Below are 225,390 nucleotides of genomic sequence, written 5' to 3' on the forward strand. Positions count from 1 at the left end.
TCCAGTTCACCCCCGACCTGCTGCCCGGCGACGTCACGGGCGTGAGCGTCTTCAATCAGGCCGACCGCGAGTTCGAGTTCAAGCAGGGGGCGATCTTCGCCCACATCGTCATCGCCGACGAGATCAACCGCTCCTCCCCCAAAACGCAGTCCGCGCTGCTCGAGGCGATGGAGGAACGCCAGGTGACCGTCGACGGGCGCACCCACGCGCTGCCCGCCCCGTTCCTCGTGGTCGCGACGCAGAACCCCCTCGAGATGGAGGGCACCTACGCCCTACCGGAGGCGCAGCGCGACCGCTTCATGATGCGCATCTCGATGGGCTATCCCGACGCCGCGTCCGAAGCCCGGATGCTGCGTCAGCGCGACACCGTCAACCCGCTGTCGTCGCTCGCCCCGGTCATCACGGCGAACGAGGTGCAGGACCTCATCGCCTGGGCGCGCAGCCTGCATGTCTCGCCCTCGGTCGAGGAGTACGCGGTCGCGATCGCCCGCGCCACCCGCGACCACCGCGATCTGCGCCTGGGGGCGAGCCCCCGCGCCACCCTGCAGCTCGTCCGCGCCGCGAAGGTGTGGGCAGCGCTCGACGGCCGCCCCTTCGTCATCCCGGACGACATCGTCGCGCTGCTGCAGCCGGTCTTCGCCCACCGCCTCATCCCGGCGCGGACGACCGGCGCCTCCCGCGGCCGCAGCGGCGCGGAAGTGGTCGAGGCGGCGTTGGCCGACATCGCCGCGACGGTCCCGGTGCCGCTCCCGGTCCGCTGAGCCCCGCCATGACCGGTTCTTCCCGTCCGGCTCACCGCCGGCGCCCGCTGGGCCCCGCCCTCCGGCGGGCCTGGCCGCTGACGGCCCGCGGCGCCGGTGCGGTGCTGATCGCCGTCGCCGCCATCGTCTGCGCCCACGCCTTCGGCGTCGCGGAGCTCGTGTACGTCGGCGTGCTGCTGATCGCGACCGTCGCGCTGGGCTGGGTGTCGCTGTGGTTCGTCCACCGATACGGCGACGTGTCGCGTTCGTTCTCCCCCGACGTGGCCGCCGTCGGGAGCGAGAGCGTCGTGACGGTTCACGCGACGGCCCGCGGCGGGTTCTCCGGCGCGATCGCCCGATGGACCGACGCGCTGCCGGACGGCGTGGAGGGAGACGCGTCCGGCATCCTCACCGGTGCGGCCGCTCTCGACCGCATCCGCCTGACCTACCGCATCCGGGGCACACGGCGCGGCATCCGCGACGTCGGTCCTTTCGCCGTCGTCGTGACCGATCCCTTCGGGTTCACCCGCCGGAGCGTCCGCATGGGCGGGGCTGAGCCGATCACCGTCGCACCGGCGACCGTGATGCTCCCCCCGCTGACGGAGTACCCCGGCGAGGCGGGTGGCAGTCTCCACACCGCGACCCACCAGCTGGGCGAGGGCGCCGACAACCTCATCCCCCGGGCCTATGCGCCGGGCGACTCGATGCGGCGGATCAATTGGCGCGCGAGCGCGCACCACGACGAGCTGATGGTGCGTCAGGAGGAGCAGGAGTCCACTCCCGAGGCCACCGTCGTGCTCGACCGGGCGGCGTCCCGCTGGGCTCCGGCGGCGTCGCGACCCGGCGAGGACCCGGCGTTCGAGACCGCCGTGACGGCGGCGATCTCGGCGGTCGCTCGTCTCGCGCGCGAGGGCTACGACGTCACGGTCATCGACGCGGAAGGACACCCGGTCGGTGCGCCCGTTCCGGCCGGCGATGCCGTCGCCGTCGAGCAGCTGGCCCTCGACCTCGCCACGATCGTCGCCGGCTCCGGCGATCGATTGGCCGTGCTTCCCCGCCTGTTCGCGGGCACCGTCGCAGGGCCGGTGGTCGTCATCTCCGCTCGCGTGACGGCGGCCGACGCCGATGCGCTGGCGCCGCTCGTCGCGCACAGCGCGCTTCCCGTGCTGCTGGCGGCCGAATCCTCGGACGGGGCGCTCGCACGAGCGGCCGCGGCCGGATGGCGGGCCGGCGTGCTGACTCCCGACGGCGACCTCACCGAGAGCTGGCGCGCCGCGACCGAACGGGGGACCGCTCGTGCCGCGTACTGAGCCGTCGCGCCGGTGGCGGCATCGTCCGACGATGCCCTCGCGCGCCGAACTGAGCCGCACCGGCGACACACCGCTGGCGGCCGTCCTCCTCCTGTCGATCGTCGCCGCGATCCTCCCGCTGCTGCGCGTCGTGGCCGCCGGCACGTGGCTCGTCGTCGCGGTCGCCGTGGCGGCAGCCGTGCTGCTCGTCGGCGTCGGACTGCGACGGCTGAATCTGCCCGCCGTCGTGGTCACCCTCGCCGAGCTGGTGACGGCGGGCGCCCTCGTCACCGCCGTCTACTTCGGCGACACCGCGCTTCTCCTCGTCATCCCGACCCCCGGGACCTTCGCCGAGGTGCCGTCCCTCATCACCGGCGCGAGCGGGCAGATCATCAACGGGGTCGCGCCCCTCACCGCGGACCGGCCGCTCGCGGTCCTCGCCGTGACGGCGGTCGCCGCCCTCACGGTCCTGCTCGACCACACCGTCATCACGGCCCGGATGCCGCTGCTGGCGGCCATCGCCCTCGTCGCGGTGTGGCTGATCCCGGCACTGTCGGTGCCCGCCCCCGTCGACCTGATCGCGTTCGTCGTGTTCGCGGCCGCGGTGCTCCTGCTCATCCGGACCGAGACCCGCTCGCGCGAACGTGCGCTGGCCCGATCGGTCGCAGCGGTCAGCGCCACCGAGGCGCGACAGCGCGGCGAGGCGGAACCACGTCGGCGCCGGTCACGCTCGGGTGCCGTGCTCGCGGCCGGTCTTGCGGTGACCGCGATCGTGGCGACCGTCATCGTGGTGCCCGAGCTCCCCCGCCCCGCTCCGCGCATCGGAATCGGAACAGGCCCCGCCACCACCATCAACGCCAGTCTCGAGCTCGGCGACGATCTGCGGCGCCCCACCGACGTCGAGGTGCTCACAACCCGCACCAACGCGCCCAGCATGCCCTACCTGCGTGCCGCGACGCTTTCGAGCTTCGACGGACGCGTCTGGGAACCCGACCGCGACGAGACCACTCCCCTCACTCCCGAGGCGCTCGGTCCGGTCGTCGCCGACCCCGACGTGCGGGTGACCGAATATCAGACGACCGTCAGCATCACGCAGCTCTCGTCGGCATGGCTGCCGGTGCCCGGCCCGGCCGTGCGCGTGGACGATCTTTCCGGCGGCTGGGAGGCGATGCCGTCCAACCGCACGGTGGTCGCCGCGGACACCGACACGCAGGGGCAGGAGTACGTCACGACCACCCATGTCGTGCGTCCGACCCTCGAGCAGATCCAGGCGGCCGGGACGACCACCGACGGCCTCCCCGATGCCGTCACCCAGCTGCCCGCCGACATGCCCGCCTCGATCGAGCGGACGGCGCGCGAGGTCACCGCGGGGGCGGAGAACGATTACGACCGGCTCGCCGCCCTGCAGCGCTGGTTCCGCAGCGCGGAGTTCACCTACTCGCTCGACGCGCCGGTCTCCGACGGGTTCGACGGATCGGGCGTCGACGCGATCGCGGACTTCCTCGAGGTGCGCAGCGGCTACTGCGTGCACTTCGCCTCCGCGTTCGCCGTCATGGCGCGAACCCTCGACATGCCCTCCCGCATCGTCGTCGGATACCTGCCCGGAACGCTGACCGGCCGCGTCGTGGACGGCGAGAGCGTCGCGACGGTGCTGAGCTCGCAGCTGCACGCGTGGCCCGAGGTGTACTTCGCCGGCATCGGCTGGGTGCCGTTCGAGCCGACGAACAGCCTCGGCACCCCCGCCAGCTACGCGCGCTCGGCGCAGCCGCTGCCCGACGACGGCGGGCAGGACGTGACCCCCGCGCCCGCGCCGCAGCAGACGGCGACGGTCGCGCCCGACGGCGGGCCCACTCCGACGCCGACCACCTCGACGGGGCCGAGCGCGGGCTCCGAAGGCTCGCCTCTCGCGCTCGTGCTGCCCTACGGCGGAGTCGTCCTCGGCTTCGCGGCGCTCGTGCTGCTTCCCGCCCTCCTCGGAGCGGCGCGGCGGCGGTGGCAGACGACGGCGGCCGAACGCGGCGATGTGCTGGCGGCGTGGCGGATCGTCCGCGAGAGCGCCCGCGACGTCGGCCTGCGCGTCGACGATGCCGAGAGCCCCCGCGCCCTCGGCATCCGCCTGGCGGCCATGCCGACGGTTCCCGACGAGCGCGTCGACGCGCTCGTCGCCGCGGTCGAACGCACGAGCTACGACGTTCCCGACAGCGAGCGCGACGCGGCGGGCGGCCGCGCCGCGGCATCCGACGCCCTGGCCGTCCGCCGAGGGCTGCTCGCGTCCGTCTCGACGCCGCGGCGCATCAGCGCCGTCCTGCTCCCCCGCTTCCTCGTCCGCGCCTGACTCCGCGGGCCCCGCGCATGCCGATGGGGCGCACATCCCGACCTCGAGCGCAGAAGAAACTGCGCCGGATGCCGAGAAGCGCGCCCCATCGCGGATGGGCGCGGGCGTCAGGCCCGGGCGGGGGTCTCCAGCTCGTCGGCGCTGTCGTCGGCGAACGGGTCGCCCGAGCGCTCGGCGTCGTACAGCTCGCGATCGAGGATGCCCTCGCGCTTGGCCACGATCGTCGGCACGAGCGCCTGCCCCGCGACGTTGACGGCCGTGCGGCCCATGTCGAGGATCGGGTCGATCGCCAGCAGAAGGCCGACGCCCTCGAGCGGCAGGCCCAGGGTGGACAGGGTCAGCGTCAGCATGACGGTCGCACCCGTCGTGCCCGCCGTCGCGGCCGATCCCACCACCGAGACGACGACGATCAGCAGGTACTGCACCGCGTTCAGCTCGAGGCCGAAGAACTGCGCGACGAAGATCGCGGCGATCGCCGGGTAGATGGCAGCGCAACCGTCCATCTTGGTCGTCGCCCCGAACGGCACGGCGAACGATGCGTACTCGCGAGGAACGCCGAGGTTGCGCTCGGTGACGCGCTGCGTGAGCGGCAGGGTGCCGATCGAGGAGCGCGAGACGAACGCGAGCTGCACCGCGGGCCAGACACCCGAGAAGTACTGCCGCACCGACAGGCCGTGGGTCTTCAGCAGCACGGGGTAGACGACGAAGAGCACGAGAGCGAGGCCGATGTAGATGGCGACGGCGAACCAGAGCAGCGTCGTGAGCTTCTCCCAGCCGTACGTGACGACGGCCGACCCGATGAGGCCGAGGGTGCCGATCGGGGCGATGCGGATGATCCACCACAGCACCCGCTGGACGACCTTCAGGGCCGACTCGGTGAACGACACGAAGGCTTCGGCGCGCTTGCCGAGCTTGAGGGCGGCGATGCCGATCGCGACCGAGATGACGATGATCTGGAGCACGTTGTAGCCGACGCTCGAGCTCGCGGCGCCCGTCTCGGGGTCGATCGAGGTCGACACCGACAGACCGAGGAAGTTCTGCGGGATGAGTCCCGTGAGGAAGCTCCACCAGGAGCCGACGCTCGAGGGGACGTCGGGGGTGAGCTGGCCGGCGTCGACGCGCGCGCCCGGCTGGATCGTGACGCCGAGCACGATGCCGATGGTCACGGCGATCAGCGCGGTGATCCCGAACCACAGCAGGGTCTGACCCGCCAGGCGCGCGGCGTTGGTGACGTTGCGCAGCTGCGTGATCGAGGCGACGATCGCGAGGAAGATCAGCGGCACGACCGCCGTGCGCAGCAGTGTGACGTAGCCGCTGCCGATCGTCGACAGCGTCGCGGCGAGCCCGTTCGGGTTGCCCTCGGCATCGGGCCCGAGCTGACGTGCCAGCAGGCCGAGGAGAACGCCCGCGACGAGGGCGATCGTGATCTGGAAGCCGAACGAGCGGTAGAAGGGCTTCTTCCGCTTCGCCGGGGCGGCGGCGTTCTTCGAGGTGGCAGAACTCATGGTGGTGCTCCTGAGAGGGATGACGTCGCGATGGCGACCCACCGACGCTAAACCCGAATCGGGGTCGTCGGGGCCATATGACCCTCCATGACACCCGCCGGCTCCGTCGCGTCGTCGCTTTCGGGACACGGTCGCTCTGATGTCTGCCGGAGTCCGCATCGGGGCGGTCGTGGCCCTTGCCGCCACCGGAGAATGAGCGCGTGACCCGCGATCTCGACCGCCTCCTCGCCCCGCCGACGCCCACCGCCGCGCTCGCCCTCGAGGCGGTGAGCCGGTGGTCCTCGCCCGCGCTCGTGGACCACGGCGTCCGGTCGTGGGCCTGGGCGCGGCTGCGAGCCGAAGCGCTCGGGCTCGATCACGACCCCGAGCTGCTGTTCGTCGCGGCGATGCTCCACGACCTCGGCGTGACCCCCGCGTTCGACGCTCACGAGATGGCGTTCGAGTCGGCCGGCGGCGCCGCGGGATGGCTCTTCGCGGCCGGTGCGGGGTGGCCCGCGGAGCGCCGCGAACGCGTGCGCGAGGTCATCGAGCGGCACATGTGGCTGAGCGTCGACCCGGCACTCGATCCGGAGGGTCATCTGCTGGAGGTCGCGACGAGCCTCGACGTCTCGGGAGTCGCGCCGGAGCTGTGGGATGCCGAGACCCTGCGAGCCGTCACCCGGCGGCATCCGCGTCGGGACTTCACCGCGCAGTTCGCGCAGTGCATCCACGCACAGGCGCGCCGCAAGCCCGGCACTCCCTCGGCCCGCCTCGACGCGTCGCAGCGCATCGCCGAGGGCGGGCGGGTGTGGGACGGCATCCTGGCATGACGAAGGGCGCCACCCTCGCGGAGTGGCGCCCTTCGTTTCGGCGGAAGTGACAGGATTTGAACCTGCGAGGCGAGTTACCCCGCCTACATGGATTCCAGCCATGCTCCTTAGGCCGCTCGGACACACTTCCGTCGACGAGTTTATCAGTCCCGGGCGCGCACTCCCGCCGCGTCGGTCTCGGGCCGCGGAGCTAGGCTCGTGACGTGACTGATTCCTCTCTCGTCCTGGTCGCCAACGCGGGTGACAGCAGCATCAGCGTGTTCCGTCTCGACGGCGACGCCCTCGAACGGCTCTTCGTCGCCGACGGCCTCACCGGAACCGGCACCTTCGCGATCGACCGCGAACGCGACCTGGTCTACGCGGGCGTCAAGGGGGCGACCTCGGACGAGCCCGCGGCGATCGTGACACTCGGGCTCGATCGCGCCACGGGCGAGCTCACCCCCCGCTCGCGCTTCGCGCTTCCGGACGGGTCGGTCAGCTACATCGCGCTCACCCGCGGGGGCACGGCGCTGCTCGCTGCGTCGTACGGCGGCGACTACGGCTTCGTCGCCCCGATCACCGACGGCGTGATCGGCGACCCGACCGGCCGTGTCGAGTTCGCCAAGCTCCACTCGGTGCTGCCCTCCTCCGACGGCCGCTTCGCCTATTTCGTCTCGCTCGGCGACGACCTCGTCGGCCAGTTCGCGCTCGGCTCCGACCTGACGCTGACTCCGGTCGGCTCGGGCACCGCCGCAGCGCCCGCCGGCAGCGGCCCCCGCCATCTCGTGCTCAACAGCGCCGAGGACGCCGTCTACGTCATGACCGAGTACTCCGGCGAGGTGCTGCACTACGCGCGCGACGCGGCGACGGGCGGCCTGGAGCTGCGCTCCCGGGCCAACGCGGTCGACCCCGCAGCCGGGCTCGTACGCGGTGAGATCGGCGGCGACCCCGTCGCCAACCACGCCGTCTGGGGCGCCGACATCCACTTCGGCGCGGACGAGCGGTACCTCTGGATCTCGGAGCGCTCGACGAGCACGCTCGGCGCCGCACCCGTCGCCGAGGACGGCACCGTGCAGGACGTCTCGTCGTTCATCCCCACCGAGCCGCAGCCGCGCGGATTCGTCCTCTCCCCCGCGGGAGACCGTCTGATCGCGGCGGGCGAGAAGTCGCGCACGGTCTCGCTCTACGCCGTCGACGGCGCCGAGCTGACGCTGCTCGAGCAGGCCGAGACGGGCGCGGGCGCGAACTGGGTCCGCTTCGCCTGACCCGCGGCGCCCCGGGTACCGTGGGTGAGGTGGCCCTCTCCTCTCGCACTGCTCCCCGTACCCCGCGCCCGAGCATCGAGCTCGAGGTCGTCGGAACCGAACGCCTCTCAGCGCACCTGGTGCGCGTGACCCTCGGGGGCGAGGGCTTCGCGGCGTTCCAGAACCGGCCCGAGACCGACAAGTACGTGAAGCTGAAGTTCACGACGCCCGCGCCCGAGTCCGCGCCGGTCACGCGGACGTACACGGTCCGACGGGTGGATGCCGTCGCGGGCACCCTCTCGATCGACTTCGTGGTCCACGGCGACGAGGGCCTCGCCGGGCCGTGGGCGGCGCGCGCGCAGGTCGGCGACCGGATCGAGCTGATGGGACCGGGCGGCGGCTACGCACCGGATGCCGCCGCCGATTTCCATCTCTTCGCCGGAGACCTCTCGGCCGTTCCGGCGATCGCCGCCGCACTGGAGGCGCTGCCGTCGGATGCGGTCGGACACGCGTTCGTCGAGGTGGAGTCCGACGACGCGATCCTGGCCCTCGAGGCGCCCGCCGGGGTAGAGGTTGAGTGGATCGTCGACCCCACCCACGATCCCGCGGCTCTCGCCGCCGTCGTGCGGCAGTACGACTGGCCGGCGGGCGACGTGCAGGTCTTCGCCCACGGTGAGCGCGAGTCGATGAAGGCGCTGCGGCGCGTGCTCTTCGACGAGCGCGGACTCGAGCGCGGCCGGGTCTCGCTGTCGGGCTACTGGGCCCGGGGGCGCAACGAGGACCGGTTCCAGGCGGAGAAGCGCGAGCCCATCGGCCAGATCCTCTGAGCCCGCCGTATCAAACGACCCGGTGCATCCTTCATTCTGCGCTGTCGGAGAAGATGTCCTCGATCGCGCATCCGAACACCCGAGCGAGCCGGAACGCCAAGGGGAGGGACGGATCGAAGCGCCCGCGTTCAATGGAGATGATGGTCTGGCGCGACACCCCGAGCTCATCGGCGAGACGCTGCTGCGACCACCCCCGGTCGCGTCGGCGCTCGGATACTGAATTCTCCATGCTCAGCCGCGTCGCTGCTCGGCCAGGTAGCGCACCGCCACCGAGCCCATCGCGATCATCAGTACCGCTGACAGAGCGATGAGGGTCGGGACCTCGACGCGCGTGAACGCGAGAGTCGCCGTACCGAGACCCACGATGAGGAGGGTGTCAGTGAGAGCGCCGCTCGTGGCCCGCTCGAACCACCGCGACTCGACCGACTGCTCGGGCTGCTCGGCGGCTCCCCGCAGAGTGGACCGGTCGACGACCGCCACCCAGGCGAAGCCGATGCACGGGCCGAGCGTGAGAGCGACGATCACGGCCGCTCCGACCACGGGCTGCGGACCGCCGCCGCCCGTCGCGACGACGACCGCCGCGAGTGCGGACGACACGAGCGCACCCGCAGGGATCGCGATCCACAGCGCGGAGAGCCGGCGATCGCCGAATCTCATGCGTCCCCAGCGGGGGCGCTTGTCGACGGCGGACGGCGTGCTCCGGTTCTCGTTCATCGTTCCCTCAGTGTCAAGTGGACTTTACTGTAAACGATACTTTACACACGTTCGAACCCCGCGGGAATGCCGGCGCCGGTTCCAACGGTTCACCTCCCCATGACCACTGTGGGAATCATCGGAGCAGGACACATCGGAAGCGCTCTCGCCGAAGGGCTGGTCGCACGCGGCTACGACGTCGTGATCGCCAATTCGCGCGAGCCTGAAACGCTCAGCGACCTCGTCGCGCGGCTCGGCGAGCGCGCACGGGCGGCGACCGCGCAGGAAGCGGCCGAGGCGGCGCATTGGGCCGTCGTGACGGTGCCGCTGAAGGCACTCGAAGACGTCCCCGCCGAACCCCTCGCCGGCAAGATCGTGCTCGACACGAACAACTACTACTGGGAGCGCGACGGCCGCATCGCCGAGCTCGAGGAGAAGCGCACCACGACATCCGAGATGGCACAGTGCCATTTCGCCGAGTCGAAGGTCGTGAAGGCGTTCAACCACATCCCCGCCGCCGACATCAACACCGACGGCTCCCCCGCCGGCACCCCCGACCGTCGAGCGCTCGCGACCGCGAGCGACCACCCGGATGCCGTCGCGCACGTCACCGCGCTCTACGACGAGTTCGGCTTCGACACCGTCGACATCGGTTCGCTCGCCGAGAGCTGGCGCGTCGAGCGCGACCAGCCCGCCTACGTCGTGCGGCAGAACGCCGACGAGCTGCGCGCCAACCTCGCTCGCGCCCAGCGCTGATCGAAGCGTCGCAACGCCCACGCGGACCCGTTCGAGCAGATCACCATCCCATCGAACCGGGGACGCCCTTGAACGGGCCCGCGAGGTTGGACGTCACCCAGCCGCCGTAGAAGCCGCCGGGCTGCGGTACGACGACCTCGCCGTCGACCGTGCACCGGTCCATTCCGCCCGCATAGACGGCGACGCGTCCGACGAGCTCCTCATACCCCGGCGACGGGTTCGGGTAGCCCCACGCGGCACGCTCGCGCACGGCCGTGCCACGGACGACGTCGAAGTACTCGGCTGCGCCCTTGAACTCGCAGAAGGAGCTGCCGGCCGCCGGTACCAATGAGCCGGGCACGAACGCCGCGGCCGGCAGGTAGTACACGGGCGGATGGCTCGTCTCGAGCACTCGCACGACGTCGTCCGTCTCGACGATCGTGACGGCGGCGAAGTCGATCGTCACGCGCGCGTGGACGCGTTCGAGGCGGGGCGGACGGGGATAGTCCCAGACGGACTCCTGTCCGGGACCGACGGGATCGGGGGTGGGGCGGCGCATGCCCGACAGGTTACGCGCGGGGAGCGACATCCCGGCTGCGAGGACGCCCACCGCGGCGCGACCGCAGCGAACGGATGCCGCGGGCGATGAGGCGCCATCCGAGCAGCAGCACGAGCAGCGTCAGCGTCGCGACGATCACGAACGGCAGCGCCGTCCCCTGACCCGACACGGCGCGAAGCAGCATCCCGCCGACGACCGTGACGATCCACACGACGAGACCCGTCGGCACGATCCCGGTCGGCGATCGCCATGCCCGCACGGCGATCCACGCCACCAGCAGGCCGGCGAGGAACGGCCACGAGGTCTGCCAGAGGCCCGCGAGCACATCGGAGTCATGGCTCGCCCGGCCGGTCGCCGCGAACGCCACCACGAGGACGGCATCGAGCAGGAAGGCGAGGACGGACGCACGGATCATGTCCCCATCCTCTCCCGCCACAGCGGTGTCGGCCGCCCTCGATAGCGTTGCAGGCGTGCGACTGCTCCTCCTCTCCCTGCATCCCGGCGCGCTGAGCTCGTTCCTCGACGGCGGTGACCGTCCGGGCCCGATCGTGTACATCGACGACGCGCAGGCGGCGTTCCGCGACGCGCCCTTCGTCGCCGCCGAACGCGAGGCGGTGAGCTCGTGCGGCCGCGACGTGATCGATGCGACGCTGCGAGACACCGCCCCCGAGGACGCGGACCGTCTGCTCTCGCGCGCGGGGGCGGTGTACGTCGCCGGCGGAAGCACCTTCGCTCTGCTCGAAGCCCTGCGGCTCTCCGGCAACGACGACGTCCTCGTCGACCACGTCCGGCGCGGGCTCCCGTACATCGGACTCAGCGCCGGATCGATCGTGGCGGGACCGGATGTGACACCCGCATCGCTCATGGACGATCCTGCCGACGGTCCCGCGCTCGAGAACCACGAAGGGCTCGAGCTGATCGACGTCACCCCGATCCCCCACGCCGACGGAGCACTGCCGCCCTACCCGCCGGAACTGATCCGCCGCACCATCGACACATACGGGTCGGACTTCGCGCTCCTCCCGCTGCGCGATGATCAGGCCCTGCTGGTCGAGGACGGCAGCGCCACGGTGATCGCCTCACGCTGAACCCGCGCGTCCCATGCTTCGCCCAGCATCCGCTCCTTCCTAGACTCGGAAGGCGTCCGCCGCGCCTGCTCCGGACGAGAGAACAGATCCGAGGCCCATGTCTTCTCCCGATGCGACGGCGGCGACGGCCGCATTCCGCGCCGCCCGCGACTTCCTGCTCGACAACGCGCACTCCCCCGAGGCGGCCCACGCCGGGTTCACCTGGCCCGACGTCGGCGACCACTTCAACTGGGCCGTCGACTGGTTCGACGCGATCGCCTCGGGCAACGACCGCATCGCCCTGCACGTCGTCGACGAGGACGGCAGCGAGAGGCGGGTGACGTACGACGAGATGCGTCGTCGCTCGAACCGCGTCGCCAATTGGCTCACAGGCCGGGGCGTCGGGCACGGGGATGCCGTCATGCTCATGCTCGGCAACCGTGTCGAGCTGTGGGAGGCGATGCTGGCGATCCTCAAGATCGGCGCCGTCATCCTGCCGACCTCCGTCGTGCTGGGCGCCGACGACCTCCTCGAGCGCGTCGAGCGCGCCGACATCCGCGCCGTCCTGGCCGACCCGGTCGACGCCGCGAAGTTCGACGGGATCGAGGGCGGGTTCGAGCGCATCGTCGTGGGCGGCGAGCGTCCGGGATGGCACTCGTTCGCGGATGCGGCCGACGCCGACGACGCGGCACCCGGTGTCGTCGTGGCCTCCGACGATCCGGCCATCGTCTACTTCACCTCCGGCACCACGTCGCGACCCAAGATGGTGGTGCACACGCACGTGAGCTATCCGGTGGGTCACCTGTCGACGACGTACTGGATCGGCGTGCGCCCCGGCGACGTCCATATGACGATCAGCGCCCCCGGGTGGGGCAAGCACGCATGGAGCCTGTTCTTCGCGCCGTGGATCGCCGAGGCGACGATCTTCGTCTACAACTACTCCCGCTTCGACGCCGCACGCCTCGTCGAGCAGCTCGACCGCAACGCAGTCAACACCTTCTGCGCTCCACCGACGGTCTGGCGCATGCTGATCCAGGCCGACCTCGAGAAGCGGCCCCGCGCACTGCGCGAGCTGCTTTCGGCCGGCGAGCCCCTCAACCCCGAGGTGATCGACACCATCCAGCGCTGGTGGGGGCTGCAGATCCGCGACGGGTACGGGCAGACCGAGCTGACGGCAGTCATCGGCAACACGCCGGGCGTCGCCGTCAAGCCCGGCGCAATGGGCCGCCCGCTCCCGGGCAACGACATCGTGCTGATCGACCCGCTCACCGGACGCATCGGAGATGAGGGCGAGATCTGCCTGCCGACCGCGCCGACCCGTCCGCTCAACCTCATGCCCGGCTACCTCGGCGAGCCCGAGCGCACCGCCCGGGTCGACCACGACGGCTACTACCACACGAGCGATGTCGCCGTCCGGGACGCCGACGGACAGCTCACGTTCGTCGGGCGCACCGACGACGTGTTCAAGGCCAGCGACTTCAAGGTCTCGCCCTTCGAGGTGGAGTCGATCCTGCTGACGCACCCCGCGGTGGCCGAGGCGGGCGTCGTCGGGGCGCCCGACGCCGTACGGCTCAACATCGTCAAGGCGTACGTGTCGCTCGCGGCGTCCTGGGAGGCGTCGGCCGAGACCGCGCGGGCGATCCTCGCGCACGCCCGCGAGCACATGCCGCCGTACATGCGGGTGCGCCGTGTCGAGTTCTTCGAGCTGCCCAAGACGATCTCGGGCAAGATCCGCCGGGTCGAGCTGCGCGAGCGCGAAGTGGCCGCCGCGGATGCCGGCGAGCGCGTGACGACCGAGTGGCGCGAGTCGGACTTCCCCGACCTCAAGGGCTGAGGCGCCGTCCGCCTGCCGCTCAGGCGAGCCATTCGCAACCCCTGGCACGCGCACAGGCGGCGGGAGAAGACTGAGGGTGTCCGGACAGCCTCAGCAGAAGGAGCCCCTCGTGCCGCAGAACGTCGCCGAACAGATCGTCGCCCAGCTGATGGATGCGGGGGTGAAGCGGATCTACGGCATCGTCGGCGACTCGCTCAACCCGATCGTCGACGCGGTGCGACGAACCGGGGGCGCAGCGTCCGGCGGGATCGACTGGATCCACGTCCGCCACGAGGAGGCCGCCGCGTTCGCCGCGGCCGCTGACGCCGAGCTCACCGGCGAACTCGCGGTGTGCGCAGGCAGCTGCGGCCCCGGCAACCTGCACTTGATCAACGGGCTTTTCGACGCGCAGCGATCCGGCGTCCCGGTGCTCGCGATCGCCAGCCACATCCCGAGCCTGCAGATCGGATCGGGCTACTTCCAGGAGACGCATCCCGAGCGCCTCTTCACCGAGTGCAGCGACTACTGCGAGATGATCCTCACGCCCGAGCAGTCGCCGCGCGTCGTGAACTCCGCGATCCGTCACGCCACCGCGGGCTCGTCCGTCTCGGTGATCGTGCTGCCCGGTGACCTCGCCGAGCTGCACTCCACCGGCGAGTTCCCACCGTTCGTCGCTGCTCGTCCCGGTCGCATCGCGCCCGACGAGCGGAGCGTCGCCGAGCTCGCCGCCGCCATCGATAAGGCCGAGAAGATCGCGATCTTCGCGGGCGAGGGCGTCCGCGACGCTCGCGAAGAGGTCATCGCGTTCGCCGAGCACCTGCAGGCACCCATGGGGCACTCGCTGCGCGGCAAGCAGTGGATCCAGTACGACAACCGCTTCGACGTCGGCATGTCGGGCCTGCTCGGCTACGGCGCCATCGACCACGCGATGCACGAGGTCGATCTCCTCCTGATGGTGGGCACCGACTTCCCGTACGACCAGTTCCTCCCCGACGGGGCGAAGACGGTCATCGCGCAGATCGACGTCGATGCCCAGCGGCTCGGACGTCGGGCGGGCGTGACGCATCCCGTTCACGGCGATGTCGGCCTCACCCTCGCGGCGCTGCGCGCCCGGACCGCCGCGAAGACCGACGACGCGTTCCTCCAGCACACGCTGAAGCGGTACCGGAAGGCCATGAAAGACTCCGTCGCGGCGTACACCGACTCGGACGCGCAGCCGATCCATCCCGAGCGCGCCATGTCGGTCATCGACCGGGTCGCGGCATCCGACGCCGTCTTCACCGCGGACACCGGCATGGGCAACGTCTGGCAGGCCCGCTATGTCACCCCCGGCCCCGAGCGCCGTCTGCTGGCGTCGTGGCGGCACGGGTCGATGGCCAACGCGCTCCCCCATGCCTTCGGCGCGCAGATGGCGTATCCCGATCGGCAGGTCATCGCGATCGCGGGCGACGGCGGACTCTCGATGCTCCTCGGTGAGCTCATCACCGTCGCCGCCTACGACCTGCCGCTGAACGTGTTCGTGTTCAACAACTCCACGCTCGGGATGGTCAAGGCCGAGATGCTCGTCGCCGGCTTCCCCGACTTCGGCGTCGACGTGCCGATGGTCGATTTCGCCGCCGTCGGGCGAGCGCTCGGGTTCCACGCGCAGCGGGTGACCGATCCGGCCGACCTCGAGGCGGCCGCCACCGCCGCGCTCGCGCACCGGGGTCCGTCCATCGTCGACATCGTCACCGACCCCGATGCCCTCTCGATGCCGGCATCGATCACGGCGGAGCAGGTCGCGGGCTTCGGGATGTCGATGGCGAAGATGGTGCTCGGGGCGAAAGACTCCGGCGGCATCAGCGCGGTGCTCGACACCGCGAAGTCGAACATCAAGCACATCCGGAGCCTCTGACCCCCACCGGCCCGCGCCCGCCCGTGTCCGCGAGATACGTTCGCCGGACGCACGGGGCTGGTGTGGTCTGGGCACCCGCTCCAGACGACACCAGCCCCGCCGGTCCGACGGGTGTATCGCCTCAGACGAGGTCGGCAGGCAGCGGGAAGCGCAGGACGGCGGCGACGGGTGCGCCCTCGGGCAGGTCGGTGCTGCGGACGGCCCGCACGCGGCCGCCCGAGCGCAGGACGCGCGCCGCGATCTCGTCGAGGATCGCGTAGGTGGTCGGCCCGGCGTCGGGCGCGCGGGTGATGTGGCCGGACTCGTCGATGACGCCCTCCTGGTCGAATGCCAGATCGAACAGAAGCTCGTCGACGGCGGCGGTGCTGGCGGCGACGGCGGCCTCGCGGACCGACGACGTCGCGAGCCGCTGGGCCCGAAGCGACCCGAATCGCTCACGCCACTGCGCGAGCTCATCCTGCTCGTGGGCGTCGAGGATGCCCCGCGCGGCCTGCTCGAGATCCGCGCTCGACAGCGAGTCCGGGTGCGCGTCGATACCGCGCTCCAGAAGAAGGCGATGGGTGTTGACCGCGCGGTAGGCCGGCTCGAGGTCTTGGGAGGCGGCGAGGATGAGCGGGACGTCGGCGGGAACGACGCGCACGACGGCGTCCTGGATGATCCGGCTGAACTTCTCGCGCTCGATGCGGTCGCCCGTCGTCCCCTGCGGCCGCGGCATGTCGCGCTGACCGTCGGTCGTGGTGTGCTCGAGCGCGGCCCAGAGGTCGTCGGGCAGCTCGAGCCGCCGCTCGGTGAGCCCGAGGTCGGGACCCAGTTCGCTGAGACGGCCGCCCTCGCGCGACACCTGGATGACGAAGGCCCGGCGCGGGAACGACACGGCGCGCAGCAGCTGCCCCGCGTCGAAACGGTCGCCGACCGACGCCCGCGGTTCGAGGCGGCTCGGCAGCCGGAACGCCTCGACACGGCCGGGCGATGCGAGCACGACGGTCGAACGCGACTGGCTCTGCCAGAACTCCTCGTCGTCGAGCAGCGCGCGCAGCGACGCGAGCACAGCGTCGCGATCGGCGTCGTCGACCTCGACGGCGGCGAGTTGTCGCGCCGCCTCGTCGATGCCCTCGCGCAACTGGAGCTGCGCGTGGCGCCGGTCTGCGGGAATCGGTGACGACGGGGCGACGATCGTCACGCTCGCGGGATGGCGAGCGTCGATGAGGTCGAGCAGGGATGCGGTCTCAGGAAGATCGGATGCCAACATCGCCTCAGGTTAGGCAGGCGACCGCGCCGGGCGTCGAGGGGTTGCATGCAGCCGCGGATGCCGTTAGGCCACGGCCCCGCCGCATCCGATCACGCGAGGAACTCCCACGGGTCGAAAGACTCGATCGGGATGACGCGGACGCGCGGCAGCGGCGCATCGAATGCATGGACGTCGTACTCGAGGTCGAAGAACTCGACGCCCGGGATGGCCGTGAGCTCGCTGCTGCGGAACTCCGAGAACGCCAGCACTCCCACGCGGCGACCGGGCCCGGTGAGCGCCGCGACCTCGCCGACGAAGTCGCGGTCGTGGCTGACGAGCACGACATCGTCCTCGCGTTCCTTCAGCGCGGCGAGGGTGCGCTGGATGGCGATGTCGACGACCTTCTCGTCGGCGTCGCCCGACAGCGGCACCGGCTTGTAGTCGAGGGCGAGCAGCGCCTGGACGAACGACATCGGCAGGTGGTTGCTGGCGTTGAGGAAGAACAGTCCGCGCGCGGGCTGCTGCCACTGGTCGTCGACGAACTGCAGCAGGCGGTCCCAGCGGGGTCGCTCGTCCGGGAGCGGACGACGCCCGAGGATCGACTGACCGAGCGTCGCGTCGATGTTCTCGCCGTCGACGAGCAACCACGTCACGCGTTCGGTCATGAGGTCCCCTGTCTGCGAATGTCTCCCGTGAACGCTATCAAGCCGGTTCAATCCCCCGCCGCCAGGGGGACCCGCATCAGGCGGTCGTCGCCGGCCGCCGCGTTCCCCCGGCCGTCGGTGTTGTTCGTGAGCAGCCAGAGCTCGTCGCCCGCGACGACGGCATCGCGGACGCGGCCGAGCTCACCCTGCCAGAGCGCGACCGGCTCGCCGATGAGAGCGCCCGCCTCGACGTCGATCTGCCACACGCGTTCGCCGCGCAGGCCCGCGACGAAGAGGGTGTTCCCGCGCGCTGCGACGCCGCTCGGGCTCGCCTCCTCGGGCGTCCAGGTGATCAGGGGCGCGACGAAACGCTCGTCGTCCGACGCCCCCTCGACCAACGGCCAGCCGTAATTGCCGCCGGCTTCGATGCGGTTGATCTCGTCGAAGCGATCCTGTCCGAATTCGCTCGCCCACAGCGTGCCGTCCTGGGTCCACGCGAGACCCTGCACGTTGCGGTGGCCGAGGGAGTACACCGCCGATCCGAAGGGGTTGCCCGGGGCGGGCTCCCCCTCCGGCGTCAGCCGCAGGATCTTCCCCGCCAGCGAACCGGGATCCTGTGCCGCCTCGGGTCGTCCCGCGTCTCCCGTGGCGACGTAGAGCATGCCGTCGGGCCCGAAGGCGATGCGTCCGCCGTTGTGGACACGGTCACGCGGGATGCCGTCGATCACGACCTCCGCGCCGCCGAGCCGGCGATTCCCGGCATCACCGTCGAGGCGCGCGCGCACGATGCGATTGTCATCGGCCGTCGTCACGTAGGCGTACAGCAGCGTGCGGTCCTCGTCCTCGTGCACCGCGATGCCGAGGAGGCCGCCCTCGCCGACCGCGGCCGTGAGGTCGATCTCGCCCACGACGCGCGCGAGCCCGTCCGCGTCGACCTCGAGGACCGCGCCGTCGTCGCGCTGGCTCAGCAGCTGGGTCCCGTCGTCGAGGACGACGACCGACCACGGCACCTCCAGCTGGGTGACGACGTCGCGGGGTTCGCTGGCGGCGCGCCACCAGGCGACGGCATCCGCCGCCTCTTCCGTCGGCGCGTCGCTCGGGGTCGGCGCGGTCGCGCCGTCGCTCGGGCGCGGTTCGGCCGGGCCGGTGCAGGCGGACAGCAGCAGCGTCGAGGCGAGCAGCGCCCCGGTCAGGCCCTTCGACCCCCGAGGACGCGGATGGATGCCGTGGCCCGTCGAGCGCTTCATCGTTCCAGGCTACGACCCGGCGAGGATCGCGGCGGCGTCCTGCGCCCACCCGAGCGCCGCTTCGGGGTGGGCGAGCGTCGTAGCGTCGTCGGCGCGCGCGAGCACCGTGATGACGACCGGTGCGCCGCTCTCCCGCTCGAGGTACCACGAGCCGGCGAGCACGCCCACCGAGCTCCCGCCCTTGAACGCGACGTACGTCCACTCGTCCCCGAACTCGAGACCGGGATTCGCGGACAGGATGTCGCGCACGGGCGCCCCCGCCGGCGTCTGCGCCCGGTCCTGCAGCGCGGCATGTGCGGCCGCGAGGTCATCGGGCGCCGCGAACCAGTCGATCCCGTCGGGCCAGCCCGGCTGCGCGGTGGAGGCGGCCGCGAGGTCGGGGACGCCCGCGGGCAGCCGCTCCAGCACCGAGCGACGGGCATCGGGGTCGCCGGCAGCGCCGGTCCACAGCTCCCGCAGACCGGCGTCGCCGAAGAGCAGCCAGAAGAACTCGCGCGTCGTGGCGAATGGGAGGTTCGCCTCGGGGTCGGAATGCCCCATCGAGACCATCGCCGCTTCGACCGCGTCGCGGCCGACGGCGCGGACGAGCATGTCGGTGGCGGTGTTGTCGCTGATGGCGATCATCTTGTCGGCGGCCTCGCGCACGGTCACCTTCGTGCCGTCGGGCCGGTCCTGCAGCTCGCCGCTGGGCAGACTGCGCACCGCGGCGTCGACGACCAGCTCGTCGTCCCAGGCGAGCCGTTCGGCCCCGATGGCGTCGACGACGGCCCCGAGCACCCACAGCTTGAAGATGGAGCCGACGGGTCCGATCGCCTGGTCGCCGCCCTCGTAGAGCACCTCGCCCCCGACCTCGCGGACCTGCACGCCGGCGGTGAAGGCGGCGGCGTCGATCTGCTGCGTGAGCTCGTCCCAGGAGGCCGCGGGCGTGCGCTCAGGCTGCGGCGGGCTGAACAGGAGCATCTGGATGCGAGCGTCGGGCGTGACCGAGATCGACATGTCGTAGCTCACCTGCGCGGACTCGATGGTCACGCGGGCCTCGGTCTCCACGCCGTCGTACCCCACCGCCGTCCACGGGGCTGCGGCCTGCATCTGCGCGAAAACCTCCTGCAGCTGCGCGGGCGGGAGCTGCTCCAGAGCGGCATCGTCGAAGTGCGTCTGGATGTCATCGGCATCGGTGGCCTCGTCGCCGTTGATCTCGTCCATCACCCAGCGGACCTGGTCGCCGACCGGCGTGGCGGGAATCTCGACGGGCACGGCGGACGAGGCGGGCGTCCCCTCCGGCGCGGGTTCGGCCGAGCAGGCGGCCAGCGCTGCGGCGGTCGCCGCGGCGACGGCGACGGCGACCGGGCCGCGTCGGCGGGAGCGGGTGGACGGACGAGGAACACGCGTATCGATAGGGAGACTCACCTATCCAGCTTCTCGACGCACGCGTGTCTCCGCCTCCCCCTACGGGTGGAGATCGTGGCCGCCCGGATCGGCTCGGCCCTCCGGGTAGCGTGAAAGAGTGGACCCGATCGTCGCGACCTTCCTGATCCTCGCCGCCGCGATCATCGCCTTCCTGTCGGCGCGGGTGCCGCTCGAGGTCGTGGCCGTGGGTGTCGCGCTCGCGCTCTGGGCGACGGGGGTGCTCACCCTCCCCCAGGCGTTCGCCGGTTTCGGCGATCCGACGGTGCTGTTCATCGCGAGTCTGTTCATCGTCGCGACGGCGCTCGAGACGAGCGGCGTCACCCGCATGGTCGGTGCCGTGATCCTCGCCCGCGCCGGTACGCGGCGTGGCCGCATCCTGATCTGGGTCGGCGGGATCGTCGCGATCCTCACCGCGCTGATCAGCATCAACGGCGCCGTCGCCGCACTCATCCCCGTCGCCGCGGTGATCGCCCGACGGTCGGGCCTGTCGCCGTCCCAGCTGATGCTGCCGATGGCCTTCATCGCGTCATCGGCATCGCTGCTCACCCTGACCGGAACACCCGTCAACGTCGTGGTGTCCGAGCTCGCCGCCACCGAAGCGGGCCGCCCGTTCGGCTTCTTCGAGTTCGCGCTCGTCGGGCTGCCGCTCGTCGCGGCCACGATCGCGATCGTCGTGGTGCTCGGCCCGCGGCTGCTGCCGCATCACGGTCCCGACCCCGCGCCCGACCGTCACACGGAGCGCGAGGCCGAGACTCTCTCGCTGGTCCCCGAGGCCGTGCGCACGGGGGCGGTCCGCACGCAACGGCGCAGTCGCCTGCACCGCGGCTCGCGGCGCACGCTCGCCGTCACCGCCGTGATGGTCGCGCTGCTGGCCACGGGCGCGATCCCGCCCGCGGTCGCCGGCCTCCTCGCCGCCGGCTCCCTCATCGTGCTGCGGGTCGTGAAGCTGCCCGACCTCTATCACGGCGTCTCGTGGACGACCCTCGTCCTCATCGCCGGCATGATCCCCCTGTCCGTGGCGTTCCTCGAGACCGGAGCCGCCGACGTCGTGGCCGACGCTCTGCTGGCCGTCGTCGGCCAGGCCGACCCGCACCTGGCGCTCATCGTGGTCTGCGTCGTGGTGGTCGTGCTCGGACAGTTCATCTCGAACGTCGCCACCGTGCTGATCGTCGCGCCGGTCGCGACCTCGATCGCGCTCACCCACGATGTCAGTCCGCTCCCCTTCCTCATGGCGCTGACGGTCGCGGGGGCGTCGTCGTTCCTCACCCCGGTCGCCACCCCCGTCAACCTCATGGTGATGGCCCCGGGCGGGTACCGGTTCGGCGACTACTGGCGGCTCGGGCTGCCGCTCACCGTCCTGTTCCTCCTCGCGGCGGTGTTCTACGTCCCGCTCATCTGGCGGTTCTGAGCGCGCAGCGGCCGCGGTCACGACGGCGGAAGGGCCAGCTCCCTGCCGGTGTCCCAGTCCTCGGTCCAGCCGAGCTCGGTGAACAGGCCGTCCAGGAGCATCGCGGTGAAGCCCCAGACGAGGAACTCACCGGCATCCTGACGTACGACGAAGCCCGGCCCCCGCCATTCGGCGCCGTCGCGGCGCAGCACCGTGACACCGCGGTTCGCCGGCGCGAGCAGATCGGCGACCGGGGCGCGGAACACGGCCGCGGATTCCGCCACGTCGACCACGCGCACCGGCGACGGGCGTCGCCACCAGGCCAAGACGGGCGTCACGAGGTGCCGGGAGTACTCCAGCGGGACTGGCGGAAGAGCACCGAGCACCTCGACCCCGTCGGTGTCGAGTCCGGTCTCCTCGCGCGCCTCCCGCAGTGCCGCCGCGACCGTGTCGGCGTCACCGGGGTCGACTCGGCCGCCCGGCAACGCCACCTGCCCCGGGTGCGACCGGAGCGTCGCCGCGCGGGCGAGCAGCAGGACGTCCAGATCACGCGAGAGGGCGGCCTCGGGCGCATGATCGCTCGGACGGTCGTCGAGGACGCCGAAGAGCACGAGCACGGCGGCGGCGCGTGTGCCGGGCCCGGCCGCGGCTTGCTCCAGCCGCCCCGCACCGAACCCGGGCCGTCCGGCACGCGCGGCGAGCGCGGCGAGCTGTTCGCGCGCGCCCGTTCCCGGCGTCTCGAGGGGCATTGCTCCAGGCTACCCAGCCGTCAGTCGCGACGGCCGAACACGCCGCCGAACAGGACGTGCAGGAGCGGCAGCGCCGACAGCCCCATGAGCACCGTGCCCGCCGTCTCGTCGTCGGGACGCATCAGCACTCCCGCCACGAGCAGTCCGGCGAAGAGGATTCCCGAGACGGCTCGTCGTCCGAGCCGTTCCAGGCGCGACATCCGCCGTTCGAGCCGCGCGCTGTCGAAGCCGAGGTTGCCGTCCTCGAGGTGCGTGATGAGGCCGTCGAGCCGCTGCGGCAGGCGCATCGTGACGTCGGCGAAGGTCATCGCGCGCCGCGCCGCGTCGCGCATGAGGTCGCCGCGTTCCTCGCGGAGCAGTCGAACCGCGTAGGGCTCTACCGCGTCCCAGAGGTTGAACGCGGGATCGATCGAGGTGCACACGCCCGATGTGAGCGAGGCCGCCCGGATGACGAGCAGGAAGTTCTCGGGCAGCTGGAACGGCAGCGCACGGGCGAGCTCGCCGAACTCCCCCGCGAAGTCGCGGAACTCCCGCGGATCGACCTGTTTCAGCTCCGCGAACCCCATGCCGCCGAAGCGCGCGAACAGCTGGGTCATCGCGCGTTCGAGCTCGCGGACGTCGGCGGAGGGCAGCAGCGCGCCGACCTGCGAGATCCCGGCGACGAGTCCGCGGCCGTCGCGGGCCGCCGCAGCGACGAGGACCGTGCGCAGCGCGTCCCGCGTCGAGGGTGATATCTCGCCCATCATCCCGAAGTCGATGAAGGTCAGCACCCAGGCCGGCTCACCCTCGCGGCGCTGATCGGACGGCACGGGCGTGACGAAGACGTTGCCCGGGTGAGGGTCGGCGTGGAAGAAGCCGAACCCGAAGAACTGGTCGAACATCACGGAGGCGAACTCGCTCGCCACCTCGTGAGGGTCGATGCCCGCGGCCCGAAGACCGTCGACGTCGGTGACCTTGATCGCGGTGACGTCGGCGAGGGTCAGGACCCGGGCGGCCGAGCGCTCCCAGGCGATCTCGGGGACGGCGACACGGGGGTTGCCGGCGAACTTCTCCCGGAAGCGTTCCGCGTTGGCCGCCTCGTGCCGATAGTCGATCTCCTCGAGGCTCGTGACGGCGAACTCCTCGACGAGGGCCGGCATGTCCGCTCGGCGCGAGACGATGCGGATGCGGCGCAGCCAGCGCGCGATGCGACGGAGCGCGGCGAGGTCGACGTCGACGATGGTCTGGATGCCGGGTCGCTGGACCTTCACGACGACGTCGCTGAATCCGGCGTCGGCGGCCTGCTCGGCTGTGAGCCGGGCGCGGTGAGCCTGACCGAGGGATGCCGCGGCGACCGGCTGCTCGTCGAACGACGCGTAGGCGTCGCGCAGCGGCATCCCCAGCTCCGCCTCCGCGGCTGCGCGGATCTGATCGAAGGGAACCGGCGGCACCTCGTCCTGCAGGCCGGCCAGCTCGGTCGTGATCTCCGGTGGCAGGACGTCGAGCCGGGACGACATGAACTGCCCGACCTTGATCATCAGCCCGCCGAGCTCGACCGCGAGCGCGTGGAAGCGGCGCGCGAGTCGGCGGAGGCGCGCCGTCCGCCCCCGTTCCGAGAATCGCTCGAGACCGAAGCGCGGCAGCACGATCTCGAACCACCACGTCTGCACGAGCGCACGAGCGGCGAACCGCAGGATGCGGCGGTAGCGCGCACGCGCGCGGGCGTCACCCGGCACCGCGCGAGTGCCGGGTGACGCGACGCGATGCGGGTCGGCCGAGGCCACCCGCGTCAGGCCTGCGCGAGCAGGGCGTACAGCTTGCGGCGCGCGTCGTCGAGGATCTCGACGGCCTGCTGGACCTGCTCGGGCGAACCGCTGCGGCCGACCTGGGCGGCGGCCTGGGCGAGCTCGACACCGGCCTTCGGCAGCGCCGTCACGCGGCTGTGGTCGCGGCTCGTGGACTCCCACGGAGCCGACTTCTCGCCCGCCTCGCCCGCCGCCTCGCGGCCGGCCTCGGTGAGTGAGTAGGTCTTGCGTCCGTTGGACTCCTGGGCGCTGACGAGGCCCTCATCGGCGAGCAGCTGGAGGGTGGGGTACACCGATCCCGCGCTGGGCTTCCAGGCGCCCCCGCTGCGCTCTTCGATCTCGTGGATGATCTGGTAGCCGTGCATGGGCTGCTCGGCGAGGAGGGCGAGCACGGCGGCACGGACGTCGCCGCGTCCGACCCGGGTGTTCACCTTCTGCTCGAAGGTCGACTTCAACTGGTCGAATGCCTCGAACACGTTGTTCCCGAGGTCGGAGACGTTGAACCCGCCACGACCTCCGAAGATGTTGTCACGGCCGCCGAAACCGCCGGTGGGGAATGTTCCGCTCATGCTGACCTCCCGGTCGTCGATATATTAGCGATACCTGACGATATATCGTTATCGCCCCCGACGACAGGGCTCGCACGGAACACTCAGCCTTCACGCGCGGCGGCCGACGATGTCGTCCGCGTTCGAGGCGATCCACTCCATGAGCGGCATCATGCGCTCCATCAGCTCGACACCGCGTTCGGTCAGCGCGTACTCCACGCGAGGCGGCACCTCGGGGTAAGCGGTGCGGCTCACGATGCCGTCGGCCTCGAGCGTGCGCAGTGTGGACGCGAGCATCTTCTCGCTGATGCCCGCCACGGAGCGACGGAGTTCACCCCATCTGGCGGTGCCGTCGGTCAGCGCCAGCAGCACGAGCACGCCCCATTTGCTCATGACATGGTCGAGCACGACACGCGTCGGGCAGTTCTCAGTGAAGACCTGATCGGACGTCGCCCGGATCTGCGCAAAACTGACTGACATGTAGGTAGCTTACCGAAAAGTGGGTACCCCTCTTTCGGAATGCATAGATGGCGCGCGACGGTTGTCCTCGGCAACACCCGACCGAAAGGATCACCGATGACCATCCTCATCACCGGAGCGAGCGGACAGCTCGGCCACCTCGTCGTCGACGCGCTGCTCGCCCGCGGCGTCTCCCCCGACACCGTCGTCGCCGGGGCTCGAGACCTCGCCAAGGTCGCCGACCTCGCCGGCCGCGGCGTCGCCACTGCCCGCGTGGACTACGACGACCCGGCCTCGCTGCGCGACGCGCTCGCGGGCGTCGACAGCGTGCTGCTGATCTCGGCGTCGGAGCCGGGCAAGCGGCTCGCGGGCCACAAGAACGTCATCGACGCGGCAGCGGCGGCGGGCGTGTCGAAGCTCGTCTACACCAGCGCCCCGAAGGCGACGACCTTCGAGTGGGCCCTCGGCGCCGAGCACAAGGCGACCGAGGAGGCGATCGCGGCGAGCGGCGTTCCGGCTGTCGTGGTGCGCAACAACTGGTACATCGAGAACTACGTGCCCGACGTCCAGCGCGCCGCCGAGAGCGGCGTCATCGCGGCATCCGTCGGCGACGGCCTGATCGCGCCGGCCTCGCGCGCCGACTTCGCCGAGGGCGCCGCCGTCGTGCTTCTCGAGGACGGTCACGTCGGCAAGGTGTACGAGTTCGCGGGCGACACCCGCATCGGATACGACGCGATCGCCGCCGCGGCATCCGAGGTGCTCGGTCGCGACGTGACATACGTCCGCGTCTCCACGGACGACCATGTCGCCGCCCTCGAGAGCGCCGGTCTCGACGCCGGCACCGCCCAGTTCGTCGCGGGGATCGACACCGGCATCCGCGAGGGCGTCCTCGACGTGGACGACCGCACCCTCTCGCACCTCATCGGACGACCGACGACGTCGTTCGCCGACGGGCTTCGCGCCGCACTCGCCTGAGCCGCGGCGACCGGGCTCGACGGTCAGCACGATGCTGCGACCCGTCGAGCCCGGTCATCCGGTCTCGTCGCCGACCCACGACACCCGCCCCTCGTACCGGTTGCGCACGTCGAAGAGGTGACCGACCCGTTTGTAGTAGTGCAGCAGGATGGCACGATCCAGCACGCGCAGTTCAAGGCTCCGGGCGAGGTCGGCTTCGACCGCCGTCGCCTCGGCGAGGTCGCGCAGCCAGACGATCACGTAGAGGTTCGAGGCTCCGCCCGCGAGAGCGGCGCACATGCGTGTCATCGGCATGACGGCGATCTCGGACGCCGTGGCCTCGAGGCGCCCCGCGGGCACGACCAGCCACAGGGCGAGCGCGTGAGGCCACATCGTCTGCTCGAGCGAGACGTCGATGCGCTGTTTGATCCATCCCCGCTCGAGCACACGTCGCACGACACGGCGGGCATGCGCCTCCGACACCCCGAGCTCGCGAGCGATGTCGGCGGGCGCGACCCGGCCGTCAGATTCGAGAGCCCGGAGCACCGGGCGCCACTGCGCTGCCAGGGAGTGCGCGTCATCGTCCAGGCCCGCGGCGCCGGGGGCATCGCCCACACCCGCGGTCTCGGGTGAGCCGACGGCCCGCCAGCGCGAGCCCTCCGAGAACATGCGCGTGACGATCGTCGATCTGACGCCGGTCACGGCCTCGTGCGTGGCCACGCGCGACTGGATGAGCCGTCGGAACTGTTCCATGTCGTCCGCCACGATCGTGACGACGAGATCGCGCTCCCCCGTCATGCCCGTCAGTGACAGGAACTTCGGCTCGGTGCGCAGCTGCGCCGCGACCTCGTCGACGGTGCCGGGGCGACAGCGGATCTCGACGAGCCCGGTGACGAGTCCCGGAGCAGTGACCGCATAGGCCGACGACCACGCGGCGCCCGCCGCGGCGAGCGCCTCCCATCGCCGTCGGGCCGTGGGGGCGCTCACGCCGATGGCGCGGGCGATGCGCGCCCACGAAGCGCGAGGCGTCTGCTGGAGAGCCGTGATGAGCGCGAGGTCCGAATCCGACAGATCGTGCGGGTGAATGGGAGTCGCGGAGCGCATGATCGATCTTTTCATGGCGCTTCATGTCCTAATCGATCACCGTAATCTGATCGAGACACGGAATCGGCACCATCGCTGCATCGCGTATCCCTCCGCGCGACGACGATCGGAAAGAGTGCCCATGGCCGCTGACAGCACCACCGCTCTCACGCTCGCCCACGCCCCCGGGGTGGGCGGACGCATCCTCCGCACCATCGAACGAGTGGGCAACCGGCTGCCTCACCCGTTCTATCTGTTCCTCATCATCGCCGGGCTGGTGGCGGTGGCCTCCGGCAGCGCCAGCGCCCTGGGCGCCCGCACCCTCGATCCGCAGACGGGCGAGACGATTCCCGTGCGCAGCATCCTGTCGCCCGAGGGCGCCGTGTACGCGCTCACCTCGGCGATCGAGAACTTCGTCTCGTTCCCACCGCTCGGGCTGATCATCACGGTCATGCTCGGCATCGGGCTCGCCGAGCGTCTCGGCCTCCTCAAGAGCGCGATGCGCGGCGCCGTGCTGGCTGCGCCGCGATGGGCCGTGACGTTCGTCGTCGTGCTCGTGAGCCTCATGGGCAACCTCGCGTCCGACTCTGCGATGGTCATCCTGCCGCCCCTCGCGGCCGCCGCCTTCCTGGCGGCCGGGCGCCACCCCCTCGCCGGATTCGCGGCGTCGTACGCGGCGGTCGTCGCCGGGTTCAGCGCCAACGTCGTGCCGGCCGGGACGGATGTGCTGCTGTCGGGCATCACGACATCGGCGGCGCAGATCGTCGACCCCGAGGCATCCGTGTCTCCCCTGGCCAACTACTTCTTCATGGCCACCTCGACTCTCATCCTCGCCGTCGTCATCACCGTCATGTGCCAGCGGTACGTCGAGCCGCGTCTCACCCCCTACCAGGGCGGTCTCGCGGACGACGACGCCGCCCGGCCGCTCGACGACCGGGAGCGACGCGGCCTGCGGGTGGCCGCCCTCGCCGTCGTGGCGTACCTCGCGATCGTCGCGACGGCCGTGATGCTGCCCGGGTCGCCGCTGCAGGGAGAGGGCGGACAGATCCTGCGCTCTCCGTTCATGACGGCGCTGCCGATCTTCATCCTGTTCCTGTTCCTGATCGCGGGCATCGCGTACGGGATCGCCGCGAAGACCCTCACGCGAGCCGCCGACGTACCCGAGCACATGACGGCGGCGGTGCGCGACCTCGTGCCCTTCATCGTCGTGATCTTCACCGCGGCGCAGGCCATCGCCTGGTTCAACTGGTCGCAGCTCGGGCTGCTGCTGGCTACCTCCGGGGCCGAGGCGATGGAGTCCTCCGGGCTCGGCGGCATCGGCGGCCTTCTGTTGTTCAGCCTGTTCTGCACGATCCCGGCGCTGCTGCTCGCGAGCGGATCGGCGCTCTGGACACTACTGGCCCCGATCTTCGTGCCGATGTTCATGCTGACCGGGATCGACCCCGCATACGTGCAGGCGGCGTTCCGCATCACCGATTCCGCGACCAATCCCCTCGTCCCGATGAACCCGATGCTGCCGGTCGTGCTCGGCCTGCTCCAGCGGTGGGAGCCCAAGGCGGGCCTGGGCACGCTGTTCGGGCTCGTGATCCCGTTCACGGTGGTGATCTGGGGTGTCTGGCTGCTGCAGTTCCTCGTGTGGGGGCTGCTCGGCCTCCCCGTCGGCCCCGGACACGGACTCGAACTGTCCTGAATTCCGCGCACCCCTCGCGTCCCACAGAAGGAGACCCCATGACCACCCTCACCCCGCGCCCCGCGACCGCCTCGGCGACGGCGGCGATGCCGGCCACCGTCGAGGCTCTGCGCCCCTCGCTCGCCAGCCACATCGACACCCTCGTCGACATCGCGGCGGACTTGCACGCCCACCCGGAGATCCGCTTCACCGAGCGCCACGCGGCCGCACGCCTGACCGCGGAGCTCGATCGGGCGGGCTTCGCCGTCGAGCGCGGCTTCGCGGGTCTCGACACGGCGTTCGTCGGTCGCTGGTCGCCCGACGGGGCGGACGCGGACGCGCCCACCGTCGCGATCTTCTGCGAGTTCGACGCCCTCGAGGAGATCGGCCACGCCTGCGGGCACAACCTCATCGCGGCATGTGGCATCGGAGCGGCGCTGCTGGTCAAGGACGCCCTGACGGCGGAGCCCGCGAACGCGAATCTCGTCGTCATCGGCAGCCCCGGCGAGGAAGGCGCCGCGGGCAAGGTTCCGATGATCGAGGCGGGCGTGCTGGACGGTGTCGACATCGCGATCATGGTGCACCCCGCCGGCACCGATGCGGTTCGCGGGTCATCGCTCTCGCGGGTCGCCCTCGACGTCGACTTCCACGGCCGGGCGGCCCACGCGGCCGCCGCGCCCGAACGGGGCCGCAACGCGCTCGACGGTGCGACGCTGTCGCTGACGGCGATCGGGATGCTGCGCCAGCAGCTGACCGACGACGTGCGGGTGCACGCCATCATCACGAACGGCGGCGAGGCGCCCAACATCATCCCCGAGCACGCGGCGCTGCGGATCTTCGTGCGGGCCGGCGATCGCGAGCACCTGCTGAGCGATGTCGTTCCCCGCGTCCGCGCGTGCTTCGAGGGGGCGGCGCTCGCGACCGGCACCACCGTCGAGATCGCCGAGAACACCCCGCCCTACTTCTCGCTCCGCGCGAACCCCACCCTCGTCGACCTGGCCGAGGCCGCGTACGGCGTGCTGGGCCGCGAGCTCGAGCCCGACCCGACGCTCGGCGGATCCACCGACATGGGCAACGTCTCGCACGTCGTGCCGGCGATCCATCCGATGATCCGGCTCGTCGCCGACGCCGTGCCCCATACGCGCGAGTTCGCCGCCTCGGCGGGCGATCCCGAGCTCGCCCGCACGACGATCGCCGACGGCGCGCTCATGCTCGCCGCCACGGCTCTCGCGGCCGTGCGCGACCCCGCGATCATCGCCGACGCTCAGGAGACGTTCGCGTCGTGATCGCGGGGCGCGCTCGCCAGGTCAGTTCAGGGGGCGCGTCGAGGGCGGGATGACACCGTTGGCGTAGAGCTGCTGGGCCACGTCCTGCAGCGCCGTGAGAGCGACCCGCTGGGTCGTCGGACCGTACGAGATGCGGGCGACGCCGAGATCCTCGTACTCCTTCGCGGTGAGCGCGCCGGGCAGGCCGATGACGCTGAGCTTGCGCTGCCCGAGCCCCTCGACGAGGCGCCGGGTGATGTCGGCGTCGAGGATCCCCGGGACGAACACCACGTCGGCACCGGCGTCGAGATACGCGCGACCGCGCTCGATCGCGTCGGCGATCGACTCCTCGGTCGACCGGTCGCCCGCGCGGACGAAGGCGTCGGTGCGGGCGTTGAGGGCGAACGGGACGCCCTCGGCCTCCCCCGCCCGGACGATGGCCTCGACCGCGCGGACCGAGTCCGCGAGCGGCTGCAGGCGGTCTTCGACGTTGGCGCCCACGATGCCCACTCCGATGGCCCGGCGCGTGGTCTCACCGGGGTCGCCGAAGCCGGCATCGAGGTCGGCCGACACGGGCACGTCGCCCGCCACCGAGACGATGCGGCCCACCATGTCGAGCACGATCTCGAGCGGGATGTCGGTGCCGTCCTCGTACCCGAACGACGCGGCGATCGAGTGGCCGGCCGTGGCGATCGCGCGCGTCTCGGGCAGAGCCAGGATGGCCTCGGCCGACACGACGTCCCACACGTTCACCACCCGGAGGATCTCGGGCGCGGCATGGAGTGCGGACAGGGTCTGGGCTCGCTCAGCGGGAGTGCTCATGCCGATCACGCTAACGGCGCGCGGCAGGCACGGGGCACGTGTTGCGCGATTCGACGACACGTGTCATCGGGCGGCGCCTCAACCCTGGCGTCCTTTGAACCGCGGGTTGAGCTTGTTGATGACGTACACGCGGCCACGGCGACGCACGACCTGCGCGCCGGGCTGATTCTTCAGGGACTTGATGGATGCGCGAACCTTCACGACGACCTCCTATTGAGAACTCTTATCAACAACAAGGTACGGTGGAGGACCGATCGCCACAACCCGAGCGGAGAGAACCACCGTGACCACTCATCTCGCCGTCACCGGCGTCTGCAGCGCCGAACGCCGTCGTTACGCCCGCCTGTGCGTCATCGCCGGGCGCCACCGCGCCCTCCGCGTCGTCGACCTCGCCAGCGACGCCGACCCGGCCCACGTCCATGCCACCGTTCACGGCATGCCCTCCCTCTGCGTGCTCGATGCCCGCCACGCGGTCGACGACCTGCGCGACGAGGCACCGCTGCGTCGGGCCGTCCCGCACGGAGACGGGCGAGCCGACGTCGGAGCACGCGCGCGGCTGGCGGCGCAGCTGATCGAGGCGGCGAGCGCCGTCGTGATCGTCAACTGGGAGCGGATGCCGACGGCCGACCTGTCGATCCTCATGGCGCTCGCGTCGCACCTGGCGCCGACCGCGCGCATCCGACTCAGCCGCGGCGTCGCCGACGACCTCTCCGCACTGGGCTTCGGCACCACCCTTCCTCTGCGCGACGCGGGCGACCGCGCCGGATGGACGCGTGCCCTCAACGGCGAGCACGATCCGTTCCTGACCGATCGGCGCGTCGCGACGATGCGCTACGAGCAGTTGCGCCCGTTCCACCCCGGCCGGCTCGTGCTGGCTCTCGATCTGCTCGACTCCGGCTCGTGCGGACTCGTCGTGCGGTCGGTCGGGGTCTGCCGTCTCGCAAGCCGGCCGGACGTTCCCGCGCGGTGGGAGCAGGCCGGGTCGGCGATGTGGATCGATCCGATCGAGGCGGGCCACGGACTCGACGACGTGGGCCAGGACATCGCGCTGACGGGCATCGACCTCAACACCGCCGCCGTGCGGCACGTCCTGGATGCCGCCGTGCTCGACGACGCCGAGTTCTCGGCCGGCCCGGCGGCCTGGCGACGGCTGCCCGACCCCCTGCCCGAATGGAACGTGGCGGTCGGGTCCGAGGACCCGACCGCCGACTGAACCCCGGGGTGCGGTTCAGACCCGTCCGCGGCGGTGCGCGCGCCGGCGGATCACGGTGAGGAACACCCCACCGGTCAGGAGCACCAGGGCGATCCCGGTCGCCGTGACGGCGGTCGCACCGTCGCCTCCCGTCGCCGCGAGGTCGCGCCGCGCGCCGGCCCCGGCCGCTGCGCCCGCCGCCTCGGGGTCGGCCGCGCCGGTGCCGCCGGACGGAACACCGCCCGTGCCACCGCCGATGCCGCCGCCCGCTCCGCCTCCGGCGCCGGGGTCCGAGCCCCCGCCCGAGCCGTCGCCGGGGTTCTCGGGCTCGACGGCGGCGGTCACGGTAAACAGTGACACGCGCGAGTCGTCGACGGCGCCGAAGGGGTCGCTCGTGCGGACGTACCATCCGCGCTCCCCCTCCTCCGCGAGGGGCCAGGCGGCCGAGAGGATCGAGCCGCTCGCGACATCCGAGAAGGTCGCGATCTCGGTGCCCCCGAGGACCTCTGCGGAGAAGGCGTCGGTGCCGAGGGTGCGCGTGCCCGGTTCGATGCGCAGCTGATCGTACGTGAGTGCGAACTCCTGCTGCGAGTAGTCGCCTGCTCCCGCCGGGCCGAGAAGGCTCGGCTCGTCGGAGTTGTAGACGTCGAGTGACGGCGAGTAGGTCCGCACGAGCATCTGCCGGCCCTCGTTGTCGAAGTGCAGGAGGCGGAGGAACCCGAGACCGCCCTCCGGGAGGCCCTGGTAGTCGAACAGCATCGAGTAGACGGAGCGATCGTCGACCCCGTCGCCGTCGTCGTCGAACGCGTCCTCGCGCAGGAATGCGTCGTGGTAGTGCCCCGAGAAGACCATGCGGACGTTCGGGTTCGTCGCGACGACCTCGTCCATGACCCGCTGCGGGATCGCGCCGAGCCCTCCGGTGGTGAGGATGAACTCGTGCTGCGCGATGATCGCGACGCGGTCGGGATACTGCGCGAGCACCTCGTTCATCCAGGCGATCGACGCATCCCCCGGAAGCCAGCCGGTGTACAGCATCAGGAAGTCGATGCCGCCCGCCGAGATGAGGTCGTAGTGACCGCGGTTGTCTTCGAAGCTGCCGCCGTACCAGGGGTTGCCGGCATAGCGGTCCTCACCGAAGTAGGCACTGTAGTTCGTGTAGTCCTCCAGGTGGTGGCCCACGTCGTGATTGCCGGCCAGCACGCCGTAGGGCAGGCCCGCCTCGTCGAGACGGCGGTACTCGGGATCGGCCCGCTCCCACTGCTCCATCACGTCGTAGTCGTCGATGATGTCGCCCGTGTGGAAGAGGTACTGCAGGTTCAGCTCGTCGCGCCGATCGAGGAGGTACGAGTGGATCGCCTGCTGGTGGCGGTACGGCTCGCCGGGGAGGGTGTTCTCGTTGTAGTACTGCGTGTCCGACTCCCACGCCAGGGTGAAGTCGAACTCGCTGCGCGGGACGTCGGCGGCGTTGTGGGGGGCGACCGGAGTCGTCCGGTCGGAGAGGTCCGCGCCTGCGAAGCCCTCCGAGTGCTGCACGAGCATCCGCACCACTCGGCCCGCGCCGTCCGCGCCCGCGAAGGCGTAGTCGTCGACCGCCACGACGGCATCGAGCGAGAACGACTCGTCATCGGCCGCGCTCACGTGGCGGTCGACCTCGTCCCACCCCGACCCGTCGGCTCGCTGGACGTAGAGGATGACCGTCGCCCCCGCGTCGGCATGACCCGACCAGGTCGAGCGGACGTCGGAGCCGGCGTCGGCATCGGCGACCGCCACGTCGAACGACTGGTACGGGAACGCCCGGTCGCTCGAGATCTCCTCCGAGACGCCGTCGACGGCCGCGAGAGTGCGCAGGTCGTCGGCCGTCAGCTGCTCGGCCTCCGCGCGGTCGACGGCTCGAGCGTCCTGCACGGTGCCGGCCTGCGCGCTGACGTCACCGTCGGACAGGTCGAGCCGGCGCCCCTCGAGGAAGCTCACGTCGAGCACGTCGCCCGTCGGGTCCTCGACCTTCGCCTGCAGGGTCACGTCGCCCGCCGGCACCTCGGCCCCTTCCGCCGGCGCGAGGGCACCGGCACTCGGCTGCTCGTCGTACGTCGTGAAGGTCGCCGTCCAGGTGTCGGTGTTGCCGACGTGGTCGGTCGCGGTGATCTCGACGCGGTGCTCCCCCGCGGCCAGGTCGACGGACGAGGTCTCGTGGGGCAGGGCGATCTCCGTGCCGTCGAGCCGGGCGACGGTGCTCGCGACGCCCGATCCCGCGTCGGCGATCTCGGCATCGATGAGGATCGGCCCCTGATAGGCGGTGCCGTCGACGATCTGCGAGGTGACGACGGGAGCGGTGTTGTCGACCGTCACCGTCCGCGAGACGGTCGTCTCGCCGTCGGACGCCGCCACCACGGCGGCACCGTCGGCGCGGGCGGTGGTGTCCCACGACGCCGAGAGACCGGCGAACGCGTCGTCGGGCAGCGCGAAGCGCGCCTCGTAGTAGTCGAGCTTGCCGGTGGCCGCTCCCGCGTCGGTGACGCTGTCGCCCATCCGCAGGACTGCGGCGGGGTCGTCGTAGCCGAGAGGCGTGAGCGTCCGACCGTCGGGCAGAACCAGACGCAGGCCGCGGATCTCGAAGTCGTCGTTGTTCTCGGCGAGGTCGATCTCGGGCGCCTTCTTCGTGCCCGCCCACACGCTCACGACGAGCTCGTCACCGCGGACGACGTACTCGACCGGCACCGGGGTCACGATGGTCTCCCACCCCTGCGTGCCGATCTCGAAGATGTTGAGGACGTCATCGCCGATGCGCACGCCGTTCTTGAAGTAGTAGTTGACATTCGTCGTGTCGAAGACGAAGCGCGGCTCGTCCTCAAGGGTGGGGGTGGTCTCCACGGCCGCGCCGTCGATCGTCAACTCGATCGGGCTCGGGTACGCATCGCCCGCGGCGACGATCTCGGTCGTTCCCGAGACGAACCGCCCGTCCTCGAGGTTGAGTCGGACCGGGTTCGTGTCGACCCCGGCCACCGGAACGCGACGAGTCTGCGTCGACGTGGAGTTCGTGCCGTCGCTCGCGGTGATCGTGTACTCGTACCAGCTCTTGCCGATGAGGTCGGCTGCGTTGACCACGAACGTCACCGTTCCATCGCCCGCGTCGAGGAGGTTGATGCGCGCCGGGGCGGGATCGACGTCGTTGGCAAGCTGCAGGGTCACTGTCCGCGCCAGCACGTCGTCGGTCACGGTCGCCGTGATGGCGAAGTCCGTGTCCGGCTGGATCTCGGCGGCAGTGCCGTCGACGATCGTCGGCGCCTGCGTGTCGGGCGCAACGATCATGAGACCGCCGGGAACCTGGTCTGGCTGCACGGCACCCGGCGACGCCGGGGCGAGGTCGACGATGCGCTGCGTCGCGACATCCGCTCCGACGGTGTAACGGATCCCCTGGTCGGCGACGGTGTCATCGGCGCCGTCGAGGTTGTACAGCGCGGTGCTGACGTGACGGCCGCTGTTGGTCTCGATCGCGATCCCGCGAGCCGAGCCGTTGGCCATGCCCGCCGAGGAGATCTCGACGAGGTTCTCTCCCGCGACGAGCCGCGAGCCGAAGTGGTCGTTGAAGTCCGCGGCCGTCAGGGCGTCGTTGGCGCCGTTCTTGATCCAGAGCACGAGCGTGTCACCGCCGGGGATCACGACGTCGCCGGGCACGGCCGGCCACACGCTCGACGAGCCCTCGACGGGGTACAGGTAATCGATCGTGTAGTCGGAGAAGTCGATCGGATCGCTCGAGGCGTTGTACACCTCGATGAACTCGAAGGCGTCCGAGCCGGCGACGTTGGCCGAGTCGGGCAGCAGCTCGGTGATCTGCAGTGGTGCGGTGACGACGCTCGGGTCGGGCTGGGGGTCGAACCCGGGCTGTTCCCCGGGCTGCTCTCCCGCGGGCGGGGTGACGGCTTCGGGTGCCACGAGGCCCGGCGACGCCGCAGCCGGCTCGGCGAGGATGTCCATGCCGCCGTCGACACGCTCGGTCGGCAGGCGGAAGTGCGCCGACTGTCCGGCGGCCGCCGCGGTGCGCCCGTAGGTCGACCAGCCGACGATTCCGTCGTTCTGGAGGATGCGGATGCCGCGGGGCGCGCTGTTGGCCATCCCGGCCTGCCCCGTCACGCGCACCACGGTGGTGTCGGCGCCGGCGCCCCAGTGCGCCCGGAAGTCGTCGATCGAGCGCGCGAAGGAGTCGACGCTCCCCGCGGTGTAGCTCAACCAGAACACCACGGTCCCCCCGGCGGGGATGACGACCGGGGCGGTCACCGCGAGCGGGACGTCACGGGAGCGGTCGGCGCCGTCGGTGTACGTGTACGCGAACGAGACGCCCGCAGCCGCCAGGTCGACGTCGACGGGACCACGGTTGTGAACCTCGAAGAACTCGTAGTCGTCGACGCCGACGTTGTCGGGCGCGATCTCGGTCACGACGAGCGAGCCGGACGGGGCCGCGTTCGCCGTGGGCACGCTCCCCGGGGGATGGACAGCTGCGAGCGCGGGTGCGGCGAGCGCGAGCGAGAGGGCTCCCGCGGCGAGCGTCGCCGTCGTCGCGATGGTCAGGAAACGGGCGCGTGGGCGCTCAGCGGGCATGACAAGCCACCTTCGGTGCAAGAGGGATGCCGCCGACGGTAGGGACCGCGCGCGATCACCGAGTGAACGATCACGCCCCGAGAGGTGTCCGCGCGGTGACGTGCCGCGTCATCTGGGTGTGCTAGTCGCGCGTGGCGTTCACCCCGTGTTCACGGATCGATGGTGCGCTGGACGGGTGTCGAATCTCGCCGCCGTGTTCGCGGTGTTCCTGCGCCTCGGACTGACGTCCTTCGGTGGCCCGGTCGCACACCTCGGCTACTTCCGCGACGAGTTCGTGACCCGTCGACGCTGGATCGGCGATCGGACCTACGGCGAGCTCGTGGCGCTGTGCCAGTTCCTGCCGGGCCCCGCGTCGAGCCAGGTGGGGTTCGCGATCGGCCTGCGCCGCGCGGGACTCGCGGGAGCGGCGGCGGCGTTCGCCGCGTTCACCCTGCCCTCCGCTGCCCTCATGGTCTGGGCGGCGAGTGGGATCGGCGCCATGACGGGCCCCATCGCGACCGGAGTCATCGACGGGCTCAAGGTGGTCGCGGTCGCCGTCGTCGCGCACGCCGTCTGGGGCATGGCGCGCAGCCTCGCGCCCGACCGCCCACGCGGAACGATCGCGATCGCGGCGGCCGTCGGGGTCGCGCTGGTGGGCGGCCCGCTCGCCCCGTTCGGCGTGATCGCCCTCGGAGCGATCGCGGGGGCCCTCTGGCTCGCCGAGGGCGCCATCGCGTCGTCCGACGCCGCCGCCGCGGACGACGGCCTTCCCAGCGCGGGCACCCGCGTCGGGATCGCCGCGCTCGCGACCCTGGTCGCTCTCCTCGTCGCGAGCCCGATCGCGGCCCGGATGACGGGCGACGGCTCGATCGCGCTGTTCGATGCCTTCCTGCGCTCCGGGGCGCTCGTCTTCGGTGGCGGCCACGTGGTCCTCCCCCTGCTCGAGAGCGCCGTCGTCGGGCCGGGCTGGGTCGATGCCGAGACGTTCCTCGCCGGCTATGGCGCCGCGCAGGCCCTGCCCGGCCCGCTCTTCGCCTTCGCCGCTTATCTCGGGGCGCTCGCGAGCGTCGGCCCGGGCGGCGTGGCCGGGGCGGCGATCGCGCTCGTCGGGATCTTCCTCCCCGGTTTCCTGCTGCTTCTCGGTGCCCTGCCGGTGTGGGCCGTCCTGCGACGACGCGCGCGGGCGCGCGGTCTCGTGCGGGGGGCCAGCGCCGCCGTCGTCGGCATCCTGGCCGCGGCGCTCTACGACCCGGTCTTCACGACGTCGGTCACCCGCGCCGACCACTTCGCGCTCGCCCTGGTCTGCTTCGGGCTTCTGACCCTCTGGCGCTGCCCCGCTTGGGTGGTCGTGGTGCTCGGCGCCGCCGCCGGTGCGGCCGCCGGTGCGCTGATCAGCGGCTGACGAGCGACGGCGCGGAGCGGGCTCCGCGCGGCATCCCTGCACCATCGCCCGTGCGCTCGCGGCGTTCGATGGCGAGGTTGACGACTCCGAGCGCGAGCACGAGGACCGCCGCGATCGTGGGCAGCAGCATCGCGAGCCGCACCTCGCCGGCCTCGGCGATCGCCCCCGTCACGGCCGACGCGAGCGCCTGGGCCAGCGTGAGTGCCGATCCGAGGAGTGTCATCGTCGTCGCCGAGCGGCCGACGGGGCTGCGGTGCCCGGCGATGCTGAACAGCGTCACGAGGGTCGGCCCGACCCCGAGCCCCATCAGCAGCAGCATGACGATGACCGCCCCGAGCGAGTCCGAGGCGGCGTAACCACCGGCCGAGACCGCGAGGACGGCTGCGAAGACGAGCCAGCGGTGGCGCAGCGCGAAGCGGGACGGCAGCAGCACGACGGCGAGCGCGAGAGCGGCCGAGCCGATCCCCATCAGCCCGTACAGGAGCCCTGCCTCGACGTCGTCGCCCGCGGTCTGCGCGAACGCGGTGAGGGATGTCAGCGTCGCGCCGAAGAAGAGCCCCACGCCGAAGGTGCCCGCGACCAGGACGAGGATGCGCGGACGCAGCACCTGCGAGATGGGCGCCCGCTCCTCGCTCTCGCCGGGGTCGAGCGCCGTCGCCGCGATCCGCCCGCTCGGGTGGAGGGCGAAGGCGGTGACGAAGACGAGGCTGAGGGCTGCGGCGATCGCGATCGGGGCCCAGGGCGCGATGACGGCCGCGAGGATGCCGACCAGGAACGGACCGATGACGAAGGCCGTCTCGTCAGCCGCCGACTCGTACGACATCACGCGCGAGAGCGTGCGCGGACGGTGCTCGGCACCGAGACGCGCCCGGATGATGCCCATGAGCCGGCTGCGCGACATGGCTGCGGCCTGCGGTGCGGTCAGACCGATCGCCGCGGCGGCGGTCAGGATGAGCGGATCGGGCGATCCGGCCGTGACGACGACCGGGAAGACGCCCAGGAGGATGCCGTTGAGGATGCCCAGGGGAACGAGCACCTTCCGCTGGCCGAAGCGGTCGACCGCGTCTCCGATGACGGGGCCGGCGATGACGACGCCGATGCCGACGGCTGCCGAGGTGAGCCCGCCGAGCCCCACGGATCCGGTCGCCGAGACGACGAGGGTGAGGACGCCCACGACCATCATCGCGAAGGGGAGCCGGGCGATGAACGCGATCGGGAAGAACACCCAACCCGTGTGGTGGATCAGGGAACGATCATTCGACGTCATGCATGCCTCCGAGCAGTCAGCTCGTTCTCACGTGCCGCCTTGCTCCGTCAGCAGGTAGTTGCATCGCTTCGTCCGGGCCGGCGCCGCGGACTGCTCGATTCTACCGGCGGAACAGCTCCTCGGCCACGAGCGAGAGATCGTGCAGGTCGGAGACGCCCGCGAGCTCGCGCGCCGAGTGCATCGAGAGGATCGGGATGCCGACGTCGACGGTGCGGATGCCGAGGCGCGTGGCGGTGATCGGGCCGATGGTCGAGCCGCAGGGGACGCTGTTGTTCGAGACGAACTCCTGGCTGGCGACGCCCGCTGCCTCGCACCACCCGTTCCACGCCGCCGCCCCGACGCCGTCGGTCGCGTAGCGCTGGTTGGCGTTGATCTTCAGGATCGGCCCCGATCCCAGCACCGGCAGTACGACGGGGTCGTGCTTGTGGACGTAGTTCGGGTGCACCGAGTGCCCGACGTCGCTCGAGACGCACCAGGATGCCGCCAGGGCGCGCATCCCCTCCTCGCGATCGGCCCCGAGACCGAGCTGGATGCGCTCGATGACGTCGGCGAGGAAGGGTCCGGCCGCACCGGAGCGGGTCGCCGACCCGACCTCCTCGTGGTCGAAGACGGCGAGCATCGCGATGTGCCCGGCGTCGAAGCCTGCGGCGGCTCGCTCCAGCGCGACGACGCCAGCATGGACGGAGGCGAGGTCATCCAGCCGCCCGGCCGCGAAGAAGACGTCGCCCGCACCGAAGACCGAGCCCTGGGCGGCATCGGCCGTCACGACGTCGTAGCCGCGAATGCGGGCGGCATCCACTCCCGCCTCGCGGGCGAGCTCGCCGAGCAGATCGGCGGAGTCTGCGGACCCGAGCCCCCACACGGGCTGCGTCTGCGTCTGCTTGTCGAGCGCGAGATGATCGTTCGCCTCGCGGTCGAGGTGGATGGCGAGCTGGGGCAGGCGGAGGAGCGGGCCCGTCGCGGTGAGCACCGCAGTGCCGTCGTCGAGCACGAGACGGCCGGCCAGCCGCAGCTCGCGGTCGAGCCACGAGTTGAGCAGCGGTCCGCCGTAGACCTCGACCCCGGCTTGCAGCCAGCCGAGCCGGCCGGTGGTGGGGCGGGGCTTGAGCTTGAAGGCGGGCGAGTCGCTGTGCGCGCCGAACACCCGGACGGGCGTCACCGCCGTCGCCGCTGCCGGCACGATCCACGCGAGCACGGCGCCGTCGCGCACCACCAGGTAGCGCCCGCCCGGCTGCTCCGGCCAGCGCTCGTCCTCGGACAGCTCGGTGAAGCCCGCGGCGACGAGGCGACGGGCAACCTCCGCGGCGGCGTGGAAGCTCGACGGCGACGCTGCGACGAAGTCGGCGAGGTCGTCGACGTGGGAGCGGGCGGCGGCGGTGACGGCGGACACGGTGACTCCTGGATCGTTGAGGGGCTCTCTCGATCGTAGGCGCACCCGCCGCCGCGGCCCGGGCTCAGCCGTTGGCATCGGTGCGCATCGGCGGGCACTCCGATCCCGGCGTGGTCGCCAACTCGAAATGCCAGGGCTCGTTGCCGTAGGTCTGACAGATGCCGAACTCCGAGCCGTAGGAGATCAGCCAGTACTGCGCGTCGACGGGTCCGATGTCGATGGCGTCGCCGCTGACGTGACGTGACTGCTCGGGCGTGGCGACGTAGGCACGGGCGGTCTCCTCCCCCACCGAAGCGATGCGGTCGTCGAGGAGCCATTGCTGATACGCCGCGCTGCGCCAGCCACTCGTGACCCCGAGGCGGATGCCGTCGTCGGCGGCACGTGCCTCGGCGGCGCGCATCGCCGCGAGCAGCTCGGGGTTCAGTCGTGAGATGGCCGGCAGGTCGTCGTCCCACAGACTCACCTGCACCCCGTCCTCGATGAAGCCGTCGTCGACCGACGGCGTGAAGACCGTGCCCGGGAAGACCGGCGGCATCGGCGGCAGCTGAAGACCCGATGAACCGGCGAGCGCACCGATGACGGACGCGCCGAGGGCGACCGCACCCGCGACGGCAACCGCGCCGAGAGCGAGACGGCGACGGCGAACACGACGGGACGTCCGCGCTCGCGGGCGCGGTGGCACGAAAGTCACCCGCCGTCCGGGCTCGGTCGTCGGCAGCGTGAGCGGGCGGGTCGGAACCGGGGCGGAGGAAGTGCTCATGATCCCAGTGGATGAGAGCGGATGTTGCACCGGTGTCGCTGATTCCGCATACGCCCGCGATACATGCGCACGCCTATCCTGAGGCCATGCGTGTGCTGATCGTCGAGGACGAGCTCTTCCTCGCCGAGGCGATCCGCGACGGCCTCCGCCTCGAGGCCATCTCGGCCGACCTCGCCGCCGACGGCGATACCGCGCTCGAGCAGCTGACGATCACCGCGTACGACGTGGTCGTGCTCGACCGCGACATCCCCGGCCCGAACGGCGACGAGATCGCGCGCCACCTTTCCCAGCAGACCGGGGCGCCCCGCATCCTCATGCTGACCGCGGCCGATCGGCTGGATGACAAAGCGTCGGGCTTCGAGTCCGGTGCCGACGACTACCTGACCAAGCCGTTCGCGATGCGCGAGCTCGTGCTGCGACTGCGCGCGCTGGCACGTCGCTCGACCAGCTCCGCTCCCCCGATCCGCGAGTTCGGCGGCGTGAGGCTCGATCCCTTCCGCCGCGAGGTCTACCGCGACGGACGGTACATCGCGCTGACACGCAAGCAGTTCGCCGTGCTCGAGGTGCTCCTCAGCGCCGGCGGTGGTGTCATCAGCGCCGAGGCGCTGCTCGAACGCGCCTGGGACGAGAACGCCGACCCGTTCACGAACGCGGTCCGCATCACGATCTCCACGCTGCGCAAACGGCTCGGCGAGCCCTGGGTCATCGAGACCGTGCCGGGTGTCGGATACCGGATGTCGGACCCCGCGCCGTGATCGCCCGCCGCCGAGGACTCTCCCTCCGGGTTTCGCTCACCCTCAGCTACGCCGGGTTCCTCGTCGTCGCCGGCGCGGTGCTCTTCGGCGTCGGCTTGCTGGCCCTGCGGTTCGTGCCGAGCGGCGACCTGTTCAGTCAGTCGACGGGCGGGTGGGCGCCCGGTCGCGGCGACCTCACCGACGTCTTCGTCAAGTACGCGTGGTGGGCTCTGGCCGTCCTCATCGTCGTGGGACTCGTCGGCGGCTGGTTCCTCGCGGGATGGATGCTCGCTCCGCTCGGACGGATCACCGGGGTGGTCGGCCGGGCCGATGCCGGAACGCTTCACCGCCGAATCGCGCTGCGCGGACGCCGGAACGAGCTGACCGACCTCGCCGACGCATTCGACGACATGCTCGATCGGATCGAACGCGCTGTCGCAGAGGAGTCGCGGTTCGCCGCGAACGCATCGCACGAGCTGCGCACGCCGCACGCCGTCATCCGCACGATCGTGGAGGTCGCGCGAGCCGATCCGGAGGGGCGCGACGTCGACCTCGTCCTGAGCAGGATCGCCGAGACGAACGAGCGGGCGATCGCGACGACGGAGGCACTGCTCGATCTCGCACGTGCCGGCCGCACCGGCCTGAGCTTCGAGCAGGTCGACCTCGCCGCCCTCACGGAACGGGTCGCCGCCGACGTGCGCGACCCCGACGCTTCGGCGACGCACCGACCGTCACCGAGCATCCGGGTGGAGCCGGGGCCGGCGGTCGCCCACGGCAACGCCGCCCTGCTCGGGCAGCTCGTGTCGAACCTCGTCACCAACGCCATGCTCCACAACGTCCCCGACGGCGGCGAGATCGCGGTGCGGACGCGCACGGCACCGGACGGGTGGGCGCTGCTCGAGATCGCGAACACCGGGCCCGAGCTCGATCCGGCTCGCGTCGCGACGCTGACGGAGCCGTTCGTCCGGGCGGGCGATCGCACCCGCCCGGCATCCGACCGCGGCGTCGGCCTCGGGCTGACCATCGTCGCGACCATCGTCCGCAGCCACCGCGGCGATCTGCGCATCATGCCGCGCGAAGGCGGCGGCCTGCTCGTCCGTGTGGCGCTGCCGAGCGCGTGAGCGTCCTCAGGCGGTCTCGGCCCGGCTCTGGCACTCGATGCACGCGGGAGCGTAGGGAACTGCTTCCAGACGTGCGGGAGCGATCGCGCGACCGCATCCGACGCACTGACCGTACGAGCCCGCACGAACGCGGTCCAGCGCCTCGCTGATCAGCGTGATCGCGGCGCGGTGCGATGCGGCGGCCTGATACGCCACCGGATCGACCGAGGGAACGGCACGCGGCTCGATATCCGCGAGCAGCTCACGGCGTTCCGCGAGGAGCGCTTCCAGACGCGTCCGGACGTCGCTCGACGTCGCTTCGGCTGTCTTCTCCATTTTTCTTCCGTTCTGCTTTTTGCGGTGCACGAAAAGCCCCGATCTCGAGCCCGCAAAGGCGAGATGACGGGGCGGTGACCACCCACCATAGCCAGTCCCCGCAGAAAAGCAAGTCGCCGGATTCCGCAGCTGAGGAGCGATTTGACTTCCTTTTCTTTCGGGCTATGGTCGGGAGTCACACGCCAGCCACAAGGGGAAGCGAGTTCTCATGTCGACCAAAACACCACGCACACGCGGCGACAAAAAGGCGCCGCAATTATCGTTGAAGGAAAAACGAGCCGCCAAGCGCGAGAAGCAGGAGGGCGGCGCGTTCCTGAAGCCGCGGAAGGGCTCGGCCCGCTGACACCGCGTGTGCGCGTGCGGGATATCCCGTGGCACATCTCGAATCGATTCGATACACTGACCGACGGCGGCGCTCCGGCGCCGCCGTTGTCGTGCCCGCATCTTCTCGAAGGCCACCGCGATGTCCCGCACCCTCACCACCGGCAGCCCCTGGCGCGTCATCCTCGCGTTCTCGGTGCCCCTTCTGATCGGCAACGTGGTGCAGCAGATGTACCACATCGTCGACGCGGTCGTGGTGGGTCGCTGGCTCGGTGTCGATGCACTCGCCGCGGTCGGCGCAACCGGATCGATGCTCTTCCTCCTCATCGGCTTCGCGTGGGGACTCACCTCGGGATTCGCGATCCCCACGGCGCAGGCCTTCGGCGCCGGTGACCACGCCGCAGTCCGCCGCTCGGTCGCGGCGGGCGCCACGCTGACCGCCGTCACGAGCGTCGCGCTCACCGTCGTGGCACCGTTCCTCTCGCGCCCGCTCCTGCGGCTGCTGCAGACGCCTCCCGAACTGCTCGACGACGCGACGACGTTCGCGATCGTCAGCTTCCTGGGCGCCGGGGCGACGATGTTCTTCAACTACCTCGCCGCCATCATCCGCGCCATCGGCGATTCCCGCACCCCGCTGATCTTCCTGACGGTCGCGTGCGTCTTCAACGTCGTGCTCGTCGTGCTGATGGTCGGGCCACTCGGATGGGGCGTCGGTGGCGCTGCCCTCGCGACGGTGGTGTCGCAGGCGCTCTCGGTGGTGCTGTGCCTCGACTACATCCGCCGGCGCATCCCCGTCCTGCGCATGCGGCGCGCCGACTGGCGCATCACGCGAGCCGATCTCGCGCTGCACCTGCGACTCGGCCTGCCGATGGGGTTCCAGGCCTCGATCATCGCGATCGGCACGCTCGCGGTGCAGGTGCGCCTGAACGAGCTCGGCGCCGACGCCGTCGCCGCCTACACGACCGCATCCCGCGTCGACGGGCTCGCGATCGCTCTGCTGCAGTCGCTGGGACTCGCCGTCTCGATGTTCGTCGCCCAGAACTACGGCGGCGGACGTCCCGACCGCATCCGCCAGGGCGTCGCGCAGGCGACGTGGATGGCCGTCATCGGTGCCGTCGGACTCGGTGCGGTGCTCATCACGCTCGGGGCGCCGCTCGTCCGGCTGTTCGTCGGCGACGGAGCGGACGACGTGGTGTCGCTCGCCGCCCTCATGCTGGTCATCAACGGCGCGACCTATACGGCGCTGGGCGTCCTGTTCGTGCTCCGCGGGGCGCTGCAGGGCCTCGGTCACACTCTCGTGCCGACCATCACCGGAATCGTCGAGCTGTTCATGCGCGCCGGAGCGGCTGTCGTGCTCGGCGCGCTCATCGGTTTCGCGGGTGTCGCGTGGAGCAATCCCCTCGCCTGGCTCGGGGCGACCGTGATCCTGATCCCGGCCTACCTGCGTGCGCGTCGCGAACTCGCGACCATGCCGGTCGCTCGCGCGGATCACATCAGCGCTGCGACGACTCCCGTGCCGGTCGTCGGCCCCGCGAGCGGATCGATGGTCGTCGACGCGGTGGTCACGCAGCCGGTCCCCGTCGTCCCGGCCCGGCGACGCCGCCGCACCGTCGCCGCAGCGCTGCGCCGCAGCCGCCGCTGACCCGCGGGCACCTGCGGATCAGCTCGCGGATGAACCGGGGCGTGATGCCCGGCGCGGGGCCCGCTTGACGGGCGCAGATGCCACCTCGGGAGCAGCCGCGGTCTCGGCGGGTGCTGCTGCCGCGGGCTCTGCTGCGGCGGGCTCTTCGGCGCGTGACTCAGCGGCGGGCTCCGCAGAAGCATCCGTCGCCGGAGCCTTCCGGCTGCGGGGTGCGCGCTTCGGCCGGACGGTGGCCTCGGTCTCGGTCTCGGTCTCGTCCGACGGCGTCTGCGGGGCGGCGGCGCGGCTCCGCGACGTGCGCTTCGGCCGAGCCGGCGCGTCGGACGACGCCTCCGGCTCAGCGGGAACGGACTCGGCGCCGGCATCGACGTCAGCCGCGGGGGCGGACGCCGCGTCGGTGCCCGAAGCCGGCGCAGCCGTCTCCGTCTCCGTCTCCGTCTCCGTCGAGGCGTCGGCGTCCGTCGCGCGCTTCGCAGCGGTGCGGGCCCCCGTCTTGCGAGGAGTCCGGGTCTTCGCCTCACCGCTCGCCGCGGTCGTCGCCGCTTCGGACTTCGCGCTCGTCTTCGCCGCTGTCCTCCCGCTGGTCTTCTTCGCGGACCGTCCCGCGGCAGGCGCCTCATCCGGTAGCGGAGCGGCGTCGGCCCCCGTTGCCGGCTCGTCTGGGCTCGCGGCATCCGGGGTCTCGGCCGCGTCGGACACCGGCGCGGGCTCGGTCGCTGCCGCGCCGGCCGTCTCCGTGCGCTCCGACGGTGCTGCGGGTGCCGCAGCGTTGTCACGCGCCGCCGACGAGACGGCGTCGAGAGCCGCATCCAGGGCTGCACCCAGCGTGAGCTGCTCGATCATCGGACGGCGGTTGCGTGACGAGGGACCGTCCGCCGGTTCGGCCGCGGGCGTCGCCTGCGAGGCCTCGTCGCGGGAGTCGCCGGTGTCGTCGCGCGCCGGCGGCTCGCCCTCGGGCGCGGCGCCCTTCGCGCGCGACGGCTTGCGGCGCGAGCGTCCGCCGGCCGTTCCGGCCTCCGCCTCGCCGCGCGCCTCGCCGCGGCCCTTCGCCGGCGCATCCGCAGCGGTGTCGTCGGAGCCCTTCACGCCCGCCGAGGTCTTCGGGCGCAGCGACATCCCGCCCGGCTTCGACTCGATCGTGAACAGCCCCACCGCTCGCACGAGATCCGACAGCTTCGCGTAGCCCCAGTTACGAGGGTCGAAGTCGGGCTGCTGCTTGCGCATGAGCTGCCCCACCGTCCCGAGGTCGGACCAGCCGTCGTCGGCAGAGGCCGTCTCGGCGGCGCTGCGGAGCAGGGCCACGAGGCGCGCATCGCCGCGCAGCGCGGCGGACGTCCAGCGCTCAGCCGTCGTCGAGCGCGCAGCATCCTTCTCGTCGACGACGCCGAGCACCTCGAGGTAGGTGAACTGATCGCACGCGTTGCGGAAGGCCTCGGGCGTCTTCCGCTCACCGAAGCCGTAGACGGTGACGCCCTCCTCGCGGATACGCGAGGCCAGACGCGTGAAGTCGCTGTCGCTCGAGACGATGCAGAACCCCTGGAACCGGCGCGTGTACAGCAGGTCCATCGCGTCGATGATCAGCGCACTGTCGGTCGCGTTCTTGCCGGTCGTGTTGTCGAACTGCTGCATCGGCTGGATGACGTGCTCGCTCGCGGCATCCTTCCACCCGCGCAACTGCGACTTGGTCCAGTCGCCGTAGACGCGCTTGACCGAGGCGGTGCCATAAGTGGCGATCTCGGCGAGCACACCGCCGATCCGCGACGGCGAGACGTTGTCGGCATCGACGAGGACGGCGAGGAGGTCGCTCTGCTGAGGCATACCCCCAGCATGTCATTGACGAGGCGCCGCAGCACTGTCAAGCCGCTGCCGGGGCTCCCCCGCCCGCCGTAGCGTGAGGTCCGATGACATGCGAATCCCGGCCCCCGCTGCACCGTCCGACCGTCTCGGTCGTGATCCCGGTGAAGGACGACGCCGTGATGCTGCGGCGGTGTCTGCGCGCCCTCGCCGAGCAGTCCGAGCCGCCCGACGAGATCGTCGTCGTCGACAACGGCTCGCGCGATGATTCCGCCGACGTCGCCCGTGCCGCCGGTGCCCGCGTCGTCGAATGCGCCGCGGCCGGCATCCCCGCCGCGGCGGCGACGGGCTATGACCACGCGATCGGCGATCTCGTGCTGCGACTGGACGCCGACTCGCTGCCGTCCCCGACCTGGATCGCCGACCTCTGCCGCGACTTCGCCCGCCGCCCCGATGTCGCCGTGCTCACGGGCGGCGCGCGTTTCATCGACGGACCGCGGGTGCTGCGCCGTCCCCTCGCCGCGACCTACCTCGGGCTCTACGCGTTGCTGGGGTTCGCCGCGCTCGGCCACCTGCCGCTGTTCGGCTCGAACCTCGCCTTCCGGCGCGCCGCGTGGCGGAGCGTCAGCACGGAGGTGCACCGCGGCGACGCCGACGTGCACGACGACTTCGACCTGGCGTTCCACCTGGGCGGACGGCACCGTATCGCGTACTCGCGACGGGCCGACATGGGGATCTCGATGCGGCCCTTCGACGACGGTCGAGCCTTCCGCACGCGGGTCGCCCGCGGCTTCCACACCGTCGTCGCGCACTGGCCCGACGAGCTGCCGCACCGCCGCGTCGCCCGGCGGCTGCGGCGCACGAGACGCCGCCGCATCGCCCGCGCCGCGGAGGCTCGACGATGACGGGCGCAGCGGGCGCGAGCACCGTCGCCCGCCTGTTCGGCCCGGGCGAGATGCATCCGCACGACCTCCACGTCGCGACCTGGAACATCCGCCGACGCATCGACGGTCCGACGTGGCCCCCGAACGACCGCTGGACGGTGCGCGGTCGGCGATTGGCCACCGTGCTGCACGCCGACCCGCCCGCGATCCTCGGCACGCAGGAGGCGATGCCCGACCAGGCCGACCTCGTGCGCGCCTCGCTCGGCACGTCGTACCGCTTCGTCGGTCACGGCCGGGGCGTCGACGGCCGCGGCGAGGGATGCCCGATCTTCTTCGACGCCGACCGGCTGGAGCTCACCGGCCACACCCAGCTCGCACTGTCCGAGACGCCCACCGTCGCCGGATCGGCGTCGTGGGGCAATCCGGTGCCACGGGTCGTCGTCCGGGCGGCGTTTCGCGATCGGGTCACCGGCAGCGGGCTGACCGTCTTCAACACGCACCTCGACGTCTTCTCAGCGCGGTCGCGTCTGCGCTCGGCCTGGCTGCTGCACGACCTCGCCGCGGAGACGCCGGGGCCGGTCGTCGTCATGGGCGATCTCAACGCCGGGCCGGGGTCCGCACCGGTGTCGGCGCTGCTCAGCGGCGACCTGGTCGACGCGTGGCACGCCGCCGAGATCCGCACGACTCCGCTCTGGGACACCTATGGCGGCTACCATCCGCCGCGCGTCCGCAAGGGGCCGATCGACTGGATCGCCGTCGACCGGGCGTCGCGCGTCACACGGGCGGCCGTCGACGCCCGGACGATCGACGGCGCGGCGCCCTCCGACCACCTCGGGGTGCATGTCCTCCTCGGGCTGCGAGAGGATGCGTCATGAGCCGCCCCGTCATGATCGAGAACTTCCTCCGCCCGCCTCGGACGACCAGTGCGGTCATCGCGGACGCGGTCCGGCTGTGCGGCCTGCTCAGCGTCGTGGTCGCCGCGCTGTGGTTCGAGCTCACCGACGCCGGCATCCTCGCATTCGCGCTCCCCGCACTCGTCGCACCGCGCTTCGTCGGCGTCCGGCCCGGGTTCGACATCGTGTGCGGCGTCACGGTTCTCGTCGCCGCGTGGAGCAACGTCGTCGATCTGTACCGCAGCCTGCCGTCCTGGGACATCCCGGTGCACCTCGTGTGCACGGGCGTCCTCGCGGCGCTCGCCTACATCGCGGCAGCCCGGGTCGGGATCGTGCCGCTTCCCGGAGCCGCGGGATTCCGGGCGCGTACCGGCCTCGTCGTCACGACGGCGTTCGGCCTCGCTTTCGCCGCGCTGTGGGAGATCGTGGAATGGATCGGGAAGGTCTTCGTCGACTCGATCCTCGTGACCTACGACGACACGATCGGCGACATGGCGGTGGGCGGGCTCGGCGCGCTGATCGCCGGCATCCTCGTGGCCCGCGTGCGGCTGACGGCCGAGCGCGCGCCCGCGGCGGGCAGCGACGCCGGCCAGGATGCCGCAGGCGTCACACCCTCCCGGTGAGGATGAGGTTCCAGTACACCCACGGCAGCACGCGCCGGTCGAAGAGCCACGACAGCGCACTCTCGCGGTACATGCGCCGGAAGAAGGGGATGGTCGGCATGAGCTCGCCGGACGGACCGAACTCGGCCCACACGACACTCGACCGCGACACCGTCATCGGGCACACGCCGTAGCCGTCGTACCGCGCGCGGGGCTCGGCACCCGACAGGGCTGCGGTGAGGTTCTTCGCGAGCACCATGGTCTGCTTGCGCAGCGCTCCCCCGCTCTTCGAGTTCGTCGTCGCGGCGGCGTCACCGATGGCCCACACGTTGCCGAAGCGGGTGTGGCGCAGGGTCTCGGGGTCGACGTCGACGAACCCGTCCGCATCGCCGTCGGCTGCCAGCCCGGACTCGCGGATCCAGTCGGGCGCCGACTGGGGCGGCACGACGTTGACGAGATCGAATCGGAGGCGTTCGATGCCGGACGGCGAGGCGATCACGACCTCGGATGCCGCGGCATCCACCTCGATCAACGCGCTCTGCGTCCGCAGCTCGATGCCGTAGCGGTCGATCGCCCGCTGGATCTCACGGTCGAAGGCCGGGATGCCGAACACGGTGTTCTCCGGCACGACGAGAACGACCCGGATGTCATCCAGCACGCCGGTGCGCCGCCAGTAGTCGCACGCCTGGTACATCGGCTTCTGCGAGGCGCCGGCGCACGAGGCCGGGCCCGCGGGCTGAGTGAAGACGACGGTGCCCCGCCGGAGGTCGCGCAGGCGCAACGAGGTGCGGGCCGCGAGGTCGCGCTCGTAGTGGGTGGTCACGTCGCCCGTGCCGATCGATTCGGCCAGGCCCGGAACGCTCGCCCAGTCCTTCTGCATCCCGGGGCTCAGGACGAGATGGTCGTAGCCGACCTCGCCGCCCGAGGCCAGGCGCAGCGTCGACCGGTGCGGATCGACCGAGGTCACGGCATCCTGGATCCACCGGACACCGTCGGGGATGACGCTGCGCTGCGGCCGGACCGTCTCGCTGATTCGCGCGGTGCCACCGGCGACGTGCGAGAACAGCGGCTGGTACTCGTGGGTGTCCTTCGGCTCGATCAGCGCGATGTCGTCGACCCCCTGCCGTCGCAGTCGGGCTGCGGCCGAGACACCGCCGTTGCCACCGCCGACCACGACGACCCGATGATGCGCGGGGTGCCGTCGTGTCGCTCGAGGATCGGATGCTGCGTCTGCCGTCGCCATGCGACCACGGTAGGTGTCGCGCGCGGAACGACCAGGGTGCTTGCGTCGCGCGACGGCGGGGTCTAGGCGCGGTGCGGATGCCGCCGTGAACGCACCCTCGACGCGAGCACGCACGCTGCATGGTGCGTTCTCGGTTCGGAGGTGCGTTCTCGGCGGTGGCGTGGGGGCGGGGGCTACAGCGTCTCGGTGATGTAGATCAGGACGAAGAGCGCGAGAGACCCCACGGCGAGGATGCCCATCGCGAAGGCGAGACGCCGGTTGCGCACGGGCGCGTCGTCCGACGAGCGCGCGGCGACGACCATCATCGCCCAGCCGACGACCGCGTAGACGATGCCGATGGCGGGCAGCGCCGTCTGCAGCTGGAAAGCCAGCACGTAGAGCACGATCGCGACCGCCGCGAGGACTCCACCGGGCACGAGCCAGCGCGACGCCGCCCCCTGCCGGAAGCTCGCCTGATTGGTCAGATCGGTGGGATCGGGCCGCGGGTGGCGGTCCGGCATCTGCTCGGGTCCGTGGGGCTCGTTGCGCTTGTCGACCATGTCATCCTCCCGTTCGTCGCCCTCACGGTACGTGCCCCCGCGCGCCCCGCCCGACCCCCTTGCGCATCTCCCGCCGAGCACGCACCATCCCGGCGAAAGTGCACGGTGCGCGGTGCGTGCTCGGCGCGCCGGTGCGTGCTCGGCGCGGACGGGTCAGCGGGCGAGGGCGACCATCTCGGCGCTGCGGTCCCAGAGCTCGCGGGCGAGATCGGGGTCCGTCGCGTTGCGGTGCGACCGGGTCGGGCGGTCGTTCTCGTAGTAGGCGCCGGGCACCCAGTCGCGGTTCGGGATGCCGTCGGCGAGGAAGACCAGACGCGCGCCGCCCTCGTCGGTCGTGGTGAGCAGCCTCCGCACGAGCGGGTTGTGGTAGACCCACCGGAGCGGGCCGGGCACGTTCGCGGCGAACTGCGTCGCCACCACGCCGGGGTGGAAGGCGGCCGCCGAGATGCCCTGGTCGCCGAAGCGGGTCTGCAGCTCACGGGTGAACAGGATGTCGGCGAGCTTGGCATTGCCGTAGGCGATGCGCCCCGAGTAGTGCTTCGCCGCGTTCAGATCGCTCACGTCGAACCGCGAGAACAGGCGCGCGGCCACGCTCGCCGTCTGGATGACGGATGCCTCGCTCTCGATGAGTCGCTCCAGCAACAGGTTCGTCAGCAGGAACCCGGCGAGGTGATTGACCTGGAACGTCTGCTCGTAGCCGTCGACGGTGAGGGCACGCGGGCCGAAGATACCGCCGGCGTTGTTGGCGAGGACGTCGATCCGTGGATACGCCTCGAGCAGCTCGTCGGCCAGACGCCGCACCTGGGCGAGCTCGGCGTAGTCGGCCAGGTGGTAGGGCGCGTCGAGCTCGCTCGCGAGAGCCCGGGTCTTCTCAGGCGAGCGCCCGACGAGCACGACGCGGTGCCCTTCCCGCGCGAGGCGCCGCGCCGCGGCCGCCCCGATCCCGTCGCTGGCTCCCGTGATGATGATCGTGCGCATGCCCGCAGTCTCGCAGGCCGCGGGCAGTCGGCGGGAGTGCTGGCGCATCCGACCCCGGTGTGTCAACGACTTCTCCCCCGGCGCCGCCGGGCGACAGGATCGCCGCATTCGAAGCACAACGGAAGGAACCGGGATGGCTCAGGAACTGTCGAAGGGCGACCGCGTGAGCTGGGACACCTCTCAGGGACGAACGCAGGGAAAGATCGTCGAGAAGAAGGAGAAGGACTTCCAGTTCGCGGGTCAGAAGTTCACGGCATCCGCCGACGAGCCGGCCTTCATCGTCGAGGCGGAGAAGAGCGGCGACCGGGCGGCGCACAAGCGATCGGCGCTGCGCAAGCTCAGCAGCTGAGCGGCAGCCGCTCGGTACCGCCCGCAGCCGCTCGGCACCGCGACGAGAGGCCCCTCCGCCGAACGGAGGGGCCTCTCGTCGTATCGCGCCGGGGTCAGTTCTCGATGTCGCCGCGCCAGGCACCGGTCTCGGTGCCGCGCGACTCGATGAACTCCTTGAAGCGCGTGAGGTCCTTCTTCACGGCGTGGTCGTCGATGCCGATGGCGGCACCGACCGACTCGACGAAGCCCTCGGGCTTCCAGTCCAGCTGAACCGTGACGCGGGTCTCGTTGTCGCTGAGCTTGTGGAACGTCACGACACCGGCGTGCTCGTCCTTGCCGCCGACGCTGTTCCAGGCCACACGCTCGTCGGGGTGCTGCTCGGTGATCTTGGCGGTGAACTCGCGCTCGGCCCCGCCGATCTTCACCTTCCAGTGGGTCGTGCCGTCGTCGAGCTGGGTGACCGACTCGACGAAGCTCAGGAAGTGCGGGAACGACTCGAACTGCGTCCACTGGTTGTAGGCGACGGAGACGGGAACGTCGACGTCGATGGTCTCGATGATGCGAGCCATGGGCGGCTCCTTTCGTTTCGATTGCGGGGCTGTCACCATGCTTCGCCGTCACCGGCGCCGTCGCGACCGACTTGCGACCTCGGCGGTCGGCTGGTAGGCCCCGAGGCCGGGGTCAGTCGAGCCCGCGCACCGGCACGCCGAGCCACTCGCCGAGGTCGCGGATCTCCGCCTCGACCATCTCGCGCTCCTCGCTCTCCCAGGGCACGAGCTCGTGCAGCGCCGTGACGACGAGGTTCTCCTTCGGTTTGTCGAGGGCGGCGTCGAGAAGACCGATGAACCGGTCGCCGCATAGGATCGGATGCGCGAAATAGCCGTACACGCGCTGCGCCTTCGGCACGAACTGCTCGAGCTTGTAGGTGAAGTCGAACGCCTCGACCAGTCGCGGCCGGTCGAACAGCATCCCGTCGTACGGATTGAGGATCGCCACCCTCCCGCCGGGATCGTCGTCGATGGCCTCGAGCGCCCGCGGGTCGACCCGCCACTTCCACGAGCTGCCCTCGACGACGGCCGGCTCGCCCGCGGTCCCCACCCCCGACCACGACGATCTCTGCCGCGCGAGCCCCGCGCCCTGCAGACGGCGCTCGTCGAGCATCGCCCCGGCCTCGTCGTAGGTCAGGTCGTCGGGCTCGGGGCCGCGCGCCCGCTCCGCGACATCCCAGCGGCGCAGCCGACCGGCACGCCCGACGACCGCGACCTCGCCGAGCCGCTCGAGCAGATCGAGCATGCGCGGCACCTGGTTGTCGCTGTACCAGCCGCTGTCGTTACCAGCGGGCACGGCGGCGGTGTCGGGGATGTCGGACGCCAGCAGAGGCCCGTCGGCGCGCAGTCGCGCCAGGACGTCGGCTCGGAAGGCGCTGTTCGCCTCGAGCCAGGCCGCCGTGCTCTCACGCACGGACCGCTCGCGCATCCGCACCCGCATCGCCGGGAGCATGCTCGCCGGGTGGAACGAGCCGGCGTACTCGAAGAGCTGCCGGTCGTCCTCGACGGCTTTGGTCAGCTGCCCGGGCTCGTAGCCCCAGCCGATCCTCGTCCACGGGATCGCCTGCTCGCTGGGCGCGATGACGGCCGTCGGATCGATCTTGATCGCCCCGATCTGCTCGGCCACCTCGACGACGTCGCCGGGCCGGTCGGCCTCGAGCAGCTGCGCCCGCACGATGATGCGACGGGCCTGCTCACGCGTGAGCCGGTGCGGTTCCATGCGACGACGCTACCGCCGACCCCCGACCCCTGACCCCCGACGCTCAGAAGCGGGCGACCCACTCGGGAACGGTGGCCGTCGCCGGGCCGAGCACGACGTCGTCGAACAGGCGAAGGTCCTCGTAGGCCTCGAGGTTCAGCAGAGCGGTGCGGGCCCCGGCTTCCGCCGCCACCGCGACGAGGGATGCCGCGGGCGTGACCGCCCCCGACGTCCCGATCACCCAGAACTGCTCGCACAGCGCCACCGCGTCGAAGATGTCGTCGAGCCCATATACCGCCTCACCGAACCAGACCACGTCGGGGCGGAGTGCTCGGGCTCCGCACACCGGGCAGGGCGGCCCGTCAGCGAGGTCGCCCTGCCACGGCATCCGCTCTCCGCACGCCTCGCAGAGCGCCGACGCGAGCTCGCCGTGGATGTGGCTGACGCGCACCGACCCGGCACGCTCGTGCAGATCGTCGATGTTCTGCGTGACGATGAACACATCGCCCGGGCGCCGTGCTTCGAGGTCGGCGAGGGCGAGATGGGCCGCATTGGGCTCCGCGGCGGCCGCCGCGCGACGACGCTCGTCGTAGAACGCGTGGACGAGAGCCGGGTCGGCCGCATAGCCCTCGGGAGTCGCGACATCCTCGATGCGATGGTCCTCCCAGAGCCCGTCGGCGGCACGGAACGTACGGATGCCCGACTCGGCGGAGATGCCGGCGCCGGTGAGGACGACGGTTCGCGGCACCGTCAGCGCCGCGCCGTCAGGTCGGGGGCGAGGGCCTCGCGTTCGTCGAAGACGAAGCACTCGCCGTTCCAGTGCGCGCCGCCCTCGTGCTCGAAGTAGCCGAGGATCCCGCCCTCGAGCTGATAGGCGTCGACGCCTTCCTCGCGCAGGACGATCGCGGCCTTCTCGCAGCGGATGCCGCCCGTGCAGAAGCTGACGACCGTCTTGTCCGCGAGCTGATCGCGGTGCGCCGCTGCGGCATCCGGGAACTGCGTGAAGCGCTCGATGCGCCAGTCGACGGCTCCCGCGAACGTGCCGTAGTCGACCTCGAAGGCGTTCCGGGTGTCGAGAAGGACGATCTCGCGCCCGGCGTCGTCGTGGCCCTGGTCGAGCCAGCGACGCAGGTCGCTCGGCGAGACGCTCGGAGCCCGCTCGGCGGCGGGCCGGATGGCGGGGCGGTCCATGCGGATGATCTCGCGCTTGACCTTCACGAGCATCCGGCCGAACGGCTGCTCGTCGGACCAGCTCTCCTTCGCCGTCAGCGCCGCGAAGCGCTCGTCGGCGCGCAGGTCGTCGAGGAAGCCCCGAACATCGGTCTGGGCACCGGCGAGGAAGAGGTTGATGCCCTCCTCGGCCAGCAGGATCGTGCCCTTGAGCCCCGCGCCCTCGGCGCGCTCGCGCAGCACCCCGCGCAGCCCGACGGGGTCGGCGATGTGCGTGAAGAGGTACGCCGAGACGTTGAGAACGGATGCCACGCCTCCAGCCTACGAAACCCGCGGCCGCACGCGGATCGGGCGCAGCTCCCGGCATCCGCCGCAGAACCATCTGCGCGGGATGCCGAGAACTGCGCCCGAAGCCGAAGGCCGAAGGGGCCGGGGTCAGTTCACCTCGGAGGGGTGGGCGCTCACGCGGCCCGAGCCGTCGCCCGGGTCGAGCGCCGAGATCGCGTCGACCTGAGCCGTGGTGAGCTCGAAATCGAACAGCGACGCGTTCTCGACCATGCGCTCGCGGCTGACCGTCTTGGGGAAGACGATGAAGCCACGCTGCAGGTGCCAGCGCAGCACGACCTGCGCGGGGCTCTTCCCGTGCGCGGCGGCCGCCTCGGCGACGGGCTCTGCGCCGAACAGGTCGTACTTGCCCTGGCCGAGCGGACCCCACGACTCGATGCGCACACCCTTGTCGGTCGCCCAGTCGACGACCTCCTTCTGCTGGTAGGCCGGGTGCAGCTCGATCTGGTTCACGGCGGGGAGCACACCGGTCTCGGCGTGGATCTTCTCGAGGTGCTCGACGAGGTGGTTCGAGACGCCGATCGAGCGGGTGTGGCCCGCGTCGCGCAGCTCGATGAGCTTCTGCCACGCGTTGACGTAGTTGCCGTTGGCGGGGGCCGGCCAGTGCACGAGGTACAGGTCGACGAAATCGAGCCCGAGCTTCTCGAGGCTCTCCGACAGCGCCTTCCGGGGCTCGTCGCCGCCCTGGCGGTCGTTCCAGAGCTTCGTGGTGATGAACAGCTCGTCACGCGGGATGCCGCTCGCGGCGATGGCGCGGCCCACGCCCTCCTCGTTGCCGTAGATCGCGGCGGTGTCGATGTGGCGGTAGCCCGCCTCGAAGGCCTCCGAGACGAGACGCTCGGTCTCGGCGGGGTCGACCTTGAAGACGCCGTAGCCGAGCTGGGGGATCTCGAAGCCGGAGTTGAGGGACACGTTCGGAACGCGGATCTGATCTGCCATGCCTCCACCCTACGAGCGGGTCCCGACCGCGTCGCCGGGATTGACGCGGAGCGCCCGGACGGGCAAGGGGGTCTCAGCCGGCGAGCGCGTGCAGAGCGTCGCCGGTGAGGCGCTGCGTCGTCCACTCCGCCATGGGCTCGGCGCCGATGGAGCGGTAGAACGCGATCGACGGCGCGTTCCAGTCGAGGACGGTCCACTCCAGCCGCGAGTAGCCGCGCTCGACGCAGACCTCGGCGAGCGACGCGATCAGCGCCTTGCCGTAGCCGGTGCCGCGCTGCGACTCGTCGACGTAGAGGTCCTCGAGCCAGATGCCGTGGCGCCCCGTCCAGGTCGAGTAGGTGAGGAACCAGATCGCGATGCCCACGATCGCGCCGTCGCGCTCGACCACGTGGCAGAAGGCGCGGGGCTCCGTTCCGAACAGCGTCGCGCGCAGCATCTCGGCGGTGTTCTCGACGGCATCCGGCTCTCGTTCGTAGACGGCGAGGGCGTGGATGCAGGCCAGGATGCCGGTCTCGTCACCGGGGCGGGCGGCGCGCAGCACAGCGCCGCCGGGAAGGTCGCGCGGGGTCATCCCGTCAGCGTATCGAGCGGGCGATGCCCCGCGGCGCCCCGCGCTAACTCCTCAATCTCGGGCGCGGCCCACACCGGACGGCCCGGATACCCGCGACGACCGCCGAGACCACCTCCCACCATGAGGAGTTAGTGTGCCGGGTCGGGCGTCATCCGACCAGCGGACCGCCGTGCCGCCAGTACCCGAGGAACGAGATGCGCTCCTTCGGGATGCCGACGTCGGTGGTGAGGAACCGGCGGATGCCGGTGACGACGCCCGACTCGCCGGCGAGCCACACCGCGAAGCCCGGGTCGGCGGCCGCCGCGGCGCCGTGCTCCGCGGCCCACGACCGCACAGCCGTGGTGAGGGCCTCGTCGCCGGCGCGGTGCTCGACACGCGTCACGAGCGCGCGACCGGCGAGCGCGTCGGTGACGAGGTCGTCGGCGGGGTCGGCCGCGCCGACGATGACGTGCGGCCGCGCCTCCGCCGGCAGCGAGGCGACGATGTTCCGCAGGGCCGGGAAGGCCGTCTCGTCGCCGACCAGGAGGAACCGGGTGGCGTCGCCGGGCGTCCAGTGGATGCCGTACCCCGTCCACCCCATCCGCACGTCGGGGCCCGTGATGACGAGGGGGTCGCCGGGCCGGGCGGCCAGGGCCCAGGCCGACGCCGGCCCCACGGGCTCGTGCAGGAAGAAGTCGACGTCGATCTCGCGTTCGGTGACGCGGATGGCCGAGGGGGTGTAGGTGCGCAGCACGTTGCGGTCATCCTCAGCCAGAGCCTTCCACCGCGCGTACCAGTCGGAGGGGTGCGGGGTCGGCTCGTCGAGCAGGCCGAAATCGGCCAGGCCGGGTGCCGGACGACCCGGCAGGGGAAGGACGATCTTGATGCGCTGGTCGAGCCCCCACGGCGCGAAGTTCGCCAGCGACTCGCCGCGAAGGGTGATGCGGATGAACCCGGGGCTGAGCCGGACCACGGCGGCGACCTCGACGACGAAGGCGCTGTAGGCCCAGGGACGCTCGGCGATCACAGCGTCTCCTCCCCTGCGCCGGCGCCGCCCCGACGCGCGCGGAGCGGCACGACGAGGGGCCCGCCGGTGACCGGATCGTCGACGACGATGTTCGCGAGCCCGAAGACCTCCTGCACCCGCTCGCTCGTGATCACCTCGGCCGGCGGTCCCTCCGCGAGGATGCGTCCGTCGCGCATCGCGACGATGCGGCTCGCGTACCGGGCGGCATGGTTCAGGTCGTGGAGCACCGCGACGATCGTCCGGCCGCGCTCGTTCAGCTCGGCGAAGAGCTCCATCAGCTCGACCTGGTGGGCCACGTCGAGGAACGTCGTCGGCTCGTCGAGCAGCAGCAGGTCGGTCTGCTGTGCGAGGACCATCGCGACCCAGACACGCTGGCGCTGGCCGCCCGAGAGCGCCTCGACGGGGCGCGTGGCGAGCTGCGTCGTGCCGGTCGCCGCCAGCGCCTCGTCGACGGCCGCGTCATCCGCGGTGGACCACTGCCGGAAGAGCGTCTGGTGCGGGTAGCGACCGCGTCCGACGAGCTCGCGCACGGTGATGCCCTCGGGGGCGATCGCCGACTGCGGCAGCAGACCCAGGCGCCGGGCGACCTCCTTCGCGGGCAGCTCGGCGATCGCGCGGCCGTCGAGCACGATGTTCCCCGCGCGCGGTGCGAGAAGGCGCGACAGGCCGCGCAGGAGAGTGGACTTGCCGCAGGCGTTGGGACCGATGATGACGGTGAACGACCCGGGCTCGATCCGCACCGACAGATCGCGGACGATCTCGGCGCCGTCGTAGGCGAGCGTCACGGACTCTGCGGCGAGCGATGTCGCCGGGGGGAACGGGTCAGGCACGGCGGCGGACCTCCAGCACGATCATGAGGACGAGGTAGGCGCCGCCGAGCGAGACGGTGACGACGCCGACGGGGAGCGGGGCGGGCAGCAGGTGCTGCGCGATGAGGTCGGAGGCGATCAGCAGCACGGCTCCGATGAGAGCGGAGAGGCCGAGCGACAGGTGCGGAGTCCGCGCGATGAGGCGCCCCACCTGCGGTGCTGCCAGCGCGACGAAGGCGATCGGACCGCCGACGGTCGTCGCCGCCGCGACCAGCACGACCCCGACCAGCAGTGCGAGTGTGCGGACCAGGTGCGGTCGGGCGCCCGTCGCGGCTGCGAGGTCGTCACCGAGCTCGAGCTGGCGCAGCCGCGGCACGAGCGCGAACGACGCGACGACGAACGGAGCCGCGCACGCGAGCGCGCCGGCCACCGCCGGAGCCGTGACACCGTTGAGACTGCCGGCACCCCAGGCGGAGGCGAACATCGCCGTCTCGAGCTCGATCTGCAGCAGCATCCAGGTGTTGAGCGACGCGAGCATCGCCGAGACGCCGATGCCGACGACGATGAGGCGGAACCCCTGCAGCCCGCCGCGCCAGGCGAGCGCCCAGATCGCCACGGCGGTGGCGAGGGCGCCGATCAGCGAGCCGCCCACGAGCACCGGCCAGCTCGACGACACGAGGACGAGCGCGGCGAGCATGCCCGTGAAGGCGCCGCTCGAGAGCCCCAGGATGTCGGGACTCGCCAGCGGATTGCGCGTGACGGTCTGGAACAGCGCCCCGGCGATCCCGAGGGTCGCCCCCACCCCGAGCGCCGCGACTGCGCGGGGCAGCCGCCACTCGCGGACGACGGTCTGCACGAGCGCATCGTCGCTCGCACCCACCAGCGCCGCGACGACGTCGCCCGGCGCGACCGGGAACGTACCGGCGCCGAGGGCGACGACCAGCAGGACGCCCGCTCCCGCGAGAGCAGCGATCCCGACGACGACGCTGCGCAGGCGCAGCAGCACGTGCAGCCCGCCGATCCGCAGGCTCAGCATCCGTGGCGCGCCGCTCACAGGGCGCTCGCCCGGCGTCGGCGCGCGAGCGCGATGAGGATGGGAGCCCCGACGAACGCCGTGACGATCCCGACGGGCAGTTCCGCGGGCGCGATGAGCACGCGCCCCACGACATCCGCCGCGAGCACGACGACGGGCGCGAGCAGCGCGCTGACGGCGAGGATCACCCGGTGATCGGCGCCGAAGAGCCAGCGGGCGATGTGCGGCACCATGAGCCCGACGAACGAGATCGGCCCGGCCAGTGCTGTCGCCGCGCCCGCGAGGAGGGTCACGGCGACGATGACGCCGATCCGGATGCCGGCGAGGTTCGCCCCCTGCGCCCGAGCGACGTCGTCGCCGAGCGCGACGGCGTTGAGTCCGGCGCCGAGAACGAGGGCCAGCACGAGCCCGACGGCGATGAAGGGCGCGACCGGCACGATCGTGTCCCAGCCGCGACCCAGCAGCGACCCGGCGTTCCAGCTGCGCATGGCGTCGAACGCGTCGGGGTCGCTGAGCACGATGCCCGTCGTGATGCCCGACAGCACCGCGCCGAGGGCGACACCCGCGAGCGTGAGCCGGATCGGGCCCGCGGCCCCGCGTCCGCCCGAGCCGATCAGGTAGACGGCGACGGTGACGGCGAGCGCACCGACGAACGCGAACCACACCGTGCCCGACGCCGCGCGCACGCCGAGCACCGCCATCCCGAGAGCGACGGCGAGCGCGGCACCGGCGTTGACGCCGAGGATGCCGGGGTCGGCGAGCGGGTTGCGCGTGAAGGCCTGCATCAGCGCGCCGGCGACGCCGAGCGCCGCGCCCGCGAGGAGTCCCACGACCGTCCGCGGGATCCGGAGCTCGGCCACGACGAACGTCGCCTCGGGAGAGCCCTCGCCCCGCAGCACCGCCGCGACCGTGTCGAGCGAGAGCGGATTCGCGCCGACGGCGAGGGATGCCGCGACGACGAGCATCAGGGCCAGGGCGATCGCGGCGCCCGCCGCGGCGCGTCCGGCTCTCGAGCTCACCGCCCGTCGAGGAAGCGCTCGATGTCGGTCAGCACGCTCTGAGCGCCGCGGGGACCGACGCCGGCCACCCAGGTGCTCGTGTCGACCAGCGTCACCGACGGGAAGGCATCCGCGTTCTGGGTGATCGCCGCCGGGATCGCGGACGCGTCGGTCACGTCCGAGGCCGTGACGAAGACGGCGTCCGCACGCGCGTCGAGGACGTTCTCGGGAGAGATGTCGGCCTGTAGCCCGTCGGCCCAGTCATGCTCGGGCGTCGTGTAGCCGACGCACTCGAGCAGGCTGCCCGCGAACGACACGGGGCCGTACAGGCTGAGCGTCGTCTCGTCGCGCGGACGGATGACCTGCGCCGTCTTGCCGGCGAGGTCGTGTGCCGCCCCGATCTCGGCGCAGCGGTCGTCGACGGCGGCGATCTGCGCGGCGACCTCGTCCTCGCGTCCGAGAGCCTCGCCGATCAGCTCGGCGTTGTCGCGCCACGGGTCGGCCTGCGTCGCGATGAAGACCGTCGGAGCGATCGCCGAGAGCTGGTCGTAGAGCTTCGAATGGCGCGCCTCGGTTCCGAGGATGAGGTCGGGCTTGAGCGCGGCGATCGCCTCGAGGTCGGGCTCGGGCACCGTGCCGACCGGTTCGACGCCATCGACCTCGAGGTACGCCGGGATTCCCGCGACGTTGCTCGCGACCGCGGCCCCCACCGGCGTGATGCCGACGGAGACCGCGGTGTCGAGCTCGAGGGGCTCGAGGGTCACGACGCGCTGGGGCTGCTCGGGAACCTCGGTGACGCCGCGGGCATGCTCGACGGAGCGCGGGGCCGCGCTGGCCTCCGGCGCGGCGTCAGCAGCGGAGGGCTGCGCAGCGCATCCGGCGACGACGAGGGCCGCGGCGGCCGAGATGGCGACGGCGCTCAGGGCGCGCCGGACAGGACGAGACAGCATGTGGGGCCTTCCCTCGGGTCGATCTCGCGGCGAGCGCGATGAGGCAAGGCAACCCTAACAAAAACCGTCAGTCGGCTGTGAGCGCCGCTTCGATCGGGGTGTCACCACCCGTGAACTCGATCATCCGCCCGACGGTCGCGGGCTCGGACAGGACGGCGGCGATGACCGCCGCGACATCGCCACGCGGAACGGACTCCTTGCCTGAACCGCCGACCGTGATGCTGCCGGTCGGCTCGTCGAGCGTCAGCGCGCTCGGCGCGACGATGGTCCAGTCCAGTCCGCTCTCGCGCAGGTGGGCGTCGGCCTCCGCCTTCGCCTCGGCGTAGGCGTAGAACGAGTCGTCCTCGGGCACGCCGTGATCAGGTCCCGCACCGAAGTACGACACCATGACGTAGCGGCGGACGCCGGCGGCCGCGGCGGCATCGATCGAGCGGATGGCCGCATCGCGGTCGACCGCCCAGGTGCGGGCGGCATCCCCTCCCCCGGCTCCCGCGGCCCAGACGACCGCGTCGTTGCCGCTGAGCAGGTTCGTCAGCTGGTCGACGTCGAACGACTCGACGTCGGCGACGAGCGGCGTGGCTCCGGTCGCCGCGACATCCGCCTCGTGGTCGCGGTTGCGGATGACGGCGGTGACGGTGTCACCGCGCTCGGCGAGGATCGGCTCCAGGCGCAGCGCGACCTTGCCGTGGCCTCCGATGATCAGGATGCGAGACATGGGTGTTCCTTTCGTCGGGGGGGTGTGGATCGGATGCGGCTGCGCCGGCTCTTCGCCCGGCGCGTCAGCCACGGAAGTCGTCGGGGTCGATGTCGTCGAGGAACTCGCGGAACTCCGCGACGCGCTGCTCGGCCGCCTCGGGAGTCTCGGCCCCCTCCGGCGCTTCGCTCACGGTGTCGGGGATGCCCGCCTCGGCGAGCACGTCGTCGGCGACGAAGATCGGCGCCCCGGCACGCGAGGCGAGCGCGATCGCGTCGGAGGGGCGGGCATCGACCACCCGCGATCCGGTGAGAGCCGTGACCGTCACCTCGGCGTAGAACGTGCCGTCGTCGATGCGGGTGATCTCCACCCGGTCGACGGTGGCGTCGGTCGCGTCGAGCAGGCGGATCATGAGGTCGTGCGCGAGGGGACGCGGCGGCGAGACCCCTTCGACCGCGACGAGGATCGACGTCGCCTCCTGCGAACCGATCCAGACCGGCAGCACCCGATCCGACAGGGCATCGACGGGCTTGAGCAGGATGACGTGCTGCTGAGCGGGATCGAGCGCGACCCCGAGAACGCGGACCTGGACCATGACACCTCCCGGGGTCGGTTTCGCCCAGCCTATGCAGGAGGGAATGCGAACGGGGCCGCGGGCGTTGCGGGTTGACATGCAGCGTTTCGGCACTCTCTCGTTCGGTCACTACGGTCCGCTCGGCGGCGGTCGCGAGCTCACCGCCGGCGATTCGCTGCGCCAGGCGATCGACCTCGCCCAGGGTATGGACGACCTCGGCGCCGTGGGCGCTTACTTCCGCGTGCACCACTTCGCGCGCCAGCAGGCCTCTCCGATGCCGCTGCTCGCCGCGATCGCCGCGACCACGAAGAACATCGAGATCGGCACCGGCGTCATCGACATGCGATACGAGAACCCGCTGTACCTCGCCGAGGAGGCGGCGGCGGTCGACCTGATCTCCGACGGACGGCTCGCGCTCGGCGTCAGCCGCGGGTCACCCGAGACCGTCGTCCGCGGGTACGAGGCGTTCGGATACACCGGGTCGCAGGATCCCCGCGGCGCCGACATCGCTCGCGAGCACTTCGACACCTTCCTCCGCGCCATCGAGGGCGAGGGGCTCGCCGAGCGCGACCCGAACAGTCCGTTCGGAGGCGGGAACGGCAAGCAGCGGATCGAGCCGCACTCCCCCGGCCTCCGCTCGCGCATCTGGTGGGGCGCCGGAACGACCGAGACCGCGGAGTGGGCCGGCCGCATGGGAGTGAACCTGATGTCGTCGACGCTCCTCACCGAGGCGGACGGCACGCCGTTCGACATCCTCCAGGCCCGACAGCTCGACGCGTTCCGCGCCGCGTGGCGCGAAGCCGGGCATCCCGGTGAGCCCCGCACGTCGGTCAGCCGATCGGTCTTCCCGATCACGACCGCCGAGGACGAGCTGTACTTCGGCGGCAGCAACGACCAGGACGGCATCGGCTACATCGACGGTATGCGCTCGACCTTCGGCAAGACCTACGCCGCGGCGCCCGACGTGCTCCTCGAGCAGCTGCTGCAGGATGCCGCCGTCATGAGCGCCGACACCCTCATGCTGACGATTCCCTCGCAGCTGGGCGTCGAGTTCAACCTGCGCATCGTCGAGTCGTTCGCGAAGTACGTCGCCCCCGCGCTCGGCTGGACGTCGTCCCCCGCCGCCGTCTGACCGCCTAGGCTCGGCGGCGGGACGAAGCTCGACGTCCGTCCCGCTGCACGGCTCGCGATCGCTTCGGGCGCGGTCGTGCTCGCGGGACTCGACGTCGCGTCCGGCCTGCTCGCGGTGCGAGATGACGAGGGGTATCTCTTCGACACCGCGTCATGGGGCTTTCGTCTTTTCGTGGCGCTGTGTGTCGTCGTCGCGCTGACCGCGGCGTTCCTGTCATCCCGGCGACGGAGCCTGCAGGTCGCGGGAGTTCTCGCGGTGGGAACGGTGGCGTTCGCCCCCTGACCCGGACGAGGTCACGCCCCGGCGCTGGTCGTAGCTCGCGTCGAGAACGCACCATCGCGCCGAGAACGCACCGTCGCGGGTGCGTTCTCGCGGCGACGGTGCGTGCTCGTCGATCGGCCGGGCGCCACACCCGGACAATGGACGGATGACGCAACGCCGCCGCACGCTCATCGAACGCGACGGCGTCTCGCTCGCGGTGACCGAGGCCGGAGGGACCGGCCCTGCGGTCCTGCTGCTGCACGGGCTGGCAGGCAGCTCGCGCGAGCTCATGCCCACGGCGGATGCGCTCACCGACGGGCACCGGGTGCTCCTGCTCGACCAGCGCGGTCACGGCTGCAGCACGCGGCGACCCGACGACCGCTCCCGCGACGCCTTCGTTGCGGATGTCGTCGCCGTGATCGAGCGGTTCGCGCCGGAAGAACGAGTGGCACTGGTCGGGCAGTCGATGGGCGCGCACACCGCGTTGCTCACCGCGAGCCGGCATCCCGACCTGGTCAGTCGGCTGGTGATGCTGGAGGGGCATCCGGCCGGGAGCACCGATCCACAGGATGCCGCCGACCTCGGCGCCTTCTTCACCTCGTGGCCGATCCCGTTCGCCGATGCCGCCGCCGCGCGGGGCTTCCTCGGCGACTCGCCGCTCACCGAGGCCTGGGTCGCGGACCTCGAGCAGACGCCCTCGGGGTGGCGACCTCGCTTCGACGCCGACGTCATGCAGGCCGTGATCGCCGCGGTGCACGAGCCACGGTGGGCGGAGTGGAAGGACCTCGCGGTGCCGACGACGGCGGTGTTCGCCCGCCGCGGCATGTTCTCCCCCGAGCAGCGGGCCGAGCTCGCTCGCCGGCGCCCGGGCACCCGCATCCTGCCGCTCCCCGATGGCACCCACGACGCGCACCTCGACGCGTTCCCCTCCTGGATCGCCGCGCTGCGTGAGGCGCCCGCCTGACGGAGCCCGCCCGAGCACGCACCATCCCCGCGAAAGCACACCGTTGCGGGTGCGTTCTCGCGGCGAGGGTGCGTGCTCGGGGCGTGCCGAACGGCCGGCCAGGGTACAACCACGGCGGGTGTGGGCGAAAGAGCGAGCGGGATTCCGCGGGCTCGGCCATAACGTGTCGTCCGCCCCGGGTGCCCGACCGGCGCCTGTTCCTGCACAGAAAGAAGAAGCACCATGCTCTGGACGATCCTCGGCCTCATCCTCGTCGGACTGATCGCCGGCTTCATCGCACGCGCCGTCATCCCCGGCAAGCAGAACATCGGCATCCTGATGACCATCGTGCTCGGCATCGTCGGCTCGTTCGTCGGCGGATTCCTCGGATTCCTCATCTTCAACCACAGCCCCGAGGGCGGCTTCCTGCAGCCCTCCGGCATCATCGGCTCGATCATCGGCGCCATCATCGTGCTCGGCATCTACGTCGCCGTCACGCGCCGCGGCTCGACCCGCACGCGCTGACACAGCTGCGCACAGGCACCGCGCGAACTCCTCAGATCCGGGCCCCGCTGCCGCTGGCAGGACCCGAGACACCGCTATCGGGCCGGATTCTGAGGAGTTGGCGCGTCGTCGTTCACGAGCCGGAATACCAACACAGCCCGGTACCTTGAACCGATCATGAGCACGATCGGAAACAGCGACCTCTCCGTCTTCCCCCTCGCCCTCGGCGGCAACGTCTTCGGCTGGACCGCCGACCGCGACACATCGTTCGCGATCCTCGATGCCTTCGTCGAGGGAGGCGGCAACTTCGTCGACACCGCGGACGTGTACAGCGCGTGGGCACCCGGGCACAGCGGCGGCGAGAGCGAGACGATCATCGGCGAATGGCTCGCAGCGCGCAGCCGCCCCGAGGTCGTCGTGGCGACGAAGGTGAGCCAGCATCCCGACTTCCGCGGACTCTCCGCGTCGAACATCCGCGCCGCCGCCGAGGCTTCCCTGAAGCGCCTGGGCGTCGACGCGATCGACCTCTATTACGCCCACTTCGACGACGAGGAGACCCCGCTCGAAGAGACCGTCGGCGCGTTCGGCCAGCTCGTCGCCGACGGCCTCGTCCGCCACATCGCCGTGTCGAACTACACCGCCGAGCGCATCGAGGAGTGGCTGCGCATCGCCGATGAGACCGGCGTCGCCCGCCCCGTGGCCATCCAGCCGCACTACAACCTCGTGCACCGCAACGAGGTCGAAGAGACGATCGTGCCGATCGCCGAGCGCGAGAACCTCAGCCTCATCCCCTACTTCGCTCTCGCGAAGGGCTTCCTGACCGGCAAGTACCGGTCGACGGATGCCTCGGCCCACAACACCCCGCGCGCCGAGGGCGCCGCCGTGTACGCGACGCCGCAGGGTCTGCAGATCATCGACACCCTGGAGCGCATCGGCGCCGCACACGACGTGTCGATCGCCTCGGCCGCTCTCGCGTGGCTGCGCTCGCAGCCGACCGTCGCCGCGCCGATCGCGAGCGCCTCGCGCCTCGAGCAGGTGCAGGGCCTGCTCGACGGCGGGCGCGTCGAGCTCACGGCCGACGAGATCGCCGAGCTCACCCGCGTGTCGACCTGGACCCCGGAGGCCTGATCCGCGGCACCCCCAGCTCGGAGAATCACGCGAACCTCGGAGCCCTGCGCGAGCGGGCTCCGAGGTTCGCCGTTTCCTCCGAGGTTTGCGGTTTCCGCACCTAGGACGCGCGAGCAAACCCACAAATTTCACGGTGTGGTAAGACCACAGGCGGTTTTCCGTGTTTAATGAGTCCCATGAGCACCGCGACCGTCGGATACAGCGCCATCTCGAGCTACTCCCGCGTGGAGATCCTGCACCTCATCCAGGAGCAGCCCCGCCGGACGATCCTCGAGCTGCAAGAGGCCACCGACCTGCACCCGAACACCATCCGCGAGCACCTCGCACGCCTGATCTCCGACGGTTTCATCGTCGCCGAGAAGGAACACCGCACCACCCGCGGTCGTCCGCGCGTGCTCTACAGCGCCGCCGACGGAGACGCGACCCGCAGCGCCATCCAGCGCCGCAAGGTGCGGGATGCCGCGCAGCGCGGCGACCTCATGCGCCGCGTCCTCACCGTCGATGTCCCCGACGTGCTCGAGACCCGCGCCCTGCATCAGCTCGATGCCCTCGTCGAGGAGCTCGAGGACGAAGGCTTCGACCCGATCATCGACGACACCGCGCTGACGGTCGATCTGACCCCCTGCGCCCACGCGACCGCGCAGGCCGATCACCGGGAAGTGCTCTGCAGCGTGCACCTGAGCCTGCTGCAGGGCGTGCTCACCGAGGCGGGCGGACCGCTCGCCGTCGACGGCATGCGCTCCTCGTGCGACCCGTCGGTCTGCATCATCCAGCTGCTGCACGCCGCGACCACCCACGACTGACGCGGACGGAATCGACGCCCGGGCCGAGTCCGACCTCACCCCCGGGCGTCCGCGATCAGAATCGCCGCCGTCGAGCGCGCGAGCGCGGTGTCGTGACCGCGCTCGCGCAGCCGCATCGCCAGGTCGCCGCTGACGACGAGGAGCAGCCGCTCCGCGAGCTCGGTCGCGGCGGCCCCGGCGATCGGACGCGCGAGCTCCGTCAGCCGCGCCCGCATGCCCTCGGTGTCGGCGCGAACAGCGGATGCCACCTCCGGCGGCGGATCGGCGTATTCGGCGGCCGCCCCGAGGAAGGCGCACCAGCGCGACCCCCGCGGCTCGTCGCGGAAGAGCGTCAACGCATCGAACACCGCCAGCAGCCGCTCCTCGTCGTCGGTGCTGCGCGCGACGGCGGCGTCCCACGCCTCGATCCATGTCCGCTGCCGCCGTTCGAGCGCGGCCGCGAGTAGCGCCTCTTTGCTCGCGTATCCGCGATAGAGGGTCGCCGCCGACACTCCGGCACGCGCGATCACGGCGTCGATCGGCGTCGCGGCGATGCCCTGCGTGAAGAAGAGGTCCTCGGCGGCGTCGAGGATGCGTTCCTCCGTGCGCGGCCGCATTCCCATGCCAGCACTCTATGCTCGGTAAAGTGAAACGGTCGTTTTTGTTTCGGCGGTGGGGTCTCGTCGCCTCCGGTGTCGCGCTGATCGCGGCGACCTACGGCCTCGTGCGCCTCGCCTTCGGACTCCATCTGCCCGACATGAGCGCCGACCTCGGCATCGACACCGCCGCCGCCGGCCTCGTCTCGGCGGCGGCGTCGATCGTCTACGCCGTCGCCGCGCTCGTCGGCTTCCTGGCCGCCGAGCGTCACCCGCGCGTCCTCGTCGTCGCGGCGATCCTCACGGCGGGCGGCGGCGCCGTCGGGATCGCGGCGGCCACGGATGCGGTGACCTTCGCCCCCGCCGCAGCGATCTCCTCCGCGGGCGCGGGGCTCGCCTCGCCCGCCCTCGTGCGCCTGGTCGCGCGCACGTTCGCCGGCCACGAGTCGAGCACTCCGCAGGCCATCGTCAACGCGGGGACCGGCCCGGGCCTCGTCGTCGCCGGCTTCATCGCCCTGGCCCTCTCCCCCGACTGGCGCGCCTGCTGGCTGATCGCGGCGCTCGCGACCGTCACGGCGGGGGTCGCCGTCCTCGTCACCGACCACCCGCGGGGCAGCGCTGCGGGAGACGAAGGCGCGAGCCGGCCTCCCCTTCTCCCGCCGGGCGGGTGGTGGACAGCGCATCGCTCGGCGATCGCGGCATCCGTCCTGCTCGGAATCGGCGCGTCGGCCATCTGGAACTACGGCCGCACCGTCGTGGTCGACGCGGGCGGATCGCAGACCCAGTCGGTGCTGGCGTGGATCCTGCTCGGATGCGGCGGCGCCGCCGTCATCGTGACATCGCGGCCCGTGTCCGGCCTGCACCCCCGCGTGCTCTGGCTGATCGGCGCGGGTCTCATCGCCGGGTCGACGCTCGCGGTCGGCGCCGCCCCGGCGAATCCGGCGCTCGTCCTCGTCGCGTGCGCCGGGTTCGGGTGGGCGTACGTCACCGCCTCGGGCGCGCTCATCGGGTGGACGACGCGGATCGATGCCGGACACGCGGCCGCCGGCACAGCTCTCCTGTTCGTGACCTTCATGGTCGGACAGGCGGTCGGCGCGGCAGCGATCGGTGCACTGCTCCCCCACGGCGGCCCGGCGCTCGTGTTCGCCGCAGCCGCCGCGACGTGCCTCGCCGGGGGCGCGATCCTGATCGCACCAGCCCGCCGCGAGGCGACCGCACCCCGCACCTGAGCCGAAGCTCCGACCTAGCCGCCGATCGCGTTCATCCCGCGCGCGGGCTGGAGGAAGCCCGGGTCGTCGATCGCGTGGCCGGCCTTCTTGCCGGCGATGCAGTTGCGCAGCACCCGATCGATCCTCTCGGCTCGCGCCTCGGGCGGCGTCTCGGAGCGCAGGACCGGCAGCAGGTCGTACTCGTCGATCGAGAAGAGGCAGTTGCGCAGCTGGCCGTCGGCGGTCAGCCGCATCCGGTCGCACGCGCCGCAGAACGGGGCGGTCACCGATGCGATGACGCCGACCGTGTGCGGGCCGCCGTCGAGCCGCCACCGCTCGGCGGGCGCGCCACCACGGCCGGGGACGGGCTCGAGGCTCCAGCGCGCCGACAACGCCTCGAGGATCTCCTCGCGCGTGACCATGCTCGACCGGTCCCAGGTGTGGCCGGCATCCAACGGCATCTGCTCGATGAATCGCATCTGCGCATCGTGCGCCACGGCGAAGGCCACGAGGTCGGCGAGCTCGTCGTCGTTGACACCGCGCATCGCGACGGCGTTGATCTTCAGCGGCCGGAGCCCGGATGCCTGAGCGGCGCGCACTCCGTCGAGCACCTCGTCGAGGCGGTCGCGACGGGTGAGGTTCCGGAACCGCTCTCGGTCGAGGGTGTCGAGCGAGATGTTCAGGCGAGAGAGCCCGGCGGCGACGAGGTCGGGCAGCACCTCGGGCAGCCGGATGCCGTTCGTGGTCATGGCGATCTCGATCGGGCCGTCGGGCGACTCGATCGCCGCGAGCCGACGCACGATCTCGACGATGTCGGTGCGCAGCAGCGGTTCACCACCGGTGAGGCGGAACGTCGTGATGCCCGCGGCTGCGGCGACGGTCGCGACCTCGACGATCTCATCGAGGGTGAGGATGCTCTGCCTCGCGAGCCATTCGTTGCCCTGCTCGGGCATGCAGTACGTGCAGCGGAGAGAGCAGCGGTCGGTCAGCGAGATGCGCAGGTCGCGGTGGACCCGGGCGAATCTGTCGACGAGCGGCTCCCCCATGGGTCGAGCGTAAGCGGCTTCCGAGCACCCGAGGGTCGGTCGCGCCGGATCGGAACCGCCACTTGTGGTCTGACAGCACCTTGCTTAGTGGTCTGACCACGCGTAGCATTATTCCCGGCCGCCCCTGAGACCGGGGAAAACCACACTCGATACCTTCAGCCTGTCGAAACCCTCGCCTCCCGAAAGGCACGCCCCGATGGACTTCCTCGATCCGCTCCTGCTGGCACGCTGGCAGTTCGGTCTGACGACGCTGTACCACTACCTCTTCGTGCCGCTGACCCTCGGGATGGCTCTCGTGGTGGCGATCTTCCAGACGGTGTGGCACCGCACCGGCAACGTGAAGTGGCTGCACCTGACCCGCCTGTTCGGCAAGATCTTCCTGATCAACTTCGCCATGGGCGTCGTGACCGGCATCGTCCAGGAGTTCCAGTTCGGCATGAACTGGTCGGCCTACTCGCGCTTCGTCGGCGACATCTTCGGCGCACCGCTGGCCTTCGAGGGCCTCCTCGCCTTCTTCTTCGAGGCGACCTTCATCGGCCTGTGGATCTTCGGCTGGGACAAGCTGCCCAAGGCGCTCCACCTGTTCTCGATCTGGATGGTCGTGCTCGGGTCGACCCTGTCGGCGTACTTCATCCTCGCCGCCAACGCGTTCATGCAGAACCCGGTCGGGTACCAGATCGCCGGCGACGGCGGTCGGGCGGAACTGATCGACTTCGGCGCGGTCCTGACCAACCCGATCGTGCTCGCCGCATTCCCGCACACGATCTTCGCCGCCTGGATGTTCGCCGCTGCCGTGGTCATCGCGGTCGCCGCCTGGCACCTCTCGCGCGCGCAGCACGTCGAGACGATGCGTCCCGCGCTCCGCTTCGGCATGTGGGGCATGATCGTCTCGTTCGTCGGCGTCGCCCTCTCGGGAGACCAGCTGAGCCTCGTCATGGTCGCGACCCAGCCCATGAAGATGGCCGCGGCCGAGGCGATGTTCAACAGTGCGTGCGGTGCGGACGCATCGTTCTCGATCTTCTCCATCGGAACCCCCGACGGCACCGAGGAGGTCTGGTCGCTGCGCGTGCCCTATCTGCTGTCGTTCCTGTCGACCCACAGCTTCGACGGGTGCGTCGAGGGCCTGAACGACCTGCAGGCGCAGTACACCGAGACCTTCGGGGCGGGCGTCGACTACCGCCCCATCGTGTGGGTCACCTACTGGTCGTTCCGCTGGATGATCGGCCTCGGCGGCATCGCGACCCTCATCTCGGTCGCCGGCCTCTGGGTCACGCGCAAGAAGGCTCAGCGCCCCGTCGCCCGATGGATGTGGAAGGTCGCCATCTGGTCGGCTCCCCTCCCCCTCCTCGGCAGCCTCGTCGGCTGGGTGTTCACCGAGATGGGCCGTCAGCCCTGGATCGTCTTCAGCCTCATGCTGACCGAGGACGGGGTCTCACCCAACGTGCCCGGCTGGACGGTGCTCATCTCGCTCATCGCCTTCACTGCGGTGTACGCATCGCTCGCGGTCGTCGAGTTCGGACTCATCCGCAAGGCCGCGCAGAAGGGTCCCGACCCGCTGCCCGAGCCGGGCTCGCCCGAAGCCGAGGACGCCTCGGCGTCCCACACCCAGACCACCGTCTACTGAGGAGCACGACATGGATCTCGCATACGTCTGGTTCTTCATCGTCGGAGTGCTCTTCGTCGGCTACTTCGTCCTCGACGGGTTCGACTTCGGCGTCGGGATGTCGCTGCCCTTCCTCGGCAAGGACAACGTCTCGCGGCGCCAGATCATCAACACCATCGGCCCGGTCTGGGACCTCAACGAGACCTGGGTCATCGTGGCGGGCGCGTGCCTGTTCGCGGCGTTCCCGGAGTGGTACGCGACCCTCTTCAGCGGGTTCTACCTGCCGCTGCTGCTGATCCTCATCGCCCTGATCCTGCGCGGGGTCTCGTTCGAGTACCGCCACCAGCGTGACGACGCCACCTGGCGCAAGCGCTTCGATCTCATGATCGTGGTGGGCTCGGCTCTCCCCGCCTTCCTCTGGGGCGTCGCGGTGGCCAACATCGTGCAGGGCGTGCCGATCGATGCCGACAAGGAGTTCACCGGCACCCTTCTCACGCTCCTCAACCCCTACGGTCTGCTCGGCGGTGTCGTGACGCTGCTGCTGTTCTTCACGCACGGGGTCTACTTCGTCGCCCTCAAGACCGACGGCCCGGTCCGCGAGCAGGCTCGCCGGCTCGCGACGAAGTCGGGACTGCTGACCCTGGTCGCCGCTGCCGTCTTCCTCGCGTGGACCGTGCTCTCGGCGATGCAGGCGCAGGCGCCGCTGCTGCCCCTGGTGTTCGTGACCGCCGCCGCGGCGGCGCTCACGCTCATCGGGGCGCTCCTGGCCAATGCGGTCGGCCGCGAGGGGTGGGCCTTCGCGGGAGGCGCCGGCACCGTGATGTTCGCCGTGCTGACCCTCTGGCTCTCGCTGTTCCCGAACGTCATGCCGTCGTCGACCGACCCCGCGTGGAACCTGACGATCGAGAACGCGTCGTCGACCGACTACACGCTCACGATCATGACCTGGGCGGCCGTGATCTTCCTGCCCCTGGTGCTGCTCTACCAGGGCTGGACGTACTGGGTCTTCCGCAAGCGCATCACGCGGGCCCGTATCGAAGAGGCCGAGCTCGTCGCCCATTGACCGGCACGGGATGCCTCGGATCCGCGCGACCGCGCCGGGCCCGAGGCATCCCGGTCCCGGGGTAAGGCAGGATCGAAGGGTGAGCATGGACGAGCCCGAGGCGCCCGCACGCTCGAGCGGGCGGCCCGTGGATCCGCGGCTGCTGCGCTACGCGCGGGCCTCGCGCGTCTTCTTGGTTGCGATCGGGGCGATCGGCCTCGCCCAGACCGCCGTGATCGTCGGCTTCGCGTGGCTGACCACGCAGGCCATCGTCGGGGCCATCGGCGGGATGCCGGTCGCCGACCTCATGCGCATCCTCGGTGCCCTCGCGGCCGTCGTCGCCGCGCGCGCCGGGCTCCTCTGGCTGCGCGAGGCCGTCTCTGCTCGCGCCGCTGCCCGGGTGCGCAGCGAGTTGCGCGGCGGACTCACCTCTGCCGTCGGTCGCCTCGGCCCCGGATGGCTCGCGAGCCGGAACTCCGCTCAGCTCGCCGTGACCGCCGGCCGCGGCCTCGACGCGCTCGACGCGTACTTCGGCCGCTACCTGCCGCAGCTCGTCCTGACGGTCATCGCGACGCCCGTGCTCATCGCCGTCATCTGGTGGAGCGACTGGATCTCCGGGCTCACGGTCCTGCTCACGATGCCGCTGATCCCGCTTTTCATGGTGCTGATCGGCCTGGCGACCCGCGCCGTCCAGCGGGCGCAGTGGCAGACGCTCCGCCAGCTCGCAGCCCGCTTCGCCGACACCGTCCGCGGCCTATCGACGCTCACGGTGTTCGGGCGGCAGCACCGGGCCGCGACGTCGATCGAGCGCGTGACGGAGAATTACCGCATCGAGACGATGCGCGTGCTGCGGGTGTCGTTCCTGTCGGGCTTCGCGTTGGAGTTCCTCGCCTCGATCTCCGTCGCGATCGTGGCGGTGTCGATCGGCTTCCGGCTCATCGATGGCTCCCTCGCCCTCTCGGTCGGACTCTTCGTGCTGCTGCTGGCCCCCGAGGCGTACCTTCCGCTGCGTCAGGTCGGCGTCCAGTTCCACGCCGCCGCCGAAGGGGTCGCGGCCACCGACGACGTCTTCGAGGTCCTCGACGCGGCGCGGGCGCTGCCGCGGCAGGAGGCCGCGAGCTCAGCGCGGACGGATGCGGCGACGAGCGTCGCAACGGAACGCGGCGTCCTCCACGCCGATGAGCTCCGGGTGCGGCGCGGCGACTCGCTGCTCGCGCCGGTGTCGTTCACGGCGAGGCCCGGCACCATCACGCTCCTGTCGGGGCCGAGCGGCGCGGGAAAGTCCAGCGTCTTCGCCGCGCTGCGCGGCGTGGCCTCGTTCGAGGGCGAGCTGACCCTGGACGGCGGACAGGTTCCGCCGCCGGCGTCGTGGCTCGCCTGGGCCGGACAGGACCCGGGCCTCATCGCCGGCAGCGTCGCCGAGAACGTCACGCTCGGCGCTCCCTCGGACCGTACCGCGGGGGCCGCGGGCGAGCGGGCCGTCGCTCGTGCACTCGCCGCGGCCGGCGCCGCCGGCCTCGACCCGGCGCTCGAGCTCGGCGTGCGCGGCGCGGGCCTCTCCGGCGGTCAGGCGCAGCGCGTCGCGGTCGCGCGTGCCCTCTTCCGGCACGCGGTCGTCGGGGCACCGGTGATCGCCCTCGACGAGCCGAGCGCGGCTCTCGACGCCGAGACCGAGGCCGCCCTGTGGCAGAGTCTGCGCCGCGTCGCGGACGACGGCGCGACCGTCCTGCTCGTCTCGCACCGGGAGACGGCCCGTTCGATCGCCGACGTGCTCGTGGACGTGCGACCCCGATCCGAGGTGACGGCATGACGACGACCGCCGACGTGCTCCGCGGCGCGATGCCGGCGCCGCGACGGTTCTGGCGCGCCCTCGCGACCGGCTTCGCGACGGAGGCCTCGGCCGTCGCGCTCCTCGCGTGCAGCGCGTGGCTCATCGTCCGCGCGAGCGAACAGCCCGCGGTGATGTACGTGATGGCCGCCGTCGTCGGGGTGCGGGCGTTCGCGATCTCGCGCGCCGTCTTCCGCTACCTCGAGCGCCTCACGTCGCACGACGCGGCGCTGCGTCAGCTCGCCACGACGCGCACCGACCTCGTCCGACGCCTGATCCCGCTCGCGCCCGACGGGCTCGGCCGCATCCGCCGGGGATCCGCTCTCTCCGCCCTCGTCGACGACGTCGACGACCTGCAGAACCTGCCCCTGCGGGTCGTCGAGCCGCTGGTGGCATCGGCCACAGTGGCCCTCGCCGCCGTGGTCTTCGTCGCGACCGTCTCGTGGCCGGCCGGGCTCACCCTGCTCGGCTGCCTCGTGGTCGCCGCGGCGGCGGCCACCGGCTGGGGCTGGGTGGCGGGCGCCCGCGCGGAGCGCACGATCGCCCCGCTCCGCGCGCGCCTCGCCGACGCCGTCGCCGACCACCTCGGGAGCCTCGACGTGCTGCTGGCCTACGGGGCCGAAGAGCAGAGCCGGCGCCGTATCGAGGCCGCGGACGCCGACCTGCGCCGTGCGGTCGTCCGCCGAACCGGGGCGCAAGCCGGAAGCGCGGCCATCGTCTCGCTGGCCGCCGGCGCCGCGTCGATCCTCGCGGTCGCCGTGACCGCACCGGATGTCGCGACCCTCGGCGGTCCGTGGCTGGCCGTCGCCGTCCTCGTGCCGATGGCCGTGTTCGAGGTCTTCCAGACGGTTCCGCTCGCGGCGGCATCCTGGCGTCAGGTGCACGCGTCGGCGGAGCGCATCGCCGAGACCGTGCCGAGCGGCATCCCCGCCGGTCTCGTCGACAGCAGCGTCGTCCCCACGGGCGTCGCGCCCGCGCTCGGCGACGGCCTGCACCTCCGCGACGTGTCGGTCACGTGGCCCGGCGCCGAGCGTCCCGCCCTCACGGGTATCGACCTGGATGTCCGTCCGGGTGAGCGCCTGCTCGTCGTCGGCTCGAGCGGTGCGGGCAAGTCCACGCTCGCGCATGCCCTCGTCCGCTTCCTCGACGTCGACGGGAGCTACCGCGTCGGGCGCACCGACGTGCAGGACCTCTCCCCCGACGACGTGCGCCTGACGGTGGGACTGTGCGAACAGCAGCCGATGCTCTTCGACGAGGACATCCGCCAGAACCTCCTGTTCGCCCGCGACACCGCGACCGACGCCGAGCTGGAGGCCGTGCTCGAGCGCGTCGGCCTGGGCGGATGGCTGCGCGAGCGCGGCGGTCTCGACGCTCGCGTCGGCGAGCACGGCGCCCTCGTCTCGGGCGGTCAGGCGCAGCGCATCGCGCTCGCTCGTGCGCTGCTCCACGGCTTCCCCGTGCTCGTGCTCGACGAGCCGACGGCCGGGGTCGACCCCGCGGCATCCGACGCGCTGATGCGCGATCTGCTCTCGGCCGTCGACGAGGAACGTGCCGTCGTGCTCATCTCGCACGTGCGGGTGCCGAGCTCGCTCGTCGACCGCACGGTCCGCATCTCCGACGGGCGCCTGCTCGCCGGCTGACGCGCGGGCCACCCCCGCGCGGTCTGACCGGACGTCAGCGCGCGAGATCGATGCCGAAGGCCTGGGCGCCGGGCGAGGAGGGCAGGCGCTCGAAGCCCAGGCGGTCGTAGAAGGCGAGTGCCCCGGCGTTGGCCGCCGACGCGACCAGGTGCAGGCGGGTGACGCCCGACGCCCGCAGCTGCTCCGACACCCGGTCGATCAGCCGGCGCCCCCACCCCTGTCCCTGCGCCGCGGGCAGCAGGTCGATGTGCAGGTGCGCGGGATACGCCTCGGCGAGCGGCTCGGCTCCGGGGCGTCGGCCGTAGGCGTACCGCAGCGTCCCCGCCTGGCGCGAGGTGTCATCGGGCGAGGGCTCGGGCCACCGGTCGGCGAACCGCGGCCACCACTCGGCGCGGAACCACTCCTCGAAGACATCGGTATCGGGTGTCGCGACGACGTAGCCGATCGCGCGGTCGTCGTCATCGGCCACGACGAAAGCGAAATCCGGATGCCGCTCGGCGTAGGGCAGCACGAAGACCGCTCCCCAGATGTCGTCGTCGTCGAAGATCCCCGCGGCATCGGAGCCGTGGTCGGCGGTTCGCAGACAGATCTCGCTCAGCGCGGCGTCATCGCCGGGCCGGACGGCACGCATGTGGGGCATGCCCCCATCGTGCCACTCAGCCCCACGTGATCGCGGCGGCCGTCAGCGAGAGCTGCACGGGGGCGCCCGCACGGATGTCCGCGGCCAGATCCACCGGGATGTCGACCGCCAGCGGCGGATCGGCGACGAGCACCCGTACCCCGCCGACCGTGGGCTCGAGCCGCACGACGGGAGCCAGCCACACGACGCGGTCGTCCTCCGATGGCGCAGCCCCCGACGGCGCAGCGCCCGACCGCACGAGCCCGTCGCCGGCCGTGGCCCCATCGAGCCGGACGTCGCTCGGGCGGAACAGAGCGGCAGCGGGACCACCGTCCGCTCCGGGTCGGGGCACCGAGAGGGTGCCGGCCTGCCAGACCGCGTCATCGCCCTGGCCGACCACGTTGCCGACGACGCGGTTCATTCCCGCGATGGCCGCGCCGAACGCCGTCGCCGGGCTCCGCAGCACGTCGCGGACGGAGCCGCTCTGGGTCACGCGTCCTGCTTCGAGCACAACAAGCCGATCGGCCACCGCGGCGGCATCGAGGGCATCGTGGCTGACGATCACGGCCGTCGTCCCGGCGGCGCGCAGCTGCTCGCCGAGCATCGTCCGCAGCGAGGCGGCGGTCGCCGGGTCGAGCGCCGTGAACGGCTCGTCGAGCAGGATGACGCGGGGCCGCGCCGCGAGCGCGCGGGCGAGGGCGACCCGTTGCTGCTGACCGCCCGACAGCTCTCGGGGGTACCGGGCGTCGACGCCGGCGAGACCGACCCGTTCGAGCCAGTCCTCGGCGATGTCGCGCGCCCGGCGCGCCGGCTCTCCGCGAGATCGCAGGCCGAAAGCCACGTTCTCGCGCGCCGAGAGGTGCGGGAAGAGGCCGGGGTCCTGACGCAGCATCACGATGCCACGCTGCTGCGGCGCCACCCGGCGGCGGGGGCCGGCGACCTCGTCGTCGTCGACGCGGATCGATCCCGCATCGAGCGGGACGAGGCCGGCGATCGCCTCGAGCACCGTCGTCTTGCCCGCGCCGCTCGGCCCCATGACCGCGACGACCTCGCCCGGTTCGGCGACGAGGTCGGCGGCCACGGCGATGCCGGGGCGCTGCACTCGGACGCGAGCGGTGAGCCGCGCGCTCATCGGGCGCCGCCCGGCCGCCAGGCGCGCACGAGCAGCAGCGCGGCGATCGCGGTGATCAGCAGCAGAAGCGACAGCGCGACAGCCGTGCCCTGCGACACCCCCGCGCCGTTGAACGCCGTGTAGATCGCCAGCGGCATCGTCTGCGTGACGCCGGGCGCGTTGCCGGCGAACAGCGCCGTCGCACCGAACTCGCCGAGGGCGCGCGCGAAGCACAGCACGGTTCCCGCGATGAGCCCGGGGGCGGCAAGGGGCAGGGTGACCCGGAACAGGATGCGCCACCGTCCCGCGCCGAGCGCGGCGGCGGTCTGCTCGTAACCGACTCCCGTGGCCCGCAGGGCGCCTTCGAGCGCGAGGACGAGGAAGGGCAGGGCGACGAAGGTCTGCGCGATGACGACGGCCGCAGTCGTGAACGGGATGCGGATGCCGGCCTCGCCGAGCACCGCGCCCAGCCAGCCGCTACGGCCGAACAGGAACAGCAGGGCGACGCCGCCGACCATCGGCGGCAGCACGAGCGGAACCGTCACGACGGCGCGCAGCACCGCCGCACCGCGGGCGCCCGCCCGGGCCATCGTGAGGGCGAGCGGCACGCCGAGGACGAGGCAGACGGCGGTCGCGGCGAGAGCGGTCTGCAGCGACAGCGCGAGCGCCGCGCCGGCCTCGGGCGAGGTGACGTCGGCCCAGACCGTCGCGGGGTCGACGCGCCCCACCAGCGCGATGAGCGGGACCACGAGCAGCGCGAGCCCGAGGACGGCGGGCAGGACGAGGACGCGCGGCAGGTGCCCCGGCGCGCTGCGGCGCTTCGCGCGGGGGTGCCCGGTCGCGTCGGCGCTCACGGGGCACCGAAGCCGAGACGGCGGAGCACCGCCTGGCCGTCCGCCGACAGCACATAGGCGACGAACGCCTCCGCAGCCTCGGGCGACCGCGCGTCGGCGAGCGCCGCGATCGGATACCGGTTGACCACGTCGTCGGCGCCGGGGGTGTCGACGGTCTCGACGTCGTCGGTCAGGGCGGCGTCGGTGACATACACGAGCCCGGCATCGGCCTCACCGCTCGCGACCTTCGTCAGCACCGCCGTGACGTTCTGCTCGTAGCTGTCGACGCTCGCGATGACACCGGCGTCGCTGAGAAGCGTCTCCGATGCCGCACCGCACGGCACCGCCGGTGCGCACAGCACGACGGTGCGCTCCTCGTCCGCGAGGTCTGCCAGGCCGGCGATCGAACCGGGGTTCCCGGCGGGCACGAGGAGGGTGAGCCGGTTCGTCGCGAAGACGTCCGGGGTGGCGGCGAGCCCGGCGTCGACGACCTTCCGCATGTTCGTCTCGTCGGCCGAGGCGAACACGTCGGCGGGCGCGCCCTCGATCAGCTGCGTCGCGAGCGTCGACGACCCGTCGTAGCTGATCGGCGAGATCGTCACGGCCGGATGCCGCCGCTCGAACTCGGCCGCCAGCTCGTCGAAACCCGTCTTCAGCGACGCCGCGGCGAACACGGTGACCTCGCCTGAGATGTCGGGGCCCGCGGAGCCGGACTCGGACTCCGCGACGCCGGTCTCGGCATCCGTCCCTCCGCCGGGGCCGGCGCCCACGGCGCATCCGGCCAGGAGGAATATGGCGGCGGCGAGGGCGGCGATGCTCGTTCGTCGGGTGCGCACGGCTCAGTCCTTCGGGGTCTCGACGACGACGGTGGTGGCCTTGACGACGGCGACGGCGAGAGACCCGGGCTCGAGCTCCAGCTCGCGCGCCGCCTCGGCCGACATCAGCGACACGATCCGGTGCGGTCCGGACTGCACGTCGACCTGCGCCATCACGCCGTCGATCTGCACGCGAGTGACGAGGCCGACGAATCGGTTGCGGGCGCTCGAGAGCCGATCCGAGGGGTCGGCGGCGGCGGAAGCCAGCTCGACCGCGTGGGCCGCGAGCGCGTCGCCCGGTACCCGTGCAGGGCTGTCATCGGTGACCGGGAGGATGCCGTGGTCGATCCAGCGACGCACGGTGTCGTCGCTGACGCCGAGCAGGCGCGCCGCCTCCGAGATGCGATATGCCGTCATGGGCTGAACCTACCCGCATCTGCGGATCACAGGGGCCGAATCGGCCGTATCCGCGGATGCTGACGTCTCCGCGTCTCCCGTGCGCCCGGGGTGCCCCCGCGCGCGTCTAGCCTGATCCCATGACCGTCCCGCCTCTCGTCGCTCCCACCGGGCCCCTGTCGGATCGCGAGCGCGAGCGAACCGCGAGGCATGCCGTCCTCGCGGGTCTCGGCGACGCGGGGCAGCGGCGGCTCGCGGCTGCCCGCGTGGCCGTCGTCGGCGCGGGAGGCCTCGGCTCGCCGGTGATCCTCGCCCTTGCGGCCGCCGGAGTCGGGACGATCACCGTCATCGACGACGACGAGGTCGAGTACGCCAATCTCCAGCGGCAGGTCATCCACCGGGTCGACGACGTCGGTTCGCCGAAGGTCGCCTCCGCCGTACGCGCCGCCGCGGCGCTCTCCCCCGAGACCCGGATCGAGACGCGCCGCGAGCGGCTGGATGCCGACAACGCGTCGCGTCTGCTGGCGGGCAGCGACCTCGTGATCGACGGGACCGACACCTTCGAGACCCGCACCGTCGTGGCTGCGGCCTGCGCGGCACTCGGACTGCCGCTCGTCTGGGGCGTCATCCAGGAGTTCCACGCGCAGGTCACCGTCTTCTGGACCGCGCCGCCCGACGGCGTACCGGCGATCGGCCTCGACGATCTCTATCCCGCCGGCAGCGCCGACGACCTGCCGACGTGCGCCGAGGTCGGCGTGCTCGGCTCGCTCTGCATGACGGTGGGCGGAATGCTCGCGACCGAGGCGATCAAGCTCATCACCGGTGTCGGCGAACCGCTCCTGGGCCGGCTCCTCGTCGTCGACGCCCTCACCGGCACCCAGCACGAGGTGCCCCTGCGCGCGGCCTCGAGTGCGGCGCTCACCGCCCCGGTTCCTCCGCCCCCTCCCGGGCCGAGGCGGACGGCGGCACCCGAGATCGACCTCGAGCAGCTTCGCGCGCAGCAGTCCGCCGGCGCGGTGGTGCTCGACGTGCGAGAACCCCACGAGACGGCGACCGGCGTGCTTCCCGGATCGGTGCTGCTGCCGCTCGGAGAACTCCTCGCGGCCCCCGACCGCGTCGATGCCGACCGGGTCGTGGTCGTGTGCGCGCACGGCATCCGTGCCCGTCGCGCCGCCGACGTCCTCCGGGGCCGCGGTGTCGCGGCATCCGTGCTCGCGGGCGGGCTCGCGCGGTGGCAGTCGTGAGCGGCGGGCTGCGGACCGTCGAGGAGCAGCTCGCGGACGTCCTCGCCGCCGTCCGCCCGCTGCCGACACGCACGGCCGGGCTCGCCGACGCCGCCGGCTGCGTCCTTCGCGAGGCCGCGGTCGCGCGCGGAGGCATCCCCGACTTCGACAACTCGGCGATGGACGGCTTCGCGGTGCGCTTCGACGACGTCGCGGATGCGTCGGCCGAGCACCCCGTCGATCTGGCGGTCATCGCCGACCTGCCGGCCGGCTCCGCCGACGATCCGCCCCTGAGCCCCGGGCAGGCCGCGCGCATCATGACGGGCGCCCCGGTGCCGACCGACGCCGACACCATCGTGCCGTTCGAAGACACCGCGGGCGGCCTCGACGATTCGCTGACGACCGCGCGCGTGCTCGCGGCCCCCGCCCGGCGGGGCGTGTTCGTCCGGCGCGCGCACGACGACATCCGCCCCGGCGACACGGTGCTGGGCGCGGGAGTTCTGCTCGGTCCCCGGCAGCTCGCCGCCCTCGCTGCCGCCGACATCGCGCGCGTCGCGGTCTCGGAAGCTCCCCGCGTCGTCGTCATCTCGACCGGCAGCGAGCTCGTCGAGCCCGGCCTCCCCCGCTTCCGCGGACAGATCCCCGAGTCCAACGGCCTGCTGCTCGAGGCGCTCGTCCGTCAGGCGGGCGGCGACGTCGTCCGCCGTGTGCACGTCGACGACGGCGGCACCGCGTTCCGTCGCGAGATCGCCGAGGCCACGACCGGTGGATCCCGCGCGGACGTCGTCATCACCTCGGGCGGGGTGAGTGCGGGTGCGTACGAGGTCGTCAAGACCGAGCTCGGCGACGCGCTCCGCTTCTCGCGGGTGGCGATGCAGCCGGGCAAGCCTCAGGCCTTCGGAGTCCTGCCGTCGGGAACCCTCGTCTTCGGCCTGCCGGGAAACCCGGTGAGCGCGGCGGTGTCGTTCGAGGTGTTCGTGCGCCCCGCCCTGCTCGCCCTCCAGGGCCGCTCAGACCTCCACCGGCCCGCGCTGCGTCTTCCCGCTGCCGAGTCCTGGCGCACACCACCGGGGCGCCGGCAATACCTTCCCGCGGTCATCGACCGCAGCGACCCCGCACGGTGGTGCGTGCGCCCGGCGACACCGGGGGGCTCGGGCTCGCACCTCGCGGGCGCCCTCGCCCTCGCCGAGGCGTACGCGGTCGTCCCGGCCGAGACCGCCGTCGTCGAGGCCGGCGACCTCATCGAGGTCGTGCTGCTGGAAGAATGAGGGCATGAGCTTCACTCACCTCGACGACGCCGGTCACGCTCGCATGGTCGACGTCACCGCGAAGCAGCCGACCGTCCGCGCGGCGACGGCGCGCGGGTTCGTCCGCTGCTCGCCCGAGGTCGTCGCAGCCCTCCGCGACGGCACGGTGCCGAAGGGCGACGTCCTCGCGGTCGCGCGCATCGCCGGCATCCAGGCTGCCAAGCGCACCCCCGAGCTGCTCCCGCTCGCCCACGTGATCGGCGTGCACGGGGTCGTCGTCGACCTCGACATCACCGATGCGGGCATCGACATCGAGGCGACCGCGCGCACCGCCGACCGCACCGGCGTCGAGATGGAGGCGCTCACCTCGGTCGCGGTCGCCGCCCTCGCCGTGGTCGACATGGTGAAGGGCATCGACAAGGCGACCTCGATCGAGAACGTCCGCATCACCGCGAAGTCGGGTGGCCGGAGCGGCGACTGGCGGCGTCCCGCCGAGGGCGCCTGATGGCTCGCGTGCGCTACTTCGCCGCGGCTGCCGAGCGCGCGGAGACGGCCGAGGAGGTCCGTTCCGAGGCCAGCCTCGGCGCTCTGCGCGACGCACTGTCGCGGGAGCATCCCGGGCTGGCGGCGATCCTGCCGAAATGCGCCGTCCTGGTCGACGGCGCACGCGTCGCCGACACGACCGAGATCGGACCCGACGTCACCGTCGACATCCTGCCGCCCTTCGCGGGCGGCTGAGACGGCCCGGGTTCGACGCGATCAGCCGCCGATCCCCTTCCACGCGGTCGTGCCGTCGGCCTCGATCTGCTGCTTCCAGATCGGCAGCTCGCGCTTGATCGCCTCGATCAGCTCACGGCACACATCGAACGCGTCGCCCCGGTGCGCCGTGCCCACCGCGATGACGACGGCCGCGTCCCCCACCGCGAGGTCACCGATGCGGTGGCTGACCGCGACGATCCCGTCACGGTCGCCGAGCGCCGCCTCGGCGATGGCTCGCAGCGTCGTCTCGGCGTCGGGGTGAGCCTCGTAGTGGAGCCCCGCCACCGCGCCGGCGGCATCCGGGTCGTGATCGCGCACGGTCCCGACGAAGCTCGTCACGGCCCCGACGGCGGAGGAATCGACGGCCGCCAGATGCCGGGACACGTCGAGAGGCTCCGCGGTGATGCGGGCGATGCGGATCTCGCCCATCAGTGATCGTGCCCGTCGAGCTGGGCGACGACGTGCCCGGCGATCCCCGTCACCACATCGATGCCGGATGCGACGGCGCGCGGCGACCCCGGCAGGTTCACGATGAGCGTTCGTCCGACCACCCCTGCCCGCCCCCGCGAGAGGACAGCCGTGGGCGTCTCGGAGACGCCGCGGCGTCGCAGCTCTTCGGCCACGCCGGGCAGCTCGCGCTCGATGACCTCGCCGGTACCCTCGGGAGTCTCGTCGCGCGGTGCCACGCCGGTGCCGCCCGTCGTGACGATCAGGCGCGCTCCGCCTGCGATCGCGGCGCGCAGCGCCTCGGCGACGGACGCGGCCCCGTCGGCGACGACCACCGCATCGCCACACTCCCACCCCGCGGCGCGCAAGGCCTCGACGGCGACCGGGCCGGCCGCATCCGGACGCTCGCCGCGCGCTGAGCGGTCGGAGACGGTGATGACGACGGCGGAGCGGCTCATGCCCCCACCCTAGAAGCGTCTTCATCCGCCGGGGCGGTGTCGTCGTCGGCGTGGGTGTTCTCGACGGCGATCCGCCCCTCCTCGACCTTCCCCTCGGCCATCTCGGTGATGCGCGTGGCCATCGCCGTGAAGATGAGCCCGTGGAACGGCAGCACACCGAGCCAGTACAGCCGCCCGGCCAGTCCGCGCGGGAAGAAGATCGCGCGCTGCTCATACCGGGCACCGCCATCCCGCGGGGCGACCTTCAGCTCGAGCCAGGCCTCGCCCGGCACCCGCATCTCGGCACGCAGACGCAGCAGGCGTCCCTCCTCGACGGCCTCGACGCGCCAGAAGTCGATCGCATCCCCCACCCGCACCTTTCCCCGGCTGCGGCGGCCGCGTGCGAGGCCGATGCCGCCGACCAGGCGGTCCATCCAGCCGCGGATCTCCCACAGCGCACGCGCCGAGTACCAGCCGTTCGTCCCGCCGATGCCCGCGATCACCTCCCACAGTCGCTCGGGCGACGCGGTCGTTTCGGCGGAGCGCTCGTCGGTGAACACGGTCCGCCCCGCCCACTCGGGGTCGCTCGGCAGCGGATCGCTCGGCGCGCCGAGCACGTCGGCGTCCTGCCAGCTCGTCTCGACCTCGTCGGCGTCCACCCGGCCGAGCGCGAGCCGCACGCTCGTCCGATACGACGTCAGGCCGCCCTCGGGCTGCGGGATGATGTCGTCGATGTCGTGGTCGTCCATGACGCACTCGTTCTGGAGCGACGCGATGAGCGGGCGGGCGATGGCGCGCGGCACCGGCGTCACGAGGTTGACCCAGTGCGAGGCGAGCCCGGGTGTCAGCACAGGCAGAGCCGCGATCGCCCGCTGCCGCAGGCCCGCCTCCAGCGCGTACCCGTTCATCATCTGCCCGTAGCGCAGAACGTCGGGACCGCCGATGTCGACGGCACGGTTCAGCTCGGGATCGACGCGAGCCGCCCCGAGCAGATAGTGCAGGACGTCACGCACGGCGATCGGCTGGATACGGTTTCGCACCCACTTCGGCGCCGGCATGTACGGCAGCACGTCGGTGAGGTGACGGACCATCTCGAACGATGCCGACCCCGACCCGATGACGACGCCCGCCTGCAGCACGAGCGTCGGCACGCCGGACTCCAGCAGGATCTCGCCGACCTCGACGCGCGAGCGCAGGTGCGGCGACAACTCGGCGTCGGAGGGGTGCAGGCCACCGAGATAGACGATGCGCTTCACGGATGCCGCCGCCGCGGCGTCGGCGACCGTGCGGGCGGCCCGTTCGTCGGCCTCCTCGAAGCCGGCCCCCGCCCCCATCGAGTGGATGAGGTAGTAGACGACATCCACGTCATCGACGGCCTCGGCGACGGCATCCGCGTCGTCGGCCGAGCCGCCCACGATCTCGACGGCGTCTCCCCATGGGAAGCTCGCGACGCGCTCGGGAGTACGGGCCAGCACGCGCACGCGGTACCCCGCCGCGACGAGACGCGGCACCAGCCGTCCGCCGATGTACCCGGTGGCGCCGAGGACGAGGGCTCGCGGGGCGGACCCGTCCGGTCGGGGCTGCGCCTGCAGCTCGGGCTCGTGTCCGGTGGGTGCGGTCAGCTCGGTCATGATCAGACGGTAGGCGCGGACCGCTCCCGACCGACACGACTTGACATGCGGCGGATCGCCGGTCGCCGGTCGGGCACGGGGACAGCTTCGCCTCACGCGCGCGCGATAGGCGGCGATACGCCGGTTCGCAACGCCTCCGTCGGAAGTTGCGCCGGCCCCGGCACCGGGGTCTACGCTCCCGTGAGCGAAGGACAGTCGTCTGGCGACCCGAGCCCGGCGACGCTGCCGGAGGAGAACCGAATATGTCACGCACGCGCACGAAGCGGCCTGCCCGCCGACGTCTCGAGGTCGACGACGTCATCGTCGTCGAACGCAAGAAGGTCCGTACCGCGATCTCCGGCACCGTCGTCGGCAACTTCATGGAGTGGTTCGACTTCGGCATCTACGGCTACCTCGCCGTGACGCTCACCGTCGTGTTCGCCGAGGACATCCCCGACCCGTGGGGCCTGCTGGTGACCCTCCTCGGCTTCGCCGTGTCGTTCCTCGTGCGTCCCCTCGGCGGGATCGTGCTCGGCCCGCTGGGCGATCGGATCGGGCGACAGAAGGTCCTGTTCCTGACGATGGCGATGATGGCGACCGCGACCGCGCTCATCGGCCTGCTGCCGACCTCGGCGCAGATCGGCATCTGGGCTGTCGTCCCCCTGTACGTGCTGAAGATGGTGCAAGGCTTCTCGACGGGCGGCGAGTACGCCGGGGCCTCGACGTACGTGACCGAGTTCTCACCCGACCGCTCGCGCGGCTTCTGGGCGTCCTGGCTCGACGTCGGCTCGTACGTCGGCTTCGCCGCAGGTGCCACGGTCGTGGCCCTCACCACGCTCATCACTCAGGGCCTCTGGGGCCCGGACGCGATGGTCGACGGCGGCTGGCGCATCCCGTTCCTCGTCGCCATCCCGCTCGGCATCGTCGCCATCTGGTTCCGGCTGCGCATCCCCGAGACCCCGGCGTTCGAGCAGGAGTCGGAGTCGGGCGCGACGCTGGGCAAGGACGACCCGATGGCCCGTCACGGCATCGGCGGCATCCTGCGCCACCACTGGCGGACGATCCTCGTCGCCGTGGCGATCGTCGCCGCGACCAACACCGCCGGATACGCCCTGACCAGCTACATGCCGACCTACCTCGAGAAGGAGGTCGGACTCTCGAACCTCTCGGCCGCGGTGGCGACGGTGCCCGTGCTGGTCGTCATGTCGGCGACCCTCCCGTTCGTCGGGCGCCTCAGCGACCGCTTCGGCCGGCGCCGCATCTACGCTCTCGCGATCGGCGCCTCCCTCGTCCTGACGGTTCCCGCGTTCGCGATCATGCAGATCGGCGAGCTGTGGGCCGTGTTCATCGCTCTGGCCGTCATCGCCGTGCCGGTGGCGCTGTTCGTCGCGATCTCGGCGAGCGCGCTGCCGGCACTCTTCCCCACCGCGACCCGCTTCGGCGCCATGGGCATCGCGTACAACCTGGCGGTGTCGCTCTTCGGTGGCACGACGCCGTTGTTCAGCCAGGCGCTCATCGAGTGGACGGGCAACACATACATGCCCGCGTTCTACATCATGTTCTTCTCGGCGCTCGCGGCCGTCGCGCTCTTCGCGATGCGCGAGACGGCGCAGCGGCCGCTGCTCGGGTCGGTGCCGACGGTCGAGACGATCGCCGAGGCCGAGGCTCTCGTCGCCGGGCAGGACGACGATCCGCGCATCGACACCTCGACGATGCCGCTCGACATCATCCGTCCCTGAGGCGCCGCCGGCCCGGGCGCGTCCTCAGCGCCGCCCGGTGCCGAAGATGCCCCGGATGACGCCGGTCAGCACCTCCTGGGCCGCACGCGAGCCGAGGATCTGCTCCGCCGGCGTCTTCCGGCGTGACCGCGTGTTCGAGGTCATGCTGCGCAGCATCCGGTCGTACTCGCGACGCTCTTTCGCCTCGTCGGCCGCGGCCTGCTTGCGGATGGCGGCGAGCTGCTTCGCGTAAGCGGCGTCGGCCTTCGCCCGCAGCTTCGCGGCGTCCTGCTCGGCCTTGCGGCGCGCGGCCTCGGCCTCGGCCGCGTCGAGCGCCGCCTGCGCCGCGTTCATGCGGGCGGTGAGGATCTCCCGCGCCGACTCGCGATCGATCGCCTCGGCGTAGCGCGGCCGGATAGCGGATGCCGACACCCGGGCCTCGACCTCCGCCGCCGTCGCCGGCGACATCGACGCCTGCGGGGCACGGAGCCGCGTCCATGCGACGGGCGTGGGCGCGCCCTTCTCGTTCATCACCGTGACGATCGCCTCGCCGGTGCCGAGCTCCTGGAGCACCCGCTCGAGGTCGTAGCCCGAGCGAGGGTAGGTGCGCACGCTCGCCCGCAGGGCGGTGACGTCGTCGGGCGTGAACGCCCGCAGCGCGTGCTGCACGCGTGAGCCCAGCTGCGCCAGAACGTCGGACGGGACGTCCTTGGGCGTCTGCGTGACGAAGAAGACGCCGACGCCCTTCGACCGGATGAGGCGGACGGTCTGGACGACGGCGGCGAGGAAGTCCTTCGACGCGTCGCGGAACAGCAGATGCGCCTCGTCGAAGAAGAACACGAGCCCGGGCTTGTCGGCATCGCCGACCTCGGGAAGCAGCTCGAACAGTTCGGCCAGCAGGTACATGAGGAACGTCGAGTAGAGCACCGGCCGGTCGGCCACGCCGGGCACCTCGAGCAGGGTGACGACGCCGTCCCCCGTGTCGGTGGTGCGCAGGAGGTCTCGGACGTCGAACTCCGGTTCGCCGAAGAAGACATCGGCTCCGGCGTCGGCGAAGGTGATGAGCTCGCGGAGGATGACGCCGGCCGTGGCCTTCGAGAGTCCGCCGAGCTCCGCGAGCTCGGCCTTGCCCTCATCGCTCGTGAGGTAGGTCAGCACCGCCCGCAGGTCGGCGAGGTCGACGAGAGCCAGGCCGTTGGCGTCGGCGTAGTGGAAGACGAGACCGAGGCTCGATTCCTGCGTCGCGTTGAGCCCCAGCACGCGGCTCAGCAGCAGCGGGCCGAAGCCCGAGACGGTGGCGCGCACGGGCGTTCCCGCTCCGCGGTCGCCGAGCGCGAGGAACTCCGTCGCGAACGAGCGCGGCGTCCACTCCTGCCGGATGGCGCTCGTCCGGGAGAGCAGCTTCTCGCTCGCCTCCCCCGGCTCGGCCAGTCCCGACAGATCTCCCTTGATGTCGGCGGCGAACACCGGCACACCGTTCGCCGCGAGCTGCTCCGCGAGAACCTGCAGGGTGCGCGTCTTGCCCGTGCCGGTGGCGCCGGCCACGAGACCGTGACGGTTCGTCATCGCGAGCGGGATCCGGACCGGCGCATCGCGCAGCGGCTCGCCGTTGAGGAGAGCTCCGAGCTCGAGGGCGGGCCCGTCGAACGCGTAGCCCTGTCGGATCGCGTCGACCTCGGATCCCTCGAGGGGACCCGCCGCGCCGGAGGGCTCGGCTTCCGGGACCGGTGGCGGGGTGTCGGATTCCGGGGCGGGAGCCGGCGACTCAGGTTCCGCGGCGGGAGCCGAGGCCGCAGCACGCGCGGCATCCGCTTCGGCCGCGGCCAGCGCGGCCCGCGCCCGCGCGGCGACGAGGGCCGCCTCGGCGGCATCCGCTTCGGCGCGCAGTCGGGCGAGATCGGCCGCGGCGACCGCGGCATCGGAGGCAACGGCCGGATCGTCGGGCGAGACGCTCATGGCGGTGAGCCTAGCCCCGCCGATCCCGTACCGCGCGCCGTTCGCGTTCGAGCTGCTCGCTGAACATCGCCGCCACCACGAGGGCGACGCCGGCGCCCAGCAGCATCCCACCGACCGTGTCCGAGAGCCAGTGCGCGTGCACGACCGTGCGGCTGAGCGCCATCAGCAGGGTCCACACGACCCCGATGAGCGCGACCCAGATGCGCGGGAAGAGGATGACGGCGACGACCGCGATCGTGGCCGCATTGGCCGTATGCCCGGACGGGTATGAACCGGCGTCCGTCGTGACGAGGATGTCTTCGGGTCTCGACCGGTCCACGAGATTCTTGATCAGCTGCACCACGAGGGCGCTCAGCGCCGACGCCACCAGGAAGTAGCCCGCCGCCCAGGGCCGACGCAGCACGATCAGCGCCACGGCGACCGCGATCGGGATCGCGAACACCCCGACCCACGTCCCGCCGATCCGGTTCATCACGAGCCCGAAAACGAGTCCGACCGCACCCGGATCTGCGGGCAGCGTCTCGTTCCACCACCGATCGACGGCGAAGGGCTGACCGAGCTGCGTGAACAGCCACCACCCCAGCAGCCCGCCCGCCACCATCAGGGCGATTCCGATGGCGGCGCGGCGCGGCCAGAGTCGGCGGGGGTCGGTCGGCGGAGCGTCGTTCATCGGTCCATTGTGTCGACGGTGGTCGATTCGGCACCGCCCCTTGCGCTGAGCGCGGCGATCAGGGAGAGAGCTGCGGCACGCTGCGCGGACGCACGACGAGCCACAGCGAGAGGACCGCCACCACGGCGCACCCCGCCATCACCGAGGCCATCGTCGTCGCGGTGATGCCCGAGCCGCCCGAGATCCACGCGGCGAGGGGCGAGATGAAGCCGGCGACGCCGAAGTTGACGGCGCCGATGAGGGATGCCGCGGTGCCGGCCGCACGGCCGTGACGGTCGAGCGCGAGCACCTGCACGCACGGGAAGGTGAAGCCGCACGCCGTGATGAAGAAGAACAGCGGCACGACGGTGCCCCACAGGCCCAGCCCCAGCTGGTCGGTGACGATGATGGTGGCCCCGGCGATGACGAGCACGGCCGTCGAAACCGCCATGACCCACTGCGGGCCGAAGCGGGCGGCGAGCCGCGACGCCGTCTGCACGCCCAGCACGACTCCGAGCGAGTTGACGGCGAACAGGACGCCGTACTGCTGCGGGTCGAAGCCGTAGGTCTGCTGGAAGAGGAACGACGACGACGACAGGTACGAGAACAGTCCGCTGAAGGTCATGCCGCCGATGATCAGCACGCCGATGAAGATGCGGTCGCTCAGGACGCTGCGGTAGCGCTGCCAGACCGTGGCGGAACCGCTGTCACGGCGGCGCGCCTTGGGCAGCGTCTCGGGCACGAGGAAGAGCGAGGCGATCAGCATCACCGCGCCGTACGCGGCGAGCACCACGAAGATGCCGCGCCAGGGCATGACCGTCAGCAGGCCCGAGCCGACGAGCGGGGCGGCGACCGGGGCGACACCGGAGACGAGCGCCAGGCGGCTCAGCATCACGACGAGCCGGCGTCCGCCGAAGAGGTCGCGCACGATCGCCATCGCGACGACACCGCCCGCGGCGGCCCCGATCCCCATGAACACGCGAGCGGCGCTCAGCAGCTCGAGGGTCGGGGCGATGGCGGCGGCCGTGCTCGAGAGCACGTGGAGCGCCGTCACGCACAGCAGGGGCACGCGGCGTCCCAGCTTGTCGCTGAGCGGGCCGACGATGAGCTGACCCAGCGCGAAGCCGACCATGGTTCCGGTGAGCGTCAGCTGGATCGCCGCCGCCGTCGTCTGGAAGTCGGCTTCCAGGGCGGGGAAGGCGGGAAGGTAGAGATCGATCGTGAAGGGCCCGAGCGCCGTCAGGGCCCCGAGCAGGATGATGTAGATGACGCGGCGCGAGGTCGGGATCGCGTCACCCGGATGCAGCATGATGGGCGCGGTAGCCGGGTTCGAGCCCAGCGTGCGGATCGCCCCGGTGGCGGAGGAGGAATGATGGGGAGGAGTTTCGGGCACGTCTTCTTCGTTTCGTGGCAGCAGCGTTTTCGAGCGACCTTCTATCGTAACCCGCCGCCGCTCCGCGTCGTTCGCGCCTCTCAGCCGATTCACCATTCACGCGCATAGGCTGACCCCGCGCCGCGCGCGTTCCGACACCCTCCCCTTGCCCCCGAACCGAGGTCACAGCAATGACTCCGTCCGCCGACAAGCGAACGAGCGGCAATCCTGCCGCCCAGGCCCAGATCAACCTCACCGTCAAGCAGCAGCGCGAGCAGCAGAAGCAGGCCAAGCTCGCCGAGTACCAGAAGCAGCTGGCGAAGCGACGTCGCAGCAAGCTGACCTGGTGGGTCGTCGGCTCGACCGCCGCGGTCGCCGTGGTGGGCCTCATCGCCGCGTCGGTGGTCCTCGCGCCTCGGCCCGTCACGTACGAGGCCGGCAACAGCACCGGTCGCGAGATCCCCGGCGTCGAGACGTTCCAGAACATCACGACGCACGTCGAGGGAACCGTCGAGTACCCGCAGAACCCGCCGACCGGTGGCGAGCACAACCCGTACTGGCTCAACTGCGGCGTCTACACCGAGCCGCAGGCGAATGAGAACGCCGTCCACTCGATGGAGCACGGCGCCGTCTGGATCACGTACGACCCGGCCCAGGTGTCGGACGCCGACATCGAGACCCTCAAGGGCTACATGCCGAGCACGTACGCGCTGCTGACGCCGTACCCCGACATGGACACCCCCATCGCCGTGAGCGCCTGGAACGCGCAGCTGAAGGTCGACTCGGCCGATGACGAGCGCATCCGCGACTTCTTCACCGAGTACTGGCGCAGCCAGAACGTCCCCGAGCCGAACGCGATCTGCTCGGGCGCGATCGACGGGCCCGGCAAGGCGTGACCGACGACCTCGCGGTGGAGACCGAGCCGGAGGGCTCGGTCCCTCCGTCCACCGGCCTGCGCTGGTGGGCGGTGCTCCTCATCGTCCTCGCGGTGGCAGGGACGGCGTTCGCCGTCGGGCGCTTCTCCGCCTTCGGCACCTCCCCGTCGGTTCCCGGCAACTCCTCCCCCGAGGCCGGCTTCGCCCGCGACATGCAGGTGCACCACACGCAGGCGATCGAGATGGCGATGACGATCTATCGCAAGACCGAGGACGAGGGCATCCGCACGCTCGCCTTCGACATCGCGACCGCGCAGGCCGGCCAGCGCGGCGAGTTCTACGACTGGCTCGTCCAGTGGGGCCTGCCGCAGGCATCCGCCGCTCCCCTCATGCAGTGGATGGTCGGGCACCCCGCTCACAACCACGGGGCTCAGGCGCAGCAGCCGAGCGACGACGAGCTCCGCGCCGAGATGGGCATGGCCACGCCCGCGCAGCTGGCCCAGCTGGATGCCGAGACCGGGGTCGCCGCCGACTGCACGTTCCTCGGCCTCATGATCCGGCACCACCAGGGCGCGATCCCGATGGCGCAGGCGCTCGTCGACCTCGGCAGCGACCCGCGGGCCGTTCAGGTCGCCGGCGGCGTCATCGAGACGCAGAGCGCCGAGATCGACCTGATGCGCTCGATCCAGCAGAGACTGGGGTGCGGAGGCTGACAGCCCCCGCACCCCAGCGGCATCCGATCCTCCTGATCAGCCCTTCGTCGCACCTGCCAGCAGGCCGCGCACGAAGAAGCGCTGCAGCGCGAAGAACACGATCAGCGGCACGATGATCGAGATGAAGGTTCCCGCCGACTGCAGGAACCAGCGGTTGCCCCACGTGCCCGACAGCGAGTTGAGCGCCTGCGTGATGGGCAGCGCTCCCGGCGACGCGAAGATCGTCGCGACGAGCAGGTCGTTCCACACCCACAGGAACTGGAAGATCGCGAACGACGCGATCGCCGGGGCTGCCAGCGGGACGATGATGCGGAAGAAGACCTGCCCGTGGCCGGCGCCGTCGACCCGCGCCGCCTCGATGATCTCGCCCGGGATCTCGGCGATGAAGTTGTGCAGCATGAATGTCGCCAGCGGCAGGGCGAAGATCGCGTGGGCGATCCAGACGCGGGCGAAGCTGTACTGCACCTCGTTGAGGCCGAACCCGGGGAAGATCGGCACGTCGTTGATGGTCAGCCCCTCCGAGAAGAGGCTGAGCAGCGGAACGAGCGCCATCTGCAGCGGCACGATCTGCAGCGCGAAGACGAACACGAACAGCGCGCTGCGGCCCTTGAAGTCGATCCACGCGAACGCGTAGGCCGCGAGGGCTGCCATCACGATCGGGAACACCGTCGCGGGGATGGTGATCGCGAGGGAGTTGATGAACGCCGACGCGAGCGTCGTCGACGTCCCTCCCGCGGTCAGCGCCTCGGCGTAGTTGTCGAGGGTGAACTCGGGATTGGCGAAGACGGTCCACCACCCTGTCGACTGGGTGTCGGCACCGGGTCGGAACGACGTCACGAACAGGCCGAACGTCGGGATCGTCCAGAAGACGGCGATGATGACGGCCGCGATCGTCGCGCCCTTCGACGTCAGCTTCTTGTGGGCGATCGCCTCGTTGCGGCGGGTGTCGCGCGCTACCTGGCGCTTGGTACGGGTGTCGACGGGCGCGGCCGGGGCTGCAACGGTCATCAGCGGATCTCCCTCTGCTTGGCCATCGATCGGGCGTTGTAGATGATCAGCGGCAGGACGAACAGGAACAGCACGACGGCGAGCGCGGACGAGTGCCCGTAGCTCTGGAATCGCTGCTGCTGGTTGACCATCTCGAAGCCGAGCACGGTCGTCTCATCGCGGCCGCCGGTCATGACCGCCACGATGTCGTACACCTTCAGCGACGCGATCGTGATCGTCGTGAGCACCACGATCAGCGACGAGCGGATGCCGGGCACCGTGACGTTGCGGAACCGCTGCCAGGCGTTGGTGCCATCGAGCTGCGCCGCCTCGAGCTGCTCGGTCGGCACCGCCTTGATCGCGGCCGAGAGGATGACCATGGCGAATCCGGTCTGGGTCCAGATGAAGACCACCAGGAGCATGAGGGTGTTGATGACCGGCTTGATGGCGAGCCACTGGATCGGGTCGCCGCCGAACGCCGTGACGATCGCGTTGAGCAGACCGACCTGCTCCCCCTGCCGGGCGTCGTACATGAACTTCCAGATGATGCCGGCGCCGACGAACGAGATCGCGACCGGCATGAAGACCAGGACCTTGAGCACCTTCTCGCCGCGGGCGCGGTCGATGAAGACCGCGTAGGCGAGTCCGATGGCGACCGAGATCGTGGGAGCGAGGAGCGCCCACAGGATCGTGTTGACGACCGAGGCGGTGCCCGTGGGGTTCGTGAACACCCAGAAGTAGTTCTCGAGGCCCACGAACTGATCGCCCGACTTGTCGTAGAACGACTTGAAGATCGTGGCGATGGCCGGGTAGATGAGTCCGAGAGCCAGCATGATGCTGGCCGGGGCCATGAAGAGGACGAGCTGGAACAGGTAGCCCGCGCCCTGACGCGACCGGAAGTCGGCGAAGAAGAGCAGCGCACCGACGAGCAGCGCGATCGCGACGACGTAGAGGACGGCGTTGGCGTAGGGCCGCAGCAGCAGGAAGGCGAGCACCGGGATGACCAGGCACGCGACCAGCCGCATGACGAAGTAGCCGCGACCCGGCCGGGGCGCGTACTCGATGAGCACCAGGATGATGCCCACGACGAGCCCGAAGACGGCCAGGATGACGGGGATCTGGATGAGCGGGTTCATCGCGCCCAGCCAGAGGAAGAAGCTGTTGAGTGAGAACCCGATCGTGATGCGCGCTGATTCCTCGCTCGATCCGGTGAAGATCAGCAGCAGCAGGATGGCGACGATCAGGGCGAACCCGACGGCGACGACGATCCGCGTGATCGACCGCCCCTTGGGATCGGTGGCATGGGTGGTGGTGGGAGGTTCGGTGTCGACGGGTCTGTCGACGGTCGTCTGCGACATGTGGATCCCCTTCTGAGTACAGCGGCGTACCCGGGCGGTACGGACGGGAGGAGCGGGGCCGGGCTTGTGCAGCCCGACCCCGCTCGGCTCAACCGATCGTCAGGCGACGATCAGTTCTCGTAACCGGCCTGGATGTCGGACAGGACCGTCTCGGTGTCCTTGCCGTCGATCCAGTCGACCATGCCCTTCCAGAACGAGCCCGAGCCCACCGTGGACGGCATCAGGTCTGATGCGTCGAAGCGGAAGACCGTGGTCTCGTCCTGCAGCGTCGTCATCGCCTCCTGGAGGAACTCGCTCGAGGCGAGGGAGGGGTCGGCCTTCTTGTTCGCCGAGATCACGCCGCCGAGCTTGACGCGAGCGTCGGCGAACTCGGGCGATGCCATGAACTCGAGAACCTTCTGCGTCGACTCGTCGTCCGAGAACGCCGCGACGAACTCGCCGCCGCCCTCGACCTGGAGCTCGCCTTCGGTGTACCCCGGGGTCAGGAACGCGTAGACGTCGCCGTCGGGAGCGACCTCGGGGGTCGCGCCGTCGGCGGTCTGCACGTCGAGGAAGTTCGCCGACAGGAACGAGGCCTGGTGCGTGAGGGCGCAGTCGCCGCTCGCGACGGCCGCGGCGACGTCGCCGAACGCGGTCGAGTTGATGCTCTTCACGTCGCCGTAGCCCGCGTTGACGTACTGCGGGTTGAGCAGGATCTCGCCCACCGCGTCGAACGCCGACTTGATCTGCGGGTCGGTGAACTTCACGTCACCGGCGACCCACTGGTCGTAGACCTCGGGACCGGACTGGCGCAGGACGAGGTCCTCGACCCAGTCGGTTCCCGGCCAGCCGGAGGCCGCGTCGGAGGCGAAGCCGGCGCACCAGGCAGGCCCACCGGTCGTCTGGACGATCTTGTCGGTGAGGGCGATCATCTCGTCCCACGTCTTGGGCACTTCGACGCCCCACTCGGCGAACTGCTTGGGCGAGTACCAGACGTAGCCCTTCAGGTTCGCGAGCATGGGAGCCGCGTAGAAGGTGTCGTCGAACGTTCCGTACTTCTTCCAGTCCGGCGACCAGTTCTCGTCGACCGCGCTCTCGACGGCCTCGGACGCCGGCAGCACCTTGCCGGTCTCGACGAGCGTCTTCAGCAGACCGGGCTGCGGGACGATCGCGATGTCGGGGGCGTCGCCACCGGTCACCTTGGTGACGATGTTGCCCTCGAACGACTTGTCGCCGGTGTACTCGACCTTGATACCGGTGTCCTCGGTGAACTGCGCGAACGACTCGTTGAGCGCGTCAGCCTCACCACCGGTGATTCCGCCCGAGATGCGGACGGTCGTCTTCGCGTCGCCGCCGCCGCCTTCGGTGCCTCCTTCGGCGCACCCAGCCAGCACCAGTGCTGCCGCACCCATGAGGGCGACGGGGGCAAGAAGACGGTATCGCTGTGACAATGCCATGTACTTCTCCTCTATCGGGATCATCGTTCACCCAGAGGAGCCTTGTCCGCATCCATTGGGGAACCGATTCCAGGACAACCTACTGTCCCGCCGAGTCCGGCACAACCAGCGGAATATCACGGAATGACAACCATCATCTGTGGTAATGAACCGGATCATGGGAGCGCTCACACACGACCGGCCTGGAACCGGTTCCCGGTCGCGGGCGAAACCGCTACGCTCTGGTGGGAGTCCCCCGGCAGGTCTCCCCGAACGGACGAGGAGGTCCCATGAGCACCATCGCCGACGTCGCCAACCGAGCGGGGGTGTCCAAGGCGACCGCGAGCCGAGCCCTCTCCGGCCGCGGATACGTGTCGGAGGAGACCCGGCAACGGGTCGCCGCCGCGGCGCAGGAGCTGTCGTACGTCGCCCACTCCTCGGCCATGAGCCTCGCGACCGGTCGCACCCAGACGGTCGGCGTCGTCATGCCGCATGTCAGCCGATGGTTCTTCGGGGAGGTCCTCGAGGGCATTCAGGCGGCTCTCCTCGAGCACGGCCTCGACCTCACCCTGTACGACGCCCGACCGGGAACGGAGACCCGGCGACGGGTGTTCGAGGACTTCCTGGCCCGTCGACGCTTCGACGGCGTCATCGCGGTGGGCCTCGAACCGGCCGAGAGCGAGCTCGACGCACTGCTGGCACTGGGCAAGCCCGTCGTCAGCGTCATCGGCACCGAGGGCGACACGAGCCTCGTCACGCTCGACGACGCGCACGCGACCGCTCTCGCGACGGCGCACCTCGTCGAGCTCGGGCACCGCCGCATCGCGTTCCTCGGTGGCACGGATGCGACGCGCTGGCCGCACGTCGAGTCCGAGCGCTACGCCGGCTACGAGTCGGAGATGCGCCGCGCCGGCCTCGCGACGGAGATCTCCCGCGCGCCGGCGGAGCTCTCGATGCCCGCGGGGTACGCCGCCGCCGTCGACCTCCTGAGCGACCCGGCATCCCGGCCCACCGGCATCGTGGCGGCCTGCGACGACGTCGCGATCGGCGCGATCATCGCGGCCCGCCGCCTCGGCATCCTCGTCCCCTCCGCTCTGAGCGTCGTCGGCATCGACGACCACGTCAACGCCGAGATGTTCGCTCTGACGACGTTGCGACAGGTGCCCCACGAGCAGGGCCGGGCCGCCGTCGAGCTGCTCCTGCGCCACATCGAGGACCCCGACGCCGACACCGTGACGATGCGGATCAAGCCGCGCATGGTGGTGCGGGGAACGACGGCGGGAGCACCCGGACACAGCTCCGTCGCCGTCCGCGACTCGACCCTCTCCCGCCGCGACTGAGTCCGGCGCAGACGACGACGGCCCCGGATGCAGCATCCGGGGCCGTCGTGCTGCTCTCGAGTGAGAGCGGGGAATTACTTGAGGGTGACCGTCGCGCCGGCCTCTTCGAGAGCGGCCTTCGCCTTCTCGGCGGTCTCCTTGTTCGCGCCCTCGAGGACGGCCTTGGGAGCACCGTCGACGACAGCCTTGGCCTCGCCCAGGCCCAGCGAGGTGAGCTCGCGGACCGTCTTGATGACCTGGATCTTCTTGTCGCCGGCAGCCTCGAGGATGACGTCGAACGAGTCCTTCTCCTCCTCGGCCTCAGCGGCACCAGCGCCACCAGCGGCGCCGGCGACGGCGACGGGGGCAGCAGCGGTGACGTCGAACTTCTCCTCGAACGCCTTCACGAAGTCGCTGAGCTCGACGAGGGTCAGGCCGGCGAACTGCTCGAGCAGTTCCTCGGTGGAAAGCTTCGCCATGATGTATCTCCTAGATAGATGGGGTTGGTGTAAGAGCTCGCCTGTCGCTCACGCGGCGTCGGCGGTCTCCAGCTTTTCGCGAAGCGCGTCGATGGTGGCGGCAGCCTTGCCCATCGTCGCCTTCATCATGCCCGCGGCCTTGGCCAGCAGAACCTCGCGGCTCTCGAGCGAGGCGTACTTGTTGACCTCGTCGGCGGTGAGGGCGTTGCCCTCGAAGATGCCGCCCTTGATGACGAGGAGCGGGTTGGCCTTGGCGAAGTCACGCAGAGCCTTGGCGGTGGCGACGAAGTCGCCGTGCACGAACGCCACGGCCGAGGGACCCTTCAGGTCCTCGTCGAGCGACGTGATCCCCGCGTTGTTCGCGGCGATCTTGGTCAGCGTGTTCTTCACCACGGCGTAGTTCGCGTCCTGACGGATGCTGTTGCGCAGCTGCTTGAGCTGGGCCACCGTCAGACCGCGGTACTCGGTCAGCAGAACGGCAGTCGAGTCCTCGAATGACTTCGTGAGCTCGGCGACCGATGCGTCCTTCTGCACCATGGTCACTCCTTGATGTGTGCCTGACGCCCCGCGGTGGCGGAGCGCCGGCCTCGACCAGCCCCGGACATGACAAAAGCTCCGGCGCAGAGGCACGGAGCTCGGTTCCCGAAGGAGAAGTTCAGTGTCACCTGCGCGGGCCCCTGCAGTGCAGAGCTTCGATCACGAGTGCGCTCACGCGCACACCGATGACCAGCGGTCTTTGGCTTACCCCCCACCATACCCCCCACACCCCCCATCCCCCAAATCCCCCCCGCCTCGCCGAGTGCACGGCATCCCGCCCAACGCACGGCACCGCTACGCAGGATTCCCGTGCACTCGGCGCGAGCTCGTTCACTCGGCGCCGGCCGCGGGTTCTGCACATGTGGGGGTGGGGGTGGGGGTGTCCACACATGGGTGGGGGAATGGGGTGGGGGTGCGGGTGGGGGGGTGAGCATGGGCGGGATGCGCAGACGACGAGGACCGGATGAGGTGCGGGCATTGCTCCACCGCCGACGCGACCTGCTCGAAGCCGGTGAGAGCGAACGCTCGATCGACCGTTCCGTCCGCGACGGCGTCCGGGTGCACGTGCGACGCGGCTGGTACGTCGACCGCGCCGCGTTCGATGAGCTCTACGCCGAGGACGCGCATCTGCTCCATGTGATGGCGGTCGCGCACGAGGTCCGGGGCCACGCGGTCGTCTCGCACGAGTCCGCCGGGGTGCTGCACGGCCTCGACCTCTATCGCGTCCGGCCGACCCGCGTCCACCTCACGACGGCGCCGGGCGCCCGGGTCTCCAGCAGTCCCGATGCATTCCGCCACTGCACGCCTCTCGATGCGCATGACGTCGTCGAGGTGAACGGCATCCGCTGCACCTCCCTCGCGCGGACCGTCTTCGACGTCGCGCGCACGATGACTCCCGAAGCGGCTCTCGTCATGGCCGACCGCGCGGAACGGATCTGGTGCGAGCGCACGGGCAGGACGCCCGAGGACTGGCGGACGGCCATGGCCGCACGGATCGCCGAGGCCGGGGCGGCGCGAGGGATCCGGCGGGCCCGGTGGGTGGCGGGCTTCGCCGACGGCCGGGCGGAGTCGACCCTGGAGAGCGTGAGCCGATTCCGGCTGCACCAGCTCGGCTTCCGCTCGGTTCGGCTGCAGGTGCCGATCGCCGGCCCGCGCGGCGCGGGCTGGTACCGCGTCGACTTCGGCCTCGACGACGCCGATGCCTGGGGCGAATGCGACGGCGTCGGCAAGTACCTCGACCCGGAGCTCCGCTCCGCCCGCTCGGCAGAGAGGACGGTCCTCGACGAGAAGCGCCGCGAAGACTGGATCCGGGGTACGACCGGGCGCCGCCTCGTGCGCTGGGAAGCCCGCCACGTGACCTCCCCCTCAACCCTCGCCGCCCACCTCAGGGCATGCAACATCCGCCCTCCCCGCTGAGCGCACGACTTGCCGCCGAATGAACGAGACTTCCACGCACCGATGCCGTGCAATCGAGGGGATGCCGTGCACTCGGCGCCTACGTGGGGGGGGGTGGGGGCACGCCGAGGGGCAAGGGAGGGAAGGGGGGTGGGCGGGGTTAGGGTCGAAGGCGTGTCTCCCGAACTCGCTGCTCGCATCGTCGCGGATTCGCGCGACCGCGTGGCGTGGATCCGCGCGCGCTCGCGGGGCATCACGGCGACGGATGTCGCGACCCTGACGAGCCCCAAGGCGATCGCGCGCGCAGCCGACGCCAAGCTCATGGGCTCGGGCTTCTCCGGCAACGCCTACACCGACCACGGACGACGCCGCGAGCCGGAGATCGCCGCCTGGGTCGCCGCGACGCACGGCATCCAGCCCTCGTCCGCACTGTTCCACGCCGTGGTCGAGAAGCGTCACCTCGCCACTCCCGACGGCGTGATGGTGGATGCCGACGGCCGCGTGACCCTCGCCGAGATCAAGACCACGAACAAGAGCTGGCGGTCGATCCCCCGCACCTATCTGCGACAGGTGTGGTGGCAGCAGCACGTCCTCGGCGCCGAGCGCACGCTCGTGGTGTGGGAGCAGCACGACGGCTTCGTGCCGATCGACGACGAGCCGCGCTGCGCGTGGGTCGACCGGGACGAGCGTGAGATCCGCCTGCTCGTGAACCTCGCGACGGAGCTCATCGACGAGCTGTACCGCCGCACGATGCAGCGGCGCGCGGCCGAGGCGCCCCGCATCCCCGCGACACAGCCTCGCGAACCCTACCGAGCCCTCGCCCTCAGCGACTGACCGCCCGCCTGGCGCACACCGCACCCCGCGCGGTCAGCGCAGCGGCGTGACGACTTTCGCTTCGGCATCCCACAGGCGCAGCCCCGTCAGCTCACCCTCGATGGTCGACGCACCGACGATGCCGAGTGCGCGGCCGACCTGTTCGGCCGTCATCCGGCGAGCGAGCGTCATGTGCGGCGTCCACCGATCCTTCGCCGTGACGGCATACCGAGCCGGCGGGGGTCCGACGAGGTCGACGATGTCGGCGTGCAACCGCAGCAGCGCGGCGGTCATGACGACGGGCCGGGCCAAGACGAAGCGCTCCCCCGCGGCGAAGACGACCGCTCCCCCGAGCCGGACCTCCACCGGCAACACGCTGCCGACCCGCGCGAGCTCCCGCATGGCGGCTTCGGGGAGGTCGTCGCGCACGGCGAGCGTCACGTGGGGCCGGTTCGACTCGGACGGATGCCGCCCGGCGCTGGGTAGATCGGCGTCGATGAGCCGCTGCCAGTCCGCCCGCACGGCGGCATCCACGACGTCGTCCGGAAGCGACTCGATACTGAACATGCCGCCATCCTCCCGCTGCGCCCGCCCTGCCGGGAATAGTTGACGTAACTCAACGATTGAACATATAGTTGACCGATCTCAACGGTTGACTTTCGTCAACCACTTAAGCCGCTCCGCGGCTATCGAAGTACCCGTCCACCGACGATCCGCGCCAACGCAGCCGCGTCCGTCCGAATCCCAGGAGGACTCATGTCCGCTTCCCCATCCGCTCGGCCCGAGGGGCAGAACATGTCGCGCCGCGGCGTGCTCGAAGCCCTCTCGGGTCTCCTGCTCGGCATGTTCGTGTCGATGCTCGCCTCGACCGTCGTCTCGACGTCGCTCCCGGTCATCATCCACGACCTCGAGGGCACCCAGGCCGCCTTCACGTGGGTTGTCACGGCCACCCTGCTGACGACCGCGATCTCGACCCCGATCTGGGGCAAGCTCGCCGACCTCACCAACCGCAAGGTGCTGTACCAGCTCGCGATCGTCATCTTCGTGCTGGCCACCGCCGCGGCCGGCTTCTCGCAGTCCCCCGAGATGCTGATCGCCTTCCGCGCGGTGCAGGGCATCGGCGCCGGCGGCCTCGCCGCCCTCAGCCAGGTGCTGATGGCCGACATCATCAGCCCGCGCGAGCGCGGCCGCTACATGGGCCTCTTCGGCGCCGTCATGGCCGTCGCCACGATCGGCGGACCGCTGCTCGGCGGCGTCATCACCGATGCCTGGGGCTGGCGCTGGAACTTCTTCGTCGCGCTTCCCGTCGCCGTGGCGGCTCTGCTGATCGTGCAGCGCACGCTCCACATCCCGGTGCACCCGCGCAAGGAGACGCGCATCGACTACCTCGGCATCGTCCTGCTGTCGACGTCGGTCTCCCTCCTGCTGATCTGGGTGACCCTCGCGGGCGACTCGTTCGAGTGGATGAGCATCGAGACCCTGCTGATGGTCGGCGGCGCCGTGATCGGCGCGGTCCTCTTCGTCATCACCGAGCTCAAGGTGCGCGAGCCCCTCGTCCCCCTCACGCTCTTCCGCAACCTGACCTTCACCCTCTCGGTGATCGCATCGATCGCGACGGGCATCGCGATGTTCGGCGCCTCGGTGTTCCTCAGCCAGTACATGCAGCTCGCCCGCGGAGCCACCCCCACCGAGGCCGGCCTCATGACCATCCCGATGATCGGCGGCCTGCTCGTCGCGTCGATCGGCGTGGGCGCGCTGATCACGCGGACCGGACGCTGGAAGCCGTTCCTCATCGTCGGCGCGCTGCTGCTGATCGGCGGGGCGAGCCTGCTGTCCACGATCCACTACGACACCGACTTCACCCTCGTCTCGATCTACATGGCGATGCTCGGTGCGGGCATCGGCATGACGATGCAGAACCTCGTGCTCGTCGTGCAGAACACCTCTCGCCCCACCGAGATCGGTGTCGCGAGCTCGGGTGTGACGTTCTTCCGGAGCCTCGGCGGCACGATCGGCGTCTCCGTCATGGGAGCCGCGCTCGCCTCGCAGGTCACGACGCTGGTCAGCGATCGGAAGGACGACATCCAGGCCGCACTGGCGTCACTCGGCGACCAGGCCCCGACCTGGGCTGCGCAGCTGCAGTCGGGAACGCTCCCCCAGGTCTCGGCGATGCCCGAGGCGCTGCGGATCGTCTTCGAGGACATCTACGCCACCGGCATCTCGCACTCGTTCCTCATCGCCGTGCCGTTCGCGGTCCTGAGCCTCATCGCGATCGTGTTCCTGCCGAACAAACCGCTGACCACGATGACCACGACCGAGCGCCTGCAGGCGGGCGAGGCTGACTTCGCCACGGTGTCGGTTCCCGAGGGCATGAGCGCGCTCACAGCGACCGGAGCCGTGCGCACGGATGCCGCCGACGGCGACGCCCCGATGGACGCCGAGACGCGCCGCTCGGCTCGCTAAGGTGATCGGGATGCCCGAACGAGAGTCCGCTGAGCCCCGGGGGTGCTCCACCCCCGGGGCCCCCGGCCCGTGGGCCGCGGTCTTCGACGACGAGCGCACGGCGGCCGTCCGTGCCCTCGAGCTCGAGTTCAGCGAGCTGTTCACGCACGTCCGACGCCTCTTCGCCGAGAACGCCGACCGACTCAGCCCCGGAATGCTCCCCGGCGCCTACAAGGTCTTCACCACGATCGCCCGCCGCGGCCAGATCACCCTCTCCGCTCTTGCCGAGACCCTGCACTCCGACAAGGGCCAGATCAGTCGCACGGTGCGCGAGCTCGAAGAGCTGCAGCTCGTGCAGCGCACTCCCGACCCCGCCGACGGCCGCTCCAGCCTGCTGTCGGCCACCCCCGACGGCATCCGCCGGCTCGACGCCGTCCGGGCGCCGCGGGAGAACTCGCTGCTGACCGCACTCGAGTCGTGGCACGTCGACGACATCCGGGAGCTCACGCGGCTGCTCCACGCCCTCTCGGCATCCGAAGCACCCGACTGACGCGCCTCGGCTCCGCGGGCCGGCGCCCCGACGAGCTTCTCCCCTCGGTGACCGCTCCGTAACACGGTCGAGACAATGTCACGATTGACTGAAGTCGACCGAGCATCATCGCCGCCGACGCCGGCGGTGTGAGGAAGGAGCGACGGATGAGATTCCGGCCGCTGCGCACAGCAACCGCCTCCCAGCCGACGACGTCGGCCGAGACGCCGCCCGAGACGATGCGAGCGGTCGTGTTCGACGAACCCGGTGCACCCGAGGCCCTCCGCGTCGCCGAGGTGCCGGTTCCCTCGCCCGCGCTCAGCGAAGTGCTCGTGCGGGTCGTGGCCGCAGGCGTGAATCCCATCGACGCCAAGACGCGGTCGGGGCGCGGCGTGGCGGGACTCGTCGACCGCTGGCCGAGCACGCTCGGCTTCGATTTCAGCGGCGTCGTGGTCGCGAGCCCGTTCGAGACCCACGAGTTGCAGCCGGGCACCGAGGTCTTCGGCATGGTGCCGTTCCCGCGGTCGGGGGGCAGCTACGCCGAGTACGTCGTCGTGCCGTCGCTGTCCGTCGCCCGGAAGCCCGCGAGCCTGTCGCACGTCGAGGCCGCGGGGGTTCCCCTCGCCGCGCTCACCGCGTGGGGGCTGGTCGTCGAGACCGCCCACGCGCACGAGGGGCAACGGATGCTGATCCACGCCGGATCGGGAGGCGTCGGCCACTTCGCCGTGCAGCTCGCCGCCTACTTCGGCGCCCGGGTGACCGCGACCGGATCGGAGCGGAACCTCCCCTGGCTGCGCGAGCTCGGCGCCTCGGTCGCGATCGACTACGCCACGACGCGCTTCGAAGACGTGGTCGGCGAGATGGACGTCGTCATCGACCTCGTGGGCAACGTGCACGACGACACCGGCTCCCGCTCGCTCGGGGTCCTGCGTCCGGGGGGTCTGTATGTGATGGTTCCGACCGGCGGGTGGCCGGGGTACGCCGATGCTGCCGCTGCCGCGGGGGTCCGGGCGACGGGGTACAAGGTGATCCCCGACGGCAGCGTGCTGGCGACCCTCGGCCGCCTGCTCGACTCCGGCGCCATCCAGGTCTTCGTCGACAGCGTGCACGACCTCGCCGATGTCGCCGCCGCCCACGTCGAGGTCGAGCGGGGTCACTCCCGCGGCAAGGTCGTCCTCACGGTCGCGGAGACCTGAGCCCCGCCCGGCGGCGGGACTTCGCCGAGCACGCACCCTCTCGCCCACTACGCACCGTCATAGCGACACTCTCGCGACGAGCGTGCACTCTCGGCGAAGCGAGCTCGGGCTCACGCGACGGGTTCGAGCACGCGCCGCGCCTCGGCGACGACCTCGTCCGCGACGGCGTCGAGTAGGGGTGAGGCGAGGTTCCACTGCTGCCAGTACAGCGGCACGACGATGTCCTCTCCCCCGAGCCGCACCAGCTCGCCCCGTTGCACATGCGCGCGGGACTGCAGCGTCGGCAGCAGTGCCCACCCGAGGCCGAGCAGCACGGCGGTCGCGAAGTCTTGCGAGGCCGGCACGCGGTGCCGCGGCGGCGCGGCGGCATCCACGCCCGCCCCGCGGAGCCACCGGGTCTGCAGCTCGTCGCGGCGGTCGAAATCCACGACGGGCGCTGCCACGAGGCCGGCGCGATCGGGACGTGCTTCGGCGGCTTCCCCGAACCATCGCTTCGCGAAGGCTCGCGTTGCGACCGCCTCGTAGCGAAGTGCGCCGAGCGCGGAGACGCGGCATCCCGCCACCGGAACCCGCCGAGAGGTCACCGCGCCCATGACCGTTCCGCTCTCGAGCAGGCCGGCGGTGAAGTCCTGGTCGTCGCGGTGCAGGTCGAACACGACATCCCGTGCGGACGCGACCCGCGCGAGCGGCGGCAGGAACCACGTCGCGAGAGAGTCGGCGTTGACCGCGAGCGGAACGCTCGTGACCTCGTCGTCGGTCCCCTCGAAGGCATCGCGCTCGAGCAAAGCGAGCTGGCGGGCGTAGCGCACGAAGCGGTGGGCCGCCTCGGTCGCGCGCGCCGGCTTCGACCTCACGAGCAGCACCTGTCCGGCGATGCGCTCGAGCGCGCGGATCCGCTGGCTCACGGCGGATGGTGTGATGTGCAGCCGGCGCGCGGCGGCATCCAGGCTCCCCTCGTCGAGGATCACCGCGAGCGTCTCGACCAGCTCGACAGGCACACGCATCTTCAGCTGTGCTTCACGACGTGAAGTTCCATGAACTGGACTGTACCGTGCGTCGACCCTAGCGTCGACTCGTGCTCTCCGCTTCTCTCTCGGGCCTCGGCCTCGGCCTGTCGCTCATCGTCGCCATCGGCGCGCAGAACCTGTTCGTCCTGCGGCAGGGCATCCGGCGCGAACACGTCGTGCTGGTCGCGACGATCTGCGCCCTCTCCGACGCCGTGCTCATCGTCGCCGGCGTGACCGGCCTCGGCCTTCTGGTGGAGGGCCTGCCGTGGCTCGTACCCGTCGTCCGATGGGCCGGTGCTGCGTTCCTTCTCGCCTACGGCCTCCTGGCTGCCCGCCGCGCCTGGCGTCCGAGCGGACAAGCCCTCGACGCTCACGCTGCGACCGAACGGCCGGCGCCGGCACGCCGCACCACCGTCGTGCTCACGTGCCTCGCGCTGACCTGGCTGAACCCGCACGTCTACCTCGACACCGTCTTCCTCCTCGGGAGCATCGCCGCCACCCACGGCGACGACCGGGTCTGGTTCGCCGCCGGGGCGGTGACCGCGAGCGCCCTCTGGTTCTTCGCCCTCGCCTTCGGGGCGCGGCTCCTCGGCCGGGTGCTCGCGACCCCGCGGGCGTGGCGGGTGCTCGACGGTTTCGTCGCCGTCGTCATGATCCTCCTCGCCGTGAGCCTCGTCTGGCCGTGAGGCAGGATGAGGGGATGCGAAGCGTTCACGTGATCGTCGAAGGCCGCGTCCAGGGCGTCGGATATCGGTACAGCCTGCTGCTGGAAGCCGACCGGCGCGGAGTGGCGGGCTGGGTGCGCAATCGGGCCGACGGTTCCGTCGAGGCGGTCCTCGAGGGCACGGATGACGCTGTCGACGCGGTCCTCGCCTGGATGGCGGAGGGCCCTCCCGGGGCGCGGGTCGACGCCGCGCGGGTCACCGACGCGGAGCGCGTCGGCTCGAGGGGCTTCGAGGTGCGCGACACCCACTGATCGCAGCCGCGGCACCGCGTCGGCGCCGCGACCGGCCTCACGACGCCGGCAGCCCGGCGGCGAGCTCGCGCAGCACGTCCGCCGCGTCATCGCGTCGGGCGAGGCCCGCCGCCTGGCCCGCCCACAGCGACGACAGCTCCGGATCTCCGCCGGCGGCTGCGCGGAAGACCCCCGTGAGCCAGTTCTGCGCGGGGAAGGGGGCGATCACGCCACTCGCCTCGATGTGGCGGACGGCGCGATTCGGGATGCCGCGCGCGAGGCGCCCGCTCATCGCGCGCGTGAGCACCGTGGAGGTGTCACGGGCCGCGGCGATCGCGGCGCGGTGGCCCTCGGATGCGGCCGACTGCCGCGTCCGCAGGAACGCCGTACCGACTTGCACCCCGGCGGCCCCGAGGGCGAATGCCGCGGCGACGCCCCGCCGATCGGCGACGCCGCCTGCGGCGATCACCGGCACGGAGACGGCATCCACGACCTGGGGGACGAGAGCGAAGGTCCCCACGAGGGAGTCCTCCGGCGCCGCGAGGAACGACACGCGGTGGCCCGCGGCCTCAGCGCCGCTCGCGACGATGACGTCGACCCCGCCGGCCTCGAGGGCGCGCGCCTCCGCGACCGTCGTGGCGGTGCCCATCACGCGCATGCCGAGCCGATGCGCATCGGCGACGATGTCCGGTGCCGGCACCCCGAAGACCACGCTGAGCACCGCCGGCCGCGCCTCCCACACCGCCGCGAGCTGTTCCTCGAGGGGCGGCAGGAAGCGTTCGGGCAGTTCGGGCACGGCAGCTCCCGCCGCGTCGTAGAGCGGGCGCAGCGCGTCGCGCGAGGGCGCGGCATCCACGCCGTCCGGGGTGACCTCATCGCCGAGCGGAAGCCAGAGATTGAGAGCGAAGGGGCGAGCCGTGCGCTCTCGTATCGACGCGACGGTCTCGCGGATCCGCGTGCCGTCGTAACCGTAGAGGCCGAACGATCCGAGCCCGCCGCCCTCGCTCACCTCGCCGGTCAGCACCGCTGACGAGAGGCCACCGAACGGGCCGAGCACGATGGGCAGGTCGATTCCGAGCAGATCGGTGAGGGAACGCCGCATGAGCCGACGCTAGCGCGTTCCGCGCGGGCCGGGAACGACGAACGGGGCCTCACCCGAAGGTGAGACCCCGTTCATGCGAAGCGCGATCAGACGAGCGCGTTGACGTCCAGCGGGATGCCGGGGCCGAACGTGGTCGACACGGCACCCTTCTGGATGTAGCGGCCCTTGGCGCTCGAGGGCTTCAGGCGGACGATCTCCTCGACCGCCGCGTTGAAGTTCTCTTCGAGCTGCTCGGCCGAGAACGACGCCTTGCCGACGACGAAGTGCACGTTGGCGTGCTTGTCGACACGGAACTCGATCTTTCCGCCCTTGATCTCCTCGACGGCCTTGGCCGGGTTGGGGGTCACGGTGCCGGTCTTGGGGTTGGGCATGAGGCCGCGGGGACCGAGGACCTTACCCAGACGTCCGACCTGGCCCATGAGCTCGGGCGTCGAGACGGCCGAGTCGAAAGCGGTCCAGCCGCCGGCGACCTTCTCGATGAGCTCGGCGCCGCCGACCTCGTCTGCGCCAGCGGCGATGGCGGCCTCGGCGGCCGGGCCCGTCGCGAAGACGATGACGCGAGCGGTCTTACCCGTGCCGTGGGGCAGGATGACCGTGCCGCGGACCATCTGGTCCGCCTTGCGCGGGTCGACAGCGAGCTTCAGCGCGACCTCGACGGTCGAGTCGAACTTCTTCGAACCGGTGTCCTTCGCGAGAGCGACGGCCTCGGAGGAGCTGTAGAACTTGTCGCGGTCGATCTTCGCCGCGGCTGCTTCGTAAACCTTGGACTTAGCCATTGTGTTCTCCCCCTCAGCTCTCGACCGTGATGCCCATGGAACGGGCGGTGCCGGCGATGATCAGCGAGGCGGCCTCGATGTCATTGGCGTTCAGGTCGGGCATCTTGGCCTCGGCGATCTCGCGGACCTGGTCCTTCGTGAGCTTCGCGACCTTGGTCGTGTGAGGCGTGGCCGAGCCCTTGGCGACTCCGGCGGCCTTCTTGATGAGCTCCGCGGCGGGCGGGGTCTTCAGGATGAACGTGAAGCTGCGGTCCTCGTAGACGGTGATCTCCACGGGGATGACGTTGCCGCGCTGCGACTCGGTCGCGGCGTTGTACGCCTTGCAGAACTCCATGATGTTGACGCCATGCTGACCGAGCGCGGGGCCGATCGGCGGCGCCGGGTTGGCTGCTCCGGCGTTGATCTGAAGCTTGATCAGGCCGGTCACCTTCTTCTTCGGTGCCATTCGTTTTCCTTTCGTCGAGCGGATGCCGGCGGCATCCCTCTCCCGCACGCCCGGCATCTCCGAGCGGCGGTCGTGTCGCGCAGGCGCGCAGGCGCCCGCAAACTCCCCAAGCTTACCGCATCCTCGGCTCCGAGGGTGCCGGTGAGTGCGGCGCGCAGACGACGGAGCTCCCCGGCCGCCGTGCGGCGGAGGGGCGCTCGTCGACGCGGTATCGCGTTACTGCTTGGTGACCTGGTCGAACGAGAGCTCGACGGGCGTCTCGCGCTCGAAGAGCGACACGAGCACCGTGAGCTTGCCGCTCTCGGGCTTGATCTCGCTGATCGAGCCGGGAAGGCCGGCGAACGAGCCCTCCTTGATCGTGATGGTCTCGCCGATCTCGAAGTCGACCTCGGTGACGACGCTGCGGGTCGGCGCGGCGACGCCCTTGGCTGCGCCGGCCTTGGCGGGCGCCGCTTCCTTGACCTCGACAAGCGACTTCAGCATGTTGAACGCCTCGTCGAAGCGCAGCGGCGTCGGGTTGTGGGCGTTGCCCACGAAGCCCGTGACGCCGGGGGTGTGGCGGACGACCGACCAGGTGTCTTCGGTGAGCTCCATGCGGACGAGCACGTAGCCGGGGATCCGGACGCGCGTGACCATCTTGCGCTGACCGTTCTTGATCTCGACGACGTCCTCCATCGGGACCTCGACCTGGTAGATGTCCTCCTCGACCTCGAGCGTCGACTTGCGCTGCTCGATGTTGGCCTTCACCTTGCGCTCGAAACCGGCGTAGGAGTGGATGACGTACCACTTGCCCGGCAGCATGCGCAGCTCGGTACGGAACGCCTCGTACGGGTCATCGTCGTCGCCGACGGAGATCTCGATGCCGGCGGCGGCCTCGAACTCGGAGAGGTAGTCGACGGCCTCCTCGGACACCTCGACGTCGGGCTCGGGGCCGTCGTAGGGCTCGACCTCGTCGGCGGCCTCAGCGGCCTGCTCGGCGATCTCCTCCTCGAGCGAGTCGGTCAGCACCTCCGCAGCGGCTTCGGCCTCGGCGGTCTCGTCGATCTCGAGCGCGTCGTTGACGACGGCGTCGGCCTCGGGGTCGTCGATCTCCACACCGTCGAGGTCGGTGTCGTCCTGCTCGGCCTCATCGTCCACGACGTGGACGGCGGCGTGCTCGGCGGCGTCGGAGGCGCGCTCCTGACCGGCCAGCACGTTGCCCTCCTGGGCTTCGTCGTCCTCGCTGGACTGCTCGGCGGCCGTGGCCCAATCGACGTCGTCGGGGATGCGTTCTGACACTGCGTTCTCTTCCATCGGTTGTCGGGATGCCTGCGCGGCAGGCATTCGCGGGTCGTGCGGGCTGGGCCCGTCGATCAGCCCGGGACGCCGAAGACGACGGTCGTGATCCAGACGAACAGGACGTCGAGGCCGTAGACGAGCGCCATCATGACGACGACGAATCCGAGGACCACTGCCGTGAACTTCACGAGCTCCTGGCGGGTCGGGGTGACGACCTTGCGGAGTTCGGCGAACACCTGGCGGATGAAGATGATGATCCGCGCGAAGATGTTCGGCCTCTTCTCGCGGGGCGCGCCACCTGCGGCGACGACTTCGCCACCCTCTTGGACCATCGAACCCACCTGATACCTTCCGTGTGCCGGCTGACGCCGACGCGCAGGGCGGACAGGAATCGAACCTGCAACCTGCGGTTTTGGAGACCGCTGCTCTGCCAATTGAGCTACCGCCCTAGAGATCCTTCGGATCCCGGGGTCTACGCCCGCATTCCTCCACGGCCGTCGAGTCTTCGACGCTTGGGCATGGCGAAAGAATGCAGATTTCGACTGCTCCTCTCAGTGTACGTCATGACTGCCAGGGTCGCGAACGTCGGCGCGATTTCAGCGCGGACTCCTCCCCTGGCGCGACGTGGGACGAGTAGCCCACAGACGTACGTACGTTCGATGGGGATGTCTGAGGCTGGTGCCAGGATGGGAACATGACAGCGAACGGCGGTAGTGGGCTCGGGGGTGACGGTGCCGCGGATGCGTCGCCGCACGCCGAGGCGTTCTCCGTGTTCGCGGAGGCGCTCGACCTGGTCCACGCCGGGGATGTCGCGCGGGTTCGGGCGTTGGCGGAGCTGGGCCGGTCGGCGATGCGTGAGGCGCGACGTGACGGCGTGCGGGGGATGGCGTCGGACATGGAGCTGCGGTCGGTCGCGGCCGAAGCAGCCGGGATGGCGCGGCTGACGGATCGTCGCCTGCAGGGTGAGATCGACCATGCGATGACGGTCATCGACGACTACCCCGCGGTGTTCGAGGCGTGGGTTCAGCGGCGGATCGAGCGCGGCCACGTCGATGTGGTCGTGCGAGTCGGTGCGGGGGTGCCGGACGAGGTGCGGGAGTCGTTCGCGGAGGCCGCGGTCGGGGTGTGCGAGCGGGATGTGCCGTCGCGGGTGCGGGGGACGCTGGAGGCTCTCGCGGCGAAGTTGCACCCGCAGGCGTTCACCGAGCGGCACAAGACTGCGGCGGCGGAGCGGTGCGTGCGGGTGTTCCACGGGACGGACGGGATGTCGAACCTCGTCGCCAACCTTCCGACCGTCATCGCCGCGGGGATGCTCGACCGGCTCACGCAGATGGGGCAGTCGGTGAAGGATGCCCGGGTCACGACTGGTCCGGAGGGCGGGTCGGATGCCGCGGGGTCGGGCGAGCCCGCTGATACGCGGACGATGGATCAGCTGCGGGCCGACATCCTCGGAGACCTCGTCCTCGGCGGGGCACCTGTGGTCGATCCGACCTACGGAACCGACCGGGCCGGCGGGCTCGGCGCCATCCGGGCACGCGTGCAAGTCGCCGTCACCGCGGAAACCCTGATCGGGCGCGACGAGAACCCCGCCGAAGCAGTCGGCGCCGGCCTCGTCGACGCCGACACGGTCCGCCAGCTCGCCGGGCAGGTCAGCGAGTGGGACCGGTTGTTCATCGACCCGGTCACTCGCACCCCGGTCGAGATCGACACGTACCGGCCGACCGCGTCGATGAAGAAACTCCTGATGGCCCGGGATCAGCATTGCCGGTTCCCCGGATGCCGCCGTGCCGCGATCCGGTGCGAACTGGATCACACCATCGACCACGCCCTCGGCGGGCACACCCACATCTTCAACCTCGCCCACCTCTGCCAACGGCACCACTCCATGAAGCAATTCACCAAGTGGGAAGTCCGGCAGCTCGGCAATGGAGTCCTGGAATGGACCTCACCCCTCGGCCGGATCTACCGCGAAGACGTCCCCATACCCGCCGTGTGCTTCACGATCGACACCGCGGACCCGCTGCGCTCCCGCGCCGGAACGGGCGAACCGCCCGGCGAGCCGCCACCCTTCTGAACCCGGTCAGGTCGCCATTCCGACCCCGTCAAGCTGCCCGTCACCCGACGGCGATCTGACGCGCCGATTCTGGACGCGAATCAAAAATGCCCCCTTACCGGGAACTGTTACGCTCTGCTGTCGCACCGAGGACGCCATCGGTGGTGCTTACCCGAAACGAAATCAGGCGGATGAATACCGGACGATCACAGCAGTTCCAGGTCGACCTTCGCGGCATCGTCGACCTCCTGAGTCGGCACATCTATTCGGGTCCTCGCGTGTTCCTGCGAGAGCTGATGCAGAACGCCTGCGACGCGATCACCGCTCGCGCCGAGTTCGACGCGAACGCAGCATCGGCCGGAGTGCCGCGCGAATCGAGCGGCATCCGCATCACTCCCCTCAGCGACCGCAGCGACGAGTTCATCGTGCGCGATGACGGCATCGGGCTCACCGCCTCAGAGGTCACGGACCTCCTCGCAACCGTCGGCCGCAGCTCGAAGCGCGACATCTTCGACCTCCCCAGGAGCGACTTCCTGGGGCAGTTCGGCATCGGACTGCTGTCGTGCTTCATGGTGGCCGAGACGATCGTCATCCGATCACGGAGCGCGCGCGGGGGCGACGCCGTCGAATGGCAGGGCAACGCCGACGGCACATTCACGGTGCGGACGATTCCCGATGACCTCCCGGTCGGCACGAGCGTGCACCTGCGGCCGCGCCCTGGCCAGCGCGACCTCCTCAGCACGCCCGCGACGGTGGAGCTGGCCGAGACGTTCGGCGAGTTCCTCCCCATCCCGGTGCGCGTCGACCTTCCCGGCGGCGGCGAGCAGCTGACGACCCGCACGCCTCCCTTCCGTGCCGCCACGACCGGCATCGACGAGGCGGCCCGCTGGGCCTACGGGCGCGATCTGCTCGGCCAGGACCCGTTCGACGCGATCCCGCTGCACGTCCCGGGAACCGACACCGTCGGAACCGCGTACGTCCTCCCCTACGCTCCCCCGCCCGGGGCCCGCCAGGCCACCCGCGTCTACCTCGGCCGGATGCTGCTGAGCGAGAACGCCGACGACATCCTGCCCGACTGGGCCTTCTTCGTCCGCGCCGTGATCGACTCCACGGCCCTCAGCCCGACCGCGAGCCGCGAGGCGCTGGTCGAGGACGACGCCCTCGAGCACACCCGCCAGGAACTCGGCGCCGCGATCCGGCGCTGGGTGCTCGACCTCGGCCTGACCGAACCGCACCGACTCGCGCAGTTCGTCGCGGTTCACGAAGTCGCTCTCAAGTCGCTCGTGCGTCATGACGACGAGCTCGCCGCCTTCATCGTGCGATGGCTGAGCGTCGAGACCACGCACGGCCGGATGCGCGTCGGCGACCTGGTCGGCCGCTTCCCGCACCTTCGATACGTCGAGACGGTCGACGAGTACCGCCAGATCGCCGGCATCGCCGACCCCCGGCAGCCGCTTGTCAACGGCGGGTATCTGTTCGACGCCGAATTGGTGCGCCTGCTCCCGCTCGTGTTCGACGGCGTCACGGTCGAGCACGTCGACCTCGCCGAGGAGCTCGAACGGCTCGATCCGCCCCCGCTCGACGATCGCGCCCGCGTCCTCGCACTCGAGGAGCGCGCGAGCTCCGCCCTGTCGGCTGTCGGATGCACCGTCGCGGTGCGTTCGCTCGACGCTGCCGAGATTCCCGCGGTCTACCTCGCGGGCGCCGAAGCGCTGCGCGCGATCGACCGCGGCCGAGCACGATCGGTCGGCAGCCCCCTGTGGGGAAGCGTCATGGACCGCATCGACGCGACTGCCCAGAAGCTGCGCCCGGCGTCGGCTGAGAGCGCGTCCGGGGGCGTCCGCCTCTGCCTGAACTGGCAGAACTCGGTCGTGCGTTCGCTCTTGGACATCCCCGACGACCTCGCCTTCGCGCGCACGGTTCACCTCCTCTACGTCCAGGCGCTCCTCGCCGCCCAGCGCCCCCTCAGCGGTGACGACCGCGCGCTCATGATGGGCGCGCTCCATGCGCTCGTCGAACTCTCCGCGCGCCCTGCGTCCTGACCGCATCCCGCGCCTCGCCCCACGAAAGGACAGCATGAGCAGCGACCGTATCCTCGAACTGTTCGAGCAGATCGACCGCACCCCCGTCGGCATCGAAGAACGAGCCCTCATCAACGAGGCCATCGCCCTCGCCGTCGATGCGGGGGACGAGCCCCTGGAGTACCGGGCGCGGATGCGACTGACCTCGTCCGCCTGCATGAGCGGCGACACCGAGGCGATGCTGACCTCCTTCGCATGGTGCCTCGGCAAGCACGACGACGACCCCGAGCGCTTCCCCGCCGACCTCGGTGACGAGACCGCCGACCTCATGTGGCAGTTCAAGTGGATGGCCGACAGCCTGGCCGCGTCTCCCGCGTTCGACCGGGAACAGATCGCCGCCGTGCTCGACGACATGGAGAACCACTACCGCGCCGCCGGGCTCGGTCAGAGCGGCGTCCTCATGGCCCGCTTCGAGAACGCGTGGATGGCCGGCCGCCTCGACGAGGCCGAGCAGCTGCGCACCAAGCTCGAGACGACACCCCGCGACAGCCACAGCCACTGCGAAGCGTGCGTCCGCAGCGTCGTCGCCGGATACCTCATCGACACCGACCGCGAAGACGAGGCGATCCGCCTCGTCGAAGAGCTCGTCGAGGGCGACTTCTCATGCGGTGAAGAGCCGGAGCACGCGCTCGCCCGGTCGCTCGTCCCGTACCTGCACGCGGGCGAATACGACAAGGCACGCCTCGCTCACCTGCGCAGCTACCGCCTGGCGAAGGACAACGCGGACAACCTCGCCATCGTCGCCGACAACATCGTCTTCTGCGCCATCACCGGCAACGAGGCACGGGCGCTCTCGCTCGTCGAACGCCACCTCGACTGGCTCGCGCACGACGCGCTCGGCGTCGACGGGCATCTCTCCGCCCTCACCGCCTTCGCGATCGCGCTGGAAGCGGTCAGCGCCGCGGGTCACGCCGACACCATCGTGCGCGGCGCCGACTCCGAGCGGCTTCGTGCCTTCTTCGGCGACCACGACGGCCCGTGGCGTGCCGCCGAGCTGGCCGCGGTGATGCGTTCGGAGGCCGAGCGGATCGCCGGCGAGTTCGACCGCCGCGACGGCACCGACGGCCACCGCCGCCGCCTCGACCGGGCCTGGGCCGTCGGGCAGGAGCGCTATTCGCTTCCCCTCAGCGCCGAACCCCTGCTCCCCCGCGTCGCCCCCGTGGCCGCGCGCTCGGCCGAGGAGCTCGTCCAGCGAGCGATCGACCTCGCCGACTACGGAGCCTCGGAAGCGCTGGCCGCGGCGGATGCAGCGCTCCCCGGCGCGACCCTCGAGCAGCGCGCCAAGCTCCACTCGGCGCGCATCGCCGCTCTTGTCGCGCGCGACGACCTCGAGGGCGCCCAGGCGGCTCTGCAGGACCGTCTCGACGCCCTCCGCGCCGCCGGCCGCGACGCGGAGGCCCAGGTCGAAGAGCGCGCCGGGCTCGCGCTCTTCGGACGCAGCACCCCCGACGACCTCGAGACGCTTCGCGCGGTCCTCGCCGACGGCGAGAGCCTGCCGCCGCGCCTGCACGCGATCGTGGAGGTCGTACTCGGCATGGCCGTCGCCGAGAGCGACCCGGAGACGGCCCGCGAGCTCTTCGACGACGCGCGCGACCGCGAGGCCGCGCTCGGCGACGACGACCTGCGCCGCATCGTCGCGCTCGCGCGTGCGTCGTTCCAGGGCGCCATCGGCGCGTTCGACGAGTGCGACGCGACGATCGCCGCCGCGCTCGAGAACCCCGCACTCGGCGCCGGCGCACGAGCCCGGCTGCTCGGGCTGCGCGCTCGCATGCGCGGTGGCCAGGAGCGGTTCCTCGACGGCGTGACCGACGCCGACGAGCTCTGCCGCATCCTCGTCGAGCTCGACGCGCGCAGCGTCCTCGCCGGGGCATACGTGCTCGCGGCCGCCCTGAACGAAGACGCCGGCGCTCCCGGCGAGGCGGTCGCGCGCTACCGGTTCGCCGAGCGCGCCGCGACCGAGAACGGCGACTCCGTGACCGCGGTGCAGTACCGCCTCGCGCGGGCACTGCTCGCATCCGGCTCTGCCGACGAGGCCGCCGAGCTGCTGGTGAACGTCTACTCCGACGAGACCGACCGCGACGAGCCTGCGGCCTCTCGCGCCCAGACGCTCATGCTGCTGGCCCGCGCCTTCGAGGACGCCGGCGAACCCGGCCGTGCCGTCGGCGCCTGGGATTTCGCCGCCGAGCTGTTCGACGAGGGAGAGGCCCCGGTGGGTCGCGCCAACGCCCTCCTGTCGCACGGACGCCTGCTGCACCGGTTCGGAGAGTTCGACGACGCCCTCGCCTCGCTCGAGACGGCGGTCGCGATCGCGCGCACCGACCCCGACCAGGGCGGCCTGCTGGCCGAAGCGCGCCACTCGGAGGGCCAGGTCCGGGCCGCCCGCGGCGAACCCGAGGCGCTGACGGCCCTCGATGAGGCGCGCCAGATCGCGTCCGGTCTCGGCGCCCCCTGGCTCGTGGCCGACATCACCGACTCGCGAGCCCGCGCGCTGGCGATGCTCGGGCAGGCGGACGAGGCGGTCGCCACCGCCCTCCAGGCCGCCGACGCGTTCGCCGAGGTGGGCGACACGGCGTCCGCAGGCGCATCCGAACTCTTCGCCGCACGTGTCCTCACGCAGAACGAGCGGGCCGCCGATGCCGTCCCGCTCTACCGCTCGGTCATGGAGCGCGCCGCAGAGATCCCACCGCTGCTCCAGGTCGCCGCGGGCGAGCTGGGTGACGTCTACGAGACCCTCGGCCGCCCCGCCGAAGCCGCCGAGGTGCGTGCTCTCCTCGACGCCTGAGCCCGATCACCTACGACCCCGATCACCCACGACGAAGGGCGCGCCGATCCACTCGGCGCGCCCTTCGTGTTGCTCCGTGGGCTCTCGCGACGGGTCAGGCGCCCGTGCGGATGAGCTTCTTGTTCACGAACTCGTCGGCGGCGAGGAGCCCGAGCTCGCGAGACGTGCCGCTGCGCTTGACGCCGCCGAACGGCAGCCCGGCCTCGTCAGCGAGCACGAGGTTGATGTAGACCATTCCCGCGTCGATCGCATCGGCCACACGCTCAGCCTGCTCGGCATCCGTCGTGAACACGTACGACCCGAGCCCGAACGGGGTGTCGTTGGCGAGTTCGATCGCCTCGGCCTCGTCCGCGACCCGGTAGACCACGCCGACGGGACCGAAGAACTCCTCGCGGTAGGCATCCATCTCCGGTGTCACGCCGGTCAGGACCGTTCCCGGGTAGAAGGCGCCGTCGCGGCGTCCGCCGGTCACGAGGGTCGCCCCCTGCGCCACGGCTCGGTCGACCTGCTCCGCCAGCCGCTCCGCCGCCGTGAGCGACGACAGCGGTCCGAGAACCGTATCGTCGGCGAAAGGATCGCCGACCTTCGCGTCGGCCAGCGCCGCGGCGAACTTCTCGACGAAGGCGTCGTAGAGTCCATCGACCACGATGAACCGCTTCGCGCCGTTGCACGACTGGCCCACGTTGTCGAGGCGCGCCTCGGCAGCCGCCGACACCGCGGCATCCAGATCGTCGGTCGAGAGCAGGATGAAGGGGTCCGACCCACCGAGCTCGAGCGCGACCTTCTTCAGGTTGCGACCGGCGATCTCGGCGACCGCCGATCCGGCGCGCTCCGATCCGGTCACCGAGACGCCCTGCACGCGGCGGTCGGCGATCACATCGGCGGCCTGCTCGTTGCTCAGGTACAGGTTCGTGTAGACCCCGGCCGGGAAGCCCGCGTCGCGGTAGATCGCGTCGATCGCTGCGGCGGACTCGGGGCACTGCGGCGCGTGCTTGAGCAGGATGGTGTTCCCGACCGCGATGTTCGGCGCCGCGAAACGGGCTACCTGGTAGTACGGGAAGTTCCACGGCATGATCCCGAGCAGCACGCCGAGCGGGCTGCGACGGATGACCGCGGCACCCTCCCCCTCGATCGGGATCGGGGTGTCGCCGGTGATCTCGTCGATGTGGTCGGCGTAGTACGCGGTGATGTCGGCGGCGAAATCGACCTCGCCCTCCGCCGCGGCGAGCGGCTTGCCCATCTCGCGCACGATGATGGCGGCCAGCTCGTCGCGGCGCTCGCGGTGCAGCTCGGCCACGCGGCGCAGACGCTCGGCCCGCTCGGCCGGCGCGACGACGCGCGACCACGTGCGGTAGGCCTCGTCCGCCGCGCCCAGGGCGCGCTCGACGTCCTCGTCGGTCGCGGGGTCGTACGTCGCCAGGGTCTCGCCGGTGGCGGGGTTGGTCACGGCATACGTGCTCATCGGTTCTCCTTCGTCTCGTCAGTCGGCGGGGATCAGGGTGTACTTCGTCGAGAGGTATTCGTGGATGCCCTCGAGTCCGCCCTCGCGCCCGATTCCCGACTGCTTCACACCACCGAACGGGGCCGCCGCGTTCGAGACGACTCCGACGTTCAGGCCCATCATGCCGGTCTCGAGGCGATCGATCATCCGGTGGCCGCGCGCGAGATCCTGCGTGAACACGTACGACACCAGTCCGTACTCGGTGTCGTTGGCCAGGCGCACGGCCTCGTCCTCGTCGGAGAAGGTCGCGATCGCCAGGACGGGTCCGAAGATCTCCTCGCGCAGGATGTCGCTGCCCGCGGCGACCTCGGTCACGACCGTGGGCTCGAAGAACGTCCCCTCCCCGTCGATCGCCGAGCCGCCCGTGCGCACCGTGGCGCCCCGCGCGACGGCGTCCTCGACGAGCGCGCCGGTCTTCGCGACAGCCTTCTCGTCGATGAGGGGCCCGATCTGCACACCGTCCTCGGTACCGCGACCGATCTTCATCCCCGAGACGCGCTCGGTGAGCCGGTCGGCGAACTCGTCGGCGATCGACTCGTGCACGATGAAGCGGTTGGCCGCGGTGCAGGCCTGCCCGATGTTGCGGAACTTCGCGAGCATCGCGCCCTCCACCGCCTTGTCGAGGTCGGCGTCGTCGAACACGACGAACGGGGCGTTGCCGCCGAGCTCCATCGAGACCCGCAGCACGCCCTCGGCGGCCTGCTCGATGAGCTTGCGTCCGACCGGGGTCGAGCCGGTGAACGAGAGCTTCCGCAGCCGGGGGTCGGCGATGATGGGCGCGGCGACCTCGCTCGAGCGCGTCGCGTTGACGACGTTGACGACGCCCGCCGGGAGGCCCGCCTCCTGCAGGATCTGGACGAACAACGTCGTGGTGAGCGGCGTGAGCGCCGCGGGCTTGACCACGACGGTGCACCCGGCCGCCAGCGCCGGGGCGATCTTGCGGGTCGCCATCGCGAGGGGGAAGTTCCACGGCGTGATGAAGAAGGACGGACCGACGGGACGCTGCGAGACGACCATGCGGCCGGTCCCCTCCGGATTGAGGCCGTATCGGCCCGAGATGCGCACCGCCTCCTCGCTGAACCACCGCAGGAACTCACCGCCGTAGACGACCTCGCCGCGCGCCTCGGCGAGGGGCTTGCCCATCTCGAGCGTCATCAGCAGCGCCAGGTCCTCCTTGCGCTCCTGCACGAGGTCGAACGCGCGGCGCAGGATGTCGCTGCGCACGCGCGGCGCGGTGGCGGCCCACTCCTCCTGTGCCGCGACGGCGGCGTCGAGGGCGCGGATGCCGTCGGCGGGCGAGGCGTCGGCGATCTCGATGAGCGTGCGGCCGGTCGAGGGGTCGGTGACGGGGAAGGTCGCGCCGCCCTCGGCATCCACCCACTCGCCGCCGATGAAGAGGCCGCGTTCGATTCCCGCCAGCAGTCGTGTCTCGTTCTCGTGCGTCATCGCGCCACTCCTCTCGCGCGCCGGCTCACCGGCGCATCCTTGGTCAAAGTCTCGCCCCGGAAGAACGCGGGGCGCTTCACGGCCTGCCACACCATCACGACGACGCCGACGAGGATGACTCCCACGCCGAGGATGAACACCAAGCCGATGCCGCCGATCTGCGATCCGCTGCCGTACGCCGGATCCATCGTGTCGATGAGCGTCGTGACGAACAGCACCGCCAGGATGGCGCCGCCCACGAGCGGGAAGAGGAACGTGAAGAAGACGTTCCGTACCGAGTCGAACCACTGGCGCCGGAAGTACCAGACGCAGGCGAACGCCGTCAGGCCGTAGTAGAAGCAGATCATCATGCCGAGCGCGAGGATGGTGTCCCACAGCACGTTCTCGCTGACGATGCGCATGACGACGTAGAAGCCCGAGGCGACGATCGCCGAGACGATCGTGGCGTAGCCGGGCGTGAAGAACCGGGGGCTCACCTTCGCGAAGCTCTCGGGGAGGGCCCCGTAGTGGCCCATCGCGAGCAGTGTGCGCGCCGGCCCGACGAAGGTCGACTGCAGCGACGACGCCGAGCTGGTGAGCACCGCGAGCGAGACGAGGAACGCCAGCGGGCCGAGGATCGGTCCCGAGAGGTGGAAGAAGACGTTCTCCTGGATGTCTTCGTTGCCGAGTCCGAGCTCGCCCGTGCCGACGCCCGCGAACATGATCATCGCGATCGCGAGCACCAGGTAGAGAGCGACGATCATGACGACCGTGATCGTGGCGGCGCGCCCCGGGGTGCGCTCGGGGTCCTTCGTCTCCTCGTTCATCGTCAGGGTGACGTCCCAGCCCCAGAAGATGAAGATCGACAGCGACAGCCCGGCGGCGAAGGCGCTGAACGTCGGTACCGCGAAGGGGTTGAACCACGACCAGTCGAACGCCGTGGCATCGAAGGCGTTGCCCGAGACGGCCTCGACGATCGCCGCGATGGCGAACAGCACGAGGACGACGACCTGGAAGGCGACGAGTCCGTACTGCAGCTTCTGCGTCGTCTGCATGTCGCGGTACGAGATGAAGGTCGCGGCGGCGACGAACAGGACGCAGACGAGGACGTTGATCCAGACGACCGAGGCGAGGCCGGCGATCGACTCCTGCCCGGTGAGCTGGGCGATCAGCAGGAAGAGGAAGTCGACCGCGACACCCGCGAGGTTCGAGAGCACGAGGATGGTCGCAGCGACCAGCCCCCAGCCGGCCATCCACCCGATCCACGGGCCGAAGGCGCGCGTCGCCCACGTGAAGCTCGTGCCCGAGTCGGGCATGCGGTTGTTGAGCTCGCGGTATCCGAAGGCGACGAGCAGCATCGGGATGAAGCCGACGAGCACGATCGCCGGCACCTGGGTGCCCACGACGGATGCCGTCGGCCCGACCGCCGCGGTGAAGGTGTAGGCCGGGGCGATGCAGGAGATGCCGATGACGACCGCTCCGATCAGGCCGACCGTTCCGGCGCTCAGCCCCTTCCGGGAGATGCCGCCGGTGACGGGGTCGCCCGCGGGCACCCCCGTCTGTTCTGCTCGGGTCATGCGCTCGCTCCTTCGCGGTCGCTGCGGGTGCGGGGCACCACGATCATGGGGGCGGTGACGACGCGCAGCATCCGCGCCGCCGTGGAGCCGAGGAAGAGCCGTCGCGGCTGCGCGAGACGGCTGGAGCCGACGATGACGACCTCGCCGGCCTCCCACTCGAGGTGCGACACGGCATCCTCGATGCCGTCCCCGGCCGCGACCACCGCGGTGACCTCAGCCTCGGCTGGGAGGGCCGAACGGACCTCGTCCAGGACCTCCTGGGCGTGGTTCTGACCGACCGTGCGGATGGCACCGGTGTCGAGCCCCGCAGGCAGGTCGAGGGCGACGAGCGAGAGCAGGCGCACCGGTGCCGCGGTCGCCGCGGCGAGCCGGATGGTCGCCTCGACGAGGAGCTCGGTGCCCTCGCGCTCGCCCACACCGGCGGTCAGGCGCGTGATGCCGGTCTCGACCGGAACGCGGCGCGCGCCGCGCGGAACCAGGGCGACCGGCACGTCGGAGGAGTGCACGAGCTCGGTCGTCGTCGTGCCGAGCCGGTGCCGGCCCCGGTTGCCGCCGTCGGCCGCCCCGACGACGATGAGCGACGCGCCGAGCTCGTCGGCGGTGTCGATGAGCCCCGCCGCGACCGACTCGCCGTAGCGGACGTGGGCGCGGTGCGACACACCCTCGGGAACCTCCGCGGCGCCCTCCCGCAGCCAGCCGGCGGCCTGCTCGCGCAGCAGCCGCTCGTAGCCGGCATCCGGCGGGACGATCCCCGGCTTCTGAGCGGGGAGCACGAGCACGAGGTGGAGCGCGGCCCCGGATGCCGTCGCGAGGCGACTCGCGAAGGCCACGGCATCCCGCCCCGCCTTGGTCGCGGTGTATCCGACGACGATGCGGCCGCCGGACGCCGACTGGCTCATGCGCGGTCCGCTTCGAGGATCTCGTCGGCGACGCGGTGGCCCATGCGGATCGCCCCGTCGACGTGCTGGTAGCCGAGTCCGGCGAGGTCGCTGCAGGCGACGTGCAGGGGCGCGACGAGCTCGAGCTGCTCAGCGCCGTACCGGGTCAGGCCGCCCAGGTCGAAGCTCGCGGCGTAGGCGCCGCGCGTCCACTCCTCGCTGCCCCAGTCGCTCTCGTAGTAGACGATCGGGTTCTTCGCCTCGGGTCCGTAGTAGTGCGAGAGCGACTCGAGGATGCGCTCGCGCCGCTCGTCCGCCGACAGGCGGAAGAGGTCGTCGGCGTTCTGGTCGGAGACGAACCCGACGAGCGTGCCCCGCTCGTCGCCGTGGTTGGTGTTGTCGTACGCCTCGTGCGACAGCTCGTACGGGCTGAAAGCGGTGCCCGACAGCCCCTGCTCGCGCCAGAATGGGCGGTCGTAGACGGCGTGCACCTTGATGACGAAACCCATCGAGAAGTGCTGGTGCATCTGGTGCTTCAGACGCGGCAGCGGCGGCGAGAACGAGATGCGGTTGTAGAGCACCGGCGCCAGAGCGAGCACGACGTGGCGCGCCCGCACCGTGACCTCGTCGGTGCGGACGACCGCACCCGCGTCCGAGTACTCGATCGAGCGCACCGGCTGACCCAGCAGGACGTCCTCGCCCAGCCGCTCCGCGAGGCGCAGCGGCACCTGCTGCAGGCCTCCGACGACGCGCTTGTCGAGGATGAAGTCCGCGTCGACCAGGTGCGAGTACGAGCCCGCCGACGCCGCCATGAGCAGCGACTGGAGCAGCGAGAAGGTGTGCGTCGGCTTGGTGAGCATCGCCGATCCCGTGGCGAAGGCGAGGTTGCGCACCGCCTCGTCGTCGTCGGTCTGCTGTCGAAGCCAGGCGTCCCACGAGATGCGGTCCCACTCGGCCGCCTTCTCGTGCGCCCACGGCCGGTCGGGGTCGATCTCGGCGACCATCGCGTCCAGCCGCGCGGTGATCTCGTCGATGACGCGCTCGGTCTCCGGCGCCACCGGGAACATCTCGCCGCGGAAGCGGCGCGCCTGCCCGTCCGGGCCGACGTAGACGCTGTCACCGTCGCGGTAGCGCGTGTACGTCTCGAGTCCGAGGTCGGCGAGCGTGTCGATCAGCGCGTGCTGGTCGGGCGAGACCCACTGGCCGCCGAGCTCCAGCATGGCGCCGTCGATCTCCTCGGTCCACAGGCGTCCGCCGACGCGGTCGCGCGCCTCGAGCACGACGACCGACAGCCCGGCCTTCCTCAGGTCGTTCGCGGCGGTCAGTCCGGCCGCGCCGGCTCCGACGATCGCGACGTCGCGGGTGATCTCAGTCATTTCCGACTCCTTCGTTGGCAGAACCCGTGACCGGGGCGACACTCTCCCGGTCGAGCCGACGGGCGCGCAGGTTGCGGCGCACGAGCGGCCAGAACACCAGTAGTACACCGGTGGCGATGAGACTCGTCCACACCTGCGAACGCCCCGACTCGGTCGTGAGCATGACCACCACGACGGCGGCGATCGCGACGATCAGGAAGATGTTGAGCCACGGGTGCAGCCACATCTTCAGCTTGAGCGCGGCCACCTCCTCGGGCGTCATCCGCTGACGCAGGCGCAGCTGGGTGAGGGCGATGAAGACGTACACGAAGAGCGCGACGAGGCCGGCCGAGTTCATGATGAAGTCGAAGATGCCCGACCCCGGGGTGAGGAAGTTCACGAGCGTCGCGATGAGCCCGCCGATCGTCGAAGCCAGCAGCGCCATCACCGGAACGCCGGTGCGCGAGCGCCGCGCGACGATCTTCGGGGCGAAGCCCTTGTCGGCGAGGGCCGAGAACATCCGCGAGGCCGAGTACAGCCCGGAGTTGAGCACCGAGATGACGGCCGTGAAGATCACGAGCTGCATGATGACGTCGGCCCCGGGGATGCCGAAGCGCGACAGCGCGATCGTGAACGGCGCGTTCGCGACGTCGGTCGGCGCCGGCAGCTCGTCCCAGGGCACGACGGTGACGATCACGAGCACCGACCCGACGAAGAACAGCAGGATGCGCCAGATGATGGTGCTCGTCGCCTGCCGGATGCCCTTGGCGGGATCGACGGATTCGGCCGACGCCATGACGGCGATCTCGGTGCCGAAGTAGGAGAAGATCACGAGGGCGACACCGGTGAAGGCGACGCCGATGCCGTGCGGCGCGAAGCCGCCGTGCTCCCACAGGTTGGGGACGGCGAAGGTCGCCTGCGGCCACAGCCCGAGGGCGAAGAGGATGCCGGCGCCGAGGAACACCACGATCGCGAGCACCTTGATGCTGGCGAGCCAGAACTCGACCTCACCGAACGTGCGGACCGAGATGACGTTCGTGCCGACGAAGACCGCCAGCAGGATCAGCGACCATCCCCAGGAGGGGACGCCGGGGAACCAGGTGTGCATCGTCTCGCCGCCGAGCACCGCCTCGTAGGCGAGCACGCCGACCCAGAAGTACCAATAGAGCCAGCCGACGAGATAGGCAGCCCAGTCACCGAGCCCGACGCGCGCGTACTCCATGAACGAGCCGATCGCCGGACGCGACGCCGCCATCTCGCCGAGCATGCGCATCGCGAGGAAGACCAGCAGACCGCCCAGCAGGTAGGACAGGACCGCGGCCGGCCCGACCGTGCGGATGACGTTGCCCGACCCGACGAACAGGCTCGCGCCGATGATGCCGCCGAGCGTGATCATCGTGACGTGGCGCGACCGCAGCTTGCTCGAGCGCGCTTTCGTCACCGCCCCGAGCCCCGCGGACGTCTCGGGCGAGACCGGGTTCTTCCAGCCGCTGGAGCTCGGGGCCGCCACGCTCAGACCCGCCCGAGCGCCGCAGCGATGACGTCGAGGCCGTCGTCGAGCAGCTCGTCGCCGATCGACAGCGGCGGAAGGAACCGGATGACGTTGCCGTAGGTGCCGCACGTGAGGACGATGACGCCCTCCGCGATGCACGCCTTCGCGATCGCCGATGTCAGGGCGGCATCGGGGGCGCCGGTGGCGGGATCGACGAACTCGGCCGCGATCATCGCGCCGAGCCCGCGCACGTCCCCGATGCGGGGGTCGCTCTCGCGCATCGCGTTCAGCCGGTCGGTCAGGCGCGCCCCGATCTGCTGAGCGCGCTCGATCAGGCCGTCGTTCTCGAAGGCGTCGATCGCGGCGAGGGCCGCCGCGCAGGCGACAGGGTTGCCGCCGTACGTGCCGCCGAGGCCACCGGGGTGCGAGGCGTCCATGAGGTCGGCGCGGCCGGTGACGGCCGCGAGCGGCAGGCCCGCCGCGATGCCCTTCGCCGTCGTGATCAGGTCGGGGACGATGCCGAAGTGCTCGCTCGCGAACATCGCCCCGGTGCGCGCGAAGCCGGTCTGGACTTCGTCGGCGATGAACACGACGCCGTTCTCGCGGCACCAATCGGCGACCGCCGGCAGGAAACCATCGGCCGGCACGATGAACCCGCCCTCGCCCTGGATGGGCTCGATGATGACGGCGGCGAGGTTGTCGGCTCCGATCTGCTTCTCGATCTGCGAGATCGCGCGGGCTGCGGCATCCGGGCCCGACAGTCCGTCGCGGAACGGATACGACAGCGGCGCGCGGTAGACCTCGGGGGCGAACGGCCCGAATCCGCTCTTGTAGGGCATCGACTTCGCGGTGAGCGCCATCGTGAGGTTGGTCCGGCCGTGGTAGCCGTGGTCGAAGGCGACGACCGCCTGACGGCCGGTCGCCTTGCGTGCGATCTTGACGGCGTTCTCGACCGCTTCGGCGCCCGAGTTGAACAGCGCGGTCTTCTTCTCGTGGTCGCCGGGGGTGAGCCGGTTGAGGGCTTCGGCGACGGCGACGTACGACTCGTACGGCGAGATCATGAAGCAGGTGTGGGTGAACTGCGCGACCTGAGCCTGCACAGCCGCGACGACGGCGGGATGCGCATTGCCGACCGAGGTCACGGCGATGCCCGAGCCGAGGTCGATGAGCGAGTTCCCGTCGGCGTCGACGACGACTCCGCCGCCCGCGGCGACGGCGTGGATCGGCGCCGTGTGGCCGACACCGGCTGGGACGGCGGCGGCCTTGCGTGCCAGCAGCTCCTCGGAGCGGGGTCCGGGGATCGCGGTGACGACGCGGCGCTCCTGCGGGAGGGTCGGGCCGCCGAGGGGGATGGTCGGCGTCGAGGTCGTGGTGCTCATTCCGCGACAGTAAGACGCGCATCGCGCAACCCGCATTCACCGGGTTGTACAGTGATGCCACCTCTTATCGCCAGTATGTACAGGATGCCGATGCCCGCCGCCGCTCCCCCGTCGCCGACGATCCGCGCGCTGCTGACCCGGCGTGAACTGGATCTCCGCCTCGCGACGCCGGCCGACGACGCCAACCTCGATGCGCCGGTGCGCTGGGTGCACAGCTCGGATCTGGCCGACCCGACGCCCTTCCTCTCGGAGGACGTCGTCCTGCTCACGACGGGCACCCAGTTCGCCGGAGACGCCGACGCCGACGCGGAGGCGGAGGCCTACGTCGGCCGCCTGCGGGCGCGCGGAGTCCGGGGGCTCGGCTTCGGCACGGAGGTGGTCCGCGACGGCATCCCCGACTCCCTCCGGCTCGCCTGCACGACGGCGGGCATGCCGCTGTTCGAGGTGCCCTACCGGACCCCCTTCATCGCCGTCGCCCGCGCCGCCGCCGAAGCCATCGCCGCGCAGGCGTACGCCCGGCGCAGCTGGGCGCTCGACGCGCAGCGCGCGCTCGCGATCGCCGCTCTGCGCCCCGACGGCTTCGACGCGACGCTCGCCGAGCTCGCGCGTCAGCTCGGCGCGTGGGTCGGCCTCTACGACGCCTCGGGCGCGCTGACGCACGAGCACTCCGCCGCCGGGTCGTCGGTCGACGACGAGCTGCGCCGGGCCGTCGACGCCGAGGCGGTGGCCCTCCTGCGCAGGGGCGGCGGGACCGGTGCCGCGATGCGGCTGGCGGGGCACCCCGTCACTCTGCAGACCCTCGGCTCGGCGGGTCAGCGGGGCGTCCTCGTCACCGCCGGCGTCGAGCTCGACCAGGATGCCCGGGCCGTCGTCACCGCCGTCGTCGCGACGACGGGCCTCGCTCTCGAGCAGCGCCGGATGACCGCGGGAGCGTGGAGCGGACTGCGAGCGGCGCTCGTCGACCTCCTCGCCGACGGGCATCTCGCCCTCGCACGGAAGGTGGCGACCGATGCCTGGGGCGGCTTCCCCGGCGCGCCCTACGTCGTCGCCGTGGCGGATGCGCACGCGCCGACGGGCGCGCGCGAAGTGCTCGACAATCACGCCGCGGGCGGCCGGCTGTTCTACGGTCGCGACGAGGACGGCGTGCTTCTCATCGTCGGGACGGGCGAGCGGCACGTGCTCGAAGACATCGCCGAGCGGCTGTCGTGGCGGCTCGGAACCGCCGCGGCCGCGACCGACGACGACGTGACGGCGGCCCGCGACCGGGCCCGGCTCGCGCGCGACCGCGGGCGTCCGGGTACCGTCACCGATGTCGTCGATGCCCCGGGCGACCTGCTCGACGATCTCGCGACGGCGCCCTCTCGCGCCCGCGCCGGCGCCGAGCTCGCCCCGCTGCGCACCCACGACGCACGTCACGGCACGGCGCTCGAGGCGACGCTCCTCGCCTGGCTCGACAACGACGGCGCGCACGAGGCGACTGCTCGTGCCCTCGGCGTGCACCGGCACACCGTCCGCACGCGCATCGCCCTCGCCCAGCGCCTCCTCGGCCGCGACCTGTCGACCTTCGCCAATCGCGCCGCCGTCTGGACGGCCCTCCGCCTCTCCCCCTGAGCCCCGGGCCCCTTCCCGTCGACTCGCCACGAAATGCGGATCCGGGCCCCGCCGCATCCGCCGTTTCTGGCGAGTCGACGAGGAAGGAAGGGGCGAGGGGGGTCAGGCGCCGAGGTTGTCGGAGAGGATCTCGAGCACCTGCGCGCGCACGGCGCTCGCCCCGCCGGGCAGGCGCGCCGCCACCTCATCGGCGAAGGCCTCGACGAACAGCGCGTGCGCGGCGCGCGACGTGTGCTCGAGCTCATCGCGGAAGCTCGTCCCGGCCGGTGCGATGACGAGGGCGTGCGTCGCGCACTCGACGAGCGGGGATGCCGCGAACGAGGTGATCGCGATGACGACGGCTCCCCCGCGGGCTGCCGCCGCGGCAGCCCGCAGACTGGCCTCGTTGGCGCCCGACCCGCTCACGACGACGCAGACGTCGCGCGCGGTGAGCTGGCGCGCGGAGATCTGCTGCGCGATGACGTCCGCGATGACCTCGGCCGGTCGCCCCGCAGCGGTCAGGCGCATCGCGAGGTCGCTCGCGACCGGTGACGACAGGCCGTTCGCGACGACCAGAAGCCTCCCGGCGCCGACCACGGCCGTCACCGCTCGCTCCACCTCGTCGGCGTCGAGCAGACTCGTCGACGCCGGGAGCGCCGCCGCGGCTCGATCGATCGACCTGCGCACGCGCCCGAGTGCCCCGTCGCCGTGATCGGATGCCGCCGGCGCGGCCCCTCCGAGCTCGGCGGCGAGCGCGACCCGCAGCTGCGGATAGCCGCGGAACCCGAACGTCTGACAGGCGCGGACCACCGACGAACGCGCGACCCCCGCACGGTCGGCCAGCTGCTGCGCGGTGAGCTCGACGACGTCCTCGGGCGCGTCGAGGATCACGTCCGCGACGCGGCGCTCGGTCGGCTGCAGCCCGTTGCGGAGCGCTCGGATGCGCACGGTCGGCGGGGCGTTACCGGACACGTGCGCCCTCCATGATCCGTCGGCGGATGCGGCCCGAGATGCCGTCGATCGTCATCGTGACGACGATCACGACGATCAGCAGCATCCCCACCGTCGACCACTCACGGTACTGGGTGTAGGTCGTCAGCATGTCGCCGATCCCGCCGACACCGATGAGTCCGAGGACGGCCGACGAGCGCACGTTGATCTCGAAGCGGTAGAGCCAGAACGACAGGAACACCGGGGTCGCCTGCGGCCACACACCCCATCGCAGCACCTGCGCCGGGCTGCCCCCGGCCGCGCGCGCCGCTTCGATGGGTCCGGCCGGGACGGCTTCGACGGCTTCGTATCCCCACTTGCCGAGGGTGCCGATGCCGTTCACCGCGAGGGCGAGAGCGCCCGTGAGCGGCGTGAGGCCGGTCATCGAGAGGATGATGATCGCGAAGATGATCTCGGGAACGGCGCGAATCGTCGAGAACACGAACCGCAGGATCGAGCGCAGCCACGCCGGACCGAAGCCCCGAGCCGCGACGAGGCTGAGGGGCGTGGCGACGATGACGCCGAGCACGGTCCCGACCCACGCCATCTGTACGCTCTGCCATGTCTGCCACAGGGCGTCGGGCAGCTTCTCCCACGTCGGGGACGAGAACATGAGCCAGCCGTAGCGCACGAGCTCGGCGGGCAGGTCGGCCAGCCGCGACCAGGTGATGTCGACCGACCAGAACGCCAGGATGACGACGACGGTCACGCCCGCGGCGGTGAGGCTGCGCACGAGCCGACGCGGGCGGGTGGGCACGGCTTGCGCTGACGTGCGTCGCGGATCGGCGAGAACGGGAGCGGTCATGCGAGCCTCCGTCGCAGGGCGGAGCTGGCGGCGTCGATGACGAGCACGACGACGAGGATCTCCATGATGATGAGCGACAGCTGGTCGTATCGGTAGTAGGTGCGCACGGCGTCGATGATGAGGCCCATGCCGCCCGCGCCGACGAGTCCCAGGACGGTCGACGCGCGGACGTTGAGCTCGAGGACGTACAGCGTCTGCGCCGCGAAGGCGGGCCACGTATCGGGCAGGGCGAGGGCGCGGTTGATCTGGAGCTGCGTCCCGCCCGCGGCGCGACCCGCTTCGAGCGGCCCCGTGTCCATCGCGTCGATCTGCTCGGAGACGAGCTTGACGATGATGCCGACGTTGAAGAGCACGAGGGCGAGGATGCCGGGCAGGGCGCCGACCCCGACCATCGCCACCAGGATCGCCGCCGAGAGCAGGTCGGGAACGCTCCGGACGACGTTGAGCAGCGCCCGGACGGCGCCCCGCAGCACCGGATGCGGGTTCGTCGGCCGAGCTGCCCACAGGCTCAGCGGCAGCGAGAGCGCGGCCCCCGCCGCGGTGCCGATCACCGCCATCTGGAGCGTCTCCAGCAGCGGGCCGATGGTGCGCGGGAAGAACGACCAGTCGGGCTGCAGCAGCCCGAGCACCTTGTCGGCGCCGTGCTGCCAGTTGCGCGCGATGCCCGACAGGTCGAGACCGACGCCGATTCCCGGGAGGCAGGTGACCACGGTGATCGCGGTGACGACCCCAGCGATCAGCCACGGCACCGCGCGTCCGCGGGGTCGCGGCGGGACGACGAGTGCGGGCGCGCTCATGCGTCGAGCCGGTCTTCGGCCGTCAGCGATCGCCCGTAGATGCCGGCGAAGTCCGCGTCCGAGGCATCCGCTGCGAAGCCGTCGTAGACGACCTCGCCCGCCCGCATCCCGATCAGCCGCACGCCGTATGTGCGTGCCAGATCGAGCAGGTGCAGGTTCACCAGCACCGTGATGCCGAGCTCCGTGTTGATGCGCTGGAGGTCTTTCATGACTCCGTGCGCGGTGGGCGGGTCGAGGCTCGCGACCGGCTCATCGGCCAGGACGATGCGCGGCTGCTGGGCGAGGGCGCGGGCGATCGCGACGCGCTGCTGCTGACCGCCCGAGAGCGCGGCGGCGCGATCCCAGACCCGCGGCAGCATCCCGACGCGATCGAGCGCCTCGAAGGCGAGGCGCCGGTCGTCCGACCGGTAGGCCCCCAGCAGGGTGCGCCACACCGGGGTATGGGCGAGGCGGCCGACCAGGACGTTGTTGAGCACGCTCGTGCGACCGGCGAGGTTGAAGCCCTGGAACACCATGCCGATGTCGCCGCGCAGGCGGCGCAGCTCGCGCCCGCGCGCCGTGTCGACGCGCACGCCGCCGACCTCGAGCGCGCCCGAGGTCACGGGGACGAGGCCGTTGATCGTGCGGATGAGTGTCGACTTGCCCGATCCCGACAGCCCCACGACGGCGACCATCTCGCCCGCCCCGATCTCGAGCGAGACCCCGCGCAGGCCGAGAGTGCCGTTCGGGTAGCGCACCGAGACGTCGTGCAACCGGATGCCCGACGGCGATGCCGGGACCGAGGCCTCGGCATCGCGCGCAGTGGTGTCGGTCACTGCAGTCCGAGCGCCTGCGCGGCGCGTGCGACGACGTCGAGCGACGAGGCGTCGGCGGGGGCGAGCTTGGTGATCGAGTAGATGCTCTGGAGCACCTCCGAGCCCTCGGGGGTGTTCGAGAAGTCCTCCAGCGCGGTCGCGATGCGCTCGCGCAGCTCGGGCGAGAGGTCTGAGCTCAGCGCGACACCGTCGTTGGGGATCTCCTCGGTCATCGCGAAGACGACGACCTTCTGCCCGACGTCCGGGGTGTCCTTCTTCACGATCGTGCGCGCGTCCCAGAAGCTGAACCCGACCTCGGCGTCGCCGTTGTAGACGGCGAGCACGGACGCGTCGTTCGCGGTCACGGGCAGCTGATCGATGTCGGTGTCGGTGTCGAGCCCGGCCTCCTGCAGCGCGAGGATCGGGTAGATGTAGCCGGCGGGCGACCCGGGTCCGAGCACGGCCACCTTCGCACCCTTCACCTTGGTGATCGAGTCGAGGCCCGCGGGGCCCGTCATCGCGTCGGCGCCGTTGCAGAAGAGCATCCCGTCGCGCTCGACAGGAGCGTCGTCGCAGTACTTGTCGGGGTTGTTCGTCATGAACTGCGCGGGGTAGCTGATGTTGCCGTTGCGCTCGGTCTGCAGCACGACGTCGGCGCCGTACATGTCGCCTGCCTGCCACAGCTGCAGCGACGGGAGGAACCCGATCTGCGCCTGACCGGCGCCCATCGCCTCGACCGCGGCCTGGTAGTCCTTCGAGACCACACCCGTGACCTCGATGCCGAGCTCGTCGCTCAGGTAGTCGGTGAGCGGGGCTGCGGTCTCGACGAGCCCGTTCTGGTCCTGCGAGGGGACGAGGGCGAGCACGAGCGACGTCGGGTCGGCGGCGGCTTCGGGGGTGTCGCCGGCGGCGGGTGAGCCCGCGCAGCCGGCGAGGGCGATCGCGGCGACCGCGCTGACGGCCGCGGCGGCGAGGAAACGGGTGGTGCGCATGAGTGAGTGTCCTTCGGGTGAGGGGTGGATGTTCGGGGTCAGGGGGTGGATGCGGCCGCCCACGCCTCGATGCGCGGCAGCAGTTCGGTGAGCGTGTCGGCGTGGAAGGTCGGGGATGCCGCGGCATCCGTCCACGGGCCGACGAGCGCGGTGTCGTGTCCGCGCCGGTGCGCGGGCTCGAGGTCGTTCCGCCAGATGTCGCCGACCGCGAGCACCCGGCGGTCGCGGACGTCGGGCGCGTCGAGCAGTCGTTCGAGCCCCGCGGGCTTGCCCGCGTCGGTGACGATGCGCGCGAACGCTTCGCCGAGCCCGAGCGCGTCGAGGGTCTCCGCGACGCGGATCGCCGGGGCGTTGGTGACGAGCACGCACTCGGCCGGCAACCGCGTGGCCGCCGCTGCGAGACCGACCGGCGCCTCGACGGGGGCGAGATCGGTCCCCAGCAGCGCACGGCTGTCGAGGTAGGCACGCGACAGCGCCTCGGCCCCGACTCCCGCGTCCTCGGCGACGAGGCGGATCACGTCGTACGCGTCGAGCGGCGCCCCGTGTCCGGTGGGTCGGCCGCGGAGTCCGTCGTCGACCCGGGCGAGGAAGCGATCCGGTGCGCCGGAGGCAGCGGCGGCGGCGCGCGCGTAGGCGAGCACCGGCCCGTCGCCGAGGGCGACGGTTCCGTCGAAATCGAAGATGATGAGAGCAGGGTTCGGCACGGATCGGACTTTCTGAGTGGACGCTTCGTCCATCGTTAGGTGAACACGTGGACACAAATCCCACAGCCGATGAACTGCGGATGAACGAGATCCGACGACTCGATGCGGCGGCCGCGGCCTCGGCACGCGGCGATGCCGGGCAGGCGTTCGACGCGGTCCCGTGGCTCTCGCGATCGATCGCCGCGGATGCGGCATCCGGTCGCTTCGCGCGCTGGTCGCGGTCGACGATCGTCGACGAGAACGTCGGTGCGCCCGTGCTCGACCGTGCGGTCTTCGACCGGCTGCACGATCTCGCCGGCGAGCCGAGCGCCTGGCCGGTCGGGAACGCCGGGGTGCTCCACGTGTACGGCTACCTGCTCTCGCTGACGCCGACGCCGTACGGCCTGAAGCGCGAACGCTGGCTCGGCCCCGAGCTCGCCGACGCGTTCGGGCTCGCCGACGATGCGTTCGCGCCCTGGGCGGACGGGCCGACGCTTCTCGAACGGGTGACGGATGCGGCGACGGGCCTGCTCCGCTCCCCCGCGGCGGCGCGGTCCGAGGCCGGCGGCGAGTACGTCACCGCCCTGTCGGCCTCCACCGGTCCCGCCGCGCTCGTGTACGCGCGTGTCGCCGACGACGACATCCGCCTGGTGACGACCTTTCCCGTCGCCGACGCCGCCGCCGTCCTGACCGCGATCGACACGGCCCCGCCCGCCCCCGGCACCCCCTACCGCCCCCGGTGGAACGCCGCCAGCTAGGAGGGCGCGTGGGACTCCAGGAACGCGTAGAGGTCGGTCGTGTCGACGCCGGGGAAGGCGCCGGTCGGCAGAGTCGCCAGCAGCGTGCGCGGGGTCTTGACGTTCGGCCACGCGGCGGCACGCCACCGCTCCTCGAGGTCGGCCGGCGCACGTCGGCAGCACACGTCGACCGAGTGCCGCGACACCCCGCGATGGGGTGTGTCGCGCCCGAGGAACCACTTCGTGTCATCGAACCGCACGCCGACGCTGACCGAGTGCGCGCCCTCGCTCGAATGCTCGACGCGAGCCGTGCACCAATAGGTCCCGTTGCCGGTGTCGGTGTACTGGTAGTACGGGTTGAAGCGGTCGTCGACGTCGAAGACCGCCCGGCTCGTCCACTCCCGGCAGCACAGCTGCCCCTCGATGGCGCCGAGCCGGTCGGTCGGGAAGTCGACGTCGTCGTTCTCGTACGCCTTCGTGATCGTCCCCGACTCGTGAACCTTGAGGAAGTGCACCGCGATGCCCAGGTGCTCGGTCGCGAGGTTCGTGAAGCGGTGCGCGGCGGTCTCGTACGACACCGAGTACGCGTCGCGCAGGTCTTCGATCGAGATGGCACGCCGCTCCTTCGCCTCGCGCAGGGCGGGCACGGCATCGGCCTCGGGGATCAGCAGCGCACCGGTCAGGTAGTTCGTCTCCACCCGCTGCCGGAGGAACTCGTCGTAGCTGGCCGGCTCGGTGTGACCGAGGATGCGGCTCGACAGCGCCTGCAGCACGGCGGTCCGCGGATCGGCGGGGGTCGCAGCGGCGAGGCGGCTCGACAGGTACAGCCGCCCATGGGCGAGGTCGGCGACGCTTCTGGTCGTCTGCGGCAGATCCGCGACGTAATGGATGCTGAAGCCGAGATGCCCCGCGATGTCGCTCGCGGTGCGCTGCGTCAACGGCCCGCCCGGGTGCCCGACCGCCGCCAGCAGCTCCCGCGCCTGCTGCTCCAGCTCGGGGAAGTAGTTGTTCTGGGTCCGCATCAGGCGCCGCAGGGCGACGTTGGCGCGGCGCGCCTCCTCGGGGGTCGCGGCGCGCTCGTCGTGCAGTCGCTCGATCTCGCCCTGCAGCGCGAGAAGGGCGCGCAGCACCTCGTCGGGCACGGCGCGCGGGATGCGGAAGGGCGTGATCCCCGCGCTCCGGAACGTCGGCCCCGTCATCGCCCGGGCGACCTCAATCTCCAGGGCCGCACGGGGATCGAGCTCCTCGGACTCGAGGAGCGCATCGAGCGAGGTACCGAGGGCGCGCGCGATCGTGCGGAGCAGCGAGAGCTTCGGCTCGCGGCGTCCGTTCTCGATCATCGAGAGCTGGCTCGGCGCACGCCCGACGGCAGCGGCGAGGTCGTCGAGGGTCATCCCTCGGCCGGTGCGGATCTGCCGGATGCGCCGGCCGATCGTGAAGGCGTCCATGTCCTCATCGTCGAGCGCCACGCCCGCGGCGGCGACGGCATCCTTGCGCGTCATGGCGGGATTCTGTCACGAAAGCAGAAGATCGAGCGATCTTCTCCTCGAACCCGGGCGTGCTGCGCCCGGTAGTTCGCCCACAGTGGTCTCCACGACGGGCAGAGCCGCCCGTTCCGACGAAGGAGACCGAGATGACCACGATTCCCGCTCCGGGTCCGCTGCGGCCCGGCGACCAGGTTCAGACCGCTGCCGAGCTCGAGGAGCTGTGGCAGACCGACCCCCGCTGGGACGGCATCGAGCGCACCTTCAGCGCCGATGACGTCATCCGGCTGCGTGGCTCGGTCCGCGAGGACGCCACGCTCGCCCGCCGTGGAGCCGAGTCGCTGTGGAACCTCCTCCACACCGAGGAGTACGTCCGCGCCCTCGGGGCTTACACGGGCGGCCAGGCCGTCCAGCAGGTGCGCGCCGGCCTCAAGGCGATCTACCTGTCCGGGTGGCAGGTCGCCGCCGACGCCAACCTCGCGGGGCAGACCTACCCCGACCAGAGCCTGTACCCGGCCAACTCCGTGCCCGCTGTCGTCCGGCGAATCACCAACGCGCTGCTGCGGCAGGACCAGATCGAGCACGCCGAGGGCGGCCGCACCCGCGACTGGCTCGCCCCGATCGTCGCCGACGGCGAGGCGGGGTTCGGCGGACCGTTGAACGCCTACGAGCTCGCGGCATCCCTCATCGCCGCCGGTGCCGCCGGCACGCACTGGGAGGATCAGCTCGCGAGTGAGAAGAAGTGCGGCCACCTCGGCGGCAAGGTGCTCGTGCCGACCGCCCAGCACATCCGCACGCTCAACGCCGCGCGGCTCGCCGGGGATGTCGCGGGCGTGCCTGCGATCGTGATCGCGCGGACCGACGCGCTGGGCGCCGACCTCATCACGAGCGACGTCGACGAGCGCGATCGCCCCTTCCTCACCGGCGAGCGCACGAGCGAGGGCTTCTACCGCACCCGCGCCGGGATCGACCCTGTCATCGCGCGCGGCCTCGCGTTCGCGCCCTACGCCGACCTGCTGTGGGTCGAGACCGGCGAGCCCGACATCGAGCTGGCCCGCGAGTTCGCCGCAGCCGTCCACGCGGAGCACCCCGGCAAGCTGCTCGCGTACAACTGCTCGCCGAGCTTCAACTGGAAGCGGCACCTCAGCGATGCCCAGATCGCGACGTTCCAGGCGGAGCTGGCCGAGCTGGGCTACCGGTTCCAGTTCATCACTCTGGCCGGATTCCACGCCCTCAACCACTCGATGTTCGACCTCGCCCGTGGCTACGCCGACCGCGCGATGAGCGCGTACGTCGAGCTGCAGCAGGCGGAGTTCGACGCCGAGGCGCACGGCTACACCGCCACCCGCCACCAGCGCGAAGCAGGCACCGGCTACTTCGACGCCCTCTCGACGGCGCTCAACCCCGACAGCGCCACCCTCGCCCTGGCCGGATCGACCGAGGCATCCCAGTTCTGACCCCCTTGCCCGTCGACTCGCCAGGAAATGCCGGTCCGGAGCCCCCGGCATCCGCATTCTTCGGCGACTCGACCGCGAAAACCACAGGAGACGAGACCATGACCATCACAGAGACTCAGAGCCGGCGACGCACCTGGACGGGACCCGTCGCGGTGCAGACCCACGAACCCGCGATCGAGGTGCGCGGCGAGATGCACCCCCGCTTCGACGAGATCCTCACGCCCGACGCCCTCGACTTCGTCACGGCACTGCACGACCGGTTCGCGGGGCGACGGCACGACCGCCTCGCCGACCGGATGCGGCGCCGCTTCGAGATCGGGAACGGGGCCGACCCCTCGTTCCGCAGCGACACCGCGCACATCCGCGAGGACGACTCGTGGCGCGTCGCGGGCGCGGGCCCGGGCCTCGAGGACCGCCGCGTGGAGATCACGGGCCCCACCGATCCCAAGATGACGATCAACGCCCTGAACTCGGGCGCCCGCGTCTGGCTCGCCGATCAGGAGGACGCCACCTCGCCGACCTGGCGCAACGTCATCGGCGGGCAGCTGTCGCTGCGCGACGCGATCCGCGGTGAGCTGGAGCACACCGGTCCCGACGGGCGGCGCTACACCGTCACCGCGGAGCGCACCCCGACGATCGTGATGCGCCCGCGCGGCTGGCATCTCACCGAGAAGCACCTCGCCTACACCGACCGCACGGGGCGCACCCTCGACGCGTCGGGGTCACTCGTCGACTTCGGGCTCTACGCGTTCCACAATGCCGTCCGGCTCGTCGAGAACGGCCGAGGACCGTACTTCTACCTCGCCAAGCTCGAGTCGAGCGAGGAGGCGCAGCTGTGGGACGACGTCTTCTCGTTCACGGAGCGCCGGCTCGGGCTGGCCCACGGCACCATCCGGGCCACCGTGCTGGTCGAGACGCTCCCCGCGGCGTTCGAGATGGACGAGATCCTCTTCGCCCTCCGCGACCACTGCGCGGGCCTGAACGCCGGACGGTGGGACTACATCTTCTCGATGATCAAGAACTACCGCGGGCGCGGAGCCCGGTTCGTGCTGCCCGACCGCAGCGCGGTCACGATGACGGTGCCGTTCATGCGGGCCTACACCGAGCTGCTCGTGAAGACCTGCCACCGCCGGGGCGCGCACGCGATCGGCGGGATGAGTGCCTTCATCCCCAACCGGCGGAACCCCGAGGTCACCCGGGCCGCGTTCGAGAAGGTCGCCGCCGACAAGCGTCGCGAGGCCGGCGACGGCTTCGACGGCACGTGGGTCGCGCACCCCGACCTCATCCCGATCGCTCGCGCAGAGTTCGACGCCGTGCTCGGCGACCGCCCGAATCAGCTCGACCGGCAGCGCGACGACGTCGAGGTCGCGGCATCCGAACTGATCGACTGCCACATCGGGCTGCCGATCACGACCGCCGGTGTGCGCGCGAACGTGTCGGTCGCCGTGCGCTACCTCGAGGCCTGGCTGCGCGGGATCGGCGCCGTCGCGATCGATGACCTGATGGAGGATGCCGCGACCGCCGAGATCAGCCGCTCGCAGATCTGGCAGTGGATCCACCAGGACCGCACCACGGATGACGGCACGCCGATCACCCGCGCCTGGGTCGACGGGCTGGTCGACGATGTTCTGGCCGAGGTCGAGCGCCGCGACGGCGACCGCTTCGACGACGCCGCGGCCCTGTTCCGCGAGGTCGCGCTCGGCTCCGACTTTCCCGCGTTCCTGACCCTCCCCGCCTACGCGAAGTACCTCTGAGGTCCCTAGCCCCCGTCGACTCGCCACGAACTGCGGGTCCTGGCCCCGCCGGATCCACGTTTCGTGGCGAGTCGACGGGGAGACAAGAGACTCGGGTCAGGGAAGCAGGCCGCGCTCGAGGGCCAGGGTCACGGCGCGGGTTCGGCTGTCGACGCCGAGCTTGTCGTAGACCCGCAACAGGTGCGTCTTGACGGTCGACTCGCCGATCCCGAGCTGCACTGCGATCTGCCTGTTGCCGTGCCCCGCGGCGACGAGGCGCAGCACGTCCGTCTCGCGCGGAGTGAGAGCGGATGCCGCGACCTCGGGCTGCCGCATCCGTTCCACCAGACGCACCGCGACGGCCGGCGAGAGAGCCGACTGGCCCGCGGCGACCGAGCGGATGCCCGCCACGATCTCCTCGCGCGGGGCCGCCTTGAGCAGATACCCGCTGGCTCCGGCTTCGATGGCGGCGAGGATCTGGTCGTCGCTCTCGTAGGTCGTGAGGATGAGCACGCGCGGCCCCGCGGCCCCATCGCGCGCCGCCACGATACGAGCCGTGGCTGCGACGCCGTCGAGCACCGGCATCCGGAGGTCCATGAGGATGACGTCGGGACGCGTCTCGGCCGTGAGCCGGACGGCCTCGTCGCCGTCGGCTGCCTCAGCGATCACCTCGAACCCGGGCTCGTCGGCGAGCAGGCCGACCAGCCCCGCCCGGACGATCGGGTGGTCGTCGGCGATGAGCAGACGGATCATGCGCCCACCGCCGCGCCAGCATTCCGCACAGGCGACCCGGGCAGCCGAACGGAGAGCGTCGTCCCCGACCCCGGGACGGCCGTGACCTCGACGGTCCCCCCGACGAGTGCGACTCGCTCGCTCATGCCGTCGAGGCCGTATCCGGTGCGCGGCGACGAGACGTCGAACCCGCGTCCGTCGTCCTCGACGACCAGTCGCAGGGCGCCGTCGTCCTCGCGCGTGAGCACCACCGTGACCCGCGCGGCTCCCGCGTGCTTGCGCACGTTCGCCAGCGCCTCCTGCAGGCAGCGCAGGGCGACGACCTGCGTCTCGCGATCGGCCCCGGATGCCGTGTCGACGACGGAGATCTCGAGCCCGGTGTCGGCGCGGAAGCGTTCCGCGAGCCGCTCCACGGCGGCGCCGAGCACGGGGTCGTCGGGGACGGCGGCGGTGCGCGCGACGATCGCACGGGCCTCGCCGAGCGCGTCGCGAGCGGCCACCTCGAGACGCTCGACAGCCGCGGCGGCGCCGTCGACGTCGCCCGTGCGCGATCGCCGCCCGGCCTGTTCGGCGAGCATGACGATGCCCGCGAGGGTCTGCGCGAGGGTGTCGTGGATCTCGCGGGCCAGGTGCTCCCGCTCGTCGGCCGCGCCCTTGTCGCGGCTGAGCGCCTCGACCTGCTGCTGCGCCCGCGAGAGCTCGTCGAGCAGGCGCGCGCGCTCGGTGCCGTATGCCGCGATCGCCGAGATCCACCACCCCATCGCGATCGAGAACGCGACCGAGAGCACCGCGACGGCAGCGGCCTCCAGCAGCGCGTCGGGAGCGAAACCGAAGCCGCCGGCATACCCGACGAGCATCCCGGCGCCGACCGAAAGCGACCCCACGACCCCGTCACGGCGCAACGGCGCGAAGATCCACACCAGCGGATACACGATGACCTGCATCGTCGCGAGCGAGACCTCGCCGAACGTCATCGCCGCGATCGAGACCGTCACGACGGCGAGGAACACCGCGAAGCGCCGGGGATCCTCCGCGCCGGCGGAGGGCCGCGCGATCAGATACGCCGCGAGCAGCAGCACCAGCCCCGCGATCGCCCACGGCAGCCGGTCCGCCTCACCCGCGGCTACCAGGATGCCGACGCCGAGGGCGAGCACGACACCGACGGCGACATCCACCCAGCTGCGACTGATCACGAGACCATCCTGCCGCTCCGCGCTGCCGCTCAGCGGATGCGCGAGCGGATGCGAGCCGCCGCGAGCACCGTGAACGCCACGGCCACGACGGCGAGCACGACCACCGCGACCCAGACCGGCACCGTCGCCGAGCCCACCTGCAGGTCGAGCCCGTAGATGCGGCTGAGCTCCTCGACCGCGCCCGGCGCCCCGCCCGCGAGGCGATCGAGCGGATCGGCGGCGAACTCGCGCCGGACGAGCATCGCCGACTGCGCGAACGGGAGGATGCCGACGGCATCCCGCACGGCGTCGGGGAACGAGCCGACCGGGATGTACGCGCCCGCGACGAAACCGGTCAGGGTTCCCACGAGCGTCGAGAGCCCCGAGTACGAGCCGCTCGTGCGGAGGAACGACACCACGAACGCCCAGAGCGCCGTGTAGGCGGCCACCGAGAGGACCGTCCACAGCACGATGCGGATGATCTGCCCGGCGTCGGGGAGCGTGCGCCCGGTGAGCCCGAGGTACGCCAGCGCGACGGCGAGCACGATCAGCGTGGTGATCAATCCGATGATGAACGCCGACCCGAGGTACCCGAGCACGAGCTGCGCGCGGCGCACCGGCGAGACGAGGAAGTCGCGGAACCGTCCGGTGGCGGCATCCTCGACGAACGTCGACAGCGCGCCGAGCGGCGTCGTGACGGCGGCGACGGCCACGACCCCGGCGAACATCCACGAGTCGACGAAATCGCGGGCGGCATCGGCGTCGAACCCCGGAGTCGCGGCGAGCGAGTCCACCTGCATCTGGCCGAGGAACAGGGCGTAGAGGAGGAACACCACCAGGGCGCCGGTGAGCGAGAAGAACACCCCGAGCGGGTCCCGGTAGAACAGTCGGAGATTGCGCCCGACGTACGCCTGCACGGTCTTCATCGCGCCGCCTCCCCTGTCGCTGTCTCCGCCGTCGCTGTCTCGCCAGTCGCCGCCTGTCCGGTGAGGGCCAGGAAGACGTCGTCCATGCGTCCATGTCGGAACTCGAAGTCGAGCACCGCGTCACCGCGTTCGGCGAGGATGCGGCGGGCCTCGGCGGCATCCGCCACCGCGATGCGCTCGTCGCCGTCGGCCGTGACGAGCGACAGGATGCTGGAGCTGTACCGCGCCCTTAGCTGCGCCGGAGTGCCGTCGGCGACGATCCGCCCGCGGTCGATGATGCAGACCTGGTCGGCCTCTTCCGTCTCCTCGAGGTAATGCGTCGTGAGGAACACGGTGAGACCGGCGCGCTCGCGCAGCTCGTGGATCGTCCGCCACACCATCTGCCGGCTCGCGGGATCGAGTCCCGTCGTCGGCTCGTCGAGGAAGACGATCTCCGGGTCGTGGAGCAGCGCGCGGGCGATGTCAGCGCGGCGACGCTGCCCGCCCGAGAGCCGGCCGTAGCGACGGTCGATGAACTCGCCCAGGTCGATGATCTCGGCGAGGCGGTCGATGCGGTCGCGGATCGCCGCCGTCGAGCCGAGGTACGGACGCGCCCGCACCGTCAGGTTCTCGCGCACGGTGAGCGCGGAATCGAGGAGCGAGTCCTGGAAGACGACGCCGATCGCGCGGCGCACGGCGTCACCGTCGGAGCGCACGTCGTGACCGGCGACCTCGAGCCGGCCGGCATCCGGCTCGATCACCGTGGTGAGCGCGCCGATCGTCGTGGACTTACCGGCCCCGTTCGTCCCGAGGAACGCGAACACGCCCCCGGCGGGCACCTCGAAGCTCACGTCGTCGACGGCCGTCACATCGCCGTATCTCTTGGTCAGGCCGCGCACGACGGTCGGTGCGCTCGCTCTCGTGGTCATGCCTCCAGCGTGCCGGTTCCGCCGCCCGTGCGGCAGAGGTCATCCGGTCGATCCCCGTCCACCATTCGGTGGACCACGCCGCTACTCTCGAAGGGTGACCGAACGCGCACCGCTGTCCCGCAAGCTCTCCGCCATCGCCGAGTCGGCGACCCTCAAGGTCGACGCGAAGGCCAAGGCCCTGCAGGCCGCCGGCCGGCCGGTCATCTCGTACGCGGCGGGTGAGCCCGACTTCTCGACGCCGCAGTTCATCGTCGAGGCCGCTCAGCACGCCCTCGCCGACCCGGCCAACTACCGGTACACCCCGGCCGCGGGCCTCCCCGTGCTGCGCGAGGCGATCGCCGCCAAGACGCTGCGCGACTCGGGCCTCGAGGTCCAGCCCTCGCAGGTCATCGTGACCAACGGCGGCAAGCAGTCGGTGTACCAGGCCTTCCAGACGGTCGTGAACCCGGGTGACGAGGTGCTGCTGCCCGCGCCGTACTGGACCACCTATCCCGAAGCGATCGCCCTGGCCGACGGCATCCCGGTCGAGGTCTTCGCCGGCGCAGACCAGGAGTACAAGGTCACCGTCGAGCAGCTCGAGGCTGCCCGCACCGAGCGCACCACCGTGCTCGTCTTCGTCTCGCCGTCGAACCCCACCGGCTCGGTGTACACGCCCGAGGAGACCGCGGCGATCGGCCGGTGGGCGCTCGAGCACGGCATCTGGGTCATCAGCGACGAGATCTACCAGAACCTCGTCTACGAAGGCGCCCGCGCGGTCTCGATCGTCGAGGCCGTGCCCGAGCTCGCCGGTCAGACGATCCTGGTCAATGGTGTCGCCAAGACCTACGCCATGACCGGATGGCGCGTGGGCTGGATGGTCGGCCCCGCCGACGCCATGAAGCTGGCCGGCAACCTGCAGTCGCACCTCAGCTCGAACGTGAACAACGTCGCGCAGCGCGCGGCCCTCGCCGCACTCACCGGCCCGCAGACCGAGGCCGAGGAGATGCGCCTGGCCTTCGACCGTCGGCGCCGCCTGATCGTCGAGGAGCTCGCGAAGATCCCCGGCGTCGAGGTCCCCAACCCCCTCGGGGCGTTCTACGTCTACCCCGACGTCACCGGACTCCTCGGACGCTCGTGGGGCGGGGTCGAGGCGAACACGAGCCTCGAGCTCGCCGACCTGATCCTCGAGCAGGCCGAGGTGGCCGTCGTACCCGGCGAGGCCTTCGGTCCGTCGGGCTACCTGCGCCTGTCGTACGCGCTCGGCGACGACCAGCTGCTCGAAGGCATCCAGCGCCTCCAGCGCCTCTTCTCCTGACCCCCCCTTTTTCCCCCGTCGACTCGCCAAGAAACGCGGATCAGGGCACGCCCGCATCCGCCGTTTGTGGCGACTCGACGGGCAGGGGGGCGGAGCCAGGGGTCCTGCACAGGGGGCTGAGGGGGCGAGATATCCCCGGGACTGGCAGCGGAACGTCGGCGCGAGCCCTCGGAGACGGATGCTGGTGCGATGCGACGCGCTCCGCTTCCCGACGCGCTTCCCGCGGGCTTTCTCACCGAGACGGCGCGCGAGCACGGCGTCGCGGCCGGCCGCCTGCGGGCTCGTGATCTGACCCGGCCCCTCCACGGTGCGCGGGCCCGCGAGCCGCTGAACCATCTCGACCTGCTCAGGCTGATCCGCGAGCGGGTTCCGCCGCATGCATTCTTCTGCGGACCCACCGCCGCCGCGGCGCACCGGATGCCGCTACCCGCACCGCTCCGAGACGCCGCGGCGGACCGCCCGCACCTCGCCGTCGCCCTTCCGGCAAACCGGGTCAGGCGTCCCGAAGTGGTCGGCCGTGCGCTGGCCGTGGAGCCGGACGACGTCGTCGAGGTGGACGGCATCCGCCTCACGACGGTCGAGCGGACGTGGGTCGACCTCGCCGGGTCGGTGTCGCTGGGCGCTCTCGTGGCCGCGGGCGACGCGCTCATCGCTCGCGGTGGGCCGCGCACGACGATCGATGCGCTCGGCCTCGCTCACGAGAGAGCGGGCCGCAGCCGGGGCGCAGTCCGGCGCGCGGAGGCCCTGGCCCTGCTCGATGACGGTGCGGAATCGCCGCGCGAGTCGGAACTGCGGGTGCTCCTGATACGGGCCGGGCTCCCCCGGCCCGAGACGAATGTCGTCATCCGCGACGGCTGGCGCTTCGTCGCGCGGGTCGACCTGCTGTATCGCGAGGCCCGGCTCATCCTCGAGTACGACGGCGATTATCACCGCGACCTCTCGCAGTGGAGCCGCGACCAGTCACGACGTGCCGAGCTCGAGTCGCTGGGCTACCGCGTCACCGTCGTGACTGCGCGCGACTTCGACGATCCCGGCGCGCTCGTGCGCCGCATCCGCCGTCTCCTTCCCGCCCCGTGACGCACCTCACTCCGTCGACTCGCCACGAACTGCGGATGCCGGCACCCGATCATCCGCATTCTCTGGCGACTCGACGGGTGGGGCGGGGGGCTTAGAGCTCGACGCCGACGAGGACGGGCTCGGGCTGCAGGATGAGGCCGAACTCGGCCTGCACGCGCTGCTGGACGAAGCGTGCGAGGGCGGCGAGCTCCTCAGCGGTCGCTCCCCCGCGGTTCGTCAGCGCCAGGGCGTGCTTGGTCGACAGGCCGGCACGCGAACCCGGCAGTGAGAAGCCCTTGCCGATGCCCGCGTGCTCGATGAGCCAGGCCGCGCTGACCTTGACATCCGGCTCCGCCACCTCGCCCGTCGGCGAGACGCCGTAGTACTCGTTCAGCGGGATCACCCGGTCGGTCACGGGATCGGGTGCCACCGGCCAGCGCGGGCAGGCGTCGGGCAGCGTGCGGGCGAAGGCGGCGGTGACGACGGCGTTCTGGAAGAACGACCCGGCGCTCCACGTGTCGGGGTCGGCGTCGTCGAGCACCATCCCCTTGCTGGCCCGCACCGACAGCACGGTTTCGCGCACCCACCGCAGCGACACCGTCGCCTCGGGATCGAGCCCGAGCGCGCCGCGCAGCTGCGGCCCGCGGATCGCGAACTCACCGTGTCCGACACGCTCCAGCTCGAGGGTGATCGAGAGGATGACGGCCGAACGCGCCGCGACCGATCCGTGATGATGCTTGAGGACCGAGGTGCGGAAGCCGAGTCCCAATTCGGATGCCGGGACGACGCTGACCTCGCCGGTCGACTCGTCGAGCAGCTCGACCTCGACGAGGGTCTGGACGACCTCCTGGCCGTAGGCGCCGATGTTCTGCACCGGTGCGGCCCCGGCGGTTCCGGGGATGCCCGACATCGCCGCGATCCCGCCGAGGCCGGCCGCGACGGCGTATTCCACGAGGTCGTCCCACGAGTGTCCGGCCTGAACCTTCAGACGCGCGTGATCCGGATGCGGCGAGGGAAGCTCCTCGATACCCGTCGTGCGGACGGCGACGACGGTGCCGTCGAACGGCTCGTCGCCCACGAGCAGGTTCGACCCGCCGCCGACGACGAGCCAGGGCTCACCGGCCGCCCACAGCTCGCGCATCGTGGCGACGAGCTCGTCGCTGGTACGTGCTTCGACCATGCGGTCGGGCACGGCGCCCGCGCGCAGCGTGGTCAGCTCCGCGAGGGGTCGCGGTTCGATCTCGGCCACGGTCACGCGGCGGTGCGCACGCGCACCTGCGCCTTGCCGAGCACGACGGTGCCGTCGTGGCTGACGGTCAGGTCGATGCGCGCGACGCCGTCATCGACCGCGCCGACCTTCGCGACGACGGTGAGAGTCGCGCCGGTCTCGGCGTCGACCACGACCGGCCGCGTGAAGCGCACGCCGTATTCGAGGATGCGGCCGCTGTCCCCGAGCCATTCGACGATCGTCTCGACGGCCAGCCCCATCGTCAGCATGCCGTGGGCGAGCACCCCGGGCAGGCCCACGCGGGCGGCGACGTCGTCACGATAGTGGATGGGGTTGAAGTCGCCCGACGCGCCGGCATAGCGCACGAGCGACTCACGGGTCAGCTCGACGGTGCGCTCTGCGACGACGGTTCCGACAGTGAGATCGCTCATGCGTCCTCTCCCCCGACCAGCAGCACGGAGACGGCGGTCACGACGTGATCACCGGAGACGTCACGGATGTCCGCCTCGCTCGTGACCATCGCCCCCTTGCCGAACGCGCGGATGCCGGTGACGGTGAGCTGCGCGGTGAGCTCATCGCCCGCCACGATCGGTCGCGTGTAACGGAAGCGCTGCTCGGCGTGCACCGTCCGCTCGAGGGCGATGCCCGAGTCGGGCTCGCTCAGGAGCTGCTGCAGCGTGAGGTCCTGGATCACCATGGCGAAGGTCGGGGGCGCGACCACATCGGAGTAGCCCAGCGCGCGCGCCGCTTCGGGGTCGGTGTGCTGCGGATCGGTCGCGAAGACGGCGCGAGCGAACTCGCGCACCTTCTCGCGACCCACGAGGTACGGGGCGGTCGGCGCGAAGGCGCGGTCGACCAGATCGGGGTTCACGGACACCGTCCGATTCTACCGTCGGCCCTCTGCGGGCTGCGCAGCCCGCTTCGCCGCACGCGCCGCGCGGTGCGCCTTGACGGCGCGCACCGCCATCTGCGAGGCGATGAAGGTGAGGAAGACGGCGAACAGGATGTTGGCGGTCAGCGGGTTGAGCAGGGTCGCGATCCAGGCGCCCAACGCGGTGGTCGTGCAGGCGGCGAGTCCGACGACGAGGGCCGCCAGGAGGTCGACGTTGCGCCGGCGGGCGTTGCCCACCGTGCCCGAGATCGCCGTCGGGATCATCATCAGGAGCGAGGTGCCCTTCGCGATGAGATCGCTCGTGCCGAAGAGGAACATCAGCGCGGGCACGACGATGACGCCGCCGCCCACGCCGAGCAGGCCCGCCATGATGCCGGTGAACAGGCCCAGCCCGGCGAGCCCGATGCCGACGCCCCAGCTCAGCTCCAGCACCGCGTCACGGGAGGGAACGACGATGAAGAGCATCACGATGACCACGACGAGGAACGCCACGAAGCCCCAGCGCAGCGCGTTCTGCGGGATCTTCGCCAGCAGCCAGCTTCCGATCTGTGCGCCGATCACGGCGCCCGCGGCGAGGATGATGGCCGGGATCCAGGCGACCGATCCGGTGAGGGCGTAGGAGATGACGCCGACCGAGGCGGTCGGGACGATCGCGGCGAGAGAGGTTCCGGCGGCCAGCCGCTGATCGAACCCGAGCAGCAGCACCAGGAGCGGGACGATGACCGTTCCGCCGCCGACGCCGAACAGCCCCGACAGGAGGCCGGCCGCGAGCCCGACTCCGGCGCAGGCCAGGTAGAACCGCGCGCTCCGGCGCGCACCCCGCTCCCCCATCACTGCTCGACGTAATCGTCGATGAGCCAACCGGAACCGCCCGGGACGAGCGTGTAGAGCGCCGAGAAGCTGGCCGGCACGGGATTGTCGAGAGGCGCGCCGGCGGCATCCGCCGTCTGCGTGAAGGTCTCGACCGTCTGGACGTAGATCGTGTCTCCCTCTCGGGTCGTGGAGATGAAGCTCACTTCGTAGTCCTCGACCGAGTTGTTGAACTCGCGTGCCGCCTGGGCGAAGTCCGCGCAGTCGGACAGGCCACCGCTCGCGAGGAACTCGGGCGTGAGGATCGCCTGGTACGCCGCGCAGTCCATGTCATCCCAGGCGTCGTCGTAGGCGTCGACGACGTCTTCGGCCGCGCGGAGGTCGGCGCCCTGCACGGCGCTCGCACCGGGGCGGTCGCCGCTCGGGTCGAGGATGCCGACGACGAAACGCGGGATCAGCACGGCCGCGAGGACGACGAGCCCGATGAGCACGACGCCGAGGGCGACGAAGACGATCCAGAGCTTCGATCGGCGAGCGGGCGGGGTGACGGTCTCGCCCACGGCGCCGGTCACCGCCGCCGTCGCCGTCGTCGGGTGGGCACCGGGGTAGACCGGAGCATAGCCCCCGGGCGAGGGCGGGATGGGCGGCAGCGTGTCGGTCGGCGAGGCGGTTCCGGATGCCGCGAGGCCCTGCTGGCTCTCCGTGATCGACGCCGCCGTCACTGCCGGCGGCTCCTGGAGCTCAGGCTGCGGCTCGGGCTCGGGCTCGGGCTCGGGCTCGGGGTCGGGCACGGGCTCGACGGGAGCGTGCGTGTGCTCGGTCCATCCCGAGCCGTCCCACCATCGCAGTGAGCCGTGACCGTCGTCGTACCAGCCCGGAGGCGTCGAACCGCTCAACTCTGCCTTCTCTCGCGTCGGGCGCAGATCCGCCTCGTTCAGACTACCGATCGGCCGCGACCTGGCTGCCCGTCCCGCCGTCGGCCGCGCCGATCTCGGCGACCGCCTCCGCCTGCTCGGTCGCGGCCTGCTCGAACTGCGATCGGTAGAGGCGCCAGTAGGCGCCCTGAGCGGCGATCAGCTCGTCGTGCGAGCCCTTCTCGACGATGTCGCCGTGCTCCATCACGAGGATGAGGTCGGCGTCGCGGATGGTCGAGAGCCGGTGTGCGATGACGAACGAGGTGCGGCCCTCGCGCAGCGCCGACATCGCCTGCTGCAGCAGCAGCTCAGTGCGGGTGTCGACCGAGCTCGTCGCCTCGTCGAGGATGAGCACGGCCGGCTGCGCCACGAAGGCCCGCGCGATCGTGATGAGCTGCTTCTCACCGGCCGAGACGTTCGCGGCATCCTCGTCGAGCACGGTGTCGTACCCGTCGGGCAGCGAATGCACGAAGCGGTCGACGCGCGTCGCGATCGCCGCCTCGACGATCTCGTCGTCGGTCGCGCTCTCGCGGCCGTAGCGGATGTTGTCCCGGATGGTTCCGGCGAACAGCCAGGGGTCTTGCAGCACCATCCCCGTGCGCGAGCGCACGTCGTCGCGCGACAGCTCGGAGATGTCCTGACCGTCGAGCAGGATGCGGCCGCCGTCGAGCTCGTAGAAGCGCATGAGCAGGTTCACGAGCGTGGTCTTGCCGGCCCCGGTCGGTCCGACGATCGCGACCGTCTGGCCCGGCTCGACCCGGAACGTCAGGTCGGTGATGAGGGGCTTGTCGGGTGAGTAGGCGAAGCGGACATGCTCGAACTCGATGACGCCGCGACCGCCGCGCACCGGCTCGGCGTCGGGGGCGTCGGGCTCCTGCTCGTCCTCGTCGAGCAGCTCGAACACGCGCTCGGCCGACGCGGTGCCGGACTGCACGACCGCGGCCATGCCGCCGAGCTCGGACAGCGGCTGGGTGAACTGCTGCGAGTACTGGATGAACGCCTGCACGTCGCCCAGTCGCAGCTGCCCCGAGGCGACCATCAGGCCGCCCAGCACCGCGATGCCGACGTACGTGAGGTTCCCGATGAAGGTCATGCCCGGCATGATCAGGCCCGACAGGAACTGCGCCTTGAACGCCGCCTCGAACAGCTCGTCGTTCTCGGCCGCGAACTTCTCGCGCGCATCGCGCTCGCGGCCGTACACCCGGACGAGCGCGTGCCCGGAGAACGACTCCTCGACGCGGGCGTTGAGGCGTCCGACCTTGCGCCACTGCACGGCGAACGCCTTCTGCGAGCGTGGTCCGATCACGCCGAAGATCACGGCCATGAGCGGCAGCGACACGAGCGCCACGAGCGCGAGCTGCCACGAGATCGAGAACATCATGAACAGCACGCCGACGACCGTCAGCACGCTCGTGAGGGCCGTCGAGAGCGACTGCTGCATCGTCTGGGTGATGTTGTCGATGTCGTTCGTGACCCGCGAGATCAGCTCACCACGCTGGACCCGGTCGAAGTACGACAGCGGCAGCCGGTTGATCTTCGCCTCGACCGACTCGCGCAGACGCCACATCGTGCGCACCATGATGATGTTGATGACGAAGCCCTGCAGCCAGGTGAGCACGGCCGAGCCGACGTAGATCGCGAGCACGGTGACGACGACCCACTTCAGCCGGTCGAAGTCGACGCCGGCGCCGACCTGGAAGTTCTGCATCGCACCGACGAGGTTGGCGATATCGGTCTGACCCGCCGCGTTGAGGGCCGCGACCACGTCCTCCTGGCTCGTGCCCGCGGGGAACTGCGAGCCGAGGTTCGCGGAGACGACGCCCTCGAAGATGAGGTTGGTCGCGTCGCCGAGCACCCGCGGGGCGAGGACGGCGAGAACCACGCCGACCGCACCGAGAACCGTCATGAGGGCGAACACGACCGCGTAGGGCCGGAGCAGTCCGATCATCCGCAGGAAGCTCGGCCCGAACTTCGCCGCCTTGCCCGGTGCCACACTGTCCCAGCTGCCCGAGTTCTGGCGGGCCTGCTCGGCCAGCTCGAGCTCGGTGCGCTCGTCGTCGGTGAGGTTGTCGGCGCTCATGCGTCCACTCCCAGCTGCGATTCGACGATCTCGCGATACGTCTCGTTGGACTCGAGCAGTTCGTCGTGCGTGCCGAGCCCCGCCATCCGCCCGTCATCGAGCACGAGGATGCGATCGGCACCCGTCACGGTGGAGATCCGCTGTGCGACGACGATCTTGGTGACCTCGGGCAGCTCGCGCCACAGCGCCTCGCGCAGGCGCGCGTCGGTGGTGAGGTCGAGCGCCGAGAAGGAGTCGTCGAAGACCAGGATGTCGGGGCGGCGCACGATCGCGCGTGCGATGGCGAGTCGCTGTCGCTGCCCGCCGGAGACGTTCGTGCCTCCCTGCGCGATGCGGGCGTCCAGCCCGCCCTCCATCTCGGCCACGAAATCGCGTCCCTGGGCGATCTCGAGGGCCTTCCACAGCTCTTCGTCGCTCGCGTCCTCCCGGCCGAACCGCAGATTGGAGGCGACGGTGCCGGTGAACAGGAAGGCGCGCTGCGGCACATAGCCGATGCCTCTCCACAGCAGGTCGAGGTCGGCCTGCCGCACGTCGACGCCGGCGACGGTGACCGCCCCACCCGTGACGTCGAACAGACGCGGTATGAGCGACACCAGGGTCGTCTTGCCCGATCCGGTCGACCCCACCACCGCGACCGTCTCGCCCGGAGCCGCGCGGAACGAGATTCCCTCGAGGACCGGCGCATCGGCGCCCGGGTAGGTGAACGAGACGTCGTCGAACGCGATGGCGCCGGGCTCGGGGAACTCACGTACCGGTGACGCGGGGCGCTCGAGAGCGTCGTGGGAGGAGAGCACCTCGCCGATGCGGTCGGCCGAGACCGCGGCGCGCGGAATCATGATCGTCATGAACGTCGCCATCAGCACGCCCATGAGGATCTGGCCCACGTACTGCATGAACGCGAACAGCGTGCCGATCTGCACGTTGCCCTGATCGACCTGGATGCCGCCGAACCAGATGACCCCGACGACCGTGACGTTGAGCACGAGCATGGCGAGCGGGAACATCAGGACGAACAGGGATCCGACCTTGCGACCGACGATCATGATGTCGGTGTTCGCACCGCGGAAGCGCTGCTCCTCGATGCGCTCGCGGACGAACGCCCGCACGACCCGGACACCGGTGAGCTGTTCGCGCATGATGCGGTTGACGTTGTCGAGCCGCGTCTGGAACTGCCGGAACAGCGGCACCATGCGACCGATGATGAGCCCCGCGACCACGAGCAGGAGCGGCACCGCGACGCCGATGAGCCAGCTCAGCCCGACATCCTGCTGGAGCGCCATGATGACGCCGCCGATCGCGAGCATGGGCGCGGTGACCAGCATCGTCGCGCCCATCATCGCGAGCATCTGCACCTGCTGCACGTCGTTGGTGTTGCGGGTGATGAGCGTGCCCGGGCCGAACCTCGAGACCTCGCGTTCGGAGAAGCCGCTGACCTTCTCGAAGACGTCGCGTCGGATGTCGCGTCCCGCGGCCATGGCCGCGCGGGCGGCGCAGAGGGTCGCGATGACCGAGGCGACGATCTGCCCGAGCGCGATGACGAGCATGATCGCGCCGCGCGACCAGATGTAGGCGGTATCGCCGCGCGCGACGCCGTTGTCGATGATGTCGGCGTTCAGACGAGGCAGGTAGAGCGAGGCCATCGCCGAGCCGAACTGGAACACCAGCACGCCCAGGAGCAGCCACCGATAGGTGCGCAGGTAGCGAAACAGGAGCTTGCCGAGCATGGGTCTCCTTGAGCGAGTCGGCCGGACGGTTCATGCTAGCGCCGGGGTCCGACACGCGATCGACCGTCGATCCTCACAGCCGCCGCCGATGCCGCCTCGGTACCGTCGGTTCCATGACGACCGGCAGCTCCGTGCCCCCGCTATCGATCACCGACGGTCTGCAGAACTTCTCACCCCAGGAGCTGCGGAGCCTGCGAGACGAGTTCCAGCAGTTCCTCCTGGAGTACCGGTTCGGGATGCAGGAGATCGAGACGAAGCTGCAGATCCTGCGGGACGAGTTCCAGCAGCTGCACGACTACAACCCGATCGAGCATCTCTCCAGCCGGCTGAAGTCTCCCGACGGCATCGTCGAGAAGGTCGTGCGCAAGGGCGTCGAGCCCGAGTTCGCGTCGATCCGCGAGCACATCACCGATATCGCCGGCGTGCGCGTCACGTGCAGCTTCACGCAGGACGCCTACCGCCTGTTCGACCTGCTGACGGCCCAGGACGACATCGAGGTACGGACCGTCAAGGATTACATCGCCGAGCCCAAGCCCAACGGCTACAAGAGCCTGCACGCGATCGTGGAGGTGCCCGTCTTCCTCTCGACCGGACGCATCACCGTGCCCGTCGAGGTGCAGTTCCGCACCATTGCGATGGACTTCTGGGCGAGCCTCGAGCACAAGATCTACTACAAGTTCGCCGCGAACGTGCCGGCGGAGCTGACCGCGGAGCTGAAGGATGCCGCGGAGACGGCGGCCGAGCTCGACGCGAAGATGGAGCGGCTGCACCGCGAGGTGCGGCACCGCGAGGTGCGGCACCGTCCCCGCGTCGTGCGCATCTGAGCGCGCGACGCGGGGACGCCGGGCTCAGTCCTCCGAGACCGTGATCTCGACGGGGATGTTGCCGCGGGTCGCGTTCGAGTACGGGCACACCTGGTGCGCGGCGTCCGCGAGCTCCTGGGCGACCTCGCGCTCGACGCCAGGCAGCACGACCTCGAGGACGACCGAGAGCGAGAACCCGCCGGCATCCGTGGGGTGGATCTGCACCTGGCCGCCGACGGCCGAGTCGGTCACGTCGATCTTCTTGGAGCGCGCCACCATCTGCAGGGCGGAGTGGAAGCAGGCGGCGTAGCCGGCGGCGAAGAGCTGCTCGGGGTTTGAGCCGTTGCCCGAGCCGCCCATCTCCTTCGGAATGGCCATCTCGAGGTCGACGCGGCCGTCCGTGGAGCGGACGTGCCCGTTGCGGCCGGCGCCCGTCGAGAGTGCTTCGGCGGTGTAGAGAGCGCTCATGCGTGCTCCTCCTTCATTTCCTTTCGGGGGTGGTCTCGGTCGCGCGATGCGCGGAGCGCAGGTCGGCGGCGGTGTCGCGCATGCCGTCCGCCAGCTCGGTGAGGGCGGCGATCAGCTGACGGGCTCCGTCGACGGTGACGCCCATCCCCTGCGCGATGCAGGCGGGAACGTGGGCGAGCTCCGTGCGCAGCTCGCGGCCGCGGGCGGTGAGCGACACGGTCACGACGCGCTCGTCGACGCTGTCGCGGCCGCGCTCGACCAGGCCGTCGCGCGTCATCCGGCGCAGCAGCGGCGAGAGGGTGCCGGAGTCGAGGTCGAGCGCCTCGCCCAGGTCGCTCACGCTGCGCCCGTCGCGGTTCCACAGCAGCACGAGCACGAGGTACTGCGGATAGGTCAGCCCATGCGGCTCGAGCAGGGCGGCGTAGGCCTTCGTGGTCGCGCGCGACGCGGCGTAGAGCGAGAAGCAGACCATGTGCTGCGTCGGTTCCATGTGATGCATGGTACACAACTAGGTTGTGCACAATCAATATCGCCGAGAGAGACGCCGGCAGCCGAGGCCACCGGCGCTCTCTGATCGCGGATGTCAGGGCGTGGGCATGCCGCCGTTGACGTTCAGGGTCTCCCCCGCGACGTAGCTCGACTCCGCCGATGCGAGGAAGACGTAGGCGGGCGCGAGCTCAGCCGGCTGGCCCATGCGTCCGAGCGGAGTCTCCTCGCCGAAGCTGTCGATCTTCTCCTGCGGCTGGCCGTCGCTCGGCTGCAGCGGCGTCCAGATCGGCCCGGGCGCCACGGCGTTGACGCGGATGCCCTTCGGCGCGAGCTGCTGCGCCAGGGCTTTGGTGAAGGTGTTGATCGTCGCCTTCGTCGAGGCGTAGTCCACGAGCGTCTCCGACGGCGAGTAGGCCTGGATCGACGTCGTGTTGATGATCGACGCGCCCGCCGGCAGGTGCGGGAGCGCGGCCTTGGTGATCCAGAACATCGCGTAGACGTTGGTCTTGAAGGTGTCGTCGAACTGCTCGTCGGAAAGATCGGCCAGCTCGTACTGGAAGATCTGCTTGCCGCCGTTGTTGACGAGGATGTCGATGCCGCCGAGCGCCGAGACGGTGTCGGCGACCAGCGAGCGGCAGTACTCCGGGTCGCGCAGGTCGCCCGGAAGCTGCGCCACCGTCACGCCCGCATCCTTCAGGATGCCGGCGATGCGCTGCGCGTCCTCTTCCTCCTCGGGCAGGTACGAGATGGCGACGTCGGCCCCCTCGCGAGCGAAGGCGATCGCAGTCGCGGCGCCGATGCCCGAGTCGCCGCCCGTGATGAGGGCCTTCCGCCCGGTGAGGCGGCCGCTGCCGCGGTAGCTCTCCTCGCCGAGGTCGGCCTTCGGCGTGAGGTCGGCGTCGAGGCCCGGCTCGTCCATGTGCTGCTTCTCGGGCTCGATGTCCGCGTACAGCTCGGCGGGGTTGACGAAGGTGTACTGGTCACGGGACATGGTGTCTCCTTCCATCGGTCTTCCTGGGGGTGGTCGTGACTCGGGTCCGTCGATCAGGCGATCGACGCAGACCCGAACGTGTGGATGGGGCGCCCGGTCGCGCCGGGTTCGAGGCGGAGGATGCCGCCCGAGAGGGGATGCCGCTTCAGCTGCTCCTCGGTGAGGTTCTCGCGCGCCGAACCGACGAGGAGGACGTCGAGGTCGGGCCCCGCGAAGGCGACCGAGGTGATGTTGGGAACGGGCATCGTGATCTCCTCGACGAGGTCTCCGTCGGCGCTCCAGCGCGCCACCACGCCCTCGCCGTAGAGCCCGTTGAAGAACGAGCCGTCGGTCGCCTGCACCAGCCCGTCGCTCGACCGGCCGACGAGGTAGGGCTCGAGCTCTCCGAGCTCGCCGGCGGGGCCGTATGGCGCGCGGTAGACGGTCGAGGTCGCGGTGTCGGTGATGTACATCGTGCGCCCGTCGTCGGACCACTCCATACCGTTCGCGATTCCGTAACCGCCGCCGAGCACTCGGACGGCGCCGTCCGGGTCGACCGACCAGACCGTCGCATCGGGGTCGTCGCTCGTGAGCTCCATGGCCCCGACGACGAAGCGACCGAACGGGTCGACCTTGCCCTCGTTCAGGCGCATCCCGCCGTGGCGGTGGCGCAGCGACGCGAGGTCGCGCTCGATGCGCCCGTCCGCGTCGAGCAGGACGACCCGGTCCTTCAGAGCCGCGACGTAGCCGCCTCCGGCGGCAGGCTGAACCGCCGACAGCGGCGGGGGCAGCTCGACGACGCGGTCGTCGCTGCCGTCGGCCGCTCCGTCGAGCGGGCCGCGATGCAGCAGTCCCGCGGTGATGTCGACCCACACGACCTCGGCGGTGCGGTCGTCCCACCAGATGCTCTCGACGAGCACGCCACGAGTGTCGCGGAACACTCCGATCTCATCTGCCACGGAGGGCCTCCTCGGGGACGACGTCGCGGATGGTGAGCACGGTCGCGATGAACGCGAGGTGGCTGAGGGCCTGCGGCGTGTTGCCCCAGGCGGTGCCGTCGTCGGCGTCGATCATCTCGGCGTAGATGCCGACGTCGTTCGCGAGGGCGACGAGCTGGTCGACGAGGTCGAGCGCCTCGTCGTGCCTGCCGACGCACGCGAGCGCCTCGGCGCGCCAGAACGCGCAGGCGACGAAGGTCTTCTCCTCGGCCGACACCCCGCTGTAGCGATACAGCAGCGGCCCGGCGCCGAGTTCCCCGGTGAGGGCGTCGATCGTCGTCGACATGCGCTCGCCGCGATCGAAGCCGGTGGGTGCGTGCAGCAGCACGGAGGCGTCGAGCTCGTCGGAACCGGCGTAGAAGACGTACGCCGACTTCGCCTCCGACCAGCAGTTCTCGTCGATCCAGAGCCGGATGCGCTCGCGCTCGGCCTTCCACCGCTCGGCGCTCCCCGGGATCGCGCCGTTCTCGGCGAGCGCGACGGCATCGTCGAGAGCTTTCCAGCACCCCATCTTCGACGAGGTGTAGTGCCGTTCCTCCGGCAGCTCCCACATGCCCGAGTCGGGGTTGCGCCACAGGTCGCAGGTGCGGTCGGCGACGCCCGCCAGCATCCGCCCCGTTCCGATGTCGAGGACGTTGCCCGCATCGACGTACGTCCGGCAGATGGCCATGAGGTCGCCGTAGACGCCGAGCTGGAGCTGCTCGCGTGCGGGGTTGCCCGTGACGACCGGGCCGACCCCTCGCCAGCCGGGCACGGGGTAGTCCTGGGCATCGGGTACGAGCTCGCCGCCCAGCGTGTACATGACGTGCAGCTCGGGCCCGTGCTCGCGGATGGTGCGCAGCATCCACGACAGTGCCGCGTGCGTCTCCTCGCGCAGCCCGAAGCGCACGAGCGCGTGCGCGGTGTAGGCGAGGTCGCGCACCCAGGCGTAGCGGTAGTCCCAGTTCTTGCCGCCCTCGGGATCCTCGGGTAGCGAGGTGGTGGCTGCCGCGGCGATCGCGCCGGTGGGGCTGAAGATGAGCAGCTTGAGGGCGAGCGCGCTGCGCTGGATGCGTTCCTCCCAGGGCCCCTCGTACGAGAAGACCTCGGACCAGTGCCGCCAGTTGTCGATCGTCCGGTCGATGCCGACGTCGACGTTCCGCGGGTCGGGAAGGTGCAGGGGCTCGTCGTGGGTCGCGGCGAGCGCGATGAGGTGACGCGACCCCTCCGTGGCGGTGAACGAGCCGGTCAGGCGAGGGCCGCTCGTGCCGTCGGGATCGGGGGCGTCGGGGCCGTGCTCGAAGCCCACGACGACGAGCGCGGTCTTGCCGCTGCGGATGACGTCGCCGTGCTGGGTGCGCTCGATCCAGGGCGACGCCGTGCGCAGCGAGGTGCCGGGATGAATGCGCCACGCCATCGGCACGGTGCCCTCGAGCCCGTCGATCCGGCGGGCAAGCTCGGCCCACGGCATCCGCCCGGCGACTCCCGACACCATGGCGTCGGTGACCTTCACGGATCCGCGAGCGGTTGTGAACGTCGTCTCGAGGACGTTCGTGTCGGGGACGTACCGACGGGTGGTCTCGAACTCCTCGGTGGGGGCGAGCTCGAGACATCCGCCCGTCTCGCTGTCGAGCAGGCGCGCGAAGACGGGCGTGGAGGTCAGGTCGGGAAGCGGCAGCCAGTCGACGCTGCCGTCGAGACCGATCAGCGCGACGGTACGGCCGTCGCCGATCGGCGCATACGACTCGATCCCCGCGGTCACATGCCCTCGTCGTTGATGTCGCCTTCGCCGTCTTCACCGAGCTCGGCGATGACCGGGTCGTCTCCCTGGGTCTCGGGCTGGGCGTACCCCGTGGGCAGGTCCTCCGCCGGGATCTCGTCGTCGTCCGAGGGGATGTGCGCGGGGTCGTCGCTCGTGGCGGTGGCGGTGTCGAGATCGGCGGGGTCGACGCCGGAATCGAGCGCCTCGTCGATCGCGTCGGTGCGCTCCCACTCGCGCTGCGCGGGGTCGAGGTCGGGATCGGCCACGCTGGTCGCATCGCCGTCGCGCAGCGGCTGGATGCCGGCATCCTCGGCTGCGGCGGGGCGGGCGAGGTCGTCGTTGAATGCGTTGGACATGACTCCACGATGCGCGGCAGCGGTGAATCCGTCGAGCCACTTGCACCGGACCCGGGGGCGCGATAACGGGACTACCACGGGTCGCTCAGGCGATCACCGGTAGCGTGGAACGCTCCGTCGTCGTCATCCCGGAGGTCGCCCATGCCCGTCGCCCGAATGCTGTTGGATGCCGGTCGCGGCGCTCTCATCGGGACCGTCGAGATCATCCCCGGAGTCAGCGGCGGCACCGTCGCGCTGATCGTCGGGGTGTACGAGACGCTCATCGACTCAGCCGGCCACCTCGCCCGCGGGGTGGCTCGCGCCGCCGCCGACGGCGTCCGAGGCCGCGGTCTCACTCGTGCGTGCGCGGAGTTCGCCGCCGTGCGCTGGTCGGTCGTCCTGCCCGTCGGCTTCGGCATGATCGCCGCGGTTCTCGCGGCGTCTGCGGTTCTCGCGCCGATCATCGAGGCCGAACCCGTCGCCTCACGCGCGCTCTTCGCAGGACTCATCCTGGCCTCGCTCGTCGTCCCGATCCGGATGGTCGGCGGTCGGTGGCGGATACGCGAGTACGCCATCGCGGCCGTCGGCGCCGTCGCCGGGTTCGCCCTCACGAGCCTGCCCCAGGTCGACCCTCTCGAACCGCCCCTTCCGGTCGTCGCGCTCGCGGCGGCGTTCGCCGTGTGCGCGCTCGTCGTCCCGGGCGTCTCGGGTTCGTTCATCCTGCTGGCCGTCGGGATGTACGCGCCGACGCTGGCCGCGGTGAACGAGCGCGATCTGGTCTACCTCGGCGTCTTCATCCTCGGCGCGATGATCGGGCTCGGACTGTTCGTGTCGGTGCTGCAGTGGCTGCTGGTTCACCGGCGGCGCGTCATGCTGGCGATGATGACGGGCCTGATGGTCGGTTCGCTCCGCGCCCTGTGGCCGTGGCAGGAGGGCGGCACCGTGCAGCCTCCCGGGCCGGATGCCGTGCCGGTGCTGCTCCTCGTGCTCCTCGGCGCCGCGGCCGTGGGCGGCGTGCTCCTCATCGAATCGGCTGTTCTGCGCAGGGCTGCTCGTCGCCTCGAAGCGGGCGCCGCGGGCTAGCACACGTCAGCCTGATCCGCCTCCCCCTCGGCTCATCGGGGCCGGCGTGTGAGCGTGGAATCATGATGTCTTCGATCACCGCCGCTGCACGCACGCTGACCGACGACTCCCCTCAGCTTCTGCTGCGCGGATACGGGTTCGGCGATCGGATCTGGAGGCGGGTGCGAGCCGGTGCACGCTCGGCGCCGATGGGCCTTCTCGGCGATCCGACGATCTTCGTCCGGGGCGCCGAGGGCGTCGAGGTGTTCTACGACGAGGATCGGGTGCGCCGCCACGGGGCGATGCCGGGGATCGTGCAGGAGACCCTCTTCGGGCACGGTTCGGTTCACAGCCTCGACGGTGAGGACCACCGGCACCGCAAAGCGACGTTCCTCGACGTCGCCTACGAGGACGAGCAGGTCGAGCGCCTGCGCCCCCTCCTCGCCGCCGAGTGGCAGCGCGAGCTCGACGACTGGTTCGCCGGCGGTGAGCGCTCCGCCTATGACGCGGCGGTGGGCGCCTTCGGGCGTGCCGTCATGCGGTGGGCGGGGCTTCCGGGAACCGCCGCGGCGAAGACGCGATGGGCGGGACGTCTCGCGCAGATCGTGGACGGCTTCGGCGTCCCCTACTCGCCCGAGTACCTCCTCGCGTGGATCAATCGCCGCTGGTCCGACCGCCACTCTCAGCACCTCATCGAGGCGGTGCGCGACGGCGACCTCCAGCCGGAGCCCGGAACAGCCCTCCACGCATGGGCCTGGCACCGCGATCGCGCCGGCGTGCTGCTGTCCGCACGACTGGCCGGGATCGAGCTGCAGAACAGCATGCGACCCATGATCGCCGTCGCGCGGTTCGTGGCCTTCGCCGCGAAGGAGCTGCACGACCGTCCGGAGTGGCGCGAGCGCATCGCCGCCGAGGCGGCAGAGCGCGAGACCCTCGACGGCGGACCGCTCGCTGTCGCGTTCGCCCAGGAGATCCGGCGCACCGCCCCGTTCGTCCCGATGCTCCCCGCGCGTGCGGTCGCCGACATCGAGCTCGACGGCCAGCGCGTTGCGGCGGGTGGCCGCGTCGTGCTCGACATCCTCGGCACCAACATCGATGAGAGCTCGTGGGAGCGCGCCGACTCGTTCGCACCCGAGCGCTTCATCGGCGTCGACGACTACGAGGCTCTGTCCGCATTCGTCCCGCACGGCGGGGCGGATGTCGCCACGGGCCACCGGTGCCCGGGAGAGAAGCTCGCGATCGCCGGGCTCGCGACCGCGATCACGGCACTGAGCCACCGGGATGTCGCGATCCTCGGCTCCGCTCTCGACGTCGACATGCGCCGGTTGCCGACGAAGCCCGCGTCGGGCGGCCGCGTCCGCGCGACCGGCACTGGCGGCGGTTGCCCGTTCCACCGGCGCTGACCCGACGCGAACCCGTACTCGGCGTCGTGTCCCCCGAAAGGCCGACTCGACGGACCGGCCGGAAACCCCTAGCGTCGATGACGTCGACGATCTTCCCCCCGGATCGTGGAGCGCCCCGCATCCTCGGATGTCGGGGCGTTCTGGTTTCCGCGACGCGGGAGAACGCCCGGCATCATCCGATCGGATGAAATCTTGCGCGGAACATCAGCGGATACAGAGCCCCGCAGGCCCCACGCCACGGAACTTTTAAGTCGCTTGACCGGCTTTTTTGAGGCCGGCCGGCGGCGCAACCGGCCTGCACGCGCCGTCTGCCACCCGAGGCATGATCATCACGTCGGGTGCGATCCAGCGCTGATGGGGAGCAGGGCGGGCCTGCTCGATCCCTCGGCCGCGAGTTAGGTCCTCGTCTCGCGTCCGACCTGCGCCCGGGACTCTGGAGGGGTCCCGGGCGCCTTCTCGTTCCCGCATGCGGAGATTCTCTCGGCGTCTCAGCCGCGGCGTCGGCACCGTTCCCGCATACGACAAAACCCCCGGACGAACCGGGGGTTTTCATCTGTAGCAGGAGCGGGGCTTGAACCCGCGACCTCACGATTATGAGTCGTGCGCTCTCACCAGCTGAGCTACCCTGCCGCAACGCATCCGAGGATGCTGCGAGCCCCGAGTCAGGATTGAACTGACGACCCCTTCCTTACCATGGAAGTGCTCTGCCACTGAGCTATCGGGGCGTGCCACCCGCAAGCGGGCAACTAGAAGAGGATACCATCTCGGCGGCCTCACTTCGAATCAGGTCAGCGCTTCGTGTGCTCCTCGAGCCAGGCGATGGGATCGGTCTGCGTGGTGCCGCCGAGGAGGACCTCGAGGTGCAGGTGAGCCCCCGTCGACTTGCCGGTGCTGCCGACCTTGCCGATGATCTGTCCGGGCTCGACCGTGTCGCCGACCTTGACCTTGAGCGAGCCGTACTGCATGTGGCCGTAGCGGGTCGAGACGAGCTCGCCGTCGATGTTGTGGTCGATGACGACCGTCACCCCGTAGTCGCCGCCCGCCTCGGTCGCGATGCGCACGGTGCCACCGGCAACGGCGTGGATGTCGGCGCCCGCGCCCGGAGTGAGGTCGACGCCGCGGTGCGGACGCGAGAACTCGGACAGGTAGGAGACGGAGCCGAACTGCGCCGAGATCGGCACACCCACCGGGAAGGGCCACTGGATCGCGGCGTTCGGGTCGTTGACCCACGTGCCGGCGAAGTTGGTCACACCCGAGTCTGCGGCGATCTTCGAGACCGAGGTGACGTCGAAGGTGTCGCTGCGGTCGAACGTCACGCCCGTGCTGGATGAGGAGACGTACGCCTGGATCTCCTCGGGCTCGATCGAGGCCGACGTGCGCGGCGCTTCCGCCGTGATGTCACGGCCGGTGTCACCGGACGCGAAGACCGCAGCGGCAGGGCTCGTCAGGCCGACCGCGAGGAGACCGACGGCCGCGACGGCGCTCATCGAGACGGATGCCGCCGCGACGCGCTTGCCGACGCGACGCAGGCGTCCCGGGCGGGCGACCGCGACCTCGCGCGTGCGCTGCTGGTGCTCGGCGATCGACTCCTCGGCCACCTGCACCGGCGTCTGGGCCGTGAAGGAGAACAGGCGCGCGGCGAACTCGAACTCGTCGACGTCGTGCGCGTCCGAAGGCTTGCGGGTCTCGTCCCCGGCGCTCGAGTCGCCGGCCGAGCTCGTCTCGGCGGCATCCGCCGTGTCGGCCTTCGCGGAGTCGACGGCGGCAGGGCCGAACGACTCCCCCTGCGGGGCAGCGTGCTCGGCGGCCGGACGCGAGCGGCGGCGGCGGGAGGGCGTGACGAGATCCGGACCGGCGTAGGCGTCGCCGTCGAGGACCGTGAGGACCATCTCGTCGGTCTCGGCGTTGGCCTCGGCCTGAGGCTCCACGACGGGAGGAACCGTGCTCGCGTCGTCGCTCGACGCCGCGCGGGGCTCGTCGGGCGTCGAGGGCGCCTCGTCGATCGTCGCGACGTCGTCGGTCGGAACGGCGGCGACCTTCGCGGCGAGCTCGGCTTCGGCGGCCAGACGCCGCCACTGCGCTCGCGTCAGACCCGCGGCCCGCGTGAGACCCGCCGCCGCAGCGGACGAGGGTTCCCCTGCCGAGGGTCGCGAGGACGCGGCCTCAGTGGGGGTGGTCTCAGAAGTCAAATCGCAGGCTCTCGAAAACAGCGCGCGCTCGCGCGCGGCACAAACTATCCGGGTGGTGTCCGCCCTCCGGATCGGGTTCCGAAGATAACGAACGGGTAAACACTAACGACTTGCGGCTGGGAATGCGATCCACGCGTCAGCTTTCGTGGAAAACCCGTTCCGCCAGACGGCTGTGGAGCGACGGGGACGCGGCGATCGTCATGGTTCGCCCGGGGCGTTCGCCGGGCATCCCGGTCACCACTCCCCCGGCCTCGGCGACCAGCAGCGCCCCGGCGGCGTGGTCCCAGGGCTGCAGTCCGCGCTCGACGTAGCCGTCGAGGCGGCCGGCGGCGACGTACGCCAGATCGAGGGATGCCGCTCCGGCGCGGCGGATGTCGCGCGCGACGGGCATGATGCGGCCCAGCCGCGCGAGATCGCCCGCGTGCGTCGCCGGGTCGTAGCCGAAACCGGTCGCCAGGAGGGCGCCGGCATCGGTCGGCTCGGAGACCGCGAGACGGACGTCGCCGAGCCAGGCGCCGTCACCCGCGGTCGCGCGGAACATCTCGTCGACGGCCGGCGAGAAGACCGCCGCGGCGACCGCCTCCCACCGCTGCGGATCGGGCTCGCCGTCGACGACGGCGATGCTCACCGCGTAGTGCGGGATGCCGTAGGCGTAGTTGACCGTTCCGTCGATGGGGTCCACGACCCAGGTCAAGCCGCTCGCACCGCGCTCGGCTCCGGACTCCTCGCCGAGGAACCCGTCGTCGGGACGCGCCTGGGCGATGCGATCGCGGATGAGGAGCTCGACCTCGCGGTCGGCCTCGGTGACGATGTCGGCGAGCGCCGACTTGGTCGCGGCGATCGCGACTCCCTCGCCCCGGCGTCGGCGCGCGAGCGCACCCGCCTCGCGCGCGATCTCGACGGCCAGGTCTGCGAGCTCTCGGGCATCCACCATGCGACCCACGCTACGGGGTTCGCGGCCCCCGGAAGGCCGAGACCGTCAGCGCGGAGCGATCGGCTGGTCGGGCAGGGGCGGGGGCGGCGGGTAGTCCTGGTAGCCCGGCTGCTGCTGTGCCGGCGCCGGCGGGGTCGCCTGAGCAGGCGCCGGCTGTGCCGGAGCCTGCTGGGCGGGGGCGTACGCCTGCGGATAGGTGGGACGGCCGGTGTAGTAGGCCTGCCAGTCGGGCGACCCATCGCCGAGCACGGGCAGCGGCGTGCGGCCGTCGGCGTAGGTCGGCCATGGTGCCGCTGCCGGCGGATGCGGCGGGCGGGGCATCAGCAGCGCGTTGACGAGCGGGACCAGCGCGGTGCCGACCGCCGCGAGGATGGTGAGCGCGACCACGACGCGCCAGTAGATCGGCAGGAAGTCGAACCACTCCCCGCCGACGAGCGGCACGATCAGCATGACGGCGACGATCCCGACGAAGGCGATGGTGACGTAGGTCACGATCGAGAGGAACGTCGTGGGATTGCGCAGATAGGCCTTCGTGAACAGGCGCAGGTGCAGCAGGGCCAGCTGCAGGATCAGCACGACCAGGAGGAAGCGCATGAAGCGCTCGTACCCCCACCCGAAGCTCTCGGTCGGGGACGGCAGCCAGATCATGACAGCGCCGACCAGCAGCGCGATGACCCAGCTGCCCATGCTCGTGAGCGCGAACCAGGCGGGACGACGACCGGCGAGGTGCGACTCGAGGATCGCGATGCCCGCGAAGCCCGCGAGCAGCAGCACCGTCATGAAGGCGCGCGCGACGATGCCGGTGCCCGAGCCGATCAGCACCCAGACGACGCACACGATCGCCGCGGCGATGAGTGCGCCGATCGCGACCCAGATCGCGGCTCGCAGCAGCCTGCTCGATTCCGGAGATGTGATGGGCTTGCTCATCGACAGGTTCCCTTCCGCGCTGACTCCTCACATCCTGGCATGCACGGGGCTTCCGTGCGGGGCTGAGAGGATTCTGTGGTGAAGCCACCCCGAGAGCCCGGCGTCGACTTCGACGCGTCCGCGACGCAGACCTTCTTCCGCACGCGTCGCGCGTCGGCGATCCTGGTTGCGATCGTCTCGGTGAGCACGACCGTCCAGGTGCTGGCGACACCGATCACCGCGATGATCGCCGGTCCCGTCGACTGGCCCTTCGACGTATCCATATCGGTCCTGTGCGTCATCCTCGCCCTGGCGTGCGTGGCCCAGGCCTCGGCTGTCCTCCTGAGCGAGCGATGGCCCCGCACGGCGGTCTTCGCGACGGTCGCCGTCTATCTCCTCCTCCTCGGCGCCTTCGACATACCGAACTGGCTCATCGGCATGTACCTCGTCGTGGCACTCGCGCAGTTCCTTCTGGCCCGCCGGGTCTCGGCCGGTTCGGCCGTCGTGTGCTTGCTCGGCGTCGTGATCGCCGGAATGGGCGGGCTCTTCACCTGGGCCGTCTTCTACTCGGGCGACGTCAGTACCGCCCTGAGCTTCATGGCGAACGAGTTCTTCCGCTTCTCCGCTCCTGCCCTCGGGGCGACCGCTCTCGGGATCTGGTGGCGCGCCCAGGTGCGTCAGGTGACACTCGCCCGCGAACAGGCCGAGCTCGCCCGCCAGGAGCACGACGCGCGCGTGAACGACGCACGGGAGCGCGAGCGCGCCCGCATCGCGCAGGAGCTGCACGACGTCGCGGGCCAGCACCTCGCGGGCCTCGTGACCCTCGCCGACGCCGCCATCTCTCTCGCCCCGGCCCGCCCCGACGAGGCGATCCGCCTGGTCGGCGAGGTGAGGAACGAGGGCCGGTTCGCCGCCGCGAGCCTCGCGGGTGCACTGAGCGACCTGCACGCCGAGGCGGCGGCCCCGGCCGAGACGACGCGTGACCTGCGCCGGGCGGGCGAACTCGTGCAGTTCTGGTCGCAGCGCGGCATGCCGGTGTCGTTCGAGCAGTCCGGCGGTGTGTCCGATCTGCCCGCCGTCGTCTCGACCACGGCGTACCGCGCCCTGCAGGAGGCGCTGACCAATGCGGCCAAGCATGCTCCCGGCGCACCCGTGAGCGTCTCGGTGACCGCCGCCGAGGAGGAGCTCCTGGTCCGGGTCGTCAATCGGGCGCCGAACAGTGATTCGACGCCGGTTCCGGGCCTCGATCTGGGCTGGGGCCTGCGCGGGATGCGCGAGCGCGTGGAGCTGTTGCGGGGCACACTGTTCGCAGGGCCGTCGCCGACCGGCGGATGGGAAGTGCGGATCACGATCCCGATCGACCCGATCACCTGACAAGGAGAACGGTATGACTCGTGGGGCCGAGCGCATCCGCGTTCTGATCGCCGACGACAATCGTGCTGTGCGCCGCGGGCTGCGGCTGCAGCTCGAAGGCGCTCCCGGCATCCAGGTCGTCGGCGAGGTCTCGAACGGCATCGACGCCGTCCACGTCGCGCGCGCCGAACGCGCCGACGTCGTGCTCATGGACATCCAGATGCCCCAGATGTCGGGGCTGTCCGCGACCCGCCTCCTCGCGCGTCCCGACGACGGGGGCGCACCCATCGCCGTCATCGTCATGACGAGCTTCGCCGTCGACGGGTACGTCAGCGAGGCCCTGGATTCCGGCGCCGTCGGATACCTGCTGAAGAGTCATGACTCGGACCAGCTCGTCGGCGCGATCTACGCCGCGGCGCGGGGCGAGGCTCTCGTGTCATCGCGAGTGACGGCGCCGCTGATCCGTGAGTTCGTCCGCCGCGGCGGCGCTCCCGAAGACCCTGAGGCGAGCGCTCTGCTGACCTCCGCCGAGCGCCGGGTGATCTCCGTTCTCGCCGGCGGCGTCACGAGCAACGAGGGCATCGCCGAGACGCTGCAGGTCTCGGTCCACACCGTGCGGTCGCAGCTGCACTCCGCGCTCAAGAAACTCGATCTCGCGGATCGCACCCAGCTCGCGCTGTGGGGAGCACGCAACCGGGTCTGAGTTCTCGTCATCCATCCGGGTGAAACTTCGGCACCGGTTTCTGCCACGCACGACCGTCCCCCTCCCGCTGGTATGCGAGAGGGGGACGGTAGGTGTCAGGCCGCCCGCGCTGCGCGCTGAGCGTGGACCCGGAGGCCGCCCACCAGCACGAGCAGACCCACCATCATGCTGCCCAGACCGAGCATGAGGCCCAGGTATGGCGCTCCGCCGCCTGTCGCGGGAAGAGCACTGTGCCCGGGAACCACCGGCTCGCCACCGCGGACGTCGTTGACGAGGCCCGCGTCGACGGTGTCACCCGGGAGGATCTCCACGGTGACCGGGTCGGCGGTCGCCACCTGCACGAGTGCGGTCGTGCCGGACTGAGTCTCTGTCACGACGCACTCCGACCCGGCGGGCAGGTCGCTGTACACCTGCTCGTAGTCGCCTGCGCCGCTCCTCGCGGAGATGGCGAAGATCTCATCCAGCACGGTCCCGTCGTCGCAACGGATGCTGAGCTCGATGTCGCCCTGCAGGCCGGCTCCGCCGCCCGTGATCGACTTCACGACTCGCAGCGACCCGGGCAGGTACGTGACGTCGTTGGCCAGGGCGGCATCCACCGTCCCGCCGGGCTCGATCGCCACGGTGACCGGACCGTCGGTCGTGACGTCGACACGCGTCGTCGCTCCCGACGCCGACTCCGTGACGGTGCACTCCGTGCCGGCCGGGATGTCGGTGAAGACCTGCTCGTACTCCCCCGCCGCAGCGCCCGCGGGGATCGCGAACGTGTCCTCGAGGACACCGCCGCAGACGATGGCGAGCTCGATCGCCCCCTGTTCACCGGCGGCGACTCCATCGATCGACTTGACCACCCGCAGCGAACCGGGACGGTAGGTCACGGTGTTCGCGAGCGCGGCATCCGTCGTGGCACCCGGCTGGATCTCCACCGTCACGGGATCGCCCGTCGACACCTGCACCTGCGCGGTCTCGCCGGACTCGGCCTCGGTCGCCGTGCACTCCGTGCCGGCAGCCAGGTCGGAGTAGACCTGCTCGTACTGACCGGCCGCACTCCCCGCGGGGATCTCGAACGTGTCGTCGAGCACGTCTCCGCACACCACCCGCAGCGCGATGGCGCCCTGCTGACCTGCCGCGTCGCCGTCGATGCTCTTGACGACGCGCAGCCCGCCCGGCAGGTAGGTCACCGTGTTGGTGATGGTCACGGCCGCGCCCTCCGAGGTGATCTCCGCATCCTGTCCGGCATCGGTCGTGACGTCGACGACGGTGTTCGCGCCCGTGACCGGCTCGGTCACGGTGCAGGTCGTCCCCACCGGTATGTCCCCGTAGGTGAAGGTCTGCGTGGTCGCGGTGCCGGCCGGGATGTCGGCGGTGAAGGTGTATCCCTCGCCGCAGTCGATGGCCAGCTGGATGTCGCCCTGCAGACCGAGCGCCTCGCCGGCGAACGCCTTGCTGACCGTGAGCGAACCCACCGCCAGGAACTCCGCCAGCGCGGAGTCGACCGCGTCGAGTTCGGCGGTGTCGGCCAGGATGAGCCGCTGGGCGTCGTCCAGGTCCGGCGTGTTGCCGTCGTACAGGTAGACCTGGCCGCGTTGGACGGTCACCGTCGCGCGCGCGTTGATCACGGCCTCCCCCGGTGAACCGTCGGGAACCCTGACCCAGATCTCCGTCCCCGACGGGACGGTCGCCGGGTTCGCCAGGGGCTGCGTGCCTGCTTCATCCGTGAACATGGCGTAGCCGCTCGGAACGGAGACGGTCACGTCGCTCGTCCCCTCGGCGGTGACCGTGTACGGCCCCGCACTCGACGTCGCTGCGACCGAGTCCGACTCGGGCGTGATGCTCACTTCAGGCGCGGGCGGCTCTACGACGGGTCCTGCGGCCTGCGCGGCCGCGACGATCGCCGCCGTGGCCTCACGAACCGTGGCACTGGCCGCCGTGCTGAGCACATATCCGTCGGTGAAGTACCAGATGGCCGACTGCACGGCGGCAGCCTGCTGATTCGGGGACAGCCCGGCGGGCTCGGCGACGGTCGGATAGAAGTTGTTCAGGATGTAGGTCACGTACCCGATGTTCGGAACGTTCGACTCCTCCCACGAACCGGACTCGTACCCGATCCCGACGTATGTCGAGACGCGCAGGTTGATGCAGTACATCTCGGCGGTCAGCGACGGATCCGAGACGCTCGACGCGATGATCGTGCCGGCGAACGTCGAGACCGACGCGTATCCCGCGGGGTTGGTGTCGGGATACGGCGCCTGCGGGTCCTGAGTGATGGGTGAGGGCGGTTGGAGACCCGGAAGCGTCGCGCCGGGGCCGAGACTCGTGATCTGGATCTCGGTGTTCGGCCCGATCTGAGCGTCGACGATCGGCGTCGCATCATCGATGCGCGCGTGCGCGGCCTGTCCGAGCGGCGACAGGATGAGCGCGGCGACGACGAGGCTGCTCAGTCCGGCGACGATGCCGCGGATGCGGGCGCCCGCTCGGGGCTCCCGTCGGAGACTGTCCGATCGTGTCTTCACGCCCGACCCTGCCGATCTCTCGCCTGATGCCGTGTGCCGTTGTCTCTGGTGCGAATCATGACCTCTTCCTCTCGACGCGGCGGAATACGGACGCTCCCGCTCATGGGGTGCTCAAGGTCACCCTTGACCACGAACTCAGGCGATCGGCAGTGCCGATGGTCCTGCCGCGCTTGCGGATGACGCGAAATGACGGGCGCTCATGAACTGCCGCCCGGCGCGGCGTCGTCGTGGGTTATCCGATAAACGGCCGCTTGCGTGCGGCTCTCCAAATGCAGCTTCGCGAGCAGTCCGGAAACGTAATTCTTGATCGTCTTCTCGGCCAGTCCGAGTCGGTTCCCGATTTGCCGGTTGGTCATTCCCGCGGCGATGAACCGGAGCACCTGCCGTTCACGCAGGGTGAGGTCGGGGGCGACGGGCCCGCTCGGCGGTGCACCCGCGGCACGCACGGCCTGCAGGGTGTGCGGGTTCCCGCCGCGCGCGATCCGGCGCACCAGCCGGAGAACGTCCTGTTCATCGGCGTCGTCGAGGAGGTATCCGTCTGCCCCGGCGGCCCACGCGACGCGTTTCGCCTCCTCGGCGTCGCTGCGACCGTGCACGAGTACCGGAACGTCGGCCTGCGCGCGCCGGATCCGGTCCACCGCGTTCACGATGCGCTCCGGCGGTTCGGTCGCGTCGAGGATCGCCACATCCGGGTCGGTGAGGTCGATCATGTGTCCTGCCTCGTCGAGACGGGCGACCTCTCCCACGACGACGAGGTCTTCGGAATCCTCGATGAGCGCGCGCAGCCCTCGCCGCACGACGTCCCGACGGTTGATGAGGAAGACCTTCACCTCGTCACCCGTGTCCACCGCTTCTTCGTGCATCTCTTTTGCGCCTCCCCCGGGTTCGCTCAGTCAAACACCCGGGGGTCGGCGCGACCAGGGGGGTCGCGGTTTCCGGGCTTTTCGGGTCTTTCGTCCCGTTCGACCCGCACAGCTGGCGCATCACCGACTGCGCCATCATCCATTCGGATGAATTTTCCCGACCGATTCCGACACGTCCCGGACTTCTCGCCCGGTTCCGTTACGGCACAACCGGCGCCGAAGGGGGCTTTTCTCCGGTCCTCGCACGCTGAGCCCGACGTCCGGCCCGACCGATGATGACCCTGGGCCCGCCGTACCGGGCCGTGGGGGAAGCAGATGGATCCGATCTTCGGGCGTTTCGCGATACCGGATCGGGTGTTCTACGACTCACCCGACTCGGATGCCGCACGTGCCGGCGCACCGGAAGGCGCGGACGTCTACGCGCCGTCGACGACGGCCTCGTGGGACGGCTGGCGGCGGAGCCGGCGGCATCCATGGTCCGTCTGGATGCCGCACGGGATGCGCCTCGCCGATCAGGGGTGGAAGGTGCATGTCACGGCTCTTCCCAACGGCGCTCGCGATGTGCTCGACATCGTGTCGGCGTACTGCCACCGGCACGGCATCCCGTTCAAGCATCTGATCGACGAACGGGCGCTCGACGCCGTGCTGGCGAAGGATGCCGAGCGGTCGGGTGCCGGGAAGTTCATCACGCTCTATCCCCCCTCGGAGGAGAGCCTGGAGGAGTGCCTCGTCACCCTCGACGAGGCACTCGGCTCCCGGCCCGGCCCGTACATCCTGTCGGACCTGCGCTGGAACGCGGGGCCGCTCTTCGTCCGGTACGGCGCCTTCACCGACCATGAGGTGCTCGTCGACGGCGAGTCCCTGCCGGCGGTGCGCGACCTGCGGAGCGGGCAGTGGGAGCCCGACCGCCGCGAAGCCGGGTTCCACGTTCCGCCCTGGGTCAAGCTGCCGGCCTTCCTCCGGCGTCAGCTCGACGCCCTCGGAGACCAGCCGCCGGCAGGATTCCCCGAGATCACCGGGGCGCTGCACTACTCCAACGCCGGCGGTGTCTACCGCGGCGTTCTCGACGGCTCTCCCGTCATCGTGAAAGAGGCCCGGCCGTTCGCCGGCTGGACCCCGGATGGACGCGATGCCGTCGCGCGGCTCCGTGACGAGGAACGGACCCTGCGGGCCATCGCCGGCGCAGTGCGCGTGCCGGAGGTACGAACATCTCTCGACGCGCACGGTCATCGCTTCCTCGTCCTGGAACAGCTGCCGGGCGAGCCGCTCGACCGGGTGGTGTCGACCAGCAGCCCGCTGACCGCCGCGGTCTCCACCGCCGCGGAACGCCACGCCTATCGCGACCGGATGCTGCGCGTCCTCGGTGCCCTGCGGCGGGAGATCTCGTGTCTCCACGCCGCCGGCCTCACCCACGGTGATCTGCATCCCGCGAACGTCCTGGTCGATACGGACGGGTCGGTCGGTCTCATCGACTTCGAGATGTCGTTGCCCGTCGGCTCGCGTGCCGCCGCCGTACTCGGCGCGGCGGGGTTCGCGCTGCCCGATGAGCCCGACCCCGTGCGGCGCGACGCTCACGCACTGGCGTGCATCGAGCTGTACGTCTTCCTGCCGCTCACGAGCGTGCTCGCCCTTCAGCCGGCGAAGGCCGGCGCTCTCGTCGCTGAAGCCGCGGCGACCTTCGACCTGCCTCGCGCGTGGTCGGAGCGCGTGGCCGCCGCGCTGCGGCTCGGGTACCGCGAGGACGGCGCGACCGGCCAGACGGGCCGGCATCCGCTGCCCGTTCCGACGATCGAGCGGATCGCCGCCCAGCTGATCGCCGATGCGACGCCGCATCGCCGCGACCGGCTGTGGGCGGGCGATCCCCGCCAGTTCGCGGAGCCCGCGTTCTCCCTCGCCCACGGCGCACTGGGGGTCGCCCTCGCGCTCGACGCCGCCGGTGTCGCTCTGCCGTCCGAGATGCGGGCGTGGGTGTCGAAGTCGATCTCCGCCGTGCGGGACGACCGCCCTCGCGTCGGCCTGATGGACGGCCTCGCGGGCGCGATGTGGGCGTGCCGCCGCCTCGGGTTCACCGGCGAGGCCACGACGCTCGGCGAACGCCTGCGGAGCGTCGAGCTCGACGTCGGGGCATGGGGCTCCGACCTCGCCTCGGGCCTCGCCGGTGTCGGCATCGCCCTCCTCGGCGCCTCCGGCTCGCCCAGCGACCTCGCGCGCGCGATCGACATCGTCGACCGCCTCAGCGAGCGATCGGGGCTCGACGAGCGGACTGCGCCGGCGACGACGCCTCCCGCATCACGACGGCGCGGCGGCCTCATGGGCGGTGCGAGCGGAACCGCGCTCCTGGCCGTTCGGCTGTTCGAGCACACCCGAGACCGGCGCTTCCTCGAGATCGCCCGCCGCGCTCTCGCCATCGACCTCGGCTCGCTGCGGCGGGACGGGGACGGCTCGCTGCACGTGGACCAGGGCTGGCGGCTGCTTCCCTATCTCGCCCACGGGTCGGCTGGCATCGGCCTCGTGATCGCGCAGTACCTGGCACACGATCCGGACGACGAGCTGGACGACGCACTGCGCGGCATCATCCGAGCAGCGTCGGCCCCCTTCGTCGTGCAGTCGGGCATCTTCGCCGGCCGAGCGGGGCTGGCGCTCTTCCTGCACTCGCTGCACGCGACCGGGCACGCGACGCCCGAGACCGTCCGCGCCCGCGACCACCATCTGTCGCGGATGACCCTCCACGCTCTCGATGCCCCGGCCGGCGTCCGCATCGTCGGCGACGGGATGCTGCGCGCCTCGTGCGACCTCGCCACCGGGGCCGCGGGCGTGCTGCTCACCCTCGTCGCGGCGTCCGGTCGCGGTCCGATGACCGACCGGCCGCTCCTCCCCATACTCCCCCCGGTGCTCGCACCCGTCGGTTCTCCGGCGGCGATCGAACGAAGGAGGTGAGGAAATGGGCTTCATCCTGTCGCTGCAGACGCTCGAGAAGAGCGAGGACGAGCACCGCACGGTCCTGGCCAGCACACTGAGCATCGGCCTGTGCCGGAGCACCGTGTCGACCGCCTGCTGACCCGGAGCACCGCGCTCGACGGAGCGCGACCAAGGCGCAAGCGAAAGGGCCCCCGCTCAGCGGGGGCCCTTCTCGATGTGGCGAGTGAGGGATTCGAACCCCCGAATGCAATGCAGTCTGATTTACAGTCAGATCCCTTTGGCCGCTTGGGTAACTCGCCAGTGCGCACCCGCCCGGCTTGTGCAGTCGACCGGAGGCGCGAGAACCCATATTACCCCCTGTGACCGCGTGCTCCGAACCACGGCGAGGGCCGTCAGTCGTCCTCGCCGATGACCCGTTCGACGAAGGCCTCGGTGCGGTGGCGCGTGCCGTCGATCCGGCGATCGACGCTCGCGCGGATCTCGCTGGGCGCGAGCGGCCCGGCGATCCGCACGTTGTCGTGACATCCGAGGTCGGCGCAGATGTACGTGCCGATCGTGTCACCGGCATCGCCGGCCGGTCCGGCCTTGCGCGCGCTGAAGAGGGTGACCTGGTCGCCGGGCTGCATGGTGTGGCAGAGGTTGCACAGCGCGGAGCGCGCACGCGAGCTTCCGGATGCTGCACGCAGCACGACCCCGACCGGGCCGCCCTCGCGTTGCGTGATGACGTATCCCCGCTCGCGCGAGTTCGGATCCCGCCAGGCGAGGAAGTCGAGGTGGTCCCAGTCGAGCAGCATGAAGTCGATCGGCATCGCCATGATCCGGCGGTCATCGACCGTCGCGTTCACGAACGAAGCGCGGACTTGGTCCTCGGTCAGAGCTTGCACGCGTTCCAGCCTACGAAGCGCACGGCATCCGCGGGCCGCGTGCGCGGACGCCCTCCCGCGGTCACTGCGATGCGACCCATGCCTGCCAGTCGGCCTCGGTGAAGTCCGTGCTGTCGACGAAGAATCCGCCGCCGAGGACCGAATCCACTGCCATCGTCCAGGCCGACCCGTCATAGGCATCGGCGTAGGCGTAGAACGAGCCCGCGGCGTCGTAGGCCAGATACGCGTCCTTGCTGCGCAGCGCCTCATCGCTGAAAGCACCCATCCCCTGTGCGGCGATGGCGGCCTTCACCTCGGGTCGGAGGTAACCGGGCTCGGCGAGGCCCGATTTCCATTCGACGAAGCGGGCGAACCCCTCGTGGACCGCGACGGGCGGTGCGATGAACGACCCGGGCGCGGCCGTGTTGTGGAGGGCGTGTGCGAACTCGTGGACGAACACCTTGTCGCGACCCGACGCGCTGCCCGGGCCCATCACGATGAGCGTTCCGGACGTATCGGATCCCGTCGCGATCGCGGGATCGAGGAAGCGCTGCGCGATCTGCGGGCGCAGGGTCGGACGGGCATAACCGGCGACATCCATGTCCCACGGCGTGCCCTTGCCGTACTGCCAGCGCTGGAAGCGGTCATCGTCGTCGGTGATCGCCGATACGAAGCCGTCCTGCGTCGGCTCGCCGCCGAGGGCGCGGATCGTGTCGAGCGCGATGACGGCCGATCGCTCGGCCGCATCCGCGTTCTGATCGACCAGTTCGGCCTCGTCGCTCATCCCGAACAGGACGACGTGGTCGCGCTTGGCCACGTGGATCTCACCCTCGTCCCACGGGTTCGGCTCGCGCGCGGGGACGATGGACGTGATCGTGGCGGGCTCGGGCGGTTCCGTCTGCTCGTACCGGTCGAACGACCGGCTGGGGACGGTACCGGGCTCGAACGTCACGGTGTAGGCGAAGCCCTGAATGAGGTCGAGACCGGCGTCACGGTCACCGTCGCCTCGCTGCGGCTGCGCCGCGAAAGCATACTGAGCGCCGAGGATGACCTCGATGGTGCCGGTCTCGTCGACGTCGAAGTCCGACGGCGCGATCGCCGCGACATCCCACCCGATCTTGCTGGAGTTGTCCCACCACAGCGCGAGCTGCGTCGCCGCGTCACCCGTGGCGTGAGCGAGGAACCGCTCACGGTCTTTGTCGCGCATGGCGGCGTTCATCTCGGCGAATGTGGCACTGGTGGGAGTCGCGAGGTCGTTGTCGGCCCACGGTGCCCACCCGACCGGAACATCGGCCGTCGGGCCGGTCTCGGGCGTCCGCGGCCACAGCACGACGCCCGCGGCGGCGGTCATCAGCAGCGCGCCGACGCCGAGGGAGGCGATGACGATCTGCATCGTGCGCGCCGCACGGTTGCGGGGCTTGCGCTCCGGTGCCTCGGTGGCCGGCGCTGAGGTCGTGTCGGTCATCGGGTGTCCGCCTTCGAGATGAGGATGATGCGGCGTTCGGAGTCGGTCGTCAGCTCGCCGCCGACGCCCGTCGAGGCGAGAACGAAGACGTAGTCGGTGCCGCCCGAAGAGATGAGGTACTGCTCGAGGGGTGCCGGGGTGTTGGGGTCGTTGTGCCACCCCATCAGATCGGTGAGGGGCGCAGCCTGGCCGATGACGGGGAACCCGGCGGCGAGGGCGTCGATGTCGATGCCGTCGTCGAAGGAGGTCGAGGTGCCGCCGCTCAGGCAGACCGCGGCCAGCACGCCCTCGGTGCGCGCGATCTCGGACAGCTGCGACAGCACGACGTCGGAGGTGTAACAGGCCTGATCGATACGGGCGGGCTCGAAGCTCGTCGTCGCGACGACCGCTCCGTCGTACGCCGACGCCGAGGCGGCGCCCGTCACCCGCCAGGGACCGATGGCCGTCGGCGTCTCTCCCTGACGCGCGCCGGAAGGCACGTCGTCGCCGTAGTAATAGGGACGGGTCAGCCAGATCTCGCGGGTCGAGGTCGCCGTCTGCGGCGTGCCGTCGACGGTGAAGGTATAGGTCATGTCGACCAGTGCTTTGGCGGTGTCTGCGCCGCTGGGCGACTCGTAGCCGGCGGTGCCGTTGGTTCCATAGAGGATGCCGCGCCTGTCGTACTCGATGGAGAGGTCGAGCACCTCCGCGGCGCGCGCATCGCCGAACAGGGGCGTCGCCGACCCCGAGATCGCGATGTAGCCGGGCGAGGCGTACTGCGTCCAGCCGGGATCGTCGGCTGTGGCAGCGGCGAGGAAGCCGTCGACGACATCCGGCGCCTCCGAGGTCGCGGCGGCGTTGGCCGAGACGACGGTCCAGCCGACGTACCCGGCTGCGCCGCCGACGATGAGGAGCGTGGCCGCCAGCACGATCCAGGTCGCTCGCGTCATCACCTTCCGCCCGGGGTTTCTGGGCGCGGGACCGGGCGCGGGATCGGGCGCGGGATCGGGGGCCGTCGCCGGTGCGGCATCCGGCGCCGACTGCTCCGCAGTGGGGTACGGCGAGACGTGATCGGTCCATCGCTGGCCGTCCCAGTACCTCAGCTGCTGCTGTCCCGATGGGTCGGGATGCCAGCCGGCCGGCGCGGTCGGAACAGAGTCCGGCACGTCGTTCACACGTCCCCCTTGCCCCGGCCGCGAGCACCGCCGGTTCGAGACGATGCTATTGGCATGCGCGAAGTGGCTCGTACACCTGCTTTTCCGCGCCGGATCTGCTAGTCGTGACAGACGCCCCCGGCGTCAGATGAACCAGCCGTTCAGGAATCCGGTCCCCAGCAGCACCTGCCCCCAGCCGAGGACCAGTGCCACCACGGGCCACCCGTATCCTCCGCGGTCACCGCGCGCCGCGATCAGCCCGATGATGCCGAGCACGCCGCCGAGGGCGCCTGCCGCGATCGAGATCGGCAGGGCGATGAACAGCATCCATCCCCAGAGCGGATCCACGGTGTACCCGAGGATGACCACGACAACGACCGGGAGGATGCCGATGCCCGCGAGGATCGTCGCGGCGATTCCCCACCCGCGGCCGCGGCGCCGGGGCCGGTCGGCGGGCTCACTCGTCATGGCGCGAGCCTAGCGTCCCCCGGCGCGAGACTACGGGCGCGGCTGAGGTCAGCGGACCATGCGGGCTTCCGTGATAGCGGGAGCCATCGGGTCGACCTTCTCCATACCGTCGAAGGCGAATCCGTTCCGAAGGTAGAAGGCGATCGCTCGCGGATTCTGCTTGGCGACCCACAGAGTCGCGGATGCTGCGCCGAGCGCCGAGTCCAGGAGCGCCTGGCCCGCCCCCGTGCCGTGATGAGCAGCGGAGACATAGATCGCGTAGAGGTGGGTGTCACACCCTGGCTTCTCGACACGGTCGGCAGAGCTCGGACCCGCGAGAGCGAATCCCACGAGGTGACCGCCATGCTCGGCGACTCGCACCGTGACGGTGGGCGCGGGATCGTTGAGGATCTGATTCCACATCCGATGTCGCGAGGCGACGTGTTCTGCGTCGAAGAACCCAGCCGGCAGGAGGTGCTCGTACGCCTCTTGCCAGGTGGCGACATGGAGTTCGGCGAGCAGCGCTGCCTCACCGGCGGCGGGCTCTCGGATCACGAAGCTCATGTACCCCACCCTGACAGGGATGCCCGCCGTCGTGGCAGGGCGCACGGCGGCTCGGTAGGCTGAGCGGCATGGCAGATTCCTCGTTCGACATCGTCAGCAAGATCGATCGCCAGGAGGCCGACAACGCGCTGAACCAGGCCCGCAAGGAGGTCGAGCAGCGCTACGACTTCAAGGGCACCGATGCCTCCATCGAGTGGTCGGGCGAGTCGATCCTCATCAAGGCGAACTCCGAAGAGCGCGCCAAGGCCGTGCTCGACGTCTTCCAGACGAAGCTCATCAAGCGGGGCATCTCGCTCAAGAGCCTCGACTCGGGCGAGCCCACCGCTTCCGGCCGCGAGTACCGCATCGTCTCGACGCTGAAGGAGGGCATCTCGTCGGAGGATGCCAAGAAGATCAGCAAGATGATCCGCGACGAGGGCCCGAAGTCGGTCAAGTCGCAGATCCAGGGCGATGAGCTGCGCGTGCAGTCGAAGTCGCGCGACGACCTGCAGGAAGTGCAGCGGATGCTGAAGGCCGCCGACCTCGACGTCGACCTCCAGTTCGTCAACTACCGCTAGGACGCCCACCTCACCACCCAGCCGACTGAGCTAGCGGATCAGCTCCCCTCGTAGAAATCACGCCATCCCCCGGGTGATTCCGCCATGCGCGGGATCAAGAGGACGTCGTGAAGGGCCGACCCATGTCGGAGGTTGCTGGTCTACTATCCGTACAAGGGATGAGGAGATGACCATGGCACCTGTTATCCAGATCTCGGAGTCGGACCTGCGAGACCGGCTCTCATCGATCCTTGGGTCGCTCGGGTTGAGTTCATACCAAGAGTTCCGGTCCAGGGCAGAAGCGAACATGTTGGAAGACCGGGAATGGGCCGCCCGAGACGAACTTGATTCGATCGCATACCTGCTGGGCGAGAACCACCTCACCGATTGAATGAACGTTCTCGGGCAGGCCCAAGAGCTCGCCGCTCGCCTCGAAGAAACTATCCGTTGCTCCCTTCCGGGCGATACTCCGATACGTGCGCAGCAAGTTCCCTCGACGGGAAGAGTCCGAGTATCGGCAGTTGACGCCCTCGGATCTATTGAGCCGGCCCGTCTGCCTCTCTTCGTGGCCGGCGAGCATCTGGCCAATTGGACGTTCTACTTTTTCACCGACGTGTCCTCCGAGGGTTTCCTGCGCGTCGACCAGATGCGAATCGCTCTGTACTCGGTTTTCGAGCCGCCTCCTATTGCTCGGCTCGAGTACGAGTCGAGCACTACCGGTCCACCCGTCAGCCACTGGCAGTTTCACGGGGAGCGCGGCGCGTTATCGTTTGTGCTTGCCCGAGCACATCAGAAAGGAAAGAAGGGGAGCGCCCCGATGTCGCTCTCATCGCTACACTTTCCGACTGGCGGCCGACGCTTCAGGCCTGGTGTAGAAGACTTCATTCAGTTCCTCATCGATGACTGTGGCTTCGACCGTCAGCCTGCCTGGCGACGAGCGATTGAGGATGGGCGCGAGATCGCACGCCGGTTCCAAGTTCGCACCATCGCTCGCGACTACCAAGCCGAGGTCGCGCAGGTCCTCCGCGACCGGGGCTGGCATGTGGAGCCACCCAACGAGTTCGACGAGCATGAGAGTGTCGAAGCGCTGCGAGAATACTAAGCCCGAAGCCGAACCGCCCAAACCGCGTGAGGCTGATGAGGCTGAGCTCAGCGCATCGCAGCCCTGGTGCGCGCCTCTCGCACCGTGCCCCACCATCTGCGTGCTTGCTCACTGGCACTATCAAGCCCGTAGGGTGTGCACCCCCGAGCCCCGACACCCGTGACGCGACAGATCGACGCTCCGCGGCGCCGACCCGCAGCAGCGGCGAGGCGCCGTCGAGGCGCGGAATGAGAGTGGGAAGCGCGCGCACGACTCGCGGCGCCGCGGGATCCGTCGTTAGCAGAATGTCGAGAGCCGACGTCGCGATCTGATCGAACGGCGTTCGCACGGAGGTCAATCGCATGGCCGGGTTTCCTGCCTTCGGCCAAGAGGAAGCCATCGTACGACGCCCGGCGGACACGCCTCGGTGACGGACCGATACCGTGTGCGCATGGCAAACTTCGACCTCGTTTGGGTCATCTCGATCACCGCGGGACTGCTCGGCCTCATCATCACCCTGCTGGTCGCGTACTGGGTGATCCGGCTCGCCGTCACACACGCCCTCCGCTCGCATGCACTGTGGGCGCAAAACGGCGGCGACCGCTGACGTCCGTGATCCGCGTACAGCTTCGACTGAGTAGGCACCAGACCTCGGGTCGGACCTGAAGCACCCCAATCCGCAACTCAGCGGCGCGGGGCCGTCGACGCGCGCGGAATGAGGGTGGGCAGCGCGCGTACGATCTGCGGCGTCGCGGGATCGGTCGTCAGCAGGATGTCGAGCGCCGACGAGGCGATCTGGTCGAATGGCGTCCGCACCGACGTCAGCGGCACGGGCAGGCGTGACACGAGCGGGATGTCGTTGTACCCGACGATCGAGAGGTCCTTCCCCGTCTCGAGCCCCATGGATCGCGCGACGCTGAGCACTCCGATCGCGAGATTGTCGTTGGCCGCGAAGACAGCGGTCGGACGAGAGCGACCGGCCAGGAGTGTCTCAGCGGCCTCCATCCCGTGGTCGAGGCCGTAGCCGACCGCCATCACCCGCTCCTCGGGCAGGTCGACGCCGGCTTCAGCGAGAGCACGGTTCGCGCCACTGCGCCGGTCGCGCCCGCTCGAGGTGAACCAGGGGCCCGTGACGACGGCGATGTCGCGGTGTCCGAGGTCGAGCAGGTGCCGCATCGCGAGATAGCCGCCGGTCTCGTCGTCGCCGAGCGAGGCGGGGCTGACCCCGTCGGTCCGCAGCGCGAGCACGTGGGGAATGCCGCGCTCGCGCAGCGACGCCGGCAGCGAGTCGTCGATGCGGGCGGTCGCGAGCACGAGCCCGTCGACGTTCCGGTCGAGCAGAGTCTCGGTCGCGCGGCGCTCCTCGTCGCCGTCGTCGCCGCACGTCGCGACGACCGCGAAGTAGCCCCGCTGTCGCGCGGCCCGCTCGACCGCCTCGAACATGAGCGCCATGACCGCGTCGGTGAGTCTCGGCACCAGGACGCCGATCGTTCCCGTGGCGCCACGGCGGAGCCCCGAGGCGAAGACATTCCGGCGATAGCCGAGCTCCTCCGCGATTGCGCGAACACGTTCGGCCGTCGCCGACCGAGAGGGCGGAGTGCGGTCGTCGAGGATGCGGCTCACAGTCGAGATGCTGACGCCCGAGGCCGTCGCGACGTCTTTGAGCGTCACGACGTGTCTGACGTTCCGGTCACCCTCGGCCATGTCCTGCCTCCCTCGCCGAGCCTACCCGTGACCCACCCAGCCGCGAGAACCTTCCCGAGAACGTTCCCGAATCGCTTGACATCGATCGCGAGCGGGTCCAAACTGCAAACGTTCCCGCAAACGTTATTGGTTTCGGGATCAGCCAACCGGCACCTCCCGATCTCGACGACGAGACCTCACTCAAGGAGACGACATGGTCCTCGACCTCCGCGGACTCAACCCCGCCCCCGTCACCCCGTTCACCGTCGACGGCGACGTCGACTACGCCGCCATCTCGCGGCTCGGCTCGTGGCTCGGTTCGATCGAGGGGGTGAAGAGCCTGGTCGTGCTCGGCCACGCCGGCGAGGGAACATTCCTCACCGAGAAGGAGCAGCTCGACGTCATCCGGGCCTTCCGCGACTCGGTCGAAGACCGGCTGCCGATCATCGCCGGCATCACGAAGGAGGGCAACGCCACCGCCGCGCTCGAGGCGAAGGATGCCGCCGCCGCCGGAGCTCGCGGCGCTCTGGTCTACCCCTCGCACGGCTGGCTGCGCTTCGGATTCCAGCCCGGCGCGCCGCAGACGCGCTACCGCGCGATCTGGGAGGAGTCGGGGCTCGAGGAGATCCTCTTCCAGTACCCCGACAACACCAAGGCCTCGTACGACCTCGACACTCAGCTCGAGATCGCGGGACAGGAGGGCGTGAACCACACCAAGAACGGCGTGCGGAACATGCGCCGGTGGTACACCGAGATCCCGGCGCTGCGCGCGGCGTACCCCGAGCTGCAGATCCTGTCGTGCCACGACGAGTACCTCCTGCCGACGATGTTCGACGTCGACGGCCTGCTGGTCGGCTACGGGAACATCGCGCCCGAGCTGCTCGTCGACCTGATCGCCGCGGGCAAGGCACGCGACTACGCCGCTGCCCACGCCATTCACGAGCGCCTGCTCCCGGTGACGAAGGCCGTCTACCACCGCGGCTCGCACATGGAGGGCACCGTCGCCCTGAAGTGGGGCCTGGTCAACCGTGGCATCCTGGACCACGCGACGGTCCGGGAGCCGCTCCTGCCCCTCCCCGCCGGCGCAGACGCCGAGATCGCCGCGGCCTTCGCCTCGGCCGAGCTCGGCAGCGTCACCGTTCCCGCGTAAACCACCACGGGCGGCCGGACCCCGCATCCGGCCGCCCTCCCTCCACCCCGTTCCGCTCCCCGACGCGTCGCAGCGCCGGCTCGAAGTCAATGACGACTGCGCGGCATCCCGCCGCCCTCCGAAGGAGTCTCCATGAGCGACCGCATCACCTCACGTCCCCCCGCCACTCCCGCGACCGGCCACGGCCGGATCTCGACCGAAACGGTGCGGAGCATCGTCGGCAAGAACCCCGTGCGACGAACCTTCTGGCGTCGCCTCGCCCTCATCGGCCCGGCATTCGTGGCGGGAGCCTGGCAGTTCGGCCCGGGGAACCTCACCACCGCGATGAACGCGGGAGCAGGATACGGCTACGCCCTGATCTGGGTGATCATCGTGTCCACGCTGCTCATGGTCTTCCTGACCGACATGAGCGTGCGGCTCGGCATCCGAACGCCCGTCTCGCTCATCTCCTCCATCAAGGACAGCCTCGGGCGTCCGACCGGCGTCGCAGCGGGCGTCGGCGTCTTCCTCATCGCCCTCTGCTTCTCGGTGGGCAACGCCGTCGGGTCGGGCGTGGGGCTCGCGATGCTCATCCCGGGCAGCTCGCCCGTCATGTGGACGGTGATCTGCACGGTCGCCGTCGCGACCATCCTCCTCATGAAGGGCATCTACGGCATCGTCGAAAAGGCCCTGATCGTCATCGTGGCGATCATGGCGTTCTGCTTCATCGTCTCGGCGTTCGTGTCGAACCCCGACTGGGCCGCTGCCGGCCTCGGTCTGATCCCCGTCGTCCCCGACGGCGCCTGGCTGCTCATCATCGGGCTCGTGGGGACCAACTTCTCCATCAACGCCGCCTTCTTCGCGTCGTACGGGACCAGGGCCCGGGCACGGACCGAATCGGAGTACCGCGACATCACGATCGTCGACACGATTCCCGGCATCGTCGCCCCGGGGATCATGACCGCCCTCGTCATCGTCGTGTCCGCGTCGGTGCTGTTCGACACGGGCACCCCGGCTCCGGGAGCGTTCGTCGGCCTCGCGCGCATCTTCGAGCCGGTTGCGGGACCCGTGGGCACCTGGATCTTCGCGCTGGGCTTCTTCGGTTCGGCGTTCTCGTCGATGATCCCCAATTGCATCGCCGGCGGCACCCTGCTCTCGGACGCGCTCGGACGCGGGGCATCGGCCGAAACCATCACCGCTCGGCTGGGCAGCGCGTTCATCCTCGCCTTCGGCATCGCGATCACCGTGGCATTCGCCGGGTCGTCGCCGATCGAGCTGATCGTGCTCGCTCAGGCCCTCACGGTCCTGTTCGCTCCCCTGCTGGCCGCTCTCATCATCGTGATGGCCAACAATCGCGCACTGATGGGCCCGCTCCGAAACCGCTGGTGGCAGAACGTGCTGGGTGTCGTCGGCTTCGTCTCGGTGCTCGCCCTCTCGATCCGATTGCTGATCAGCATCGTCGCGGGCTGAGTGCTCACCGGTCGAGGCCGCTGACGAACGACACCAGTCGGTCAGCGGCCTCGGAGCGTGCGGGCGCAGCCGAGAGGAAGACATCGTGCAGGGCGCCGTCGATGCGGGCGATCGTGACGGTGGCGGCGATGCGGGTGGCCGCGCGCGCGATGTCGTCGACGACGAGCACGGAGTCGGTCGAGGTCATCGTGTCGTTCCACCGCAGCGGCGAGGTCGACCGCGCCGAGAGCAGCACGAGAGCCGGGGCGCCGACGTCGACCCCGGCCGCGACACGCGCGTGCCCTGCGATGACGGCGGCGAGCCATGCCGGATGCGTCGGGAAGCCCTGCTCGGGTCGCCAGCCGTCGGGAGCGTCGGGAAGGCTGCCGACCTCGCGCTGGGCCCGCGTGTAGAACCCGAGATCGACCACGGGGTGGGCGCCGCGCGGGTCGAATCGGGCCCGGACCTCGACGAGCGGCGCGACCGCCTGCCGCCCGAGGGGGCCGAGCTGCAGCTCGAGCCAGGGGCTGTTCAGCACCACGGCCGCGGCGCGTCCCGGGTGACGTGCCGCCCACAGGGTGAGCGTCAGGCCGCCGGTGCTGTGCCCGAGGAGCACGAGCCGCCGCCCCTGACGCTCGGTGTCCATCACGGTGAGCGCGGCCTCGATGTCGTCGTCGTACACGTCGAGCGACGTGACGTATCCGCGCGCCTGACCAGGACGGATGCTGCGCCCGTACTTCCGCAGGTCGAGAGCATGGAAGCGCGCGCCGCGATCGGTGAAGATCCGCGCGAGGTCGGTCTGGAAGAAGTAGTCCGACCAGCCGTGGACGTACAGCACGTCGATGTCGCGCCACGCGCCGAAGAGGCGGAGGCCCGGATGCGGCATCGCCCGCACGAGCGTCGCGACGACGTCGCCCTCGTCATCCGAGCCGAGCGGAAGTGTCGTCTGCTCGAAGCCGGGGCCCAGCAGGTCGGGGCCCCACGTCACGTCATCCGCCCGCATGTCCCCACCCTAGGTCGTGGAGATCCGCGGGTGCTGGGCGTCAGGCGGCGGAACTCTGCTGCGAGCCCGAGCCCGAGCCCGAGCCCGCACCGGAACCGGTGCGACGGGCCTCGCGCTCCTGAGCGCGCTGGAGCGCGCGCTTGCGCTGCTCGCGGGCGTCGTCCTCAAGCTTCGCCGCACGCTGCTCGTCGCGCGTGAGGTTCTCGCCCGTCTCGGGGTCGAACACGTGCAGCGAGTCGGGTGAGAACCACAGCGTCGCCGGATCCCCCGCGCGGATGTTGCTGAGCGAGTCGAGCGCCACGACGAGCTCGGTGCGCAGCCCCTCTCCGTCGAGATCGCGGTCGAGCTCGGCGAGCTTCTCGCGCACCGACTCCTCGACCTCGAACGGGATGTAGGCGTACAGCACCTCGCCGAGCCACTCGGTCATCTCGACGTCGACGTCGGCGCGCACACCGCCCTCGAGCGGACGGTCGGACGTCTCGGCATCCTCGAACGCGTCGGGACGCACTCCCACGATGACGAGCTCGCGGTCGCCGATCGCGCGGCGCAACCGGTCGTCCAGCGGAACGTCGAACATCGGCAGCTTGAGCGTGTCGCCCTCGACCGTGCCGTGCAGGAAGTTCATCGGAGGCGACCCGATGAAACCGGCGACGAAGAGGTTGACCGGCTGCTCGTACAGGCCGCGCGGGCTCGCGACCTGCTGCAGCTCGCCGCGGCGGAGCACCGCCACCCGGTCGCCGAGCGTCATGGCTTCGGTCTGATCGTGCGTGACGTAGACGGTCGTCGTGCCCAGCGAACGCTGCAGCCGCGCGATCTCGGTGCGCATCTGGCCGCGCAGCTTGGCGTCGAGGTTCGACAGCGGCTCGTCGAAGAGGAACGCCCGAGCGTTGCGCACGATCGCGCGCCCCATCGCCACCCGCTGACGCTGACCGCCGGAGAGGTTGGCGGGCTTGCGGTCGAGGTGCTCGTCGAGCTCCAGAAGGCTCGACGCGCGCCGGACGCGCTCGTCGATCTCGTCGTCGGGCACGTTGCTCGACTTCAATCGCATCGGGAAGGCGATGTTCTCGTACACCGTGAGGTGCGGGTACAGGGCGTAGTTCTGGAACACCATCGCGAGGTCGCGGTCCTTGGGCGCCTTGTCGTTCACAACGTCGCCGTCGATCAGCATCTCGCCGCTGGTGATGTCCTCGAGCCCCACGATCATCCGCAGGAGCGTCGACTTGCCGCATCCGGAGGGTCCGACGAGGATGACGAACTCGCCGTCGGCGATGTCGAGGTCGACACCCTTGACCGCCGTGAAGCCGTCGTCGTACGTCTTCACGATGTTCTTCAGCGTGATGGAGGCCATGACGTTCCCTTCGAGGTGGACGCGGCGGCGAGGATGCTGGAGGTCATCCCTTGACCGCGCCCTGCGTGAGGCCGGAGACGATCCGGCGCTGGAAGATGACGACGACCACCACGATCGGGATCGTCACGATGATGGCGGCTGCCGAGATCGCGCCGGTGGGCTGCTCGAACTGCGAGGCTCCGGTGAAGAACGACAGGGCCGCCGGCACGGGGCGCGCAGCGCTGGTCGAGGTGAGCGAGATGCCGTAGACGAAGTCGTTCCACGCGATGAAGAACGCGATGATCGCGGTCGTGAAGACCCCGGGCGCCGCGAGCGGCACCACGGTCTTGCGGAAGGCCTCGAACGGCGTCGCGCCGTCGACCTGCGCCGCCTGCTCCAGCTCCCACGGGATCTGGCGGAAGAAGGCGGCGAGGGTCCAGATCGCGATCGGCAGCGTCAGCGAGAGATACGGGATGATGAGGCCGAGCCAGGTGTCGTAGAGACCGATGACCCGCCACAGGTTGAACAGCGGCGTCACGATCGACACGATCGGGAAGACCGACACCGCGAGCGCGGTGACGAGGATGATGCGCTTGCCGCGGAACTCGAGCCGCGCGATCGCGTAGGCGCACAGCGTCGCGAGGACGACGGCGACGAAGGTGGCGATGAGCGAGATGCCGACGGAGTTGCGCAGCGCGGGCAGGAACAGGTCTTGCGCCCCGCCGCCCGGCGCGAGGATCTCGGTGTAGTTCTCGAGGGTCCATTCCTGCGGGAGCAGGGTGCCCGAGAACAGACCCGACGGCGTCTTGAACGACGTCATGAGGATCGAGAAGACGGGGAAGAGCGACCACACGAGCACCGCGATGATGATCGCGGCCCATCCGATCCGCTGCGGCCAGGTGAGAGTGCGCATCAGGAGTTCCGTCCCGTCGCGAGGTCGACCTTGAAGCCCTTGATGAAGATCGCGGCGATGATCAGGACGCTGAGGAACAGCAGCACCGAGATCGCCGAGCCGAGCCCGATCTCGAGGCGCCCGATCGAGGTGTTGTACGCGAGCAGCGACAGCGCCTCGGTGTCGTTGGCGCCGCCGGTCATGATGTAGATGTTGTCGAAGATGCGGAACGCCTCGAGGGTGCGGAAGAGCACCGCGACCATGATGGCGGCCTTCATGTTCGGCAGGATGACGCGACGCATGACCTCCCACCCGGTGGCCCCGTCGACCTTCGCGGCCTCCTCCAGATCGCCGGGCACCTGGGCGAGCCCCGACAGCAGCAGCAGCGAGATGAACGGCGTCGTCTTCCACACCTCGGAGAAGATGATCACCACGAGGGAGGTGCCCTGCTCGGCGAACCAGTTGAGCTCGGGGTCGAACCCCGGGATCCAGCTGAGCCAGTTGTTGACGTACCCGCCCGAGTTGATGTCGAACGCGTAGAACCAGGCGAAGGCCGCCACGACCGTGATGATGCCGTAGGGCACGAGGATCGCGGTCCGCGCGAGACCGCGGAGCTTCCTGATCGCCCGGTGCATGACGAGCGCGAGGAGGAAGCCGAGGATCAGCTCGAACAGCACGGTGACGACCGTGATGAAGAGGGTGACCCCCATCGACCGCCAGAACGCGGGGTCGCTCAGCACCACCCGGTAGTTCTCGAACAGGACGAACGACCGCTCGTCGGGCGCCGTCAGCCGCAGGCTGAACAGTGAATCGAACAGCGCCTGCCCGATGGGATACATCGTGACCAGCAGCATGATGACGAACGCCGGGCCCGCCAGCATCCAGCCCAGTCGCCCCTCCGCACGCGCCCGGGCGGAGCGCCGGGGCCGCGCCGCCGCGCTTTCCCGCGTGCTCACAGCAGACGCTCCCCGCGCAGGACGGCGAGGATGAACTCGCTCGACGTTCTCGGCGTGGTCTCGGGGTTCACCGCTGCCGGCGGGTGCCACGTGCGCTGGAGCCCGATGGAGATCTCGTTGTAGTACGGCGTCTGCGGACGCGGCACACCGAGGTCGAGCGACTCGCGGATGGTGTCGGCCATCGGGAACTCCTCCTGCACGCGAGGGTCGTCGTAGGCGGCGGCGTTGGACGGCGGGTTGCCGTCGGTGACGAAGTACTCCGACTGGTTCTCGGGCTGGACGATGCACTCGACGGCCTGCCAGGCGAGGTCGGGGTTCTTGCTGAAGGCACCGACCCCGAGGTTGATGCCGCCCACGGGAGGCGCCGCCGGCTTGTCGGCGTCGACGCGCGGGTAGACGGCCCAGCCCAGGTCATCGGCGATGGCGGGGTCGGCGCCGGTCATCGCCGGCCACACGAACGGCCAGTTGACCATGAACGAGCCCTGCTCGCCCTGGAACAGGTTCATATTGGCGTTCTCGTCGGCGGTCGGAAGACCCGGCCCGCCGAGCCCGTCGGCCCCGATGCGGTGGATGATCTCGGCCGCAGCCCGGCCCGCCTCGCTGTCGAGTCCGAGCTCGAGCTCGTCGGCGGGCGCCTCGGGGTTCTTCAAGATCTCGCCGCCGGCCGACGCGACGAGGGCGTTGATCCAGACGGTCAGCGACTCGGCCAGCGCGCCCTGGACGCCCAGCCGCAGATCCTGCTCCTCGGCGACGGCGATGATGTCGTCCCAGGTGACCGGCTGCGACATGTCGAGACCGGCCGCGTCGACGACCGACTGCCGATACCAGAGCAGCTGCGTGTTGGCCCAGAAGGGCACGGTCACCAGCTCGCCACCCCAGCTCGCGGAGTCGACCGCGCCCTGGACGATGCCGTCGGTGTTCTGCAGGTCGGCCGGCACCTCGTCGAGGAAGCCGGGCTCGGCGAGTTCGGGGATGAACGGCGGGTCGAGGCTCATGATGTCGAGCGAGGTGTCGCCGGCGGCCAGACGCCGGGCCAGCTGCTCGCGCTGCGACGCCGCATCACGCGGCAGAAGCGACGTCTCGATGCGATAGGCGCCGTCAGCGGCATCCGTGCAGGCCGCGGCGATCCGCGCCTGCCCGCCGTCGTCGGGGTTGATGTACCAGGTGAGCGTGGGCACTCCGTCATCGGGGGCGCAGGCGCCGAGCGTCGCTGCGAGCGCGACCACCGATGCGGCTGCCAGGACCCGGGTCGTGCGCATCGGGCCTCCTCGTTCCGTATCGTCGCGACCCGGCGCGCTCACGGCACCGGGCGTTCCCCCATCATGGCGTCGGAGGAACGCCGCGACCACGGGTTGCCCAACCCGATGCGCTGTAGTACACCGGGCGGGCGAGGCGGACGGTCAGTCCTCGGCGACCGGGCTCTCGATCTCGGTCGGGTCGTCGCCCGCGAACGCGTGCGACTTCGTCTCGAGGAACGCGCAGAGGGTCGACACCATCGCGAGCTCGGTCGACAGGGCGAGCGCCCCGCCCGCGCCGAGACGCAGCTCGGTCTCGCGCGCCTCGAACGTGATGCGCCAGGTGTTGCCGCCGGGGACATCGGGCTCGATGTAGGTGACGGTCTGCGCGTTCATCATGGTGATCGCGACGAGTCCGGTGTCGCGGCCGAGGCTGCCGTCCTGCGGGATGACCTTCACCGCGAGCGGGTAGCCGAACCGCTGGAACTCCTCGATCCACGCGTCGAGGGTCTGCTTGCTCCGAAAGGTCATCGCCCGGCCTCTTCGCCGCGCGAGATGCTGACCATCTCGTCGCGGTCGACGACCTTCACGCGCGCGCGTTCAGCCGGGGCGCCGAGCGCGATCTCGTGCTCGTCGAGGCGGTGCCAGCCGTCGAGGTCGGTCCAGGCGACGCCGCGCTCGGTCAGCAGGTCGAGCACGCCCTGCTCGGACGGGTCGACCGGCTGCCACCACGACCCCTGGTCGTTGATGACGTGGCGCACGGTCTCCATCGCGTCCGACTTGGTGTGGCCGATGAGGCCGACGGGCCCGCGCTTGATCCACCCCGTCGCGTAGACGCCCGGCACGCGCTCGTTCGAGTCCTCGTGCAGCACCTGACCCTCGTGGTTCGGGATGACCCCGTGCGTCGCATCGAACGGCACACCCGGCAGCGGCGATCCGAAGTAGCCGACCGCGCGGTAGAGCCCCTGGAGCGCGACCTCGCGCAGCTCGCCGGTGCCCTCGACCCCGCCCTGGCCATCGGGACGCGTCCGCTCGTAGACGAGCGCGGCGACACGGCCGTCGGCATCCTTCTTGACCTCGACGGGCTTGGCGTAGAAGTGCAGGTGCAGACGGCGCGAGGCCTCTCCCCCGATGCCGTTCGCGCCCGGCCGCTGGCGCCAGGACTGCAGCACGCGGTCGATGACCATCACCTGCTTGTTCGACGCGATCGCCGCCTTCGACGCCTCGTCGTAGTCGAAGTCCTCGTCGTAGACGACCAGGTCGACGTCGCGCAGGTCGCCGAGCTCGCGCAGCTCGAGGGGGGTGAACTTCACCTGCGCCGGTCCGCGACGGCCGAAGATGTGGACATCGGTCACCGCCGATGAGCGCAGCCCCTGGTAGACGTTGTCGGGGATCTCGGTCACGAGAAGGTCGTCGGCGTGCTTGGCGAGCAGTCGAGCCACGTCGAGCGCGACGTTGCCGTTGCCGATGACACCGACGGATGCGGCATCCAGCGGCCATTCGCGCGGGAAGTCGGGGTGACCGTCGTACCAGCTGACGAAGTCGGCCGCGCCGTAGGAGCCCGCAGCGTCGATGCCGGGGATGTCGAGGGCTGCGTCGCGGACGGCGCCGGTGGCGAAGATGACGGCGTTGTAGTGGTGCTTGAGGTCGTCGAGGGTGATGTCCTCACCGAAGCGCACGTTGCCGAACAGGCGGATGTCGCCGCTGTCGATGACGTCGCGGAGCGCGTTGATGATGCCCTTGATCCGGGGGTGGTCGGGCGCGACGCCGTACCGGACGAGCCCGTAGGGTGCGGGCAGGTGATCGAACAGGTCGATCGAGACGTCGAACTTGCGCTCGGCCTTCAGCAGCAGATCCGCGGCGTAGATGCCGGCGGGCCCGGCTCCGACGATGGCCAGCCTCAGCTTGGTCATGGGTGTTCCTCGTTCCTGGTGGCACCCGAGCGCGGGCGCAGCGGGGTCTGTGTCAGCTGGCGCGGTCGACGACGACCTCGGCGAACCGGGTCAGTGCGTCGCGCACGGCGCCGGAGGGCAGCGGCGCGAGAGCCGCGACGGCGTCGTCGGCCCACTTCTCGGCGAGCCGGCGCGTCTGGGCCGTCACGTCGTGGTCTCGCAGGCGGGCGAGCGGCTCGTCGAGGATCGCGGGATCGGCTCCCTCGGCGATCTCGGCGACGCCGCGGTCGATCGTGGCGGCGAGCTCGCGCGAGGCGTCGTCGCCGGCGCGGGTCAGCAGCAGGTACGGCATCGTCGGCACGCCGGCGCGCAGGTCGGTGCCCGGCACCTTTCCCGTCGCCTCGGGGTCGGCCGAGAGGTCGATGACGTCGTCGAGCAGCTGGAAGGCGACGCCGGCCTTCTCGCCGAACGCGAGCAGCGGCTCGGCGAGCTCTTCCGGTCCGCCGGAGAAGAGCACGCCCACCTGCGCCGCAGCGGCGATGAGCGATCCGGTCTTGTCGGCGAGCACCTGGATGTAGAACTCGACGGGATCGTCGCCGGGCTGGGCGCCGATGGTCTCGTGCATCTGACCGAGCACGAGACGCTCGAAGGTGTCGGCCTGCACGCGGATCGCCCGCTCGCCGATGCGAGCCATGAGCTGGCTCGCCCGGGAGAAGAGCAGGTCACCGGTGAGGATCGCGACGTTGTTGCCCCACACCTCGTGTGCGCTGGGCACGCCGCGTCGCTTGTCGGCGCCGTCCATGACGTCGTCGTGGTAGAGCGAACCGAGGTGGGTGAGCTCGAGCGCTGCGGCTCCGGCGATGACGTCCTCGGTCGCACCGTCGCCGAGCTGGGCGGTCAGCAGCGCCAGCATGGGCCGCAGCCGCTTGCCGCCGGCTTCGTAGAGGTAGCGCGTCTTGGCGTCGACGAGCGCGTCGCTGACGGTGAGTTCATCGCCGAGGCGCGTCTCGACGCGCTCGAGCCCGGCTTCGACGGTCGCGAGCAGCTTGCGGGTGCGGGGTCCGGCGAAGATCCGCTCGGTCATCCCGAGGTGCTTCGCCAGCCGCGGCGCGGATGGGCTCGATGTCACCTCTCCAGCCTACCGGCCGGGCGACGACGCCGATCCGCGCGAGCCGGTTCAGACGGCGGGCTTGACAGCGCGATGCAGCGCGACGATGCCGAACGACAGATCGCGGTGCGCGACCTCGTCCCACCCGGCCTCGCGGATCCACCCGGCAAGGGTGCGCTGGTCGGGCCAGTCGCGGATCGACTCGTTGAGGTAGTCGTAGGCCTCGGCGTTGGAGCTCACCACGCGCGCGACCAGCGGCAGCACCCGGTCGTTGTAGAAGCGGTAGAGCCCCGCGAACGCACGGGACGGCGGCTGCGAGAACTCGCTGATGAGCAGGCGCCCACCGGGCTTGGTGACGCGCAGCATCTCGGCGAGCGCCTTCTTCGGCTCGTTGACGTTGCGGAGTCCGAACGAGATCGTCACGACGTCGAACTCGGCATCCCCGAACGGCAGGTTCGTGGCGTCCGCTTCGACGAACGACAGATTCGGGATGCCGCCGCCCGGCGCCTGCGGTCCGTAGCGGCGGACGCCCTCGGCGATCATGCCCGGCGAGAAGTCCGCGGCGACCACCTCGGCGCCGCTGCGCGCGAGCGAGACGGAGCTCGCACCCGTTCCCGCGGCGAGATCGAGGATGCGCTCCCCCGGCTTCGGGTCGATCGCACGGGTGGCCGCGATCCGCCAGAGGCGGTCCTGGCCGAGGCTGAGGACGTCGTTGGTGCGGTCGTATGCGCCGGCCACCTGGTCGAACATGCCGCTGACGCGCGACGGATCCTTACCGAGGTCGGCGCGGTTGGGCTCGCTGGTCACGCCCTCGAGTCTAGGCGCGGCGGCGGGCCGCGAGCCCCGCCCCGCGAGGTCCCCGTCCGGCCGGGTATGAGCCGGGCTTTCCCGGCCGAAGTGGGACCTCGGCGGGTGAGAGGAGAGTCAGGGGGCCGTGGGGGCGGGGAGGGATGCCAGGATGCCGAGCCAGTGGGCTGCCGTGGGTGCATCGAAGGGCGGGCGGTGGGCGGTGACCGCCGTCTCGAGGTCGACGGCGAGGGCCTCGAGCTCGGCGACGATCTCCCGCGGGTACCCGTAGGCGACGCGATGCTCCTCCCACTCGTCGCGGTCATCGATCCAGATGCCGCGGGTGGCGGAGTCGACGACATCGAGGTCCATGTCGATCGCGGTGGGCTCGCCGCCCTCGTCCCACCGGGCATCCCAGGCGATGTCGATGTACACGCGGGTGGGATGCGGCGGCGCGTTCATCGTGAGGACCCACTCCCCGACCGGCGGAAGGAGCATGACGCACGGGTGCGTGGCGACGAAGTCGCGTCCGGGCCGGTTGCTGCGGTCGCCCGGCCGCTGGCCGAACCAGTCGCCGTGCTCGTCGCTGCCGAGGTAGGTGCAGGCATGCACCCAGTGGGTTCCGCCGTTCCACTTGCGCCAGCGGAAGGTCACCGGGGTTCCCGGCACGGGGCGGAGCATCACGCGCCGAGTCTAGGCTGGTCGGGTGAACGATTCTGCGCCCGCCGCCCGGCTGCGCGTGGTCACTCGCGAGATCGAGGCACCCGACGAGCTACTGGTGTTCGCCGACCCGCGGAACCCGACGGTGTGGTCGCGACGCGGCGACATCCTCGTCGCACGCGGCACCGCCGCAGCCTTCGGTTCGGCCGACGCGACCCCCGGTCCGCGCGAAGCCGCCGACTGGTGGCGCAGAACGGTCGCCGCCGCCGAGATCGACGATCCGGTCGGATTGCCCGGTTCGGGCCTCGTCGCCTTCGGCGCCCTGCCGTTCGATCCCCGCCCCGATGACCGCGCCGACGCGACGACCCCGGCGCTGCACTTCGCGGTGCCCCGGGCCGTCGTGGGCCGCCGCGGGTCGCGCGCGTGGGTGACCTCGATCACCACCGACGGGTCGGATCCCGTCGCCGCCCTCCCCGCCGCGACCGGCTTCGGTCCGCACTGGTCGGCGACGACCGGCCCCGGGGCACTGACCCCCGACGGCTACCAGGAGATCGTGCGCGCGGGCGTCGACGCGATCCTGCAGGGCGACCTGCAGAAGGTCGTCCTCGCTCGCGACCTCGCCGGCACCGTTCCCGCGGAGGCCGACCTCCGTCGGCTCGTCCGCGCGCTGTCGTCGGCCTACCCCGACACATGGGCGTTCGCCGTCGACGGTCTCATCGGAGCGAGCCCCGAGACGCTCGTGACGGTGTCGGGCGGAACCGTGACCGCGCGCGTCCTCGCCGGGACGATCGCGCGCGGGGCAGACGCCGACGCCGACACCGCGGCATCCCTGCGCCTCGCCACGAGCACGAAGGATCTCGACGAGCACGGCTACGCGGTGCGCAGCGTCCTCGAGGCGCTCCGCGCCTCGACCTCGTCGCTCGTCGCCGGCGAACAGCCGTTCATGCTGAAGCTGCCGAACGTCTGGCACCTGGCAACCGACGTGGAGGGCGAGCTCGCGGGGGATGCGTCGGCCCTCGACCTCGTCGCGGTGCTGCACCCGACCGCGGCGGTCGCCGGCACACCGACGCCGAACGCGCTCGACGAGATCCGCCGCCTCGAACCCTTCAGCCGCGGGCGGTACGCAGGTCCCGTCGGCTGGATCGACGCGAAGGGCGACGGAGAGTGGGCCATCGCCCTGCGATGCGCGCAGTTCCGTCCGGGCGAACGAACCGACGACGGCACCTCGATGCCCTTCACCGCCTATGCCGGCGCGGGCATCGTGGGCGCGAGCGACCCCGAATCCGAGATGCTCGAGACGCGGGTGAAGTTCCGCCCGATCATCGACGCGCTCGCCTGAGCGGGCGAGCACGGACCGTCCACCCCGCGGCGGTGCTCAGCGGGCCAGCGGGACTTCGATCAGCTGGCGACCGCCGACGGGCGAGGTGAGCGCCTGATCGAGCGCCGAGCGCGTCGTGATGCGCCGGTACTCCCACCCGTAGGCGAGCGCGAGCTGCTCGAGCCGTACCTCGTGGGGGGTGAACAGCACCCGTTCAGCAGCCGCCGGCGGTGCGGTGCCGGCGACCTCGAGACCGTCGAAGATCGTGCCTCCGCCATCGTTGCCGACGATGACCTGAATGCGCGGTTCGTCCTCGGCGCCGGGAAGCAGCAGCGCGCCGACGTCGTGCAGCAGAGACAGGTCGCCGGTGAGCACCCGGGTCACGCCGGCCCGCGCGTCGTCCTGGCTCGCGACCGCGATGCCCACCCCGGTCGCGACAATGCCGTCGATGCCCGCGAGCCCGCGATTGGCGTGCACCGGCACCTTCTTGCCCCCGAGCACCGTGTCGGCCACCCGGACGAGTCTCGACGAGGCGAACAGCAGACGATCGTGCGGCCAGCTCGCCCGCCAGACCGCGTCGACGAGCGACTCGCGGTCGAGCGGAGCCTTGAGAACGGCCATCTCCGCCGAGATGGCGCCGAGGCGCTCCTGCGGCACCGTCGATGCCAGCCCGTCGACGTCGGGGGCCGCAGGGCTCAGGTCGACCGCCTCGTCGCGCGAGGCGCGCATCCAGGCGCCGAGCCAGGCACGGTCGGCCACCCCGGGCGAGACGGACACCGCGGACACCGCGGTCGTCGTGCCGTTGAGGTTGAGGTCCTCCCCCGGCCCGCGAACGGCCCACACCTCGATCTCCGGGCGCGACAGCAGCCCGGCCACCTCGCGGCTGAGCGTCGGATGCCCGAACACGACGACCCGTTCGACGGCGTCGGCGAGCTCGGGGCGGGAGAGCACGGCGCGATAGCCGTGGACGAGATTGCGCCCGAAACGCGCACCGCTGACGATCTCCGCCACGAGCGGCCAGCCCCCCGCGTGGGCGAGTTCCTCCGCCGCCGGGCCGGCATCCGCGCCCGCGACGACGAGCGTGTTCGGACCGCGGGTGAGCTCCACCGCTTCGAGGGGCATCGGGGGTTCGGCTTGGCCGATCCCGCCGCCGCCCTGATAGTGCGCGCCCGAGACCGTCGACTCCGCGGCCGCGTCCGTGTCGGTGCCGTTGGGACCGGGGGTGAGGGCGGGCTCGGCCTCCGCACCGATGAGCCACGGCGGGAGGGCGCCCGACAGGGGGTTCCGGTACGGGAGGTTGAGGTGCACCGGGCCGGCCGGGCGCGATCGGTCGCCGCGCGTCGCGGCGAGGGCCTCGACCGCGAGCGCGGCGATCTCCGCCGCCTGCGGCGCGGCCGGGTGGGCGTCGACGTCCTCCGGGGTCAGGGCGTCGGCCTCGAGCCGGACGAAGCCCGAGAACACGCCGGGCTGACGCGTGGCCTGGTTGGCGCCGATGCCGCGCAGCTCGGGCGGACGGTCGGCGGTCAGCAGCAGCAGAGGCACCCCCGAGTGGTGCGCCTCGAGCACCGCGGGCATGAGGTTCGCGACCGCCGTTCCCGAGGTGCAGACGACGGCTGCCGGCATCCGCGTCTCGCGTCCGATGCCGAGCGCGGTGAATCCCGCGACGCGCTCGTCGATGCGGACATGGAGGCGGATCAGGCCGCGCTGCTCCAGCTCCGCCGCCACGAGGGCGAGCGCCTGCGACCGCGACCCGGGACTCAGGACGACGTGGCGCACTCCCCCGGCGACCAGAGCGCCGAGAAGTGCGGCCGCGGCGTCGGTCGCGGGCGCCCGGTCCGCCGGCGTCGGAGCGTGTTCGGCCCCGCTCATCTCAGGCGCGCGGGCCGCGTGAGCCGGCCGGTCCTTCGGCATCGTCGTCGCTCTGCGACGAGCGTGTCGGCGGGATGTCGCGGGGGTCGTCGGCCTCGGCGTCGAGCGCTGCGAGCTCCTCCTCGAGACGGCGGATGCGCTCGTCCTGGTCGCGGACCGATCCGAGGCTGCCGAGGAACTCGGGATCGTCATCCGGGGCGCGGCGGACCGGAGCGCTCGCGCGGCGGGCGCGTCCGACGACGAACCACAGGATGCCGCCCAGCACGGGCAGCAGGACAACGATGAGGATCCACACCGGCTTGCTGACGCCACGGTGCCGCGTGGCGTCCTGCAGCGCGCAATCGACGATGCTGTACACCCAGAAGGCGAGTGCCAGCAGCACACCGATGAGCAGGAGCCGCGCCATCCTCCCATCCTAGGCGTCCGGCGGGCCGCTCGGCCCGGACGTAGAATGGCCGGATGAACGCCCGCTCGGCCGTCGTCTACTCGGTGCTGCGGCTCCTCGCCTTCCTGGTCCCCTTCGGCATCATGATGCTGTTCCCGATCATGCGCGAGTTCTACTGGCTCGCGGCGATCTTCGCCGCCCTCATCGGCTTGAGCCTGTCGATGATCTTCCTGCGCCGGCCGCTCGACGACGTCGCGACCGGCCTCGCCGAACGGCGCACGCGCCGCCGGTCGGGCGCCCAGGCCGACGCCGAGGCCGAAGACGCCGCGTCCTGACCGCGGTTCGTCCCGATCTCAGCCGACGAAAGCCCAGAACAGGAACGCGCCGTAGGCGACCGACGTCAACGACGTCAGCGCCAGCGCGACGACCAGCTCGCGCGGCTGGCGATACGTCCACACGATGAGGATCGCCGACAGAGCGGGCAGCAGCGCGAACAGGCTCAGCCACGCGATCGGGTAGACCAGCGCCAGTAGAGCGGCGATCGCGAACGGCGCCAGGACGAACAGCGTGAAGACGATGCGCGTCGCCGTCCGGCCGATGAGCACCGTGAGCGTGCGCTTGCCCGCGATCCGGTCCTGGTCGATGTCGCGGAGGTTGTTCGCCAGGAGCACGGCGCAGGCGAGCAGCCCCGCACCGACCGCACCGAACCAGCTCTCCTGGGGAACGGATCCGGCCTGGACGAAGGTCGTGCCGACGGTCGCGACGAGCCCGAAGAAGACGAAGACGAAGAGCTCGCCGAGACCCGCGTACCCGTACGGGCGCTTGCCTCCCGTGTAGAACCAGGCCGCGACGACGCAGGCCGCCCCGATCAGCAGCATCCACCAGTGACCGGTGCGCACGACGATCGCGATTCCGGCGACGGCCGCCAGCCCGAAGAATCCGAGGGCGACGGTGAGGACCGTGCGAGGCTTCGCGAGCTTGCCCCCGGTCAGCCGTGCGGGGCCGACGCGCACGTCGTCCGTGCCGCGGATTCCGTCGCTGTAGTCATTGGCGTAGTTGACGCCGATCTGCAGGGCGACGGCGACCACGAGGCAGCACAGCGCGATGACCCAATGCAACTGCCGATCGACGAGCATCGCGGCGCCCGTGCCGATGAGCACCGGCGTGATCGCGAGCGGCAGAGTGCGCAGGCGCGCGGCGCCGATCCAGTCGCGAGCCGTGGCCGTCCGCGGCGGCGGAGCCGACACGAGGCCGCGCTTGGCGGGGTTGCCGCCGCGCGGCGCAGGACGGGACGACTTCGGGGAGCGAGACGAACGAGCCACGAGGGATCATCCTAGATCGCGAGCATGCGACGCACCGCCGCACGGTCGGGTTTGCCGCTCGCGAGCACCGGCATCCGATCGACCGTGACGACCCGTGCGGGGCGCGCCGGCTTGCCGAGCCGATCGCCGACGGCAGCCCGGAGCTCGCCGAGCAGCGCCGGCACGTCGGAACCGGTGTCGGCGAGCGCCGCACTCGGCACGACGACGGCCGACGCCTGGCCCCATCGTTCGTCGGGGATCGCGACGACGACGGCCGACGCGAGTCCGGCATGTTCCCGGATGACGGCCTCGACGCGGTCGAGCGAGACGTTGACGCCGCCGGAGATGATGACGTTGTCGATGCGGCCGGTGACCCGCAGCACGTCGCCGTCGAACTCCCCCGCGTCGCCGGTCCGGTACCAGCGCACACCCTCGTCGACGATGAAGGATGCCGCCGTGCGGCCCGGCTCGCCGAGGTAGCCGTCGGCGAGCATCGGACCCGAGAGCTGCACCTCGCCCGCGACGATCCGCACGCCCACTCCATCGAGCGGGACGCCGTCGTAGACGCATCCGCCGCTCGTCTCCGTCGAGCCGTAGGTGCGCACGATGCGCGCGCCCCGCTGTGCGGCGCGCTCGTGCTGAGCTACCGGAAGCGCTTGCCCGCCCACGAGGATCGCCTCGTACGCCCGCAGGGCATCGGCGACGGCGGCATCCGTCTCAGCCGCGTCGAGCAGGTCGGACAGTTGCGCCGGCACCAGTGAGGTGAACATCCCCACGCGCTGCCCGCCGATGCTCGAGTGCATCGACGCGGTGACCGCGGCGAAGGCGGCGGGCGAGAACGACCCCGCGAGGACGGCCGGCTCGTGACCCGCGAGCAGGCTGCGGACCATCACCTGCAGCCCCGCCACGTACCCGGGAGACAGGGCGAGGAGCCAGCGCCCCTCGCCGATCCGCGCCGCGGTCGACGCGGCGCTGGCGATGAGCGCCGAGCGACTGAGGACGACGCTCTTGGGCACGCCCGTCGATCCCGACGTCGTGACGACCGCGACGGTTCCCGGTGGAGCCTGCGCCGGCAGGGCGTGGCCCGCGGGCGCGCCGAGGGCGAGCGCCGGTCCCGCACCGTCGAGGGTCTGCCGAAGGGCCCGGAGAACCTCGCGGGGTTCCGATGCGACCGGGACGAGGTCGACCGCCATGTCAGAAGCGATCCGTCTCAGAAGTGGTACGGGTAGGGCGACCAGTCGGGGTCGCGCTTCTGCAGGAAGGCGTCGCGCCCCTCGACGGCCTCATCGGTGCCGTAGGCGAGGCGCGTCGCCTCGCCCGCGAACACCTGCTGACCGACCATCCCGTCGTCGATCGCGTTGAACGCGAACTTCAGCATGCGGATCGCGGTGGGCGACTTCCCGAGGATCGTACGGGCCATCGCGATCGCCTCGCGCTCGAGCTCGGCGTGCGGGACGACGCGGTTGACCGCGCCCATCTCGTAGGCCCGCTGCGCGGAGTACTCCTCCGCGAGGAAGAACACCTCGCGGGCGATCTTCTGACCGACCTGACGCGCCATGTACGCCGAGCCGTACCCGGCGTCGAACGACCCCACATCCGCGTCGGTCTGCTTGAACCGGCCGTGCTCGGCCGAGGCGATGGAGAGGTCGCACACGATGTGGAGGGAGTGCCCGCCGCCGGCCGCCCACCCCGGGATGACCGCGATGACGACCTTCGGCATGAACCGGATGAGGCGCTGCACCTCGAGGATGTGCAGACGCCCGGCCCGAGCCGGATCGGCGACCGCGCTCTCGTCGTCGCTGTACTTGTAGCCGTCGCGGCCACGGATGCGCTGGTCGCCGCCCGAGCAGAACGCCCAGCCGCCGTCCTTCGGGCTCGGACCGTTGCCGGTGAGCAGCACGACGCCGATGCGGGGGTCCTGACGAGCGATGTCGAGCGCGCGGTACAGCTCGTCGACCGTGTGCGGGCGGAAGGCGTTGCGCACCTCGGGACGGTCGAACGCGATGCGCGCGATGCGCCCGTCGTTCGAGACGTGAGCCGTGATGTCGGTGTAGGCGTCCGCCCCGGGGGCGAGCGACCATTCCGCGGGATCGAACAGTTCCGAGACCATGCCGCCAGCCTATGCCGCGGTGCGACGGAGGCAGCTTGCGATCGGTGTCGGTCTTGCGGTTGCGCAAGTTCTCCACCAACCCCCTGCAAATAATCGGGCACATCCGCTCAACCGCGCTCCCTGTTTTCCAGACCAAGGAGTACAGTTGATGCAAATAGTCGCGGGCGTTCCGGAAAGAAGGTAGGTCGTGGAGGGCGAATACTCGATCCCTCGGCTCGACTTCGGCTCCGCGCTCGTGTCGACTCTGTTCGAGATCGAGCGCCTGCGCGCGGACATCGGCACGGGCGACACACCGCCCGAGACCTTCGTCGAGCTCCATCGGCTGTTCGATTTCGTCATGAGTGTGGTGTCTGCGCGCATCGAAGGCAACCACACCACGGTGTACGACGCCATCGGGCAGATCGAGAGCGGTGAGGACACCGTGGCCGATCCGCTTCGAGAGATCACGAACATCGTGTCGACCGCGCGCTTCATCGACGACGTCGACCCGTCCGTCCCCATCACCCACGGCTTCATACGAGAACTGCACCGTCGCGCCGTCGCAGATCTCATGCGAGAAGGGGATCGCACCCCGGGCTCGTATCGCCAGCACGACGTCGCCATCGTCAACTCCGCGCATGTTCCGCCGTCCTGGGTCAGCGTCCATGCCGAGATGACCACACTGCTCGAGTTCGCGAACGCCGAGCTTCCCCTCCACGAGCAGATGCTGCAGATCGCGATCGCTCATCACCGCTTCGTGTGGATTCACCCGTTCGGTAATGGCAACGGTCGCGTATCCCGTCTCTTCACGTACGCGATGCTCCGTCGCACGATCTTCGCCAGGCGCGGGTACAGCGCGCTGAACCCCACGGCGGTCTTCGGCAATGATCGCGACGCGTACATCTCCGCGCTTGAGGCGGCCGACGACCTCAGTGACGAGGGCACCATCGCGTGGGCGGCATTCTTCGTGGGAGGCATCCGCGATGATGTGGCGAGACTCGTCCGGTTGCAACAGCACACGTTCGTGATCGATCAGCTGGTCGGGCCAGCGCTCGACAGTCTGCATGACGATGGTCTGGTGAGCGCGGAAGAGCACGCAGCGCTGCGGAGGGCTCTCCGGCACGGCGTCGTGAAAGCGGGCGACCTGACGTCAGATATCCCCGGCACTCCCTCTCACCGATCCCGGGCCATCCGCGGGCTCGTCGATCGACGACTTCTCCGAGCCGCAGACCGGGGGCCACGTTTCTACCGCCTCTCCCTCTCCCGTGGGCCGCTCGCCCCCAGACTCATCCGTCGACTCGACGCGCTCGGCTACCTGCCGAGGATGCTCGCAGGCGACTGATCCCCCCGTAAGCCCCCCTCGACGCGCTCGACATGGAGACCATGACATGACGACATCCCTCCCCTCCCTGGCCGAGCTGCTCGACCGGTCGCACGTCGTGGCACTGCCGCTGACGACGCGTTTCCGCGGTGTCGACGTGCGAGAGGCGCTGCTGCTCGAGGGGCCGGAGGGCTGGACCGAGTTCTCGCCGTTCACCGAGTACGACGACGGTGAGGCCGCGACCTGGCTGGCCGCCGCGCTCGAGTTCGGCTGGACCGCGATGCCCGCGCCGGTCCGCGAGCGCGTCGCCGTGAACGCCACCGTGCCGGCCGTCGCGGCCGAGCGCGTCGCCGAGGTGCTCTCGCGGTACGACGGATGCCGCACGGTCAAGGTCAAGGTCGCGGAGCGCGGCCAGGTGCTCGCCGACGACGTGGCCCGCGTGCGGGCAGTGCGCGAGGCGCTCGGCCCCGAGGGACGTGTGCGGATCGACGCGAACGGCGCGTGGAACCTCGACGAGGCCGAGCACGCGCTCCACGCACTGGCGGAGTTCGATCTCGAGTATGTCGAGCAGCCGTGCGCGAGCGTCGAGGAGCTCGCCGAGCTGCGCCGCCGTGTGCGTTACATGGGAATTCCCGTCGCCGCCGACGAGAGCGTCCGCAAGGCCGACGACCCGCTCGCGGTGGCGCGGGCCGGCGCCGCCGATCTGCTCGTCATCAAGGCGCAGCCGCTCGGAGGCGTCCGGCGTGCGCTCGCGATCGTCGCGGAGGCAGGTCTACCCGCGGTGGTCTCGAGCGCCCTCGACACGAGCGTCGGCCTGTCGATGGGGATCGCCCTGGCGGCCGCTCTCCCCGAGCTCGACTTCGACTGCGGTCTGGGAACGGCCTCGCTGTTCGCCGCCGACGTCGCAAGCCCCGCCCTGCGTCCGGTCTCGGGCGAGCTCGCGACCGGACGGGTCGCGGTGGACCGGGATGCCGTCACCGCGCTCGCCCCGTCTGCGGAGCGGCAGCGGTGGTGGCGCGAGCGGCTGGAGCGGTGCCACTCGGTGCTCGCGCGACAGCACTGACGGGAGACCGCTCGGGCCTCAGGCGTCGAGGAGCGCGGTCGCGAGTTGCCCGATGCGCTCGTGCAGCAGCCGCGTCGTCTCCGCTTCGCCGAGCCCTTCGACCGCCGCCCGCTCGCACGTTGCATCGGAGAGATCGACCATGAGCTGCGCGACCTCCGTGATCGGCAGCCGGAAGCGCAGCTCGTAGACCTTCCGGATGTCGTCGACGATCATCCGCACCCGCTCGACGATGCCGTCCTGCAGGCGAAGGTAGGCCTCGGCCATCCGTTCGTCGCGCAATGCCTGCGTGCGCAGCTCCGACACCAGCCGGGGCTCCATGCCCCCGAGCGAGACGTCGACGATCTGGGGAACGAGCAGGGACGGATCGGGCGCCGCGGTGCGATCGAGGGTGCGTACGCGGTCGGCGACCAGGTCGAGCTTCTCGCTGGAGGACCGCTCGACCAGGGCGAGGAAGAGCTCGCCCTTGGAGTCGAAGTTCGAGTAGAAGGCGCCGCGGGAGAACCCTGCGCGGTCGCAGACGGCCTCGACGGATGCCGCGTCGAGACCGACCTCGGCGAAGACCTCCGCGGCGGCATCGAGCAGCCGGGCGCGCGTGTTCTCGCGACTGCGGGTGGCTGTGCGTGCCTCGGCGTCCATGGTGCTCCTCGTGTTCACACCGATCGTCCAGCCTGACCGATGCGTGATGAACCTAGGATACATTGGTGTATCGGATACAGCGCTGTATCGAACAACCGTGACGATCGATCAGACCTGGAGCGCCCGTGTCCACACTCCTGTTCACCCTCGGACGCTGGTCGTTCCGTCACCCCTGGCGCGTGCTCACCGCATGGCTGCTGATCCTCGTCATCGCCGGCGGCGGTGCTGCACTGCTGAACAAGGGCACCGACAACTCCTTCTCGATCCCCGGAACCGAGGCGCAGGAGGGACTGGAGCTGCTGAACCGCACCTTCCCCCAGGCGAGCGGCACGAGCGCGCAGCTGGTCGTCGTCGCACCCGACGGCGAGAGCGTGCGCGATGAGCCGTTCGCCGGCGAGATCGCCGACACCGTGACGGCGTTCGGAGACCTCGGCGACGACGTCCTGGCCGTGACCGATCCGTTCGACCAGACCGTATCCGGCCTGGTCTCGGAGGACGATCGGGCCGCGATCGTCCGCGTGCAGTTCGACGGCGAGGCGACCTCGGTCAGCGCCGAGACGAAGGACGCGCTCACCTCGGTGGCCGACCGGATGCGATCGGACCTCCCCGACGGCACGCAGATCGCCCTCGGCGGCGACCTGTTCTCGACCTCGATCCCGGCACTGTCGATCGTCGAGGTGATCGGCGTGCTCGTGGCGCTGTTCGTCCTCATCGTCACGTTCCGCTCGTTCGCGGTGTCGTGGTTCCCCCTGATCAGCGCCCTGATCGGCGTGGCTCTGGCGACGTCGATGATCTTCGTCGCCACCCAGTTCGCGTCGGTGTCGTCGACGACCCCGCTGCTGTCGGTCATGCTCGGCCTGGCCGTCGGCATCGACTACTCGCTCTTCATCGCCGCGCGACATCAGGACCAGGTGCGCGCGGGCATGGACCCCGAGGAGTCCGCCGCCCGTTCGACCGGAACCGCGGGATCGTCCGTCGCCTTCGCGGGCATCACGGTTCTCATCGCGCTGATCGGCCTGAGCTTCGCCGGCATCCCCTTCCTCACGACGATGGGCATCGCTGCGGCGGTCGCGGTCGCGATCGCGGTCGTCGTCGCCGTCACCCTCACCCCCGCGCTGCTCGGGTTCGCCGGAGCTCGCGTCGCCGGCTGGCCCCGTCGGGCGAAGCGGTCGCGGAAGCGCCCGGCCGCGCCGCGCCGGTCGTTCTCGGAGCGCTGGGTGCGCGGCGTCACGCGGCATCCCCTCGTCACGACGATCGCGGTCATCGTGGGCCTCGGCGTCGTCGCGATCCCGTCGGCGAGCCTCACCCTCGCCCTCCCCAACGCGGGGGTGCAGCCGCCCTCGAGCGAGGCCCGGCAGGCGTACGACCTCACCGCCGAGCACTTCGGCCCCGGCGCGAACGGCCCGCTCATCATGACGGGAACGATCGTCACCTCGAACGACCCGCTGACCCTGATGCAGGACATCGGCGACGACATCGCGACCATCCCCGGCGTGAAGGAGGTGGCCCTCGCCACCCCCAACGAGACCGCCGACACCGGGCTCGTGCAGATCGTGCCCGAGACCGCACCCGACTCCCCCGAGACCGCCGACCTCGTACGCGAGCTGCGGGCACAGCACGACCGACTGCTCGACGAGTACGGCGTCGACCTCAAGGTCACCGGGTTCACCGCGGTCGGCATCGACATCTCCGACCGGCTCGGCGAAGCGCTCCTGCCCTTCGGCGTGTTCGTCGTCGGGCTCTCCCTGATCCTGCTGACGATCGTGTTCCGATCGATCTGGGTGCCGATCAAGGCCGCCCTCGGCTACCTTCTCTCGGTGCTCGCCGCCTTCGGCGTCGTGGCCGCCGTCTTCGAGTGGGGCTGGTTCGCCGACCTGCTGCACGTCACGCGCGAGGGGCCCGTCATCAGCTTCATGCCGATCATCCTCATGGGCGTCCTGTTCGGGCTCGCGATGGACTACGAGGTCTTCCTCGTCTCGCGGATGCGCGAGGACTACGTCCATGCGCGCCGCGACCGGGGCGGCCGCGCCGACCGCCTCACCGCTGTCGGGGCCGTCCGCTCCGGTTTCACCTCGTCCGCACGCGTCGTGACGGCAGCGGCGGTCATCATGTTCGCCGTCTTCGCCGCCTTCGTCCCCGAGGGCGACTCCTCGATCAAGCCGATCGCCCTGGGGCTCGCCGTCGGCATCGCCGTCGACGCATTCCTCATCCGCATGACGCTCGTGCCGGCCGTCATGGCGCTGCTCGGCGAGAAGGCCTGGTGGATGCCGCGCTGGCTCGACCGCATCCTCCCCCACTTCGACATCGAGGGCGAGGCCGTCGAGCGCGAGCTGTCGCTGCGCGAATGGCCCGAGCGCAACACCTCGGCCGCCCTGGTCGGAGAGGATGTCGCCGTCCACGCCGACGACGACGGCCACACCGCGGTCTTCTCCGGCGCGACCTTCCGCGTCGAGCCCGGCGAATCGCTCGTCGTCTCCCACCCCGATCCGCGGGTCGGCCGGGCCTTCGCCCTCGCCGTCTCCGGGCGTCTCCGCGTCGACGGCGGGCTGCTCCGCGTCGGGGGGCACCTGCTGCCCGAGCGAGCGCCGTGGGTCCGTTCTCACGTCGGCCTCGCGCTGCTCGACGGCACGACCGACCCGGTGGCCGAGCTCCGTCGCGCCACGGCCGGCGGCACGACGATCGTCGTCGTCGACGGGCTCGACGCCCTCACCGGCGCCGACCGCGACCAGGCCGCCGCAGTGCTTCGCGACGCGGCATCCGACCTCGACGACCGTCATGCGGGGGCAGGCGCCCTCACCGTCGTCGCCATCGTCCGGCGCGAGCTCGGCGTGCTCGACATCCTCGCCGAGGCGCACCGCCCCGCTCCCCGCACCCTCCCCCTGCACGGCGGCGCACCCGCGGCAACCGCGTCCGAACCGTCGCACCCGAACACCGAGGTGATCTCGTCATGACCCTGCCCATCGAACGCGCCCGCTCGCGCAAGCCCGTCACCTGGCTCACGATCGTGGGCGTCATCCTGCTGCCCGTCCTCATCGGCGGTGTGCTGGTCGCGGCGCTGTACAACCCCGTCGAACGGCTCGGCAACATGCGCGCGGCCATCGTGAACGACGATCAGGCCGTCGAGATCAACGGTCAGCTCGCTCCTCTCGGCCGCCAGCTGACCGCCGGACTCGTCGCCGGGTCGGACGAGGTCCCGAGCAACCTGGACTGGGTCATCTCGAACGACGAGGACGCCCGGGCGGGCCTCGCCGACGGCACGTATGACGCCGTCGTCACCATTCCGAGCGGCTTCTCGGCGGCGGCCACCTCCACCGCTCCCGGGGGCACGCCGGAGAAGGCCACGATCCGTGTCGACACCGCTCCCGACAGCCTCGTCGTCGACGACGCCATCACGGCGCAGATCACGCAGGCCGCAACATCCCTCATGGGGTCGCAGCTTTCGACGGTCTACCTCGAGAACGTGTTCCTCGGCTTCACGACGCTGGGAGATCAGCTCGGGGATGCCGCCTCCGGCGCGCGTCAGCTCGCCGACGGCGGGCGGCAGGCAGCCGACGGTGCGACGCAGCTCGCCGACGGTGCGGGCCAGTTGGCGAGCGGGGCCGGAACCCTCTCGGACGGGGTGGGCCAGCTCGCGACCGGTGCCTCGCAGCTCTCCGACGGCGCCGCGGCGACCCAGACGGGCCTGACCACCTGGGCGCAGGGAGCCCGCACTCTCGCGGGCGGCACCAACGAGTTCGCGACCCAGCTGTCGCAGTCGTTGAACGGGATCAGCGTTCCCGAGATCCCCGCCGAGGCGGTCGCCGGGGCGCAGTACCTCGCCGAGAACTCCGACCGCATCGCCGGCGGGGTCACGCAGGCGGCCGCAGAGCTCGCCGCGGTCTCGGCCAGCTGCGAGGCCAACGGTGGATCGGCACAGGTCTGCGACGCCCTTCGCGCCGTCTCCGAGCGCACGCAGAGCGCCCTGCCCGAGGTCACCGGCGTGATCGGCCAGTCGGGCCAGATCGCCGGTCAGGTCTCGGGACTGGCCGCCTCGGCGCCCGAGCTGATCTCCGGCCTGCAGCAGGCGGCGGGCGCGGCGACGCAGCTCGCGAACGGCATGACCGAGCTCGCCGACGGCGCCGACGCCCTCGCGGCGGGAGGCGGCCAGCTGGCCTCCGGCGCCTCGGCCCTCGCGACGGGTGCCTCCTCCGCCGCCGATGGTGCAGCGCAGCTCTCGTCCGGCGCCGGCGAGCTGGCCGGCGGTGCGACCGACCTCGCGACCGGTGTCGGAACCGTCGCCGACGGCACGGGCACCCTCGCCGACGGCCTCGACACCGCGACGGCCGCGCTGCCCTCGTACACCGACCAGCAGGCGACCGACCTCGCGAGCGTCGTCGCGGCCCCGGTCGAGGCCGAAGGACTGGGAGCCGAGCTGTTCGGCGCCTCGGCCATTCCGCTCCTCACGGGCCTCGCGCTGTGGCTCGGCGCGATCGGATCGTTCGTCGCGCTGCAGGCCGTCCCCCGCGGTGCGCTGACCTCGCGGCGCCCCTCGTTCCTGCTGACGCTCCGCGCCTTCGCGCCCGCCGCCGTGGTGGGGCTCGTGCAGGGCGTGCTCGTCGCCGTCGTCGTGCAGCTCGCCGCCTCGTACGATCCGTGGACGTGGGCCGCGTTCGCGGGGCTCTCGGCCCTCGCGGGTGTCGCCTTCGCCGCCGTGAACCAGGCCCTCGTGGCGCTGCTCGGCGGAGCGGGCCGCTGGGTCGCGGCAGGTGTCGCCGTGCTCGCGGTCGCCACGGGGGTGGTCTCGACCGTGCCGGGCGTGCTCTCGCAGATCGCGGGCCTGCTGCCGACGGCATCCGCCTACCAGGGCCTCCTCGCGGTGCTCACGTCGGCGGGAGGTGCCGGCGCCGCGGTCGCGGGACTGCTCGTGTGGACGGCGATCTCGCTCGTGGTCACGGTGATCGTCACGGCCCGGGCGCGCACGACCTCGGTGCGTGCGGTGCTCCGCCCCGCCACCGCCTGAGACCCCGCCTCGCCCCGCCTCGCCTCGCGCGGGGCGGGGCGGACGCGTCAGTTGGCAGGTCACGCCCCTTCGCGCAGCAGGAATGGGCATAGCCTGCCAACCGAAGCGACGCCCAACACCACGGGCGACCGCGACCCGGTCGGCGATCCCGAGAGTCAGCTCAGGCCGCTGTAGGCGTGCAGACCCTTGAAGAACTGGTTGACGATGATGAAGTTGAACAGCACCGCCGAGAAGCCGACGATCGACAGCCAGGCGCTGCGGTTTCCGCGCCAGCCGCGCGTGGCGCGCGCGTGGATGTATCCGGCGTAGAGCACCCAGATGACGAAGGTCCACACTTCCTTCGTGTCGAAGCCCCAGTAGCGACCCCACGCGTCGTTGGCCCAGATCGAGCCCGCGATGAGGGTGAAGGTCCAGAAGATGAAGCCGATGATCGCGAAGCGGTAGGCGAGCGACTCGAGGGCGTCGGCACTCGGCAGCGTACGCAGGAACCGCGCCCCGTCGCGCCGAGGAGCGGATGCCGCGGATGCCGCGTCCCCCGCGTCTGCGCCTGCGCGAGCCAGGGCGCGTGCCACGCGTCGCGCCTGCATGAGCTGCACGATCGACAGGGCGAACGCGAGCGCGAAGAACGCCGACGCCAGCGAGGCGACGAAGACGTGGATGACGAGCCAGATCGACTTCAGCGGGTCGGCGAGCGGCACCACCGCGACGTAGAAGTTGAGGACCGAGCCGCCGAGCAGCACGACCGCGAGCCCGGTGATGAAGGTGCCGAGGAACCGGAGGTCGTACCGGAAGAGCACGACGAGGTAGACCATCACCACGAGGAGCAGCCCGGTGAGGGCGAACTCGTACATGTTCGACCACGGCACCCGCTCGGCGGCGATGCCGCGCAGCACGGTCGCTCCGAGGTGGAAGAGGAACCCGATCCAGGTCAGGGTCGTGCCCATGCGCGCCCACAGCAGGCGAGGGCGGTCGGCGGGACGGGCGTTGAGCGCGAGCTCGGCCTGCGCCTCCGCGGCGCGGATCTCGCCGATCGTCTGGGCGCCGCCGGCCGCGACCAGGACCGGAGCGGCGGCGGTCGCGGGGACGGAGTCCTTCGTCTTCAGCGCGAGGTCGGAACGACGAGCCAGATCGACCGCGTAGGCGATGAAAGCCAGCGCGTAGACAGCCACGGCTGTCCAGACGAGCAGGACCGAGACGGCATCCAGCGACAGGTCTTCGGGCATGATCCTCAGTTTACGTCGGGCGCTTGCGCGCGGGCGGGGCGGGGACGGCGCGGACGCTCGGCCTCGGGCGGCAGCTCGACCTCGTCGCGCCCGAGGGCGGCGAGGTGACTGCGGGAGATGTCGGCGACCGCCTGCGCGATCGCGGGGTCCTCGCCGCGGGCGAGGCCGGCGTACTCGAGGCGGATCGCGCCGTCGACCGGGGTCGCCTTGACCCACAGGCGCCGCCGCGGCACGAAGAGCCCCGCGAGCAGGCCGAGGGTGGCGAGGATCGCGAAGACGAGCACGAACGGCGCTCCCACATCGCGGTGGATCGAGAGCGAGACGTAGCGCTTGACCGCGGCTTCGGCTCCGGACGCGCGCTGGTCCTCGAACGTCACGGTGCCGCGCCCGCCGGGCAGGTCGACGGTCTGACCGGGTTCGAGCTCGAGGGACGCGACCCCCGAATCGCCACCGGCGATCTGCTCCATGCCGGTCGGGTCGAGGGTGTAGACCGAGCGAGGGGTGCCGTCGTCGATGCCGAGGTCGCCCTCGTAGACGCGGAAGGTCACGAGCGGGTTGGTGAGGTCGCCGTAGGCGGAGGCGATCGCCCCCGTCTCGAGCGTCGCGGCCGTCGGGTAGAAGAAGCCCGCGAATCCGAGCTGCTTCGGCATCCCGTCGGCGATCTTGACGACACCGATCGAGGTCATGTTGTTGTCCTGCGGCAGGAAGGGGACGTCCTCGCTGAACACGACCTCGCCGGCGGCGTCGCGGACGGTGATCGTGGGAGCGTAGCCGTTGCCCATCAGGTAGACGCGGTCACCCTCGATCCCGTAGGGGTGGTTGACCCGCACCTCGCCGTCGCGCGGCTCCTGCCCGGGCTCGGTCACCGTGAGGTGGGCGAGGAAGTCACCGGCCATCCCGTGGCCCGGTCCCCCGCTGAACGGGCCGTACGTCACGTCGAACTTGTCGAGGGTCAGCGAGTAGGGCGGCATCTGGTCGGTGTCGACGAAGCGGCCCGGGTTGAACGAGGTGTAGCCGAGGCCGAGCGAGTTGACGAACGTGTCGCCCTCGACGATGACGGTCTGGCCGGTGTACGTCAGCCCGCCGCCGATGCCGACCGAGATCAGCACACCCACGAGCGCACCGTGGAAGACGAGGTTGCCCGTCTCGCGCAGATAACCGCGCTCGGCAGACACGGATGCCACGGGGCCCGTGTCGTAGCGCTCGACGCGGTAGCCCGACTTGCGCAGCTGTCGCTGGGCCTCGTCGACGGCCGCCGACGCCGCGGCCGCGGCATCCTCGTCCTCGCTCAGAGCGACGCCGACCGTGCGGTGATCGGCCAGCCGGGACAGGCGCACGGGGGTGCGGGGCGGGCGCGACTTCAGCGCCTGCCAGTGGTGCTTCGTGCGGGGGATGACGCATCCGACGAGCGAGACGAACAGCAGGATGTAGATGGCCGAGAACCACACCGAGGTGTAGACGTCGAACAGCTGCAGCGCGTCGAGGATCGGATACAGGTCGGGATTGTCGGTGCGCCACTGCGTCACGCCGTTGGGGTCGGCGCTGCGCTGGGGCACGATCGACCCCGGAATGGCCGCGATCGCGAGCAGGAGCAGCAGCACGAGCGCCGTGCGCATGCTCGTCAGCTGCCGCCAGCCCCACCGCAGCCACCCGACGAGCCCGAGCTGGGGCTGCGTGATCGGGCGGTCGCCGTCCGTCCCGCTGTCGTCGGGGGCGTCGGAGTGGTCGCCCGGTCGCAGCGGCGCCGAGGGATCGGCCTGGTCAGAGGAAGGTCGGGACACCGGCCACCACTCCTTGGAAGACGGACATGATCGTGGTCCAGACGCCGGTGACCATCAGCAGGCCGAGGACGACCAGCAGCGCTCCCCCGGCGATGTTCACGACGCGGATGTGCCGGCGCACGAAGGCGACCGAGCGGGTGGCCCAGCTCGCGCCCAGCGCCAGCAGGACGAAGGGGATGCCGAGCCCCAGGGAGTACGCGACCGCGAGAACCCCCGCACGGGTGGGATCGGCCTGGCTGAGGGCGATCGAGAGGATCGCGGCGAGGGTCGGACCGATGCAGGGAGCCCACCCGATGCCCATCGCGATGCCGAGCAGCGGCGCTCCGGCGAGGCCGAGGTTCTGCCGCAGCTGCGGCCGGTAGATCCGCTGCGCGAAGCCGAACATGCCGACGAACACGAGCCCCAGGACGATCACGATGGCGCCGAGGACGCGCGTGATGGCCTCCTGGTACTCGAAGAAGACGCGGCCGACCGTACCCGCGAAGACCCCCATCGCGAGGAAGACGACGGTGAAGCCCGCGATGAACAGCCCGACGCCGAGCAGCAGGCGACCGCGGCCCGGCGCCGACGTCGGAGAATCCGTCGAAACGCGGACCGACCCGGCGGCATCCTCCGAGGTTCGCGCGATTCTCCGAGTCTCATCGCGGCCGGCCGCCTGCCCGGCGGGCTCGCGCGGGGTGACCGCGCTGCCGAGGAAGCCGAGGTATCCGGGCACGAGGGGCAGCACGCACGGCGAGAGGAACGACACGAGGCCCGCGAGCACGGCGATCGGCACCGCGAGCCACAGGGCTCCGCCGAAGACGATCTCGCCCGGGTTCACGACGATCCCGCGCCGGCGCCCGCCTTCGCGGCGTCCTCGACGAGGGTGCGCAGGATGCCGGCATCCCGCAGCTGCCCGACGATGCGGGCGGCCACCCGGCCCTCGGTGTCGAGCACGAGCGTCGTCGGCGCCGCCTGCACCGACGCGGATGCCGCGAGCGCGAGCTTCAGCTCACCGTCGCCCTGCATGAGGAGCGAGGGATAGCTGATGCCGTAGTTCTGCTCGAAAGCCGACGCCTGCTCGGGTCCGTCGTAGATGTTGATGCCCAGGAACTCCGCGCCGACCTCCTGCGTGTCGGTGTAGACCTCTTCGAGCAGCGGCGCCTCGGCGCGGCACGGTCCGCACTGGGCGTACCAGAAGTTGAGGACGAGCGGCTTTCCGGCGTAGTCCGCGCTCGAGATCGTCGAGCCGTCGACGGCCGTTCCGGTGAACTCGATCGGAGCGCCGCGCTCGGCCTCGGGGATCTCCGTCGTCGTGCCGTCGCCCGAGATGAACCCCTTGTTGTCGCCGTCGCGGTACTGCCCGGCGAGGTCGTCGTTGGGGTTCGAGCAGGCGGCGAGACCCGCCGCGAGCCCGAGGGCGAGGACGGCGGCCACGAGGCGGCGCTTCATCAGACGGCTCCTACATCGACGGCGCCCGCGGTCGACGCGGGCTCGGCGTACGCGACCTCGCGCCACGCAGCGCGCTCTCCCCCGTCACCGAGCTCGAAGCTCGTGACGCTCGAGAGGGCGCACCGGCGCCGACGGGGGTCATGGCGCAGCGGCTCGCCCGCGATCGCGAGGTGGGTGATCCAGATCGGCAGCTGGTGCGAGACGATCACGACGTCGCCCGAATCCGTCGCGTGCCACAGATCCCGCATCGCGGCATCCATGCGCGCGACGATCTCGAGGTAGGGCTCTCCCCAGCTCGGCGTGGCGGGCGTGCGCAGGTGCCACCAGTTCCAGGGATTGACGAGGGCGTTGCGCATGCGCCGCCCCTCGAAGACGTTGTGCGGCTCGATGACGCGCTCGTCGATGACGGGGTCGAGGCCGAAGAGCTCGGTGAACGGCTCCGACGACTCACGCGTGCGCTGCAGTGGCGACGACATCAAGGCGGTGACCGGCCGGTCGAGCGACGAGACGTACTCGGCAGCGGAGCGCGCCATGCGCCGGCCGTCCTCGCTCAGCCCGAAGTGCGGCAGCCGTCCGTAGAGCACGCGCTGGGGGTTGTGGACCTCACCGTGGCGCACGAGATGGAGACGGGCTGCGGGCACGGTCTCCAGTCTACGGCGGCGGCTCCTATGCGGACCCTGAGCGCTCGGGTGCGGTGCCCGGGCCCGAGGCCCGTCCTCGCCGCAGCTCGCGCACACGGGAGACGATGAACCAGACGACGAGCACCGCGACGACGATGATCACGATCAGCTGGAAGATCTCGGCGTACTGCTCGACGATGTGCCAGTTCTCGCCGAGGAGGAAGCCCGCCATCACGAAGATGGAGTTCCAGATGAGGCTGCCCGCCGTCGTGAGCAGCCCGAACTTCCACCAGTGCATCCGTGCGACGCCCGCGGGAATCGAGATGAGGCTCCGGAACAGCGGCACCATCCGGCCGAAGAACACGGCGATCGACCCGTGCTTCTCGAACCAGTGCACCGACCGCACCACGTCGTCGCCGGTCACCAGCGGCATCCGGTCGGCGATCCGGCGCAGACGATCCGCGCCCAGCCACCGGCCGAGGAGATACAGGATGAACGCCCCGGCGACCGATCCGAAGGTGGTCCACAGGATCGCCTCCGCGAGCGTGAACGACCCGCGTGATGCCGCCAGCCCGGCCATCGGAAGCACGACCTCGCTGGGGATCGGCGGGAAGAGGTTGTCCATCCCGACCGCGATCGCGGCGCCGGCCGGCCCGATCGTGTCCATCAGCGAGACGGTCCAGTCGGCGAGCGTCGTCAGCCACGACCCGCCCTCATCGGCGGAGGCGTCCGACGCGTGCGCGTAGGCGGTGCGGGTCATGACGGTCATCGGGTGCCTTCGCGCTCGGTGATCGGATGCCCGGGCGGGCCCCGCGCACAGCCTAGGGCCGCGACGTCGGAGATAGCTGGACGCGTAGACTCTCCCCTCGTGAGTGAACGCGTTCTCGTCCAGCAGCTGCAGGCCCGCCCCGACGGCCCCGTTTCGGTGTCCGGATGGGTCGAGACCGTCCGCGATCAGAAGAAGGTGCAGTTCGTCATCCTCCGCGATGAGACCGGCGCCGTGCAGCTGGTCAACCCCGCCACCCGGCCGGCGGAGGACGGCAGCGAGCAGGATGCCGCGGCCCTCGCCCTCACCGAGCTGATCTCGAACCTCTCGACGGGCACCTTCCTCACCGTCACGGGCGAGCTCAAGCACGACGAGCGCGTCAAGCTCGGCGGCGTCGAGATCAAGGTCGGCGCTCTCGACATCGCGGCCGCCGCCCTCCCCGAGACGCCCATCGCCGCCGACTCCGGTCTCGACAAGCGCATGGACTGGCGCTTCCTCGACCTGCGCCAGCGCCGCAACAACCTGATCTTCCGCGTGCAGACGACGTTCGAGCACGCGATGCGCACGTACTGGATCGAGCGCGACTACATCGAGATCCACTCCCCCAAGCTCATGGCCTCGGCATCCGAATCGGCCGCCGAGCTGTTCGAGGTGCCCTACTTCGAGGACAAGACCGCGTACCTCGCCCAGAGCCCGCAGTTCTTCAAGCAGATGGCGCAGTCCGCGGGCTTCGGCAAGATCTTCGAGATCGGCGACGTCTTCCGCGCCGACCCGTCCTTCACCTCGCGACACGCGACCGAGTTCACCTCGATCGACGCCGAGATCAGCTGGATCGACTCGCACGAGGACGTCGCCGCGATGCAGGAGGAGCTCCTGCAGTTCGCCTTCCAGGCCGTCAAGGACAAGCACGGCGACGAGATCGCGGAGCTGTTCGGCGTCGAGGTGCAGGTTCCGCAGACCCCGTTCCCGCGCATCCCCCTCGCCGAGGCCCGTGAGATCGTCGCGGCACGCGGATACGACATCCCGCGCACCGACGGCGACCTCGACCCCGAGGGCGAGCGCCAGATCTCGGCGCACGTGCTGGAGACGTACGGGCACCAGTTCGTCTTCATCACCGATTACCACCCCGAGATCCGCGCGTTCTACCACATGCGCGACGAGGAGACCGGGCTGACCAAGTCGTACGATCTGCTCTTCAACGGCGTCGAGATCACGACCGGCGCACAGCGCGAGCATCGCGTCGACGTGCTCATCGAGCAGGCCAAGGAGAAGGGGCTCGACCCCGAGCACCTCGACTTCTACCTCGACTTCTTCCGCTACGGCGCCCCGCCGCACGGCGGTTTCGGCATGGGTCTCGCGCGCGTGCTGATGCTGCTGCTCGGCGAATCGTCGATCCGCGAGGTGACCTACCTCTTCCGCGGTCCGACGCGCCTCGCCCCGTAACACATCCCCCCGCGCACCCGGCAAGCGCTCAGCCGGCGTTCGCCGTCGCACGTATCGTGGCTTCTTCCGTGATGGAAGGAGCAGAACATATGTGGGACGGGTGGATGGAGTTCGCCGTCGCTGTGCTGGTGGGCCTCGCGGTCGCGGTCGTGATCGCGGTGGTCGCTCATGTCGCGCTGCGCATCGCCGCGCGACGGCAGCGCTGGCCCGAGGTCCTCAGCCGCCGTTCGCGTGCGTCGTTCCGTTCCCTGCTCGTCGCCATCGTGCTGTGGGCGGCGGTGCAGACGGCGTTCCCCGATGAGCTGTGGCGGTCGGTCCTCGGACAGATCCTGACGATCGTCATCATCGCCGCGAGCGCCTGGCTGCTCGCATCCCTCGTACTCGTCGTCACCGACGTCGCTCTCGGCCGCTACCGCATCGACGTGCCCGACAACCGCGTCGCCCGCCGCATCCGTACGCAGATGCTGATCGTGCGCCGCCTCGCCGTCGCGATCATCATCGTGATCGGCATCGGGGCGGTGCTGCTCACGTTCGACTCCGTCCGCGCGGTGGGCGCGAGCGTCCTGGCCTCGGCCGGTATCGCATCGGTGGTCGCGGGACTCGCCGCCCAGTCCGTGCTCGCGAACGTCTTCGCGGGCCTTCAGATCGTCTTCAGCGATGCTCTCCGCGTCGACGATGTCGTGGTGGCCGACGGCGAGTGGGGCCGCGTCGGCGAGATCACCCTGAGCTACGTCGTCCTCGATCTCTGGGACGACCGGCGCCTCGTCCTGCCGTGCACCTACTTCACCACGACCCCGTTCGAGAACTGGACCCGGCGCGGCTCGGAGCTGCTGGGCGCCGTCGAGATGGACCTCGACTGGAACGTCTCCCCCGCCGCGATGCGAGCCCACCTGCACGACGTGCTCGAGAAGACCGACCTCTGGGATCGCCGGACCTCCGTGCTGCAGGTGACGGATGCCGTCGCCGGCTATGTGCGTGTGCGCATCCTGGTCACCGCGAAGGACGCCCCCACCCTGTTCGACCTCCGCTGCCTCGTGCGCGAGGCGATGGTCACATGGGTGCAGCGCACGATGCCGCAGGCCGTTCCGGTGCAGCGGATCGTCATGTCGGATGCCGCGGCCCCCGGCCACGGCAGCGACCACCACGTCACGCACGACCCCACACCGACCAACGACGGGCTCTTCACCGGCAGTGCCGAGGCCGAGCGCCGGGCGAGCACGTTCACGAACGCGATCCCGGTGGTCATGACGGAGGAGCTCGCCGAGCGCGATCGGCGGGACTGAGAGACCCCCGGGCCGGGCCGGTCGAGGCCGGCGGGTCAGACCTCGAAGTCGACCGAGATCCGACTCGCGACGACGCCGCGGACGAAGGCGGCGACCTCCTGGTGAGCCGGGTGCACCTGGTACGCCTCCAGACCGGCGACGTCGTCGAAGTCGGCGACGAGGGCGACGTCGCCGTTGACATCGGCGTAGGCCGCGTTCGGCCCGATGCTCAGTGAGCGGATCGAGGGGACGACACCGACCAGGCCCTGGATGCGGCGTGCCACCTCGGCGGCCTGCTCGGCTCGGGTGTCGGCGTCTTCGGCGGCGAGCTTCCAGGCGACGACGTGGCGGATGGTCATGCGGACTCCTCGGTCGGGGTCGGGGTTTCGTCGGTCAGCGCGGCGCGCAGCCGGTCGGCGGACACGCGCCAGTGCGCGTGAAGGCGGTCGTCGATCAACACGACGGGGATCTTCTCCCACCACCGCTCGAAGAGCGCCGGGTCGTCGAAGATCGACCTCTCGACGACCTCGACCTCCGCGTCGCCGGGCAGGTCGGCCACGACCGTGTCGACGATCTCTCGGGCGACGTCGCAGAGGTGACAGCCGGGCTTGGAGATGAGCGTCAGCGTGGACATCGGTGGCGCGGCGCTCTCAGCGCTCGAGCTCGAAGCCGCGCGCGGCCCATTCGCCCGTGCCGCCGGTGACGTTCGTCGCGTCGTAGCCGCGCGCCTCGAGGGCGGCGACGACCTGCGCCGATCGTCCGCCGGCCTGGCAGATGACGTCGAAGGCACCGTCGGGCAGCTCGTCGATGCGATCGCCGAGCTGCGACATCGGGATGCTGATCGCACCCGGGACGCGTCCCGCGGCGAACTCGTGATCCTCGCGCACGTCGATGAGGGGGATGTCGCGGCCCGCGCGGAGCTCGTCGATGGTGATGGATTTCATGCTCGTTCCTCCACGTTCAGCCTAGGCCGCGGCGAGGCGGGGCGGCCGCATCCGGAAAGCACGAAGCGCCCCTCGGCCGGAGCCGAACGGGGCGCTCAGTGACGTCGCCGCGACTTACTTCTTGTTGCGGCGCTGGTGGCGAGTCTTGCGAAGCAGCTTGCGGTGCTTCTTCTTCGCCATGCGCTTGCGGCGCTTCTTGATGACAGAACCCACGGAAAACCTCACTATGTCAGGGTCTGGACGCATCTCGTCTGCGTCCGGGAACAGGCACCTCGCGAAAAATGCCTCGGATCAGTCTAGCCGACGTCGGCGATCGGCCGTTGCACGGCGTCGCGCACCGCCGACTCGGGGACGCGATAGCTGCGGCCGAAGCGCACCGCGGGCAGTTCGCCGGAATGCACGAGGCGATACACCGTCATCTTCGACACCCGCATGATCTCGGCCACCTCCGCGACAGTGAGGAAGCGCACATCGGGCAGCTCGGCCATCGTCATCCCTTTCCCCGGATGCGAACACTCTAGGGGTCGCGCGCGACGCGTGTAAACCGAAGTGACGCCTGTTGTCCCGACGGGGCGAGCGTACCTGCGTCAGCGTCCGGACCGTTTGCCGAACACGCTCGTGACGGCGTGCTTCGCGGATGCCGCGGCCCGGCCGACCAGCTCGGCCGCAGCCACGGCCTGCTCGGGAAGGGCGGCGACGGGCTCGGCGTCGTAGGCCTCGGAGGAGAGGAAGGGGACGAGCCAGTCGTCGACGACGTCGAGCGGCTCGGGAGACAGGCTGTAGTAGCGGTGCTGCCCCTCCTCCCGCACGGTGACGAGCTCGGCCCCGCGCAGCACCTTGAGGTGCTTCGAGATCGTCGGCTGGCTCACGCCGAGCTCGCTCACGATCTGCGAGACGCTCGTCCCGGAGGAGCGCGGATCGGAGTCCCGATCGAGCAAGAGCCTCAGGATGTCCCGACGGGTACCGTCGGCGATCACGTCGAAGATGTCCGCCATGCCATCAGGTTAGTCGGCGCGCGCGCCCGAGTACCATGACATCGGCACCGACCTACCGCGGCGCCGGGAGCAACAGCTGCGATCGTGGGGAGGAACACGCATGGCGGACAGGTCCGTCGGCGCGATCGTCCTCAACCGCCTCGGTGGTTTCGGGCGCAGCGCCTGGGATGCCGGTCGCGATCTGGCGACCGCCTCCCCCTCCCGGTTCGCGGTTCTGATCTTCTCGACGCTGATCCTCGTCTTCACGACGCTGTTCTCCCTGCCCGCGGCATCCGCATCGGGCCGTGCCACACCGTTCGCCGACGCGCTGTTCACCGCGGTGTCGACGATCTGCGTCGCCGGGCTCGCGACCGTCGACATGGCCACGCACTGGTCGCCGTTCGGTCACGTCCTCATCTACATCGGCGTCAACGTCGGTGCGCTCGGCGTGCTGACCCTCGCGTCGATCCTGGGACTCGTCATCTCCAAGCGTCTCGGCCTGCGCGCGAAGCTCATCGCCGCCGGCGACAGCAATCCGATGCGCGCACACGGTGGTCCCGTCAACGAAGGTCAGGCCGTCCGCCTCGGCGAGGTCGGCTTGCTGCTGCGCACCGTCGCGCTGTCGACGCTCGTCATCGAGGCGGGCCTGGCGATCCTGCTGTATCCCTCACTGCTGTTCGGCGGCGTCGACCCGCTCACCGCGCTGTGGGAGGCGCCATACTACGCGGCGATGGCCTTCACCAACACCGGCTTCTCGCCGAACGCCGATGGACTGCAGCCGTTCGCCCAGGACTACGTCATGCTCACCGTGCTCATGGCCGGGGTGTTCCTGGGCTCCATCGGCTTCCCGGTGATCTTCACGCTCTGGCGCCACCAGTGGCACGTGCGGGCGTGGTCGCTGCACGCGAAGCTCACGATCATCACGACGGTCATCCTGTTCTTCACGGGCGCCGGCGTCTTCCTGCTCCTCGAGTACGACAATCCCGCGACCTTCGGCTCGATGGAGGCGTGGGACACCACGTTCCAGGCCTTCTTCATCTCGGCGATGACCCGGTCGGGCGGCTTCTCCATCATCGACATCGGCGAGATGCACGGCTCGTCCCTCATCGTCGGATCGATGCTCATGTTCGTCGGCGGCGGCTCGGCCTCGACCGCCGGCGGCATCAAGGTCACGACCCTCGCCGTGCTCGCCCTCGCCGTGTGGTCCGAGGCGAAGGGGCGCCCGTCGGTGCAGGTGTTCCGCCGCCGCATCCCCAGCGACGTCCAGCGCGTCGCCCTCTCGGTCGTCGCGTGGAGCGCCACGATCGTCGCGATCGGCACGGTCACGATCGCGCAGATCACCAAGGCCCCCGTCGACGAGGTGCTGTTCGACGTGATCTCCGGCTTTGCGACCGTCGGGCTGTCGACAGGCTTGACGGCCGAATTGCCCGACCCGGCGGTGTACGTCATGGCCCTCGTCATGTTCATGGGACGCGTTGGTACAGTGACTCTCGCTGCAGCGGTGGCCGCGGCATCCCGTTCGCAGTTGTACGCCCTGCCCGTCGAAAGGCCGATCGTTGGTTGAGCAGATCCGGAGCGACGCTCCCGTCCTGGTCATCGGGCTGGGCCGTTTCGGCGCCGCCTGCGCGGGCGAGCTCGACCGCCTCGACCGCGAAGTGCTCGCGATCGACGACAACCTCGAGCTCGTCCAGAAGTGGTCGGAGCGCGTCACGCACGCGGTGCAGACCGACGCCCGCAACCTCGACGCGCTCAAGCAGATCGGTGCGCAGGACTTCCAGGTCGCCGTCGTCGCCGTCGGCTCGTCGATCGAGGCCTCCGTGCTCATCACCGCGAACCTCGTCGACCTGAAGGTCCCGCAGATCTGGGCGAAGGCGGTCTCGCAGTCGCACGGCAAGATCCTCGCCCGTGTCGGTGCCAATCACGTCGTTTACCCCGAGCGCGAGGCCGGCGAGCGCGTCGCGCACCTCGTGAGCGGGCGCATGCTCGACTTCATCCGTTTCGACGACGACTTCGTGCTCGCGAAGATGTACCCGCCGAAGTTCATCCGCGGCGTCGGCCTCAACGAGTCGGGCGTGCGGACGAAATACCGCGTCACCGTCGTCGGGGTCAAGAGCCCGGGCAAGCCGTTCCGCTACGCCGAGGCGAACACGGTCGTCACCAACCACGACCTCATCATCGTCTCGGGCACCAACTCCGACATCGAGCGTTTCGCCTCCCTCGACCGCTGACCCGGTTTCGCCGCCGCGATGTCGCGGTATGCCGGGGTCAGGCGCCGGCGGCGAGCTCTCGGGCGCGGGCCAGCGCCGCGTCGGTCGCGCGCGCGAAGACGTCGTCGAGGCGGGCCTCCTGCAGCACGGCGATCGCTCGCTCGGTGGTGCCCTTCGGGCTCGTGACGCGCCGGCGCAGCTCCGCCGGGTCCTCCCCCGACGCGTCGAGCAGAGCGGCGGCACCGATGAACGTCTGCTCGGCCATCACCCGCGCCTCGGCCTCGGCGAAGCCCTTGCCGACCGCAGCCCGCGTGAGTTCCTCGATCAGCAGGAAGACGTAGGCGGGACCCGAGCCCGAGATCGTCGACAGGGCGTCGATCTGCCCCTCCGGCACCTCGACGACCACGCCGCACGTCTCGAAGAGCGCGCGCACGGTCGCCCGGTGCGCATCGGATGCCGCGGGGCCGGCAGCCAGCCCCGTGACGGCCTTCCCGACGACGGCGGGGGTGTTGGGCATCGACCGGATGACCGCGACATCCGACCCCAGGATCCCGGCGAAGGTGTCGATCGTGACGCCCGCGGCGAGACTCACCACCACCGCCCCCGGGCGCAGCACCGGCGCGATCTCGCGCAGCAGGTCGGGCACCATCGCGGGCTTGACGCCGATCAGGACCACATCGGCAGCGGCCGCGGCATCCGTGTTGCCCGTGGGAGTGTCGGCGAGCGCGACGCTCGTCACTCCCGGCAGGTCGGCGAGGGCGGCGGCCTTCTCGGCGGTGCGGTTGGTGACGGTCACTCCTCCGGCCGCGGCGCCCGAGGCCACGAGCCCCGACAGCACCGCACCCCCCATCGAACCGGCTCCGAGGATGGCGATCGGGGGCAGGGCGACGAGGTCGGGCATGCGGCCATCTTAAGTCCGGCCGTTTCCCAGCGGAGGGAACGGGCGCGAGGTAGAGTCGAAGCGTCCGCGGGCGCGGAGGCGCTCGCCGCGCAGAGCAGAGCGAAGGATCCCGCCATGCCCCTCTTCGACGGCATCACGCCACGCACCATCGAGACGTCGCGCCTGGCGGTGAACATCCTCGAACGCGCCGCAGACGACCCCGAGACCCCGGCCGACCGCACGCTCGTGCTGCTTCACACGGCTCCCGGGTCGAGCCTGTTCTGGCAGGAGATCATCGAGGACCTGCCGAGCGACGTCCGCCCGATCGCCATCGACCTCCGCGGCTTCGGCGACACCGAACGGCTGCCGGTCGACGCGACGCGCGGCGTCCGCGACTTCTCGGACGACGTGCGGGCGACGCTCGAGGCTCTGGGCCTCGATGCCGTGCACCTCGTGGGCTGGGGCCTGGGCGCCGCGGTCGCGATGCAGTACGCCCTCGATCACCGGGTGCGCTCGCTGAGCCTGCTCTCGCCCGTGTCGCCCTACGGCTTCGGCGGCACGCGGCTCGACGGCACGCGCCTGACCGACGATGACGCCGGATGCGGCGCGGGCGCCGTCAGCCCGACCCTCGTCGACCGCCTCACGGCTCGCGACGCGGGCGACGATGAGGGCACCGCCCGTTCGTTCTTCCGCACGTCGTTCGTCTCGCCCGACTACGAATCCGACAACGAGGACACGTGGGTCGAGGCGATGCTCACGACCTCGACGGCCGAGGGCAACTACCCCGGCGACAGCGTCCCGAGCGAGAACTGGCCCGGCTTCGCCGCGGGCCGGCTCGGCACGCAGAACGCCCTCGCCCCGGGGCACTTCGACGTCTCGTCGATCGTCGACCTCGCGGCAGGCTACGACGCTCCTCCGATCCTGTGGGTGCGCGGCGGCGCCGACGTCATCGTCGCCGACGGCTCGTTCGCCGACAGCGCTCACCTCGGCGAGATCGGCGCGATCCCCGGCTGGCCGGGCGTCGAGGCCGCGCCGGCCCAGCAGATGGTCGCCCAGACCCGCGCCGTCTTCGACCGGTACCGCCAGGCGGGCGGTCAGGTGACCGAGGTGGTCATCGAGGGCGTCGGGCACGCCGTGCACCTCGAACGCCCGGGCAAGGTCCGCACCGCGATCCTGTCGACGATGGGTTACCTCGGTACGCCCCTCTCGCCGGCTCCCCCGACCGAGGCGATCATCCTCAGCTCCTGGGACTGACCGGCCGAGTGCTCACCGCTGCTGCGCGAAGAATGCGCGCAGCAGCGCCGACGACTCCGCGGACCGCACCCCGGCGACGACCTCCGCGCGGACGGGAAGCCGGCGGTCGCGCACGAGGTCGTACTGCGACCCGGCCGCTCCGGCTTTGTCGTCCCACGCGCCGAAGACGAGTCGCGAGACATGCGCCTGCAGCATCGCGCCCGCGCACATGACGCAGGGCTCGAGCGTCACGGTGAGGGTGCACCCGGCCAGGTTCCACGAGCCGGTCCTGGCCGCCGCGGCGCGCAGCGCGACAACCTCGGCATGAGCCGTCGGGTCGCCGGTCGCCTCGCGGAGATTCCTCCCCTCGCCGATCACCGCACCCGCCGCATCC

The 225,390-nt window shown here is 70.9% G+C and carries 218 protein-coding genes and 5 tRNA genes (2 of these 223 only partly in view); 83 read left to right on the forward strand and 140 right to left on the reverse strand.

Annotation, left to right across the window (positions count from 1 at the left end):
- The 3 genes in view from CI089_RS13970 to CI089_RS13980 are tightly spaced (at most 31 nt apart) and all read left to right on the forward strand, a layout consistent with a single transcriptional unit that may run on beyond the window.
- Positions 1 to 761 carry the 3' portion of an AAA family ATPase gene (locus CI089_RS13970; RefSeq protein ID WP_094262065.1) on the forward strand. Its footprint begins 232 nt before the window's first position, so the window shows 761 of its 993 coding nt (coding positions 233–993); its start codon lies beyond the left edge, outside the window; it ends in the stop codon at positions 759 to 761.
- 8 nt (positions 762 to 769) lie between these two features.
- Positions 770 to 2,050 (forward strand): DUF58 domain-containing protein, encoded by a 1,281-nt coding sequence (locus CI089_RS13975; protein WP_094262066.1) that lies wholly within the window; start codon positions 770 to 772, stop codon positions 2,048 to 2,050.
- 31 nt (positions 2,051 to 2,081) lie between these two features.
- Complete coding sequence (locus CI089_RS13980) at positions 2,082 to 4,364, forward strand: transglutaminase family protein (RefSeq protein ID WP_094262067.1); 2,283 nt, start codon at positions 2,082 to 2,084, stop codon at positions 4,362 to 4,364.
- Between the two features lie 107 nt (positions 4,365 to 4,471).
- On the opposite strand, the gene CI089_RS13985 is transcribed toward CI089_RS13980, so the two are convergent.
- Positions 4,472 to 5,869 carry a dicarboxylate/amino acid:cation symporter gene (locus CI089_RS13985; protein ID WP_094262068.1) on the reverse strand — a complete coding sequence of 466 codons (1,398 nt, stop codon included), beginning with the start codon at positions 5,867 to 5,869 and terminating at the stop codon, positions 4,472 to 4,474.
- Positions 5,870 to 6,069: 200 nt separating this feature from the next.
- Here CI089_RS13985 and CI089_RS13990 point away from each other — a divergent pair, with 200 nt between their 5' ends.
- Entirely contained in the window at positions 6,070 to 6,678 is a 609-nt protein-coding gene (locus CI089_RS13990) for an HD domain-containing protein (RefSeq protein WP_094262069.1), read from the forward strand.
- 41 nt (positions 6,679 to 6,719) lie between these two features.
- Here CI089_RS13990 and CI089_RS13995 read toward each other — a convergent pair.
- Positions 6,720 to 6,808 (reverse strand) — tRNA-Ser (locus tag CI089_RS13995).
- Positions 6,809 to 6,881: 73 nt separating this feature from the next.
- On the opposite strand from CI089_RS13995, the gene CI089_RS14000 reads away from it, so the two are divergent.
- Together CI089_RS14000 and CI089_RS14005 are read left to right on the forward strand one after the other, a co-directional pair.
- Positions 6,882 to 7,922 (forward strand): lactonase family protein, encoded by a 1,041-nt coding sequence (locus CI089_RS14000; protein ID WP_094262070.1) that lies wholly within the window; start codon positions 6,882 to 6,884, stop codon positions 7,920 to 7,922.
- Positions 7,923 to 7,951: 29 nt separating this feature from the next.
- The gene (locus CI089_RS14005) at positions 7,952 to 8,728 is read left to right on the forward strand and encodes a siderophore-interacting protein (protein WP_094262071.1); all 777 of its coding nucleotides are present in this window, start codon (positions 7,952 to 7,954) and stop codon (positions 8,726 to 8,728) included.
- A gap of 31 nt (positions 8,729 to 8,759) precedes the next feature.
- Here the strand turns inward: CI089_RS14005 and CI089_RS14010 are convergent, their stop codons facing one another.
- Together CI089_RS14010 and CI089_RS14015 are read right to left on the reverse strand one after the other, a co-directional pair.
- On the reverse strand, positions 8,760 to 8,957 hold the full coding sequence (locus CI089_RS14010; RefSeq protein WP_088380800.1) for a helix-turn-helix transcriptional regulator: 198 nt from the start codon (positions 8,955 to 8,957) through the stop codon (positions 8,760 to 8,762).
- Positions 8,958 to 8,959: 2 nt separating this feature from the next.
- Complete coding sequence (locus tag CI089_RS14015) at positions 8,960 to 9,442, reverse strand: hypothetical protein (protein ID WP_094262072.1); 483 nt, start codon at positions 9,440 to 9,442, stop codon at positions 8,960 to 8,962.
- A 99-nt stretch (positions 9,443 to 9,541) separates the two neighbouring features.
- Here CI089_RS14015 and CI089_RS14020 point away from each other — a divergent pair, with 99 nt between their 5' ends.
- A complete protein-coding gene (locus CI089_RS14020) occupies positions 9,542 to 10,177 on the forward strand; it encodes an NADPH-dependent F420 reductase (RefSeq protein WP_094262073.1) in 636 nt (211 codons plus the stop codon).
- A 40-nt stretch (positions 10,178 to 10,217) separates the two neighbouring features.
- Here the strand turns inward: CI089_RS14020 and CI089_RS14025 are convergent, their stop codons facing one another.
- Together CI089_RS14025 and CI089_RS14030 are read right to left on the reverse strand one after the other, a co-directional pair.
- On the reverse strand, positions 10,218 to 10,715 hold the full coding sequence (locus tag CI089_RS14025) for a DUF427 domain-containing protein (RefSeq protein WP_094262507.1): 498 nt from the start codon (positions 10,713 to 10,715) through the stop codon (positions 10,218 to 10,220).
- 10 nt (positions 10,716 to 10,725) lie between these two features.
- Positions 10,726 to 11,130 (reverse strand): DUF3054 domain-containing protein, encoded by a 405-nt coding sequence (locus tag CI089_RS14030; protein ID WP_094262074.1) that lies wholly within the window; start codon positions 11,128 to 11,130, stop codon positions 10,726 to 10,728.
- Between the two features lie 55 nt (positions 11,131 to 11,185).
- Between CI089_RS14030 and CI089_RS14035 the strand changes: the two genes are divergently transcribed.
- The 3 genes from CI089_RS14035 to CI089_RS14045 all read left to right on the forward strand — a co-directional run bounded on the left by CI089_RS14035 (position 11,186) and on the right by CI089_RS14045 (position 15,489).
- Positions 11,186 to 11,803: a Type 1 glutamine amidotransferase-like domain-containing protein gene (locus CI089_RS14035; RefSeq protein ID WP_094262075.1), complete on the forward strand. Its 618-nt coding sequence runs from the start codon at positions 11,186 to 11,188 to the stop codon at positions 11,801 to 11,803.
- Between the two features lie 97 nt (positions 11,804 to 11,900).
- On the forward strand, positions 11,901 to 13,616 hold the full coding sequence (locus CI089_RS14040; RefSeq protein WP_094262076.1) for an AMP-binding protein: 1,716 nt from the start codon (positions 11,901 to 11,903) through the stop codon (positions 13,614 to 13,616).
- A gap of 109 nt (positions 13,617 to 13,725) precedes the next feature.
- Entirely contained in the window at positions 13,726 to 15,489 is a 1,764-nt protein-coding gene (locus CI089_RS14045; protein ID WP_094262077.1) for a thiamine pyrophosphate-dependent enzyme, read from the forward strand.
- A 121-nt stretch (positions 15,490 to 15,610) separates the two neighbouring features.
- Here the strand turns inward: CI089_RS14045 and CI089_RS14050 are convergent, their stop codons facing one another.
- From CI089_RS14050 to CI089_RS14065, 4 genes are all read right to left on the reverse strand, one after another.
- The gene (locus CI089_RS14050; protein ID WP_094262078.1) at positions 15,611 to 16,738 is read right to left on the reverse strand and encodes a baeRF11 domain-containing protein; all 1,128 of its coding nucleotides are present in this window, start codon (positions 16,736 to 16,738) and stop codon (positions 15,611 to 15,613) included.
- An 89-nt stretch (positions 16,739 to 16,827) separates the two neighbouring features.
- Positions 16,828 to 17,382, reverse strand: a complete 555-nt coding sequence (locus tag CI089_RS14055) for an NYN domain-containing protein (protein ID WP_023951887.1) — start codon at positions 17,380 to 17,382, stop codon at positions 16,828 to 16,830.
- A gap of 47 nt (positions 17,383 to 17,429) precedes the next feature.
- A complete protein-coding gene (locus CI089_RS14060; protein ID WP_094262079.1) occupies positions 17,430 to 18,608 on the reverse strand; it encodes a PQQ-dependent sugar dehydrogenase in 1,179 nt (392 codons plus the stop codon).
- A gap of 9 nt (positions 18,609 to 18,617) precedes the next feature.
- Positions 18,618 to 20,015 (reverse strand): serine hydrolase, encoded by a 1,398-nt coding sequence (locus CI089_RS14065; protein WP_094262080.1) that lies wholly within the window; start codon positions 20,013 to 20,015, stop codon positions 18,618 to 18,620.
- Between the two features lie 97 nt (positions 20,016 to 20,112).
- Between CI089_RS14065 and CI089_RS14070 the strand changes: the two genes are divergently transcribed.
- The gene (locus tag CI089_RS14070) at positions 20,113 to 21,423 is read left to right on the forward strand and encodes an SLC13 family permease (protein ID WP_094262081.1); all 1,311 of its coding nucleotides are present in this window, start codon (positions 20,113 to 20,115) and stop codon (positions 21,421 to 21,423) included.
- Between the two features lie 17 nt (positions 21,424 to 21,440).
- Here CI089_RS14070 and CI089_RS14075 read toward each other — a convergent pair whose 3' ends face one another.
- The 4 genes from CI089_RS14075 to CI089_RS14090 all read right to left on the reverse strand — a co-directional run bounded on the left by CI089_RS14075 (position 21,441) and on the right by CI089_RS14090 (position 24,963).
- A complete protein-coding gene (locus CI089_RS14075) occupies positions 21,441 to 22,151 on the reverse strand; it encodes an NUDIX hydrolase (protein WP_094262082.1) in 711 nt (236 codons plus the stop codon).
- A gap of 20 nt (positions 22,152 to 22,171) precedes the next feature.
- Positions 22,172 to 23,914 carry an ABC1 kinase family protein gene (locus tag CI089_RS14080; RefSeq protein WP_373441601.1) on the reverse strand — a complete coding sequence of 581 codons (1,743 nt, stop codon included), beginning with the start codon at positions 23,912 to 23,914 and terminating at the stop codon, positions 22,172 to 22,174.
- A gap of 5 nt (positions 23,915 to 23,919) precedes the next feature.
- Complete coding sequence (locus tag CI089_RS14085; RefSeq protein ID WP_094262083.1) at positions 23,920 to 24,504, reverse strand: PadR family transcriptional regulator; 585 nt, start codon at positions 24,502 to 24,504, stop codon at positions 23,920 to 23,922.
- A gap of 90 nt (positions 24,505 to 24,594) precedes the next feature.
- On the reverse strand, positions 24,595 to 24,963 hold the full coding sequence (locus CI089_RS14090) for a winged helix-turn-helix transcriptional regulator (RefSeq protein WP_094262084.1): 369 nt from the start codon (positions 24,961 to 24,963) through the stop codon (positions 24,595 to 24,597).
- A 96-nt stretch (positions 24,964 to 25,059) separates the two neighbouring features.
- Between CI089_RS14090 and CI089_RS14095 the strand changes: the two genes are divergently transcribed.
- Positions 25,060 to 25,917, forward strand: coding sequence for an SDR family oxidoreductase (locus tag CI089_RS14095; protein ID WP_094262085.1), 858 nt, complete (start codon positions 25,060 to 25,062; stop codon positions 25,915 to 25,917).
- Between the two features lie 54 nt (positions 25,918 to 25,971).
- Here the strand turns inward: CI089_RS14095 and CI089_RS14100 are convergent, their stop codons facing one another.
- The gene (locus tag CI089_RS14100) at positions 25,972 to 27,000 is read right to left on the reverse strand and encodes an Lrp/AsnC family transcriptional regulator (protein WP_179223344.1); all 1,029 of its coding nucleotides are present in this window, start codon (positions 26,998 to 27,000) and stop codon (positions 25,972 to 25,974) included.
- Between the two features lie 121 nt (positions 27,001 to 27,121).
- On the opposite strand from CI089_RS14100, the gene CI089_RS14105 reads away from it, so the two are divergent.
- Positions 27,122 to 28,669 carry an AbgT family transporter gene (locus CI089_RS14105; RefSeq protein ID WP_094262087.1) on the forward strand — a complete coding sequence of 516 codons (1,548 nt, stop codon included), beginning with the start codon at positions 27,122 to 27,124 and terminating at the stop codon, positions 28,667 to 28,669.
- 38 nt (positions 28,670 to 28,707) lie between these two features.
- Positions 28,708 to 29,934, forward strand: coding sequence for an amidohydrolase (locus tag CI089_RS14110; RefSeq protein ID WP_094262088.1), 1,227 nt, complete (start codon positions 28,708 to 28,710; stop codon positions 29,932 to 29,934).
- Positions 29,935 to 29,955: 21 nt separating this feature from the next.
- On the opposite strand, the gene CI089_RS14115 is transcribed toward CI089_RS14110, so the two are convergent.
- Together CI089_RS14115 and ykgO are read right to left on the reverse strand one after the other, a co-directional pair.
- A complete protein-coding gene (locus tag CI089_RS14115) occupies positions 29,956 to 30,735 on the reverse strand; it encodes an isocitrate lyase/PEP mutase family protein (protein WP_094262509.1) in 780 nt (259 codons plus the stop codon).
- Between the two features lie 78 nt (positions 30,736 to 30,813).
- Positions 30,814 to 30,936 (reverse strand): type B 50S ribosomal protein L36, encoded by a 123-nt coding sequence (gene ykgO, locus CI089_RS14120; RefSeq protein ID WP_023951906.1) that lies wholly within the window; start codon positions 30,934 to 30,936, stop codon positions 30,814 to 30,816.
- Positions 30,937 to 31,018: 82 nt separating this feature from the next.
- Between ykgO and CI089_RS14125 the strand changes: the two genes are divergently transcribed.
- The gene (locus CI089_RS14125) at positions 31,019 to 31,948 is read left to right on the forward strand and encodes a GTP-binding protein (protein ID WP_094262089.1); all 930 of its coding nucleotides are present in this window, start codon (positions 31,019 to 31,021) and stop codon (positions 31,946 to 31,948) included.
- Positions 31,949 to 31,963: 15 nt separating this feature from the next.
- On the opposite strand, the gene CI089_RS14130 is transcribed toward CI089_RS14125, so the two are convergent.
- Entirely contained in the window at positions 31,964 to 36,520 is a 4,557-nt protein-coding gene (locus tag CI089_RS14130; RefSeq protein ID WP_094262090.1) for a lamin tail domain-containing protein, read from the reverse strand.
- A gap of 175 nt (positions 36,521 to 36,695) precedes the next feature.
- Between CI089_RS14130 and chrA the strand changes: the two genes are divergently transcribed.
- A complete protein-coding gene (gene chrA / locus CI089_RS14135) occupies positions 36,696 to 37,901 on the forward strand; it encodes a chromate efflux transporter (protein ID WP_256977993.1) in 1,206 nt (401 codons plus the stop codon).
- Here the strand turns inward: chrA and CI089_RS14140 are convergent.
- The 3 genes from CI089_RS14140 to CI089_RS14150 all read right to left on the reverse strand — a co-directional run bounded on the left by CI089_RS14140 (position 37,891) and on the right by CI089_RS14150 (position 41,318).
- Positions 37,891 to 39,168: an MFS transporter gene (locus tag CI089_RS14140; RefSeq protein ID WP_094262091.1), complete on the reverse strand. Its 1,278-nt coding sequence runs from the start codon at positions 39,166 to 39,168 to the stop codon at positions 37,891 to 37,893. The genes chrA and CI089_RS14140 overlap by 11 nt on opposite strands.
- A 100-nt stretch (positions 39,169 to 39,268) precedes the next feature.
- Positions 39,269 to 40,558 (reverse strand): M18 family aminopeptidase, encoded by a 1,290-nt coding sequence (locus CI089_RS14145; RefSeq protein ID WP_256977994.1) that lies wholly within the window; start codon positions 40,556 to 40,558, stop codon positions 39,269 to 39,271.
- A 64-nt stretch (positions 40,559 to 40,622) separates the two neighbouring features.
- Positions 40,623 to 41,318, reverse strand: a complete 696-nt coding sequence (locus tag CI089_RS14150) for a M15 family metallopeptidase (RefSeq protein ID WP_094262093.1) — start codon at positions 41,316 to 41,318, stop codon at positions 40,623 to 40,625.
- A gap of 86 nt (positions 41,319 to 41,404) precedes the next feature.
- On the opposite strand from CI089_RS14150, the gene CI089_RS14155 reads away from it, so the two are divergent.
- The gene (locus tag CI089_RS14155) at positions 41,405 to 42,073 is read left to right on the forward strand and encodes a response regulator transcription factor (protein ID WP_094262094.1); all 669 of its coding nucleotides are present in this window, start codon (positions 41,405 to 41,407) and stop codon (positions 42,071 to 42,073) included.
- Complete coding sequence (locus CI089_RS14160) at positions 42,070 to 43,173, forward strand: sensor histidine kinase (RefSeq protein ID WP_306426978.1); 1,104 nt, start codon at positions 42,070 to 42,072, stop codon at positions 43,171 to 43,173. Before CI089_RS14155 ends, CI089_RS14160 begins: the two co-directional genes overlap by 4 nt.
- Before the next feature lie 6 nt (positions 43,174 to 43,179).
- Here CI089_RS14160 and CI089_RS14165 read toward each other — a convergent pair whose 3' ends face one another.
- The gene (locus tag CI089_RS14165) at positions 43,180 to 43,488 is read right to left on the reverse strand and encodes a TraR/DksA family transcriptional regulator (RefSeq protein WP_094262095.1); all 309 of its coding nucleotides are present in this window, start codon (positions 43,486 to 43,488) and stop codon (positions 43,180 to 43,182) included.
- A gap of 208 nt (positions 43,489 to 43,696) precedes the next feature.
- Here CI089_RS14165 and CI089_RS16650 point away from each other — a divergent pair, with 208 nt between their 5' ends.
- Positions 43,697 to 43,831, forward strand: coding sequence for a hypothetical protein (locus CI089_RS16650; RefSeq protein ID WP_256977996.1), 135 nt, complete (start codon positions 43,697 to 43,699; stop codon positions 43,829 to 43,831).
- 120 nt (positions 43,832 to 43,951) lie between these two features.
- Complete coding sequence (locus CI089_RS14170; RefSeq protein WP_094262096.1) at positions 43,952 to 45,451, forward strand: MATE family efflux transporter; 1,500 nt, start codon at positions 43,952 to 43,954, stop codon at positions 45,449 to 45,451.
- Positions 45,452 to 45,469: 18 nt separating this feature from the next.
- Here CI089_RS14170 and CI089_RS16500 read toward each other — a convergent pair whose 3' ends face one another.
- Positions 45,470 to 47,269, reverse strand: a complete 1,800-nt coding sequence (locus CI089_RS16500) for an NYN domain-containing protein (protein WP_218823042.1) — start codon at positions 47,267 to 47,269, stop codon at positions 45,470 to 45,472.
- Between the two features lie 83 nt (positions 47,270 to 47,352).
- On the opposite strand from CI089_RS16500, the gene CI089_RS14180 reads away from it, so the two are divergent.
- From CI089_RS14180 to CI089_RS14190, 3 genes are read left to right on the forward strand one after another with little or no spacing between them, the layout of a single operon-like run.
- Positions 47,353 to 48,150, forward strand: a complete 798-nt coding sequence (locus CI089_RS14180; RefSeq protein ID WP_094262097.1) for a glycosyltransferase — start codon at positions 47,353 to 47,355, stop codon at positions 48,148 to 48,150.
- Complete coding sequence (locus CI089_RS14185) at positions 48,147 to 49,004, forward strand: endonuclease/exonuclease/phosphatase family protein (protein WP_094262098.1); 858 nt, start codon at positions 48,147 to 48,149, stop codon at positions 49,002 to 49,004. Before CI089_RS14180 ends, CI089_RS14185 begins: the two co-directional genes overlap by 4 nt.
- Complete coding sequence (locus tag CI089_RS14190; protein WP_256977997.1) at positions 49,001 to 49,645, forward strand: hypothetical protein; 645 nt, start codon at positions 49,001 to 49,003, stop codon at positions 49,643 to 49,645. The genes CI089_RS14185 and CI089_RS14190 overlap by 4 nt, the downstream gene beginning before the upstream one ends.
- On the opposite strand, the gene CI089_RS14195 is transcribed toward CI089_RS14190, so the two are convergent.
- The 3 genes from CI089_RS14195 to CI089_RS14205 all read right to left on the reverse strand — a co-directional run bounded on the left by CI089_RS14195 (position 49,629) and on the right by CI089_RS14205 (position 52,384).
- Positions 49,629 to 50,867: an NAD(P)/FAD-dependent oxidoreductase gene (locus CI089_RS14195; RefSeq protein WP_094262099.1), complete on the reverse strand. Its 1,239-nt coding sequence runs from the start codon at positions 50,865 to 50,867 to the stop codon at positions 49,629 to 49,631. The two genes, CI089_RS14190 and CI089_RS14195, sit on opposite strands and share 17 nt — an antisense overlap.
- Before the next feature lie 173 nt (positions 50,868 to 51,040).
- The gene (locus CI089_RS14200; RefSeq protein ID WP_094262100.1) at positions 51,041 to 51,406 is read right to left on the reverse strand and encodes a hypothetical protein; all 366 of its coding nucleotides are present in this window, start codon (positions 51,404 to 51,406) and stop codon (positions 51,041 to 51,043) included.
- Positions 51,407 to 51,559: 153 nt separating this feature from the next.
- Positions 51,560 to 52,384, reverse strand: coding sequence for an SDR family NAD(P)-dependent oxidoreductase (locus CI089_RS14205; RefSeq protein ID WP_094262101.1), 825 nt, complete (start codon positions 52,382 to 52,384; stop codon positions 51,560 to 51,562).
- 133 nt (positions 52,385 to 52,517) lie between these two features.
- Between CI089_RS14205 and CI089_RS14210 the strand changes: the two genes are divergently transcribed.
- Positions 52,518 to 52,733 (forward strand): DUF2945 domain-containing protein, encoded by a 216-nt coding sequence (locus CI089_RS14210; RefSeq protein ID WP_094262102.1) that lies wholly within the window; start codon positions 52,518 to 52,520, stop codon positions 52,731 to 52,733.
- A 94-nt stretch (positions 52,734 to 52,827) separates the two neighbouring features.
- Here CI089_RS14210 and CI089_RS14215 read toward each other — a convergent pair whose 3' ends face one another.
- From CI089_RS14215 to CI089_RS14275, 13 genes are all read right to left on the reverse strand, one after another.
- Complete coding sequence (locus CI089_RS14215) at positions 52,828 to 53,283, reverse strand: SRPBCC family protein (RefSeq protein ID WP_023951935.1); 456 nt, start codon at positions 53,281 to 53,283, stop codon at positions 52,828 to 52,830.
- 112 nt (positions 53,284 to 53,395) lie between these two features.
- Positions 53,396 to 54,481 carry a DNA glycosylase AlkZ-like family protein gene (locus tag CI089_RS14220; protein WP_094262103.1) on the reverse strand — a complete coding sequence of 362 codons (1,086 nt, stop codon included), beginning with the start codon at positions 54,479 to 54,481 and terminating at the stop codon, positions 53,396 to 53,398.
- Positions 54,482 to 54,524: 43 nt separating this feature from the next.
- A complete protein-coding gene (locus tag CI089_RS14225) occupies positions 54,525 to 55,208 on the reverse strand; it encodes an NAD-dependent deacylase (RefSeq protein ID WP_094262104.1) in 684 nt (227 codons plus the stop codon).
- A gap of 2 nt (positions 55,209 to 55,210) precedes the next feature.
- Complete coding sequence (locus CI089_RS14230) at positions 55,211 to 55,942, reverse strand: sulfurtransferase (protein WP_094262105.1); 732 nt, start codon at positions 55,940 to 55,942, stop codon at positions 55,211 to 55,213.
- Positions 55,943 to 56,065: 123 nt separating this feature from the next.
- Positions 56,066 to 56,914, reverse strand: a complete 849-nt coding sequence (locus CI089_RS14235; RefSeq protein ID WP_094262106.1) for an aldo/keto reductase — start codon at positions 56,912 to 56,914, stop codon at positions 56,066 to 56,068.
- A gap of 73 nt (positions 56,915 to 56,987) precedes the next feature.
- On the reverse strand, positions 56,988 to 57,485 hold the full coding sequence (locus CI089_RS14240) for a GNAT family N-acetyltransferase (RefSeq protein ID WP_179223345.1): 498 nt from the start codon (positions 57,483 to 57,485) through the stop codon (positions 56,988 to 56,990).
- Between the two features lie 148 nt (positions 57,486 to 57,633).
- The gene (locus tag CI089_RS14245; RefSeq protein ID WP_094262107.1) at positions 57,634 to 58,491 is read right to left on the reverse strand and encodes a siderophore-interacting protein; all 858 of its coding nucleotides are present in this window, start codon (positions 58,489 to 58,491) and stop codon (positions 57,634 to 57,636) included.
- A complete protein-coding gene (locus tag CI089_RS14250) occupies positions 58,488 to 59,321 on the reverse strand; it encodes an ABC transporter ATP-binding protein (RefSeq protein WP_094262108.1) in 834 nt (277 codons plus the stop codon). The genes CI089_RS14245 and CI089_RS14250 overlap by 4 nt, the downstream gene beginning before the upstream one ends.
- A complete protein-coding gene (locus CI089_RS14255; RefSeq protein ID WP_256977999.1) occupies positions 59,314 to 60,354 on the reverse strand; it encodes a FecCD family ABC transporter permease in 1,041 nt (346 codons plus the stop codon). The genes CI089_RS14250 and CI089_RS14255 overlap by 8 nt, the downstream gene beginning before the upstream one ends.
- Positions 60,351 to 61,352, reverse strand: coding sequence for a FecCD family ABC transporter permease (locus tag CI089_RS14260; RefSeq protein WP_256978000.1), 1,002 nt, complete (start codon positions 61,350 to 61,352; stop codon positions 60,351 to 60,353). The genes CI089_RS14255 and CI089_RS14260 overlap by 4 nt, the downstream gene beginning before the upstream one ends.
- Entirely contained in the window at positions 61,349 to 62,281 is a 933-nt protein-coding gene (locus CI089_RS14265; protein WP_094262109.1) for an ABC transporter substrate-binding protein, read from the reverse strand. The genes CI089_RS14260 and CI089_RS14265 overlap by 4 nt, the downstream gene beginning before the upstream one ends.
- A gap of 67 nt (positions 62,282 to 62,348) precedes the next feature.
- Positions 62,349 to 62,996, reverse strand: coding sequence for an SDR family oxidoreductase (locus CI089_RS14270; protein WP_094262110.1), 648 nt, complete (start codon positions 62,994 to 62,996; stop codon positions 62,349 to 62,351).
- Positions 62,997 to 63,060: 64 nt separating this feature from the next.
- On the reverse strand, positions 63,061 to 63,570 hold the full coding sequence (locus CI089_RS14275; protein WP_094262111.1) for a bifunctional nuclease family protein: 510 nt from the start codon (positions 63,568 to 63,570) through the stop codon (positions 63,061 to 63,063).
- A 76-nt stretch (positions 63,571 to 63,646) separates the two neighbouring features.
- Between CI089_RS14275 and CI089_RS14280 the strand changes: the two genes are divergently transcribed.
- From CI089_RS14280 to CI089_RS14305, 6 genes are all read left to right on the forward strand, one after another.
- On the forward strand, positions 63,647 to 64,681 hold the full coding sequence (locus tag CI089_RS14280) for an LLM class flavin-dependent oxidoreductase (protein ID WP_094262112.1): 1,035 nt from the start codon (positions 63,647 to 63,649) through the stop codon (positions 64,679 to 64,681).
- Positions 64,682 to 64,756: 75 nt separating this feature from the next.
- On the forward strand, positions 64,757 to 64,963 hold the full coding sequence (locus CI089_RS14285; RefSeq protein ID WP_094262113.1) for a hypothetical protein: 207 nt from the start codon (positions 64,757 to 64,759) through the stop codon (positions 64,961 to 64,963).
- 145 nt (positions 64,964 to 65,108) lie between these two features.
- Complete coding sequence (locus CI089_RS14290) at positions 65,109 to 65,906, forward strand: alpha/beta fold hydrolase (RefSeq protein ID WP_094262114.1); 798 nt, start codon at positions 65,109 to 65,111, stop codon at positions 65,904 to 65,906.
- A 222-nt stretch (positions 65,907 to 66,128) separates the two neighbouring features.
- The gene (locus CI089_RS14295; protein ID WP_094262115.1) at positions 66,129 to 66,410 is read left to right on the forward strand and encodes a GlsB/YeaQ/YmgE family stress response membrane protein; all 282 of its coding nucleotides are present in this window, start codon (positions 66,129 to 66,131) and stop codon (positions 66,408 to 66,410) included.
- Between the two features lie 156 nt (positions 66,411 to 66,566).
- On the forward strand, positions 66,567 to 67,517 hold the full coding sequence (locus CI089_RS14300; protein WP_094262116.1) for an aldo/keto reductase: 951 nt from the start codon (positions 66,567 to 66,569) through the stop codon (positions 67,515 to 67,517).
- 176 nt (positions 67,518 to 67,693) lie between these two features.
- Positions 67,694 to 68,320 (forward strand): helix-turn-helix transcriptional regulator, encoded by a 627-nt coding sequence (locus tag CI089_RS14305; RefSeq protein ID WP_094262117.1) that lies wholly within the window; start codon positions 67,694 to 67,696, stop codon positions 68,318 to 68,320.
- A gap of 35 nt (positions 68,321 to 68,355) precedes the next feature.
- Here CI089_RS14305 and CI089_RS14310 read toward each other — a convergent pair whose 3' ends face one another.
- A complete protein-coding gene (locus CI089_RS14310; protein WP_094262118.1) occupies positions 68,356 to 68,922 on the reverse strand; it encodes a TetR/AcrR family transcriptional regulator in 567 nt (188 codons plus the stop codon).
- Positions 68,923 to 68,945: 23 nt separating this feature from the next.
- Here CI089_RS14310 and CI089_RS14315 point away from each other — a divergent pair, with 23 nt between their 5' ends.
- Complete coding sequence (locus CI089_RS14315) at positions 68,946 to 70,124, forward strand: MFS transporter (protein WP_179223346.1); 1,179 nt, start codon at positions 68,946 to 68,948, stop codon at positions 70,122 to 70,124.
- Positions 70,125 to 70,138: 14 nt separating this feature from the next.
- Here the strand turns inward: CI089_RS14315 and moaA are convergent, their stop codons facing one another.
- Complete coding sequence (gene moaA, locus CI089_RS14320; RefSeq protein ID WP_094262120.1) at positions 70,139 to 71,149, reverse strand: GTP 3',8-cyclase MoaA; 1,011 nt, start codon at positions 71,147 to 71,149, stop codon at positions 70,139 to 70,141.
- 196 nt (positions 71,150 to 71,345) lie between these two features.
- On the opposite strand from moaA, the gene CI089_RS14325 reads away from it, so the two are divergent.
- From CI089_RS14325 to cydC, 4 genes are all read left to right on the forward strand, one after another.
- Positions 71,346 to 72,773 carry a cytochrome ubiquinol oxidase subunit I gene (locus CI089_RS14325; protein WP_094262121.1) on the forward strand — a complete coding sequence of 476 codons (1,428 nt, stop codon included), beginning with the start codon at positions 71,346 to 71,348 and terminating at the stop codon, positions 72,771 to 72,773.
- A gap of 10 nt (positions 72,774 to 72,783) precedes the next feature.
- Positions 72,784 to 73,815, forward strand: coding sequence for a cytochrome d ubiquinol oxidase subunit II (cydB, locus tag CI089_RS14330; protein WP_094262122.1), 1,032 nt, complete (start codon positions 72,784 to 72,786; stop codon positions 73,813 to 73,815).
- 85 nt (positions 73,816 to 73,900) lie between these two features.
- On the forward strand, positions 73,901 to 75,604 hold the full coding sequence (gene cydD, locus CI089_RS14335; protein ID WP_094262123.1) for a thiol reductant ABC exporter subunit CydD: 1,704 nt from the start codon (positions 73,901 to 73,903) through the stop codon (positions 75,602 to 75,604).
- Entirely contained in the window at positions 75,601 to 77,262 is a 1,662-nt protein-coding gene (cydC, locus tag CI089_RS14340; protein WP_094262124.1) for a thiol reductant ABC exporter subunit CydC, read from the forward strand. Before cydD ends, cydC begins: the two co-directional genes overlap by 4 nt.
- Positions 77,263 to 77,296: 34 nt before the next feature.
- Here cydC and CI089_RS14345 read toward each other — a convergent pair whose 3' ends face one another.
- Genes CI089_RS14345 through CI089_RS14365 form a run of 5 tightly spaced genes read right to left on the reverse strand, consistent with a single transcriptional unit; the run spans position 77,297 to position 81,057 of the window.
- Entirely contained in the window at positions 77,297 to 77,902 is a 606-nt protein-coding gene (locus CI089_RS14345) for a GNAT family N-acetyltransferase (RefSeq protein WP_094262125.1), read from the reverse strand.
- A gap of 16 nt (positions 77,903 to 77,918) precedes the next feature.
- Entirely contained in the window at positions 77,919 to 79,013 is a 1,095-nt protein-coding gene (locus CI089_RS14350) for an ABC transporter ATP-binding protein (RefSeq protein ID WP_094262126.1), read from the reverse strand.
- Positions 79,010 to 79,789, reverse strand: coding sequence for an ABC transporter permease (locus tag CI089_RS14355; protein ID WP_370877349.1), 780 nt, complete (start codon positions 79,787 to 79,789; stop codon positions 79,010 to 79,012). Before CI089_RS14355 ends, CI089_RS14350 begins: the two co-directional genes overlap by 4 nt.
- A 53-nt stretch (positions 79,790 to 79,842) precedes the next feature.
- Entirely contained in the window at positions 79,843 to 80,661 is an 819-nt protein-coding gene (gene modA / locus CI089_RS14360) for a molybdate ABC transporter substrate-binding protein (protein WP_094262128.1), read from the reverse strand.
- 3 nt (positions 80,662 to 80,664) lie between these two features.
- The gene (locus tag CI089_RS14365) at positions 80,665 to 81,057 is read right to left on the reverse strand and encodes a TOBE domain-containing protein (protein WP_094262129.1); all 393 of its coding nucleotides are present in this window, start codon (positions 81,055 to 81,057) and stop codon (positions 80,665 to 80,667) included.
- A gap of 119 nt (positions 81,058 to 81,176) precedes the next feature.
- Between CI089_RS14365 and CI089_RS14370 the strand changes: the two genes are divergently transcribed.
- Genes CI089_RS14370 through CI089_RS14385 form a run of 4 tightly spaced genes read left to right on the forward strand, consistent with a single transcriptional unit; the run spans position 81,177 to position 84,244 of the window.
- Complete coding sequence (locus tag CI089_RS14370) at positions 81,177 to 82,280, forward strand: ThiF family adenylyltransferase (protein WP_094262130.1); 1,104 nt, start codon at positions 81,177 to 81,179, stop codon at positions 82,278 to 82,280.
- The gene (locus CI089_RS14375) at positions 82,268 to 83,527 is read left to right on the forward strand and encodes a molybdopterin molybdotransferase MoeA (RefSeq protein ID WP_306426979.1); all 1,260 of its coding nucleotides are present in this window, start codon (positions 82,268 to 82,270) and stop codon (positions 83,525 to 83,527) included. The genes CI089_RS14370 and CI089_RS14375 overlap by 13 nt, the downstream gene beginning before the upstream one ends.
- A gap of 4 nt (positions 83,528 to 83,531) precedes the next feature.
- The gene (moaC, locus tag CI089_RS14380) at positions 83,532 to 84,011 is read left to right on the forward strand and encodes a cyclic pyranopterin monophosphate synthase MoaC (RefSeq protein WP_094262132.1); all 480 of its coding nucleotides are present in this window, start codon (positions 83,532 to 83,534) and stop codon (positions 84,009 to 84,011) included.
- Complete coding sequence (locus CI089_RS14385) at positions 84,011 to 84,244, forward strand: MoaD/ThiS family protein (RefSeq protein ID WP_094262133.1); 234 nt, start codon at positions 84,011 to 84,013, stop codon at positions 84,242 to 84,244. The genes moaC and CI089_RS14385 overlap by 1 nt, the downstream gene beginning before the upstream one ends.
- Before the next feature lie 21 nt (positions 84,245 to 84,265).
- Here CI089_RS14385 and CI089_RS14390 read toward each other — a convergent pair whose 3' ends face one another.
- From CI089_RS14390 to CI089_RS14400, 3 genes are read right to left on the reverse strand one after another with little or no spacing between them, the layout of a single operon-like run.
- Positions 84,266 to 84,694: a molybdenum cofactor biosynthesis protein MoaE gene (locus tag CI089_RS14390; RefSeq protein WP_094262134.1), complete on the reverse strand. Its 429-nt coding sequence runs from the start codon at positions 84,692 to 84,694 to the stop codon at positions 84,266 to 84,268.
- Complete coding sequence (locus tag CI089_RS14395) at positions 84,694 to 85,170, reverse strand: MogA/MoaB family molybdenum cofactor biosynthesis protein (protein ID WP_094262135.1); 477 nt, start codon at positions 85,168 to 85,170, stop codon at positions 84,694 to 84,696. Before CI089_RS14395 ends, CI089_RS14390 begins: the two co-directional genes overlap by 1 nt.
- Positions 85,167 to 86,780 carry an SDR family oxidoreductase gene (locus tag CI089_RS14400; protein ID WP_094262136.1) on the reverse strand — a complete coding sequence of 538 codons (1,614 nt, stop codon included), beginning with the start codon at positions 86,778 to 86,780 and terminating at the stop codon, positions 85,167 to 85,169. Before CI089_RS14400 ends, CI089_RS14395 begins: the two co-directional genes overlap by 4 nt.
- Before the next feature lie 242 nt (positions 86,781 to 87,022).
- On the opposite strand from CI089_RS14400, the gene CI089_RS14405 reads away from it, so the two are divergent.
- On the forward strand, positions 87,023 to 88,498 hold the full coding sequence (locus tag CI089_RS14405; RefSeq protein ID WP_094262137.1) for an MFS transporter: 1,476 nt from the start codon (positions 87,023 to 87,025) through the stop codon (positions 88,496 to 88,498).
- A gap of 24 nt (positions 88,499 to 88,522) precedes the next feature.
- Here CI089_RS14405 and CI089_RS14410 read toward each other — a convergent pair whose 3' ends face one another.
- Genes CI089_RS14410 through CI089_RS14420 form a run of 3 tightly spaced genes read right to left on the reverse strand, consistent with a single transcriptional unit; the run spans position 88,523 to position 92,391 of the window.
- On the reverse strand, positions 88,523 to 90,433 hold the full coding sequence (locus CI089_RS14410) for a helicase HerA-like domain-containing protein (RefSeq protein ID WP_094262138.1): 1,911 nt from the start codon (positions 90,431 to 90,433) through the stop codon (positions 88,523 to 88,525).
- Positions 90,434 to 90,443: 10 nt separating this feature from the next.
- The gene (locus CI089_RS14415; protein ID WP_094262139.1) at positions 90,444 to 91,103 is read right to left on the reverse strand and encodes a phosphatase PAP2 family protein; all 660 of its coding nucleotides are present in this window, start codon (positions 91,101 to 91,103) and stop codon (positions 90,444 to 90,446) included.
- A 58-nt stretch (positions 91,104 to 91,161) separates the two neighbouring features.
- Positions 91,162 to 92,391 carry a multidrug effflux MFS transporter gene (locus tag CI089_RS14420; protein ID WP_094262140.1) on the reverse strand — a complete coding sequence of 410 codons (1,230 nt, stop codon included), beginning with the start codon at positions 92,389 to 92,391 and terminating at the stop codon, positions 91,162 to 91,164.
- Between the two features lie 254 nt (positions 92,392 to 92,645).
- On the opposite strand from CI089_RS14420, the gene CI089_RS14425 reads away from it, so the two are divergent.
- A complete protein-coding gene (locus tag CI089_RS14425; RefSeq protein WP_094262141.1) occupies positions 92,646 to 93,350 on the forward strand; it encodes a DUF3105 domain-containing protein in 705 nt (234 codons plus the stop codon).
- Entirely contained in the window at positions 93,347 to 94,042 is a 696-nt protein-coding gene (locus tag CI089_RS14430; RefSeq protein WP_256978005.1) for a DUF305 domain-containing protein, read from the forward strand. The genes CI089_RS14425 and CI089_RS14430 overlap by 4 nt, the downstream gene beginning before the upstream one ends.
- A gap of 36 nt (positions 94,043 to 94,078) precedes the next feature.
- On the opposite strand, the gene CI089_RS14435 is transcribed toward CI089_RS14430, so the two are convergent.
- The 3 genes from CI089_RS14435 to CI089_RS14445 all read right to left on the reverse strand — a co-directional run bounded on the left by CI089_RS14435 (position 94,079) and on the right by CI089_RS14445 (position 97,823).
- Entirely contained in the window at positions 94,079 to 95,050 is a 972-nt protein-coding gene (locus tag CI089_RS14435; RefSeq protein ID WP_023952021.1) for a carbohydrate ABC transporter permease, read from the reverse strand.
- Positions 95,050 to 96,387 (reverse strand): carbohydrate ABC transporter permease, encoded by a 1,338-nt coding sequence (locus tag CI089_RS14440; protein ID WP_094262142.1) that lies wholly within the window; start codon positions 96,385 to 96,387, stop codon positions 95,050 to 95,052. The genes CI089_RS14435 and CI089_RS14440 overlap by 1 nt, the downstream gene beginning before the upstream one ends.
- Positions 96,388 to 96,497: 110 nt before the next feature.
- Complete coding sequence (locus CI089_RS14445) at positions 96,498 to 97,823, reverse strand: ABC transporter substrate-binding protein (RefSeq protein WP_179223347.1); 1,326 nt, start codon at positions 97,821 to 97,823, stop codon at positions 96,498 to 96,500.
- A 269-nt stretch (positions 97,824 to 98,092) separates the two neighbouring features.
- Between CI089_RS14445 and CI089_RS14450 the strand changes: the two genes are divergently transcribed.
- Positions 98,093 to 99,142, forward strand: a complete 1,050-nt coding sequence (locus CI089_RS14450) for a LacI family DNA-binding transcriptional regulator (RefSeq protein ID WP_094262144.1) — start codon at positions 98,093 to 98,095, stop codon at positions 99,140 to 99,142.
- A gap of 74 nt (positions 99,143 to 99,216) precedes the next feature.
- On the opposite strand, the gene rplL is transcribed toward CI089_RS14450, so the two are convergent.
- Together rplL and rplJ are read right to left on the reverse strand one after the other, a co-directional pair.
- Positions 99,217 to 99,600: a 50S ribosomal protein L7/L12 gene (gene rplL, locus CI089_RS14455; RefSeq protein ID WP_094262145.1), complete on the reverse strand. Its 384-nt coding sequence runs from the start codon at positions 99,598 to 99,600 to the stop codon at positions 99,217 to 99,219.
- Positions 99,601 to 99,648: 48 nt separating this feature from the next.
- The gene (rplJ, locus tag CI089_RS14460; protein WP_023952031.1) at positions 99,649 to 100,137 is read right to left on the reverse strand and encodes a 50S ribosomal protein L10; all 489 of its coding nucleotides are present in this window, start codon (positions 100,135 to 100,137) and stop codon (positions 99,649 to 99,651) included.
- Between the two features lie 441 nt (positions 100,138 to 100,578).
- On the opposite strand from rplJ, the gene CI089_RS14465 reads away from it, so the two are divergent.
- Complete coding sequence (locus CI089_RS14465; RefSeq protein WP_143739012.1) at positions 100,579 to 101,553, forward strand: hypothetical protein; 975 nt, start codon at positions 100,579 to 100,581, stop codon at positions 101,551 to 101,553.
- 153 nt (positions 101,554 to 101,706) lie between these two features.
- Positions 101,707 to 102,366, forward strand: a complete 660-nt coding sequence (locus CI089_RS14470; RefSeq protein WP_094262147.1) for a YqaJ viral recombinase family protein — start codon at positions 101,707 to 101,709, stop codon at positions 102,364 to 102,366.
- Between the two features lie 33 nt (positions 102,367 to 102,399).
- Here CI089_RS14470 and CI089_RS14475 read toward each other — a convergent pair whose 3' ends face one another.
- The gene (locus tag CI089_RS14475; protein ID WP_094262148.1) at positions 102,400 to 102,912 is read right to left on the reverse strand and encodes a 2'-5' RNA ligase family protein; all 513 of its coding nucleotides are present in this window, start codon (positions 102,910 to 102,912) and stop codon (positions 102,400 to 102,402) included.
- A gap of 189 nt (positions 102,913 to 103,101) precedes the next feature.
- On the opposite strand from CI089_RS14475, the gene CI089_RS14480 reads away from it, so the two are divergent.
- The 3 genes from CI089_RS14480 to CI089_RS14490 all read left to right on the forward strand — a co-directional run bounded on the left by CI089_RS14480 (position 103,102) and on the right by CI089_RS14490 (position 106,512).
- Positions 103,102 to 104,808 (forward strand): MDR family MFS transporter, encoded by a 1,707-nt coding sequence (locus tag CI089_RS14480; RefSeq protein WP_256978006.1) that lies wholly within the window; start codon positions 103,102 to 103,104, stop codon positions 104,806 to 104,808.
- A gap of 10 nt (positions 104,809 to 104,818) precedes the next feature.
- The gene (locus CI089_RS14485; RefSeq protein ID WP_094262515.1) at positions 104,819 to 105,337 is read left to right on the forward strand and encodes a MarR family winged helix-turn-helix transcriptional regulator; all 519 of its coding nucleotides are present in this window, start codon (positions 104,819 to 104,821) and stop codon (positions 105,335 to 105,337) included.
- 146 nt (positions 105,338 to 105,483) lie between these two features.
- On the forward strand, positions 105,484 to 106,512 hold the full coding sequence (locus tag CI089_RS14490) for an NADP-dependent oxidoreductase (protein WP_094262150.1): 1,029 nt from the start codon (positions 105,484 to 105,486) through the stop codon (positions 106,510 to 106,512).
- Positions 106,513 to 106,622: 110 nt separating this feature from the next.
- Here the strand turns inward: CI089_RS14490 and CI089_RS14495 are convergent, their stop codons facing one another.
- Positions 106,623 to 107,516: a LysR family transcriptional regulator ArgP gene (locus tag CI089_RS14495; RefSeq protein ID WP_094262151.1), complete on the reverse strand. Its 894-nt coding sequence runs from the start codon at positions 107,514 to 107,516 to the stop codon at positions 106,623 to 106,625.
- Between the two features lie 71 nt (positions 107,517 to 107,587).
- Between CI089_RS14495 and CI089_RS14500 the strand changes: the two genes are divergently transcribed.
- Entirely contained in the window at positions 107,588 to 108,205 is a 618-nt protein-coding gene (locus tag CI089_RS14500) for a LysE/ArgO family amino acid transporter (RefSeq protein ID WP_094262152.1), read from the forward strand.
- Positions 108,206 to 108,219: 14 nt separating this feature from the next.
- Complete coding sequence (locus CI089_RS14505; RefSeq protein ID WP_094262153.1) at positions 108,220 to 108,495, forward strand: acylphosphatase; 276 nt, start codon at positions 108,220 to 108,222, stop codon at positions 108,493 to 108,495.
- A gap of 37 nt (positions 108,496 to 108,532) precedes the next feature.
- Here CI089_RS14505 and CI089_RS14510 read toward each other — a convergent pair whose 3' ends face one another.
- The 6 genes from CI089_RS14510 to CI089_RS14535 all read right to left on the reverse strand — a co-directional run bounded on the left by CI089_RS14510 (position 108,533) and on the right by CI089_RS14535 (position 112,524).
- Complete coding sequence (locus tag CI089_RS14510) at positions 108,533 to 109,576, reverse strand: NAD(P)H-dependent flavin oxidoreductase (protein WP_094262154.1); 1,044 nt, start codon at positions 109,574 to 109,576, stop codon at positions 108,533 to 108,535.
- Positions 109,577 to 109,662: 86 nt separating this feature from the next.
- Positions 109,663 to 110,352, reverse strand: a complete 690-nt coding sequence (gene rplA / locus CI089_RS14515; protein WP_023952048.1) for a 50S ribosomal protein L1 — start codon at positions 110,350 to 110,352, stop codon at positions 109,663 to 109,665.
- Between the two features lie 13 nt (positions 110,353 to 110,365).
- Positions 110,366 to 110,797 carry a 50S ribosomal protein L11 gene (gene rplK / locus CI089_RS14520; RefSeq protein ID WP_023952050.1) on the reverse strand — a complete coding sequence of 144 codons (432 nt, stop codon included), beginning with the start codon at positions 110,795 to 110,797 and terminating at the stop codon, positions 110,366 to 110,368.
- A gap of 216 nt (positions 110,798 to 111,013) precedes the next feature.
- Positions 111,014 to 112,075 carry a transcription termination/antitermination protein NusG gene (gene nusG / locus CI089_RS14525; protein ID WP_179223349.1) on the reverse strand — a complete coding sequence of 354 codons (1,062 nt, stop codon included), beginning with the start codon at positions 112,073 to 112,075 and terminating at the stop codon, positions 111,014 to 111,016.
- 74 nt (positions 112,076 to 112,149) lie between these two features.
- Positions 112,150 to 112,407, reverse strand: coding sequence for a preprotein translocase subunit SecE (gene secE, locus CI089_RS14530; protein ID WP_023952054.1), 258 nt, complete (start codon positions 112,405 to 112,407; stop codon positions 112,150 to 112,152).
- A gap of 44 nt (positions 112,408 to 112,451) precedes the next feature.
- Positions 112,452 to 112,524: transfer RNA gene (locus CI089_RS14535), tRNA-Trp, on the reverse strand.
- 245 nt (positions 112,525 to 112,769) lie between these two features.
- Here CI089_RS14535 and CI089_RS14540 point away from each other — a divergent pair.
- The 3 genes from CI089_RS14540 (at position 112,770) to CI089_RS14550 (ending at position 118,991) form a co-directional block, all read left to right on the forward strand.
- Positions 112,770 to 114,149 (forward strand): HNH endonuclease signature motif containing protein, encoded by a 1,380-nt coding sequence (locus tag CI089_RS14540; RefSeq protein ID WP_094262156.1) that lies wholly within the window; start codon positions 112,770 to 112,772, stop codon positions 114,147 to 114,149.
- Between the two features lie 170 nt (positions 114,150 to 114,319).
- Positions 114,320 to 116,170, forward strand: coding sequence for an HSP90 family protein (locus CI089_RS14545; protein ID WP_094262157.1), 1,851 nt, complete (start codon positions 114,320 to 114,322; stop codon positions 116,168 to 116,170).
- 34 nt (positions 116,171 to 116,204) lie between these two features.
- Complete coding sequence (locus tag CI089_RS14550; protein ID WP_094262516.1) at positions 116,205 to 118,991, forward strand: tetratricopeptide repeat protein; 2,787 nt, start codon at positions 116,205 to 116,207, stop codon at positions 118,989 to 118,991.
- Positions 118,992 to 119,085: 94 nt separating this feature from the next.
- Here the strand turns inward: CI089_RS14550 and CI089_RS14555 are convergent, their stop codons facing one another.
- From CI089_RS14555 to gabT, 7 genes are read right to left on the reverse strand one after another with little or no spacing between them, the layout of a single operon-like run.
- Positions 119,086 to 120,453, reverse strand: coding sequence for an NAD-dependent succinate-semialdehyde dehydrogenase (locus tag CI089_RS14555; protein ID WP_094262158.1), 1,368 nt, complete (start codon positions 120,451 to 120,453; stop codon positions 119,086 to 119,088).
- Positions 120,454 to 120,471: 18 nt separating this feature from the next.
- Positions 120,472 to 121,938, reverse strand: coding sequence for an NAD-dependent succinate-semialdehyde dehydrogenase (locus CI089_RS14560; RefSeq protein ID WP_094262159.1), 1,467 nt, complete (start codon positions 121,936 to 121,938; stop codon positions 120,472 to 120,474).
- On the reverse strand, positions 121,935 to 123,494 hold the full coding sequence (locus CI089_RS14565; RefSeq protein WP_094262160.1) for an APC family permease: 1,560 nt from the start codon (positions 123,492 to 123,494) through the stop codon (positions 121,935 to 121,937). The genes CI089_RS14560 and CI089_RS14565 overlap by 4 nt, the downstream gene beginning before the upstream one ends.
- Positions 123,491 to 124,393: a universal stress protein gene (locus tag CI089_RS14570; protein WP_094262161.1), complete on the reverse strand. Its 903-nt coding sequence runs from the start codon at positions 124,391 to 124,393 to the stop codon at positions 123,491 to 123,493. Before CI089_RS14570 ends, CI089_RS14565 begins: the two co-directional genes overlap by 4 nt.
- Complete coding sequence (locus CI089_RS14575) at positions 124,390 to 125,748, reverse strand: flavin monoamine oxidase family protein (RefSeq protein ID WP_094262162.1); 1,359 nt, start codon at positions 125,746 to 125,748, stop codon at positions 124,390 to 124,392. Before CI089_RS14575 ends, CI089_RS14570 begins: the two co-directional genes overlap by 4 nt.
- Entirely contained in the window at positions 125,741 to 127,237 is a 1,497-nt protein-coding gene (locus CI089_RS14580) for an amino acid permease (protein ID WP_094262163.1), read from the reverse strand. The genes CI089_RS14575 and CI089_RS14580 overlap by 8 nt, the downstream gene beginning before the upstream one ends.
- A 2-nt stretch (positions 127,238 to 127,239) precedes the next feature.
- Entirely contained in the window at positions 127,240 to 128,598 is a 1,359-nt protein-coding gene (gabT, locus tag CI089_RS14585; RefSeq protein ID WP_179223350.1) for a 4-aminobutyrate--2-oxoglutarate transaminase, read from the reverse strand.
- Between the two features lie 84 nt (positions 128,599 to 128,682).
- Between gabT and CI089_RS14590 the strand changes: the two genes are divergently transcribed.
- On the forward strand, positions 128,683 to 130,209 hold the full coding sequence (locus CI089_RS14590) for a PucR family transcriptional regulator (RefSeq protein WP_256978009.1): 1,527 nt from the start codon (positions 128,683 to 128,685) through the stop codon (positions 130,207 to 130,209).
- 102 nt (positions 130,210 to 130,311) lie between these two features.
- Here the strand turns inward: CI089_RS14590 and CI089_RS14595 are convergent, their stop codons facing one another.
- From CI089_RS14595 to CI089_RS14620, 6 genes are read right to left on the reverse strand one after another with little or no spacing between them, the layout of a single operon-like run.
- Positions 130,312 to 131,160: a MurR/RpiR family transcriptional regulator gene (locus CI089_RS14595; RefSeq protein WP_094262166.1), complete on the reverse strand. Its 849-nt coding sequence runs from the start codon at positions 131,158 to 131,160 to the stop codon at positions 130,312 to 130,314.
- Positions 131,150 to 131,983 carry a phosphonate ABC transporter, permease protein PhnE gene (gene phnE / locus CI089_RS14600; protein WP_094262167.1) on the reverse strand — a complete coding sequence of 278 codons (834 nt, stop codon included), beginning with the start codon at positions 131,981 to 131,983 and terminating at the stop codon, positions 131,150 to 131,152. The genes CI089_RS14595 and phnE (CI089_RS14600) overlap by 11 nt, the downstream gene beginning before the upstream one ends.
- Positions 131,980 to 132,780, reverse strand: a complete 801-nt coding sequence (gene phnE / locus CI089_RS14605) for a phosphonate ABC transporter, permease protein PhnE (protein ID WP_094262168.1) — start codon at positions 132,778 to 132,780, stop codon at positions 131,980 to 131,982. The genes phnE (CI089_RS14600) and phnE (CI089_RS14605) overlap by 4 nt, the downstream gene beginning before the upstream one ends.
- The gene (gene phnC, locus CI089_RS14610) at positions 132,777 to 133,595 is read right to left on the reverse strand and encodes a phosphonate ABC transporter ATP-binding protein (protein ID WP_094262169.1); all 819 of its coding nucleotides are present in this window, start codon (positions 133,593 to 133,595) and stop codon (positions 132,777 to 132,779) included. The genes phnE (CI089_RS14605) and phnC overlap by 4 nt, the downstream gene beginning before the upstream one ends.
- Positions 133,592 to 134,566, reverse strand: coding sequence for a phosphate/phosphite/phosphonate ABC transporter substrate-binding protein (locus CI089_RS14615; RefSeq protein WP_094262517.1), 975 nt, complete (start codon positions 134,564 to 134,566; stop codon positions 133,592 to 133,594). Before CI089_RS14615 ends, phnC begins: the two co-directional genes overlap by 4 nt.
- Positions 134,567 to 134,604: 38 nt before the next feature.
- The gene (locus tag CI089_RS14620; protein WP_094262170.1) at positions 134,605 to 135,270 is read right to left on the reverse strand and encodes an HAD family hydrolase; all 666 of its coding nucleotides are present in this window, start codon (positions 135,268 to 135,270) and stop codon (positions 134,605 to 134,607) included.
- 80 nt (positions 135,271 to 135,350) lie between these two features.
- On the opposite strand from CI089_RS14620, the gene CI089_RS14625 reads away from it, so the two are divergent.
- Positions 135,351 to 136,007 carry an amino acid deaminase gene (locus CI089_RS14625; RefSeq protein WP_256978011.1) on the forward strand — a complete coding sequence of 219 codons (657 nt, stop codon included), beginning with the start codon at positions 135,351 to 135,353 and terminating at the stop codon, positions 136,005 to 136,007.
- Here the strand turns inward: CI089_RS14625 and CI089_RS14630 are convergent.
- Complete coding sequence (locus CI089_RS14630) at positions 136,004 to 137,434, reverse strand: helix-turn-helix domain-containing protein (protein WP_094262518.1); 1,431 nt, start codon at positions 137,432 to 137,434, stop codon at positions 136,004 to 136,006. The two genes, CI089_RS14625 and CI089_RS14630, sit on opposite strands and share 4 nt — an antisense overlap.
- Positions 137,435 to 137,619: 185 nt before the next feature.
- Here CI089_RS14630 and aceA point away from each other — a divergent pair, with 185 nt between their 5' ends.
- Together aceA and aceB are read left to right on the forward strand one after the other, a co-directional pair.
- Positions 137,620 to 138,927: an isocitrate lyase gene (gene aceA, locus CI089_RS14635; protein WP_094262172.1), complete on the forward strand. Its 1,308-nt coding sequence runs from the start codon at positions 137,620 to 137,622 to the stop codon at positions 138,925 to 138,927.
- 98 nt (positions 138,928 to 139,025) lie between these two features.
- A complete protein-coding gene (aceB, locus tag CI089_RS14640) occupies positions 139,026 to 140,681 on the forward strand; it encodes a malate synthase A (protein ID WP_094262173.1) in 1,656 nt (551 codons plus the stop codon).
- Between the two features lie 96 nt (positions 140,682 to 140,777).
- Here aceB and CI089_RS14645 read toward each other — a convergent pair whose 3' ends face one another.
- From CI089_RS14645 to CI089_RS14660, 4 genes are read right to left on the reverse strand one after another with little or no spacing between them, the layout of a single operon-like run.
- Positions 140,778 to 141,413 carry a response regulator gene (locus CI089_RS14645; RefSeq protein WP_094262174.1) on the reverse strand — a complete coding sequence of 212 codons (636 nt, stop codon included), beginning with the start codon at positions 141,411 to 141,413 and terminating at the stop codon, positions 140,778 to 140,780.
- Complete coding sequence (locus CI089_RS14650) at positions 141,410 to 142,585, reverse strand: sensor histidine kinase (RefSeq protein ID WP_094262175.1); 1,176 nt, start codon at positions 142,583 to 142,585, stop codon at positions 141,410 to 141,412. Before CI089_RS14650 ends, CI089_RS14645 begins: the two co-directional genes overlap by 4 nt.
- Positions 142,586 to 142,614: 29 nt before the next feature.
- A complete protein-coding gene (locus CI089_RS14655) occupies positions 142,615 to 143,490 on the reverse strand; it encodes an ABC transporter permease (protein WP_094262176.1) in 876 nt (291 codons plus the stop codon).
- Positions 143,487 to 144,398, reverse strand: a complete 912-nt coding sequence (locus tag CI089_RS14660) for an ABC transporter ATP-binding protein (RefSeq protein WP_094262177.1) — start codon at positions 144,396 to 144,398, stop codon at positions 143,487 to 143,489. The genes CI089_RS14655 and CI089_RS14660 overlap by 4 nt, the downstream gene beginning before the upstream one ends.
- Positions 144,399 to 144,492: 94 nt before the next feature.
- Between CI089_RS14660 and CI089_RS14665 the strand changes: the two genes are divergently transcribed.
- Together CI089_RS14665 and CI089_RS14670 are read left to right on the forward strand one after the other, a co-directional pair.
- Positions 144,493 to 145,692, forward strand: a complete 1,200-nt coding sequence (locus CI089_RS14665; protein ID WP_094262178.1) for a pyridoxal phosphate-dependent aminotransferase — start codon at positions 144,493 to 144,495, stop codon at positions 145,690 to 145,692.
- Between the two features lie 189 nt (positions 145,693 to 145,881).
- Positions 145,882 to 146,769, forward strand: a complete 888-nt coding sequence (locus tag CI089_RS14670; protein WP_094262179.1) for an endonuclease domain-containing protein — start codon at positions 145,882 to 145,884, stop codon at positions 146,767 to 146,769.
- A gap of 91 nt (positions 146,770 to 146,860) precedes the next feature.
- On the opposite strand, the gene CI089_RS14675 is transcribed toward CI089_RS14670, so the two are convergent.
- Genes CI089_RS14675 through CI089_RS14705 form a run of 7 tightly spaced genes read right to left on the reverse strand, consistent with a single transcriptional unit; the run spans position 146,861 to position 154,396 of the window.
- Positions 146,861 to 147,997, reverse strand: coding sequence for a UDP-N-acetylmuramate dehydrogenase (locus CI089_RS14675; protein ID WP_094262519.1), 1,137 nt, complete (start codon positions 147,995 to 147,997; stop codon positions 146,861 to 146,863).
- Between the two features lie 2 nt (positions 147,998 to 147,999).
- Positions 148,000 to 148,407 carry a MaoC/PaaZ C-terminal domain-containing protein gene (locus tag CI089_RS14680; protein WP_094262180.1) on the reverse strand — a complete coding sequence of 136 codons (408 nt, stop codon included), beginning with the start codon at positions 148,405 to 148,407 and terminating at the stop codon, positions 148,000 to 148,002.
- Entirely contained in the window at positions 148,404 to 148,853 is a 450-nt protein-coding gene (locus CI089_RS14685) for an FAS1-like dehydratase domain-containing protein (protein WP_094262181.1), read from the reverse strand. Before CI089_RS14685 ends, CI089_RS14680 begins: the two co-directional genes overlap by 4 nt.
- A 9-nt stretch (positions 148,854 to 148,862) precedes the next feature.
- The gene (locus CI089_RS14690) at positions 148,863 to 149,699 is read right to left on the reverse strand and encodes a sulfite exporter TauE/SafE family protein (protein WP_094262182.1); all 837 of its coding nucleotides are present in this window, start codon (positions 149,697 to 149,699) and stop codon (positions 148,863 to 148,865) included.
- On the reverse strand, positions 149,699 to 150,574 hold the full coding sequence (locus tag CI089_RS16505) for a DUF2510 domain-containing protein (RefSeq protein WP_218823043.1): 876 nt from the start codon (positions 150,572 to 150,574) through the stop codon (positions 149,699 to 149,701). The genes CI089_RS14690 and CI089_RS16505 overlap by 1 nt, the downstream gene beginning before the upstream one ends.
- 43 nt (positions 150,575 to 150,617) lie before the next feature.
- Complete coding sequence (locus CI089_RS14700) at positions 150,618 to 152,672, reverse strand: ABC transporter ATP-binding protein (RefSeq protein WP_094262183.1); 2,055 nt, start codon at positions 152,670 to 152,672, stop codon at positions 150,618 to 150,620.
- Positions 152,669 to 154,396, reverse strand: a complete 1,728-nt coding sequence (locus tag CI089_RS14705; RefSeq protein WP_094262184.1) for an ABC transporter ATP-binding protein — start codon at positions 154,394 to 154,396, stop codon at positions 152,669 to 152,671. Before CI089_RS14705 ends, CI089_RS14700 begins: the two co-directional genes overlap by 4 nt.
- Positions 154,397 to 154,509: 113 nt before the next feature.
- On the opposite strand from CI089_RS14705, the gene CI089_RS14710 reads away from it, so the two are divergent.
- Positions 154,510 to 155,220, forward strand: coding sequence for a GTP pyrophosphokinase (locus CI089_RS14710; protein ID WP_094262185.1), 711 nt, complete (start codon positions 154,510 to 154,512; stop codon positions 155,218 to 155,220).
- A gap of 24 nt (positions 155,221 to 155,244) precedes the next feature.
- Here the strand turns inward: CI089_RS14710 and CI089_RS14715 are convergent, their stop codons facing one another.
- From CI089_RS14715 to CI089_RS14740, 6 genes are all read right to left on the reverse strand, one after another.
- Entirely contained in the window at positions 155,245 to 155,667 is a 423-nt protein-coding gene (locus CI089_RS14715) for an organic hydroperoxide resistance protein (RefSeq protein WP_094262186.1), read from the reverse strand.
- Between the two features lie 13 nt (positions 155,668 to 155,680).
- A complete protein-coding gene (locus CI089_RS14720; RefSeq protein WP_256978016.1) occupies positions 155,681 to 156,157 on the reverse strand; it encodes a MarR family winged helix-turn-helix transcriptional regulator in 477 nt (158 codons plus the stop codon).
- 93 nt (positions 156,158 to 156,250) lie between these two features.
- Positions 156,251 to 157,147 (reverse strand): SDR family oxidoreductase, encoded by an 897-nt coding sequence (locus tag CI089_RS14725; RefSeq protein ID WP_094262520.1) that lies wholly within the window; start codon positions 157,145 to 157,147, stop codon positions 156,251 to 156,253.
- Between the two features lie 53 nt (positions 157,148 to 157,200).
- Complete coding sequence (locus tag CI089_RS14730; RefSeq protein ID WP_094262188.1) at positions 157,201 to 158,085, reverse strand: SMP-30/gluconolactonase/LRE family protein; 885 nt, start codon at positions 158,083 to 158,085, stop codon at positions 157,201 to 157,203.
- A complete protein-coding gene (locus CI089_RS14735; RefSeq protein WP_094262189.1) occupies positions 158,075 to 159,865 on the reverse strand; it encodes a glycoside hydrolase family 15 protein in 1,791 nt (596 codons plus the stop codon). The genes CI089_RS14730 and CI089_RS14735 overlap by 11 nt, the downstream gene beginning before the upstream one ends.
- Positions 159,862 to 160,221: a hypothetical protein gene (locus CI089_RS14740; protein ID WP_094262190.1), complete on the reverse strand. Its 360-nt coding sequence runs from the start codon at positions 160,219 to 160,221 to the stop codon at positions 159,862 to 159,864. Before CI089_RS14740 ends, CI089_RS14735 begins: the two co-directional genes overlap by 4 nt.
- Before the next feature lie 141 nt (positions 160,222 to 160,362).
- On the opposite strand from CI089_RS14740, the gene CI089_RS14745 reads away from it, so the two are divergent.
- Together CI089_RS14745 and CI089_RS14750 are read left to right on the forward strand one after the other, a co-directional pair.
- A complete protein-coding gene (locus tag CI089_RS14745; protein ID WP_094262191.1) occupies positions 160,363 to 161,283 on the forward strand; it encodes a DUF368 domain-containing protein in 921 nt (306 codons plus the stop codon).
- 65 nt (positions 161,284 to 161,348) lie between these two features.
- Positions 161,349 to 162,665 carry a cytochrome P450 gene (locus CI089_RS14750; protein WP_094262521.1) on the forward strand — a complete coding sequence of 439 codons (1,317 nt, stop codon included), beginning with the start codon at positions 161,349 to 161,351 and terminating at the stop codon, positions 162,663 to 162,665.
- A 556-nt stretch (positions 162,666 to 163,221) separates the two neighbouring features.
- On the opposite strand, the gene CI089_RS14755 is transcribed toward CI089_RS14750, so the two are convergent.
- From CI089_RS14755 to CI089_RS14775, 5 genes are all read right to left on the reverse strand, one after another.
- Positions 163,222 to 163,295 (reverse strand) — tRNA-Met (locus CI089_RS14755).
- 23 nt (positions 163,296 to 163,318) lie between these two features.
- Positions 163,319 to 163,390: transfer RNA gene (locus tag CI089_RS14760), tRNA-Thr, on the reverse strand.
- Positions 163,391 to 163,453: 63 nt separating this feature from the next.
- Positions 163,454 to 164,854, reverse strand: a complete 1,401-nt coding sequence (locus CI089_RS14765; protein ID WP_256978018.1) for a M23 family metallopeptidase — start codon at positions 164,852 to 164,854, stop codon at positions 163,454 to 163,456.
- A 136-nt stretch (positions 164,855 to 164,990) separates the two neighbouring features.
- A complete protein-coding gene (locus tag CI089_RS14770; protein ID WP_179223351.1) occupies positions 164,991 to 165,788 on the reverse strand; it encodes an inositol monophosphatase family protein in 798 nt (265 codons plus the stop codon).
- A gap of 45 nt (positions 165,789 to 165,833) precedes the next feature.
- Positions 165,834 to 166,715 carry a hypothetical protein gene (locus tag CI089_RS14775; RefSeq protein ID WP_094262192.1) on the reverse strand — a complete coding sequence of 294 codons (882 nt, stop codon included), beginning with the start codon at positions 166,713 to 166,715 and terminating at the stop codon, positions 165,834 to 165,836.
- 78 nt (positions 166,716 to 166,793) lie between these two features.
- Here CI089_RS14775 and CI089_RS14780 point away from each other — a divergent pair, with 78 nt between their 5' ends.
- Together CI089_RS14780 and CI089_RS14785 are read left to right on the forward strand one after the other, a co-directional pair.
- Complete coding sequence (locus tag CI089_RS14780) at positions 166,794 to 168,068, forward strand: sensor histidine kinase (protein ID WP_094262193.1); 1,275 nt, start codon at positions 166,794 to 166,796, stop codon at positions 168,066 to 168,068.
- A 13-nt stretch (positions 168,069 to 168,081) separates the two neighbouring features.
- Positions 168,082 to 168,750 (forward strand): response regulator transcription factor, encoded by a 669-nt coding sequence (locus tag CI089_RS14785; protein WP_094262194.1) that lies wholly within the window; start codon positions 168,082 to 168,084, stop codon positions 168,748 to 168,750.
- 95 nt (positions 168,751 to 168,845) lie between these two features.
- On the opposite strand, the gene CI089_RS14790 is transcribed toward CI089_RS14785, so the two are convergent.
- Both CI089_RS14790 and CI089_RS14795 read right to left on the reverse strand, forming a co-directional pair.
- The gene (locus CI089_RS14790; protein WP_094262195.1) at positions 168,846 to 171,260 is read right to left on the reverse strand and encodes a thioester domain-containing protein; all 2,415 of its coding nucleotides are present in this window, start codon (positions 171,258 to 171,260) and stop codon (positions 168,846 to 168,848) included.
- 197 nt (positions 171,261 to 171,457) lie between these two features.
- Complete coding sequence (locus CI089_RS14795) at positions 171,458 to 172,123, reverse strand: LuxR C-terminal-related transcriptional regulator (protein WP_094262196.1); 666 nt, start codon at positions 172,121 to 172,123, stop codon at positions 171,458 to 171,460.
- A gap of 315 nt (positions 172,124 to 172,438) precedes the next feature.
- Between CI089_RS14795 and lanKC the strand changes: the two genes are divergently transcribed.
- Positions 172,439 to 175,060 carry a class III lanthionine synthetase LanKC gene (lanKC, locus tag CI089_RS14800; protein ID WP_094262197.1) on the forward strand — a complete coding sequence of 874 codons (2,622 nt, stop codon included), beginning with the start codon at positions 172,439 to 172,441 and terminating at the stop codon, positions 175,058 to 175,060.
- Between the two features lie 4 nt (positions 175,061 to 175,064).
- Positions 175,065 to 175,181 carry a SapB/AmfS family lanthipeptide gene (locus CI089_RS16300; RefSeq protein WP_114597945.1) on the forward strand — a complete coding sequence of 39 codons (117 nt, stop codon included), beginning with the start codon at positions 175,065 to 175,067 and terminating at the stop codon, positions 175,179 to 175,181.
- 78 nt (positions 175,182 to 175,259) lie between these two features.
- On the opposite strand, the gene CI089_RS14805 is transcribed toward CI089_RS16300, so the two are convergent.
- From CI089_RS14805 to CI089_RS14830, 6 genes are all read right to left on the reverse strand, one after another.
- Positions 175,260 to 175,341, reverse strand: a tRNA-Tyr gene (locus CI089_RS14805).
- Between the two features lie 93 nt (positions 175,342 to 175,434).
- A complete protein-coding gene (locus CI089_RS14810) occupies positions 175,435 to 175,926 on the reverse strand; it encodes an FBP domain-containing protein (RefSeq protein ID WP_094262198.1) in 492 nt (163 codons plus the stop codon).
- A 61-nt stretch (positions 175,927 to 175,987) separates the two neighbouring features.
- Positions 175,988 to 177,370: a hypothetical protein gene (locus CI089_RS14815; protein WP_094262199.1), complete on the reverse strand. Its 1,383-nt coding sequence runs from the start codon at positions 177,368 to 177,370 to the stop codon at positions 175,988 to 175,990.
- On the reverse strand, positions 177,367 to 178,524 hold the full coding sequence (locus tag CI089_RS14820; protein WP_256978020.1) for a DUF2510 domain-containing protein: 1,158 nt from the start codon (positions 178,522 to 178,524) through the stop codon (positions 177,367 to 177,369). The genes CI089_RS14815 and CI089_RS14820 overlap by 4 nt, the downstream gene beginning before the upstream one ends.
- Before the next feature lie 123 nt (positions 178,525 to 178,647).
- Positions 178,648 to 178,971 carry a hypothetical protein gene (locus tag CI089_RS14825; protein ID WP_094262200.1) on the reverse strand — a complete coding sequence of 108 codons (324 nt, stop codon included), beginning with the start codon at positions 178,969 to 178,971 and terminating at the stop codon, positions 178,648 to 178,650.
- Positions 178,972 to 179,019: 48 nt separating this feature from the next.
- Positions 179,020 to 179,514 (reverse strand): GNAT family N-acetyltransferase, encoded by a 495-nt coding sequence (locus CI089_RS14830; protein WP_179223352.1) that lies wholly within the window; start codon positions 179,512 to 179,514, stop codon positions 179,020 to 179,022.
- 68 nt (positions 179,515 to 179,582) lie between these two features.
- On the opposite strand from CI089_RS14830, the gene CI089_RS14835 reads away from it, so the two are divergent.
- The 4 genes from CI089_RS14835 (at position 179,583) to CI089_RS16480 (ending at position 181,738) form a co-directional block, all read left to right on the forward strand.
- Positions 179,583 to 180,071, forward strand: coding sequence for a YajQ family cyclic di-GMP-binding protein (locus CI089_RS14835; RefSeq protein WP_071918434.1), 489 nt, complete (start codon positions 179,583 to 179,585; stop codon positions 180,069 to 180,071).
- A 172-nt stretch (positions 180,072 to 180,243) separates the two neighbouring features.
- Complete coding sequence (locus CI089_RS14840) at positions 180,244 to 180,441, forward strand: hypothetical protein (RefSeq protein ID WP_143739014.1); 198 nt, start codon at positions 180,244 to 180,246, stop codon at positions 180,439 to 180,441.
- Positions 180,442 to 180,615: 174 nt separating this feature from the next.
- The gene (locus tag CI089_RS14845) at positions 180,616 to 181,152 is read left to right on the forward strand and encodes a hypothetical protein (RefSeq protein ID WP_094262203.1); all 537 of its coding nucleotides are present in this window, start codon (positions 180,616 to 180,618) and stop codon (positions 181,150 to 181,152) included.
- Positions 181,153 to 181,582: 430 nt separating this feature from the next.
- Positions 181,583 to 181,738 (forward strand): hypothetical protein, encoded by a 156-nt coding sequence (locus CI089_RS16480; protein ID WP_179223353.1) that lies wholly within the window; start codon positions 181,583 to 181,585, stop codon positions 181,736 to 181,738.
- Positions 181,739 to 181,815: 77 nt separating this feature from the next.
- Here CI089_RS16480 and CI089_RS14850 read toward each other — a convergent pair whose 3' ends face one another.
- Positions 181,816 to 182,835 (reverse strand): LacI family DNA-binding transcriptional regulator, encoded by a 1,020-nt coding sequence (locus CI089_RS14850; protein ID WP_094262204.1) that lies wholly within the window; start codon positions 182,833 to 182,835, stop codon positions 181,816 to 181,818.
- 193 nt (positions 182,836 to 183,028) lie between these two features.
- Here CI089_RS14850 and CI089_RS14855 point away from each other — a divergent pair, with 193 nt between their 5' ends.
- Both CI089_RS14855 and CI089_RS14860 read left to right on the forward strand, forming a co-directional pair.
- Positions 183,029 to 183,964, forward strand: a complete 936-nt coding sequence (locus tag CI089_RS14855; protein ID WP_094262205.1) for a dihydrodipicolinate synthase family protein — start codon at positions 183,029 to 183,031, stop codon at positions 183,962 to 183,964.
- 132 nt (positions 183,965 to 184,096) lie between these two features.
- Positions 184,097 to 185,413: an Nramp family divalent metal transporter gene (locus CI089_RS14860; protein WP_094262206.1), complete on the forward strand. Its 1,317-nt coding sequence runs from the start codon at positions 184,097 to 184,099 to the stop codon at positions 185,411 to 185,413.
- A 4-nt stretch (positions 185,414 to 185,417) separates the two neighbouring features.
- On the opposite strand, the gene CI089_RS14865 is transcribed toward CI089_RS14860, so the two are convergent.
- The 10 genes from CI089_RS14865 to CI089_RS14910 form a co-directional block, all read right to left on the reverse strand.
- Complete coding sequence (locus tag CI089_RS14865; RefSeq protein ID WP_094262207.1) at positions 185,418 to 186,395, reverse strand: alpha/beta hydrolase; 978 nt, start codon at positions 186,393 to 186,395, stop codon at positions 185,418 to 185,420.
- A 40-nt stretch (positions 186,396 to 186,435) separates the two neighbouring features.
- Positions 186,436 to 187,743: an ABC transporter ATP-binding protein gene (locus CI089_RS14870; protein WP_094262208.1), complete on the reverse strand. Its 1,308-nt coding sequence runs from the start codon at positions 187,741 to 187,743 to the stop codon at positions 186,436 to 186,438.
- Positions 187,744 to 187,786: 43 nt separating this feature from the next.
- The gene (locus CI089_RS14875) at positions 187,787 to 188,635 is read right to left on the reverse strand and encodes a carbohydrate ABC transporter permease (protein WP_094262209.1); all 849 of its coding nucleotides are present in this window, start codon (positions 188,633 to 188,635) and stop codon (positions 187,787 to 187,789) included.
- Positions 188,635 to 189,570, reverse strand: coding sequence for a carbohydrate ABC transporter permease (locus CI089_RS14880; RefSeq protein WP_094262210.1), 936 nt, complete (start codon positions 189,568 to 189,570; stop codon positions 188,635 to 188,637). The genes CI089_RS14875 and CI089_RS14880 overlap by 1 nt, the downstream gene beginning before the upstream one ends.
- Positions 189,567 to 190,829 carry an extracellular solute-binding protein gene (locus tag CI089_RS14885; RefSeq protein WP_094262211.1) on the reverse strand — a complete coding sequence of 421 codons (1,263 nt, stop codon included), beginning with the start codon at positions 190,827 to 190,829 and terminating at the stop codon, positions 189,567 to 189,569. Before CI089_RS14885 ends, CI089_RS14880 begins: the two co-directional genes overlap by 4 nt.
- A gap of 141 nt (positions 190,830 to 190,970) precedes the next feature.
- Entirely contained in the window at positions 190,971 to 191,336 is a 366-nt protein-coding gene (locus CI089_RS14890; protein WP_094262212.1) for a hypothetical protein, read from the reverse strand.
- The gene (locus CI089_RS14895; protein WP_094262213.1) at positions 191,333 to 192,718 is read right to left on the reverse strand and encodes an FAD-dependent oxidoreductase; all 1,386 of its coding nucleotides are present in this window, start codon (positions 192,716 to 192,718) and stop codon (positions 191,333 to 191,335) included. The genes CI089_RS14890 and CI089_RS14895 overlap by 4 nt, the downstream gene beginning before the upstream one ends.
- 52 nt (positions 192,719 to 192,770) lie before the next feature.
- Positions 192,771 to 193,826, reverse strand: a complete 1,056-nt coding sequence (locus tag CI089_RS14900) for a polyprenyl synthetase family protein (protein ID WP_256978023.1) — start codon at positions 193,824 to 193,826, stop codon at positions 192,771 to 192,773.
- Between the two features lie 48 nt (positions 193,827 to 193,874).
- Complete coding sequence (gene ubiE, locus CI089_RS14905) at positions 193,875 to 194,612, reverse strand: bifunctional demethylmenaquinone methyltransferase/2-methoxy-6-polyprenyl-1,4-benzoquinol methylase UbiE (RefSeq protein ID WP_143739016.1); 738 nt, start codon at positions 194,610 to 194,612, stop codon at positions 193,875 to 193,877.
- A gap of 117 nt (positions 194,613 to 194,729) precedes the next feature.
- Complete coding sequence (locus CI089_RS14910) at positions 194,730 to 195,272, reverse strand: DUF402 domain-containing protein (RefSeq protein ID WP_306426981.1); 543 nt, start codon at positions 195,270 to 195,272, stop codon at positions 194,730 to 194,732.
- A 25-nt stretch (positions 195,273 to 195,297) separates the two neighbouring features.
- Between CI089_RS14910 and CI089_RS14915 the strand changes: the two genes are divergently transcribed.
- Positions 195,298 to 196,590 carry an isochorismate synthase gene (locus CI089_RS14915; protein ID WP_094262216.1) on the forward strand — a complete coding sequence of 431 codons (1,293 nt, stop codon included), beginning with the start codon at positions 195,298 to 195,300 and terminating at the stop codon, positions 196,588 to 196,590.
- Between the two features lie 36 nt (positions 196,591 to 196,626).
- Here the strand turns inward: CI089_RS14915 and menD are convergent, their stop codons facing one another.
- On the reverse strand, positions 196,627 to 198,438 hold the full coding sequence (menD, locus tag CI089_RS14920) for a 2-succinyl-5-enolpyruvyl-6-hydroxy-3-cyclohexene-1-carboxylic-acid synthase (protein WP_094262526.1): 1,812 nt from the start codon (positions 198,436 to 198,438) through the stop codon (positions 196,627 to 196,629).
- Position 198,439: 1 nt separating this feature from the next.
- A complete protein-coding gene (locus CI089_RS14925; RefSeq protein WP_094262217.1) occupies positions 198,440 to 198,844 on the reverse strand; it encodes a PLD nuclease N-terminal domain-containing protein in 405 nt (134 codons plus the stop codon).
- Positions 198,845 to 198,897: 53 nt separating this feature from the next.
- Between CI089_RS14925 and CI089_RS14930 the strand changes: the two genes are divergently transcribed.
- Positions 198,898 to 199,158: a DUF4229 domain-containing protein gene (locus CI089_RS14930; RefSeq protein WP_094262218.1), complete on the forward strand. Its 261-nt coding sequence runs from the start codon at positions 198,898 to 198,900 to the stop codon at positions 199,156 to 199,158.
- A gap of 18 nt (positions 199,159 to 199,176) precedes the next feature.
- Here the strand turns inward: CI089_RS14930 and CI089_RS14935 are convergent, their stop codons facing one another.
- Genes CI089_RS14935 through CI089_RS14945 form a run of 3 tightly spaced genes read right to left on the reverse strand, consistent with a single transcriptional unit; the run spans position 199,177 to position 202,234 of the window.
- Complete coding sequence (locus CI089_RS14935; RefSeq protein WP_094262219.1) at positions 199,177 to 200,145, reverse strand: 1,4-dihydroxy-2-naphthoate polyprenyltransferase; 969 nt, start codon at positions 200,143 to 200,145, stop codon at positions 199,177 to 199,179.
- Positions 200,146 to 200,156: 11 nt separating this feature from the next.
- Positions 200,157 to 201,317: an AMP-binding protein gene (locus CI089_RS14940; protein ID WP_094262220.1), complete on the reverse strand. Its 1,161-nt coding sequence runs from the start codon at positions 201,315 to 201,317 to the stop codon at positions 200,157 to 200,159.
- Between the two features lie 17 nt (positions 201,318 to 201,334).
- Entirely contained in the window at positions 201,335 to 202,234 is a 900-nt protein-coding gene (locus CI089_RS14945; protein WP_094262221.1) for a 1,4-dihydroxy-2-naphthoyl-CoA synthase, read from the reverse strand.
- Between the two features lie 187 nt (positions 202,235 to 202,421).
- Between CI089_RS14945 and CI089_RS14950 the strand changes: the two genes are divergently transcribed.
- On the forward strand, positions 202,422 to 203,555 hold the full coding sequence (locus CI089_RS14950) for a Fic family protein (protein WP_094262222.1): 1,134 nt from the start codon (positions 202,422 to 202,424) through the stop codon (positions 203,553 to 203,555).
- A gap of 46 nt (positions 203,556 to 203,601) precedes the next feature.
- Positions 203,602 to 204,597 (forward strand): o-succinylbenzoate synthase, encoded by a 996-nt coding sequence (locus CI089_RS14955; protein WP_094262223.1) that lies wholly within the window; start codon positions 203,602 to 203,604, stop codon positions 204,595 to 204,597.
- A gap of 18 nt (positions 204,598 to 204,615) precedes the next feature.
- On the opposite strand, the gene CI089_RS14960 is transcribed toward CI089_RS14955, so the two are convergent.
- Positions 204,616 to 205,233: a TetR/AcrR family transcriptional regulator gene (locus tag CI089_RS14960; RefSeq protein WP_094262224.1), complete on the reverse strand. Its 618-nt coding sequence runs from the start codon at positions 205,231 to 205,233 to the stop codon at positions 204,616 to 204,618.
- Between the two features lie 125 nt (positions 205,234 to 205,358).
- Here CI089_RS14960 and CI089_RS14965 point away from each other — a divergent pair, with 125 nt between their 5' ends.
- Together CI089_RS14965 and CI089_RS14970 are read left to right on the forward strand one after the other, a co-directional pair.
- Positions 205,359 to 208,184: an MMPL family transporter gene (locus tag CI089_RS14965; protein WP_094262225.1), complete on the forward strand. Its 2,826-nt coding sequence runs from the start codon at positions 205,359 to 205,361 to the stop codon at positions 208,182 to 208,184.
- Positions 208,181 to 210,232 (forward strand): YhgE/Pip family protein, encoded by a 2,052-nt coding sequence (locus CI089_RS14970; protein ID WP_094262226.1) that lies wholly within the window; start codon positions 208,181 to 208,183, stop codon positions 210,230 to 210,232. Before CI089_RS14965 ends, CI089_RS14970 begins: the two co-directional genes overlap by 4 nt.
- Positions 210,233 to 210,387: 155 nt before the next feature.
- Here the strand turns inward: CI089_RS14970 and ccsB are convergent, their stop codons facing one another.
- The 6 genes from ccsB to CI089_RS15000 are packed head-to-tail and all read right to left on the reverse strand — an operon-like array spanning position 210,388 to position 216,056.
- A complete protein-coding gene (gene ccsB / locus CI089_RS14975; RefSeq protein ID WP_094262227.1) occupies positions 210,388 to 211,455 on the reverse strand; it encodes a c-type cytochrome biogenesis protein CcsB in 1,068 nt (355 codons plus the stop codon).
- A 5-nt stretch (positions 211,456 to 211,460) separates the two neighbouring features.
- On the reverse strand, positions 211,461 to 213,236 hold the full coding sequence (gene resB, locus CI089_RS14980) for a cytochrome c biogenesis protein ResB (RefSeq protein WP_094262228.1): 1,776 nt from the start codon (positions 213,234 to 213,236) through the stop codon (positions 211,461 to 211,463).
- Entirely contained in the window at positions 213,217 to 214,056 is an 840-nt protein-coding gene (locus tag CI089_RS14985; protein WP_094262229.1) for a cytochrome c biogenesis CcdA family protein, read from the reverse strand. Before CI089_RS14985 ends, resB begins: the two co-directional genes overlap by 20 nt.
- Positions 214,053 to 214,667, reverse strand: coding sequence for a TlpA family protein disulfide reductase (locus tag CI089_RS14990; RefSeq protein ID WP_094262230.1), 615 nt, complete (start codon positions 214,665 to 214,667; stop codon positions 214,053 to 214,055). Before CI089_RS14990 ends, CI089_RS14985 begins: the two co-directional genes overlap by 4 nt.
- Entirely contained in the window at positions 214,667 to 215,308 is a 642-nt protein-coding gene (locus CI089_RS14995) for a histidine phosphatase family protein (RefSeq protein ID WP_094262231.1), read from the reverse strand. The genes CI089_RS14990 and CI089_RS14995 overlap by 1 nt, the downstream gene beginning before the upstream one ends.
- 25 nt (positions 215,309 to 215,333) lie before the next feature.
- Positions 215,334 to 216,056 (reverse strand): DedA family protein, encoded by a 723-nt coding sequence (locus CI089_RS15000; RefSeq protein WP_094262232.1) that lies wholly within the window; start codon positions 216,054 to 216,056, stop codon positions 215,334 to 215,336.
- Positions 216,057 to 216,155: 99 nt separating this feature from the next.
- Between CI089_RS15000 and aspS the strand changes: the two genes are divergently transcribed.
- Positions 216,156 to 217,496, forward strand: a complete 1,341-nt coding sequence (gene aspS / locus CI089_RS15005) for an aspartate--tRNA(Asn) ligase (protein WP_094262233.1) — start codon at positions 216,156 to 216,158, stop codon at positions 217,494 to 217,496.
- A gap of 89 nt (positions 217,497 to 217,585) precedes the next feature.
- Complete coding sequence (locus CI089_RS15010; RefSeq protein ID WP_094262234.1) at positions 217,586 to 218,779, forward strand: mechanosensitive ion channel family protein; 1,194 nt, start codon at positions 217,586 to 217,588, stop codon at positions 218,777 to 218,779.
- Between the two features lie 35 nt (positions 218,780 to 218,814).
- Here CI089_RS15010 and CI089_RS15015 read toward each other — a convergent pair whose 3' ends face one another.
- The 6 genes from CI089_RS15015 to CI089_RS15040 all read right to left on the reverse strand — a co-directional run bounded on the left by CI089_RS15015 (position 218,815) and on the right by CI089_RS15040 (position 220,697).
- A complete protein-coding gene (locus tag CI089_RS15015; RefSeq protein ID WP_094262235.1) occupies positions 218,815 to 219,117 on the reverse strand; it encodes a Dabb family protein in 303 nt (100 codons plus the stop codon).
- Positions 219,114 to 219,392: a glutaredoxin family protein gene (locus CI089_RS15020; RefSeq protein WP_094262236.1), complete on the reverse strand. Its 279-nt coding sequence runs from the start codon at positions 219,390 to 219,392 to the stop codon at positions 219,114 to 219,116. The genes CI089_RS15015 and CI089_RS15020 overlap by 4 nt, the downstream gene beginning before the upstream one ends.
- 16 nt (positions 219,393 to 219,408) lie before the next feature.
- Positions 219,409 to 219,702, reverse strand: a complete 294-nt coding sequence (locus tag CI089_RS15025) for a rhodanese-like domain-containing protein (RefSeq protein ID WP_094262237.1) — start codon at positions 219,700 to 219,702, stop codon at positions 219,409 to 219,411.
- A 114-nt stretch (positions 219,703 to 219,816) separates the two neighbouring features.
- Positions 219,817 to 219,915 carry a 30S ribosomal protein bS22 gene (locus CI089_RS15030; RefSeq protein ID WP_003792170.1) on the reverse strand — a complete coding sequence of 33 codons (99 nt, stop codon included), beginning with the start codon at positions 219,913 to 219,915 and terminating at the stop codon, positions 219,817 to 219,819.
- An 83-nt stretch (positions 219,916 to 219,998) separates the two neighbouring features.
- Positions 219,999 to 220,190 (reverse strand): helix-turn-helix domain-containing protein, encoded by a 192-nt coding sequence (locus CI089_RS15035; protein WP_094262527.1) that lies wholly within the window; start codon positions 220,188 to 220,190, stop codon positions 219,999 to 220,001.
- Positions 220,191 to 220,289: 99 nt separating this feature from the next.
- The gene (locus CI089_RS15040; RefSeq protein ID WP_023952229.1) at positions 220,290 to 220,697 is read right to left on the reverse strand and encodes an ArsR/SmtB family transcription factor; all 408 of its coding nucleotides are present in this window, start codon (positions 220,695 to 220,697) and stop codon (positions 220,290 to 220,292) included.
- Positions 220,698 to 220,797: 100 nt separating this feature from the next.
- On the opposite strand from CI089_RS15040, the gene CI089_RS15045 reads away from it, so the two are divergent.
- Positions 220,798 to 222,240: a TrkH family potassium uptake protein gene (locus CI089_RS15045; protein ID WP_094262238.1), complete on the forward strand. Its 1,443-nt coding sequence runs from the start codon at positions 220,798 to 220,800 to the stop codon at positions 222,238 to 222,240.
- Positions 222,233 to 222,904: a potassium channel family protein gene (locus tag CI089_RS15050; RefSeq protein ID WP_023952231.1), complete on the forward strand. Its 672-nt coding sequence runs from the start codon at positions 222,233 to 222,235 to the stop codon at positions 222,902 to 222,904. The genes CI089_RS15045 and CI089_RS15050 overlap by 8 nt, the downstream gene beginning before the upstream one ends.
- A 37-nt stretch (positions 222,905 to 222,941) precedes the next feature.
- Here CI089_RS15050 and proC read toward each other — a convergent pair whose 3' ends face one another.
- On the reverse strand, positions 222,942 to 223,784 hold the full coding sequence (gene proC / locus CI089_RS15055) for a pyrroline-5-carboxylate reductase (RefSeq protein ID WP_094262239.1): 843 nt from the start codon (positions 223,782 to 223,784) through the stop codon (positions 222,942 to 222,944).
- Between the two features lie 114 nt (positions 223,785 to 223,898).
- Between proC and CI089_RS15060 the strand changes: the two genes are divergently transcribed.
- Complete coding sequence (locus CI089_RS15060) at positions 223,899 to 225,017, forward strand: alpha/beta hydrolase (protein WP_094262240.1); 1,119 nt, start codon at positions 223,899 to 223,901, stop codon at positions 225,015 to 225,017.
- 12 nt (positions 225,018 to 225,029) lie between these two features.
- Here the strand turns inward: CI089_RS15060 and CI089_RS15065 are convergent, their stop codons facing one another.
- Positions 225,030 to 225,390 carry the 3' portion of a nucleoside deaminase gene (locus CI089_RS15065; protein WP_094262528.1) on the reverse strand. The gene runs 71 nt beyond the window's last position, so 361 of the gene's 432 nt are visible here — the last part of the coding sequence; its start codon lies beyond the right edge, outside the window; the stop codon is at positions 225,030 to 225,032.

This window comes from Microbacterium sp. Yaish 1 (assembly GCF_002245215.1).
Classification (GTDB): Bacteria; Actinomycetota; Actinomycetes; order Actinomycetales; family Microbacteriaceae; genus Microbacterium.

Coding starts and splice junctions, on each gene's coding strand:
- CI089_RS14445 (WP_179223347.1), bottom strand. CDS start 97,823: ATGGCATTGTCACAGCGATACCGTCTTCTTGCCCCCGTCGCCCTCATG.
- CI089_RS14265 (WP_094262109.1), bottom strand. CDS start 62,281: ATGCTGTCTCGTCCTGTCCGGCGCGCCCTGAGCGCCGTCGCCATCTCG.
- CI089_RS14660 (WP_094262177.1), bottom strand. CDS start 144,398: ATGACCACGAGAGCGAGCGCACCGACCGTCGTGCGCGGCCTGACCAAG.
- CI089_RS14365 (WP_094262129.1), bottom strand. CDS start 81,057: ATGACGGCATATCGCATCTCGGAGGCGGCGCGCCTGCTCGGCGTCAGC.
- CI089_RS14925 (WP_094262217.1), bottom strand. CDS start 198,844: ATGGCGCGGCTCCTGCTCATCGGTGTGCTGCTGGCACTCGCCTTCTGG.
- CI089_RS14690 (WP_094262182.1), bottom strand. CDS start 149,699: ATGGGGGAGCGGGGTGCGCGCCGGAGCGCGCGGTTCTACCTGGCCTGC.
- gabT (WP_179223350.1), bottom strand. CDS start 128,598: ATGAGCACCACGACCTCGACGCCGACCATCCCCCTCGGCGGCCCGACC.
- CI089_RS15045 (WP_094262238.1), top strand. CDS start 220,798: ATGGCGGACAGGTCCGTCGGCGCGATCGTCCTCAACCGCCTCGGTGGT.
- CI089_RS14110 (WP_094262088.1), top strand. CDS start 28,708: ATGACCACCCTCACCCCGCGCCCCGCGACCGCCTCGGCGACGGCGGCG.
- CI089_RS14745 (WP_094262191.1), top strand. CDS start 160,363: ATGCCCGTCGCCCGAATGCTGTTGGATGCCGGTCGCGGCGCTCTCATC.
- CI089_RS14270 (WP_094262110.1), bottom strand. CDS start 62,996: ATGTCTCGCATCCTGATCATCGGAGGCCACGGCAAGGTCGCGCTGCGC.
- CI089_RS14825 (WP_094262200.1), bottom strand. CDS start 178,971: ATGACGAGTGAGCCCGCCGACCGGCCCCGGCGCCGCGGCCGCGGGTGG.
- CI089_RS15010 (WP_094262234.1), top strand. CDS start 217,586: ATGTGGGACGGGTGGATGGAGTTCGCCGTCGCTGTGCTGGTGGGCCTC.
- CI089_RS14090 (WP_094262084.1), bottom strand. CDS start 24,963: ATGTCAGTCAGTTTTGCGCAGATCCGGGCGACGTCCGATCAGGTCTTC.
- CI089_RS14770 (WP_179223351.1), bottom strand. CDS start 165,788: ATGGTGGATGCCCGAGAGCTCGCAGACCTGGCCGTCGAGATCGCGCGC.
- CI089_RS14190 (WP_256977997.1), top strand. CDS start 49,001: ATGAGCCGCCCCGTCATGATCGAGAACTTCCTCCGCCCGCCTCGGACG.
- CI089_RS14565 (WP_094262160.1), bottom strand. CDS start 123,494: ATGACCCGAGCAGAACAGACGGGGGTGCCCGCGGGCGACCCCGTCACC.
- secE (WP_023952054.1), bottom strand. CDS start 112,407: ATGGTCCAAGAGGGTGGCGAAGTCGTCGCCGCAGGTGGCGCGCCCCGC.
- CI089_RS14850 (WP_094262204.1), bottom strand. CDS start 182,835: ATGGCCGAGGGTGACCGGAACGTCAGACACGTCGTGACGCTCAAAGAC.
- CI089_RS16300 (WP_114597945.1), top strand. CDS start 175,065: ATGGGCTTCATCCTGTCGCTGCAGACGCTCGAGAAGAGCGAGGACGAG.
- lanKC (WP_094262197.1), top strand. CDS start 172,439: ATGGATCCGATCTTCGGGCGTTTCGCGATACCGGATCGGGTGTTCTAC.
- CI089_RS14400 (WP_094262136.1), bottom strand. CDS start 86,780: ATGACCGAGCTGACCGCACCCACCGGACACGAGCCCGAGCTGCAGGCG.
- CI089_RS14200 (WP_094262100.1), bottom strand. CDS start 51,406: ATGGTCGACAAGCGCAACGAGCCCCACGGACCCGAGCAGATGCCGGAC.
- CI089_RS14010 (WP_088380800.1), bottom strand. CDS start 8,957: ATGGAGAATTCAGTATCCGAGCGCCGACGCGACCGGGGGTGGTCGCAG.
- CI089_RS14415 (WP_094262139.1), bottom strand. CDS start 91,103: ATGAACGACGCTCCGCCGACCGACCCCCGCCGACTCTGGCCGCGCCGC.
- CI089_RS14140 (WP_094262091.1), bottom strand. CDS start 39,168: ATGACGTCGAATGATCGTTCCCTGATCCACCACACGGGTTGGGTGTTC.
- CI089_RS15020 (WP_094262236.1), bottom strand. CDS start 219,392: ATGTCCACGCTGACGCTCATCTCCAAGCCCGGCTGTCACCTCTGCGAC.
- CI089_RS14510 (WP_094262154.1), bottom strand. CDS start 109,576: ATGCGGCGTTCCCTCACCGATCTGCTCGGAATCGACCTGCCCATCGTG.
- CI089_RS14830 (WP_179223352.1), bottom strand. CDS start 179,514: ATGAGCTTCGTGATCCGAGAGCCCGCCGCCGGTGAGGCAGCGCTGCTC.
- CI089_RS15060 (WP_094262240.1), top strand. CDS start 223,899: ATGCCCCTCTTCGACGGCATCACGCCACGCACCATCGAGACGTCGCGC.
- CI089_RS14785 (WP_094262194.1), top strand. CDS start 168,082: ATGACTCGTGGGGCCGAGCGCATCCGCGTTCTGATCGCCGACGACAAT.
- CI089_RS14860 (WP_094262206.1), top strand. CDS start 184,097: ATGAGCGACCGCATCACCTCACGTCCCCCCGCCACTCCCGCGACCGGC.
- CI089_RS14970 (WP_094262226.1), top strand. CDS start 208,181: ATGACCCTGCCCATCGAACGCGCCCGCTCGCGCAAGCCCGTCACCTGG.
- CI089_RS14085 (WP_094262083.1), bottom strand. CDS start 24,504: ATGAGCGGAACATTCCCCACCGGCGGTTTCGGCGGCCGTGACAACATC.
- CI089_RS14870 (WP_094262208.1), bottom strand. CDS start 187,743: ATGGCCTCCATCACGCTGAAGAACATCGTGAAGACGTACGACGACGGC.
- CI089_RS14290 (WP_094262114.1), top strand. CDS start 65,109: ATGACGCAACGCCGCCGCACGCTCATCGAACGCGACGGCGTCTCGCTC.
- CI089_RS14725 (WP_094262520.1), bottom strand. CDS start 157,147: ATGTCCCGTGACCAGTACACCTTCGTCAACCCCGCCGAGCTGTACGCG.
- rplA (WP_023952048.1), bottom strand. CDS start 110,352: ATGGCTAAGTCCAAGGTTTACGAAGCAGCCGCGGCGAAGATCGACCGC.
- CI089_RS13980 (WP_094262067.1), top strand. CDS start 2,082: ATGCCCTCGCGCGCCGAACTGAGCCGCACCGGCGACACACCGCTGGCG.
- CI089_RS15040 (WP_023952229.1), bottom strand. CDS start 220,697: ATGGCGGACATCTTCGACGTGATCGCCGACGGTACCCGTCGGGACATC.
- CI089_RS14890 (WP_094262212.1), bottom strand. CDS start 191,336: ATGACCTTTCGGAGCAAGCAGACCCTCGACGCGTGGATCGAGGAGTTC.
- aceA (WP_094262172.1), top strand. CDS start 137,620: ATGACCACGATTCCCGCTCCGGGTCCGCTGCGGCCCGGCGACCAGGTT.
- CI089_RS14960 (WP_094262224.1), bottom strand. CDS start 205,233: ATGGACGCCGAGGCACGCACAGCCACCCGCAGTCGCGAGAACACGCGC.
- CI089_RS14210 (WP_094262102.1), top strand. CDS start 52,518: ATGGCTCAGGAACTGTCGAAGGGCGACCGCGTGAGCTGGGACACCTCT.
- CI089_RS14030 (WP_094262074.1), bottom strand. CDS start 11,130: ATGATCCGTGCGTCCGTCCTCGCCTTCCTGCTCGATGCCGTCCTCGTG.
- CI089_RS14710 (WP_094262185.1), top strand. CDS start 154,510: ATGACGACCGGCAGCTCCGTGCCCCCGCTATCGATCACCGACGGTCTG.
- CI089_RS14440 (WP_094262142.1), bottom strand. CDS start 96,387: ATGTCGCAGACGACCGTCGACAGACCCGTCGACACCGAACCTCCCACC.
- CI089_RS14630 (WP_094262518.1), bottom strand. CDS start 137,434: ATGGACGCCTTCACGATCGGCCGGCGCATCCGGCAGATCCGCACCGGC.
- CI089_RS14425 (WP_094262141.1), top strand. CDS start 92,646: ATGACTCCGTCCGCCGACAAGCGAACGAGCGGCAATCCTGCCGCCCAG.
- CI089_RS14150 (WP_094262093.1), bottom strand. CDS start 41,318: ATGAGCACTTCCTCCGCCCCGGTTCCGACCCGCCCGCTCACGCTGCCG.
- CI089_RS14385 (WP_094262133.1), top strand. CDS start 84,011: ATGGCTCGCGTGCGCTACTTCGCCGCGGCTGCCGAGCGCGCGGAGACG.
- CI089_RS14450 (WP_094262144.1), top strand. CDS start 98,093: ATGAGCACCATCGCCGACGTCGCCAACCGAGCGGGGGTGTCCAAGGCG.
- phnE (WP_094262168.1), bottom strand. CDS start 132,780: ATGAGCGCGCCCGCACTCGTCGTCCCGCCGCGACCCCGCGGACGCGCG.
- CI089_RS14015 (WP_094262072.1), bottom strand. CDS start 9,442: ATGAACGAGAACCGGAGCACGCCGTCCGCCGTCGACAAGCGCCCCCGC.
- CI089_RS15035 (WP_094262527.1), bottom strand. CDS start 220,190: ATGGCCGAGCTGCCCGATGTGCGCTTCCTCACTGTCGCGGAGGTGGCC.
- CI089_RS15015 (WP_094262235.1), bottom strand. CDS start 219,117: ATGACCATCCGCCACGTCGTCGCCTGGAAGCTCGCCGCCGAAGACGCC.
- CI089_RS14115 (WP_094262509.1), bottom strand. CDS start 30,735: ATGAGCACTCCCGCTGAGCGAGCCCAGACCCTGTCCGCACTCCATGCC.
- CI089_RS14490 (WP_094262150.1), top strand. CDS start 105,484: ATGAGATTCCGGCCGCTGCGCACAGCAACCGCCTCCCAGCCGACGACG.
- CI089_RS14105 (WP_094262087.1), top strand. CDS start 27,122: ATGGCCGCTGACAGCACCACCGCTCTCACGCTCGCCCACGCCCCCGGG.
- proC (WP_094262239.1), bottom strand. CDS start 223,784: ATGCCCGACCTCGTCGCCCTGCCCCCGATCGCCATCCTCGGAGCCGGT.
- CI089_RS14310 (WP_094262118.1), bottom strand. CDS start 68,922: ATGGGAATGCGGCCGCGCACGGAGGAACGCATCCTCGACGCCGCCGAG.
- CI089_RS14205 (WP_094262101.1), bottom strand. CDS start 52,384: ATGCGCACGATCATCATCACGGGAGCCAGCGACGGGATCGGGGCGGCC.
- CI089_RS16650 (WP_256977996.1), top strand. CDS start 43,697: ATGTCGACCAAAACACCACGCACACGCGGCGACAAAAAGGCGCCGCAA.
- moaC (WP_094262132.1), top strand. CDS start 83,532: ATGAGCTTCACTCACCTCGACGACGCCGGTCACGCTCGCATGGTCGAC.
- CI089_RS14180 (WP_094262097.1), top strand. CDS start 47,353: ATGACATGCGAATCCCGGCCCCCGCTGCACCGTCCGACCGTCTCGGTC.
- CI089_RS14040 (WP_094262076.1), top strand. CDS start 11,901: ATGTCTTCTCCCGATGCGACGGCGGCGACGGCCGCATTCCGCGCCGCC.
- CI089_RS14280 (WP_094262112.1), top strand. CDS start 63,647: ATGCAGCGTTTCGGCACTCTCTCGTTCGGTCACTACGGTCCGCTCGGC.
- CI089_RS14240 (WP_179223345.1), bottom strand. CDS start 57,485: ATGACCCCGCGCGACCTTCCCGGCGGCGCTGTGCTGCGCGCCGCCCGC.
- CI089_RS14555 (WP_094262158.1), bottom strand. CDS start 120,453: ATGAGCACGTATGCCGTGACCAACCCCGCCACCGGCGAGACCCTGGCG.
- CI089_RS14170 (WP_094262096.1), top strand. CDS start 43,952: ATGTCCCGCACCCTCACCACCGGCAGCCCCTGGCGCGTCATCCTCGCG.
- CI089_RS16500 (WP_218823042.1), bottom strand. CDS start 47,269: ATGCCTCAGCAGAGCGACCTCCTCGCCGTCCTCGTCGATGCCGACAAC.
- CI089_RS14155 (WP_094262094.1), top strand. CDS start 41,405: ATGCGTGTGCTGATCGTCGAGGACGAGCTCTTCCTCGCCGAGGCGATC.
- CI089_RS14130 (WP_094262090.1), bottom strand. CDS start 36,520: ATGCCCGCTGAGCGCCCACGCGCCCGTTTCCTGACCATCGCGACGACG.
- CI089_RS14720 (WP_256978016.1), bottom strand. CDS start 156,157: ATGGAACCGACGCAGCACATGGTCTGCTTCTCGCTCTACGCCGCGTCG.
- CI089_RS13985 (WP_094262068.1), bottom strand. CDS start 5,869: ATGAGTTCTGCCACCTCGAAGAACGCCGCCGCCCCGGCGAAGCGGAAG.
- CI089_RS14095 (WP_094262085.1), top strand. CDS start 25,060: ATGACCATCCTCATCACCGGAGCGAGCGGACAGCTCGGCCACCTCGTC.
- CI089_RS14495 (WP_094262151.1), bottom strand. CDS start 107,516: ATGCGTGTGCCTGTCGAGCTGGTCGAGACGCTCGCGGTGATCCTCGAC.
- CI089_RS14350 (WP_094262126.1), bottom strand. CDS start 79,013: ATGAGCGCGCGGCTCACCGCTCGCGTCCGAGTGCAGCGCCCCGGCATC.
- CI089_RS14060 (WP_094262079.1), bottom strand. CDS start 18,608: ATGAAGCGCTCGACGGGCCACGGCATCCATCCGCGTCCTCGGGGGTCG.
- CI089_RS14740 (WP_094262190.1), bottom strand. CDS start 160,221: ATGTCCAACGCATTCAACGACGACCTCGCCCGCCCCGCCGCAGCCGAG.
- CI089_RS14670 (WP_094262179.1), top strand. CDS start 145,882: ATGCGACGCGCTCCGCTTCCCGACGCGCTTCCCGCGGGCTTTCTCACC.
- moaA (WP_094262120.1), bottom strand. CDS start 71,149: ATGGGGGAGCCGCTCGTCGACAGATTCGCCCGGGTCCACCGCGACCTG.
- CI089_RS14345 (WP_094262125.1), bottom strand. CDS start 77,902: ATGCCCCACATGCGTGCCGTCCGGCCCGGCGATGACGCCGCGCTGAGC.
- CI089_RS14930 (WP_094262218.1), top strand. CDS start 198,898: ATGAACGCCCGCTCGGCCGTCGTCTACTCGGTGCTGCGGCTCCTCGCC.
- CI089_RS14865 (WP_094262207.1), bottom strand. CDS start 186,395: ATGCGGGCGGATGACGTGACGTGGGGCCCCGACCTGCTGGGCCCCGGC.
- CI089_RS14185 (WP_094262098.1), top strand. CDS start 48,147: ATGACGGGCGCAGCGGGCGCGAGCACCGTCGCCCGCCTGTTCGGCCCG.
- CI089_RS14545 (WP_094262157.1), top strand. CDS start 114,320: ATGAATACCGGACGATCACAGCAGTTCCAGGTCGACCTTCGCGGCATC.
- ccsB (WP_094262227.1), bottom strand. CDS start 211,455: ATGCCCGAAGACCTGTCGCTGGATGCCGTCTCGGTCCTGCTCGTCTGG.
- CI089_RS14505 (WP_094262153.1), top strand. CDS start 108,220: ATGCGAAGCGTTCACGTGATCGTCGAAGGCCGCGTCCAGGGCGTCGGA.
- CI089_RS14680 (WP_094262180.1), bottom strand. CDS start 148,407: ATGAGCGATCTCACTGTCGGAACCGTCGTCGCAGAGCGCACCGTCGAG.
- CI089_RS14700 (WP_094262183.1), bottom strand. CDS start 152,672: ATGAGCGCCGACAACCTCACCGACGACGAGCGCACCGAGCTCGAGCTG.
- CI089_RS15000 (WP_094262232.1), bottom strand. CDS start 216,056: ATGACCGTCATGACCCGCACCGCCTACGCGCACGCGTCGGACGCCTCC.
- CI089_RS14300 (WP_094262116.1), top strand. CDS start 66,567: ATGAGCACGATCGGAAACAGCGACCTCTCCGTCTTCCCCCTCGCCCTC.
- CI089_RS14370 (WP_094262130.1), top strand. CDS start 81,177: ATGACCGTCCCGCCTCTCGTCGCTCCCACCGGGCCCCTGTCGGATCGC.
- CI089_RS14855 (WP_094262205.1), top strand. CDS start 183,029: ATGGTCCTCGACCTCCGCGGACTCAACCCCGCCCCCGTCACCCCGTTC.
- CI089_RS14645 (WP_094262174.1), bottom strand. CDS start 141,413: ATGATCCGTCTGCTCATCGCCGACGACCACCCGATCGTCCGGGCGGGG.
- aceB (WP_094262173.1), top strand. CDS start 139,026: ATGACCATCACAGAGACTCAGAGCCGGCGACGCACCTGGACGGGACCC.
- CI089_RS14955 (WP_094262223.1), top strand. CDS start 203,602: ATGACGACATCCCTCCCCTCCCTGGCCGAGCTGCTCGACCGGTCGCAC.
- CI089_RS14025 (WP_094262507.1), bottom strand. CDS start 10,715: ATGCGCCGCCCCACCCCCGATCCCGTCGGTCCCGGACAGGAGTCCGTC.
- CI089_RS14795 (WP_094262196.1), bottom strand. CDS start 172,123: ATGCACGAAGAAGCGGTGGACACGGGTGACGAGGTGAAGGTCTTCCTC.
- rplK (WP_023952050.1), bottom strand. CDS start 110,797: ATGGCACCGAAGAAGAAGGTGACCGGCCTGATCAAGCTTCAGATCAAC.
- CI089_RS14305 (WP_094262117.1), top strand. CDS start 67,694: ATGAGCACCGCGACCGTCGGATACAGCGCCATCTCGAGCTACTCCCGC.
- CI089_RS14475 (WP_094262148.1), bottom strand. CDS start 102,912: ATGTTCAGTATCGAGTCGCTTCCGGACGACGTCGTGGATGCCGCCGTG.
- CI089_RS14550 (WP_094262516.1), top strand. CDS start 116,205: ATGAGCAGCGACCGTATCCTCGAACTGTTCGAGCAGATCGACCGCACC.
- CI089_RS14940 (WP_094262220.1), bottom strand. CDS start 201,317: ATGGCGGTCGACCTCGTCCCGGTCGCATCGGAACCCCGCGAGGTTCTC.
- CI089_RS14875 (WP_094262209.1), bottom strand. CDS start 188,635: ATGCGCACTCTCACCTGGCCGCAGCGGATCGGATGGGCCGCGATCATC.
- CI089_RS14395 (WP_094262135.1), bottom strand. CDS start 85,170: ATGAGCCGCTCCGCCGTCGTCATCACCGTCTCCGACCGCTCAGCGCGC.
- CI089_RS16480 (WP_179223353.1), top strand. CDS start 181,583: ATGGCAAACTTCGACCTCGTTTGGGTCATCTCGATCACCGCGGGACTG.
- CI089_RS14275 (WP_094262111.1), bottom strand. CDS start 63,570: ATGGTCCAGGTCCGCGTTCTCGGGGTCGCGCTCGATCCCGCTCAGCAG.
- CI089_RS14390 (WP_094262134.1), bottom strand. CDS start 84,694: ATGGGCGAGATCCGCATCGCCCGCATCACCGCGGAGCCTCTCGACGTG.
- CI089_RS14220 (WP_094262103.1), bottom strand. CDS start 54,481: ATGGAACCGCACCGGCTCACGCGTGAGCAGGCCCGTCGCATCATCGTG.
- CI089_RS14615 (WP_094262517.1), bottom strand. CDS start 134,566: ATGCGCACCACCCGTTTCCTCGCCGCCGCGGCCGTCAGCGCGGTCGCC.
- phnE (WP_094262167.1), bottom strand. CDS start 131,983: ATGACCGCTCCCGTTCTCGCCGATCCGCGACGCACGTCAGCGCAAGCC.
- CI089_RS14020 (WP_094262073.1), top strand. CDS start 9,542: ATGACCACTGTGGGAATCATCGGAGCAGGACACATCGGAAGCGCTCTC.
- CI089_RS14295 (WP_094262115.1), top strand. CDS start 66,129: ATGCTCTGGACGATCCTCGGCCTCATCCTCGTCGGACTGATCGCCGGC.
- CI089_RS14480 (WP_256978006.1), top strand. CDS start 103,102: ATGTCCGCTTCCCCATCCGCTCGGCCCGAGGGGCAGAACATGTCGCGC.
- rplL (WP_094262145.1), bottom strand. CDS start 99,600: ATGGCGAAGCTTTCCACCGAGGAACTGCTCGAGCAGTTCGCCGGCCTG.
- CI089_RS14840 (WP_143739014.1), top strand. CDS start 180,244: ATGGCACCTGTTATCCAGATCTCGGAGTCGGACCTGCGAGACCGGCTC.
- CI089_RS14410 (WP_094262138.1), bottom strand. CDS start 90,433: ATGAGCGTCTCGCCCGACGATCCGGCCGTTGCCTCCGATGCCGCGGTC.
- CI089_RS14575 (WP_094262162.1), bottom strand. CDS start 125,748: ATGACTGAGATCACCCGCGACGTCGCGATCGTCGGAGCCGGCGCGGCC.
- CI089_RS13975 (WP_094262066.1), top strand. CDS start 770: ATGACCGGTTCTTCCCGTCCGGCTCACCGCCGGCGCCCGCTGGGCCCC.
- CI089_RS14050 (WP_094262078.1), bottom strand. CDS start 16,738: ATGTTGGCATCCGATCTTCCTGAGACCGCATCCCTGCTCGACCTCATC.
- CI089_RS14590 (WP_256978009.1), top strand. CDS start 128,683: ATGCCGATGCCCGCCGCCGCTCCCCCGTCGCCGACGATCCGCGCGCTG.
- CI089_RS14835 (WP_071918434.1), top strand. CDS start 179,583: ATGGCAGATTCCTCGTTCGACATCGTCAGCAAGATCGATCGCCAGGAG.
- CI089_RS14910 (WP_306426981.1), bottom strand. CDS start 195,272: ATGCTCCGCCCCGTGCCGGGAACCCCGGTGACCTTCCGCTGGCGCAAG.
- menD (WP_094262526.1), bottom strand. CDS start 198,438: ATGAGCGGGGCCGAACACGCTCCGACGCCGGCGGACCGGGCGCCCGCG.
- CI089_RS14540 (WP_094262156.1), top strand. CDS start 112,770: ATGACAGCGAACGGCGGTAGTGGGCTCGGGGGTGACGGTGCCGCGGAT.
- CI089_RS14485 (WP_094262515.1), top strand. CDS start 104,819: ATGCCCGAACGAGAGTCCGCTGAGCCCCGGGGGTGCTCCACCCCCGGG.
- CI089_RS14560 (WP_094262159.1), bottom strand. CDS start 121,938: ATGACGCACGAGAACGAGACACGACTGCTGGCGGGAATCGAACGCGGC.
- CI089_RS14705 (WP_094262184.1), bottom strand. CDS start 154,396: ATGCTCGGCAAGCTCCTGTTTCGCTACCTGCGCACCTATCGGTGGCTG.
- CI089_RS15025 (WP_094262237.1), bottom strand. CDS start 219,702: ATGAAATCCATCACCATCGACGAGCTCCGCGCGGGCCGCGACATCCCC.
- CI089_RS14435 (WP_023952021.1), bottom strand. CDS start 95,050: ATGACCGTTGCAGCCCCGGCCGCGCCCGTCGACACCCGTACCAAGCGC.
- CI089_RS14990 (WP_094262230.1), bottom strand. CDS start 214,667: ATGAAGCGCCGCCTCGTGGCCGCCGTCCTCGCCCTCGGGCTCGCGGCG.
- CI089_RS14100 (WP_179223344.1), bottom strand. CDS start 27,000: ATGCGCTCCGCGACTCCCATTCACCCGCACGATCTGTCGGATTCGGAC.
- CI089_RS14895 (WP_094262213.1), bottom strand. CDS start 192,718: ATGACCAAGCTGAGGCTGGCCATCGTCGGAGCCGGGCCCGCCGGCATC.
- CI089_RS14750 (WP_094262521.1), top strand. CDS start 161,349: ATGTCTTCGATCACCGCCGCTGCACGCACGCTGACCGACGACTCCCCT.
- CI089_RS14325 (WP_094262121.1), top strand. CDS start 71,346: ATGGACTTCCTCGATCCGCTCCTGCTGGCACGCTGGCAGTTCGGTCTG.
- CI089_RS14075 (WP_094262082.1), bottom strand. CDS start 22,151: ATGCCCCTCGAGACGCCGGGAACGGGCGCGCGCGAACAGCTCGCCGCG.
- CI089_RS14195 (WP_094262099.1), bottom strand. CDS start 50,867: ATGGCGACGGCAGACGCAGCATCCGATCCTCGAGCGACACGACGGCAC.
- CI089_RS14235 (WP_094262106.1), bottom strand. CDS start 56,914: ATGGCAGATCAGATCCGCGTTCCGAACGTGTCCCTCAACTCCGGCTTC.
- CI089_RS14715 (WP_094262186.1), bottom strand. CDS start 155,667: ATGAGCGCTCTCTACACCGCCGAAGCACTCTCGACGGGCGCCGGCCGC.
- CI089_RS14055 (WP_023951887.1), bottom strand. CDS start 17,382: ATGACCGAACGCGTGACGTGGTTGCTCGTCGACGGCGAGAACATCGAC.
- CI089_RS14625 (WP_256978011.1), top strand. CDS start 135,351: ATGAACGAGATCCGACGACTCGATGCGGCGGCCGCGGCCTCGGCACGC.
- CI089_RS14420 (WP_094262140.1), bottom strand. CDS start 92,391: ATGCTGCATCCGGGTGACGCGATCCCGACCTCGCGCCGCGTCATCTAC.
- CI089_RS14215 (WP_023951935.1), bottom strand. CDS start 53,283: ATGGCTCGCATCATCGAGACCATCGACGTCGACGTTCCCGTCTCCGTC.
- CI089_RS14775 (WP_094262192.1), bottom strand. CDS start 166,715: ATGAGCAAGCCCATCACATCTCCGGAATCGAGCAGGCTGCTGCGAGCC.
- cydD (WP_094262123.1), top strand. CDS start 73,901: ATGGACGAGCCCGAGGCGCCCGCACGCTCGAGCGGGCGGCCCGTGGAT.
- CI089_RS14945 (WP_094262221.1), bottom strand. CDS start 202,234: ATGGTCTCGGAACTGTTCGATCCCGCGGAATGGTCGCTCGCCCCCGGG.
- rplJ (WP_023952031.1), bottom strand. CDS start 100,137: ATGGTGCAGAAGGACGCATCGGTCGCCGAGCTCACGAAGTCATTCGAG.
- CI089_RS14465 (WP_143739012.1), top strand. CDS start 100,579: ATGCGCAGACGACGAGGACCGGATGAGGTGCGGGCATTGCTCCACCGC.
- CI089_RS14165 (WP_094262095.1), bottom strand. CDS start 43,488: ATGGAGAAGACAGCCGAAGCGACGTCGAGCGACGTCCGGACGCGTCTG.
- CI089_RS14655 (WP_094262176.1), bottom strand. CDS start 143,490: ATGAAGACCGTGCAGGCGTACGTCGGGCGCAATCTCCGACTGTTCTAC.
- CI089_RS14885 (WP_094262211.1), bottom strand. CDS start 190,829: ATGCGCACGACCCGGGTCCTGGCAGCCGCATCGGTGGTCGCGCTCGCA.
- cydC (WP_094262124.1), top strand. CDS start 75,601: ATGACGACGACCGCCGACGTGCTCCGCGGCGCGATGCCGGCGCCGCGA.
- CI089_RS14405 (WP_094262137.1), top strand. CDS start 87,023: ATGTCACGCACGCGCACGAAGCGGCCTGCCCGCCGACGTCTCGAGGTC.
- cydB (WP_094262122.1), top strand. CDS start 72,784: ATGGATCTCGCATACGTCTGGTTCTTCATCGTCGGAGTGCTCTTCGTC.
- CI089_RS14815 (WP_094262199.1), bottom strand. CDS start 177,370: ATGACCGACACGACCTCAGCGCCGGCCACCGAGGCACCGGAGCGCAAG.
- CI089_RS14570 (WP_094262161.1), bottom strand. CDS start 124,393: ATGAGCCAGTCGGCGTCCGGCGGCCGCATCGTCGTCGGATACACCGCG.